The organism is Piscinibacter gummiphilus, from assembly GCF_032681285.1.
In the GTDB taxonomy this organism is placed as follows: Bacteria; Pseudomonadota; Gammaproteobacteria; order Burkholderiales; family Burkholderiaceae_C; genus Rhizobacter; species Rhizobacter gummiphilus_A.
Genome location: NZ_CP136336.1, coordinates 2,226,955 through 2,452,282 on the forward strand (window position 1 = coordinate 2,226,955; position 225,328 = coordinate 2,452,282).

The 225,328-nt window shown below is 67.9% G+C and carries 200 protein-coding genes and 5 tRNA genes (2 of these 205 running past the window's edge); 108 read left to right on the top strand and 97 right to left on the bottom strand.

Annotated elements, in window-relative coordinates:
* The 16 genes from RXV79_RS10480 to RXV79_RS10555 all read right to left on the bottom strand — a co-directional run.
* Positions 1-273, bottom strand: the 5' portion of a protein-coding gene (locus RXV79_RS10480; RefSeq protein ID WP_316703374.1) for a glycoside hydrolase family 43 protein. The gene continues 1,371 nt to the left of window position 1, outside the view; the window shows 273 of its 1,644 coding nt (coding positions 1-273); its start codon is at positions 271-273; its stop codon lies off the left edge, out of view.
* A 2-nt stretch (positions 274-275) separates the two neighbouring features.
* On the bottom strand, positions 276-1,589 hold the full coding sequence (xylA, locus tag RXV79_RS10485) for a xylose isomerase (RefSeq protein ID WP_316703375.1): 1,314 nt from the start codon (positions 1,587-1,589) through the stop codon (positions 276-278).
* 23 nt (positions 1,590-1,612) lie between these two features.
* Positions 1,613-3,079: a xylulokinase gene (gene xylB, locus RXV79_RS10490; protein ID WP_316703376.1), complete on the bottom strand. Its 1,467-nt coding sequence runs from the start codon at positions 3,077-3,079 to the stop codon at positions 1,613-1,615.
* Between the two features lie 21 nt (positions 3,080-3,100).
* Positions 3,101-4,366: an ABC transporter substrate-binding protein gene (locus tag RXV79_RS10495; protein WP_316703377.1), complete on the bottom strand. Its 1,266-nt coding sequence runs from the start codon at positions 4,364-4,366 to the stop codon at positions 3,101-3,103.
* A 78-nt stretch (positions 4,367-4,444) separates the two neighbouring features.
* Positions 4,445-5,233, bottom strand: coding sequence for an ATP-binding cassette domain-containing protein (locus RXV79_RS10500; RefSeq protein WP_316703378.1), 789 nt, complete (start codon positions 5,231-5,233; stop codon positions 4,445-4,447).
* Positions 5,230-6,411, bottom strand: a complete 1,182-nt coding sequence (locus RXV79_RS10505) for a sugar ABC transporter permease (RefSeq protein WP_316703379.1) — start codon at positions 6,409-6,411, stop codon at positions 5,230-5,232. Before RXV79_RS10505 ends, RXV79_RS10500 begins: the two co-directional genes overlap by 4 nt.
* Positions 6,412-6,474: 63 nt before the next feature.
* A complete protein-coding gene (gene xylF / locus RXV79_RS10510; protein WP_316703380.1) occupies positions 6,475-7,497 on the bottom strand; it encodes a D-xylose ABC transporter substrate-binding protein in 1,023 nt (340 codons plus the stop codon).
* A 46-nt stretch (positions 7,498-7,543) separates the two neighbouring features.
* Positions 7,544-8,815, bottom strand: coding sequence for an ROK family protein (locus tag RXV79_RS10515; RefSeq protein WP_316703381.1), 1,272 nt, complete (start codon positions 8,813-8,815; stop codon positions 7,544-7,546).
* Between the two features lie 108 nt (positions 8,816-8,923).
* Positions 8,924-9,796, bottom strand: a complete 873-nt coding sequence (locus RXV79_RS10520; protein WP_316703382.1) for a class I SAM-dependent methyltransferase — start codon at positions 9,794-9,796, stop codon at positions 8,924-8,926.
* A gap of 136 nt (positions 9,797-9,932) precedes the next feature.
* A complete protein-coding gene (locus RXV79_RS10525; protein ID WP_316703383.1) occupies positions 9,933-11,579 on the bottom strand; it encodes an alpha-amylase family glycosyl hydrolase in 1,647 nt (548 codons plus the stop codon).
* Complete coding sequence (malG, locus tag RXV79_RS10530) at positions 11,576-12,466, bottom strand: maltose ABC transporter permease MalG (protein ID WP_316703384.1); 891 nt, start codon at positions 12,464-12,466, stop codon at positions 11,576-11,578. The genes RXV79_RS10525 and malG overlap by 4 nt, the downstream gene beginning before the upstream one ends.
* A gap of 12 nt (positions 12,467-12,478) precedes the next feature.
* A complete protein-coding gene (gene malF, locus RXV79_RS10535; protein ID WP_316703385.1) occupies positions 12,479-14,020 on the bottom strand; it encodes a maltose ABC transporter permease MalF in 1,542 nt (513 codons plus the stop codon).
* A gap of 20 nt (positions 14,021-14,040) precedes the next feature.
* Positions 14,041-15,234 carry a maltose/maltodextrin ABC transporter substrate-binding protein MalE gene (gene malE, locus RXV79_RS10540; RefSeq protein WP_316703386.1) on the bottom strand — a complete coding sequence of 398 codons (1,194 nt, stop codon included), beginning with the start codon at positions 15,232-15,234 and terminating at the stop codon, positions 14,041-14,043.
* Positions 15,235-15,275: 41 nt separating this feature from the next.
* Entirely contained in the window at positions 15,276-16,361 is a 1,086-nt protein-coding gene (locus tag RXV79_RS10545; protein ID WP_316703387.1) for an ABC transporter ATP-binding protein, read from the bottom strand.
* 11 nt (positions 16,362-16,372) lie between these two features.
* The gene (locus RXV79_RS10550; protein ID WP_316703388.1) at positions 16,373-18,043 is read right to left on the bottom strand and encodes an alpha-glucosidase; all 1,671 of its coding nucleotides are present in this window, start codon (positions 18,041-18,043) and stop codon (positions 16,373-16,375) included.
* Positions 18,044-18,208: 165 nt separating this feature from the next.
* A complete protein-coding gene (locus tag RXV79_RS10555) occupies positions 18,209-19,276 on the bottom strand; it encodes a LacI family DNA-binding transcriptional regulator (RefSeq protein ID WP_316703389.1) in 1,068 nt (355 codons plus the stop codon).
* 164 nt (positions 19,277-19,440) lie between these two features.
* Here RXV79_RS10555 and RXV79_RS10560 point away from each other — a divergent pair, with 164 nt between their 5' ends.
* Entirely contained in the window at positions 19,441-20,424 is a 984-nt protein-coding gene (locus RXV79_RS10560; protein WP_316703390.1) for an aldo/keto reductase, read from the top strand.
* 7 nt (positions 20,425-20,431) lie between these two features.
* Here the strand turns inward: RXV79_RS10560 and RXV79_RS10565 are convergent, their stop codons facing one another.
* Positions 20,432-21,649 (bottom strand): MFS transporter, encoded by a 1,218-nt coding sequence (locus RXV79_RS10565; protein ID WP_316703391.1) that lies wholly within the window; start codon positions 21,647-21,649, stop codon positions 20,432-20,434.
* The gene (locus RXV79_RS10570; RefSeq protein ID WP_316703392.1) at positions 21,646-22,656 is read right to left on the bottom strand and encodes a D-2-hydroxyacid dehydrogenase family protein; all 1,011 of its coding nucleotides are present in this window, start codon (positions 22,654-22,656) and stop codon (positions 21,646-21,648) included. The genes RXV79_RS10565 and RXV79_RS10570 overlap by 4 nt, the downstream gene beginning before the upstream one ends.
* A gap of 101 nt (positions 22,657-22,757) precedes the next feature.
* Here RXV79_RS10570 and RXV79_RS10575 point away from each other — a divergent pair, with 101 nt between their 5' ends.
* The 3 genes from RXV79_RS10575 to RXV79_RS10585 all read left to right on the top strand — a co-directional run bounded on the left by RXV79_RS10575 (position 22,758) and on the right by RXV79_RS10585 (position 26,419).
* Positions 22,758-23,264 carry a DUF1993 domain-containing protein gene (locus tag RXV79_RS10575; protein WP_316703393.1) on the top strand — a complete coding sequence of 169 codons (507 nt, stop codon included), beginning with the start codon at positions 22,758-22,760 and terminating at the stop codon, positions 23,262-23,264.
* Complete coding sequence (locus RXV79_RS10580) at positions 23,264-23,902, top strand: LysE family translocator (protein WP_316703394.1); 639 nt, start codon at positions 23,264-23,266, stop codon at positions 23,900-23,902. The genes RXV79_RS10575 and RXV79_RS10580 overlap by 1 nt, the downstream gene beginning before the upstream one ends.
* A gap of 96 nt (positions 23,903-23,998) precedes the next feature.
* On the top strand, positions 23,999-26,419 hold the full coding sequence (locus tag RXV79_RS10585) for a penicillin acylase family protein (RefSeq protein WP_316703395.1): 2,421 nt from the start codon (positions 23,999-24,001) through the stop codon (positions 26,417-26,419).
* Between the two features lie 313 nt (positions 26,420-26,732).
* Here RXV79_RS10585 and RXV79_RS10590 read toward each other — a convergent pair whose 3' ends face one another.
* Together RXV79_RS10590 and lexA are read right to left on the bottom strand one after the other, a co-directional pair.
* Positions 26,733-27,050 carry a helix-hairpin-helix domain-containing protein gene (locus RXV79_RS10590; protein ID WP_316703396.1) on the bottom strand — a complete coding sequence of 106 codons (318 nt, stop codon included), beginning with the start codon at positions 27,048-27,050 and terminating at the stop codon, positions 26,733-26,735.
* Between the two features lie 8 nt (positions 27,051-27,058).
* Positions 27,059-27,733 (bottom strand): transcriptional repressor LexA, encoded by a 675-nt coding sequence (lexA, locus tag RXV79_RS10595; protein ID WP_257823697.1) that lies wholly within the window; start codon positions 27,731-27,733, stop codon positions 27,059-27,061.
* Between the two features lie 57 nt (positions 27,734-27,790).
* Between lexA and RXV79_RS10600 the strand changes: the two genes are divergently transcribed.
* Positions 27,791-28,732 carry an asparaginase gene (locus RXV79_RS10600; protein WP_316703397.1) on the top strand — a complete coding sequence of 314 codons (942 nt, stop codon included), beginning with the start codon at positions 27,791-27,793 and terminating at the stop codon, positions 28,730-28,732.
* An 18-nt stretch (positions 28,733-28,750) separates the two neighbouring features.
* On the opposite strand, the gene RXV79_RS10605 is transcribed toward RXV79_RS10600, so the two are convergent.
* Both RXV79_RS10605 and RXV79_RS10610 read right to left on the bottom strand, forming a co-directional pair.
* Positions 28,751-29,176, bottom strand: coding sequence for an organic hydroperoxide resistance protein (locus RXV79_RS10605; RefSeq protein WP_316703398.1), 426 nt, complete (start codon positions 29,174-29,176; stop codon positions 28,751-28,753).
* Positions 29,177-29,213: 37 nt separating this feature from the next.
* A complete protein-coding gene (locus tag RXV79_RS10610) occupies positions 29,214-29,705 on the bottom strand; it encodes a MarR family winged helix-turn-helix transcriptional regulator (protein ID WP_316703399.1) in 492 nt (163 codons plus the stop codon).
* Between the two features lie 161 nt (positions 29,706-29,866).
* On the opposite strand from RXV79_RS10610, the gene RXV79_RS10615 reads away from it, so the two are divergent.
* Positions 29,867-31,789 (top strand): methyl-accepting chemotaxis protein, encoded by a 1,923-nt coding sequence (locus tag RXV79_RS10615; RefSeq protein WP_316703400.1) that lies wholly within the window; start codon positions 29,867-29,869, stop codon positions 31,787-31,789.
* Here the strand turns inward: RXV79_RS10615 and RXV79_RS10620 are convergent, their stop codons facing one another.
* Positions 31,790-33,748: an ABC-F family ATP-binding cassette domain-containing protein gene (locus RXV79_RS10620; RefSeq protein WP_316703401.1), complete on the bottom strand. Its 1,959-nt coding sequence runs from the start codon at positions 33,746-33,748 to the stop codon at positions 31,790-31,792.
* Positions 33,749-33,785: 37 nt separating this feature from the next.
* Between RXV79_RS10620 and RXV79_RS10625 the strand changes: the two genes are divergently transcribed.
* Entirely contained in the window at positions 33,786-35,018 is a 1,233-nt protein-coding gene (locus tag RXV79_RS10625; protein WP_316703402.1) for a cystathionine gamma-synthase family protein, read from the top strand.
* Here the strand turns inward: RXV79_RS10625 and prmB are convergent, their stop codons facing one another.
* The 6 genes from prmB to RXV79_RS10655 form a co-directional block, all read right to left on the bottom strand.
* Complete coding sequence (prmB, locus tag RXV79_RS10630) at positions 35,019-35,903, bottom strand: 50S ribosomal protein L3 N(5)-glutamine methyltransferase (protein WP_316703403.1); 885 nt, start codon at positions 35,901-35,903, stop codon at positions 35,019-35,021.
* Positions 35,900-37,045 (bottom strand): succinyl-diaminopimelate desuccinylase, encoded by a 1,146-nt coding sequence (gene dapE / locus RXV79_RS10635; protein WP_316703404.1) that lies wholly within the window; start codon positions 37,043-37,045, stop codon positions 35,900-35,902. The genes prmB and dapE overlap by 4 nt, the downstream gene beginning before the upstream one ends.
* A 3-nt stretch (positions 37,046-37,048) precedes the next feature.
* On the bottom strand, positions 37,049-38,266 hold the full coding sequence (locus tag RXV79_RS10640) for a PilT/PilU family type 4a pilus ATPase (RefSeq protein ID WP_316703405.1): 1,218 nt from the start codon (positions 38,264-38,266) through the stop codon (positions 37,049-37,051).
* Between the two features lie 73 nt (positions 38,267-38,339).
* Positions 38,340-39,164, bottom strand: a complete 825-nt coding sequence (gene dapD / locus RXV79_RS10645) for a 2,3,4,5-tetrahydropyridine-2,6-dicarboxylate N-succinyltransferase (RefSeq protein ID WP_316703406.1) — start codon at positions 39,162-39,164, stop codon at positions 38,340-38,342.
* 25 nt (positions 39,165-39,189) lie between these two features.
* Positions 39,190-40,380, bottom strand: coding sequence for a succinyldiaminopimelate transaminase (dapC, locus tag RXV79_RS10650; RefSeq protein WP_316703407.1), 1,191 nt, complete (start codon positions 40,378-40,380; stop codon positions 39,190-39,192).
* Positions 40,381-40,388: 8 nt separating this feature from the next.
* Positions 40,389-41,366: a DUF72 domain-containing protein gene (locus RXV79_RS10655; protein ID WP_316703408.1), complete on the bottom strand. Its 978-nt coding sequence runs from the start codon at positions 41,364-41,366 to the stop codon at positions 40,389-40,391.
* Positions 41,367-41,418: 52 nt separating this feature from the next.
* On the opposite strand from RXV79_RS10655, the gene RXV79_RS10660 reads away from it, so the two are divergent.
* Positions 41,419-41,967 (top strand): CAP domain-containing protein, encoded by a 549-nt coding sequence (locus RXV79_RS10660; protein WP_316703409.1) that lies wholly within the window; start codon positions 41,419-41,421, stop codon positions 41,965-41,967.
* Between the two features lie 4 nt (positions 41,968-41,971).
* Here the strand turns inward: RXV79_RS10660 and queF are convergent, their stop codons facing one another.
* Positions 41,972-42,463, bottom strand: coding sequence for a preQ(1) synthase (gene queF, locus RXV79_RS10665; protein WP_316703410.1), 492 nt, complete (start codon positions 42,461-42,463; stop codon positions 41,972-41,974).
* Positions 42,464-42,627: 164 nt separating this feature from the next.
* Between queF and smc the strand changes: the two genes are divergently transcribed.
* From smc to ligA, 5 genes are all read left to right on the top strand, one after another.
* A complete protein-coding gene (smc, locus tag RXV79_RS10670) occupies positions 42,628-46,143 on the top strand; it encodes a chromosome segregation protein SMC (RefSeq protein ID WP_316703411.1) in 3,516 nt (1,171 codons plus the stop codon).
* A gap of 4 nt (positions 46,144-46,147) precedes the next feature.
* Positions 46,148-47,239: a cell division protein FtsZ gene (locus RXV79_RS10675; RefSeq protein WP_316703412.1), complete on the top strand. Its 1,092-nt coding sequence runs from the start codon at positions 46,148-46,150 to the stop codon at positions 47,237-47,239.
* A gap of 69 nt (positions 47,240-47,308) precedes the next feature.
* A complete protein-coding gene (locus RXV79_RS10680; RefSeq protein WP_316703413.1) occupies positions 47,309-47,731 on the top strand; it encodes a CC0125/CC1285 family lipoprotein in 423 nt (140 codons plus the stop codon).
* A gap of 10 nt (positions 47,732-47,741) precedes the next feature.
* Positions 47,742-48,218, top strand: coding sequence for a hypothetical protein (locus RXV79_RS10685; RefSeq protein WP_316703414.1), 477 nt, complete (start codon positions 47,742-47,744; stop codon positions 48,216-48,218).
* Between the two features lie 57 nt (positions 48,219-48,275).
* The gene (ligA, locus tag RXV79_RS10690; protein ID WP_316703415.1) at positions 48,276-50,345 is read left to right on the top strand and encodes an NAD-dependent DNA ligase LigA; all 2,070 of its coding nucleotides are present in this window, start codon (positions 48,276-48,278) and stop codon (positions 50,343-50,345) included.
* On the opposite strand, the gene RXV79_RS10695 is transcribed toward ligA, so the two are convergent.
* From RXV79_RS10695 to RXV79_RS10710, 4 genes are all read right to left on the bottom strand, one after another.
* The gene (locus RXV79_RS10695) at positions 50,334-51,089 is read right to left on the bottom strand and encodes a metal ABC transporter permease (RefSeq protein ID WP_316703416.1); all 756 of its coding nucleotides are present in this window, start codon (positions 51,087-51,089) and stop codon (positions 50,334-50,336) included. The two genes, ligA and RXV79_RS10695, sit on opposite strands and share 12 nt — an antisense overlap.
* Complete coding sequence (locus RXV79_RS10700; RefSeq protein ID WP_316703417.1) at positions 51,086-51,985, bottom strand: metal ABC transporter substrate-binding protein; 900 nt, start codon at positions 51,983-51,985, stop codon at positions 51,086-51,088. The genes RXV79_RS10695 and RXV79_RS10700 overlap by 4 nt, the downstream gene beginning before the upstream one ends.
* Positions 51,986-51,997: 12 nt before the next feature.
* Positions 51,998-53,248, bottom strand: a complete 1,251-nt coding sequence (locus tag RXV79_RS10705) for a TonB-dependent receptor (protein WP_316703418.1) — start codon at positions 53,246-53,248, stop codon at positions 51,998-52,000.
* Positions 53,249-53,312: 64 nt separating this feature from the next.
* A complete protein-coding gene (locus RXV79_RS10710; RefSeq protein ID WP_316703419.1) occupies positions 53,313-53,636 on the bottom strand; it encodes a hypothetical protein in 324 nt (107 codons plus the stop codon).
* 105 nt (positions 53,637-53,741) lie between these two features.
* Between RXV79_RS10710 and RXV79_RS10715 the strand changes: the two genes are divergently transcribed.
* The 3 genes from RXV79_RS10715 to RXV79_RS10725 all read left to right on the top strand — a co-directional run bounded on the left by RXV79_RS10715 (position 53,742) and on the right by RXV79_RS10725 (position 58,036).
* Complete coding sequence (locus RXV79_RS10715) at positions 53,742-55,250, top strand: tannase/feruloyl esterase family alpha/beta hydrolase (RefSeq protein ID WP_316703420.1); 1,509 nt, start codon at positions 53,742-53,744, stop codon at positions 55,248-55,250.
* A 14-nt stretch (positions 55,251-55,264) separates the two neighbouring features.
* A complete protein-coding gene (def, locus tag RXV79_RS10720; protein ID WP_316703421.1) occupies positions 55,265-55,801 on the top strand; it encodes a peptide deformylase in 537 nt (178 codons plus the stop codon).
* 117 nt (positions 55,802-55,918) lie between these two features.
* Positions 55,919-58,036, top strand: a complete 2,118-nt coding sequence (locus RXV79_RS10725) for a DUF6600 domain-containing protein (RefSeq protein WP_316703422.1) — start codon at positions 55,919-55,921, stop codon at positions 58,034-58,036.
* A gap of 36 nt (positions 58,037-58,072) precedes the next feature.
* On the opposite strand, the gene RXV79_RS10730 is transcribed toward RXV79_RS10725, so the two are convergent.
* Positions 58,073-58,714 (bottom strand): arylesterase, encoded by a 642-nt coding sequence (locus RXV79_RS10730; RefSeq protein ID WP_316703423.1) that lies wholly within the window; start codon positions 58,712-58,714, stop codon positions 58,073-58,075.
* Positions 58,715-58,733: 19 nt separating this feature from the next.
* Here RXV79_RS10730 and RXV79_RS10735 point away from each other — a divergent pair, with 19 nt between their 5' ends.
* Complete coding sequence (locus tag RXV79_RS10735; protein WP_316703424.1) at positions 58,734-59,408, top strand: ABC transporter ATP-binding protein; 675 nt, start codon at positions 58,734-58,736, stop codon at positions 59,406-59,408.
* A 138-nt stretch (positions 59,409-59,546) separates the two neighbouring features.
* Here RXV79_RS10735 and RXV79_RS10740 read toward each other — a convergent pair whose 3' ends face one another.
* The 5 genes from RXV79_RS10740 to RXV79_RS10760 form a co-directional block, all read right to left on the bottom strand.
* The gene (locus RXV79_RS10740; protein ID WP_316703425.1) at positions 59,547-60,386 is read right to left on the bottom strand and encodes a peptidylprolyl isomerase; all 840 of its coding nucleotides are present in this window, start codon (positions 60,384-60,386) and stop codon (positions 59,547-59,549) included.
* A 104-nt stretch (positions 60,387-60,490) separates the two neighbouring features.
* Entirely contained in the window at positions 60,491-60,757 is a 267-nt protein-coding gene (locus RXV79_RS10745) for a BolA family protein (protein ID WP_316703426.1), read from the bottom strand.
* Between the two features lie 13 nt (positions 60,758-60,770).
* On the bottom strand, positions 60,771-61,421 hold the full coding sequence (locus tag RXV79_RS10750) for a septation protein A (RefSeq protein ID WP_316703427.1): 651 nt from the start codon (positions 61,419-61,421) through the stop codon (positions 60,771-60,773).
* Between the two features lie 31 nt (positions 61,422-61,452).
* Complete coding sequence (msrB, locus tag RXV79_RS10755; protein WP_296719958.1) at positions 61,453-61,854, bottom strand: peptide-methionine (R)-S-oxide reductase MsrB; 402 nt, start codon at positions 61,852-61,854, stop codon at positions 61,453-61,455.
* On the bottom strand, positions 61,851-63,338 hold the full coding sequence (locus tag RXV79_RS10760; RefSeq protein ID WP_316703428.1) for a protein adenylyltransferase SelO: 1,488 nt from the start codon (positions 63,336-63,338) through the stop codon (positions 61,851-61,853). The genes msrB and RXV79_RS10760 overlap by 4 nt, the downstream gene beginning before the upstream one ends.
* Before the next feature lie 118 nt (positions 63,339-63,456).
* On the opposite strand from RXV79_RS10760, the gene RXV79_RS10765 reads away from it, so the two are divergent.
* The 16 genes from RXV79_RS10765 to RXV79_RS10840 all read left to right on the top strand — a co-directional run bounded on the left by RXV79_RS10765 (position 63,457) and on the right by RXV79_RS10840 (position 81,120).
* Positions 63,457-65,100 (top strand): 3-(methylthio)propionyl-CoA ligase, encoded by a 1,644-nt coding sequence (locus RXV79_RS10765; RefSeq protein WP_316703429.1) that lies wholly within the window; start codon positions 63,457-63,459, stop codon positions 65,098-65,100.
* A gap of 128 nt (positions 65,101-65,228) precedes the next feature.
* Positions 65,229-66,479, top strand: coding sequence for a branched-chain amino acid ABC transporter substrate-binding protein (locus tag RXV79_RS10770; RefSeq protein ID WP_316703430.1), 1,251 nt, complete (start codon positions 65,229-65,231; stop codon positions 66,477-66,479).
* A 332-nt stretch (positions 66,480-66,811) separates the two neighbouring features.
* Positions 66,812-67,759, top strand: coding sequence for a branched-chain amino acid ABC transporter permease (locus tag RXV79_RS10775; RefSeq protein WP_316703431.1), 948 nt, complete (start codon positions 66,812-66,814; stop codon positions 67,757-67,759).
* 1 nt (position 67,760) lies between these two features.
* Positions 67,761-69,056, top strand: a complete 1,296-nt coding sequence (locus RXV79_RS10780) for a branched-chain amino acid ABC transporter permease (RefSeq protein ID WP_316703432.1) — start codon at positions 67,761-67,763, stop codon at positions 69,054-69,056.
* Positions 69,053-69,853, top strand: a complete 801-nt coding sequence (locus RXV79_RS10785) for an ABC transporter ATP-binding protein (RefSeq protein ID WP_316703433.1) — start codon at positions 69,053-69,055, stop codon at positions 69,851-69,853. Before RXV79_RS10780 ends, RXV79_RS10785 begins: the two co-directional genes overlap by 4 nt.
* Before the next feature lie 8 nt (positions 69,854-69,861).
* The gene (locus RXV79_RS10790; RefSeq protein ID WP_316704072.1) at positions 69,862-70,557 is read left to right on the top strand and encodes an ABC transporter ATP-binding protein; all 696 of its coding nucleotides are present in this window, start codon (positions 69,862-69,864) and stop codon (positions 70,555-70,557) included.
* A 162-nt stretch (positions 70,558-70,719) separates the two neighbouring features.
* The gene (locus RXV79_RS10795) at positions 70,720-72,813 is read left to right on the top strand and encodes a 3-hydroxyacyl-CoA dehydrogenase NAD-binding domain-containing protein (protein ID WP_316703434.1); all 2,094 of its coding nucleotides are present in this window, start codon (positions 70,720-70,722) and stop codon (positions 72,811-72,813) included.
* 27 nt (positions 72,814-72,840) lie between these two features.
* Positions 72,841-73,419 carry an HD domain-containing protein gene (locus RXV79_RS10800; RefSeq protein WP_316703435.1) on the top strand — a complete coding sequence of 193 codons (579 nt, stop codon included), beginning with the start codon at positions 72,841-72,843 and terminating at the stop codon, positions 73,417-73,419.
* Between the two features lie 25 nt (positions 73,420-73,444).
* Positions 73,445-74,620: an acetyl-CoA C-acyltransferase gene (locus tag RXV79_RS10805; protein ID WP_316703436.1), complete on the top strand. Its 1,176-nt coding sequence runs from the start codon at positions 73,445-73,447 to the stop codon at positions 74,618-74,620.
* Between the two features lie 12 nt (positions 74,621-74,632).
* Positions 74,633-76,462, top strand: coding sequence for an acyl-CoA dehydrogenase family protein (locus RXV79_RS10810; RefSeq protein WP_316703437.1), 1,830 nt, complete (start codon positions 74,633-74,635; stop codon positions 76,460-76,462).
* A 2-nt stretch (positions 76,463-76,464) separates the two neighbouring features.
* Positions 76,465-76,683 carry a hypothetical protein gene (locus RXV79_RS10815; protein ID WP_316703438.1) on the top strand — a complete coding sequence of 73 codons (219 nt, stop codon included), beginning with the start codon at positions 76,465-76,467 and terminating at the stop codon, positions 76,681-76,683.
* Complete coding sequence (locus RXV79_RS10820) at positions 76,680-77,471, top strand: SDR family oxidoreductase (protein ID WP_316703439.1); 792 nt, start codon at positions 76,680-76,682, stop codon at positions 77,469-77,471. The genes RXV79_RS10815 and RXV79_RS10820 overlap by 4 nt, the downstream gene beginning before the upstream one ends.
* Before the next feature lie 11 nt (positions 77,472-77,482).
* Positions 77,483-77,926 (top strand): PaaI family thioesterase, encoded by a 444-nt coding sequence (locus RXV79_RS10825; protein WP_316703440.1) that lies wholly within the window; start codon positions 77,483-77,485, stop codon positions 77,924-77,926.
* Between the two features lie 14 nt (positions 77,927-77,940).
* Positions 77,941-78,888, top strand: a complete 948-nt coding sequence (locus tag RXV79_RS10830) for a glutathione S-transferase family protein (RefSeq protein ID WP_316703441.1) — start codon at positions 77,941-77,943, stop codon at positions 78,886-78,888.
* The gene (locus RXV79_RS10835; protein ID WP_316703442.1) at positions 78,885-79,796 is read left to right on the top strand and encodes an SDR family oxidoreductase; all 912 of its coding nucleotides are present in this window, start codon (positions 78,885-78,887) and stop codon (positions 79,794-79,796) included. Before RXV79_RS10830 ends, RXV79_RS10835 begins: the two co-directional genes overlap by 4 nt.
* A gap of 76 nt (positions 79,797-79,872) precedes the next feature.
* Positions 79,873-81,120 (top strand): TIGR03862 family flavoprotein, encoded by a 1,248-nt coding sequence (locus RXV79_RS10840; RefSeq protein WP_316703443.1) that lies wholly within the window; start codon positions 79,873-79,875, stop codon positions 81,118-81,120.
* A gap of 63 nt (positions 81,121-81,183) precedes the next feature.
* On the opposite strand, the gene RXV79_RS10845 is transcribed toward RXV79_RS10840, so the two are convergent.
* The gene (locus RXV79_RS10845; RefSeq protein ID WP_316703444.1) at positions 81,184-82,083 is read right to left on the bottom strand and encodes an alpha/beta hydrolase family protein; all 900 of its coding nucleotides are present in this window, start codon (positions 82,081-82,083) and stop codon (positions 81,184-81,186) included.
* A gap of 218 nt (positions 82,084-82,301) precedes the next feature.
* Positions 82,302-83,201, bottom strand: coding sequence for an alpha/beta hydrolase family protein (locus tag RXV79_RS10850; RefSeq protein ID WP_316703445.1), 900 nt, complete (start codon positions 83,199-83,201; stop codon positions 82,302-82,304).
* Positions 83,202-83,404: 203 nt separating this feature from the next.
* On the opposite strand from RXV79_RS10850, the gene RXV79_RS10855 reads away from it, so the two are divergent.
* The 13 genes from RXV79_RS10855 to RXV79_RS10915 all read left to right on the top strand — a co-directional run bounded on the left by RXV79_RS10855 (position 83,405) and on the right by RXV79_RS10915 (position 96,505).
* Entirely contained in the window at positions 83,405-84,175 is a 771-nt protein-coding gene (locus tag RXV79_RS10855) for a lipase secretion chaperone (RefSeq protein WP_316703446.1), read from the top strand.
* Positions 84,176-84,229: 54 nt separating this feature from the next.
* Positions 84,230-86,569: a Tex family protein gene (locus RXV79_RS10860; protein ID WP_316703447.1), complete on the top strand. Its 2,340-nt coding sequence runs from the start codon at positions 84,230-84,232 to the stop codon at positions 86,567-86,569.
* A 13-nt stretch (positions 86,570-86,582) separates the two neighbouring features.
* Positions 86,583-87,665, top strand: coding sequence for a patatin-like phospholipase family protein (locus RXV79_RS10865; RefSeq protein WP_316703448.1), 1,083 nt, complete (start codon positions 86,583-86,585; stop codon positions 87,663-87,665).
* A gap of 42 nt (positions 87,666-87,707) precedes the next feature.
* Positions 87,708-88,478 carry a class I SAM-dependent methyltransferase gene (locus RXV79_RS10870; RefSeq protein WP_316703449.1) on the top strand — a complete coding sequence of 257 codons (771 nt, stop codon included), beginning with the start codon at positions 87,708-87,710 and terminating at the stop codon, positions 88,476-88,478.
* Between the two features lie 191 nt (positions 88,479-88,669).
* Complete coding sequence (gene thrS, locus RXV79_RS10875; protein WP_316703450.1) at positions 88,670-90,589, top strand: threonine--tRNA ligase; 1,920 nt, start codon at positions 88,670-88,672, stop codon at positions 90,587-90,589.
* Between the two features lie 110 nt (positions 90,590-90,699).
* Positions 90,700-91,215, top strand: a complete 516-nt coding sequence (infC, locus tag RXV79_RS10880; protein WP_316703451.1) for a translation initiation factor IF-3 — start codon at positions 90,700-90,702, stop codon at positions 91,213-91,215.
* A gap of 121 nt (positions 91,216-91,336) precedes the next feature.
* The gene (gene rpmI / locus RXV79_RS10885; protein ID WP_201803926.1) at positions 91,337-91,540 is read left to right on the top strand and encodes a 50S ribosomal protein L35; all 204 of its coding nucleotides are present in this window, start codon (positions 91,337-91,339) and stop codon (positions 91,538-91,540) included.
* A 19-nt stretch (positions 91,541-91,559) separates the two neighbouring features.
* Positions 91,560-91,916, top strand: a complete 357-nt coding sequence (gene rplT, locus RXV79_RS10890) for a 50S ribosomal protein L20 (protein WP_201803925.1) — start codon at positions 91,560-91,562, stop codon at positions 91,914-91,916.
* A gap of 113 nt (positions 91,917-92,029) precedes the next feature.
* Positions 92,030-93,073, top strand: coding sequence for a phenylalanine--tRNA ligase subunit alpha (pheS, locus tag RXV79_RS10895; protein WP_316703452.1), 1,044 nt, complete (start codon positions 92,030-92,032; stop codon positions 93,071-93,073).
* Positions 93,074-93,091: 18 nt separating this feature from the next.
* Positions 93,092-95,512, top strand: coding sequence for a phenylalanine--tRNA ligase subunit beta (gene pheT, locus RXV79_RS10900; RefSeq protein ID WP_316703453.1), 2,421 nt, complete (start codon positions 93,092-93,094; stop codon positions 95,510-95,512).
* 17 nt (positions 95,513-95,529) lie between these two features.
* On the top strand, positions 95,530-95,898 hold the full coding sequence (locus RXV79_RS10905) for an integration host factor subunit alpha (RefSeq protein ID WP_316703454.1): 369 nt from the start codon (positions 95,530-95,532) through the stop codon (positions 95,896-95,898).
* A 34-nt stretch (positions 95,899-95,932) separates the two neighbouring features.
* Positions 95,933-96,388, top strand: a complete 456-nt coding sequence (locus RXV79_RS10910; protein ID WP_316703455.1) for a MerR family transcriptional regulator — start codon at positions 95,933-95,935, stop codon at positions 96,386-96,388.
* A gap of 40 nt (positions 96,389-96,428) precedes the next feature.
* Positions 96,429-96,505: transfer RNA gene (locus RXV79_RS10915), tRNA-Pro, on the top strand.
* A gap of 101 nt (positions 96,506-96,606) precedes the next feature.
* Here the strand turns inward: RXV79_RS10915 and RXV79_RS10920 are convergent.
* Positions 96,607-98,808: a sodium-translocating pyrophosphatase gene (locus RXV79_RS10920; RefSeq protein WP_316703456.1), complete on the bottom strand. Its 2,202-nt coding sequence runs from the start codon at positions 98,806-98,808 to the stop codon at positions 96,607-96,609.
* Between the two features lie 243 nt (positions 98,809-99,051).
* Here RXV79_RS10920 and ppa point away from each other — a divergent pair, with 243 nt between their 5' ends.
* Together ppa and RXV79_RS10930 are read left to right on the top strand one after the other, a co-directional pair.
* The gene (ppa, locus tag RXV79_RS10925; protein ID WP_201803906.1) at positions 99,052-99,585 is read left to right on the top strand and encodes an inorganic diphosphatase; all 534 of its coding nucleotides are present in this window, start codon (positions 99,052-99,054) and stop codon (positions 99,583-99,585) included.
* 115 nt (positions 99,586-99,700) lie between these two features.
* Positions 99,701-102,421, top strand: coding sequence for a M16 family metallopeptidase (locus tag RXV79_RS10930; protein WP_413816676.1), 2,721 nt, complete (start codon positions 99,701-99,703; stop codon positions 102,419-102,421).
* Here RXV79_RS10930 and RXV79_RS10935 read toward each other — a convergent pair.
* A complete protein-coding gene (locus tag RXV79_RS10935) occupies positions 102,411-103,580 on the bottom strand; it encodes a GNAT family N-acetyltransferase (protein WP_316703458.1) in 1,170 nt (389 codons plus the stop codon). The two genes, RXV79_RS10930 and RXV79_RS10935, sit on opposite strands and share 11 nt — an antisense overlap.
* Between RXV79_RS10935 and RXV79_RS10940 the strand changes: the two genes are divergently transcribed.
* Both RXV79_RS10940 and RXV79_RS10945 read left to right on the top strand, forming a co-directional pair.
* A complete protein-coding gene (locus tag RXV79_RS10940) occupies positions 103,581-105,254 on the top strand; it encodes an NAD+ synthase (RefSeq protein WP_316703459.1) in 1,674 nt (557 codons plus the stop codon).
* Positions 105,255-105,291: 37 nt separating this feature from the next.
* Positions 105,292-105,630: a P-II family nitrogen regulator gene (locus RXV79_RS10945; protein WP_201803898.1), complete on the top strand. Its 339-nt coding sequence runs from the start codon at positions 105,292-105,294 to the stop codon at positions 105,628-105,630.
* Positions 105,631-105,682: 52 nt separating this feature from the next.
* Here RXV79_RS10945 and RXV79_RS10950 read toward each other — a convergent pair whose 3' ends face one another.
* The 6 genes from RXV79_RS10950 to RXV79_RS10975 all read right to left on the bottom strand — a co-directional run bounded on the left by RXV79_RS10950 (position 105,683) and on the right by RXV79_RS10975 (position 109,025).
* Positions 105,683-106,282: an LOG family protein gene (locus RXV79_RS10950; protein ID WP_316703460.1), complete on the bottom strand. Its 600-nt coding sequence runs from the start codon at positions 106,280-106,282 to the stop codon at positions 105,683-105,685.
* On the bottom strand, positions 106,264-106,641 hold the full coding sequence (locus RXV79_RS10955) for a diacylglycerol kinase (protein ID WP_296719852.1): 378 nt from the start codon (positions 106,639-106,641) through the stop codon (positions 106,264-106,266). The genes RXV79_RS10950 and RXV79_RS10955 overlap by 19 nt, the downstream gene beginning before the upstream one ends.
* Positions 106,642-106,673: 32 nt before the next feature.
* Entirely contained in the window at positions 106,674-107,210 is a 537-nt protein-coding gene (locus tag RXV79_RS10960) for an RDD family protein (protein ID WP_316703461.1), read from the bottom strand.
* Positions 107,207-107,896: a DUF3106 domain-containing protein gene (locus RXV79_RS10965; protein WP_316703462.1), complete on the bottom strand. Its 690-nt coding sequence runs from the start codon at positions 107,894-107,896 to the stop codon at positions 107,207-107,209. Before RXV79_RS10965 ends, RXV79_RS10960 begins: the two co-directional genes overlap by 4 nt.
* A gap of 116 nt (positions 107,897-108,012) precedes the next feature.
* Complete coding sequence (locus RXV79_RS10970) at positions 108,013-108,462, bottom strand: DUF3619 family protein (protein WP_316703463.1); 450 nt, start codon at positions 108,460-108,462, stop codon at positions 108,013-108,015.
* Positions 108,459-109,025, bottom strand: a complete 567-nt coding sequence (locus tag RXV79_RS10975) for an RNA polymerase sigma factor (protein WP_316703464.1) — start codon at positions 109,023-109,025, stop codon at positions 108,459-108,461. Before RXV79_RS10975 ends, RXV79_RS10970 begins: the two co-directional genes overlap by 4 nt.
* A gap of 235 nt (positions 109,026-109,260) precedes the next feature.
* On the opposite strand from RXV79_RS10975, the gene RXV79_RS10980 reads away from it, so the two are divergent.
* The 7 genes from RXV79_RS10980 (at position 109,261) to pbpG (ending at position 118,471) form a co-directional block, all read left to right on the top strand.
* Positions 109,261-111,036, top strand: a complete 1,776-nt coding sequence (locus RXV79_RS10980; RefSeq protein ID WP_316703465.1) for an acetolactate synthase 3 catalytic subunit — start codon at positions 109,261-109,263, stop codon at positions 111,034-111,036.
* Positions 111,037-111,193: 157 nt separating this feature from the next.
* On the top strand, positions 111,194-111,685 hold the full coding sequence (gene ilvN / locus RXV79_RS10985; RefSeq protein ID WP_201803884.1) for an acetolactate synthase small subunit: 492 nt from the start codon (positions 111,194-111,196) through the stop codon (positions 111,683-111,685).
* A gap of 61 nt (positions 111,686-111,746) precedes the next feature.
* Positions 111,747-112,763 (top strand): ketol-acid reductoisomerase, encoded by a 1,017-nt coding sequence (gene ilvC, locus RXV79_RS10990; protein WP_316703466.1) that lies wholly within the window; start codon positions 111,747-111,749, stop codon positions 112,761-112,763.
* A 115-nt stretch (positions 112,764-112,878) separates the two neighbouring features.
* The gene (gene pssA, locus RXV79_RS10995) at positions 112,879-113,703 is read left to right on the top strand and encodes a CDP-diacylglycerol--serine O-phosphatidyltransferase (protein ID WP_316704075.1); all 825 of its coding nucleotides are present in this window, start codon (positions 112,879-112,881) and stop codon (positions 113,701-113,703) included.
* 191 nt (positions 113,704-113,894) lie between these two features.
* Positions 113,895-115,592: a 2-isopropylmalate synthase gene (leuA, locus tag RXV79_RS11000; protein WP_316703467.1), complete on the top strand. Its 1,698-nt coding sequence runs from the start codon at positions 113,895-113,897 to the stop codon at positions 115,590-115,592.
* 34 nt (positions 115,593-115,626) lie between these two features.
* Positions 115,627-117,168, top strand: coding sequence for a 2-isopropylmalate synthase (locus tag RXV79_RS11005; RefSeq protein ID WP_316703468.1), 1,542 nt, complete (start codon positions 115,627-115,629; stop codon positions 117,166-117,168).
* Positions 117,169-117,319: 151 nt separating this feature from the next.
* The gene (pbpG, locus tag RXV79_RS11010; protein WP_316703469.1) at positions 117,320-118,471 is read left to right on the top strand and encodes a D-alanyl-D-alanine endopeptidase; all 1,152 of its coding nucleotides are present in this window, start codon (positions 117,320-117,322) and stop codon (positions 118,469-118,471) included.
* Positions 118,472-118,540: 69 nt separating this feature from the next.
* Here pbpG and RXV79_RS11015 read toward each other — a convergent pair whose 3' ends face one another.
* From RXV79_RS11015 to hpnC, 4 genes are read right to left on the bottom strand one after another with little or no spacing between them, the layout of a single operon-like run.
* Complete coding sequence (locus RXV79_RS11015) at positions 118,541-119,308, bottom strand: IclR family transcriptional regulator (protein ID WP_316703470.1); 768 nt, start codon at positions 119,306-119,308, stop codon at positions 118,541-118,543.
* A 44-nt stretch (positions 119,309-119,352) separates the two neighbouring features.
* The gene (hpnE, locus tag RXV79_RS11020) at positions 119,353-120,654 is read right to left on the bottom strand and encodes a hydroxysqualene dehydroxylase HpnE (protein WP_413816677.1); all 1,302 of its coding nucleotides are present in this window, start codon (positions 120,652-120,654) and stop codon (positions 119,353-119,355) included.
* The gene (gene hpnD, locus RXV79_RS11025; protein ID WP_316703472.1) at positions 120,618-121,454 is read right to left on the bottom strand and encodes a presqualene diphosphate synthase HpnD; all 837 of its coding nucleotides are present in this window, start codon (positions 121,452-121,454) and stop codon (positions 120,618-120,620) included. The genes hpnE and hpnD overlap by 37 nt, the downstream gene beginning before the upstream one ends.
* Positions 121,451-122,308 carry a squalene synthase HpnC gene (gene hpnC / locus RXV79_RS11030; RefSeq protein ID WP_316703473.1) on the bottom strand — a complete coding sequence of 286 codons (858 nt, stop codon included), beginning with the start codon at positions 122,306-122,308 and terminating at the stop codon, positions 121,451-121,453. The genes hpnD and hpnC overlap by 4 nt, the downstream gene beginning before the upstream one ends.
* Before the next feature lie 176 nt (positions 122,309-122,484).
* On the opposite strand from hpnC, the gene RXV79_RS11035 reads away from it, so the two are divergent.
* From RXV79_RS11035 to RXV79_RS11075, 9 genes are all read left to right on the top strand, one after another.
* Positions 122,485-123,621, top strand: coding sequence for an efflux RND transporter periplasmic adaptor subunit (locus RXV79_RS11035; protein WP_316703474.1), 1,137 nt, complete (start codon positions 122,485-122,487; stop codon positions 123,619-123,621).
* 11 nt (positions 123,622-123,632) lie between these two features.
* Positions 123,633-126,779, top strand: coding sequence for an efflux RND transporter permease subunit (locus RXV79_RS11040; protein WP_316703475.1), 3,147 nt, complete (start codon positions 123,633-123,635; stop codon positions 126,777-126,779).
* Between the two features lie 76 nt (positions 126,780-126,855).
* A tRNA-Leu gene (locus RXV79_RS11045) sits at positions 126,856-126,942 on the top strand.
* Between the two features lie 32 nt (positions 126,943-126,974).
* Positions 126,975-128,282 (top strand): trigger factor, encoded by a 1,308-nt coding sequence (tig, locus tag RXV79_RS11050; protein ID WP_316703476.1) that lies wholly within the window; start codon positions 126,975-126,977, stop codon positions 128,280-128,282.
* A gap of 146 nt (positions 128,283-128,428) precedes the next feature.
* Positions 128,429-129,052 (top strand): ATP-dependent Clp endopeptidase proteolytic subunit ClpP, encoded by a 624-nt coding sequence (clpP, locus tag RXV79_RS11055; protein ID WP_316703477.1) that lies wholly within the window; start codon positions 128,429-128,431, stop codon positions 129,050-129,052.
* A 126-nt stretch (positions 129,053-129,178) separates the two neighbouring features.
* On the top strand, positions 129,179-130,447 hold the full coding sequence (gene clpX, locus RXV79_RS11060; RefSeq protein WP_296719782.1) for an ATP-dependent Clp protease ATP-binding subunit ClpX: 1,269 nt from the start codon (positions 129,179-129,181) through the stop codon (positions 130,445-130,447).
* A gap of 103 nt (positions 130,448-130,550) precedes the next feature.
* The gene (lon, locus tag RXV79_RS11065; protein WP_316703478.1) at positions 130,551-132,977 is read left to right on the top strand and encodes an endopeptidase La; all 2,427 of its coding nucleotides are present in this window, start codon (positions 130,551-130,553) and stop codon (positions 132,975-132,977) included.
* A gap of 91 nt (positions 132,978-133,068) precedes the next feature.
* Positions 133,069-133,144: transfer RNA gene (locus RXV79_RS11070), tRNA-Gly, on the top strand.
* A 69-nt stretch (positions 133,145-133,213) separates the two neighbouring features.
* A tRNA-Cys gene (locus tag RXV79_RS11075) sits at positions 133,214-133,287 on the top strand.
* 73 nt (positions 133,288-133,360) lie between these two features.
* Here the strand turns inward: RXV79_RS11075 and RXV79_RS11080 are convergent.
* Entirely contained in the window at positions 133,361-133,978 is a 618-nt protein-coding gene (locus tag RXV79_RS11080; RefSeq protein ID WP_316703479.1) for a hypothetical protein, read from the bottom strand.
* Between the two features lie 149 nt (positions 133,979-134,127).
* Here RXV79_RS11080 and RXV79_RS11085 point away from each other — a divergent pair, with 149 nt between their 5' ends.
* On the top strand, positions 134,128-135,501 hold the full coding sequence (locus RXV79_RS11085) for a UDP-N-acetylglucosamine 1-carboxyvinyltransferase (protein WP_413816678.1): 1,374 nt from the start codon (positions 134,128-134,130) through the stop codon (positions 135,499-135,501).
* A 3-nt stretch (positions 135,502-135,504) separates the two neighbouring features.
* On the opposite strand, the gene RXV79_RS11090 is transcribed toward RXV79_RS11085, so the two are convergent.
* Positions 135,505-136,560, bottom strand: a complete 1,056-nt coding sequence (locus tag RXV79_RS11090) for an MBL fold metallo-hydrolase (protein ID WP_316703481.1) — start codon at positions 136,558-136,560, stop codon at positions 135,505-135,507.
* A gap of 73 nt (positions 136,561-136,633) precedes the next feature.
* Between RXV79_RS11090 and RXV79_RS11095 the strand changes: the two genes are divergently transcribed.
* From RXV79_RS11095 to RXV79_RS11105, 3 genes are all read left to right on the top strand, one after another.
* Entirely contained in the window at positions 136,634-138,298 is a 1,665-nt protein-coding gene (locus RXV79_RS11095) for an ExeA family protein (protein ID WP_316703482.1), read from the top strand.
* Between the two features lie 10 nt (positions 138,299-138,308).
* Positions 138,309-139,016: a general secretion pathway protein GspB gene (locus RXV79_RS11100; RefSeq protein ID WP_316703483.1), complete on the top strand. Its 708-nt coding sequence runs from the start codon at positions 138,309-138,311 to the stop codon at positions 139,014-139,016.
* Positions 139,017-139,051: 35 nt separating this feature from the next.
* Positions 139,052-139,138, top strand: a tRNA-Leu gene (locus RXV79_RS11105).
* Between the two features lie 67 nt (positions 139,139-139,205).
* Here RXV79_RS11105 and RXV79_RS11110 read toward each other — a convergent pair.
* A complete protein-coding gene (locus tag RXV79_RS11110) occupies positions 139,206-139,577 on the bottom strand; it encodes an ArsR/SmtB family transcription factor (RefSeq protein WP_316703484.1) in 372 nt (123 codons plus the stop codon).
* 141 nt (positions 139,578-139,718) lie between these two features.
* Here RXV79_RS11110 and RXV79_RS11115 point away from each other — a divergent pair, with 141 nt between their 5' ends.
* The 8 genes from RXV79_RS11115 to RXV79_RS11150 all read left to right on the top strand — a co-directional run bounded on the left by RXV79_RS11115 (position 139,719) and on the right by RXV79_RS11150 (position 150,868).
* Positions 139,719-140,765, top strand: coding sequence for an efflux RND transporter periplasmic adaptor subunit (locus RXV79_RS11115; protein WP_316703485.1), 1,047 nt, complete (start codon positions 139,719-139,721; stop codon positions 140,763-140,765).
* Between the two features lies 1 nt (position 140,766).
* Positions 140,767-143,979, top strand: coding sequence for an efflux RND transporter permease subunit (locus tag RXV79_RS11120; protein WP_316703486.1), 3,213 nt, complete (start codon positions 140,767-140,769; stop codon positions 143,977-143,979).
* Complete coding sequence (locus RXV79_RS11125; protein WP_316703487.1) at positions 143,976-144,185, top strand: YgaP family membrane protein; 210 nt, start codon at positions 143,976-143,978, stop codon at positions 144,183-144,185. Before RXV79_RS11120 ends, RXV79_RS11125 begins: the two co-directional genes overlap by 4 nt.
* Positions 144,186-144,200: 15 nt before the next feature.
* The gene (trxC, locus tag RXV79_RS11130) at positions 144,201-144,641 is read left to right on the top strand and encodes a thioredoxin TrxC (RefSeq protein WP_316703488.1); all 441 of its coding nucleotides are present in this window, start codon (positions 144,201-144,203) and stop codon (positions 144,639-144,641) included.
* Complete coding sequence (locus RXV79_RS11135) at positions 144,638-146,041, top strand: TolC family outer membrane protein (protein WP_316703489.1); 1,404 nt, start codon at positions 144,638-144,640, stop codon at positions 146,039-146,041. Before trxC ends, RXV79_RS11135 begins: the two co-directional genes overlap by 4 nt.
* Positions 146,042-146,052: 11 nt before the next feature.
* Positions 146,053-147,333 carry an NAD(P)/FAD-dependent oxidoreductase gene (locus tag RXV79_RS11140; RefSeq protein WP_316703490.1) on the top strand — a complete coding sequence of 427 codons (1,281 nt, stop codon included), beginning with the start codon at positions 146,053-146,055 and terminating at the stop codon, positions 147,331-147,333.
* Positions 147,334-147,437: 104 nt separating this feature from the next.
* Positions 147,438-149,105 carry a hypothetical protein gene (locus tag RXV79_RS11145; RefSeq protein WP_316703491.1) on the top strand — a complete coding sequence of 556 codons (1,668 nt, stop codon included), beginning with the start codon at positions 147,438-147,440 and terminating at the stop codon, positions 149,103-149,105.
* 80 nt (positions 149,106-149,185) lie between these two features.
* Positions 149,186-150,868, top strand: a complete 1,683-nt coding sequence (locus tag RXV79_RS11150; RefSeq protein WP_316703492.1) for a hypothetical protein — start codon at positions 149,186-149,188, stop codon at positions 150,866-150,868.
* Here RXV79_RS11150 and RXV79_RS11155 read toward each other — a convergent pair.
* The 4 genes from RXV79_RS11155 to RXV79_RS11170 form a co-directional block, all read right to left on the bottom strand.
* Positions 150,831-152,099: a cation:proton antiporter gene (locus tag RXV79_RS11155; RefSeq protein WP_316703493.1), complete on the bottom strand. Its 1,269-nt coding sequence runs from the start codon at positions 152,097-152,099 to the stop codon at positions 150,831-150,833. The genes RXV79_RS11150 and RXV79_RS11155 overlap by 38 nt on opposite strands.
* Before the next feature lie 103 nt (positions 152,100-152,202).
* On the bottom strand, positions 152,203-153,999 hold the full coding sequence (locus RXV79_RS11160; RefSeq protein ID WP_316703494.1) for a PHA/PHB synthase family protein: 1,797 nt from the start codon (positions 153,997-153,999) through the stop codon (positions 152,203-152,205).
* The gene (locus RXV79_RS11165; RefSeq protein WP_316703495.1) at positions 153,996-156,671 is read right to left on the bottom strand and encodes a bifunctional acetate--CoA ligase family protein/GNAT family N-acetyltransferase; all 2,676 of its coding nucleotides are present in this window, start codon (positions 156,669-156,671) and stop codon (positions 153,996-153,998) included. Before RXV79_RS11165 ends, RXV79_RS11160 begins: the two co-directional genes overlap by 4 nt.
* Positions 156,672-156,681: 10 nt before the next feature.
* On the bottom strand, positions 156,682-157,524 hold the full coding sequence (locus RXV79_RS11170) for a universal stress protein (protein WP_316703496.1): 843 nt from the start codon (positions 157,522-157,524) through the stop codon (positions 156,682-156,684).
* 148 nt (positions 157,525-157,672) lie between these two features.
* On the opposite strand from RXV79_RS11170, the gene RXV79_RS11175 reads away from it, so the two are divergent.
* Complete coding sequence (locus tag RXV79_RS11175) at positions 157,673-159,376, top strand: ABC1 kinase family protein (RefSeq protein ID WP_316703497.1); 1,704 nt, start codon at positions 157,673-157,675, stop codon at positions 159,374-159,376.
* Positions 159,377-159,397: 21 nt separating this feature from the next.
* Here RXV79_RS11175 and RXV79_RS11180 read toward each other — a convergent pair whose 3' ends face one another.
* The 3 genes from RXV79_RS11180 to RXV79_RS11190 form a co-directional block, all read right to left on the bottom strand.
* Positions 159,398-159,838: a universal stress protein gene (locus RXV79_RS11180; RefSeq protein WP_316703498.1), complete on the bottom strand. Its 441-nt coding sequence runs from the start codon at positions 159,836-159,838 to the stop codon at positions 159,398-159,400.
* Positions 159,839-159,937: 99 nt separating this feature from the next.
* The gene (locus RXV79_RS11185; protein WP_316704077.1) at positions 159,938-160,924 is read right to left on the bottom strand and encodes a zinc-dependent alcohol dehydrogenase family protein; all 987 of its coding nucleotides are present in this window, start codon (positions 160,922-160,924) and stop codon (positions 159,938-159,940) included.
* Between the two features lie 23 nt (positions 160,925-160,947).
* A complete protein-coding gene (locus RXV79_RS11190) occupies positions 160,948-161,367 on the bottom strand; it encodes an Hsp20/alpha crystallin family protein (RefSeq protein WP_316703499.1) in 420 nt (139 codons plus the stop codon).
* 182 nt (positions 161,368-161,549) lie between these two features.
* Here RXV79_RS11190 and RXV79_RS11195 point away from each other — a divergent pair, with 182 nt between their 5' ends.
* A complete protein-coding gene (locus RXV79_RS11195; protein ID WP_316703500.1) occupies positions 161,550-162,353 on the top strand; it encodes a L,D-transpeptidase in 804 nt (267 codons plus the stop codon).
* Between the two features lie 7 nt (positions 162,354-162,360).
* On the opposite strand, the gene mgtA is transcribed toward RXV79_RS11195, so the two are convergent.
* Positions 162,361-164,925: a magnesium-translocating P-type ATPase gene (gene mgtA, locus RXV79_RS11200; RefSeq protein ID WP_316703501.1), complete on the bottom strand. Its 2,565-nt coding sequence runs from the start codon at positions 164,923-164,925 to the stop codon at positions 162,361-162,363.
* 129 nt (positions 164,926-165,054) lie between these two features.
* Here mgtA and RXV79_RS11205 point away from each other — a divergent pair, with 129 nt between their 5' ends.
* The 8 genes from RXV79_RS11205 to RXV79_RS11240 all read left to right on the top strand — a co-directional run bounded on the left by RXV79_RS11205 (position 165,055) and on the right by RXV79_RS11240 (position 171,662).
* Entirely contained in the window at positions 165,055-165,711 is a 657-nt protein-coding gene (locus RXV79_RS11205; protein WP_413816679.1) for a thermostable hemolysin, read from the top strand.
* Positions 165,708-167,138 carry an AMP-binding protein gene (locus RXV79_RS11210; protein ID WP_316703502.1) on the top strand — a complete coding sequence of 477 codons (1,431 nt, stop codon included), beginning with the start codon at positions 165,708-165,710 and terminating at the stop codon, positions 167,136-167,138. Before RXV79_RS11205 ends, RXV79_RS11210 begins: the two co-directional genes overlap by 4 nt.
* On the top strand, positions 167,135-167,803 hold the full coding sequence (locus RXV79_RS11215) for an iron-containing redox enzyme family protein (protein ID WP_316703503.1): 669 nt from the start codon (positions 167,135-167,137) through the stop codon (positions 167,801-167,803). The genes RXV79_RS11210 and RXV79_RS11215 overlap by 4 nt, the downstream gene beginning before the upstream one ends.
* A complete protein-coding gene (locus RXV79_RS11220) occupies positions 167,800-168,609 on the top strand; it encodes an SDR family oxidoreductase (protein ID WP_316703504.1) in 810 nt (269 codons plus the stop codon). The genes RXV79_RS11215 and RXV79_RS11220 overlap by 4 nt, the downstream gene beginning before the upstream one ends.
* 11 nt (positions 168,610-168,620) lie before the next feature.
* Positions 168,621-169,280, top strand: coding sequence for a tetratricopeptide repeat protein (locus tag RXV79_RS11225; protein ID WP_316703505.1), 660 nt, complete (start codon positions 168,621-168,623; stop codon positions 169,278-169,280).
* 69 nt (positions 169,281-169,349) lie between these two features.
* Positions 169,350-170,030: a response regulator gene (locus RXV79_RS11230; RefSeq protein WP_316704082.1), complete on the top strand. Its 681-nt coding sequence runs from the start codon at positions 169,350-169,352 to the stop codon at positions 170,028-170,030.
* Complete coding sequence (locus tag RXV79_RS11235; protein ID WP_316703506.1) at positions 170,027-171,388, top strand: ATP-binding protein; 1,362 nt, start codon at positions 170,027-170,029, stop codon at positions 171,386-171,388. The genes RXV79_RS11230 and RXV79_RS11235 overlap by 4 nt, the downstream gene beginning before the upstream one ends.
* A gap of 82 nt (positions 171,389-171,470) precedes the next feature.
* The gene (locus RXV79_RS11240) at positions 171,471-171,662 is read left to right on the top strand and encodes a YgaP family membrane protein (protein WP_316703507.1); all 192 of its coding nucleotides are present in this window, start codon (positions 171,471-171,473) and stop codon (positions 171,660-171,662) included.
* A 5-nt stretch (positions 171,663-171,667) separates the two neighbouring features.
* Here RXV79_RS11240 and RXV79_RS11245 read toward each other — a convergent pair whose 3' ends face one another.
* From RXV79_RS11245 to RXV79_RS11300, 12 genes are all read right to left on the bottom strand, one after another.
* Positions 171,668-172,627: a hypothetical protein gene (locus RXV79_RS11245; RefSeq protein ID WP_316703508.1), complete on the bottom strand. Its 960-nt coding sequence runs from the start codon at positions 172,625-172,627 to the stop codon at positions 171,668-171,670.
* A gap of 7 nt (positions 172,628-172,634) precedes the next feature.
* Positions 172,635-174,080 carry an MBOAT family O-acyltransferase gene (locus RXV79_RS11250; RefSeq protein WP_316703509.1) on the bottom strand — a complete coding sequence of 482 codons (1,446 nt, stop codon included), beginning with the start codon at positions 174,078-174,080 and terminating at the stop codon, positions 172,635-172,637.
* A 30-nt stretch (positions 174,081-174,110) separates the two neighbouring features.
* A complete protein-coding gene (locus RXV79_RS11255; RefSeq protein ID WP_316703510.1) occupies positions 174,111-174,710 on the bottom strand; it encodes a hypothetical protein in 600 nt (199 codons plus the stop codon).
* A 37-nt stretch (positions 174,711-174,747) separates the two neighbouring features.
* On the bottom strand, positions 174,748-175,332 hold the full coding sequence (locus RXV79_RS11260) for a hypothetical protein (protein WP_316703511.1): 585 nt from the start codon (positions 175,330-175,332) through the stop codon (positions 174,748-174,750).
* Entirely contained in the window at positions 175,329-175,640 is a 312-nt protein-coding gene (locus RXV79_RS11265; protein WP_316703512.1) for a YgiT-type zinc finger protein, read from the bottom strand. The genes RXV79_RS11260 and RXV79_RS11265 overlap by 4 nt, the downstream gene beginning before the upstream one ends.
* 4 nt (positions 175,641-175,644) lie before the next feature.
* Positions 175,645-176,616, bottom strand: a complete 972-nt coding sequence (locus RXV79_RS11270; protein ID WP_316703513.1) for an alpha-ketoacid dehydrogenase subunit beta — start codon at positions 176,614-176,616, stop codon at positions 175,645-175,647.
* A gap of 12 nt (positions 176,617-176,628) precedes the next feature.
* Complete coding sequence (locus RXV79_RS11275; RefSeq protein WP_316703514.1) at positions 176,629-177,855, bottom strand: thiamine pyrophosphate-dependent dehydrogenase E1 component subunit alpha; 1,227 nt, start codon at positions 177,853-177,855, stop codon at positions 176,629-176,631.
* A gap of 94 nt (positions 177,856-177,949) precedes the next feature.
* Positions 177,950-179,974 carry an MtrB/PioB family decaheme-associated outer membrane protein gene (locus tag RXV79_RS11280; protein ID WP_316703515.1) on the bottom strand — a complete coding sequence of 675 codons (2,025 nt, stop codon included), beginning with the start codon at positions 179,972-179,974 and terminating at the stop codon, positions 177,950-177,952.
* Entirely contained in the window at positions 179,971-180,921 is a 951-nt protein-coding gene (locus RXV79_RS11285; protein WP_316703516.1) for a DmsE family decaheme c-type cytochrome, read from the bottom strand. Before RXV79_RS11285 ends, RXV79_RS11280 begins: the two co-directional genes overlap by 4 nt.
* A 15-nt stretch (positions 180,922-180,936) precedes the next feature.
* Positions 180,937-183,402, bottom strand: coding sequence for an OmcA/MtrC family decaheme c-type cytochrome (locus tag RXV79_RS11290; RefSeq protein ID WP_316703517.1), 2,466 nt, complete (start codon positions 183,400-183,402; stop codon positions 180,937-180,939).
* A 42-nt stretch (positions 183,403-183,444) separates the two neighbouring features.
* Entirely contained in the window at positions 183,445-184,095 is a 651-nt protein-coding gene (locus tag RXV79_RS11295) for a BON domain-containing protein (protein WP_316703518.1), read from the bottom strand.
* Positions 184,096-184,112: 17 nt separating this feature from the next.
* The gene (locus tag RXV79_RS11300; protein ID WP_316703519.1) at positions 184,113-184,568 is read right to left on the bottom strand and encodes a universal stress protein; all 456 of its coding nucleotides are present in this window, start codon (positions 184,566-184,568) and stop codon (positions 184,113-184,115) included.
* A gap of 437 nt (positions 184,569-185,005) precedes the next feature.
* On the opposite strand from RXV79_RS11300, the gene RXV79_RS11305 reads away from it, so the two are divergent.
* The 3 genes from RXV79_RS11305 (at position 185,006) to RXV79_RS11315 (ending at position 188,779) form a co-directional block, all read left to right on the top strand.
* Complete coding sequence (locus tag RXV79_RS11305) at positions 185,006-186,730, top strand: sensor histidine kinase (RefSeq protein WP_316703520.1); 1,725 nt, start codon at positions 185,006-185,008, stop codon at positions 186,728-186,730.
* A 69-nt stretch (positions 186,731-186,799) separates the two neighbouring features.
* Positions 186,800-187,312, top strand: a complete 513-nt coding sequence (locus RXV79_RS11310; protein ID WP_316703521.1) for a CBS domain-containing protein — start codon at positions 186,800-186,802, stop codon at positions 187,310-187,312.
* A gap of 24 nt (positions 187,313-187,336) precedes the next feature.
* Complete coding sequence (locus RXV79_RS11315) at positions 187,337-188,779, top strand: phenylacetate--CoA ligase family protein (protein ID WP_316703522.1); 1,443 nt, start codon at positions 187,337-187,339, stop codon at positions 188,777-188,779.
* Here the strand turns inward: RXV79_RS11315 and RXV79_RS11320 are convergent.
* Entirely contained in the window at positions 188,706-189,164 is a 459-nt protein-coding gene (locus RXV79_RS11320) for a host attachment protein (RefSeq protein ID WP_316703523.1), read from the bottom strand. The genes RXV79_RS11315 and RXV79_RS11320 overlap by 74 nt on opposite strands.
* A 226-nt stretch (positions 189,165-189,390) precedes the next feature.
* Here RXV79_RS11320 and RXV79_RS11325 point away from each other — a divergent pair, with 226 nt between their 5' ends.
* The gene (locus RXV79_RS11325; protein ID WP_316703524.1) at positions 189,391-190,977 is read left to right on the top strand and encodes a diguanylate cyclase domain-containing protein; all 1,587 of its coding nucleotides are present in this window, start codon (positions 189,391-189,393) and stop codon (positions 190,975-190,977) included.
* Positions 190,978-190,993: 16 nt separating this feature from the next.
* Here RXV79_RS11325 and groL read toward each other — a convergent pair whose 3' ends face one another.
* Both groL and RXV79_RS11335 read right to left on the bottom strand, forming a co-directional pair.
* The gene (gene groL, locus RXV79_RS11330; protein WP_316703525.1) at positions 190,994-192,628 is read right to left on the bottom strand and encodes a chaperonin GroEL; all 1,635 of its coding nucleotides are present in this window, start codon (positions 192,626-192,628) and stop codon (positions 190,994-190,996) included.
* Positions 192,629-192,652: 24 nt separating this feature from the next.
* Positions 192,653-194,386 (bottom strand): AMP-binding protein, encoded by a 1,734-nt coding sequence (locus tag RXV79_RS11335; protein ID WP_316703526.1) that lies wholly within the window; start codon positions 194,384-194,386, stop codon positions 192,653-192,655.
* A gap of 155 nt (positions 194,387-194,541) precedes the next feature.
* On the opposite strand from RXV79_RS11335, the gene RXV79_RS11340 reads away from it, so the two are divergent.
* Positions 194,542-196,155 carry a bifunctional aminoglycoside phosphotransferase/ATP-binding protein gene (locus RXV79_RS11340; RefSeq protein ID WP_316703527.1) on the top strand — a complete coding sequence of 538 codons (1,614 nt, stop codon included), beginning with the start codon at positions 194,542-194,544 and terminating at the stop codon, positions 196,153-196,155.
* On the opposite strand, the gene RXV79_RS11345 is transcribed toward RXV79_RS11340, so the two are convergent.
* Positions 196,138-197,418 (bottom strand): WS/DGAT domain-containing protein, encoded by a 1,281-nt coding sequence (locus RXV79_RS11345; RefSeq protein ID WP_316703528.1) that lies wholly within the window; start codon positions 197,416-197,418, stop codon positions 196,138-196,140. The genes RXV79_RS11340 and RXV79_RS11345 overlap by 18 nt on opposite strands.
* A gap of 127 nt (positions 197,419-197,545) precedes the next feature.
* Here RXV79_RS11345 and RXV79_RS11350 point away from each other — a divergent pair, with 127 nt between their 5' ends.
* On the top strand, positions 197,546-197,938 hold the full coding sequence (locus RXV79_RS11350) for a TraR/DksA family transcriptional regulator (RefSeq protein ID WP_316703529.1): 393 nt from the start codon (positions 197,546-197,548) through the stop codon (positions 197,936-197,938).
* Between the two features lie 6 nt (positions 197,939-197,944).
* Here the strand turns inward: RXV79_RS11350 and RXV79_RS11355 are convergent, their stop codons facing one another.
* Complete coding sequence (locus tag RXV79_RS11355) at positions 197,945-198,388, bottom strand: universal stress protein (RefSeq protein WP_316703530.1); 444 nt, start codon at positions 198,386-198,388, stop codon at positions 197,945-197,947.
* 103 nt (positions 198,389-198,491) lie between these two features.
* Between RXV79_RS11355 and RXV79_RS11360 the strand changes: the two genes are divergently transcribed.
* The 3 genes from RXV79_RS11360 (at position 198,492) to RXV79_RS11370 (ending at position 200,585) form a co-directional block, all read left to right on the top strand.
* Positions 198,492-199,475, top strand: a complete 984-nt coding sequence (locus tag RXV79_RS11360) for a CBASS cGAMP-activated phospholipase (RefSeq protein ID WP_316703531.1) — start codon at positions 198,492-198,494, stop codon at positions 199,473-199,475.
* A 118-nt stretch (positions 199,476-199,593) separates the two neighbouring features.
* The gene (locus RXV79_RS11365; RefSeq protein WP_316703532.1) at positions 199,594-200,046 is read left to right on the top strand and encodes a CBS domain-containing protein; all 453 of its coding nucleotides are present in this window, start codon (positions 199,594-199,596) and stop codon (positions 200,044-200,046) included.
* Between the two features lie 113 nt (positions 200,047-200,159).
* Positions 200,160-200,585, top strand: a complete 426-nt coding sequence (locus RXV79_RS11370) for a c-type cytochrome (protein WP_316703533.1) — start codon at positions 200,160-200,162, stop codon at positions 200,583-200,585.
* Positions 200,586-200,642: 57 nt separating this feature from the next.
* Here the strand turns inward: RXV79_RS11370 and RXV79_RS11375 are convergent, their stop codons facing one another.
* The 6 genes from RXV79_RS11375 to RXV79_RS11400 all read right to left on the bottom strand — a co-directional run bounded on the left by RXV79_RS11375 (position 200,643) and on the right by RXV79_RS11400 (position 204,050).
* Entirely contained in the window at positions 200,643-201,173 is a 531-nt protein-coding gene (locus tag RXV79_RS11375; RefSeq protein WP_316703534.1) for a CDP-alcohol phosphatidyltransferase family protein, read from the bottom strand.
* Entirely contained in the window at positions 201,170-201,769 is a 600-nt protein-coding gene (locus tag RXV79_RS11380; protein ID WP_316703535.1) for a flavodoxin family protein, read from the bottom strand. Before RXV79_RS11380 ends, RXV79_RS11375 begins: the two co-directional genes overlap by 4 nt.
* A 26-nt stretch (positions 201,770-201,795) precedes the next feature.
* Entirely contained in the window at positions 201,796-202,620 is an 825-nt protein-coding gene (locus tag RXV79_RS11385) for a universal stress protein (protein WP_316703536.1), read from the bottom strand.
* 28 nt (positions 202,621-202,648) lie between these two features.
* Complete coding sequence (locus RXV79_RS11390; RefSeq protein WP_316703537.1) at positions 202,649-202,894, bottom strand: hypothetical protein; 246 nt, start codon at positions 202,892-202,894, stop codon at positions 202,649-202,651.
* A gap of 15 nt (positions 202,895-202,909) precedes the next feature.
* Positions 202,910-203,437, bottom strand: coding sequence for a flavodoxin family protein (locus RXV79_RS11395; protein ID WP_316703538.1), 528 nt, complete (start codon positions 203,435-203,437; stop codon positions 202,910-202,912).
* A gap of 76 nt (positions 203,438-203,513) precedes the next feature.
* Entirely contained in the window at positions 203,514-204,050 is a 537-nt protein-coding gene (locus RXV79_RS11400) for a hypothetical protein (protein ID WP_316703539.1), read from the bottom strand.
* 150 nt (positions 204,051-204,200) lie between these two features.
* Between RXV79_RS11400 and RXV79_RS11405 the strand changes: the two genes are divergently transcribed.
* Genes RXV79_RS11405 through RXV79_RS11415 form a run of 3 tightly spaced genes read left to right on the top strand, consistent with a single transcriptional unit; the run spans position 204,201 to position 208,445 of the window.
* Complete coding sequence (locus tag RXV79_RS11405; protein ID WP_316703540.1) at positions 204,201-204,893, top strand: hypothetical protein; 693 nt, start codon at positions 204,201-204,203, stop codon at positions 204,891-204,893.
* Between the two features lie 52 nt (positions 204,894-204,945).
* On the top strand, positions 204,946-205,602 hold the full coding sequence (locus RXV79_RS11410) for a response regulator (protein WP_316703541.1): 657 nt from the start codon (positions 204,946-204,948) through the stop codon (positions 205,600-205,602).
* A 14-nt stretch (positions 205,603-205,616) separates the two neighbouring features.
* The gene (locus RXV79_RS11415; RefSeq protein ID WP_316703542.1) at positions 205,617-208,445 is read left to right on the top strand and encodes an ATP-binding protein; all 2,829 of its coding nucleotides are present in this window, start codon (positions 205,617-205,619) and stop codon (positions 208,443-208,445) included.
* Between the two features lie 21 nt (positions 208,446-208,466).
* Here the strand turns inward: RXV79_RS11415 and RXV79_RS11420 are convergent, their stop codons facing one another.
* The 7 genes from RXV79_RS11420 to RXV79_RS11450 all read right to left on the bottom strand — a co-directional run bounded on the left by RXV79_RS11420 (position 208,467) and on the right by RXV79_RS11450 (position 214,971).
* Entirely contained in the window at positions 208,467-209,318 is an 852-nt protein-coding gene (locus tag RXV79_RS11420; RefSeq protein ID WP_316703543.1) for a universal stress protein, read from the bottom strand.
* A 6-nt stretch (positions 209,319-209,324) separates the two neighbouring features.
* On the bottom strand, positions 209,325-209,729 hold the full coding sequence (locus tag RXV79_RS11425; RefSeq protein WP_316703544.1) for a hypothetical protein: 405 nt from the start codon (positions 209,727-209,729) through the stop codon (positions 209,325-209,327).
* 85 nt (positions 209,730-209,814) lie between these two features.
* Positions 209,815-212,436 (bottom strand): diguanylate cyclase domain-containing protein, encoded by a 2,622-nt coding sequence (locus RXV79_RS11430; RefSeq protein ID WP_316703545.1) that lies wholly within the window; start codon positions 212,434-212,436, stop codon positions 209,815-209,817.
* A 150-nt stretch (positions 212,437-212,586) separates the two neighbouring features.
* Complete coding sequence (locus RXV79_RS11435; RefSeq protein ID WP_316703546.1) at positions 212,587-213,189, bottom strand: hypothetical protein; 603 nt, start codon at positions 213,187-213,189, stop codon at positions 212,587-212,589.
* Positions 213,186-214,031, bottom strand: coding sequence for a cytochrome b/b6 domain-containing protein (locus tag RXV79_RS11440; protein ID WP_316703547.1), 846 nt, complete (start codon positions 214,029-214,031; stop codon positions 213,186-213,188). Before RXV79_RS11440 ends, RXV79_RS11435 begins: the two co-directional genes overlap by 4 nt.
* A 29-nt stretch (positions 214,032-214,060) precedes the next feature.
* The gene (locus tag RXV79_RS11445; protein ID WP_413816680.1) at positions 214,061-214,570 is read right to left on the bottom strand and encodes a diheme cytochrome c; all 510 of its coding nucleotides are present in this window, start codon (positions 214,568-214,570) and stop codon (positions 214,061-214,063) included.
* 17 nt (positions 214,571-214,587) lie between these two features.
* Positions 214,588-214,971 carry a DUF1924 domain-containing protein gene (locus RXV79_RS11450; RefSeq protein WP_316704087.1) on the bottom strand — a complete coding sequence of 128 codons (384 nt, stop codon included), beginning with the start codon at positions 214,969-214,971 and terminating at the stop codon, positions 214,588-214,590.
* A 132-nt stretch (positions 214,972-215,103) separates the two neighbouring features.
* Here RXV79_RS11450 and RXV79_RS11455 point away from each other — a divergent pair, with 132 nt between their 5' ends.
* Genes RXV79_RS11455 through RXV79_RS11465 form a run of 3 tightly spaced genes read left to right on the top strand, consistent with a single transcriptional unit; the run spans position 215,104 to position 217,479 of the window.
* Entirely contained in the window at positions 215,104-215,433 is a 330-nt protein-coding gene (locus tag RXV79_RS11455; protein ID WP_316703548.1) for a PepSY domain-containing protein, read from the top strand.
* Positions 215,434-215,446: 13 nt separating this feature from the next.
* Positions 215,447-216,106, top strand: a complete 660-nt coding sequence (locus RXV79_RS11460) for a response regulator transcription factor (protein WP_316703549.1) — start codon at positions 215,447-215,449, stop codon at positions 216,104-216,106.
* On the top strand, positions 216,103-217,479 hold the full coding sequence (locus RXV79_RS11465) for a sensor histidine kinase (RefSeq protein WP_316703550.1): 1,377 nt from the start codon (positions 216,103-216,105) through the stop codon (positions 217,477-217,479). Before RXV79_RS11460 ends, RXV79_RS11465 begins: the two co-directional genes overlap by 4 nt.
* Position 217,480: 1 nt before the next feature.
* Here the strand turns inward: RXV79_RS11465 and murI are convergent, their stop codons facing one another.
* Positions 217,481-218,281 (bottom strand): glutamate racemase, encoded by an 801-nt coding sequence (gene murI, locus RXV79_RS11470; RefSeq protein WP_316703551.1) that lies wholly within the window; start codon positions 218,279-218,281, stop codon positions 217,481-217,483.
* 148 nt (positions 218,282-218,429) lie between these two features.
* Between murI and RXV79_RS11475 the strand changes: the two genes are divergently transcribed.
* The 4 genes from RXV79_RS11475 to RXV79_RS11490 all read left to right on the top strand — a co-directional run bounded on the left by RXV79_RS11475 (position 218,430) and on the right by RXV79_RS11490 (position 222,996).
* A complete protein-coding gene (locus tag RXV79_RS11475; RefSeq protein ID WP_316700265.1) occupies positions 218,430-219,179 on the top strand; it encodes an electron transfer flavoprotein subunit beta/FixA family protein in 750 nt (249 codons plus the stop codon).
* A gap of 22 nt (positions 219,180-219,201) precedes the next feature.
* A complete protein-coding gene (locus RXV79_RS11480; RefSeq protein ID WP_316703552.1) occupies positions 219,202-220,134 on the top strand; it encodes an electron transfer flavoprotein subunit alpha/FixB family protein in 933 nt (310 codons plus the stop codon).
* A gap of 94 nt (positions 220,135-220,228) precedes the next feature.
* Positions 220,229-222,022 carry an acyl-CoA dehydrogenase gene (locus tag RXV79_RS11485; RefSeq protein ID WP_316703553.1) on the top strand — a complete coding sequence of 598 codons (1,794 nt, stop codon included), beginning with the start codon at positions 220,229-220,231 and terminating at the stop codon, positions 222,020-222,022.
* Positions 222,023-222,039: 17 nt separating this feature from the next.
* On the top strand, positions 222,040-222,996 hold the full coding sequence (locus RXV79_RS11490; protein WP_316703554.1) for an NAD(P)H-dependent flavin oxidoreductase: 957 nt from the start codon (positions 222,040-222,042) through the stop codon (positions 222,994-222,996).
* On the opposite strand, the gene RXV79_RS11495 is transcribed toward RXV79_RS11490, so the two are convergent.
* Positions 222,997-223,308 (bottom strand): hypothetical protein, encoded by a 312-nt coding sequence (locus RXV79_RS11495; RefSeq protein ID WP_316703555.1) that lies wholly within the window; start codon positions 223,306-223,308, stop codon positions 222,997-222,999. It lies immediately after the preceding gene.
* 231 nt (positions 223,309-223,539) lie between these two features.
* On the opposite strand from RXV79_RS11495, the gene RXV79_RS11500 reads away from it, so the two are divergent.
* A protein-coding gene (locus RXV79_RS11500; RefSeq protein WP_316704089.1) for a 2-oxoglutarate dehydrogenase E1 component crosses the window boundary here: on the top strand, positions 223,540-225,328 show its 5' portion. It continues 1,070 nt past the right edge of the window; 1,789 of the gene's 2,859 nt are visible here — the first part of the coding sequence; the start codon lies at positions 223,540-223,542; the stop codon falls past the right edge of the window.

A 225,328-nucleotide genomic window follows, 5' to 3' on the forward strand; every position in this document is an offset into this window, starting at 1 on the left:
GGTGAACACCATGTAGAACAGCCCGTCGCGGTAGCTGAGGCAGGGTGCCCAGATGCCGGCGGAGTCGGGGTTGCCGCGCATGTCGAGTTGGCTCTTGCGCGTCAACACATACGAGAGGTGCTGCCAGTGCACGAGATCGCGCGAGTGGTGGATGCGCACGCCGGGCCACCATTCGAAGGTGGAGGTGGCGAGGTAGAAATCGCGGCCCACGCGCAGGATGGCCGGGTCGGGGTGGAAGCCCGGCAGCACCGGGTTCTGGATGGTGGCGCTCATGGTCAGACGAATCGGTTGAACCAGTTCTCCAGCGCTTCCTGCTTGCCGGAGCGCGGGGCGACGTCGGTGTTGCGGTCGAGCGTGCGCTGGGCCAGCGCGGCCAGGTCGAACTTGCCGGCGTGGATGTCCTTGCCCAACTGCGCGTCCCAGCCGGCGTAGCGCTCGGCCACGGCGCGGGCGTGGCCGCCGTCCTGGATCATCTTCTCGGCGATCAGCAGCGCGCGTGCCGCCACGTCCATGCCGCCGATGTGGCCGATGAAGAGGTCTTCCGCATCGATCGACTGGCGGCGCACCTTCGCATCGAAGTTGAGCCCACCCGTGGTGAAGCCACCGGCCTGCAGGATGTAGTACATCGCAAGCGCGGTCTCGGGGATGTTGTTGGGGAACTGGTCGGTGTCCCAGCCGCACTGCATGTCACCGCGGTTCATGTCGAGCGAGCCGAAGATGCCGAGCGTGAGCGCCGTCACGATCTCGTGCTCGAAGCTGTGGCCGGCGAGCGTGGCATGGTTGGCCTCGATGTTGACCTTGACCTCCTTCTCCAGGCCGTACTGCTTGAGGAAGCCGAACACGGTGGCCACGTCGAAGTCGTACTGGTGCTTGGTGGGCTCGCGCGGCTTGGGCTCGATGAGGATGGGGCCCTCGAGCCCGATCTTGTGCTTGTGCTCGACGGCCATCGAGAGGAAACGGCCGAGCTGCGCCAGCTCGCGTTTCATGTCGGTGTTGATAAGCGTCTCGTAGCCTTCACGACCACCCCACATCACGTAGTTCTCGCCGCTGAGCTTCTTCGTCGCGTCCATCGCCTCCTTCACCTGCAGCGCGGCCATCGCGAAGATCTCGGGGTCGGGGTTGGTCGCCGCGCCGCTCATGAAGCGGCGGTGGCTGAAGAGGTTGGCCGTGCCCCACAGCACCTTCATGCCGGTGCGTTGCTGGTGTTCGCCCAGCACGTCGACCATGCGGCGCAGGCGGTCGACGCTCTCGCGCGGCGTGGCGCCTTCGGGGGCGACGTCACGGTCGTGGAAGCAGTAGTAGGGCACCCCGAGCTTCTGGAAGAAGTCGAAGGCCACTTCGGCCTTGGCGCGTGCGGCTTCCATCGGGTCGGCCATGTGGTGCCACGGGCGCTCGAAGCTGCCGTCGTAGCCGAAGACGTCGAAGCCGTTCCAGCAGAAGGTGTGCCAGTAGCACGCGGCGAAGCGCAGGTGGTCTTCCATGCGTTTGCCGAGGACGACCCGGTCCTTGTCGTACCAGCGGAAGGCGAGGGGGTTGGTGCTGTTCTCGCCCTCGTACTTGATGGGGGCGATGGTCTTCAGGTAGCTCATGGGTACTTCTCCAGAGAAAGGGTTCAATTCGCGAAGAGTTCGCGGGTGGCGGCGTAGAGGCCGCGGAATCGTTGGTGGCGGGCGAAGAGGGCCGGGGCACGTGCGGGGTCGAGCAGGAAACGCTCGCGCAGCGCGGGGGGGCGGCACACCTCGCGCTCGTCGCCGCCGTCGGCGAGCCAGGCCAGCCGCGCCGCACCGAGGGCGCCGCCGGCTTCGCCGCCATCGAGCGTGCGCACCTCGACGCCCAGCACGTCGGCGAGCAGCTGGGCCCAGAGCGCGCTGCGTGCACCGCCGCCCACCAGCGCGAGCGGCCCCACGTCGGTGCCGGCCGCGCGCAGCGCATCGAGGCCATCGCGCAGGCCGAAAGCCACGCCTTCGAGCACGGCATGGGCGAGGGCACGCGCATCGGTGTCGTGGTTCATGCCGAAGAACATGCCGCGTGCCTTGGCATCGTTGTGCGGCGTGCGCTCGCCCGAGAGGTAGGGCAGGAAGATGGGCGCGGCCTGGCGTTCGGCGTCGGTCAAGGTTTCGGTGCGGGCGAGCAGCGCGGCTTCGCTTCCCGCGCCGGTGAGCTGCGTGACCCACTGCAGGCACGAGGCCGCCGAGAGCATCACCGCCATCTGGTGCCAGCGCCCCGGCAGCGCATGGCAGAAGGCATGCACGGCCGACGCCGGGTTGGGGCGGAAGCGGTCGTTGACGACGAAGAGCACGCCGCTCGTGCCGAGCGAGAGGAAACCGTCACCCGGGTTCACCGCGCCGATGCCGACGGCACTTGCCGCGTTGTCGCCACCGCCACCGGCCACGATCGTCGACGGCGGCAGGCCCCAGGCCCACGCGACCTCGGGCGAAAGCCGCGCCGAGACGGCGCTGCCTTCCACCAGCTCGGGCATGTGCGAACGGTCGAGGCCCGTGACCGCGAGAAGCTCCTCGGACCACGCACGTTGGGCCACGTCGAGCCACAGCGTGCCGGCCGCATCCGACATCTCGCTCACGTAGGCGCCCGTCATGCGAAAGCGCAGGTAGTCCTTCGGCAGCAGCACCTTGGCCACACGTTCGAAGACCGCCGGCTCATGCTCGCGCACCCATGCGAGCTTAGGGGCGGTGAAGCCCGGCATTGCGAGGTTGCCGGCGATCTGCGGCAGCGTGGGAAGGGCCCTCGTGAGACTCTCGCACTGCTGCGCAGATCGCACGTCGTTCCAGAGGATGGCCGGGCGCAGCACCTCGCCATGCGCGTCGAGCAGCACGGCGCCGTGCATCTGGCCCGAAAGCCCGATGGCGCGCACCGCGGCCCAGGCCTGCGGTGCCTGCTGGCGCAGCTGCACCACGGCGGCCTGGGTGGCGGCCCACCAGTCGGCCGGCGCCTGCTCGCTCCAGCCCGGGTGGGGCCGCGAGATGCCGAGCTTCACGCCGGCCTGCGCGACGATGCTGCCGCTCGTGGCGAGCAGCACGAGCTTGACCTCCGAGGTGCCGAGGTCGATGCCGAGGTACATGCTTGGGGCTCCGTCAGTGCATCAGCGACGCACGCGCTTCTTGATCGCCGATTGCGCGTCAGCCAAGGCGGTCTTGATGTCCTTGTTCTGCTCCAGCACCTTGTCGAGCTCGGCGTTGACGATCTCGTTGGCGACCGGGTCGAACTTGTCGACCGCGATGGCCTGGATCTTGTCGGCCGAGACCTTCCAGAGCTGGCGCGCCTTCTGGCCGCCGAAGTATTCGATGGGCTCGTTGACGAACGGGTCGGACTGCGCCTCGATGAGCGCCGGGAACGCGTCGAGCTTGCGGAAGGCCTCGATCTGCATTTCCTTGTTCGTCGTCATGAACTTGATGAACTCCCAGGCCGCAGCCTTGTTCTGCGCCTTCTGCGGGATGGCATAGAACGAGCCGCCCCACGAAGCGAAGGCGCCGTTGGGCAGTTGCGCCGAGCGCCACTGGCCCTTGGAGTCGGGTGCGAGCCAGTTGCTCAGGTGGCCGCCGAGCCATGCGCCCATCATCTGCGAGGCCACCTTGTCGCGCTTGAAGCCTTCGCCCCACTCAGGCGACCAGGCCTTCACCTTGGCGTCGATGCCGGCGTTGCGCGCGGCCTTGGCCAGCTCGAAGCCTTTCTGGAAGCGCGGCGAGTCGATCAGCGGCTGGCCCTTCTTGTCGAAGTAGATGCCCTCGCCGGCCTTGAGGCCCGAGCGGATGTAGATGTCCTTGATGTCGACCGCATCGGCCATCAGGTAGGCACCGGTCGCAGCCTTCACCTTCTTGCCCGCCTCGATGTACGACTCCCAGCTCTTGGTGAGGTCGGCTTCGGTGACGCCGGCCTTGTCCATCATGTCCTTGCGATAGAAGAGGGCGCCCGGGCCGATGTCGGCCGGAATGGCCGCGAGCGTGCCCGAGCCGCTCATGGCCAGCGGCACGGTGAACTTGGCGAACTTCGGTGTGAGCGCCATGCCGTTGTAGGGCGGCTTGCCCAGGTCTTCCAGGCCTTTCGACTCGACGAGACGGCCGATGTAGCTCAGCTCCACGCCCATCACGTCAGGCACGTTGCCGCCGGCGGCGAGCGCGGTGGTCATCGCGGTGTGGTGGTCGGCGAAGGCCAGGCTCACGAGCTTGATCTCCACGTTGGGGTTGACCTTCTTGTACAGCGGGATCGCGGCCTTCACGGCCAGGTCGAAGCTTGGGAAGGACGCGACGGTCAGCGTCGTGGTCTGCGCCTGGGCGCCGAAGGCGGCGACGGCGGCAGCCGTCCCGATGACCAGGCGCTGAAGCGCGGCCCGCTTGGTCAGTGTGTGCATGGTTTGTCTCCTGTGTTCTGGATGAAGAAAAGGAAGGTGGTGGTATTGGCGGAGAACAGGCGTTTTGAAATCTGCCGGTCAGGGGCTCTGTGGTGGAGAGCTGGGCCTGCCGGGCAGTGGTTTGCCGCCGATGATCATTCCGAGCACTTCGTCCTCGGTGACCTCGGCGGTCTTGTAGGTGCCCACCGTGCGGCCGTTCTTCATCACCGTGAGGCGATCGGAAAGGCCGAACACGTCGGGCATGTCATGGGTGATCAGGAAGATGCCCACGCCCTGGGCCTTGAGCTTCTTCACGAGCTCGTGGACCATGCGTGTCTCCTCGGGGCCGAGCGCGGCGCAGGGCTCGTCCATGATCAGCACGCGGGCGTTGAAGTACAGCGCCCGCGAGATGGCGACCACCTGCCGCTGGCCGCCCGAGAGCGAACGCACCGGCACGCGGATGTTCTTGAAGTTGGGGTTGAGGCGGTGGAAGACGTCGCGCGCGGCGACCTCCATCGCGTCGTCGTCGAGCGTGCGGAATCGCGTGAGCAGCTCGCGGCCAAGGAAGAGGTTGGCCACGCTGTCGAGGTTGTCGGCGAGTGCGAGCGTCTGGTAGATCGTCTCGATGCCGAGGGCCTGCGAGTCGGCGGGGGTGTCGATCTTCGCGGGCTGGCCGTTGACGAGGATCTCGCCGCTGTCGATCGGGAAGGCGCCCGCGAGCATCTTCATCAGCGTCGACTTGCCGGCGCCGTTGTGGCCGAGCACGGCCACCACTTCGCCGGGGTAGACGCTCAGGCTCACACCTTCGACGGCCCGCACGCCGAAGAAGGCCTTGTGGATGTTCTTCAGCTCCACCAGAGGCGCAGTCATGGGCATGGGGGTGTTCATGTCAGACGCTCCCCGGTCCAGCGACGGTAGAGCACGTCGAACACCACCGCGACGATCAGCACCTGGCCGATGATGACCATGCGCTGGCCGATGCCCACGTCGAGCAGCAAGAGGCCGCTCTCGAGGAACTGGATGATGAGCGCGCCCAACACCGAGCCGAGCACGGTGCCGCTGCCGCCCGACAGCGCCACGCCGCCGATCACCGCCGCGGCAATGACGTAAAGCTCCATGTTCGTGCCGAGCGAGTTCGTGCCGGCGTTGAGGCGGGCGACGGAGACCACCGAGGCGATCGTCACCAGCACCGCCAGCAGCAGGAAGAGCATCAGCATCACCCGCTTCACCGGAATGCCGACGAGCAGCGCCGCCTCGGGGTTGCCGCCGATGGCGTAGACGTAGCGGCCGAAGCGCGTGCGCCGCACGATGAAGGCCATGCCCATCACGACCACGCCCCAGATGACGACGGGGATGGGCACGCCTTGCGCGGCGTCCTTGCCCGGCAGTTGGTAGGCGCAGGTGACGGCGACGAAGCCGAGCAGCATGGCCACCACGAAGGCTGCGAACGCGGCGTCGAACCACAGCGGCCGCACCGTGAAGCCATGAGCCCGCTTGCTGCGGCGGCGCGCGGCGGTGTTGAAAATCACGAGTGCCGAGAGCGCGGCACCGAGCGCCCAGCTGAGCGCGGGGCCGAGCGAGCCATCGAGCCCGCCACCGAGCGCAAGAAAGGTCGGGTCGGTGATCGGCTGCGTCTTGCCGTCGGCGATGAGAAAGGCCGCGCCGCGGAAGGACATCAGCCCACCGAGCGTGACCACGAAGGAGGGCACGCCGAGATACGCGGTGAGCCAGCCCTGGTACAGGCCGACGACGAGCGCGAGCGCCAGGCCGGCGAGCGAGGCCGGGATCCAGTGCCAGCCCGAGGTGTATTGCAGGAAGGCGATGAGCACGCCCACGCAGCCCATCACCGAGCCGACCGAGAGATCGATCTGGCGCGCCACGATGATGAGGGCGACGGCGGTCGCGACGATGCCCACCACGGCGGTCTGCTGCGCGATGTTGTAGAGGTTTTCCGGCGTGAGGAAGGTGCCGGTCAGCACGTGGAACACGACCGCCATGACGGCGAGCACCGCCGCCATGAGCGACAGCCGCAGGTCGAGTGCGCTGATCTGGAGGGGAAGGGACATGGGGCCGAACGAGGCGCCCGCCGCGGCGGGCGCCTCCCTGTTCAAAGCGAGGTCGAGGGCTGCTTACTTGCAGGCGGCCGGAGCGGTGGCTGCGGCCACGCCCTTGCACACCACGTCCTTGCTGACCCAGCCGGCCTTGATGACCACGTCGAGGTTGCTGGCGGTGATGGCCACCGGCGCCAGGAACTTCGAGGTCATCGGCACCTTCTTCTCGCCGTCGGACCACACCACCGAGCCGTCGACCTTCTTGCCGGCGGCGAGCGTCACCGCGGCGGCAGCGGCTTCACGGCCGAGCACACGGGCGTCTTTCCACACCGAGACGGTCTGCGTGCCGAGGGCCACGCGGTTCAGTGCGGCATGGTCGCCGTCCTGGCCTGAGACGGGCACACCCTTGATGCCGCGTGCGGAGAGCGCTGCCACCACGCCGCCGGCCGTGCCGTCGTTGGAGGCCACCACCGCATCGACCTTGTTGTTGTTGCGGGTGAGGATCTGCTCCATGTTCTTCTGCGCGACCTCGGGCTTCCAGCCGTCGGTGTATTCCTCGCCGACGATCTTGATGTCGCCCTTCTTGATGGCAGCGGCCAGCACCTCACCCTGGCCGGCGCGCAGGAAGTCGGCGTTCGGGTCGGTGGGCGAGCCCTTGATCATCACGTAGTTGCCCTTGGGCTTGGCGGCGAACACACCCTTGGCCTGCAGGCGGCCGACTTCCTTGTTGTCGAAGGTGATGTAGAAGACGCCGGGCTGCTCGATCAGGCGGTCGTAGGCGACGACCGGGATGTTGCGCTGCTTGGCCTTGGCGAGTGCCGGCACGATGGCGTCCTTGTCCATCGCGAGGATGATCAGCGCCTTCGCGCCCTTGGCGATCAGGCCGTCGACGTCGGCCAGTTGCTTCTCGGGCGAGCCACCGGCATCGGCGCTCACGTAGCTCGCGCCCAGCTTGGCAAGCTGTTCCTTGATGGCCGCCTCGTCGGTCTTCCAGCGCTCTTCCTGGAAGTTGGACCAGCTCACGCCGACCACCGTTTGAGCGGCAGCGAGTGCTGAAAACGTTGTCAGAGCAGTGGCGAACAGTGCGTGGGTGAGTTTCATGTTGTCTCCGTGCGTTGTGATTTGCGCTCGTGGCGCGTTTGGGGGATCAGGTGACGGGTCTGGGCCCGTCGGGTTCAGTCTCGAACCCGTGCCGTGACACCGATTCGAGAATCTCTGCGGACTCGTCCAGGCGTTGCAGCACCAGCGATGCCGCGCCGCGCGCCCAGGTCTCGTCGCCGCGGTGGTGCACCACCAGCAGCTCGCGCTGGCGATGGGGAAGGGCCAGCGCTTCGTTCATCGCGCGCTGCAGCGAGCCGAGGAAGAGCTCGGTGCCTTCCTCCATGCCGTCAAGCATCACGAGCTGCGGCGCGAGCAGGTTGACCATGTTGCCCATCCAGCGGCCGAGCAGCTCGCCTTGTTGTTCGAAGATCTGGCGTGCGCGGCGGTTGCCGGCACGGGCCTGGGCGGCGAGTTCGACGTAGGCGGTCTCGATCTCGCCCGAGCCCAGCTCGCCCCCCGGCAGCAGCCCGGCCTCCTGGCCCTGGCCCACCACCGCGCTGTGGGCCACGTAGGCTTCGAGGCAGCCTTGTTTGCCGCAGCGGCAGGCGCGCCCGCCGGGCACGACCTGGATGTGGCCGAACTCGGCGGCCAGGCCCGAGTGGCCGCGGAAGAGTTCGCCATCGAGCACGAGGCCGAGGCCGAGGCCATGCTCGAGCGTGACCACCGCGACGTTGGACAGGCGCGCCGCCTGGCCGAACCATTGCTCGGCCAGCGCCAGCATGTTGGCGTCGTTCTCGATCATCACCGGCACGCCCAGCGCGTCGGTGAGCGGGGCGGCGAGTGCGGCAGCCTCATCCTTGCGGCCGGGCTTGAGCAGCGGCGACCAGTGCACTTCGCCGCGCAGCGAATCCACCATGCCCGGCACCGCCACACCCACGCCAGCCAGACGCTGGCGCACCTGCGGGTCGGCCGCGGCGAGGCAGGCCTTGATCTCCTTCACCAGCCGCTGCAGCAGCGCGGCCTGCGTGACGGGGGCGGAGATCGGCACCTTCAGCGTGTCGCGCACGCCACCCGCGAAGTCGACGAGGGCGAGGGTGATCTGGTGCATCGACACCTTCACGCCCACGACCCAGGCGAAGTCGGGGTTCAGCGCGAGTTCGCGTTCACGGCGGCCACTGCCGGTCGACGGGCGGGCACCGACCTCCATCAAGGCGCCGGTTTCGAGCAGCCGCCGCGTGAGCGACGACACGGCCGGCTGGCTAAGCCCCGTGGCCTGGCAGATCTCGGCACGCGACGCCGCCGGGCGCGCGAGGCGCACGGTGTGCAGCACCTGGTAGAGGTGCAGCAGCGAGATCTGCCGGGACTGGAGACGTGTCATGCCGGAGCGGCCTGTTTTGCAGTGTTCGGTCGAAACAGTGCGGCATTTTATTTTGGCGAAGTATTATTGAATCAGGGCTTTCCCAGGGGCGCCGTGTGGCGCCTCTTATCAGGTGGCGAACCGGCTCGGCAGGCTCGCCTGCACGATCGAGCCGAGCGTGCGCATGCGCAGCCCGCGCGGGTGCGAGTCGAAGAAGCGCGGATTGACGTTGTGGGCGTCGTGCCGGCGCACGTCGGCGAAACCCATCGCCTGCAGCGCTGTGCGCAAAGGCTCCGGCGCGAAATGGCCGATCCACGGTTCGCCCATGCGCGCGAAGCGCCGTCGCAGCACGGCGAGCATGAGCCGCAGCAGCGGGTTGAGCGTGGCGGGGTCGTTGAGCACATCGAAGACGATGCCGCCGCCGGCCCGGGCCAGGCCGCTCAGCTCGCGCAGCGTGGCGAGCGTCACCTCGGGCGGCAGGTACATCGTGACGCCCAGCCACGAGAAGAAGGCCGGGCGCGCGGGGTCGAAGCCGGCGTCGAGCAGTGCCTCGCCCACCGACTGCCGGCCGAAGTTGACCGGCACCCAGTGCAGGTGCGCCGGCACCACGAGCCCGGCGCGTGCGAGCAACTGCCGCTTCCAGCTCTGCGTGGCCGGGTGGTCGACCTCGAAGACACGCAAGCGCGCCGCCGAATAGGGGCTGCGCAGCGCGAAGGTGTCGAGCCCCGCGCCGAGCACCACGTACTGCGTGGCGCCGTGGGCCACGGCCTCGTGGAGCGCGTCTTCGGTGATGCGGCTGCGGGCCACGAGGCTCGCGCGCACGCCGCGCAGGTAGGGGTTGTCGCCGCGGCGGCCGAGGCGTTCGAGTTCGAGCGCAGTCTCGGGCCCGAGGATGCGCAGCGCCAGCGGGTCGTCGAAGACCTTGGGCGTGTCGATCAGCTGGTGGCGTGCGCGGGCGACCGCGGCGCGGAAGGCGGTGGTGCTGGGACGATCGTCTTGCATGGCACGAAGCGTGAGTGGAGGTGCGGCGCATGCTAGGCAGCCGCGTGCGGCCTGCCATCCGCGGCGCCCACTACGCACGCGCCACTACGTGCGTCCCACTACGTGCGTCCCACTACGCGGGAGCCCGCTTGCGGGCTCAGGGTGTTTCGAGCAGCACCCAGTGCTGGGTGGTGGGGAACTGCACCCGGCCTTGGCGCACGATCGCGGTGTTGCCCGAGTAGGCATCGCGCACCGTGCTGCCTTCGGGGAAGACATCGCCGACGACGATGTGCTCGGCGTCGCTCGCTTCCATCGCGACGACGACACGGTCGCCGCTGACCGCATCGATGCGGCTGAAGGTATACGGCTTGTCGGCGAGCCTCTGGTGCGCGCCGCGGGCGAGCGCCACATGCTTGCGGCGGAACTGCCCGAGCTTGCGCCAGTGCACGAGCAGGCTCGCGTCGACGTTGCCCCAGTTCATGTCGGAGCGGGTGGCCTGCTGCGGGTCGCTGCTCGGTGCGGTGCCGGGCAGGCGGCGCGTCTCGTCGCCGTAGTAGATCTGCACCCCGCCCGGCGCGAGCATCAGCCAGGCGGCGCCATCGGCCAGGCGCTTGCGGTCGAAGAGCTCGGTATCGTGCGACGACAGGTAGCTGAGCGTGTTGTAGCCCGGCCGGCCGCCGAGCAGGCTGGCGTAGCGGGCATAGAGCTTCTCGGGCTGCGCATCGCGCAAGGCCGCGTTCTGGAAATCGAAGTTGATGAGCGCGTCGAAGCCGCTGTCGTGCAGCGGGTCGCGCTGCGGGCCCTTGCCCCAGTCTTCGCCGACCATCCAGAAGGGCTCGTCGTCGATCTTCTTGTCGGGGTTCGCCTTCTTCCACTCGGCGAGTGCCTTCGTCGCCGCCGTCTTCAGCTCGGCCCAGGCGGCTGGCTCCACGTGCTTGACGGTGTCGGCGCGAAAGCCATCGATGCCGTATTCGCGCACCCACTGCGTGAGCCAGGCGACAAGGTAGCCGCGCACGGGCGTGTCGCGCAGGTCGCGGGCTCGCGTGTCGGGCTTGTCGCGCAGGAACTTCGGCAGCTTCACATGGGCCGTGCTCTCGGTGCGGAAGTCGGGCAGGAAGGCCAGTTGCTTGGTGAACTCGTCGCGCCCGCCATCGAGGTAGCTCGGCAAGCCGGCACGCACCCAGTCGCGGCCCCACCAGTCGGTGAAGGCGAAGTTGTTGTAGTCGATGAAGGAGTGGTAGTTGGCGAGCGTCGCCTTCTCGGAGCCGGGCCACAGCACCCGGAGGCCGACCTCGCGCGCGGTCTGCAGGTCGAGGTAGCCCGGGTGGTTCATCACCACGTCGAAGAGGATCCGGATGCCTTGCGCATGCGCGGTGTCGACCAGCTCGCGAAGCTCGTCGGGCGTGCCCATCGCCTTGTCGAGCACGGTGTAGTCGAGCGCGTAGTAGCCGTGGTAGGCGTAGTGCTTGAAGGCCTTGTTGCCGCCGATCACCCAGCCGTGGATCTGCTCGTAGGGCGCGGTGATCCAGATCGCGTTGACGCCGAGTTCGCGGAACCAGCCTTCCTTCAGCTTGGCGGCGAGTCCTTTCAGGTCGCCGCCATGGAAGGTGCCCACGTCGTCTTCGGGCTTGGCCTCTCGGGTGCGGCCGTAGGCGTTGTCGTTGGCCGGGTCGCCGTTGAAGAAGCGGTCGGTGACGACGAAGTAGACGATGGGGTTGTCGGCGAAGCGGGCCGGGCCTGGCGCGGCTGGCGCGGTCAGCAGGAGCACCGGCACCAGGGCCAGCAGCACCGCCAGGCGCCTCATCCCTTGATGCCCCCGGCGGTGAGGCCCGAGATCATCCAGCGCTGCGCGAGGATGAACACCAGCGTGATCGGCAGGCCCGAGAGGATGGCCGCCGCCGCGAAGTCGCCCCACAGGTACTTCTGCTCGTAGAGGAAGAGATTGGAGCCGACCGCGAGCGTGAGCTTGGCCTGCTCGTTGAGCAGGATCGAGGCGACCGGGTACTCGATGATCGCGCCCACGAAGGCCAGCAGGAAGACCACCATCAGGATCGGCAGCGCCATCGGCAGCAGCACGATGCGGAAGGCCTGCCACGGTGTCGCGCCGTCGACCTTGGCGGCCTCTTCGATCTCTGCCGGGATGGTGTCGAAGTAGCCCTTGATCGTCCACACGTGCAACGCGATGCCGCCCGAGTAGGCGAGCAGCAGCGACCAGTGGCTGTCGATGCCGAAGGTGGGGAAGACGTTGCCGATGCGGTCGAAGATGGCGTAGATGGCGACCAGCGCCAGCACGCTCGGGAACATCTGCACCAGCATCAGGCCGGTGAGCGAAGCTTCCTTGCCGCGGAACTTCATGCGCGCGAAGGCATAGGCGGCGGTGGTCGAGAGCAGCAGTGTCACGAGGCCGGTGAGCGCCGCCACCTTCACCGAGTTCCACAGCCAACGCAGCACCGGGAAGGTGGGCTGCACCAGGCTGCCGTCGGGCGCGGTGTACGACAGGCCGAGCGCGAGCATCCAGTGTTCGAGGCTGATGCGGTCGGGGATCAGGCTGCCGGTCGCGAAGTTGCCGGGCCGGAACGAGATCGACAGGATCATCAGGAACGGGAAGATCGTGACGATCACCAACCCGATGAGGAAAGCATGCGCCAGCAGCACGCGCCAGCGCTGCGATTTGGCGACGACGATGGCCATCGTGTTCTCCTTTCAGCGGGCCGGATCGCGCGAGATCCGCGTGAACTTGATCTGCACCATCGAGATCGCCGCCACCATCAGGAAGATGACGGTGGAGACCGCGGCGGCCAGGCCGAACTGCTGGCCCGAGTCTTCGAAGGCGATGCGGTAGGTGTACGACACCAGAAGATCCGTGGTACCGGCGGGCACGGTGGTGTCGAGGAAGTCGGGCCGACCGCCGGTGAGCAGGGAGATCAGCACGAAGTTGTTGAAGTTGAAGGCGAAGGCGGCGATCAGCAGCGGCGTGAGCGGCTTGATCACGAGCGGCGCGGTGATGCGGAAGAAGTTGGTCAGCGGCCCGGCACCGGCCACCGCCGAGGCTTCGTACAGGTCGGCGGGGATGGCGCGGATGAGGCCCATGCACACCAGCATCATGTAGGGATAGCCCAGCCACACGTTGACGATGAGCAGCATCGCCTTCGCGAGCGTCGGGTCCGAGAACCAGGTCGGGCGGATGCCGAACAGCGCATCGAGGATCAGGTTGATCTCGCCGAAGTTGTTGTTGAAGAGCCCGCGGAAGACGAGGATGGAGATGAAGCCCGGCACCGCATACGGCAGGAACAGCAGCACGCGGTAGACGCCCTTGAAGCGCAGCGCGTCCCAGTTCAGCAGCACTGCGAGCAGCATGCCGAGCGAGGCGGCGAAGAGCACGGTGAGCGCGGCGAAGGCGACCGTCCACACGAAGATGCGCAGGAAGGGCTCGCGGAAGGCGGGCTCCGTGAAGATGCGGCGGTAGTTGTCGAAGCCCACGCCGACCTGGAAGCCGGGGGTCACGCGCTCGCCATTGGCCTTCTCGTAGAAGCCCGTTTGGTGATTGGCCTTGAGCAGCTCGCCGGTGCGCTTGTGGACGAGCACGCCGGGTTCGCGCTGTTCGTAGACCTTCTCCAGGCCGGAAAACTGGCGCAGGCCCGTCATCACCACCTGGCGGCCACCGGGCAGCTCGAAGGTCAGGGCCTTGAGAGCCGCCTGACGCTGGATCACGTCGCGCAGGGGCAGCGGCTCGCCGAGCGGCAGCTTCACCTGCGGTGCCGGCTCGACCGCGAGCTTGAGCGGTGCGGTGTTCTTGAGTGCGAGCGGCCCGGAAACCCAGGCCTTGGATTCCTCATCGGGATCACTCAGGCGGACGCGGAACTCGGGGCCATCGGCATGCAGCGTGAATGCGAGCGGGTCGCCTTCGGCGGGCGCGGTCTCGTCGAGGTGGTACTGCGTGGCCCGTTGGAAGCTCAGCAGGTTGGCCGAGCTGTAGTTGGTGAAACCGATGCCGATGGTGTAGAGCATCGGGAACACCACGAACACCATCGCTGCCGCAATGCCCGGGAAGAGATAGCGCCACGCGTAGAAGCGTGGCGAGGTGTAGAGCCACGCCGCGAGCGCCGTGATGAAGAGGAGGGTGGCGGCCAGCAGCGTCTGGCCCGCGGCGTGGACCACCACCACGATGTAGAGCGCGGCCAGCAGGGCCGCGATCAGGAGGAGCGGGCCGAACCAGCGCGGCGAGTTTTTCTTGTGTGTCGGCATGGCCCGCGGATCGTCGAAGCTCAGGGTGCAGCGATGCGCTTGGCGGCGGCGTCCATCGCTTCCTTGGGCGACTGGCGGCCCTCGGTCATGTTTTGCAGCGCCGAGGCCATCGACGACCAGAAGCGGCCCATCTCCTTGTTGTTGGGCATCGGGGCGCCGTCTTGCGCGCTCGCCATCGTCGCCTGGATGTTGGGGTTGTTCTTGAGCTCGTTGAAGAAGGCCTTGTTGGCCGGCGTGCCGAGCGGCACGTCGTCGTTGATCTTCTTCAGGCCGTCGACCGTGAGCATGTGGTTCTCGAGGAACTCGACCGCCAGGTCCTTGTTCGGCGTGGCCTTGGTGACCATCGCGCCGAGCACGCCGACGAAAGGCGCGGCCTTCTTGCCGGCCACGGTCGGGATCTTGGCGACGCCGAAGTTCACGTTGGCCTTCTTCAGGTTGTCCCACGACCAGGGGCCGTTGATCATCATCGCGACCTTGCCCTGCGCGAGGCCGGCTTCCATCTCGGCGTAGTTGGCGCCCTTGGTCATCACGCCGTCCTTGATCATCTTCGACAGCAGCTCGGCGCCCTTCAGTGCGCCGGCGTTGTTGACGCCGGTGTCCTTGGCGTCATAGGTGCCGTCGGCCTTCTGCTTGAAGGGGTAGCCACCGTTGGCAGAGAGCAGCGGCCAGGTGAAGTAGGTGTTGTTGTAGTCCCAGAGGATGGCCTTCTTGCCCGAGGCCGAGAGCTTCTTGTCGAGCGCGATCACCTCTTCGAAGCTCTTGGGCGGCGTGGGCACCAGCGCCTTGTTGTAGACGAGCGCCACCGCTTCGATCGACATCGGGTAGCCCCAGGTCTTGCCGCCGACCGTGAACGCCTTCCAGGCCAGCGGGTCGATGTCGGCCTGGACCTTCTTGCTCGGGGTCACCGGCTGCAGCAAACCACCTTCGATCCACTCGCCGATGCGGTCGTGCGGCCAGATCCAGATGTCGGGGCCCTTGCCGGCGGCGGCGGCTGCCTGGAACTTGCTCGGCGCGTCTTCGGGGTACTCCACCGTGACCGGGATGCCGGTCTTCTTGGTGAACTCCTCGCCGATCTTGATGATGCCCTTGTAGCCCTTGTCGCCGTTGATCCACACGAGCAGCTTGCCGGGCTCGGCGGCCTGCGCGAGCGGGGCGAAGGTGGCGCCGAGGGTGAGGGCGGCCGCGGCCGCGAGGAGGGTGCGTTTGGTCTGCATGCTTTCTGTCTCCTGGTTGTGATGGGGTCTTTTGGCAAGGGTCATGGCAGGGTCTGCCCCTGCTCGTCGAATACGAAGCAACGCTCGCGCGGCAGGTGCAGCCATGCGGTGTCGCCGGTGTTGAGCGGGTTGTCGGGTGCGGTGCGCACGGTGATGGGCTCGGGCGCGCCGGGCACGAGCAGGTGCAGGTAGGTGGTGTCGCCCAGGTGCTCGGCGAGCTGCACGGTGGCTTTCACCGCGCCTTCGCCTGGCGTGCGGTCGGCATGGATGTGCTCGGGGCGGATGCCGAGCGTCACGGGCTTGCCGACGGCGGCGGTGCGCGCGGCGTCAGTGCTGGGCGAGACGGGCACGACGCTGCCGTCCTTCAGGACCACATGGCTCGCGTCGCCCAAGGTCGCGTCGAGGAAATTCATCTTCGGCGAGCCGATGAAACCCGCGACGAACTTGTTGACCGGGCGGTGATACAGATCGAGCGGCGCGCCGACCTGCTCGATGCGCCCGGCGTTCACGACCACGATGCGGTTGGCAAGCGTCATCGCCTCGACCTGGTCGTGCGTGACGTAGACCATGGTGGTGCGCAGCTCGCGGTGCAGGCGCGAGAGCTCCACCCGCATCTGCACGCGCAGCGCGGCGTCGAGGTTCGAGAGCGGCTCGTCGAAGAGAAAGACCCCCGGCTTGCGCACGATGGCGCGGCCGATGGCCACACGCTGTCGCTGGCCGCCGGAGAGCGCCTTGGGCTTGCGGTCGAGCAGGTGCTCGATCTGCAGCGTCTGTGCGGCGCGCTGCACCGCGTCTTTCATCTCCTGCTTGCTGTAGCCGGCCAGGCGCAGGCCGAAAGCCATGTTCTCGGCCACGCTCATGTGCGGGTAGAGCGCGTAACTCTGGAACACCATCGCGATGCCGCGCTCGGCGGGCGGCACGTCGTTGACCAGGGTGTCACCGATGTACAGCTCGCCGGCGGTGATTTCTTCCAGCCCGGCGATGCAACGTAGCAGAGTCGACTTGCCGCAGCCCGAGGGGCCGACGAAGACGAGGAACTCGCCGTCGTTCACCTCGAGGTCGATGCCATGCAGCATCTCGACCTCGCCGAAGGACTTGCGCAAACCGCTGAGCTTGAGGGTGGCCATGGATCGGGACCTTAGACGCTGCCGTGCTGCCCGTAGAAGAAACCATGCGCGGGCAAGGTGATGCGCTCGCCGGCGAGGGTGGCTTCCAGGTGCTCGTCGACACCGGTGTGGATCTGCTGCAGCCCGTTGGCCGGCGCGTCGATCTCGACCGGCGTGCGGCCGAGGTTGAAGACGCACAGCAGCTCCGGGCCCTGGTCGGGCGTGCGATAGAAGGCCAGCACCGGCTCGGGCGCATCGACGAAGCGGATGCCGCCGCGCAGCAGCCGCGACTCCGTTTTGCGCCAGGCCAGCAAGCGCCGCATGAAGTGCAGCGGCGAGGCCGTGTCGGCTTCGCTCGCGTCGACCGCGCGGGCCGAATGCTCGGCTGGCACCGGAAGCCACGGCTCGACCGGGCGGCCGCCGCTGAAGCCGGCATGCACGAGGTCGCGTGACCACGGCATCGGCGTGCGGCAGCCGTCGCGGCCCTTGAACTCCGGCCAGAAGGTGATGCCGTAGGGGTCCTGGATCTTTTCGTAGGGGATGTCGGCTTCGGTCAGCGCGAGTTCGTCGCCCTGCCACCAGCAGACGCTGCCGCGCAGCGAGGCGAGCATGGCCAACGCCACCTTGGTGTAGTCGCCCGTCGCGCCCACGCCGCCCCAGCGGCTGAGGAAACGCGGCACGTCGTGGTTGCCGATGGACCAGCTCGTCCAGCCGTCGGCGATCTGCGCTTCCAGCTCTTCCACCTGCCGGCGGATGTAGCCCGCGCTGCTTTCGGTGGCCAGCAGGTTGAAGCTGTAGGCCATGTGCAGCTTGTCGCCGCCGCTGGTGTAGGCGGCCATGGTCTTGATCGAGTCGTCGTCGCCGATCTCGCCCACGCTCGCGGCGCCGTACTCGTCGAGCAGGTTGCGGATCTTCTGCAGGAAGCCGATGTTCTCGGGCTGTGTCTTGTCGTAGAGGTGGCGCTGGAAGCTGTAGGGGTTGGAGGCCGGCACCGAGAGCGTGTCGGCTTTCTGCGCCGGCGGGTTGTCGCGCAGCTTCAGATCATGGAAATGGAAGATGCAGGCGTCGAAGCGGAAGCCGTCCACGCCGCGGTCGAGCCAGAAACGCAGGTCGTCGAGCAACTGCTTCTGCACGTCCGGGTTGTGGAAATTGAGGTCGGGCTGGCTCGCGAGGAAGTTGTGCAGGTAGTACTGGCGGCGGCGTGTGTCCCACTGCCAGGCCGAGCCGCCGAAGATGCTCAGCCAGTTGTTGGGCGGCGTGCCGTCGGCCTTGGGGTCGGCCCAGACGTACCAGTCGGCGCGGGCGTTGTCGCGGCTCGCGCGGCTCTGCATGAACCACGGGTGCTGGTCGGAACTGTGCGACAGCACCTGGTCGACGATCACCTTCAGGCCCAGCTCGTGGGCTCGCGCCACGAGGGTATCGAAATCCTGCAGCGTGCCGAAGAGCGGATCGACGTCGCGGTAGTCGCTGACGTCGTAGCCGAAGTCCTTCATCGGCGAGCGGAAGAAGGGCGACACCCAGATGGCATCGACGCCCAGGCTCGCCACATAGGGGAGCCGCTCGACCATGCCGGCGAAGTCGCCGACTCCGTCGCCATTCGCGTCGGCAAAGCTGCGCGGGTAGAGCTGGTAGATGACGGCGCCGCGCCACCAATCACGGTCGTGGGTCGCCGGGGCCAGCACGGTCTGGGGGTCGCTCTTCATGGCTTGTGAGGGGACGATTTCTTGTGCTCTTGAACGATTCAGATGTAACGCAGTTACATCCCGCGAAAGCCTCGACTTCAGGCTGGACGCGACTGTAGTGAAGCTTCTGAATCGAGAAAGAGCGGGCTTTCCCTAGGTCTCAGGGATGTACCCGAGGTACGGGTTTCAGGTGTCGCGCGCGACCAGCGTGAGCGGCAGCACCACCGACGGTTCGTCGTCGAGCACCACACGCACGGCGCTTTCGCCTTTTTCCACGCCGTCTTGCCGCACGGTGGTGAGGCCGGCCGCAGCCGCCGCGGGGATGTCGTCGAAGCCGACCACCGACACCAGCTCCACCTTCGGCCAGCTGCGCATCGCGCCCATCGCGGCGAGCGCAATGCGGTCGCTCATCGCGACCACCGCGATGCGCTGGTGCTTGCAGAGGCGAGCGCGCTCCTGTTCCACGGCGCGCAGCGCGGCGGCTTCGGGGTCGCCGTCGTCGACGATGTGCCAGACGATGCGCGAGGCATCGAAGCCGGCGCGCCGGGCGGCCTGCGCGTAGCCGGCCACGCGCTCGCAGGTGTTGAACGGGCTGCGCGGCGCACGGGCGGCCTGGGCGCGTTTCATCGGCTCTTCGTCGACGAAGAAGCAGAGCACCAGCACCACGTCGGGCTTGGCCTTGAGCGCATGTGCCATTGCGAGCTCGGCGCCGCGCCGGTCGTCGAGGCAGACGGACGGCGCGCCGGGCACCATGGTGTCGACCACCACCAGCGGCAGCGGCGCGGCGCGCACCATCGACGCGAACTCCGGTGCCACCTCGGCGTGGAAGATGAGCGCATCGGCGGTGGTCTTGAAGGCCACGTCGAGCGTGGGCTCGATCTGCCGCGAGAACATCGGAATGAGCTGCAGCGTGAGGCCGCGCTGCTGCAGTTGGCGTGCCACGCCGCGCATGAAGTCGAGCGTGAGCGGGTCGTTGAAGGCGTAGGGCAGGTCGTGGTGGAACACGAGCGCGACTTCGCGCAATTCCTTGCGGCGCAGCGCGCGGGCCTTCGGGTCGGGGCCGAAGTAGCCGAGTTCACGGGCGGTGGTGAGGATGGTCTCGCGCAACTCCTTGGAGAGCTGCTCCGGCCGGTTGAACGCGTTGGAGACCGTGGTGCGGCTGATGCCGAGCGTGGCGGCCACGTCGGCGAGCGTCAGGCGCACCCGGCCGCTGCGGGCTCCGGTCTGCACGGAGGAGGTCTCGTCGGTGGGCATCGGGGTCTCGGAAAGTCGCGGGCACTATAGCCTCGCCTGACGGGCGGTCTGATTCGCGATACATGCCGGTTACGGCATCGGGGCCGCTGCAAACGAGATTGGACGCGGTCGATGTGGCTCTCTATCCTGCGCGGCTCACCCAAAGAACCAGCAGGAGACAACACATGCAATACCGCCCGCTCGGCCGCACTGGCTGGAACGTGTCGACTGTGAGCTTCGGCGCCTGGGCCATCGGCGGCACCTGGGGCGCGGTGGACGATGAAGCGTCGATGAAGGCGCTGCACCGCGCGCTCGACCTTGGCATCAACTTCTTCGACACCGCCGACGTGTATGGCGACGGCCACAGCGAGCGGCTGATCGCGCGCCTGCGCCGAGAGCGCTCGGAGCCGTTCTACGTGGCGAGCAAGGCGGGGAGGCGCCTGTCGCCGCACACCGCCGACGGCTACAACAAGGCGAACCTCACCGCCTTCATCGAGCGCAGCCTGAAGAACCTCGAGGTCGAGGCGATCGACCTGCTGCAACTGCATTGCCCGCCGGTCGAGGTGCTGTACCGGCCCGAGGTGTTCGAGGTGCTCGATGGCCTGGTGAAGGCCGGCAAGCTGCGCCACTACGGCGTGAGCGTCGAGAAGGTCGAAGAGGCGCTGAAGGCGATCGAATACCCCGGCGTGCAGTCGATCCAGATCATCTACAACATCTTCCGCCAGCGGCCCGCCGATCTCTTCTTCGGCGAGGCGCAGCGGCGCGGTGTGGGCATCCTGGCGCGCCTGCCGCTGTCGTCAGGCCTGCTCAGCGGCAAGCTCACGCGTGAGTCGACGTTTGCGCAAGACGATCACCGCAATTTCAACCGCGAGGGCGCGGCCTTCGACAAGGGCGAGACCTTCTCCGGCCTCGATTTCGAGCTCGGCCTGCAGGCGGTGGAAGCGCTGAAGCCGCTGGTGCCCGCCGGCCAGACGCTGGCGCAGTTCGCGCTGCGCTGGATCCAGATGCACCCGGCCGTGACCTGCAGCATTCCGGGCGGGCGCTCGCCGAAGCAGGTGGAAGACAACGCCGCGGCGGCCGACCTGCCGGCGATCACGCCCGAGACGATGGCCGCAGTGCAGCAGGTCTACGAGCGTTTCGCCAAGCCGCACGTGCACCAGCGCTGGTGAGCGCGGCTCAGACCTTGCCGCCGAGCTTGATGGTCTGGCGCTGCGCCCACACGCTCAGCGAGATGGCGACCACCGTCCAGGCGAGTGCGATCCAGTGCAGGTTCTTGTAGAGATCGTCGCCTGATTCCCCCAGCGCGTCGTGTGCGGCCACCACGATGCCGCCGCCGGCGGCGCCCACCGCCTGGCCGAGGTAGATGGCCGATGAGTTGAGCGCCATCAACGCGGTGGCGAGGTGCGGCGCGGCGAGGCCGAGCCGCGCCTGCTGCGCCGAGTTGGAGGCGAAGCCGCCCAGGCCCCACGGCAGGATGACGAGCGCCATCGTGATCACACCAGTCGCGAGCGGCCAGATCAGCATGCTGAAGGCGGTGCCGATCATCGCGAGCGCCACGATGCGTGCCGCACCCACGCGGTCGATGTAGCGCGAGAGCAGCAGGTTGCCGAGGAGCCCGAAGGCACCCGTCCAGAAGAAGAGAAAACTCGTTTCGGCCGCGTTGGCCCCGATCACCTGGCGGTAGTAGGGCGCCATGTAGGCGAAAAGGGTGAACTGCCCCGCGCCCGACAGCGCCGTGACGAGGATGATGGCCATCAGCACCGGGTGCGTGAACACCTCGCGCCACTCGGCCAGGCGCATGGTCGGCGGCTTGATGCCGTCGGGCATCACCACCCACACCCACCACGCCGCGCCGGCCGACAGCACGGTCACGAGCCCGAAGGCCCAGCGCCAGCCGAAGGCTTCGCCGATGAAGCTGTGCACCGGCATCCCCACCACCGAAGCCACCGACCAGCCGAGGAAGATGAAGATGATCGAGCGGCCACGCTCTTCGGGCGGCGCGACGAAACCGATGGCGGCCGCAGCCTGCGGCGTGTAGACGGCCGCGGCCACCACGCAGAGCGCTCGCAGCGGCAGCAGCAGCGCGTAGTTGGGCGCGATGGCGGAGAGGCCATGGCCGATGGCGAACCACACGAGCGCCAGCACCAGCAGGCGGCGCCGGTCCCAGTGGCCGAGCAGGGCGGCGAGCACCGGCGCGCCGAAGCACATCATCACCGCCGCGATCGAGATCAGCTGGCCGCCGAGCGCCACACTCACACCGAGCGAGCGGATCAGGTCGTTGAGGGAGCCGGCCACCACCATCACGCCGCAGCCGATGGCGAAGTTGCCGGCCATCAGGGCCCAGCGGGCGCGCGTGACTTGCTGGTGCGGTGTGAGTGGCGCCGCGGCCGTCATCCGCGCAGGACCTTCAAGGCCGCGGGGTTCACGATGCCCGTCGGGTTGCCGTTCACGAAGTTGACGACGTGGTCGAAGGCGGCACCGAAGTACATCTCGTAGCTGTCTTGCTCGACGTAGCCGATGTGCGGCGTGCAGATGGCGTTTTCCAGCCTCAGCAGCGGGTGCCCTTGCAGGATGGGCTCGCTCTCGAACACGTCGACCGCCGCCATGCCGGGGTGGCCGCGGTTGAGGGCCGACACGAGCGCGCCTTCTTCGATCAGCTCGGCGCGCGAGGTGTTGATGAGCAGAGCCGTGGGCTTCATGCGCGACAGGTCGTCGAGCTTGACCATGCCGCGCGTCTCGTCCGACAGGCGCTTGTGCAGGCTGAGCACGTCGGACTGCTCGAAGAAGGCGTCGCGAGACTCGGCCACCGCGTGGCCGGCGGCGCGCGCCTTCTCGCGCGACGATTCGCTGCCCCAGACCACCACGTTCATGCCGAAGGCCCGGCCGTAGCCGGCCACGATCTCACCGATGCGGCCGTAGCCCCAGATGCCGAGCGTCTTGCCCTTGAGCAGCATGCCGATGCCGAAGTTCGACGGCATCGAGGCCGACTTCAGGCCCGACTGCTGCCACGCGCCGTGCTTCAGGTTGCCGATGTACTGCGGCAGCCGGCGCATCGCCGCCATGATGAGCGCCCAGGTCAGCTCGGCCGGCGCGAAGGGCGAGCCCGTGCCTTCGGCCACGGCGATGCCCAGGCGGGTGCAGGTCTCCACGTCGATGTGCGGGCCGACACGCCCGGTCTGCGCGATCAGCTTGAGCTTGGGCAGCTTCTCGAGCAACTGGCGCGGGAAGTGGGTGCGCTCGCGGATCAGCACCAGCACTTCGGCGTCGCGCAAGCGCACCGAGAGCTGGCCGATGCCCTTGACCGTGTTGGTGAAGACCTTGGCGTTGAGGTGTTCGAGGCGCGCGGCGCACTTGAGCTTGCGCACCGCGTCTTGGTAGTCGTCGAGGATGATGATGTTCATCAGGTGCGCAGTGAGGCCATCTCGGAAGGACCGGTCGATTGTGCCCGCAGGAAGTAGCATCCGGGCTCTCAAAAATACCGAGACGACAACGGAGATTCCCCATGCCCATCACCATGCACTCGGCCAGCGTGCCCATGTTCGTTCGCATGCTCACCAACCTGAGCAAATTCATCGAGAAGGCCGAGGCCCACGCCGCAGCCAAGAAGTTCGACCCGGCGGTCTACCTGGTGGCGCGCCTCGCGCCCGACATGCTGCCGTTCACGCGCCAGGTGCAGATCGCCTGCGACACGGCCAAGTTCTGCATCGCCCGCCTGGGTGGCGTCGACGCCCCCAAGCACGACGACAACGAGGCGAGCCTCGGTGACCTGAAGGCGCGCATCGCCAAGACGATCGCGTTCGTGCAGTCGGTGCCTGCCGAGCAGATCTCCGGCACCGAAGAGAAGGACATCAACGTGCCCCGCCGTGACGGCGTGCTGGTGATGAAAGGCGAGGCCTACCTCAAGCACTACGCCACGCCCAACTTCTACTTCCACGTGACCACCGCCTATGCCCTGCTGCGCCACAACGGCGTGGAGCTCGGCAAGAGCGATTTCCTCGCGGGCCTCTGATGCTCGAGGCGCTCGGGGTGCACGACCTGCCGCTGTTCATCGCGGCCGGGCTGCTGCTCAACGTCACCCCCGGCGCCGACATGCTCTACGTGGCCGGCCATGCCGCGAGCGGCGGGCGCCGGGCCGGCCTGCTGGCGGCGCTGGGCATCGGCGCCGGCTGCCTCTTCCATGTGGCGCTCGCCACCATCGGGCTGTCGGCCCTGCTGGCCAGCTCGGAGCTGGCGTTCAACCTCGTGAAATGGGCCGGGGCCGGCTACCTGGTCTGGATGGGCTTCGGCATGCTGCGCGCGCGTGCCGGCGGGGGGCACGAATCGGCGCCACCCGACGTGCACCGCGTCTTCTGGCGCGGCGTGCTCACCAACGCGCTCAACCCCAAGGTGGCGCTCTTCTTCCTCGCGTTCCTGCCGCAATTCATGACGCCGGAGGCACCGCACCAGGCACTTGGGTTTGCGTTGCTGGGCCTCGTCTTCACCGTCAACGGCACGCTCGTGACGCTCGCCTTCGCCTGGCTGGCCGGCACCGCGCGCGAACGGTTCGCGGAGCAGGTGCAGGGCCGCCGCCTCGGCCTGTGGTGCCAGCGTGCCGCGGGAGCGATGTTCATCGGGCTGGGCATCCGGCTCGCCGTCAGCAGCCGCTGAACCCGCGCGGCTGGCGTTCGTCGCTTCGCAGGATGGCCGCCGCACCGCGCCTGCGGTTACGCTCCGTCCCGTTGGATGGAGACAGGACGACAACACATGAAATGGATACGTCGCGGCGCCTGGGCGCTGCTGTGGCTCGCGCTGATCGTGGCCGTGGCCTTGTGGATCTACAGCCGGCGCGTGCTGCCCACCACCCAGGGCACGATCACGCTGCAAAGCGGCCCGAAGAGCGAGCTGCGCATCGAGCGTGATGCCGACGGCATCCCGACCATCAAGGCCGCTTCTCGCGACGACGCCTTCTTCGGCCTCGGGTACGTGCATGCGCAAGACCGGCTCTGGCAACTGGAGACGCACAAGCGCATTGCCAGTGGCCGCCTGTCCGAGGCCTTCGGCGAATCGGCGCTCGAGACCGACAAATTCCTGCGCGCCCTCGGCGTGCGCCGCATGGCCGCCCAGCAGTGGGAGCAGGTCAGCGCCGAAGGCCGCGCCGCGCTCAACGCCTACGCCGCCGGCATCAACGCCTATGTGCAGAACGAGTTGAGCGCCCGCCCGCCCGAGTTCATGCTGACCGGCGTGCAGCCCGAGCCCTGGGTGCCCGAAGACAGCATGGGCTGGGCCACGATGATGGCCTGGGACCTGGGCGCCAACTGGTCGGGCGAGTTGCTGCGCCTGCGAATGGCCTTGCAGATGCCCGTCGAGCGCATCCAGGAACTGCTGCCGCCGTACCCCGGCGAGAAGCCCCTGGCCACGGCCGACTACGCCGCGCTCTACCGGGGGCTCAAGCTCAACGCCAACCTCGGCCAGACGGCGCTCAGCGCCGCGCCCGAGTCGGGCATCGAAGGCGTGGGCTCCAACAACTGGGTGGTGCATGGCTCGCACACCGAGAGTGGCAAGCCGCTCCTGGCCAACGACCCGCACCTGAAGCTCACCGCACCGGCCCTGTGGTACTTCGCGCGGCTCGAGGCGCCGGGTTTCAAGGTGGCCGGCGCCACCATGCCCGGCCTGCCGATGGTGGTGCTGGGCCAGAACCAGCACGTCGCCTGGGGCTTCACCAACACCGGGCCCGACGTGCAAGACCTCTACATCGAGCGCGTCAACCCCGACGACGCCAACGAGTACCAGACGCCCGAAGGCTGGGCGAAGTTCTCGAGCGTCACCGAGACCATCAAGGTGCGCGGCGGCAACGAGGTCACGCTCACCGCGCGCAGCACGCGGCACGGGCCGGTGATCTCTGACGTGGGCGGCGTGACCGAGGGCATCGTGTCGTCGTCGCGTCCTGCCTACGTGCTGGCCATGCGCTGGACGGCGCTCGACAAAGACAGCGGCACGCTCGACGCCGCACTCGCCTTCAACAGCGCGCGCTCGGTGCCCGAGTTCATCGCGGCGGCCGGCAAGCACTTGGCGCCCATGCAGAACATGGTGGTGGCCGACGTCGATGGCCACATCGGCATGGTCTCGGCCGGGCGGGTGCCGGTGCGCAAGCCGGAAAACGACCTCAAGGGCCTGGTGCCCGCGCCGGGCTGGGACTCGCGCTACGACTGGGCCGGCGTGCTCGAGCCGACCTGGACGCCCCGCGAGACCGACCCGCCGCGTGGCTGGATCGCCACCGCCAACCAGCGCATCCACCCGGCCGACTACCCGCATTTCCTGACCAGCGAATGGGCCGCGCCGTACCGGCAGCAGCGCATCGAGCAGCTGCTCAACGCCAAGCCCAAGCACAGCCTGGCGAGCCTGCAGGCGATGCAGGCCGATCTAGTGTCGCTCGGCACGCAGCGGCTGCTGCCCTTCCTGCGCAAGGCGCAATCGCAGCATGCGCTGGCGGGCGCTGCGCAGAAGGAGCTGGCCTCGTTCGACGGCACGATGGCCGCCGACAAGGCCGCACCGCTGATCGCCTGGGCCTGGGCGCGCCAGTTGACCGTGGGCATCTTTCGCGACGAGGTGGGCGCCGCGCAGTTCGACAAGCTCATCGCCACCCGCAGTTTCCGCGAGGCGCTGGAGGGCGCACTCGATCGCAACGATGCCTGGTGGTGCGACGACAAGGGCACGCCGGCGCAGGAAAGTTGCCAGGACCAGATCGACGCCGCGTTCACCCGTGCCCTCGACGAGCTGCAGGCCGCGCAGGGCGCAGACGTGTCGAAGTGGCAGTGGGGCAAGGCGCACCAGGCGCGTTCGGAGCACCGGCCGTTCAGCCGGGTGAAGCTGCTGGCGAAGTATTTTGAGCTGCGCACGCCGGTGGGTGGCGACACCTACACGGTCAACGTGTCTCGCGTGTCGCAGAAGCCCGATGCGACCACGGGCGAGCTGTACCTGGACGAGCACGGGCCGTCGTTCCGTGCGGTGTACGACCTGGCCGACCCCGGCAAGTCACGCTTCATGCATTCGACGGGGCAGTCGGGGATCGTCTTCTCGCCGCAGTACCGCAGCTTCATGGACCGCTGGCGTGAGGTGCAGGGGGTGCCGGTGTGGGCCTCTGAGCCGGCCAAGCGGGCGCTGGTGTTGAAGTCTCGGGCTTCCTGAGTTCTCGCCTGCGTCGTTCGGAGCGGCGGGAAGGGCGCGGGGTGAACGGCTCCGTTCATGTCCCCCTTTGGTGACCCTGCCGGGTCACCAAATTCCTCCTAATACTTCACTCCGCCGTTCACCCCGCGCCCTTCCCGCGAGACACGGTGGCATGCGTGCGGGGGGCTGTGCACGCTGGTGCTGGAGCGCTGCGGTGGGGCGCCGTGTGCAGTGAAGTATTAGGAGGAATTCCTTGAGCCGGGAGGCTCAAGGAAGGGGGACATGAACGGAACACGGCGCCCCGCCGCAGCGCTCTTGCTCAACCCCAGGGCGCCTAGACCGATCCGAACAACGCCTTCCGCTGCGCCGTGTAGTTCCACCAAGGTGCCGGCGCCGCACCCGCCATGAAATCGGTCGCCGCCATGAAGGTGTCCAGCACGCAAGGGTCTTGCCGCGTGCCGGTCACCGAACACAGCTTCTGGTAGAGCACGAACGCGTCTTTGCCGCGCAGCTGCTGCGGCTGGTGGATGCCGATCAGCCTCAGGTCTTCGGCCAGTGAGGGCCCGATGTTGGGCAACTGCTCCAGGCGCTCGCATTCGTCGGCGGTCTTGGCCTTCGGTGATTTGATGGACGGTGATTTGATCGAGGCCATGAACTGCCTCACATCATCATGTTGTTGCGAATCAAGCCGACCGCGATGCCCTCGAGTTCGAAGTCGACGTCGCCGAAGGGGATGACGATGGGCTTGAAGTCGGGGTTCTCGGGCAGCAGCTCGATGCTCGTGCGCGTGCGGCGGAAGCGCTTGACGGTCACGTCGTCGCCCAGGCGGGCCACGACGATCTGGCCGTTCTTCGCGTCTTTGGCCTTCTGCACGGCGAGCAGGTCGCCGTCCATGATGCCGGCGTCGCGCATGCTCATGCCGCGCACCTTGAGCAGGTAGTCGGGGCGGCGCGGGAACATGCTCGCCTCCATCAGGTAGGTCTGGTCGATGTGCTCCTGCGCGAGGATGGGGCTGCCGGCGGCCACGCGGCCCACCAGCGGCAGCGTGAGCTGCGACAGGCTCGGCAGGGGCAGGCTGAACTGCTTGCCGCGGATCTCGTTGAGCGCCCGCAACGTGTCAGACTTCAGCCGGATGCCGCGCGAGGTACCGCCCACGAGTTCGATGACGCCTTTGCGGGCGAGGGCTTGAAGGTGCTCTTCTGCGGCGTTGGCCGAACGGAAGCCCAGCTCGCTCGCGATCTCGGCGCGGGTGGGCGGGGCGCCGGTGCGCTCGATGGCGCTTTGCACGAGATCGAGGATCTGCTGTTGGCGTTCGGTGAGCTTGGGCGCTTCCATCGTGGGCCGTCCTGAGGTTTCATCCAGTGCCTGTATTTTCATCCAGCTCATCAAGAAATGCAAAACACTTCTCGGACGATCGTGGTGCTGGGCACCGGCGGGACCATCGCCGGCACCGCCGCCGATGCGGCTGACAACGTGGGCTACACCGCGGCGCAGCTGGGTGTCGAATCGCTGGTGAAGGCTGTGCCGGCGCTCGCGGGCCTGCCGCTCGAATGCGAGCAGGTCGCGCAGGCCGACAGCAAGGACATGGGCTTTGCCATCTGGCGCTCGCTTGCGCTGCGCGTCGCTCACCATCTGGCTCGCGACGACGTGGCCGGCGTGGTCGTGACCCACGGCACCGACACGCTCGAAGAGACCGCCTATTTCCTGCAACGCGTGCTCGCGCCGACGAAGCCGGTGGCGATGACGGCCGCCATGCGACCGGCCACCTCGCTGAATGCCGATGGCCCACAGAACCTGCTCGACGCCGTGACCGTGGCGGGCACCTCGGGTGCGCAGGGCGTGGTGGTGGTGGTGGCTGGTGCGGTGCACGCCGCTGTCGACGTGCGAAAGGCCCACACCTACCGGCTTGACGCGTTCACCTCAGGGGATGCCGGTGTGCTCGGTGTGGTCGAAGAGGGCCGCACGACGGCGTGGCGCGCCTGGCCGCAGGGCGAAGCGCTCGGGCTGCAATGGCTGCCGGTGGAAGACGACGCCTGGCCGCAGGTGGAGATCGTGACCAGCCACGCCGGGGCGAGTGGTGCACTCGTGCGCGCGGCCTGCGAGATCGGTGTGCAGGGGCTGGTGGTCGCGGCCACCGGCAACGGCACGGTGCACGCGGCGCTCGAAGCTGCGCTGCTCGAAGCGCAAGACCAGGGGGTGACGGTGTGGCGCAGCAGCCGCTGCGGCAATGGCCGGGTGATCGGACGGGCCGACGACGTGCTGCCGTCGGCCGGGGAACTCACGCCTGTGAAGGCGCGGGTGGAGCTGATCCTTCAGCTTCTCACGCCCTGTTAGCAGGCGAGGGGCTGCCGATCAGACGACGGTCAGCGTGACGTCGATGTTGCCGCGGGTGGCGTTCGAATACGGGCACACCTTGTGGGCGGCTGCCACCAGCGCTTCGGCCTGGGCCTTCTCGAAGCCGGGGATCTTGATCGCCATGGCCACCTGGATGCCGAAGCCGCCGGTGATGGGGCCAATGCCGACGTCGGCCGTGATCGACACGTCATCCGGCAGCTTGATCTTTTGTGCGGCCGAGACCGCCTTCATCGCACCGATGAAGCAGGCCGAGTAACCGGCGGCAAAGAGCTGCTCGGGGTTGGTGCCCGGGCCGCCGGCGCCGCCCAGCTCCTTCGGGGTGCTCAGGGTGAGCTTGAGCGCGCCATCGGACGATTCGGACGTGCCGGTGCGGCCGCCAGTCGAGGTGGCGTGGGCGGTGTAGAGAACTTTTTCTAGGGCCATGTGAAGCTCCGTTCAGGGGTGGTGGAAAGAGGGGACGTCAATGTGCCGCCGCGGCATCACCCGCGGTGGCGTCGAGGAGATTGGTGCGCAGCTGTTGCAGCCGCTGCGTGAGGCTCGTGATGTCTTTCAGGTCGCACTGCATGGCCTGGCCGAGCTGCAGGGGCACGCTCTTGGCCTTCAGGCGCAGCGCTCGACCCTGGGGTGTGAGCTTGACCACGACGCGGCGCTCATCGGCCGAGTCGCGCTCGCGCTTGAGCCAACCCGCGGATTCCATGCGCTTGAGGAGTGGGGTCAGGGTGCCGGAGTCGAGGAAGAGCCGCTCGCCCAACTCGCCGACGCCCAAGCCATCTCGCTCCCAGAGCACCAGCAGCGCCAGGTACTGCGGGTAGGTGAGACCCAGCGGCGCGAGCAGCGGCTTGTAGAGTTTGGTCATCGCCAGCGAGGTGGAATACAGCGCGAAGCACAGCTGCTGGTCGAGCTGCAGCCAGTCGGTGCGGGCTTGTTGGGAGTCGTTGCGCAGGGATCGCATGGGGACGGATGATAAATCAATCGAGCAATTAAATTGTGTGCAACATAATTCCTGCGCCCCGAGGAGGGGCATTTGATGCACCTCAAGCAGGCGCGTTCAAGTACCGCGTTGTCGAGTCGATAGAGCGGGGGTCGCTTTCATTGCCTCGTGCTCCCTCGTTCATGAAATCCTGGATTGGCCGGCTCAAGATCTGGCAGAAGTTTGCGGTGCTCGGGGGGCTGACCCTGGTGCTGCTGGTGCCGCCCACGGCCTATGTGGTGGTCGGCGAGATGCGGCACATCCAAGCCCGCGAGCGGCAGCAGGCGGGTCTTGCCCCCGTGGCCGAGGTGCTGCGCCTGGTGCAGCTCACGCAGCAGCACCGGGGCCTCACCAACACCTTGCTCAGCGGCGACGCCAGCAAGCAGGCGCCGCGGCAGGCGAAGCAGCGGGAGGTCGATTCGGCCATGGCCAAGTTGCTCGATGCCGCGGCTGCCAAGCCGAGTGCTCGCGTGAGCAGCCGCCGTGACCGCCTGCGTGCGCAGTGGCAGGCGCTCGCCGCCGACGTGGAGCGCGGCCAGGTCGCGTTGCCGGCCAGCTTTGCGCGCCACAGCGCGTTGATCAAGGAAGAGCTGGCGCTGGTCGATGACCTGCTGGACGCCAGCGGCCTGTCGCGTGACACCGTGGCTGCGACGCACCACCTGAGCCTGGCGGCGCTGCGCAGCCTGCCGCAGTTGAGCGAGTACCTGGGGCAGGCCCGTGCCCGTGGCGCCGGCTACCTGGCCAAGGGCCAGCTCGACCCGACCGACCGTGTGACGCTGAGCCAGCTCGTCGAAGCCGTGCAGGACCAGGCCGCACGCGTGAATGCCGATCTCGACCACGCGACCGACGCCGACGCCGCCGCGCTCGGCCCCCTGGCCGAGCGGCGCCAGCAGGCCGCGGCCGGGGCCGACGCGGCGGTGAAGCTCATCCAGTCGCAGGTGCTCGACGCGCCCGCCCTCACGCTCGCGCCAGGTGGCTTCTTCAACACGATGACCGGCCACGTCGACGCGCAGTACGCGCTTGGCGCGGCCACCTTCGATGTGCTTAACGCCGAATTCGAGCGCGAGCTCGCCGCCACGCGCCGGCTGCTGTGGCTGCTGGTGCCGGTGGTCCTGCTCGGTGGCGCCGCGGCGGCGTGGCTCATCGTCACCATCGCCCGCACGACCTCGCGCTCGATGGCGCAGGCGCTGGCCGCGTCGAACGCGCTGGCCAGCGGCGACCTGAGCTTCCGCGCACGTGCCGAAACGCAAGACGAGCTGGGCCAGATGCTGCGGGCGCTGGGCGGCTCGGCGGGTGCGATCGCCGATGTGGTGTCGCACATCAAGTCGTCGAGCGACTCCATCGCCACCGGCTCCGACCAGATCGCCGCGGGCAACTTCGACCTGAGCCAGCGCACCGAGGAGCAGGCGGCCAACCTGCAGCGCACGGCCGCCTCGATGGTGCAGCTGGCGAGCACGGTGCGCAGCAACGCCGACAACGCGCAGCAGGCCTCGCAACTCGCCAGCTCTGCCAGCGGCGTGGCCGCGCGGGGCGGCGAGATGATGGGCCAGGTGGTCGCCACCATGAGCGACATCGCCAGCAGCTCGAAGAAGATCGCCGACATCATCGGCGTGATCGACGGCATCGCCTTCCAGACCAACATCCTCGCGCTCAACGCGGCGGTGGAAGCGGCACGCGCCGGTGAGCAGGGGCGCGGCTTCGCGGTGGTGGCCGCCGAAGTGCGCTCGCTGGCCCAGCGCAGCGCCGGCGCGGCGCGCGAGATCAAGAGCCTGATCGGCGAGAGCGTCACGCGGGTGGAATCGGGCTCGCAGCTCGTGAACGACGCCGGCGCAACGATGAGCGACATCGTCGCCCAGGTGCAGCGCGTGAGCGACCTGATCGGCGAAATCGGCCATGCGGCGCAGGAGCAGCACGCCGGCATCGAGCAGGTGACCGGCGCGGTGGCCGAACTCGACCAGGTGACGCAGCAGAACGCCGCGCTGGTGGAGGAGTCGGCCGCCGCGGCTGAAAGCCTCAAGCACCAGGCGAGGAAGCTCGCCGAGGCGGTGCGCGCGTTCAGGCTCTGATCAGGCGCCCGCCGAGAGCTCGTCGATCTGCGTGGTGAGTTCGAGCCAGCGGCCTTCGGCCTGCTCGGTCTCGTCGCCGATCTGCTTGAGCCGCTTGCCTTGCTCCACGCGCTGGGCGGGCGTGAGGTCAGGGCGGGCCGAGGCGGCTTCGATGTTGTCCTTCTCCTGGGTCAGCGCGGCGATGCGCTTTTCCAGCGTTTCCAGCTCCTTGCGCAGCGGCTTGGTCTGCTCGGCGAGTTTCTGGCGGGCCTGGCCCGAGGCCTTGCGGTCTTCGCGCTTGGCCGGCTCGGGGGGCGGAGCTGCGGCGACCACGGCGGCCTGTTTCTCTTTCCTGACCTTGCCGCTGGCGGCGTCTTTCGCGGCGCGGGCCATTTCGCGCGAGGTCTCGAGCAGCCACTTCTGGTAGTCGTCGAGGTCGCCGTCGAACGGCTTGACGGTGCCTTCGGTGACGAGCCAGAACTCGTCGCACACCTCGCGCAGCAGCGCGCGGTCGTGGCTCACCAGCATCACCGTGCCCTCGAACTCGTTGAGCGCCATCGAGAGCGCTTCGCGGGTCGTGAGGTCGAGGTGGTTGGTCGGCTCGTCGAGCAGCAGAAGGTTGGGGCGCTGCCACACGAGCATCGCGAGCACGAGGCGGGCCTTCTCGCCGCCCGAGAGCGTGCCGACCGCCTGCTGGACCATGTCGCCCACGAAACGGAAGGAGCCGAGGAAGTCGCGCAGCTCCTGCTCGCGCGCCTGCGGGCCCACGTCGCGCGCGAGGCGGATCATGTGCATCAGCGGGCCGTCGTCGAGCGAGAGCACGTCGAGCTCCTGCTGGGCGAAGTAGCCGATCGACAGGCCCTTGCCCTCGGTGACCTCGCCCGAGATGAGCGGGATCTCGTGCGCGATCGTCTTCACGAGCGTCGACTTGCCCTGGCCGTTGGCGCCCAGGATGCCGATGCGCTGGCCGGCGAGCACCGAGCGGTTGATGTCCTTCACGATGGGCACGCCGTTGTAGCCGCAGCTCATCATCGAGAACGCGAGCATCGGGTTGGGCAGCGAGACGGGCTCGCGGAACTCGAACTGGAAGTCGCTGCTGGTCAGCACCGGGCCCAGCTTTTCCATGCGGGCCAGTGCCTTCACCCGGCTTTGCGCCTGCTTGGCCTTACTGGCCTTGGCCTTGAAGCGGTCGATGAACTTCTGCAGGTGCGCCATGCGCTCCTGCTGCTTGGCGTAGTTGGCTTGCGCCTGCAGCAGGCGCTCGGCGCGCATCTCCTCGAAGGCGGTGTAGTTGCCGGTGTAGCGGGTGAGGCGCGTCTCATCCAGGTGGAGCGTGACCTTGGTGATCGCGTCGAGGAACTCGCGGTCGTGGCTGATGACGATCATCGTGCCTTCGAACTTCTGCAGCCAGGCTTCCAGCCAGACGAGGGCATCGAGGTCGAGGTGGTTGGTCGGCTCGTCGAGCAGCATCAGGTCGGCCGGGCACATCAGCGCGCGCGCGAGCTGGAGTCTCATCCTCCAGCCGCCCGAGAAGCTGTTGACCGGGTCGTCGAGCTGGTCGAGGCGGAAGCCCAGGCCCATGAGCAGCGCCTGTGCGCGTGGGCGGGCTTCGAAGCCGCCGGCTTCGGCGATCTCCTGGTGGGCATCGGCCATCGCGTGGCCGTCGTCGGCGGCTTCGGCCGCGGCGAGGGCCGCGTTGGCTTCCATCAGGCGGGTGTCGCCTTCGAGCACGAAATCGGTGGCGCCTTGCTCGGTCTCGGGCATGTTCTGCGCGACTTCGCCCACGCGCCAGCGCGGCGGGATGCTCACGTCGCCCGAGTCCGACTGAAGCCGATGCGTCAGCAGGGAGAAAAGCGAGGACTTGCCGGCCCCGTTGCGCCCCACGAGGCCGATCTTTTCACCCGGCTGCAGGGTGACGCTCGCGTCCTGCAGCACGATCTTCGTGCCGCGGCGCAGGGTGACGTTCTTGATGACTATCATGCTGAGACTGCTTCATCCAATTCTTGCGAGACCACCCATGAGCCGCGGCCTCACCACACAACTTCTCCATGCCGACCGCCTGGGCGGCGTGGAGCACGGCGCCACCCACAAACCTCTGCACACCTCGGCGGCTTACGGCTACGAGACCGCCGCCGACCTCGCCTCGGTCTTCCAGGGCGAGCGCAGCGGCCATGTGTACGCCCGCCAGGGCAACCCCACCACGCACGCCCTCGAAGCCAAGATCACCTTGCTGGAAGGCGGCGTGGGCACCGTGAGCTTCGCCACCGGCATGGGTGCCATCGGCTCGATGTTCATCGCCTTGCTCAAGCAGGGCGATCACATCGTGGCCAGCCAGTTCCTCTTCGGCAACACGGCCAGCCTGTTCCAGACCCTCGAGAACCTGGGCTGCTCGGTGACGCTGGTCGATGCGACCGACGCCAGCCTGGTGGCCCAGGCCATCACGCCCAAGACGCGTATTGTCTTCGTAGAAACGATTGCCAACCCGAGAACGCAGGTGGCCGACCTCGAAGGCATCGGCAAGCTGTGTGCGGAACGCGGCATTTTGTACGTGGTCGACAACACCATGACCACGCCCTACCTCTTCCGGCCCTCCGTGGTGAAGGCGGGCCTGGTGATGAATTCGCTGTCCAAGTCGATCAGCGGCCACGGCAACGTGCTGGGTGGCGCGATCACCGACACGGGGCTTTTCGACTGGTCGACCTTCCCCAACATCCTTGCGCCCTACAAGAAGGGCGCGCCCAAGAGCTGGGGCCTGCTGCAGATCCGCAAGAAGGGCCTGCGCGACTTCGGGGCCACCCTGGGCGCCGAAGCGGCGCACCGCATCTCGAATGGCGCCGAAACGCTCGCCCTGCGCATGGACCGCGTCTGCGACAACGCGCTCAAACTCACCACCTGGCTGGAGCAGCACCCCAAGGTGGCGGCCGTGTACTACCCGGGCCTGAAGAGCCACGCCCAGCACGAGAACGCCACACGCTGGTTCAAGGCCTATGGCGGGCTGATGAGCTTCGAGTTGAAGCCCGGGCACGACACCTTCGCGATGCTCGACGCGCTGGAACTCGTCATCAAGTCCAGCCACCTGGGCGACAACCGCACGCTGGCCATCCCCGTCGCGCAGACCATCTTCTGGGAGATGGGCCTGGAGAAGCGCCAGAAGATGGGCATCAGCGAATCGCTGGTGCGCATCTCGGTCGGCATCGAAGACTACGTCGACCTGCAGGCCGACTTCGAGCAGGCGCTGGCGAAGGTCTGATCAGCGCAGCCAGCGTTGCAGCGCGTCTCGGGTGACGAGCAGCACCTCGTCGCTGCCGGCGCTCGTCTCCAGCCACGCCACTTCCAGCTTGCGGAAAGCATGCTCGAAGTGCGCACGCTCGTTGCCGATCTCGAGCACGAGCACGCCGATGTCGCTCATGCGCGAGGGTGCGTCCTTGAGGATGCGGCGCACGAGGTCCATGCCGTCGTCGCCACCGGCCAGCGCGAGCTGTGGCTCGTGCAGGTATTCCTTCGGCAGCTCGCGCATGCTCTGCGCGTTGACGTAGGGCGGGTTGCAGACGATCAGGTCGTAGGGGCCTTTCAGATCGTCGAGCAGGTCGGACTTGATGAGCTGGATGCGTTTCGCAAGCTTGTGCCTGTCGACGTTGATCTTCGCGATGGCCAGGGCATCGTCGGAGATGTCGGCGGCATCCACCGTGACCTCGGGGTAGGCCATCGCGGCGATCACGGCCAGGCTGCCGTTGCCGGTGCAGAGGTCGAGCACGCGCTGCGTGCGGTCGGAGAGCCACGCGTCGAGCGTGCCTTCGCCCTCGCCATCGGCCAGCAGCTCGGCGATGAAGGAGCGCGGCACGATGGCGCGCTCGTCGACGTAGAAGGGCACGTTCTGCAGCCACGCTTCCTTCGTGATGTAGGCGGCGGGGCGGCGCGTCTCGATGCGCTCGGTGATCACCACGTCGATCTTCGCGAGTTCGGCGTCGGTGAGCTCGCGCTTGGCGTGCGGCTCCAACTCGTCGATCGGCATGCCGAGCGCCCACAGCACGAGCCATGCGGCCTCGTCGAACGCGTTGGTCGTGCCATGCCCAAACGAAACGCCCGCCTGTTTGAGGCGGGCGGCTTGCGCGGTGATGCAGTCGATGAGCTTCACAGCAGCAGTCCTTCCAATGTCTTGCGGTAGATGTTCTTGAGCGGCTCGATGTCGGCCACCCGCACGTGTTCGTCGATCTTGTGGATGCTCTCGTTCAGCGGGCCGAATTCAACGACCTGCTCGCAGATCTTCGAGATGAAACGGCCGTCGGAGGTGCCGCCGGTGGTCGACAGTTCGGTCGTCACGCCCGTCTCGCTGCGGATGGCCGCGTCGAGTGATTCCACCAGCGCGCCGCGCGGCGTGATGAAGGGCTCGCCGCTGAGCGCCCAGGCGATGCTGTAGTCGAGGCCGTGCTTGTCGAGCACGGCGTTTACGCGCGCCTTCAGTGTGTCGACGGTCTGCTCGGTCGAGAAGCGGAAGTTGAAGTCGATCACCAGTTCGCCGGGGATGACGTTCGACGCACCCGTGCCGCCGTGGATGTTCGACATCTGCCAGCTCGTCGGCGGGAAGTATTCGTTGCCGCGGTCCCACTCGATGGCGGCCAGCTCGGCCAGGGCGGGGGCTGCGAGGTGGATCGGGTTCTTCGCTAGCTGCGGATAGGCGATGTGGCCTTGCACACCCTTGACGGTGAGCTTGCCCGAGAGCGAGCCGCGGCGGCCGTTCTTGATCATGTCGCCGAGCGTGTTGACCGAGGTGGGCTCCCCGACGATGCAGTAGTCGAGCTTCTCGCCGCGCGCCTTGAGTGCCTCGCAGACCTTGACGGTGCCGTCGACCGAGGGGCCTTCCTCGTCGCTCGTGATGAGCAGCGCGATGCTTCCGCAACGCTCCCCGTGCTGCGCGACGAACTCCTCTGCCGCCACCACGAAGGCGGCGATCGAGGTCTTCATGTCGGCCGCGCCACGGCCGTAGAGCTTGCCCTCGCGGTGCGTGGGCACGAAGGGGTCGCTCGTCCACTGCGTGAGCGGGCCGGTGGGCACCACGTCGGTGTGGCCGGCGAAGACGAGCAGCTTGCTGCCGGGCCGGCCCCGGCGCACGGCCCAGAGGTTGGTGACGCGGAAGGCATCCGGCCCGAAAGCGAGCGTCTCGCATTCGAAGCCGAGGGGCGCGAGGCGCTTGGCGATCAGGTCCTGGCAGCCGCCATCGTCGGGGGTGACCGAGCGGCGGGCGATCAGCTGTTCGGTCAGGGAGAGGGCAGCCGACATCGATCAGAAGCGCGTCGCACGGAAGCCGCTGTTGCGGCCGTCGTCACCGGGCACGTCGAGCGTGATTTCGGTGAAGGTCGGCTGGTCGTCGACTTCCTCCTTCTTGGGCTGCAGGCGCGACACCGGCTCGGTGTCGTTCTGCAGGCGCCACATCAGGTTGGTCGGCGAGTCGGCATAGGCCAGGCCTTCGTCGCGGGTGATCACGCCTTCGCCGATCAGGCGGGCGAGGTCGGCCTCGAAGGTCTGCGAGCCTTCGGCCATGGAGTTTTCCATGGCCTCTTTGACGCCGTTGAAGTCGCCTTGCTCGATGAGTTCGGACACCAGCTTGGTGTTGAGCATCACCTCCACCGCCGGGCGGCGGCCGCCGGCCGAGGCGCGCACGAGGCGCTGCGAAACGATGGCCTTCAAGCCCGAGGCCAGGTCGGACAGCAGGGCGGGGCGCGACTCCGGCGTGTAGAACGACAGGATGCGGCCGAGCGCGTGGTAGCTGTTGTTGGCGTGCAGCGTCGAGACAACGAGGTGGCCCGACAGCGAATACGAGATCGCCATCGTCATCGTTTCGCGGTCGCGGATTTCACCGATGTAGATGCAATCGGGCGCCTGGCGCAGCGCATTCTTCAGCGCGATCTGCAGCGACTGCGTGTCGCGGCCCACTTCGCGCTGGTTCACCATCGAGCGCTTGTTGTGGAAGATGAACTCGATCGGGTCCTCGATGGTGAGGATGTGACCGGCCATCTGCTGGTTGCGTTGTTCGATCATCGAGGCGAGCGTGGTGCTCTTGCCGGTGCCGGTGGCGCCCACCAGCAGGATGAGCCCGCGCTTCTCCAGGATCATCGTGTTGAGCACCGGGGGCAGGTTGAGGCTGCCGAGCGCGGGGATGTCGTGCGGAATGCAGCGGAAGACGGCTGCGATCGAGCCGCGCTGGCGGAAGGCGCTCAGGCGGAAGCTGCCCACCCCGCTGATGCCGATGCCCACGTTGAGCTCGCCCGTGTCTTCCAGGTCTTCGAGCTGGCTCGGCGTGAGCAGCTCGGCCAGCAGCTGGCGCGGTTGGGCCGCGCTCAAAGGCTGGTCGGAGAGCTGGAGGATCTGCCCGTTGATCTTGATGAGGATGGGCGTGGCGGCCGACAGGTAAACGTCGGACGCACTCTTCTCGGCCATCAGCCGCAGCACGCGTTCCATGTTGCCGCCGGATGCGGCGGTGCTGCTCGTCGTGGTGTTCATCGGAGTCCTTTCAGGGCTCTTTCGATCGGTTCAGAGAGCGAGGCGAGACTTCTTCGTTCTTATCGGGAAAAGTTCAGCTGCGCAGCAGTTCGTTGATGCTGGTCTTGGCGCGCGTTTCGGCCGTGACGCGCTTGACGATCACCGCGCAGTACAGGCTGTGGCTGCCATCCACGGCAGGCAGCGAGCCGCTCACGACCACCGAGCCCGAGGGAATGCGGCCGTAGGAGATCTCACCCGTCATGCGGTTGTAGATCTTGGTGCTCTGGCTGATGTAGACGCCCATCGAGATCACCGAGTTCTCTTCGACGATCACGCCTTCCACCACCTCGGAGCGGGCGCCGATGAAGCAGTTGTCTTCGATGATGGTCGGGTTGGCCTGCAGCGGCTCCAGCACGCCGCCGATGCCCACGCCGCCCGAGAGGTGCACGTTCTTGCCGATCTGGGCGCACGAGCCCACGGTGGCCCAGGTGTCGACCATCGTGCCTTCGTCGACATAGGCACCGATGTTCACGTAAGAGGGCATCAGTACCACGTTCTTCGCGACGTAGCTGCCGTGGCGGGCCACGGCCGGCGGCACGATGCGCACGCCGGTGGCGCGCACTTCGTCTTCGCTCAAGTGCGAGAACTTCGTCTTCACCTTGTCGAAGAAGGCCAGCTCGCCGGCATGCATGAGCGTGTTGTCATTGAGGCGGAACGACAGCAGCACCGCCTTCTTGACCCATTGGTTCACCGTCCAGTCGCCCACGCCCTTGCGGTCGGCCACGCGGATGCGCCCGGCGTTCAGGTCGTCGACCACCTGCGTCACCGCGTTGCGGATCTCGGGGCTCGCGTTTTGCGGGTTGAGGCTCGTGCGGCCTTCCCAGGCGAGGTCGATGATGTTCTGGAGCTGTTGGGTCATGAGGGGTTTCTGGCTGAGAGAGACTTCACAGAGAAGCGACGTAAGAGCGGATGCGTTGCGCAGCTTCGAGGCATTCCTCGACCTCGGCCACCAGGGCCAGCCGCACGCGGCCTTTGCCCGGGTTCACGCCGTCGACTTCGCGGGCGAGCAAGCTGCCGGGCAGGACGGTCACATTGTATTGAGCCAGGAGCCCGCGGGCGAACGCGATGTCGTCTCCGCCCGGCACGCCCGCCCACAGGTAGAAGCTAGCGTCGGGGAGCTTCACGTCGAGCGCCTGCTCGAGCACCGGCATCACCTGCGCGAATTTGCGACGGTACTTCTCGCGGTTGTCGACCACATGCTGCTCGTCGTTCCAGCCGGCGATGCTGGCGTGCTGGATCATCTGGCTCATGGCGCTGCCGTGGTAGGTGCGGTAGAGCAGGAATTTCTTGATGATCTGCGCGTCGCCCGCCACGAAGCCCGAGCGCATGCCGGGCACGTTGGAGCGCTTGGAGAGGCTGGTCAGCGCGATGAGGTTCTTGAAGTCCTTGCGGCCGAGCTGTGCCGCGGCTTCGAGGCCGCCGAGCGGCGGCTCTTCGCGGAAGTAGATCTCGGAGTAGCACTCGTCGGAAGCGATCACGAAGCCGTGGCGTTCGCTCAGCTCGAAGAGGCGCTTCCATTCGGCGAGCGGCATCACTGCGCCGGTCGGGTTGCCCGGCGAGCACACGTAGATGAGCTGAGTCTTGGCCCACACGCTGTCGGGCACGGTATCCCAGTCGGCCGCGAAGTTGCGCTTGGGGTCGCTCGCCACGTAATGCGGCGTGGCGCCGGAGAGTAGCGCCGCGCCTTCGTAGATCTGATAGAACGGGTTGGGGCAGACGACGGTGGCGCCTTGCTTCGTCGGGTCGATCACCGTCTGGGCCAGGGCAAAGAGCGCCTCGCGCGAGCCGTTGACCGGGAGCACCTGCGTGCCGGCATCCACCGTCACGCCGTAGCGGCGGGCCAGCCAGCCGGCGCACGACTCGCGCATGGCGCGGTCACCGGCCGTCGCCGGGTAGGCCGCAAGGCCCCCGAAGCCCGCCACCAGCGCATCGAGGATGAGCTGCGGCGTCGCATGCTTGGGCTCGCCGATGCCCAGGCTGATCGGCTTGAAGGCGGGGTTGGGGGTGATGTCCTTGGTGAGGGCGCTCAGCCGTTCAAAGGGGTAGGGGTGCAGCCTGGCCAGCAGAGGGTTCATGCGCCGGATTATCGGGGAGCGCGTCTCCCGAAACCGTCCGATCCGGTGCGGATCGCCGGCGCCTTCCAGCCGGGAGGCCAGACCGGCTGCCCCTTCTCACCGAGACCGCTTTCCATGCCGAGCTTTCTGATGAGCGTAGCCGCGTCGTAGGGCGCATGCACCTTCACGTCGTTGTCGAAGTAGGCGTAGATGTCGCGCTTGGCGCGTTTGGGCGCCGGTTTGGGTGAGGCGAGGCGCGCGTCATCCACCTGGCCGCCCTCGCTCCAAGTGCGGATGCGCTCCGCCCACCGTTCGAGTGCCGCGTCGCTGTAGCCACTGGCGTAGAGCTCCTTGTCGCCGTGGAGGCGCAGGTAGACGAAATCGGCGGTCAGGTCTTCGAGCAGCGGCCACTTGCCGGCCGTGTCGGCCACGACGAGCGCGATGCGGTACTTGCGCAAGAGCGCGATGAACGCCGGGTCGGCGAAGCTCTCATGGCGGATCTCCACCGCATGGCGCATTGGCCGCTTGGCGTCGGGCTCCAGGCTGGTACGGCCTTCGACGCGCTTGTCATGCCTGGCCGCGATCTCGGCGGCGGCTTCGGTGTCGCGGGGCAACTGCGCGAAGAAGGCCTCGAAGCGCTCGGCCATGAACGGCAGCATGGGCGGGAACTGCCACAGGATGGGCCCAAGCTTCGGACCCAGCTCGAAGAGCCCGTTGGCGAAGAAGTTGGCGAGCGGCGTCTCCACCTCCTTCAGCCGCCGCATGTGCGTGATGTATTTGGGTCCCTTCACCGCGAAGACGAAGTCGTCCGGTGTGTCGGCCGCCCATTGCGCATAGGACTCGGGCCGCTGCAGCGAGTAGAAGGAGCCGTTGATCTCGATCGTGGGCAACATGCGCGAGGCGTATTCCAGCTCCCGGCGCTGGGCCAGCTTCTCGGGATAGAACACCCCGCGCCAGGGCTCGTAGCGCCAGCCGGAGATGCCGATGCGGATGTCGGGTTTGGCCATGCCGAAACCCTGGCAAAGGAGATGCCGGATCGCGGTTTGCTACAACCGCGGCATGAGAACGCTCGTGTCGACCGTCCTGCTGGGGCTTTCAACCGTGGCCTGCACCGCCGGCCCGCAGGCCGCTGCGCCGGTGCCACCGCCGGCCACGCCCATGGCGCGCAGTTGTGGCATTCCCAATCTCCAGGCCAGCATGCTGGCCCGCGTCAACGCGGCCCGTGCGCGCGGTGCGAGCTGCGGCAGCGCCGGCCGCTTCGGCCCTGCGCCACCGCTCGCCTGGAACGATCCGCTGGCCCGCGCGGCCGAGCGTCACTCGCGCGACATGGTGGCGGCCAACCTCTTCTCGCACACCGGGTCCGACAAGACCGAGCTGCGCCAGCGTGCCGACGCCGTGGGCTACAACTGGCGCACGCTCGCCGAGAACATCGCCGGTGGCCGCGGCACGGTCGACGGCGCGGTGCAGCAGTGGCTGGACAGCCCCGGCCATTGCGCCAACCTCATGAAGCCCGACCTCGTGCACGTGGGCGTGGCCTGCGCGCTCGGCGGGCCGCGCAGCACCTACACGCACTACTGGACGATGGCGCTCGGCGCGCCCATGCGTTGACCGCTTAGAGCAGCCCGCGCTCTTCCACGTGCTTCGGCAGCTCGACGGCCGGCTGCGGCTTCCAGCCTTTCTGGCGATGCTCGGCCACCACGTTGGTGTAGATGCCGCCGCGCACGTACCACTTGGCGGTGATGCGCACGAAGCGCGGATTCGTCGCCTTCACGATGTCGTCGAGGATGGTGTTGGTCACCTTCTCGTGGAACGCGCCTTCGTTGCGGTAGCTCCAGAAGTACATCTTCAAGCTCTTCAACTCGACGCAGAGCTTGTCGGCAATCATGTCGATGGTGAAGTGCGCGAAGTCGGGCTGGCCGGTGAGCGGGCAGTGGCAGGTGAACTCGGGCACCTGGAACTGGATGACGTAGTCGCGCTGTGGCGCCGGATTCGGGAAGACCTGCAGGTCCTTGCTCGGCGCGGTGGGCGGGTTGGCCGGCTTCTCGCGCTGGTTGAGTTTTGCCGAGGCAGGTTTCTGCTGCGGGGCGGCAACTTTGGCGGACATCTTGGCCATGGCGTGTCGAGAGGTTTCTACGGGGGTTTCAGAGGGGGTGCGATGGTATCATCGCGCCTCGCTGGGAATCCGCCGGATGGCGTAATTTCCCAAGTAAATCAAGTACTTAGACGCGCTCGGCACACGCCGAAGCCGCACCAGGCCCCGCTCTCTCCATGCGTCTGAATTCCATCAAGCTTTCGGGCTTCAAGTCCTTTGCCGAGCCCACGAATTTCCAGCTGCCGGGCCAGCTCGTCGGCGTGGTCGGCCCCAACGGCTGCGGCAAGTCCAACATCATGGACGCGGTGCGCTGGGTGCTCGGTGAGTCGAAGGCCAGCGAGTTGCGCGGCGAGTCGATGCAGGACGTCATCTTCAGCGGCTCGGGCAACCGCAAGGGTGCGAGCCGCGCGAGCGTCGAGCTCGTGTTCAGCAACGAAGATGCCCGGGCCGGTGGCCAGTGGAACCAGTTCACCGAGATCGCGGTGAAACGCGTGTTGACGCGCGATGGCACCAGCAGCTACTTCATCAACAACCAGCCGGTGCGCCGCCGCGACGTGCAGGACGTGTTTCTGGGCACCGGCCTCGGCCCCCGCGCCTACGCCATCATCGGCCAGGGCACGATCAGCCGCATCATCGAATCGAAGCCGGAAGAGCTGCGCCTCTTCCTCGAAGAAGCCGCCGGTGTCTCCAAGTACAAGGAGCGCCGCCGCGAGACGGAGAACCGCCTCAAGGACACGCGCGAGAACCTCACCCGCGTCGAAGACATCCTGCGCGAGCTGAACGCCAACCTCGAGAAGCTCGAGAAACAGGCCGAGGTGGCGAGCCAGTACCGCGCGCTGCAGGAGAGCGGCTCGCTCAAGCTGCACCAGCTGTGGTTCCTCAAGCACCGCGATGCCGCCATCGAGCAGGAGCGGGTGAAGAAGGAAGTGCTGGAAGCGACCAATGCGCTCGAAGCCCGCATGGCCGAGCTGCGCCACGGCGAAGCCGAGCTGGAGACGATCCGCCAGGCGCACTACGCTGCGAGCGACGAGCTGCACACCGCCCAAGGCTCGCTGGCCGAGGCCTCGCTCGAAGTGAGCCGCCTGGAGGAGCGCATCCGCTACGTGGTCGAAGGCCGCCAGCGCGTCGAGCAGCGCCTCGTCGAGTTGAAGGCGCAAAACGAGCAGTGGGAAGAGCGCCAGGCCGAAGCCCAGGCCGAACTCGAGCAGATCGCCGAACAGATCGCCGCGGCCGACGAGCAGAGCGAGATCCTCGCCGCGCAAGCCGAAGAGCAGGCTGGCAATCTGCCCAACGCGGAAGACGCCGTGCGTGCCGCGCAAAGCCGCGCCAACGAGCAGCGCACTTCGGTCACGAGCGTGCAACAGCAGATCCAGGTGCTGGCCGCCGAGAGCCGCAACATCGACGACCAGCGCAAGCAGCTCAATGCCCGTCGCGACCGCCTCGACGCCGAGCGCCGCCAGCTCGCCGCGCCCGACATGGCGAGGCTCGAAGAGCTGAAGCAGCAGTCCGCCGTGGCTGAAGAGGCGCAGGCCGTGGCCGACGAGCGCCTGCACGAGCTGAGCGAGCAGGTGCCGGCGCTCGACGAAGACCGCCGTGCAAAGCAGGAGCAGGTCAATGCCGAGAGCGGCAGGCTCTCCGACCTGAGTGCCCGCCTCGAAGCCCTGCGCGCACTGCAGGAGAAGGTGCAGACCGAAGGCAAGCTCAAGCCCTGGCTTGCGAAGCACGGCCTCGAAGGCCTGCAGGGCCTGTGGACCAAGATCCACATCGAATCGGGCTGGGAGACGGCCCTCGAATCGGCGCTGCGCGAGCGCATCAACGCGCTCGAAGTGGGCCGCATCGAGACGGCGCGCGCGTTTGCTGCCGACGCGCCCCCGGCCAAGCTCGCGTTCTATACGCCGCCGCAAGCGGCGATTGCCAACACGCACCAGACGCTGCCGCGGCTTTCCGACCTGCTGCGCCTGGGCGATGCCGGCCTCAAGGCGCTGCTCAACGATTGGCTGGAAGGGGTCTACACCGCCGCCAACATCGACGAGGCCTTTGCTGCACGCGACAAGCTCACGCATGGCGAAGTGATCATGACCCGCGAGGGCCATGCGGTGAGCCAGTTCGCGGTCGCGTTCTACGCGCCCGACTCAGAACAGGCGGGCATGCTGGCCCGCGCGCAGGAGATCGAGAACCTCGAGCGCCAGTCCAAGGCGCAGGCGCTGATCGCCGAAGAGTCGCGCAGCAGCCTGGTGCGCGCCGAGGCGGCGTACACCGATGCGTCGCAGCGCCTCGTCACGGCGCGCCGTGAAGCGGCCGAGACGCAGACGCGTGCGCATCAGTTGCACGTCGAGTTGCTGCGCTTGTCGCAACAGGCCGAAGCCACCAGCACCCGCCGTGGCCAGCTCGATGCCGAGCTCGCCGAGGTCGATGGTCAGCTTGAAGAGCTGAACGAGCGCCGCGCCACCGGCGAAGCCAAGTTCGAAGAACTCGACATGCAGCTCGCCAACACGCAGGAGCGCCACGCCGAGCTGGAAGAAGCGGTCATCACCGCCGAGCGCAAGCTGGCCGAGGCGCGCGAGCAACTCCGTTCGCTCGAGCGCCAGGCACAGGAAGCGCAGTTCTCCTCACGCTCGCTGGCCGCGCGCCGCAGCGAGTTGCAACGCAGCATCGAAACGGCCACGCAGCAGGTCGCGTCCAACGAACAATCGGCCGTGCAGCTTCAGGAAGAGCTGGCCCGCCTCACCGACGCTTCGGCGCAGGCCGGCCTGGAAGCGGCACTCGCCGTGAAGCTCGAACGTGAAGCGGCACTCGGCGCCAAGCGCAGCGAGTACGACGACCTGACCCTGCGCCTGCGCCGTGCCGACGAGCAGCGCCTGCAGCACGAGCAGAGCCTGCAGCCCATGCGCGACCGCATCACCAAGCTGCAGCTCGAAGAGCAGGCCGCCCAGCTCGGCGGCGCGCAGTACATGGAGCAGCTCACCGCCGCCGAGGTCGACCTCGAAGCGCTGGCGAAGAACGTCGCCGAGAACAACGTCAAGCTCTACGGCCTGCAAGGCGAGATCGACCGCATCAACCGCGAGATCAACGCCCTCGGCGCGGTCAACCTCGCCGCACTCGATGAACTCACCGCCTCGCGCGAGCGCAAGACATTCCTCGATGCGCAGAACGCCGACCTGAACGAAGCCATCACCACGCTCGAAGGCGCCATCCACAAGATCGACCTGGAAACGCGCGACCTGCTGGGCAACACCTTCAACCAGGTCAACGCGCACTTCGGCCGCATGTTCCCGAGCCTCTTCGGCGGTGGCCAGGCCAAGCTCGTGATGACGGGCGACGAGATCCTCGACGCCGGCGTGCAGGTGATGGCCCAGCCGCCCGGCAAGAAGAACAGCACCATCCACCTGCTCTCGGGTGGCGAGAAGGCGCTGACCGCCATCGCGCTCGTGTTCGCGATCTTCCAGCTCAACCCTGCGCCGTTCTGCTTGCTCGACGAGGTGGATGCGCCGCTCGACGACGCCAACACAGAGCGCTACGCCAAGCTCGTGAAGGAGATGAGCAGCGGCACGCAGTTCCTCTTCATCAGCCACAACAAGATCGCGATGGAAATGGCCGAGCAACTGATCGGCGTGACCATGCAGGAGCAGGGTGTGTCGCGCATCGTGGCGGTCGACATGGAATCGGCCGTCAGCATGGCAGAAGCGGCCTGAGCCCATGAACAGCCTGACCATCGCGCTGGCCGGCCTCGGGGGTGTGGTGCTGGCCGGGGTGGTGGCGCATGGCGCGTGGCAGGCCCGCAAGGCCGGCCCGAAGCGCGCCGAACAGCCGGCACCCGAGCCCCGCGAGCGCCAGGCGCCGCGCGACCTGATCGAGCCGGTGTTGGGCGATCTCCCCGCCGAGCCTGTGCTGCAGGACGCTGCGCCGGTCCTGCTCGACGACGACAAACCTGTGTCGCCCCTTCCGATCGCCGCGGTGCGACGTGCCACCCCGCGCATCGATGCGTTGGTCGACGCGATCGTGACGCTCACGCTCGAATCCCCCGTGACCGGCGAACTCGTGCTGGCGCATCAGCCCACCACCCGCCGCGCCGGCAGCAAGCCCTTTCTCATCGAAGGCCTGAACACCGAGACCGGCGAATGGGAAGCCCCGCTGCCCGGCCGCCACTACGGCGAGTTGCAGGCCGGTGTGCAATTGGCCAACCGCACAGGCGCGTTGAACGAGATCGAATACTCGGAGTTCGTGCAGAAGATCCAGCCGATGGCCGACGCCATCGGCGCGATGGTCGATTTCCCCGACATGCTCGACGTCGCCTCGCGCGCCAAGGAACTCGACGCCTTCGCCGGCCAGCACGACGCGCAACTCGCCGTGCACCTGCAAGCCCGCTCGGTCGCCTGGAGCGTGGGCTACATCCAGCAGCACGCCGCCCGCCACGGCTTCGTGCCCGGCATGGTGCCCGGCCGCCTGGTGATGCCGTCGAAGGAGGAGGGTGCGCCTCCCATCCTCACGCTGACCTTCGATGCGCAGGCCGCGTTGGCCGACGACCCCAATCAGGCCGCGGTGCGCGACGTGACGCTGAGCTTCGACGTGCCGCAGACCGAAGCCAAGGCCGAGCCCTTCATCGCCTGGCAGGCGAGTGCCCAGGCGCTCTCGCTGGGCATGGATGCGGCCATCGTCGATGACAACGGTCAGCCGCTGAGCCCTGCGGGGTTTGCCGCGATCGGGGCGGAGCTGGGCAAGTTGTACGAGGCGCTGGAGGCGCGCGACATCGCGGCGGGGTCGATGGTGGCGCGCAGGCTCTTCAGCTGACAGACAAACGTCGCACGACCCGCGGCCTGGGCGATGCGAATCACGAGCGAGTGGCCACGGAGGAGGAACATGAAGAAGGTTTTCGTCATCGCGATGCTCAGCTGGGCCCTGGGCGGCTGCGCCACGCAGTACGGCAGCTCAGGTTTCACCGGCGGCCACACCGACCGCGCTGGCCCTGGCAAGCTGCAGAAGGTCGACTTCAACGGCAATGGCTACATCACGTCGGAACTGGTCCAGAAGTACGCCTTGTACCGTTGCGCCGAGCTGGCCAAACAGAAGGGCAAGCAGCACTTCATCATCTACGACAGCCTGTTCGCAGCGGCGCTTGACCGCCCGTCGGCCCTGCCTCGCGTGGGCACGCTGGGCAACAAGCCGAGCGCCACGGCCTTCATGCTCCTGCTGGATGAACCTCGCAGCGGCTCCAAGCAGGCGCAGGCAGTGATCGACGAGATCGATCCCGTCATCAAGGCCAACAACCCGACCCAGCGCTGAGGAGTACGAGATGATGATGAAGATCTGCCTGTGGGTGGCGGCGGGTGTGGCGATGTCGATGGCGGCCGGCTGCGCGGTGATGCCGTACCAGCCCGCAGCAAATGAGCCGATGGCGTCGGTGAAGTACTTCGGCTGGGGATCCCCGCGCATATGCAAGGGCGGCAAGATGTACAGCCTGTCGAGTGTCGGGAATTCCGACGTGTACCAAGTGCCGGTGGGCCAGCCCATCGCATTCGGCGCGAACCTGCAATCGGGCGGCTACAACGTCACGTACTTCTGCAACCCCTGGCTTGGTTTCACGCCGGAAGCCAACCGCACCTATGTGGCAAATGCAGGCCTCGCGGCAGCGGGCCGATGCTTCATCGAGCTGGTGCGCGAAGACAACTCGCGAGAGACTGGTGTCGCCGTCGAACCGACTCTTGCACGCGCTCCTTCCTGCACGGCGCCGCCGCCCGCAGCGTCTGCAGCCGCGTCGGCGCCGCGCTGAGCCTGTCGCTCCAGGGGCCAAGGCCGGGAGGTGCCGGCCTTGCATCAAAATTCCAGCATGACGCCAGACGCCGCATCGAAGCGTGCCGCCCAACTGCGGCAACAACTCCACCACCACGCCCACCGCTACTACGTCCTCGACGACCCGGAGATCCCGGACGCCGAGTACGACCGCCTGTTCCAGGAGCTGCAGGCCATCGAGGCCGAGCATCCCGAGCTGCTGACGGCCGACTCGCCCACGCAGCGTGTGATCGGTCAGGTGCTCGACGGCCTGACGCCCGTCTTCCACACGGTGCCGATGCTGAGCATCCGCACCGAGACCGACACCGAATCGAGCGGCGCCGTGGCCTTTGACGCGCGGGTGCGCCGCGAACTCAAGCTCACCGAGGCGGACCCGCCGGTCGAGTACGCCGCCGAGTTGAAGTTCGACGGCCTCGCGATCAACCTGCGCTACGAGCACGGCGTGCTGGTGCAGGCGGCCACGCGCGGTGACGGCGAGAAGGGCGAAGACGTCACGCACAACATCCGCACCATCGGGCAGATCCCGTTGCGGCTGCAAGGCATGGATGCGCCGGTACTCGAAGTGCGCGGCGAGGTCTACATGAGCCGCGACCAGTTCGAGAAGCTCAACGAACGACAGCGCCAGCTGATCGCGCAGGGTGCGAAGAACGAGAAGACCTTCGTGAACCCGCGCAATGCGGCGGCGGGTGCCGTGCGCCAGCTCGACTCGGCCGCAGCGGCCAAGAAGCCGCTGAGCTTCTTCGCCTATGGCCTTGGCGATGTGCAGGGCTGGGAGGTGCCGCCCACGCACAGCGAGATGCTGGATGCGCTGCAGCGCTTCGGCCTGCCGGTGAGCGATGAGCGCGTGGTGGTGCAGGGCGCCGAGGGGCTCGTCGCCTTTCACCAGAAGATCCGCGAGAAGCGCGACAGCCTGCCCTTCGACATCGATGGCATCGTCTACAAGGTCAACTCGCGCGAGCTGCAGAAGCAGCTGGGCTTCGTGTCGCGCGAGCCGCGCTGGGCGGTGGCGCACAAGTACCCGGCGCAGGAGCAGATGACGCTGCTCCGCGACATCGATATCCAGGTCGGCCGGACCGGCAAGCTCACGCCGGTGGCCAAGCTGGAACCGGTGTTCGTGGGCGGCACGACGGTGAGCAACGCCACGCTGCACAACGAGGACGAGACCCGTCGCAAGGACGTGCGCATCGGCGACACCGTGATCGTGCGCCGTGCCGGCGACGTGATCCCCGAGGTGGTGGGCGTGGTGATGGAGAAGCGACCGGCCAACGTGGGCGAGCCCTTCGATCTGTATAAGCGCCTCGGCGGCAAGTGCCCCGTCTGCGGCAGCGACATCGCACGCGAAGAAGGCGGCGCCGACTGGCGCTGCAGCGGCGGGCTTTTCTGCCCGGCGCAGCGCAAGCAGGCCATCCTGCATTTCGCCGGCCGGCGTGCGATGGACGTGGAAGGCCTGGGTGACAAGCTGGTCGACCAGTTGATCGACTCGGGCCTGATCCGCACGCTGCCTGAGCTCTACACGCTGGGTCTTGCCAAGCTCATGGCGCTCGAGCGCATGGGCGAGAAGAGCGCGCAGAACCTGCTCGCGGGCCTGGAGAAAAGCAAGAAGACGACGCTGGCGCGCTTCCTCTACTCGCTGGGCATCCGGCAGGTGGGCGAGACGACAGCGAAGGATCTCGCCAAGCACTTCGGCAAGCTCGACCTCATCATGGACGCGAGCGTCGAGCAGTTGCTCGAAGTGCCCGACGTCGGGCCGATCGTGGCCGAGAGCATCCACACCTTCTTCCGGCAGGACCACAATCGCGAGGTGGTGGAGCGCCTGAAGGCCGTCGGCGTGACCTGGGAAGAGAAAGAAGGCGCCGGCGACCTGAGCCCGAAGCCGCTGGCCGGCAAGGTGTTCGTGCTGACCGGCACCTTGCCGAGCCTGAGCCGCGACGAGGCCAAGGACATGATCGAGGCCCAGGGTGGCAAGGTCTCGGGCTCGGTGTCGAAGAAGACGACCTACGTCGTTGCCGGCGCCGAGGCCGGCAGCAAGCTCGACAAGGCGCAGGAACTCGGCGTGGCGGTGATCGACGAAGCGGCCTTGCGGGACATGCTCTCTTCAGGCGGCTGAGCGTCTTGGCGAGCTGGCGTGCGCGAGCACGGCCAGCACCGCCAGGCACCACACGATGAGCGCACCGCTCGGCAGGTCGAACAGCGACGACAGCACCAGCCCGAGCGCGTAGCCGCCGATGCCGATGGCATAGGCCAGCGGCAGGCGGCGTGCTTCTGCGTGCTGGCGCACGCCGAGGGCGGGCACGATCAGGCTGGCGAAGACGAGGTACACGCCGACGAGCTGCACCGAGACGGTGACGGCCAGCGCGAACAGCAGGTAGAAGCCGAGCCGCGGCAGCCGTTCACGCCAGCCGAACCACAGCGCGAGGATGAGCGCGGTGATCGCGGCTGGCACCCACAGCTGCCCGAACCCCACCCACAGGATCTGCCCGGCCAAGAGATCACGCAGGTGCTCGCCGCCGTGCGGGTTCTTTGCCAGCAGCAGGATGCCGGCCGTGGCCGCCAGCACGAAGAGCACACCGATCTGCGCTTCCTGCACCTCGGGCCAGCGCTTCTCGGTCCAGGTGAGCAGCAGGGCGCCCGCCACGGCCGCCGCGGCGGCCGCGAGCTGCACCTGCCAGCCGCCCGGCGCCACGTCGAGCAGGCCGGCCACGATCACGCCGAGGGCGGCGATCTGCGCGATGGCGAGGTCGATGAAGACGATGCCGCGCCTGAGCACCTGCGCGCCGAGCGGCACGTGGGTGGCGAGCACGAGCAGGCCCGCCACGAAGGGGGCCAGGAGGATGGCGAGGTCGAGGTTCATCGTGCAGCGGCGAGCAGCAGCGACAGCGTGCTGTCGAAGAGGCCAAACAGGTCTTTCGCCTGCTCATTGCCACCCACGGTGAACGGCAGCACCACGGCTGGGATGCGCGCCTGCTCCGACAGCCACTGCGCGGCTCGCGGGTCCTGGTAGGCCGCGCGCACCACGAGCTTCGCCGGCTGCTTGGCGAGCTGGGCCTTCAGCGCACCGAGGTGGCCGGCACTGGGCTCGAGCCCGGGTTTGGGCTCGAGCGTGCCGACTTCGCGCAGGCCCAGCCAGTTCGACAGGTAGCTCATGTTCTTGTGGTGCACCACCACGCTGAGCCCCTTGAGCGGCGCGGCCTGCTGCTCCCACCGGCGCAGGGCGTCGGCCCAGCGGGCGGCGAAGGCGGCGTGACGCTCCTGGTAGACCCGTGCATTCGCCGCATCGAGCTGGGCCAGGCGCTCGGCGAGCGCCTTGGCCACGAGCGCGATGTTGCGCGGGTCCAGCTGGATGTGCGGGTTGCCGGCGGCGTGCACGTCGCCGTCGCTGCGGTCGAGCCGGGCCGGCACGTCGAGCGCGGTGACGAACCGGCCCGCTTCGAAGAAGCCTGCCGCGCCCGGCGCGACCTTGGCATTGCCCGACTGCTGCAACAGCACCGGCAGCCAGCCGGTTTCGAGTTCCATGCCGGTGCAGACCAGCAGGTCGGCGTTGCGCACGCGCGCGATCAGGCTCGGGCGTGCTTCGATGCGGTGCGGGTCTTGCAGCGCCGTCGTGGCCGACGAGACCTGCAGTTGATCGCCGCCAAGTTCGGTGGCGAGGGCGGCCCACTCCGGTTCGCAGGCGACGACTTTCAGCGCAGCGTGCGCCTGCAGGCCGAAGCCCACCAGCGCCACGCACAGGAGGTGTCGAAGGTTCATGGCGTGGCCCCCTCAGAACGTGTGCGCACCGTGAGCGCCGAGGCTCATGATGTACTGCAGGAAGACCTGGCGATCGGTGCCGTCGCCCCGGCTGCGGTCGGCGGCGAACTGCAGGCGCACGCGGCTGAACTCGGTGGGTGAGTAGTCGAGCATCACGGTGCTGCGCTCGGGCTTGGCCTTGATGAGCGACGGGAGGTCGGCCTCGGTGAGCGTGCCGTTGTCGACGAGGCCGATGCGTGCGTTGCCGGCGTCGAGCCGGTCGTAGCGCAGCCCCGCGCGCCAGCGCGGCATGAACTGATACACCGCCTGCGCGTACCAGCCGCTCTGCGTGTTGCGGTAGCTGTCGCTCAAGGGGCCACCGGCTTGCGAGGTGGTGTCGAAGTCGAGCGTGCCGCTCTCGCTGCGCCGGAAGTATTCGCCTTGCAGCTTGAAGCTGCGGCCGGTGGCGTTGCCTTGCGGGGCCCACTTGTAGACGGCGTCGAGCACCCAGGTGGTGCTGCGGCCGGTGAAGCTGTTGGTCACCGGGGTGCCCAGGCTGTCGCTGTCTTCGAAGGTGCGTTGGCTGGCCCGGTGGCGCAGCCACGAGATGCCGGTGCGCCAGCTCGAGCTGGCGCCAATGTCGTCGCCGGTGTGCGCCATCAGTGCGAACACGCCGGCGCCGTTGCGAGAGGTGTCGCTGCCGGGGAAGGTCCGGCCGGCGCCGACCTCGGCCGCGAGTTCGATGAAGCGGTCTGTCGGTGCGAGCCAGCGCAGCTGCAGGCCGTCGTTCTTCAGCGCGCCGCCGAAGAAGGCCTGGTAGGCGAGCGGTGCGTCGGTGAAGTCCCAGGTGTGGGCGTGCTGGCCGTTCAGGTAGCCGAAGGACGAGAGGAAGCGGCCACCCTTGAGCGTGGCGCCGTTGAAGAGACCGGTGCGTTCGAACCAGGCTTCTTCCACCTCGACTTCGTTCTCGGGCGTGACGGCGGCGGTGAAGCGGCCGTTGAAGGTGGGGTCTATGGCGGCGCTCAGCGTGAGTTCCGATTCACCGAGCTGGAAGCTGCGGCCACCCGGGCCGATCTCGCCGCCGCTCGGGATGAAGCCCTGGAAGCGGTAGGTCTCGGGGTCGCGCGAGAGGTTGGCGTAGGTGCCGTTGAGGATGAGCGAGATCGCGGGGTTGAAGCTCGTCTCGGGGGTGGCGGCGGTCGAGGCGGTCGAGGCGGTTTGCGAGAAGGCGGGCAGGGTCGCGGCCAGGCAGGCGCCTGCGACCGCGGAGCGGATTGCGAACATGGAAAAGTCCTGTGTGACGGAAATGGAAATGCGCCGCTCGGTGTCGAGCGGGGCTTCGGTCAGATCACAGGAAGACGGGCGGGGCGCGGGCCTGGAAGTGGGCTGGGGCACGCAGGGCGATCTGCGTGAGGGCGACTGACACGGGCGGCGGGGCCTGGGTGTCGAGGGTGGCCCAGGTGTGCTGTGCGGTGAGGGCTTGACCGAGGTGCGCGAAGAGCAGGCAGCTGTCGCAAACCTTCTCGGGCGCTTGCTGGCGCTCGTCTGCGCTTTTCGCGGCGGTGGCTGCAGGCGCCAGGTGAGACAGCGCGTGCACGAGCGACAGCTGCGGCGCCGCCACCACGGCCAGCGCCAGCCACCAGATTCGCCAGGAACGCAGAAGAGATCTCACCGTACAGCCGGTTGCAAAGCCGGCGGGCGCCGGCAGGGGCCGAAAGCTAACACAGCCGCAGAATGCACGCAAAGCCGTGCGGGCCCACATCCAGGGAAGGACGCCATGCAGCACACCCACTCAGCCTCCCGGCGCCTCACGGCGCTGTCGATCCTCGTGGCCGGCGTGTCGGCCTGCGGTGGTGGCGAGACCTCCGCCGCCACCAACCCCTGCACCAGCCTCGCCGGGCAGACCGTCGCGGGCGCCACCATCAGCCGCGCCACCGTGGTCGCGGCGAGTGGCGGCATCGGCGAATACTGCCGCGTCGAAGGCTCGGTGCGGGCGGGCTTCAACTTCGAAGTCCACCTGCCTACGCAATGGAACAACAAGCTCGTGCAGAACGGCGGTGGCGGCTGGGACGGCGTGCTGCAGCTCGTGCCGCAGGCCTCGATCTCGTCGTATGTGCGCGTGGCCTCGAATGGCGGCCACGTGGGCGACCCGCTCGATGCCTCGTGGGCGCTCAACAACGCACAGGCGAAGAACGACTTCGGCTATCTGGCGCCGCATACCACGCTCGGCGTCGCCAAGGAGCTGGTGCGCCGCCGCTACGGGCGCGACGCGCAGCGCCACTACTTCCAGGGCTGCTCCAACGGTGGCCGCGAGGCGCTGATCCAGGCGAGCCGCTACCCGGCCGACTACGACGGCATCCTCGCCATCATGCCGGCGGTGAGCTTCAGCGAGCTCTTCCAGGCCTTCATCCGCAACGCGCAGGCCTACAGCGCCCCGGGTGCGGCGATCAACGCGGCGAAGGCGCGCACCATCGCCAACGCCGTGGTGGCCCGATGCGACGCCAACGATGGCTTGCAGGACGGCATCGTCGGCCAGCCGTGGGCCTGCAACTTCGACCCCGGCGCACTGCAATGCACCGGCGCCGACAGCGACAGCTGCCTCACCGCCCCGCAGGTCGCCGCCGCGCGCACGATCTATTCCGAATACCGGCTGCCCAACGGCACGCTCGTTTACCCTGGCTGGAGCCCGGGGGGTGAAGACATCGGCTGGCCGGGCTGGATCGGCAACCCGCCTGCGCAGCCGCTCACCAACCAGTTTGCGTTTGCCGACGGCCTGGTGCGCTACTGGCTCGCCAACGATCCGAGCTACAACACGCTCGCGAACTTCTCGCCCGCCAACTTCCAGCCGCAGCTGGCCGCGGCGGCCGCGACGCTCGATGCGTCGCCCAACCTCAGCACCTTCTTCGCGCAAGGCCGCAAGCTCGTGCTCGTGCATGGCACGCACGACTGGGCCATCAGCTACAAGGGCTCGGTGAAGTACTTCGTGGAGGCCGGTGTCCTGTCGGGCGGAGACGCGGTGCGCGACGCCAACATGGAGCTCTTCCTGCTGCCCGGCGTGCAGCACTGCGGGGGTGGCGTGGGGCCGTTCTATGCCGACTACTTCGACGCCACGGTGCAGTGGGTCGAGGCGAATGCGCGGCCCTCGTCGCGCAACCTCGTCATCTTCGGCACCGATGCCAACGGGCAGATCAACCGCATGCGCCCGCTTTGCCGCTTCCCGACCTTTGCGCGCTACGTCGGCGGCAACCCCGCATTGGCCACGAGCTTCACCTGCTCGCTCTCCTGAACCAGAATGCCGGCATGGCCATTCGAGAAATCCTGAAGATGGGCGACCCGCGCTTGCTGCGCGTCGCCAAGCCCGTGCAGCGCTTCGACACGCCCGAACTGCACACGCTCATCGCCGACATGTTCGACACCATGCACGCCGCCAACGGGGCGGGCCTGGCTGCGCCGCAGATCGGCGTCGACCTGGCACTCGTGATCTTCGGCTTCAAGAAGAACGACCGTTACCCCGACGCGCCGCCCGTGCCCGAGACGGTGCTGCTCAACCCGCAGATCACGCCGCTGTCCGACGACGAGGAAGAGGGCTGGGAAGGCTGCCTCTCGGTGCCGGGCATGCGCGGCGTGGTGCCGCGTTTCGCGCGCATCCGATACACCGGCTTCGGCCCGAAGGGCGAGGGCATCGACCGCGAGGCCGACGGGTTCCATGCCCGCGTGGTGCAGCACGAATGCGATCACCTCATCGGCAAGCTTTACCCGATGCGGATGCGCGATTTCAGCCGTTTTGGCTTCACGAGCGTGCTCTTTCCCGAGCTCGACCCGGCCGAAGACGACTGACCCCCCGCTTCGGGCCTCTCGATTGCGAAGAAACGTTTCTGTGGTCAGCGCAGGGCACTTCCCCTGCGTTGAACCGGAACCGCGGCTGTTGACAGCGCTCGAATGCGAGACATGCCCATGAAACCGACTTCCTCCGCTTCTTCCCGCCACCTGGTGGCATGGCCCCATTGGCTGGCCCTGTGGTTCGGCCTGGCGCTGCTGAGCCTGCTGGCGCTGCCCATCCAGGCGGCCGAGGCCGACCCGCCGGGCCGTGCTGGCCGCATCGCCGAGGTCAGAGGCCAGGTGTGGATCTACGCCACCGACACCAACGAATGGATCAGTGCCGTTCGCAACCGGCCCGTCACCACCGGAGACCGGCTGTCGACCGAGGCCGATGGACGCGCCGAGGTGCGCATCGGCTCCACCGTGCTGCACCTGGGCGCCAACACCGAGGTGGAGGTGCAGCGGCTGGACGATGACCGCGTCGACCTGCACCTGCTCAACGGCACTGTCGCCGCGCACCTGCGCACCCGCGAGGCGGCCGACGAATTCGGCCTGAGCACCGATGAAGGCCGCTTCGCCGCCGAGGGCGTGGGCCAGTACCGTTTCGACCGTGCCGATGGCACCAGCAGCGTGACGGCATCGAGCGGCCGGGCCCGCTACGAAGCCGACGGCACCGCGCTCACGGTGCAAGCGGGCCAGCGCGTGGAGTTCTGGAAGGATCGTGGCGTGCCGCAGTACTCGATCACCGAGCCGCGGCGCGACGACTTCTCGAACTGGGTGGCAGCCGAGAACTCACGCGACCAGCGCAGCGTGTCGTCGCGCTACGTCTCGCCCGAGATGACCGGCGTGGAAGACCTCGACCGTTATGGCCGCTGGGAGCCGCAGACCGAATACGGCGCAGTGTGGATCCCGCGCACCGTGGTGGCCGGCTGGGCGCCGTACCGCATGGGCCATTGGGCGTGGATCAACCCCTGGGGCTGGACCTGGGTCGACGACGCGCCCTGGGGCTTTGCGCCGTTCCACTACGGGCGCTGGGTCTGGTATCGCGATGCGTGGTGCTGGGCTCCGGGGCGCTATGTGCAGCGGCCGGTCTATGCGCCGGCACTGGTGGCCTGGGTGGGCCGGCCGGGCGTGAGCGTGTCGGTGCGGGTGGGCAGTGCGCCCACGGTGGGCTGGTTCCCGCTCGGGCCGCGCGAGGTCTTCGTGCCGGGCTATCGGGTGAGCCCGCGCTACGTGCAGAACGTGAACGTCACGCACGTCACCAACATCACCAACGTCACGACGATCGTCAACAACCCCGGGCAGGTGGTGGCCAACACGCGCTATGTGCACCGCGACATGCAGCGCGCCGTCACCGTGGTGCCGTCGCAGGTGGTGGAGCGCCGCCAGCCGGTCGCGCCCGCCTTCCGGCCCGTCGACCAACGCACCTGGCGCGAGATCCGCAACGAGCGGCCGCGCGCCGATGCGCCCGTCGTGGCCCCTCCGCGGTTCGAGGCCGGCTCGCCACGACAGGTGGTGGACCCGCGCGTCTCGCGCCCGGGTGCACCGCGGCCAGGCCCGGGGCGCGATGCCGAGGCGGGTGGCCCGCGGGCGCCGGCCGTGATCTCGACCCCGCGTCAGCCTGAGCGCGATGTGCGGGTGCCCGAGCGCGATGCGCGGGGGCCAGACCGGGATCCTCGCGATGGGCGTGATGCGCGCGATGGACGCGATGGCCGAGGAGGGCGTGACGGGCGTGACGGGCGGGAGGCACCGGTCGTGCGGCCGTCTCCGAACCCACCCGCACAACCCGGCTTCATCGGCCGCCCGGGCGTCGAAGCGCCACCCCGCGTGACGCAGCCTGCGCCGCAGCCTCAGCCGCCACAGATGCAACCGGCGCCCCAGCGCCCGCAGCAGCCTGGTTTCTCGGCGCCGCATCGCGACGTGGAGCGGGTGGCCCCGCCGCGGGACGATCGACCACGCGACGACCGTTCACGCGACGACCGTTCGCCCCGCGACGACCGCCGTCGCACCGAGGCTCCGCCGCCCCGCATGCAGGCTCCGCAGCCTCAGCCTCAGCCGCAACCCCAGCCGCCGGTGCGGCAGGCACCGCCGCCGCAGATGGCGCCCGCGCAGCCGCCCCAGGTGATGCGTCCGCAGGTCCAGCCTCCGCCGCGTGATGCGTTCATTCCCCGCGTGCGCGAGGAGCCCCGCGAGCGCCCCGACCGTGGCGGCAACGGTGGCGAGCGTCCGGAGCGCGGCGAGCGCTCGAGGTGATGCTGCGAATGTGGCGCTGAGGCCGGAACCCGCGCCTCAGCGCAGCAGTGGCTTCAACCCGGCCCACACATTGGCGAGCATCGTCGGGTGAGCCTGCGCCTTCGGGTGGATGCGGTCGGCCTGGAACAGTGCCTCCGCATTGGGCACGTCGGCCACGCCTTTCAGCAGGAAGGGCACGAGAGCCGTGCCTTCCGCCTTCGACACCGAGCCGAAGAGCGCCGCGAAGTCTTCGCTGTAGCGCCGACCGTAGTTCGGGGGCACCTGCATGCCCACCAGCAGCACCTTGGCGCCAGCCGCCTTGGCGGCACGCGCCATCGCGAGCAGGTTGTCCTGCGTCATCTTGAGCGGCAGGCCGCGCAGTGCGTCGTTGGCGCCGAGTTCGATCACCACGAGGGTGGGCCGATGCTGCTTGAGCAGGGCCGGCAGGCGCGAGCGGCCGCCCGAGGTGGTGTCGCCGCTGATGCTGGCGTTGACGACGGTCGCGCTTTGTTTGTCTTGCGCAAGCTGCTTCTCCAGCAGCGAGACCCAGCCCTTGCCGCGCTCGATGCCGTATTCGGCCGAAAGGCTGTCACCGACCACGAGGATCGTGTGGCGAGCTTCAGCCCAAGCCGGTAGCCCGCCACCTGCGGCCACCAAGGCAAGCACGGTAAAGTGGGCCAACAGCGTTCTGCGTGTCATCGAGCTCATCGTTCCATCCATGTCCGAATCCATCATTGCCGTCGAGCACGTCACCAAGCAAGTGCAGGATGTGAGCGGCCCTCTGACGATACTGCACGACATCGACTTCACGCTCGCGGCGCGGCAATCGGCCGCCATCGTGGGCGCGAGCGGCTCGGGCAAGAGCACGCTGCTGTCGATCATTGCCGGCTTGGACACGCCGAGCACCGGCACGGTTCGCCTCGCCGGCACCGATTTGTTCGCGCTCGACGAAGATGCACGCGCCGCGGTGCGGGCCGCCAAGCTCGGTTTCGTGTTCCAGAGCTTCCAGCTGCTCGGCAACCTCACGGCGCTCGAGAACGTCATGCTCCCGCTGGAGCTGCAGGGCCGGGTGGATGCGCGCCTGCAGGCGTCGGAGATGCTGCACCGGGTGGGGCTGGGTGAGCGGCTCACGCACTACCCGAAGGTGCTGTCGGGCGGCGAGCAGCAGCGTGTGGCCCTTGCGCGCGCCTTTGTCGTGAAACCCGCGGTGCTGCTGGCCGACGAGCCCACCGGCAGCCTCGATTTCGCCACCGGCGAAAAAGTGATGGAGCTGATGTTCGAGCTCAACCGCGAGGCGGGCACCACGCTCGTCCTGGTGACGCACGATCGCAGCATCGCCGCGCGCTGCGACCGGCAGCTCAGGATCGAAGCGGGCCGTTTGACGACGCCCTGAAAGACAAAAGGCACTCCGAAGAGTGCCTTTGCAAACAGGCCGCGAAGCGGGCCCACATCTAGCAACGCCCGCGGAGCCGGCTTTGCCGGGCCGCCAGGCGGCGCCCCTTGGGGCCAGGAGCGCCAGCGACTGGGGGGCTCACTGACTGAACTTGTAGTCGGTCTTGGCCTTGGCCTTGATGTCTTCGCGGTACTTCGCAAGCTTCTGCTGCGCGAGGCTCTGCTGGATGCGCGGCTTGACTTCGTCGAGGCTCGGGAACCCGGCTTCGCGCGTGTCTTCGAGCTTGATGATGTGGTAGCCGTACTCCGTCTTCACGGGCGTCTCGGTCATTTCACCCTTCTTCAGCTTGGTGAGTGCCTGGCCGAACTCGGGCACGTAGGAGTTGGGGTTGGCCCAGTCGAGGTCGCCGCCGTTGGAGCCCGAACCCTGGTCCTTCGAGTGGGCCTTGGCCAGCTCGTCGAACTTGGCGCCCGCCTTGATCTGCTTGATCAGCGCCAGGGCGTCGGCTTCCTTCTCGACCAGGATGTGCCGAGCGTGGTACTCGGTGCCGCCTTGTTGTGCCTTGGCCTTGTCGTACTCGGCCTTGATCTCTTCGTCGGTGACCGGGTTCTTCTTGCTGTAGTCGTTGAAGAGCTCGCGGATCATGATGCTCTGGCGGGCGAGTTCCATCTGGGCCTTGTAGTCGGCCGTGCGGGCAAGACCGAGCTTCTCGGCTTCCTGCATGAACATCTCGCGCAGCACGATCTCGTCCTTGACCTGCGCTTCCAGTTCGGGCGTCTTGGGCTGGCCGCCGCGGGTGGCCTGCTGCAGCAGCACCTCCACGCGCGAGCGCGGCACGGCCTTGCCGTTGACGATGGCCACGTTGCCTGCAGCGTCGGCGCCTTCGCCCGTCGCCTTGCCAGGCTCGGCGCAGCCGTGCAGCAGGGGGATCGCGAGGGCCAGCAACGAGGCACGAGCGGTGATGGACAGCTTCTTCATGGCAGATTGCCTTTCAGCGAATGAATGGAGGCGGTGAATGGAAAAGGGGAGGTGTTGTCGTCTGTCGCCGGTGCGAATCGGCGCCTTTGTGGCGCCTGTCGTTGTCACCCTTCGCCGGGAGCCCGGGCGTCGATCGCCAGGGCGTGAATGCCGCGTGGGATCAGAAGGCGGAGGGCATCATATACGAGGCGATGCCGCTTCAGGCGGGGCGTTCCGGCGAAGCGGCTGCTGACGATGCGCACGCTGAAATGGCGGCCTTCGCGTGCGCCGGCATGGCCTGCGTGCAGGTGGCTGTCGTCGGTGACGGCGAGGTCGTCGGGCTGCAGCTGCTCGCGCAGGGCGGCCTCGATCTCCGAGGCGGTGACGGGCATGGGTCGTGGCTCGTCAGGGCTGCTTGTCGGCGGCCGGCGCCGATTCAGGCGCGTCCTTCAGGTAGCGGCTCAGGTAGATCACCTGGGCCACCGTGAAGGCGATCATCAACCCGTAGACACCGAAGACCTTGAAGGTGGCCCAGGTCGAGGTGCTGTAGCTGTAGGCGACGTAGAGGTTGAGCAGGCCCATCAGGCCGAAGAACGCGACCCAGGCGAAGTTGAGGCGTTGCCACACGGTGGGCGGCAGCTGAAGCTCGCCGCCGATCATCGACTGCAGCAGGTTCTTCTTGAAGATGGCCTGGCTCACCCACAGGGCAAGGCCCATCGCCCAGAAGGCGGCACTGGGCTTCCACTTGATGAAGGTCGCGTTGTGGAACCAGACCGTCGCACCCCCCAGCACCACCACGAGTGCGAGCGTGATCCACAGCATCAGGTCGATCTTCTTGCCACGCAGCTTGAGCACCGCGACCTGCACCAGTGTCGCGGCGATCACCACCAGGGTGGCCAGCAGCACCGGGGCCTCTTCGACGCCGACCACGCCGCCCGAGACCAGGAAGCTCAGGTGATTGCTGCAGAAGGCCGCGGCCCACTCCTTGTGCGCCTCGGCGAACTTGAAGGTGCCGAAGAACAGCAGCAGCGGGAGGAAATCGAGAAGGAGCTTCATCGGGTCGGCGGCGCGCCAGGCGCCGCGGGGGTCAGGTCGAGGGCTTGAAGTCTATCGCCGCCGAATTGATGCAGTAGCGGTCGCCGGTGGGGGCAGGGCCGTCTTCGAAGACGTGGCCGAGGTGCGAGCCGCAGTTGTTGCAACGCACCTCCACACGCACCATGCCGTGGCTCTTGTCGACCACACGCTCGATCACTTCGCTGTTGATCGGCTCCCAGTAGCTCGGCCAGCCGCAGCCCGCGTCGAACTTGGTGTCGGACTTGAAGAGTGGTGTGCCGCAGCCGATGCAGTTGTACTGGCCTTTCTGAAAGTGATCCCAGTACTTGCCGGTGAAGGCCCGCTCGGTCGCCGCGTGACGCGCCACTTCGTATTGCATCGGGTCGAGCTGCGCTCGCCACTCTGCATCTGACTTTTCAACTTTGTACTTGCTCATGATGAACACGACACTTCGATCGATTGCGCCCATTCGGGCGGGAAGTCGGCATAGGCCGAATGCTCGGGTTGTTCGTCGTAGGGACGCTCCAGAACTTTCAGCAGTTTGTGTGTCTCGCTGAAGTCGCCTTGCTCGGCCGCGCGGATCGCGACCTCAGCCAGGTGGTTGCGCAAGACGAACTTCGGATTCACGCGGTTCATGCGCTGCGCGCGCTCGGCATCGACGCTGCCTTCCGCGCGAAGGCGTGCACCGTAGGCCTGCGCCCAGGCGTCGAAGGCGGGCCGGTCGAGGAACATGTCGCGCACCACATCGTTGCTCGCGCCTTCGGCCGAGTTGAACTGGGCGAGGCGGCGGAAGGTGATGCTGAAGTCGGCGCGGTCAGCGGCCATGCACTTGAGCAGGCCGTCGATGAGCGCCATGTCGCCGTCGTGCGCGGTTGCGAGGCCAAGCTTTGCGCGCATCTGCCGCGTGAGCGCTTGCGGGAAGGCGGTCTTGTAGGGCTCGAGTGCGGCGAGGGCGGCCTCGGCATCGTCGATCAGCGGCATCAGCCCTTGCGCGAGCGCGTGCACGTTCCAGAAGCCGACGTTGGGCTGTCGGGCATACGCATACCGGCCCTGGTGGTCGGAGTGGTTGCAGACGTGGCCGGGGTCGAAGGCATCGAGGAAGCCGAAGGGCCCGTAATCGATGGTGAGGCCGAGGATCGACATGTTGTCGGTGTTCATCACGCCGTGGCAGAAGCCCACGGCCTGCCACCACGCCATCAACTCCGCCATCTTGCGCGCCACCGCTTCGAGCAGCGCCGCATAGGGCTGCGCCAAAGTGGCGCACTCGGGGTAGTGGTGGGCGATGACGAAGTCGGCGAGCTGGCGCAGCGCCTCGGTGTCTTCGGCCGTGTGCGTGAAATGCTCGAAGTGCCCGAAGCGGATGAAGCTCGGCGCCACCCGCGTGACGACCGCCGCCGTCTCGACGGTTTCGCGGCGCACGGGGAGGGCTGAGCCTGTGATGCACAAGGCGCGCGTCGTGGGCACGCCGAGCGCGGCCATTGCTTCGGAGCACAGGAATTCGCGGATCGACGAGCGCAGCACCGCACGCCCGTCGCCCATGCGCGAGTAGGGCGTGAGGCCTGCGCCCTTGAGCTGGATCTCCATCGGCCCGCTGGGCGTGTCGAGTTCGCCCAGCAAGTGCGCACGGCCATCGCCGAGCTGCCCTGCCCACACGCCGAACTGGTGGCCGCTGTAGACGCTGGCCAGCGGCTGCATGCCCGGCAGCGAGGCGTTGCCACTCAAGACCTGGAGCAGCCCATCGCGTTGGCCTTGCCAGCCCAGCAGCTCGGCGCAGCGCTCGCTCCAGGCGACCCAATGAGGCTCGGGCAGACCTTGCGGCTGCATGGGCGTGTAGAAACGGTCGCCCAGCGTGGCAAAGCGATTCGGCCATCGGCGTTCAAGCACAACCGACGCTTCGGCGCCATCGAAAACTTCAACCATCACGGCAGTGTAGCGAGCGCGTCCGACTGCGATTTCTCTAGGGGTAAACAGTGAAATCGCGCATGTTGCTGCGTTCCTATCATCCGTTGCATTGCAGCAATCTCACGAGGTACAGAACATGGCGCACCTGATGGGCCAGATGATGGAAATGCCGCTGATGATCTCGTCGCTCATCAAGCACGCGGCGCGGCATTCGGCCGACACCGAGATCGTCTCCAAGCGCACCGAAGGCGACATCCACCGCTACACCTACAAGGACTGCGAACTGCGCGCCCGCAAGCTCGCGCAGGCCTTCGCGCGGCTCGGCTGCGAAGCCGGTGACCGTGTGGGCACGCTGGCGTGGAACGGCTACCGGCACCTCGAGATCTACTACGCGGCTTCGGGCTCGGCGCTGGTGTGCCACACCATCAACCCGCGTCTCTTCCCGGAGCAGATCGTCTGGATCGTCGAAGACGCGAAGGACCGCGTGCTGTGCTTTGACCTGACCTTCCTGCCCCTGGTGGAGAAGATCGCGCCGATGCTCAAGAGCGTGAAGCACTTCGTGCTGATGACCGACCGCGCGCACATGCCCGCGGCGAGCAGCCTGAAAGGCCTGCTCTGCTACGACGAGCTGGTGGAAGCCGAGAACGGGAACTACGCCTGGCCCGAGTTCGACGAGAGCACCGCCTCGAGCATCTGCTACACCTCGGGCACGACCGGCAACCCCAAGGGCGCCGTGTACAGCCACCGCTCGACGCTGCTGCACGCCTACGCCAGCGCCTTGCCCGATGCGCTGGGCTGCTCGGCGGCCGACACCATCCTGCCGGTGGTGCCCATGTTCCACGTCAACGCCTGGGGGCTGCCGTACTCGGCGGCGCTCGTCGGCGCCAAGCTCGTGATGCCCGGCCCGCACCTCGACGGCAAGTCGTTGCACGAGCTCTTCGAGAACGAGAAGGTCACATTCAGCGCCGGCGTGCCGACGGTGTGGCTCGGCCTCATCAACTACGTGAAGCAGAACGACCTCAAGTTCAGCACCTTCAAGCGCACGGTGATCGGCGGCTCCGCCTGCCCACCGTCGATGCTGCGTACGCTGCAAGACGAGTTCGGCGTCGAAGTGATCCACGCATGGGGCATGACCGAGATGTCGCCGCTCGGCACGCTCGCCAAGCTCAAGGGCAAGCACGTCTCGCTCAGCAAGGAAGCCAAGGAGCGTCTGCAGTTCACCCAAGGGCGCGTGGTCTACGGTGTCGACATGCTGATCCTCGACGATGACAACAAGCCGCTGCCGTGGGACGGCAAGGCCTCGGGAAACCTGGTCGTGAGGGGGCCCTGGGTGATCGCCAGCTACTTCCAGCGAGACGAGTCGCCGCTCGTGAAGGTCGACGGCCTCGACTGGTTCCCGACCGGCGACGTGGCCACCATCGATGCCGACGGCTTCATGCAGATCACCGACCGCAGCAAGGACGTGATCAAGTCAGGCGGCGAGTGGATCAGCTCCATCGACCTCGAGAACATCGCGATGGCGCACCCGGCCGTGCATGAGGCCGCGGCGATCGCCTGCCGGCACCCGAAGTGGGACGAGCGACCCTTGCTGGTCGTCGTGAAGAAGCCTGGCGCCGAGTTGAGCCGGGAAGAGCTGCTCGGATTCTTCGAGGGCCGCATCGCGAAGTGGCAGATCCCGGACGACGTGGCCTTCGTTAGCGAAATCCCTCATACGGCGACCGGCAAGATTCAGAAACTCAAATTGAGAGAGACGTTCAAAGACCATCAACTCCCTGGTTAGACGCCAGTTCTGCAGAGCGGGAGGGCGGGTTTGCACTGTCGTGCGATTCCGGGTAATCCTTGAATTGGCCGGAGGGGCTATTCAGGTATGTTCATGGGGTTTTGTTTTTTGTGCACCAAGGAGAAGTCATGAAATTTGCGAAGAAGATGTTCGGCATGTCGGTGGCCTCTGCGGCCCTGTCGCTCAGCGTGAGCGCAGCGTTCGCGCAGGCCGGGGAGACCGTCAAGCTGGCATTCGTTGACCCGCTGTCGGGTCCGATGGCCAACATCGGCACGAACATCTTGCACACCTTCCAGGTCATTGCCGAGCGCAAGAGCGGCAAGGGCAACCCGGCAGGCGTGAAGTACGAGATCGTTCCGTTCGACAACAAGGGTTCGGCCCAGGAAAGCCTGAGCGTCCTGAAGGCGGCGATCGACCAGAACATCCGCTACATCATCCAGGGCAACGGCTCGGCCCCCGCCATGGCCCTGATCGATGCCATCAGCAAGCACAACGAGCGCAACCCCGGCAAGGAAGTCATCCTGCTGAACTACGCTGCGGTGGATCCTGATCTCACCAACAGCAAGTGCAACTACTGGCACTTCCGCTTCGACGCAGACACGTCGATGAAGATGGAAGCGATGACGACCTACATGAAGGACCAGAAGGACATCAAGAAGGTCTACATCATTGGCCAGAATTACTCGCACGGCCATCAGGTTGCCAAGTTCGCCAAGGACAACCTGGCCCGCAAGCGCCCCGACGTGCAGATCGTCGGCGAAGACCTGCACCCGATCGCTCAGGTGAAGGACTTCTCGCCCTACGTCGCCAAGATCAAGCAGTCGGGCGCCGACACCGTGATCACCGGCAACTGGGGCAACGACATGGCCCTGCTGTTCAAGGCCGCGCAAGACGCCGGCTTGAACGTCAACTGGTACACCTACTACGCTGGCGCCGCCGGCTCGCCGACCGCACTGGGCAGCTACGGCCTGGGCAAGGTTCGCTACGTGTATCCGGGCTACCCGAACCTGCCGGGCGAGTACCAGGAAGCGATGAAGGCCTTCGAGACCCGCTTCAAGGGTGAAGACTTCAGCACCGCCACCTCGCTGTCGCTGTTCGACATCCTCGGCGGTGGTATCGCCAAGGCCAAGTCGACCGACCCGGTGAAGGTCGCCAAGGCGATGGAAGGCCTGTCGGTGAAGTCGTACTCGGGCGACATCCAGATGCGTGCCAGCGACCACCAGCTGCAGCAGACGCTGTACCTGGCCAGCTGGAACAAGGTCGACAAGAAGAACCCGGTGAACCGCGAGAACACCGGCAACACCTGGCACGCCGAGAAGGTGTTCGAGCCGTATGTGGCCAGCACCCCGACCACCTGCCAGATGAAGCGCCCGGGCTGATCCCGCGCCTGCTTGCAGAAGGCCTGCGAAGGCTTCCTGCAAGCGCTCTCTGCATGTCTCTGCAAAGAGAGGCAAGTCTTCACGGGCTTGCCTCTTTTTGTGCGTTGCAGCGGGGTAGTCCCTATCTCGGGCACCCTGGAAATCAACTACGGTGCGCACTGCTCGCAACACGGTGGACGAGGGACTGATCGTGTCTCGACCGCGACCGCGCAGCGTTGCGCCACGTAGTACGCTGCCGTGCTTTTTTGCGGCAACCGTGCTTCGGCTTCGCATGGCTTGCCAAGCATGCGTACACGAGCTTTCCACACTCACCAATTGGACCTGACGACGCGATGGAGTTCTTCACCATATCGCTACTGAACGGCATCAGCTACGGGCTGCTGCTGTTCATGCTGAGTTCGGGCTTGACCCTGATCTTCAGCATGATGGGCGTGCTCAATTTCGCCCATGCCAGCTTCTACATGCTTGGCGCCTACTTCGCGTACACCACGATGAAATACGTGGGCTACTGGCCCGCGCTGATCGTGGCCCCGCTGCTGGCCTTCCTGGCAGGTGCGGCATTCGAGCGCTACTTTTTGCGCCGCGTGCACAAGTTCGGCCACGTGCCCGAACTGCTGATCACCTTCGGCCTGTCGTTCGTGCTGCTCGAGCTGGTGCAGCTCACGTGGGGCCGCCTGCCGGTCGACTACAAGGTGCCGGCTGCGCTCAGCGGCCCGCTGTTCACGCTCTACGGCACGCAGTTCCCGATGTACCGCGGCTTCATGATGCTCGTCGCCTTGCTGATGCTGTTCTCGGTCTGGCTGCTGCTGGCCAAGACCCGCATCGGCCTCATCATCCAGTCGGCGTTGACGCACCCCGAGATGTCGGAAGCGCTCGGCCACAACGTGCCGCGCGTCTTCATGCTGGTGTTTGGTGGCGGTGCTGCGCTGGCCGGTCTTGCAGGCGTGATCGGCGGCAATGCCTACGTCACCGAGCCCGGCATGGCGGCGGCGGTCGGCCCGATCATCTTCGTGGTGGTGGTGGTGGGCGGCATGGGCTCGCTGGCCGGCGCGTTTGCGGCCTCGTTGCTCATCGGCATCCTGCAGACCTTCGCCGTCGCGATGGACCAATCGGTGCTGACGGCACTGCGCCATCTCAACGTGAGCGTCTCTCCTTCCACTTTTGGCTACCCCCTGATGGAACTCAAGATCTCGCAGGTGGCCCCGATCCTTCCCTACGTCCTGCTGGTGCTGATGCTGATCTTCCGCCCGAAGGGCCTCATGGGCACGCGTGAGGGCTGACATGAGCAAAACACAATACTTCCAATTCCAGCCCTTCAACGTGGGGCGCCTTCTGGTGTGGAGCGGCTTTGCGCTGCTCCTGCTCGTCGCACCGCTGCTCTTCAAGAGCAGCCTCGCGCTGACGGTGCTCTCGCAGATGGGCTACATGATCATCATCTGCCTGAGCTACAACCTGCTGCTGGGTCAGGGCGGCATGCTGAGCTTCGGCCATGCCGTCTACACGGGTCTGGGCGCGTTCTTCACGATCCACGCGCTCAACATGGTCGGTGGTGGCAAGCTGCCGATCCCGGTAAGCCTGTTGCCCATCGTCGGCGGTCTCGCCGGTGCCGGCATCGCGGCCCTGCTCGGCTGGGTGACCACCAAGAAGTCCGCCAACACCTTCGCGATGATCACGCTGGGTGTGGGCGAGCTGGTGTTCGCGATGTCGCTGATGTTCTCGGGCTTCTTCGGCGGCGAAGGCGGCATCAACGCCAACCGCGTGGTCGGGCAGCCGTTCTTCGGCATCACCTTCGGGCCGGCCATCCAGGTTTACTACCTGATCGCGGTGTACTGCTTCATCTGCACCGGCCTGATGTTCATGCTGACGCGCACGCCGCTCGGCCGCATGCTCAATGCCGTGCGCGACAACCCGGAGCGTGTGGAGTTCGTCGGCTACAACACCCAGGTGGTGCGCTACATCGCCTTCATCATCGCCGGCTTCTTTGCCGGCATCGGTGGCGGCCTCACGGCGATCAACTTCGAGATCGTGACGGCGGAGTCGGTGGGCGCGGCGCGCTCGGGCGGCTACCTGCTGTTCACCTTCCTCGGCGGCGCGTCGTTCTTCTTCGGCCCGATCATCGGTGCGGTGCTCGCGGTCCTGGCCTTCGTGCTGCTGTCGGAGATGACCAAGGCCTGGTTGCTGTACCTCGGCATCGTGTTCCTGGTGATGGTGATGTTCGCCCCGGGCGGCATCGCGAGCCTCATCATGATGAACGTGCGCGTGGCGGCATTCGGCAAGTGGAAGCGCCTTGCCTTGAGCTACCTCGGCCTCGTCCTCACCACCGTGGTGTGGCTGGTCGGCGGCGCGGCCATCATCGAGATGGTCTATCACGTGCAACTTGAAGCCGGCACCGGCGACACCATCAAGTTCATGGGCCAGGTGCTCAACACCAAGGACATGACCAACTGGATCGGCGCGGCTGCGCTGCTGTTGGTGGGTGGTGGGCTGTTCGAGCTGGTGCGTCGCCGCTTCCATGCGAAGTGGGGCGCGATCCAGGAAGAAATCGAAAAAGAGATTCACCGCAGGGGTGCTGCATGAGCCAGGGCAACGTGGCAAACGACAAGGGCGGTTGGGCGGTCGAGCTCAACGACTGCCGCAAGAGCTTCGGCAAGACCGAAATCATCCGTGGCGCTTCGCTCAAGGTGAAGGAAGGCGAACGTGTGGCCATCATCGGCCCCAACGGCGCCGGCAAGTCCACGCTCTTCAACCTCATCAGCGGGCGCTTCGGTCTCACGAGTGGCGAGATCAAGCTGCATGGCCAGCGCATTGACGGTCTGCGGCCGTTCGAGATCAGCCGACGCGGCCTGGCACGCAGCTTCCAGGTGTCCAACCTCTTCGGCCGCCTGTCGGTGTTCGAGAACATCCGCTGCGCGGTGCTGTGGTCGATGGGCTACCGCTACGTGTTCTGGAAGTTCCTCGCCAACCTGCACGACGCGAATGACCGCGCCGAGCAGGTCATGCGGATGATCAAGCTCGAAGCCAAGCGCGACGAAGCGGCGATGAACCTCACCTACGCCGAACAGCGCGCGCTCGAGGTCGGCATCACCATCGCCGGTGGCGCGAGCGTCATCCTGCTCGACGAGCCCACCGCCGGCATGAGCAAGAGCGAGACCTCGCGTTTCATCCAGCTCATCCGCGAGATCACCGTCGGCAAGACGCTGCTCACCGTGGAGCACGACATGGGCGTGGTGTTCGGCCTGGCCGACAAGATCGCCGTGCTCGTGTATGGCGAGGTGATCGCCTTCGACACGCCCGATGCCGTGCGCGCCAATGCGCGTGTGCAGGAGGCCTATCTCGGCTCCGTGCTGGCCGAACAACAAGCGGCGGGGCACTGACCATGACGATGCTTCAACTCAAAGACTTGCACGCCTTCTACGGCAAGAGCCATGTGCTGCATGGCGTGAACATGGACGTGAAGCCAGGCGAGATCGTGGCGCTGCTGGGCCGCAATGGCTCGGGCCGCTCGACCACCGCCAAGACGATCATGGGACTGGTCGACGGCCACGGCTCGGTCAAGTGGCGCGACCAGGAGATCCTCGGCAAGAAGGCCTTCCAGATCGCCCACGCAGGCATCGGCTACGTACCCGAGAACCGCGACATCTTCCCCAAGCTCACCGTGCACCAGAACCTGATGCTCGGCGAGAAGGGCACCGCGAAGAAGCCGCGCTGGTCATTCGATGACATGTACCAGATGTTTCCGCGGCTCAAGGAGCGCCAGCACACCGAAGCCGGCGTGCTCTCCGGCGGCGAGCAGCAGATGCTCACGCTGTGCCGCACGCTGATGGGCGACCCTGACCTCATCATGATCGACGAGCCGACCGAAGGCCTGGCGCCGAAGATCGTCGAGCTGGTGGCCGAGTACCTGAAGGAGCTCAAGCGGCGCGGCATCTCGGTGCTGCTGGTCGAGCAGAAGCTCACCATCGCACTCGAGATCTCGGAGCGCTGCTACGTGATGGGCCACGGCCAGGTGGTGTTCGAAGGAACGCCTTCCCAGCTGCGCGCCGACGCGGCCATTCGCAAGGAGTGGCTGGAGGTCTAAGATCGACTGAAGCCGCTAGCCACCTCGGCCGGCACTGCTTCGCACGACACCCCGGCTGGCCGGTTTGTCGCTGACGAGACAGGAGCCGGCCGTTCTGTTTTCTAGACTCGAACGATCGTTCGCTTTTTGCCGTTCCATCCGGCTTCAGAAGGGTCATCCGCCATGAGCGCCACCTATGAATTGCGCGGCAACGTCGCCGTCATCACACTGAACAATCCGCCGGTCAACGGCCTCGGGCATGCCACCCGCCTGGGCATCACGCAAGGGCTCGAGAAGGCCGAGGCCGACAGCGCCGTGAAGGCGGTGGTGATCACCGGTGCCGGCAATGCGTTTTCCGGTGGCGCCGACATCAAGGAGTTCGGTTCGCCCAAGGCGATGGCCGAGCCGAACCTGCTGAGCGTCATCGCGGCGGTCGAAGCATCGAGCAAGCCGGTGGTCGCGGCCATCCACAGCGTGTGCATGGGGGGTGGGCTGGAACTGGCGCTCGGTTGCCACTACCGCGTGGCCGCCAAGGGCACGCAGGTGGCGCTGCCGGAAGTGAAGCTCGGCCTGCTGCCCGGTGCAGGTGGCACGCAGCGCCTGCCGCGCGTGCTGGGTGTCGAGACCGCGCTCAACATGATCGTGAGCGGCGAGCCGGTCAAGAGCGAGATGCTCGCCTCGCTGCCGGGGCAGAAGCTCTTCGACAAGCTGGTGGATGGCGATGTCGTCACCGCCGCGCTGGCGTTGGCCGCCGAGGTGGCCGACAAGCGCCCGCTGCCGCTCGTGCGCAACCTCAAGGCCAAGCACCCCAACGCGGACGGCTATCTGCAGTTCGCCCGCAATTCGGTGGGGGCGATGTCGCGCAACTACCCGGCGCCGCTGCAGTGCGTGGAAGCCGTGGCCAATGCCGTCTACAAGCCTTTCGACGAAGGCATGCGCCTCGAACTGGTGGCCTTCCAGGCCCTGATGCTCACGCCCGAAAGCCGCGCGTTGCGCCATGTGTTCATGGCCGAGCGCGCCACGAGCAAGATTCCTGACGTGCCGGCCGACACGCCGGTGCGCGATGTGAAGAAGCTCGCCATCATCGGCGCCGGCACCATGGGTGGCGGCATCGCGATGAACTTCCTCAACGCCGGCATGCCGGTGGTGATGCTCGAGATGAAGCAGGAAGCGCTCGACCGCGGCGTCGCCACCATCCGCAAGAACTACGAGGCGCAGGTCAAGAAGGGCAAGCTCACGCAGGAGAAGCTCGACGTCCGCATGGGGTTGCTCACCACCACGCTCAACTACGGCGACCTGAAGGACGCCGACATGGTGATCGAGGCCGTGTTCGAAGAGATGGGCGTGAAGGAGAAGGTTTTCAAGGCGCTCGACGAGGTGATGAAGCCCGGTGCCATCCTCGCGTCCAACACCTCCACGCTCGACGTGAACCAGATCGCCGCCTTCACCAAGCGCCCGCAGGACGTGATCGGCACGCACTTCTTCAGCCCGGCCAACGTGATGAAGCTGCTGGAAGTGATCCGCGGCGAGAAGACCGCGAAGGACGTGCTCGCCACCGTGATGGCGCTCGGCAAGAAGATCAAGAAGACCTGCGTGGTCTCGGGCGTGTGCGATGGCTTCATCGGCAACCGCATGATCGAGCAGTACTCGCGGCAGGGCGGCTTCCTGCTGGAAGAGGGCGCGACGCCCGAGCAGGTCGACAAGGCGATCGAGAAGTTCGGCTTCGCGATGGGCCCCTTCCGCATGGGCGATCTCGCCGGCAACGACATCGGCTGGTACATCCGCAAGCGCCGCTACGTCGAACAACCCGAGATGATCTACAGCAAGACGGCCGACGTGCTGTGCGAGATGGGCCGCTACGGCCAGAAGACGGGCGCCGGCTGGTACGACTACAAGCCGGGCAAGCGCGACGCGATTCCCTCGAAGGAGGTCGTGGCGATGATCGAGAAGGTGCGTGCCGAGAAGGGCATCACCCCTCGCAAGATCAGCGACCAGGAGATCGTGCAGCGCCTGGTCTACGCACTCGTCAACGAAGGCGCCAAGATCCTCGAGGAAGGCATCGCGCTGCGCGCCTCCGACATCGACATGGTCTACCTCACCGGCTACGGCTTCCCCGCGTTCCGCGGTGGCCCGATGTGCTACGCCGATACGCAGGGCCTCTTCAACGTGGTCGCCAGCATGCGCCGCTTCCAGAAAAACCCGCGCGACGACGCGAAGTTCTGGGAGCCGGCGCCGCTGCTGGCCAAGCTCGCGGCCGAGGGCAAGACCTTCAGCTGATCCCGACAAGCATCACCAGGAGACACGATGAAGCGCGCCACCTTCACCAGCATGGAGACCAGCACCGCCGACGACTGGTCCATCATCAAGGAAGAGGCCGGCGTCTTCCAGCGCGGCCTGCCTGACCGTCTCATCGCCCACCTGAAGCTGCTCGAAGGTGACTACGGCGGATTCCCGGTCGACCGCTACACCCACTCGCTGCAGACCGCGACAAGGGCGATGAAGGACGGCCGCGACGACGAGTACGTGGTGTGCGCGCTGCTGCATGACATCGGCGATACGCTCGGGCCCGCCAACCACTTCGACATCGCCGCAGCCATCCTCAAGCCCTGGGTCAGCGAAGAGAACCTCTGGATGGTGCAGCACCACGGCATCTTCCAGGGTTACTACTTCTTCCACCACCTCGGCCTGGACCGCCACCTGCGCGACCAGTTCGCAGGCCACCCGAGCTACGAGCGCACGGCCGAGTTCTGCGCGCTCTACGACAACCCGGCCTTCGACCCCAAGGGCGAGACGCTGCCGATCAGCGAGTTCGAACCGGCGTTGCGCCGCGTCTTCGCCAAGCCCAAGAACAGCATCTACCTGCCGGCCCAGAAGGCCGCCTGATCACCCGAATCTTCCGGAGTACCCCATGACCTCAGCCGTGATCGTTTCCACCGCCCGCACGCCGCTCGCCAAGAGCTGGAAGGGTGCTTTCAACATGACCCATGGCGCCACGCTGGGTGGTTTCGCCGTGAAGGCCGCCGTCGAACGCGCCGGCATCGAAGGTGCCGAGGTCGACGACGTGATCATGGGCTGTGCCACGCCCGAAGGCGCGACCGGCGGCAACATCGCACGCCAGATCGCCCTGCGCGCCGGCCTGCCGATCACGACCAGCGGCATGACCATCAACCGCTTCTGCTCCAGCGGCCTGCAGACCATCGCCACTGCCGCGCAACGCATCATCGCGGGCGAAGGCGACGTGTACGTGGCCGGCGGTGTGGAGAGCATCTCCTGCGTGCAGAACGAGGCCAACCGCCACATGGCCGCCGACGGCTGGCTCGTGGAGCACAAGCCCGAGATCTACTGGAGCATGCTGCAGACGGCCGAGCAGGTGGCCAAGCGCTACAACATCGGCCGCGACCGCATGGACGAGTACGGCGCTGCCAGCCAGCAGAAGGCCTGCGCTGCGCAAGAGGCCGGCAAGTTCAACGCCGAGATGATCCCGGTCACCACGATGGCTGGCGTGGCCGACCCGGTGATGGGCCTGCGCACGAAGGAAGTGACCATCAGCGCCGACGAAGGCCTGCGCGCCGGCACCACCAAGGAAGGCATCGCCGGCATCAAGCCCGCACTGCCGGGCGGCCTCATCACGGCAGGCAACGCGAGCCAGTTCAGTGACGGCGCCGGCGCCTGCGTGCTGATGAACGAGAAGCTGGCCGAGCAGCGGGGCTTCAAGCCGCTGGGCCGCTTCCTCGGCTTCGCGGTGGCCGGTTGCGAGCCCGACGAGATGGGCATCGGCCCGGTGTTCGCCGTGCCCAAGGTGCTGAAGAAGCTCGGCCTCAAGGTCAGCGACATCGACCTCTGGGAACTGAACGAGGCCTTCGCCGTGCAGGTGCTCTATTGCGCAGACACGCTGGGCATTCCGATGGACCGCCTCAACGTCAACGGCGGCGCGATTGCCGTCGGCCACCCCTACGGCGTGAGCGGCCAGCGCCTCACCGGCCACGCGCTCATCGAGGGCAAGCGCCGTGGTGCCAAGCGCGTGGTGGTGACGATGTGCATCGGCGGTGGCATGGGTGCTGCCGGCGTGTTCGAGGTGCTGTGACGAGCTGACGACATGACTTACCGCTCCACCGTCGATTTCTTTCTCTATGACTGGCTGGCGGTGGAGGAGCTGACGCAGCGCCAGCGCTTCGCCGACCACTCGCGCGACACCTTCGCCTCCGTGCTCGACACCTGCGAGCGCATCGCACGCGACAAGTTCGAGCCTTTCAACCGCCTCGCCGACACGCAGGAGCCGCACTTCGATGGCGAGAAGGTGATCCTGCCGCAGGCGTCGCACGATGCGGCCAAGGCCTACGTCGAGTCGGGCATGCTGGCCGCCGCGCAGGACTACGACATCGGCGGCATGCAGTTGCCCTGCGTGGTGGAGATGGCGGCCAACACCTTCTTCTCCAAGGCCAGCATCGGCCTCGGTGGTGGCGGCATGCTGACCGCCGGCAACGCCAACCTGCTGATGGCGCATGGCACCGAAGCGCAGAAGGAAGTCTTCGCGAAGAACGAGTTCGCCGGCCGCTTCTTCGGCACCATGTGCCTCTCCGAGCCGCAGGCCGGCTCGTCGCTCTCCGACATCCTCACGCGCGCCACGCCCGATGGCGATGACTTCGAGAGCGACCCGCTCGGCCCACGCTACCGCCTGCGCGGCAACAAGATGTGGATCAGCAATGGCGAGCATGAGCTCACCGAGAACATCGTGCATTTGGTGCTGGCCAAGATTCCCGGACCGGATGGCAACCTGATCCCCGGCACCAAGGGCATCTCGCTTTTCGTCGTGCCGAAGAAGCTGGTCGACATCGACGGCAAGCTGACGGGCGAACGCAACGACGTGGCACTCGCCGGCCTGAACCACAAGCTCGGCTACCGCGGCATTCCCAACACGCTGCTCAACTTCGGTGAGGGCAAGTACCCGGCGCGTGGCAAGGCGGGTGCGATCGGATACCTCGTGGGCAAGCCGGGCGATGGCCTCAAGTGCATGTTCCACATGATGAACGAGGCGCGCATCGGCGTGGGCCTCGGTGCGGTGATGCTGGGTTATGCCGGCTACGAGGCCAGCCTCGAATACGCGAAGGGTCGGCCGCAGGGTCGCCCGATCGGCGTGGGCGGCAAGGATGCGAAGCAACCGCAGGTGCCGATCATTCAGCACGCCGACGTGAAGCGCATGCTGCTCGCGCAGAAGTCGTACTGCGAAGGGGCGCTGGCGCTGGAACTCTATTGCTCGCGCCTCGTCGACGAGCTGCACACGGGCGACGTCGACAAGCGCGCCGAAGCCGGCCTGCTGCTGGAGATGCTCACCCCCATCGCCAAGAGCTGGCCCAGCGAGTGGTGCCTGGAGGCGAACAGCCTCGCGATCCAGATCCACGGTGGCTACGGCTACACGCGCGACTACCCGGTGGAGCAGTACTGGCGCGACAACCGCCTCAACATGATCCACGAGGGCACGCACGGCATCCAGGGCCTCGACCTCCTGGGCCGCAAGGTGGTGATGGATGGCGGCAAGGGCCTCGCGCTGCTCGCCGCCAAGGTCAACGCGACCATCGAGCGCGCGGTGCAGACGCCCGAATGGGCCGAGCCGGCGAACGCAGTGGCCGGTGCGCTCAAGCACCTGGGCAACGCCACCAAGGCAGCCTGGGCGACCGGCGTGCCCGAAGAGGCGCTCGCCAATGCCGTGCCCTACCTGCAGGCCTTCGGCCACACGGTGCTCGCTTGGATCTGGCTCGACGTGGCGCTGTGCGCGCAAGCGTCCAAGGCCGACGAGAACCTTCGGCAGGGCACGCTCGCGGCCGCGCGCTACTTCTTCCGCTACGAGCTGCCACGCGTCCCGGCGTGGCTCAAGGTCGTCGAGACACGCGACGACACCTGCCGCACGATGAACGACGACTGGTTCTGAGCATGAAGACTTCGACGCTCGACACCCTGATCTGGGTGCTGATCTACGGTGGCTTGCTGGGCGTGGGCCTCGGGCTCTACGTACAACGCACCGAAAGCGCGCTCGGCACCAGCGTGCTGGCCATCGGCGGCGGCGTGGCCGCCCTCGGCTTCGCCCTCATCTACGTGCGCTCGCGCATGAAAGACGACAACCCCTCCGCACCGGAGAAGAAAGCACCATGAGCACCCCCGTCCAGAAACTCTTCGACCTCAGCGGCAAGACCGCACTCGTCACCGGCGGCTCGCGCGGCCTCGGCTTGCAGATCGCCGAAGCGCTCGGCGAGGCCGGTGCGCGCATTCTGCTTACCTCGCGCAAGGCGGCTGACCTGGAAGAGTCGGCCGCTCACCTGAAGGCGCGTGGCATCGACGCGATTTGGGTCGCCGCCGACGCGAGCGTGCCGGAAGAGATCCAACGCGTCGCCGCCGACGCGATGGCCCGCCTCGGCAACGTCGACATCCTCGTCAACAACGCCGGCGCGACCTGGGGTGCCAAGGCCGAGGACTACCCGCTCGAAGCGTGGGACAAGGTCATGAACCTCAACATCCGCAGCATCTTCCTGATGAGCCAGGCGATCGGCAAGCTGAGCATGATCCCGCGCCGCCAGGGCCGCATCATCAACGTGGCTTCGATCGCCGGCCTCTCCGGCGCCGGCCCCGACATCCAGTACATCGCCTACGGCACGAGCAAGGGCGCGGCGGTGAACTTCACCCGCACGCTGGCGGGCGAGTGGGGCAAGTACGGCATCACCGTCAACGCGCTCGCGCCGGGTTTCTTCCCGAGCAAGATGACCAAGGGCACGATCGAGCGCGTGGGCGCCGACGCGATGGCCTCGCGCGCGCCGCTGCAGCGCATCGGCGACGACGACGACCTGAAGGGCGCCGCGCTGCTGTTCGCATCGGCGGCCGGCAAGCACATCACGGGGCAGATCCTCGCGGTCGACGGCGGGGTGTCGGCCATCCACGGCGGCTGAAACGTCGGCCGATGAAGTTCCACACCTACATCCCGTTCGTCGAGCACCTTGGCTTCGAATTGCTCAGGTTCGAGGACGGCGAGGCCGAGATCGCCGTCACGCTTCGCGAGGAGCTGTGCAACTCGTGGAGCGTGGCGCACGGCGGCGTGACGATGACGCTGCTCGACGTGACGATGGCGCACGCCGCTCGCGCCACCGGGCTCAGTGGGGAAGGGCAGAGCAACGGCATCGGCGTCGTCACCATCGAGATGAAGACGAGCTTCATGCGCCCAGGCCTCGGCCGCCTGCATGCCAAGGGCAGGCGCGTGCATGGCACCGCGTCGCTGGCGTTTTGCGAGGCGCAGGTGTTCGATGAGAAGGGTGCGCTCGTCGCCCAGGCGAGCGGCACCTTCAAGTACCTGAAGGGCCTGCCCGCGGGCGGCCGCAAGATCATGCGCAACAACGCGTCGGATTGAAAAGGAAAACGCTCATGTCCGACCTCGTGCTGCACCACTACGCGGGCTCGCCCTTCTCTGAGAAGGTGCGCCTCATCCTCGGCTACAAGGGGCTGGCCTGGAAGTCGGTCATCGTGCCGGTGATGCTGCCCAAGCCCGACGTGGTGGCGCTCACCGGCGGCTATCGGCGCACGCCCTTCCTGCAGGTCGGTGCCGACATCTACTGCGACACCGCGCTGATGTGCCGCGTGATCGATGCGATGGCGCCGCAGCCGCCGCTGTATCCCGTTGCGGCATCGGGTGCTCAGCACGTGCTGGCGCAATGGGCGGACTCGACGCTCTTCTGGGCCGCGATCCCGTACACGATGCAGCCCGCCGGCGCGCAGCATCTCTTCGGCGATGCGCCGCCCGACTTTCTGAAGGCATTCGCCGCCGACCGCGCCGCCATGGCGCCCAACATGCGGCGCGCAACGCCCGCCGATGCGGCCGCGCAGCTCGCCAGCTACTTCGGCTGGCTCGAATCCGAGTTGTCCGATGGCCGTGCCTTCCTGCTGGGTGCGCAACCGTGCATCGCCGATTTCTCGGTGGCGCAATCGCTCTGGTACATCCGCCGAGCGCCGCCGGTGGCCACCGTGCTGGCGCCGTTCCCGCGCCTGCTGGCGTGGTACGAGCGCGTGGCCGCGTTCGGCCATGGCACGCCGGAGAAGATGCGCAGCGATGCCGCACTCGAACTCGCCGCCGCCACGCACCGCCATGCCGCGACGCAGGTCGCGCCCGACTCCGGCTTCGCCGCGGGTGAAGCCGTGACGGTTTCGCCCACCGACTACGCAACCGACCTCGTCAGCGGCACGCTGGTCGGCCTCAACCAGAACGAAGTGGTGATCGAGCGCAAGGATGAACGTGCCGGCACGCTGCACGTGCACTTCCCGCGCATCGGTTACCAGGTCAAGAAGCCAAGAGCTGAATCAGGAGAAAGCAAATGAAGAACTTCAAGGGCGGCACCGCCGTCATCACCGGCGCCGGCTCGGGCTTCGGCCTCGAAGCCTCGCGCATCGCCGCGAAGCTTGGCATGAACGTCGTCATGGCCGACGTGCAGAAGGATGCGCTCGACGCCGCCACCGCCGAGATCGAAGGCTTGGGCGCGAAGGTGCTGCCGTTCAGGCTCGACGTGGCCAAGGCGGCCGAAGTGGAAGCGCTGGGCGCCGCCACCTTCGAGCGCTTCGGTGCGCCGACCTTCGTCTTCAACAACGCCGGGGTCGGCGGTGGTGGCCTGATCTGGGAGCAGTCGCTGAAGGACTGGGAGTGGGTCGTCGGCGTCAACCTGATGGGCGTGGCGCACGGCGTGCGTGTCTTCACGCCCATGATGCTCGAAGCCGCGAAGAAGAACCCGGCCTACGAAGGCCACATCGTCAACACCGCCTCGATGGCCGGCATGCTCAACGCGCCGAACATGGGCGTGTACAACGTGACCAAGCATGCGGTGGTGGCGCTGAGCGAGACGCTCTATCAAGACCTGCGCCTCGTGACCGACCAGATCGGTGCCTCGGTGCTGTGCCCGTATTTCATCCCGACCGGCATCAGCAAGAGCGCGCGCAACCGCCCGGCCGAGATGACGGACGTCGACGCCAAGCCCACCAAGAGCCAGCTGATCGCCCGCGCGATGAGCGACAAGGCCGTGAGCAGCGGCAAGGTGACCGCGGCCACGATGGCGCAGGCGGTGTTCGATGCCGTGGCGGCTGGACGCTTCTACATCTTCAGCCACCCCCACGCGCTCGGCGGCGTGCAGACGCGCCTGGAAGACGTGATGCAGCAGCGCAACCCCACCGACCCGTTTGCCGCCAGGCCCGAGTTGGGCGAGCAGCTGAAGGCCGCGCTGCGCGCAGCCGACTGATCAGCACCTGGAGTCGGCGACGGGGCGGTGCCGCCGCACCGACAATGCGGGCTGTTGTCGAACGCCTGCCGCCTCCATGAACGCTCCCACCCGAACTCCGCACATTGCCATCGTGGGTGGAGGTCCGGCCGGCCTGATGGCCGCAGAGGCCGCCGCGCAGGGTGGGGCGCAGGTCGACGTCTACGACGGCATGCCTTCGGTGGGCCGCAAGTTCCTTCTGGCGGGCAAGGGCGGCCTCAACCTCACGCACAGCGAGCCGCTGGAGCGATTTCTCCCCCGCTACGGCATGCGCCGGGCGCAGGTCGAACCGTGGTTGCATAGTTTCGGGCCCGAGCAGGTGCGGGCCTGGGCTCAGGGCTTGGGCGTCGACACCTTCGTGGGATCGTCGGGCCGTGTGTTCCCGACCGACATGAAGGCCGCGCCTCTCTTGCGTGCGTGGCTGCAGCGGCTGCGTGCGGCCGGCGTCCGGTTTCACATGCGGCACCGCTGCAAGGGCGTGGTGCCGGGTGACCCCGCCAGGCTTGAGTTCGATGCACCCGGCGGCGTGCAATCGGTCGAAGCCGATGCGGTTGTGCTGGCGCTTGGTGGGGCGAGCTGGGCGAGGCTCGGCTCCGACGGCGCTTGGGTGAGCTGGCTGGGCCTGTCGGCCGACGAGCTGGCGCCGCTTCAGCCGTCCAACTGCGGCTTCGACGTCGGCTGGTCGGCGCATCTGCAGGAGCGATATGCCGGACAGCCGTTGAAGTCGGTGCACTTGTCGTTCCAGCCTGGGCAGGGCGCGGCCTTCGACCAGATCGGGGAATGCGTGGTCACGCAGACCGGCCTGGAGGGCAGTCTTGTCTACGCCGCGTCGGCCGGCTTGCGCGACGAGATCCAGGCGCATGGCCACGTGATCATCCATCTCGATCTGCTGCCCGCGCGCGGTCTCGACTGGGTGCGCGGTGAGCTCGCTCACCCGCGGGGGCCACGCTCTTTGTCGACACATCTGAAGAGCCGGCTCGGGTTGCACGGCGTCAAGGCCGGCCTGCTCTACGAGCTGCTCGCCAAGGACGAGCTGGCAGACGTGGGCCGGCTGGCGCAGGCCATCAAGGCCCTGCCGGTGAAGCTGGTGGCCGCGCGGCCGCTCGACGAAGCCATCAGCACCGCAGGCGGTGTGCGCTTCGAGGCGCTGGACGAGCGCCTGATGCTGGCCCGACGGCCCGGCATCTTCTGCGCAGGCGAGATGCTCGACTGGGAGGCGCCGACCGGTGGCTACCTGCTCACGGCCTGCCTGGCGACCGGGCGCGCGGCGGGAGCCGGCGCCCTGTCTTGGCTGGGTCTTCGCTAGATCTTCACCAGCAGCACGCGGCGCGTCTCCCGACGGCCTGCGTGCATGGGCCCGAATCTGAGATCAGTACGGGCAGTTCGTGCGCGAGTCAGACACGCGCAAGGTGTTGGCGATCTGCGTCTGGTGCGGAGCGCCGCAGAGGAACGGGCTGTAGCGGGTGTCGCTGTCGACGAAGCGCTTGAACCACGAGATCATGTACTTGCCGACCAGGCCGTACTCGCCGCTGTCTTGCGGGAAGAAGTGGTCTTCGTTGTTGAGCTCGAGGTAGCCCTTGGGCGTGCTCGACGGGATGCTCGTGTAGAACGGGATCGAGTGCGAGGTCACGCTCGCGACGGTGTCGCCATCGGCACCGACGATCAGCGTGGGCACGCGCACCGTCGAGAAGCTCTTCGTGGTGTGCCACGGAGCCAGCGGCACCGACGCCTTCAACGACGGGTAGTCGCGCGCAGCGGCCAAGCTGCCACCGCCGCCCATCGAGTGGCCCGCGACGGCGAGGCGCGACGAGTCGACCTTGCCGTAGAGCACGTTGGTGCGGCTGCTGGCGAGGCTCACCACCTTGTCGAGCGCGGCCTTCAGCTGGCGTGCGCGGCTGTCGGGCTGGTCGGAGGTGGTGTTGGTGTCGATCGTGATGACGACGAAGCCGTGCGAGGCAAGGCGGCTGCCGATCCAGCTGATCGACGACTGGTAGGCGGTGAAGCCGGGCGACACGGCGACGACGCCGTAGCTGCCGGTGGCGGTCGGGTAGTAGATGGTGCCGCCGCCGAAGCCGCTGGCGCTCAGGCGGGAAACGGTGGTCGTGCGGATGGCGAAGGTGCCGTCACGCTCGAGGCCGGCCACCGTGGGGTCCGGGCCCTTCTGGTACTGCGCGTTGGCAACGCCGGCGAAGAGCACTGCGGCCGCAAGGACCGAGGCCTTCGTGAATCGCGCGAGGTGTCGCACGGCGGGGTTCGAAGCAAATTGCATGGTGTCTCCTGGTTTTGGCTTAGGCGCCGATCTAGAAACGGTTTTAGGACGCCCGTTCAATGTCGACGCGTGGATAGTGCACTAGCGTGCTCTATTTGCGTTGTACGGCGTTGCTGAGTTGATCTGCGCCGAAAAAAGAACAGGGCGCACAGCCGAGGCTGGCGCCCTGTGGGTTTCCGATGGCGCGATGGTGGTCGCGCCAAGGTCACCAACCCGGATCAGTACGGGCAGTTCTCGCGGTAGTCGGAGAACGGGCCGAAGACACCCAGGTCGCCCTGGTGCTGGCTGCCACACAGGAACGGGCTGTAGCGCGTGTCGTTGTCCATGAAGCGCTTGAACCACGAGATCATGTAGCGGCCGACGATCGGGTAGTTCGACGACAGCTGCGGGAAGAAGTGGCCTTCACCGTTCAGCTCTGCGTACGCCTTCGACGTGGTCGACGGCAGGCTCGTGTAGAACGGGATCGAGTGCGAGGCCACCCCGGCGATGGCGTCGTTCTCGGCGCCAATGATCAGCGTCGGCACGCGCACGGTGCGCCAGCTCTTGGTGGTGTGCCACGGTGCGAGCGGCACGGCAGCCTTGTACGACGGGTTGTCGCGGGCCGCAGCCAGCGTGCCGCCGCCACCCATCGAGTGACCGGCCACGCCGAGGCGGCTGGAGTCGACCTTGTTGTAGACACCGCTGGTGCTGCGGCGGCTTTGCGCGACGACGTAGTCGAGCGCGGCCTTCAGCTGGCGGCCACGGCTGTCGGGCTGGTCGGAGGTGGTGATGGTGTCGATGGTGATGACCACGAAGCCGTGCGAGGCCAGGCGGGTGCCGATCCAGCTGATCGACGACTCATAGGCCGTGAAGCCGGGCGAGACGGCGATCGCACCATAGGTGCCGGTGGCAGTGGGGTAGTGAATGGTGCCGCCGCCGAAGCCGCTCGCTGCGGTGCGAGAGACGCTCTGCGTGCGCACGGTGAAGGGGCCGGTGCGCTCGAGCGCCGAGACCGTGGGGTCCGGGCCCTTCTGGTACTGGGCGTGGGCCACGCCGGTCAGGGCGAGGGTGGCCGCCAGCACGGAGGCCTTGGCGAAACGCGCGACATGGCGCAAGGTGGGGGTCAATGCAAGTTGCATGGTGTCTCCTGGGGTTGAACTGGCGCCGAGGACGAACTATTTGTGTACGGCTGTTCTAATTCGGCTCGCGCATGTTGAACGACAGTGCGTTTAAAACGTTTCATCGATTTCCCTGATCCCTGATTTACCGACTTATGTGAGGCTTTCGGGACTGTTTGTGGGTCGTAGCAACTCAATACTGATTGGGTAGAAAGATTTTTTGAATGGCTGTGCATCTGAACATTGCGCCTTGGTGGAAGAGGCGTTCCGTCCTTGCCGTGCTGGGCATCGCTCTCGTGGGCTCTGCCGCGGCCGTGCTGTGGTTCGGGGGGGCGAACGAACCGCCCGCCGCCCCCGAAGGGATCCACGCAAACACTTCCAACACAAAAGCAAGCGGCTTTGACAGCACCTCGGCCGGAGCCCGCGATTCGGGCGGCAACCCGGCCCTCGTGGAAGTCGATGTCCTTGGTACCCGCATGGACGTTTCCCGTCTTTTCCAGTTGGGATTCGGCGGCGGGCTCAACGTCGATGCCGACACGCGGGCCACGCTCGACACGCTGATGGTCCAGATGTCGGACCCACCCACCCCCGAGGAGACCGCGAAGCTGGAATACACCCTGCGGCAGGGTTTGCCGAAGGAGGAGGCCGAGAAAGCACTCAAGCTGCTGCAGGGCTACCGCAGCTATCAGGCGGACCTGCGCACCGAGGGCGCGCAACTGGCCATTCCAGAGACGGCTGCAAGCGTCGATGACTACTTTGCGAAGGTCGCGCTGATCCAGCGCCGCCACTTCGACGACAACACCGCCAGTGCACTCTTCGGGCAAGACCTGCGCAACGCTCGCGCCGTGATGATGGCGGCCGTGATTGACCAGAACCCCAACCTGACTCCGGCGCAGAAGAAGGAGCAGATCGACGCGCTGCGCGCCACGCTGCCACCGGAGCAACGCGGCATCGTTCCCGAACCGTCGGAAGGGGCAGCGTCCGAGGCGAAATGACCGTGTGGCACACTTCGCCGCTTCCGTTTTTCGTCCCTCTGCGGACTGCTGTACTTGAACAAGATTCTTCTGCAGTTGGCTGGCGAACTGAAGGTTCGCCCGGCCCAAGTGAACGCGGCGGTGGAGTTGCTCGATGGTGGCGCCACCGTTCCCTTCATTGCCCGCTACCGCAAGGAGGCCACTGACGGCCTCGACGACACGCAGTTGCGCGAGCTGGAAGGCCGCCTGGGCTACCTGCGCGAGCTCGAAGAGCGCCGCGCCGCGGTGCTCAAGAGCATCGACGAGCAGGGCAGGCTGACCCCCGAGTTGCGCGCGGCCATTGAAGCGGTGCCCACCAAGCAGGAACTGGAAGACCTCTACCTGCCCTACAAGCCGCGCCGGCGCACCAAGGGCATGATCGCCCGCGAAGCGGGGCTCGAGCCGCTGGCAGACAAGCTCTTCGCCGACCCCACGCTCGACCCGGCGGTAGAAGCGGCCGGTTTCGTCAACGCCGAGGCCGGATTTGCCGACGCCTTCGCCGTGCTCGACGGCGTGCGAGACCTGCTGAGCGAGCGCTGGTCGGAAGACGCCACGCTCGTGGGCAAGCTGCGCGAGTGGCTCTGGGAAGAGGGCCTGCTCAAGTCCAAGCTGATGGACGGCAAGGACGAGAACAACGCCGACGTGGCCAAGTTCCGCGACTACTTCGATTACGACGAGCCGATCGGCCGTGTGCCGTCGCACCGGGCGTTGGCCGTGTTCCGCGGGCGCACGCAGGAGATCCTCGATGCCAAGCTGGTGGTCGACGAAGAGGTGGTGCCCGGTCAGCCCACGCTGGCCGAAGGGCGCATTGCTCGCCACCTCGGCTGGAGCCACGCCAAGCGGCCGTCCGACGACCTGATCCGCAAGTCCATCGCCTGGACCTGGAAGGTCAAGCTGAGCCTGAGCCTGGAGCGTGACCTCTTCAGCCGCCTGCGCGAAGAGGCCGAGAAGGTGGCGATCAAGGTGTTCGCCGAAAACCTGCGCGACCTGCTGCTGGCGGCACCCGCCGGCCCGCGCGTGGTGATGGGGCTCGACCCCGGGATCCGCACCGGCGTGAAGGTGGCGGTGGTCGATGCCACGGGCAAAGTGCTCGACACCAACACCGTCTACCCGCACGAGCCGCGCAAGGATTGGGAGGGCTCGATCCATACGCTCGGCCGCCTCTGCGCGACGCACGGCGTGAACCTCATCGCCATCGGCAACGGCACCGCGAGCCGCGAGACCGACAAGCTGGCGTCCGACCTCATCAAGCGCATCCAGCAGCTTGCACCCGGCACCCACATCGAGAAGGTCGTGGTGAGCGAGGCCGGCGCTTCGGTGTACTCGGCGAGCGAGTTCGCGAGCAAGGAGCTGCCCGATCTGGACGTGAGCCTGCGCGGCGCCGTGAGCATTGCCCGGCGTCTGCAGGACCCACTGGCTGAACTGGTGAAGATCGAACCCAAGAGCATCGGTGTCGGCCAATACCAGCACGACGTGAACCAGGGCGAGCTGGCCAAGAGCCTCGATGCCGTCATCGAAGACTGCGTGAACTCGGTGGGTGTGGACCTCAACACGGCGTCGGCGCCGCTGCTGGCGCGTGTGTCGGGCCTGAGCACCGCGGTGGCCAACAGCATCGTGCGCTGGCGCGATGCCAACGGCGCGTTCAAGAACCGCCAGCAGCTCCTCGACGTGAGCGGGCTCGGTGCCAAGACCTTTGAGCTGAGCGCAGGCTTCCTGCGCATCAATGGCGGTGACAACCCGCTCGACCAGTCGGGTGTGCACCCCGAAACCTACCCGGTCGTCGAGAAGATCCTCGCCAAGGTCAGCAAGCCGCTGACGGAGGTGATGGGCCGAAGCGACGTGATCCGCGCCCTGAAGCCTGAGGCTTTCGCCGACGACACCTTCGGCGCCATCACGGTGAAGGACATCTTGGCCGAGCTGGAAAAGCCGGGCCGCGACCCGCGTCCCGACTTCAAGGTTGCGCGCTTCAACGATGGCGTGGAAGACATCAAGGACCTGCAACCCGGCATGACGCTCGAAGGCACGGTGAGCAACGTCGCGCAGTTTGGTGCCTTCGTCGACCTCGGCGTGCACCAGGACGGCCTCGTGCATGTGAGCCAGCTGTCGAACAAGTTCGTGAACGACGCGCGCGAAGTGGTGAAGACGGGCGACATCGTCAAGGTGAAGGTGCTGGAGGTCGACCTGGCCCGCAAGCGCATCTCGCTCACGATGAAGCTCGACACCGCACCGGCACCGCGGGGCGAGCGCGGTGACAACAGCTACCGCCCTCCGGCACGCGGCGAGCGCATGGGCGGCAAGCGTGCCCCGGCGCAAGCGCAGGCACAGGCGCCGTCGGCGATGGCCGCCGCGTTCGCCAAGCTGCAGACCAAGCGCTGATCGCTCGATCGCCATGCAAGCCCTGCAGGTCCACGCCGGCCCGCGTGCGCTCAAGCACCTGCGCGAGCACGGGCTGGCGGCGTCCGACGTGCGGGCGATCCCCGGTGCGGCCGGTGGCCCCAAGGGTTTGGTGCTGGGCCCGCTCGACCAGTTCATCTTCGGCGAGTGGTTGCAGGATGTGGCGCATCCCGTCCACCTGATCGGTGCGTCGATCGGCGCCTGGCGCATGGCGACCGCTTGCCTGCGCGACCCGCGCCAGGCCTTCGCGCGCATGGCCGACGACTACATCACGCAGGAATACGAGCACAAGGCCGGCAAGGCCCCGACGCCGACGCACGTGAGCGAGGTGTTCGGCGCCAAGTTGCTGGAGCACTTTGCCGGCCAGGAAGTGCAGGTGCTGAACCATCCGAAATTTCGGCTGCATGTGTTCACCAGCCGTGGGCGGCATGTGCTCAAGCGCGAAGGTCGCCGCTTGTCGCGGGTCACGACGCCTTTGGGTTATCTCGGTGCCTTCGCCACCAATGTCGTCAGCCGCAAGGCGATGGGCGCGTGGCTCGAGCGCGTGATCTTTTCCGACGCGCGCGACACCTTCCCGCTGCACACGCACGACTACAGCACCCGAATCGTCGCGCTCGACGCGCAGAACCTTCAGCAAAGCATCTTGGCCAGCTGCTCGATCCCGTTCTGGCTGGATGCGGTGCACGATATTCCCGGCGGCCCGCGCGGTGCGTATTGGGATGGCGGCATCACCGACTACCACCTGCACCTCAACTACGCCTCGCTGCGAGACGGCTTGGTGCTCTACCCGCACTTCCAGAAGTCGATTATTCCCGGTTGGCTCGACAAGGCGCTGAAGCACCGTCACCGCGCGAGTCCCCACCTCGATAATGTGGTGGTCGTATCGCCTAATCCCGAATGGATTGCCACGCTTCCCGATGGCAAGCTGCCGGACCGCAACGATTTCAAACGATATACCCACGATGTGCCCGCCCGGGTGAGGGCCTGGAGGCGGGCAGTGGCGGAGAGCGAACGCCTGCGAGACGAGTTCCAGCAACTCGTCGAGCGGCGCGAGCCCATCGCCGCGTTGCCACTTTGATCACCGACACACGACCGTCGTCCACCACAGGAGGAGCCGTACATGACCACGCCGCAAGGCCGCCCGAACGCACAGGCCGTTCAACTTCCGCACCAGCCGCTGCCGGACTATTACCCGTCGAACGATCTGCAGGCGCGCGAGAGCTTCCTGCGCAAGACTTTCGACGACACGGCAGTCGACTACAACAAGCTCGAAGCCATCCTCGGCTTCGGCACCGGCCCGAGCTACCGGGGCCGCGCACTCAAGCGCGCCGGCCTCAAGCCCGGGATGATGGTGGTGGACGTCGGCATGGGCACGGGCATCGTGTCGCAGGAGATCCTGAAGATCACCGGCGAGCCCTTGAAGCTGATCGGCGTCGACCCGAGCCCCGGCATGATGGCGCAGGCGAAGCTGCCGGCCGAGGTCGTGTGCAAGCTCGGCCGTGCCGAAGAGATTCCGGTGCCCGATGCGTCGGTGGACTTTCTGGTGATGGGATACGCGCTGCGTCACATCAGCGATTTCTCGAAGGCCTGTGCCGAGTTCCGCCGTGTGCTGAAGCCGGGTGGCCGCTTGCTCATCCTTGAGATCACCATGCCGCAGAGCCGGCTCGGCACCTGGGTGCTGAAGGCGTACATGCGCGGCGTGGTGCCTCTGCTGGCGCGCTTCGTGTCGAAGTCGTCGACCACGCCGATGCTGTGGCGCTACTACTGGGACACCATCGCCGGCTGCATTCCTCCCGCGCAGGTGATTGCGTCGCTTAGCGCTGCGGGCCTGCTGGAGGCAAGCCGGTATGTGGAACTGGGCATCTTTTCCGAGTACCGGGCGCAGGGCTGAACTAGAATCCCGGGTCCCCAGTCCATCACTGGCAATCTACAAGAGCGAGAAGGGCATCATGGTTATGACACCGCGAACTACGACCCGGCAGGTAAAGGTTTAGTCGGCCGCGGCTTCGTCACGTCTCTTCTCGTCATCATCAAAAAGCGCGGCTCATCACCGCGCTTTTTGCTTTCTGGAGTGTGCTCATCATGATTTCCGTTCAATTGCCCGACGGTTCCAAGCGTCAGTTCGACGGCCCTGTGACGGTGGCCGAGGTTGCGGCCTCGATCGGGTCCGGCCTGGCGAAGGCCGCGCTGGCGGGTCGCGTGGGGCAGGGCGCCGATGCGAAGGTCGTGGACACCAGCTACCGCATCGAGGGCGATACGTCGCTCGCCATCCTGACGGACAAGGATGCCGATGGTCTGGAGGTCATCCGCCACTCGACGGCACACCTGTTGGCCTATGCGGTGAAGGAGCTCTTTCCCGAAGCGCAGGTCACTATCGGCCCGGTCATCGAGAACGGCTTCTACTACGACTTCTCGTACAAGCGCCCCTTCACGCCCGAGGACCTGGCTGCCATCGAAGCCAAGATGACGGAGCTTGCGAAGAAGGACGAGAAGGTCGAGCGCCGCGTGCTGCCGCGCGACGAGGCCGTGGCGTACTTCAAGAGCCTGGGCGAGCACTACAAGGCCGAGATCATCGCGAGCATCCCGGCCAATGAGGATGTCTCGTTGTATCGCGAAGGCAAGTTCGAAGACCTCTGTCGCGGCCCGCACGTGCCCAGCACGGGCAAGTTGAAGCACTTCAAGCTGATGAAGGTGGCGGGTGCCTATTGGCGGGGTGACCACCGCAACGAGATGCTGCAGCGGGTCTATGGCACGGCCTGGGCCACGAAAGACGAGCTGCAGCAATACCTGCACATGCTCGAGGAGGCCGAAAAGCGCGATCACCGCCGCCTTGGGCGCGAACTGGATCTTTTCCACATCGACGAGCATTCGCCCGGCACGGTCTTCTGGCATCCCAAAGGCTGGACCATCTGGCAGGAAGTCGAGCAGTACATGCGACGGGTGTATCGCGAGAACGGCTATCAGGAGGTGAAGGGGCCGCAGATCCTCGACAAGAGCCTGTGGGAGAAGACGGGCCACTGGGACAAGTACCGCGAGAACATGTTCACCACGGAATCGGAAAAGCGCGACTACGCGCTGAAGCCGATGAACTGCCCCGGCCACATCCTCATCTTCAAGCAAGGCATCAAGAGCTACCGCGAACTGCCGTTGCGCTACGGCGAATTCGGGCAGTGCCATCGCAACGAGCCGACTGGCGGCCTGCACGGCATCATGCGCGTGCGCGGCTTCACGCAGGACGATGGCCACATCTTCTGCACCGAAGACCATATCCAGTCCGAGGTGACGGCGTTCACGACGCTGCTGCAGAAGGTCTACAAGGACTTCGGCTTCACCGACATCATCTACAAACTCTCTACCCGCCCCGAGAACCGCATTGGAACCGAGGAAAGCTGGGACAAGGCCGAGGCGGCCCTGGCCGACGGCCTGCGGGCTTCCGGCTGCGAATTCGAGTACCTGCCGGGCGAGGGGGCGTTCTACGGGCCGAAGATCGAGTACACGCTGAAAGACGCCCTCGGCCGCCCCTGGCAGTGCGGCACGATTCAGGTCGATCCGAACATGCCCGAGCGCCTTGACGCCGATTTCGTCGGTGAAGACGGTGCCCGCCACCGGCCGCTGATGCTCCACCGGGCCATCGTCGGCAGCCTTGAGCGCTTCATCGGCATCCTGATCGAGCAGCATGCCGGCGCGCTGCCGGTTTGGCTGTCCCCAGTGCAGGCAGTGGTCATGAGCATCACCGACGACCAAGCCGACTATGCCCGTGAGGTAGCGAAAACGCTTCAAAAACAAGGGCTTAGAGTCGAAAGCGATTTGCGAAACGAGAAAATTACTCGTAAAATCCGCGAGCATTCCCTGCAAAAGGTCCCGTTCCTCCTCGTCGTTGGCGACAAGGAGAAGGCGAACGGGGCTGTTGCCGTGCGCGCTCGCGGTAACCAAGACCTTGGTGTGATGCCCCTCGCCGACTTCGCCTCGAAGATCGCGGGTGACATTGCCAGTCGTGTTTGACGAGAGGTCCGGTTGTCCGGCGCGCGTTGATTGTTTTTGGGCCCTGTCGCCTTGGGGTTCGCTGAAGGAATTGAACTATCGCTACCTTTGCTGACCGCCGCGCTCCCAACGTGGAACGCAAGCACCGCCTGAACCGCGAAATCATGGCGCCGGAAGTCCGGCTGAACGGGGTCGAGAACGAGCCTTTGGGCATCGTCCCCCTGCAAGAAGCCTTGCGGATGGCCGGTGAGCTGGACGTTGACCTTGTCGAGATCGCCGCGCAGGCCGACCCGCCTGTGTGTCGCCTGATGGACTACGGCAAGTTCAAGTACCAGGAGCAGAAGCGCGCGGCTGAAGCCAAGTCGAAGCAAAAGGTCATCGAGATCAAGGAAGTCAAGTTCCGCCCGGGCACCGACGAAGGCGACTACCAGATCAAGCTGCGCAACCTGCGCCGCTTCATCGAGGAAGACGGCGACAAAGGCAAGGTGACGCTGCGCTACCGCGGTCGCGAGATCACCCACCAGGACATCGGCATGCGGCTTCTGGAGCGCATCCGCGACGACCTGGCAGATTGCTCGGTGGTCGAGAACATGCCCAAGCTCGAAGGCCGCCAGATGATCATGGTCCTCGGGCCAAAGAAGCGGTAGAGCGTTTGAAGAGTTCGTCGCCCTGGTTTGGTCACCAGGGTGATGCAAGAAGCCTCTGCAGGCTTACAAGACCGCGAGAGATTTCGCGGGCGCCTGCAGGAGCAATTTAGAAGGAGCAGTCATGCCCAAAATGAAGACCAAGAGCAGTGCGAAAAAGCGTTTTCGCGTTCGTCCGGGTGGCACCGTCAAGCGCGGTCAGGCGTTCAAGCGCCACATCCTGACCAAGAAGTCGACGAAGAACAAGCGCCAGCTCCGCGGCGCTGTCGGCGTCCACGAGACCAACATGGCAGGAATGGCGCAGATGCTGCCGTTCGCCGGTCTCTGATTTCTAGAAAGGAAACGACATGCCTCGCGTCAAACGTGGTGTAACCGCACGTGCTCGTCACAAGAAAGTTCTCGCACTCGCCAAGGGATTCCGCGGCCGCCGCAAGAACGTATTCCGCATCGCCAAGGAAGCGGTCATGCGCGCTGGGCAATATGCCTATCGCGATCGCCGCACCAAGAAGCGTGTGTTCCGCCAGCTCTGGATCGCCCGTATCAACGCGGCGAGCCGTGGCCTGGGTGTCACCTACAGCAAGTTCATGGCTGGCCTGAAGAAGGCCAACATCGACATCGACCGCAAGGTCCTTGCCGACATGGCCGTGAATGATCCTGCCGCCTTCGGCAGCATCGTCGAGAAGGTGAAGGCCCAGCTCGCTTGATGTCGTGATCACGCCGGGCGTTCATTTGCCCGGCGCACGCAAGCTTTCAAAGGCCGGCCTCGTGTGCGGCCTTTTTTGTTTGTCCCGAATCCGCTTTCCGTTTCACTGAACCGATGAACGATCTCGATCAACTGGTGCAAGCTGCGCAGGCCGACTTCAACGAGGCCGCCGCACCTGCCGATCTGGAGAACGCCAAGGCGCGCTACCTCGGCAAAGCCGGGCGCGTCACCGAGTTGCTCAAGGGCTTGGCCGCGCTGTCGCCCGAAGAGAAGAAGACGCGCGGCGCCGACATCAACGCGGCCAAGCAGCGTGTCGAAGCGGCGCTCAACGCGCGCCGCCAGGCACTGGCCGATGCCGAACTGCAGGCGCAGCTCAAGGCCGAAGCGCTCGACGTCACGCTGCCTGGCCGCAAGCGCGGCATCGCTGGCCTCCACCCAATCACTCGCACGATGGAGCGCATCGAGGCCATCTTCGGCTCGATGGGGTTCGACGTGGCCGATGGCCCCGAGATCGAAACCGACTGGTACAGCTTCACCGCGCTCAACAACCCCGAGAACCACCCGGCGCGTTCGATGCAGGACACCTTCTACGTCGACATGAAAGACGCCGAAGGCCGCTGGCTCAACCTGCGTCCGCACACCTCGCCGATGCAGGTGCGTTATGCCCAGGCACATGCCAAGAAGTACGAAGGCCAGCCGAACATGCCCGACATCCGCGTGATCGCGCCGGGCCGCACCTACCGCGTCGACAGCGACGCAACGCACTCGCCGATGTTCCACCAGGTCGAAGGCCTGTGGATCGGCGAGAACGTGAGCTTCAAGGACCTGAAGTCGATGTACCTCGACTTCATCCAGGCCTTCTTCGAAACGACCGAACTCAAGCTGCGCTTCCGCCCCAGCTACTTCCCCTTCACCGAGCCGAGCGCCGAGATCGACATCATGTTCGAGCGTGGGCCGCTGAAGGGCCGCTGGCTCGAGGTCTCGGGTTCGGGCCAGGTGCACCCGCAGGTCGTCCGCAACATGGGGCTCGACCCCGAGCGCTACATCGGCTTCGCGTTCGGCTCGGGCATCGACCGGCTGGCGATGCTGCGCTACGGCGTGAGCGACTTGCGCCTGTTCTTCGAAGGCGACCTGCGCTTCCTCTCTCAATTCAAGTAATCCAGAGCAGACGACGAGATGCAATTTCCAGAGTCCTGGCTGCGGGAGTTCTGCAACCCGCCCCTCAGCACCGAACAGCTGGCCGACCTGCTGACCATGTCCGGCATGGAGGTCGAAGAGCTGCGCCCTGTCGCGCCGCCGTTCTCCAACGTGGTGGTCGCCGAAGTGCTGGAGGTCGCTCGCCATCCAAATGCCGACCGCCTGAACGTCTGCCACGTGCGCACCGGCAATGGGACAACGCTCAACATCGTCTGCGGCGCACCCAACGTGCGCCCCGGTATCAAGGTGCCATGCGCTTTGGTGGGTGCGAAGCTGCCGCCAGCGGAGGAGGGCGGGGCACCGTTCGAGATCAAGCTCGGCAAATTGCGTGGCGTCGAGAGCCAGGGCATGTTGTGCTCGGCCCGCGAACTCAAGCTGTCGGAAGATCACGGCGGCCTCTTGATCCTCGCCGACGATGCTCCCGTGGGGGCACCCATCCGCGAACATCTGAAGCTCGATGACACGCTCTTCACACTGAAGCTCACGCCCAACCTCGGGCACGGATTGAGCGTCTACGGCATCGCACGCGAAGTGGCGGCGTTGACGGGATCCCCTCTGCTGAAACCAGGCTTCCCGCAGGCGAAGGTGGTTCACTCGGACACACTGCCGGTGCGCATCGAAGCGGCCGATCTGTGCGGCCGTTTTTCGGGGCGCATCGTCCGCGGGGTCGACACGAAGGCGAAAACGCCCGCGTGGATGGTCGACCGCCTGGCGCGCTGCGGCCAGCGCTCGGTGACGGCGCTCGTCGACATCTCGAACTACGTGATGTTCGAGTTCGGCCGCCCGTCGCACATCTTCGACCTCGACAAGATCCACGGCGGGCTCGTCGTGCGCTGGGGACGCAAGGGTGAGCAACTCAAGCTGCTCAACGGCAACACGATCGAAGTCGACGAGCAGGTCGGCGTGATTGCTGACGATCGGGCCGTCGAATCGCTTGCCGGCATCATGGGTGGCGATGCAACTGCCGTGTCCGACGACACGCGCAATGTCTACGTCGAGGCCGCCTTCTGGTGGCCTGAGGCGGTGGCAGGCCGCTCGCGCCGCTACAACTTCAGCACCGATGCAGGCCATCGTTTCGAGCGCGGTGTCGACCCATCGCAGACCGTCGAGCACATCGAGCGCATCACGCAGCTCATCCTCGACATTTGCGGCGGCGAACCGGGCGCGATGGACGACCAGACGGTTCGATTGCCGGCACGCAAACCTGTGTCGCTGCGAATCGAGCGCGCGGCCAAGGTGATCGGCATGCCGGTCACGCAGGCGCAGTGCGTCGAAGTCCTGCGTCGCCTGGGCCTTGAGGTGAGCGAAGCTCCTGGCGTGCTGACCGTGACGCCGCCGAGCTGGCGCTTCGATCTGCAGATCGAAGAAGACTTGATCGAAGAAGTCGTGCGAGTGCTCGGCTATCAGAACCTGCCCGACACGCCGCCGGTCGCGCCGATTCGCGCCCATGTGCGCAGCGAGTCACGCCGGGGCGTGCATGCGCTGCGACACGCGTTGGCTGCGCTCGACTACCAGGAGACGATCAACTTCAGCTTCGTCGAGGAACGTTGGGAGCGTGAGCTTGCGGGCAACGACAACCCGATCCGTGTGCTCAACCCCATTGCCAGCCCGCTGTCGGTGATGCGCTCGGGCTTGATTGGCAGCCTGGTGTCGGTGCTGCGCTTCAACCTCGCCCGCAAGGCCACGCGGGTTCGCATTTCTGAGGTCGGGCGTGTGTTCAAGCGAGACGCGGCGGTGGCCGACGGTGCGGGCACGGTGGCGGGCATCGAGCAGCCCCTGCGCGTTGCGGGCCTGGCGTATGAGTCGGTCGACGAACTCCAGTGGGGCATCAAATCCCGGCAGGTGGACTTCTTCGATGTGAAGGGTGACGTCGAAGCGCTGTTGGCGCCGCGTGTTGCGCGCTTCGTGCCAGCGGCGCACCCCGCGTTGCACCCGGGGCGTTCGGCGCGGGTCGAGGTCGATGGCCGCGCCATCGGCTTCGTCGGTGAACTGCACCCTCAGTGGCGCCAGGCCTATGAGCTGCCGGGCACCCCGGTGGTGTTCGAGCTCGATGCCGCGGCCTTGATGGAGCAGCCTCTGCCAGTCTTCCAAGCCATTCCACGCCAGCAGTCGGCCTGGCGTGACATCGCGGTCATGGCGGGTGAGCAGGTGAGTCACGATGCCTTGATCGAGGCAGCCAAAGCGGCCAACTCGCAGCTGGTTCGCTCGGCGAAGCTCTTCGACGTCTACAAACCGACCACCTGTGCTTCGACCGACATGGCGGCCGGTGAACGCAGCCTGGCGCTGCGCCTGGAGATCCTCGACGACTCGACCACGATGACCGATGAGCGCATCGAATCGGTCAAGGCCGAGGTGGTGGCCGCGCTTAACCAGAAGCTCGGCGTTCGTCTGCGTGCCTGACCTACTGGATAACCCGAATGAGTACCCCCCCTCCAGAGAAAGCGCCCGACCGGGTGGTCCTCCCGACGCTGGAGACGCCCACGCTGACCAAAGCCGAACTGGCCGAGCTCCTGTTCGAGCGGCTGGGGCTGAATAAGCGCGAGTCCAAGGACATGGTCGAAGCCTTCTTCGACATCATCCACGGCACGCTTGTCGCGGGAGAAGACGTCAAGATGTCGGGGTTTGGCAACTTCAACATCCGCCGCAAGGCGCCGCGGCCCGGGCGTAACCCGCGTACCGGCGAAGCGATCCCCATCAAGGCCCGCAACGTCGTCACTTTTCACGCGAGCCACAAACTTAAGGGGGTTGTCCAAGGCGACATCCCTGCGGGAGACGACTTCGAGTAAAGTCTAGCTTTCTCTCCTGATCTTATTGATTTACATGGAGAAAGCGCTTCCCGCCATTCCAGCCAAACGCTACTTCACCATTGGAGAAGTGAGCGATTTGTGCGGCGTGAAGCCGTATGTGCTGCGCTATTGGGAACAGGAGTTCACGCAGCTCAAACCCATGAAGCGGCGGGGCAACCGCCGCTACTACCAGCACCACGAGGTGCTGCTCATCCGCCGCATACGCGAGCTGTTGTATGAGCAGGGCTTCACCATCAGCGGCGCCCGCAACCGTCTGACCGAGTTGGTCCACAGTCGGGGTGAGCCGGCTTCGGCGCACGACAGCAAGGAACCCGATGGGCTCGACGAGGGCGAAACGGTGGGGGCCGATGAAATGGCCGCTTCGGGCCCCGACGAGCCCGTGCCTGTTCCCGAAGTCATCACCACCGAGGTTTCGATGGGGCAGATGCGACAGGAGCTGATCTCCATTCGCGGACTGCTCGTCGTCTGAGCTGGAGCGCAGTTTTTTCAGGCTATACTGCGCGGCTCGTCGGGGTGTAGCGCAGCCTGGTAGCGCACTTGCATGGGGTGCAAGGGGTCGCGAGTTCGAATCCCGCCACCCCGACCATTGAACAGCACAAGCCCGGTACCGAAAGGTGCCGGGCTTCTTGCTTTCCAGCGGCCAAAGAAAAAGGGCTCCAACGGAGCCCTTTGTTTGTGCGGTGCCGCTTACTGGCTGGCCGCGCTTGCAGCCGCTGGCGCAGCCGGCGCTGAGGCCATCGGCGCCGTCGCCTCAGGCATTGCCGCCGCAGGTGCTGATGCGGCGGCGGGCGTGCTGTGCGCGGCCGTGCTGCTGGTCGCTGCAGTCATCGGCAGCAGCGGCACGATCAGCAGCGCCACGATGTTGATGATCTTGATCAGCGGGTTTACCGCGGGGCCGGCTGTGTCCTTGTAGGGGTCGCCCACGGTGTCGCCGGTCACGGCCGCCTTGTGCGCATCGGAGCCCTTGCCGCCATGGTGGCCGTCTTCGATGTACTTCTTGGCGTTGTCCCAGGCGCCGCCGCCGGTGCACATCGAGATGGCGACGAAGAGGCCAGTCACGATGGTGCCCATCAGGAGGCCGCCGAGGGCCGCCGGGCCGAGCAGAAGGCCGACAAGGATCGGCACGACCACCGGCAAGAGGCTCGGCACGATCATTTCCTTGATCGCCGCAGTGGTCAGCATGTCGACCGCCTTGCCGTACTCGGGCTTGCCGGTGCCTTCCATGATGCCCTTGATGTCGCGGAACTGGCGGCGCACTTCCTCCACCACCGAGCCCGCCGCACGGCCCACGGCCTCCATCGCCATCGCGCCGAAGAGGTAGGGGATCAGGCCGCCGATGAAGAGGCCCACGATCACCATGTGGTTCGACAGGTCGAAGCTCACGTGCATGCCGCGCGATTCGAGCGCGTGCGTGTAGTCGGCGAAGAGCACGAGTGCGGCCAAGCCGGCCGAGCCGATGGCGTAGCCCTTGGTGACCGCCTTGGTGGTGTTGCCGACGGCATCGAGCGGGTCGGTGATGTCACGCACGCTGTCGGGCAACTCGGCCATCTCGGCGATGCCACCGGCGTTGTCGGTGATGGGGCCGTAGGCGTCGAGCGCCACCACGATGCCGGCCATGCTGAGCATGGCGGTGGCCGCAATGGCGATGCCGTACAGACCAGCCAGCCAGTACGACACGACGATCGCGATGCACACGAAGATCACGGGCCAGGCGGTCGACTTCATCGACACACCGAGGCCCGCAATGATGTTGGTGCCGTGGCCGGTGGTCGAGGCCTGCGCGACGTGCTGCACCGGCTTGTAGTCGGTGCCGGTGTAGTACTCGGTGATCCACACCATCGCCGCGGTGAGCACGAGTCCTACCACGCAGGCACCGAAGAGCGACATCGCGCTTAACGTGCCGCCGCCCGCCAGCGCGACCGGCGCCGGGAACATGGTGCGCGCCACGAAGAAGAAGGCGATCAGCGAGAGCACGCCCGCGACGATGAGCCCGCGGTAGAGCGCCGGCATCACGTTCTTCATGCCGGGCGAGGCTTTCACGAAGCTGCAGCCGATGATGGACGCGATGATCGAGACGGCGCCCAGCACGATCGGGAACACGACTGCGTTGATCGCGCCACCCGTGACCATCAATGCACCGAGCGCCATGGTGGCGATCAGCGTCACTGCATAGGTCTCGAACAGGTCGGCCGCCATGCCGGCACAGTCACCGACGTTGTCGCCCACGTTGTCGGCGATCACCGCGGGGTTGCGCGGGTCGTCTTCGGGGATGCCGGCTTCGACCTTGCCCACCAGGTCGGCACCGACGTCGGCGCCCTTGGTGAAGATGCCGCCGCCGAGACGCGCAAAGATCGAGATCAGCGACGAGCCGAAGGCGAAGCCCAGCAGCGGCTTGAGCAGCGTCGACAGCGTGCCGTCGGCGACGGGCTTGCCGCCGTTGAGCAGGTAGAGCAGGAACACCGTCACGCCCAGCAGGCCGAGGCCCACCACCAGCATGCCGGTGATCGCGCCGCCCTTGAACGCCACGTTCAACGCCGGGCCGATGCCCTGCGTCGCGGCCTGCGCGGTGCGCACGTTGGCGCGCACCGAGATGTTCATGCCGATGAAGCCGCAAGCGCCCGAGAGCACCGCGCCGACGACGAAGCCGGCGGCCGTCGTCACGTCGAGGAAGATGCCGATGAGCACGGCGAGCACCACGCCGACGATGCCGATCGTTCGGTACTGGCGGGCCAGGTACGCCGCGGCGCCCTGTTGGATGGCACCCGCGATCTCCTGCATGCGGGCGTTGCCAGCGTTCTGGCCCAGGATCCAGCTTCTCTGAACGAAGCCGTATAAAACTGCGGCAATGCCGCAGGCAAGCGCAAAGTAAAGCGCCAGGTTCGTCGACATCAGTGGGACTCCTCTTATCGGTTGTTCAAACACGTGAGAGAGACTGCGCCAGGCACTACTTCACCCCGGGGGCGGGGTACGGCCGGGTCTGCGGCGCATGCTACGGGATGACCCCGACCCTGGCAAACGAAGCCCGCATGGTGTTTTCCATCGGTCATTCAAAGGGCGTGCGCGTGGGTTCGCGTAAGGATGTGGCGGCTACACTCCGGGTTTTCCCGCGCATTACGACTAGAGACCGAGACCATGAGCCTTCACAACGTCACCCCCGGCGCCAAGGCGCCCGAGCAGTTCAACGTCATCATCGAAATTCCGATGAACGCCGACCCGATCAAGTACGAGGTCGACAAGGAAAGCGGCGCGATCTTCGTCGACCGCTTCATGACGACGGCGATGCACTACCCCTGCAACTACGGCTATGTGCCGCAGACGCTGTCCGACGACGGTGACCCGGTCGACGTGCTCGTGATCACCCCGTTCCCCCTGACGCCTGGCGTGGTGGTCACCTGCCGCGCCATCGGCGTGCTGAAGATGGAAGACGAAGCCGGCGGCGACAGCAAGGTGCTCGCCGTGCCCATCGACAAGATCCTGCCGATCTACACCCACTGGCAGAAGCCGGAAGACATCAACCAGATGCGCCTCAAGGCCATCCAGCATTTCTTCGAGCACTACAAGGACCTCGAAGCCGGCAAGTGGGTGAAGGTCGTGGGCTGGGAAGGCCCCGAGTCGGCCCGCCAGGAAATCGCGAATGGCATCGCGGCCTACAAGCCCGGCAAGTAAGCCCAGGGTTTTGTATGGATGACAAAGAAGGGAGCTGCGGCTCCCTTTTTTCATGCCGGAACTCGGGGCATGGACCCGGCTCTACACTGGCCTTCCGTTGAGTTGAGAGGTGCCGATGCTGCGTCGATTCTGGTGGGCTGCTATCCATCTTGTGTTGTTGGCTTTCGTGCAGCCCGTGCTGGCCCAAGCGCTGCCCGCCGGCGTGAGCAAGGTGCAGTCGGTTGAAGGCATCACCGAGTACCGCCTCGCCAACGGTCTGCAGCTGCTGTTGATCCCCGACGACGCCAAGCCCACCACCACGGTCAACATGACCTACCGCGTGGGCTCGCGCCATGAGAACTACGGCGAGACCGGCATGGCGCACCTGCTGGAGCACCTGCTCTTCAAGGGCACGCCGAAGACGCGCAACGCACTCGGAGAATTCACCAAGCGCGGCCTGAACGCCAACGGCAGCACGTGGTTCGACCGCACCAACTACTTCGCGAGCTTCGCCAGCAACGACGAGAACCTGAAGTGGTACCTCGACTGGCAGGCCGATGCGATGGTCAACAGCTTCATCGCCCGCAAGGACCTCGACACCGAGATGACGGTCGTGCGCAACGAGATGGAGATGGGCGAGAACAGCCCCGAGCGCATCCTCTTCGAGAAGACGCTGGCCACGATGTACCAGTGGCACAACTATGGCAAGAACACGATCGGCGCCCGGGCGGATGTGGAGAACGTCGACATCCCGCGCCTTCAGGCCTTCTACCGCCAGTACTACCAGCCCGACAACGCGACGCTCATCGTGGCGGGCAAGTTCGATGCTTCCAAGGTTCTGGGCTGGGTTCAGCAATCCTTCGGCAAGCTGAAGAAGCCCACGCGCAAGCTGCCGACGCAGTACACGCTCGACCCGGTGCAGGACGGCGAGCGCAGCGTGACGCTGCGCCGTGTGGGGGGCGTGCCCTTGCTGATGGCGGCGTATCACGTGCCGGCGGCGGCGCACCCTGACTTTGCGGCCATCGAGGTGCTGAACCAGAGCCTCGGCGACACACCCTCGGGCCGGTTGCACAAGCGGCTCACCGCGAAGCAGCTCGCCGCCGGCACGTATGCGTTCTCGCAAGGCCTTGCGGACCCTGGCTTTGCGATCTTCGGTGCGCAGCTTGCACCGGGGCTCGACGTGGACAAGGCCCGCAATGAGCTGCTGGCCACGGTCGAGTCGATCGCGAAGGAGCCCATCACCGAAGAAGAGCTGAAGCGCGCACAAGGGCAGTGGCTCAAGGCCTGGGAACAGGCCTTCACCAACCCCGAGACGGTGGGCGTGTCGCTCAGCGAATCGGTGGCGCAAGGCGACTGGCGGCTTTTCTTCCTTCTGCGCGACCGGGTGCGCGATCTCAAGCTTGCTGATGTGCAGCGCGTTGCCGTCGAGCGCTTGCGGCTGTCGAACCGCACGCTCGGCACCTACCTGCCGGTGGATGCGCCGGCACGTGCACCTGCGCCGGTCAGGCCCGATGTGGCGGCGGAACTGAAGAGCTTCAAGCCGCAGGCGGCGGCCGCCGCGGTGCAGGCCTTCGACGCAACGCCGGCCAACATCGACCGGCTGACGCAGCGCTTCGACATCGGTGGCCTGAAGGTCGCGGTGCTGCCCAAGGGCGCGCGGGGCGGTGCGGTGACCGCACTCCTGACGCTGCGCTTCGGCGACGAGAAGACGCTCTTCGGCCAGGGCGAGGTGCCCGAGTTCGTGGCCGCGATGCTCGACAAGGGCACGGCGACGCTGTCGCGCCAGCAGATCCAGGACAAGCTCGATGCGCTCAAGACCGAAATGCGCATCGGTGGCGGGGGCGGTGTCGTGACCGTGAGCCTGACCTCGCGCCGCGACACCTTGCCGGAGGCAATTGCCCTCGTGGGCGACGTGCTGCGCAACCCGTCGTTCCCGCCCGAGGTGCTCGATGAACAGAGGCGTGCGGCGCTGGCCGACATCGAGCAGCAGCGCAAGGAGCCCGAAGCGCTGGCGGACAACGCGGTGTCGCGTGCGATGAACCCTTACCCGCGCGGCGACGTGCGCTACACCAGCAGCTTCGACGAGATGGTGGCCGACATCAACGCCGTGACTGTCGACCAGCTGAAGGCCTTTCACAAGCGCTTCTACAGCGTGGCGCGCAGCGAGTTCGGCGCCGCGGGCGATCTCGACGTGGCGGCCGTGCGCTCGGCGCTCGAGAAGGCCCTTGGGGGCTGGACCGGTGGCGAGCCGTACACGCGTGTGCCGCGTCCGCTTGCACCGGTGAAACCGCAACGCCTGCAACTGCCCGCGCCCGACAAGCAGAACGCGACGCTGCTGGTCCGCCAGAGCGTGCCGCTGTACGACCTCGACCCCGACTACCCGGCCTTGTCGATGGCCAACTACCTGCTCGGCACAGGTGGCCAGTCGCGCCTGTGGAAGCGCATCCGCGAAGACGAAGGCCTGTCTTACGACGTGCGCACCGGCATCCTCTGGAACAGCCACGAGCCGCACTCGATGCTGCAGGGCAGTGCGATCTTTGCGCCACAGAACCTGGCGAAGGTCGAAGCCGCCTTCCGCGAGGAGCTGACGCGGGCGCAGAAGGACGGCTTCACCGCCAAGGAACTGGCCGAAGGCAAGCGGGGGCTGCTCGCATTCCGCCGCCTCTCGCGCGCGCAGGACCGCAACCTCGCCGCGGCGCTGGCAACCAACCTCGACCTCAACCGGACCTTCGAGGTCTCGGCGCGCGTCGACGAGGCACTGGGCAAGCTGACGCTGGAGCAGGTGAACGCCGCGCTGCGCAAGTACGTGAAGCCCGATAGCTTCGTGACTGCCGTCTCCGGCGACTTCAAGCCTTGAACGGCTGGCGCTCGTTGAGCTCGTCGAGGTAACTCTCGACGCCGGCGCCTTCGCGCGCCAGGAAATCGGCCACGGCTTGCGCGAACTGCGGGTGTGCCAGCCAGTGGGCCGACCAGGTCTGCACCGGCAGCAGGCCGCGTGCCATCTTGTGCTCGCCTTGTGCGCCACCTTCGAAGCGCTGGTAGCCCTGCGCGATGCACCAGGCGAGCGGCTGGTAGTAGCAGGCCTCGAAATGCAGGCAGGAGATGTGCTCGGTCGCGCCCCAATAGCGGCCATAGGCTGCGCGGCGCTCAGGGTCGATGGCGATCAGCGACGCGGCGATGCGTTGGCCGTCGCGCCGGGCGATGAAGAGCAACCAGTTCTCGGCCATCGTATCGGCCATGCGCTGGAAGAAATCGCGCGTGAGGTAAGGCGACGAGTGGTGCTCGCGGTAGGTGCGGGTGTAGCAGCGGTAGAAGAAGTCCCAGTCCTCGCGTGAGATCTCCGTGCCTTGCTGCGCGGTGAAGGTGACGCCGGCCTCGGCGACCTTGCGGCGCTCCTGCTGGATCTTCTTGCGCTTCTCGCGCTGCAGGCCGGCCAGGAAATCGGCGAAATCGGCGTAGCGCTGAGGCTCGCGGTTCTGCCAATGGAACTGGACGGTGCTGCGCATCATCCAGCCGGCCTCTCGTGCAGCTTGCTGGTCGGCCTCGTCCAGGAAGAGCACATGGGCCGACGAGAGCTTCGCATCCACGGCGATCTGCGTCATGCCACGCAGCAGCACCACGCGTGATGCTGCATCCCGCGCCAGCAGGCGAGGGCCGGGCACCGGCGTGAAGGGCACGGCACTCAGCAGCTTGGGGTAGTAGCGCAGGCCGTGGCGCTGGTACGCATCGGCCCATGCCCAGTCGAACACGTACTCGCCGTAGGAGTGCGACTTCAGGTACAGCGGGCAGGCGGCGACGAGCGCATCGCCGTCGTGCACGGTGAGGAACTGCGGCTGCCAACCGGTCTCGTCCACCGCACTCTTCGATTCGTGCATGGCCACCAGGTACTCATGGCGCATGAAGGGTGTGGCGCTCACTTGCTCAGCCAACAGTGCGTTCCATTGCGCGGCGTCCACATCACGCGGGTGGTCGTGGACCCGGATGACATAATTCTTCGAGCTTCTTTCCTCACGCATATGTCATCGAACGCCAGGGTCAAGGTCGCACTCGCGCAGATCAACGCAACGGTCGGCGATCTGGCCGGCAACGCCCGCAAGATCGTCGAGTTTTCGCGGCGTGCACACGCGCAGGGCGTGCAACTGGTGCTCGCCCCCGAGCTCGCGTTGTGCGGCTACCCACCCGAAGACCTGCTGCTGCGCCCGGCCTTCATGCAGTCGTGTGCGCAGGCGCTCGCCGAGTGCGCGCAGGCGCTGGCCGATCTGCCGGGGCTGCATGTGGTGGTGGGGCATCCGCATCAATGGGGTGAGCGCGGTGATGTTAGGTCGAAGTCGCATGCCGTGCAGCAGCGCTACAACGCGGCCTCGGTGCTCGAAGGCGGCCGCGTCGTCGCAACCTATTGCAAGCGCGAGTTGCCGAACTACCAGGTGTTCGACGAGCGGCGCTATTTCGCCTCGGGCCGCGATGCGGGGCAGGGCGCGCTGGTGATCGACGTTGGCGGCCTGAAGTTCGGCATCAACATCTGCGAAGACGCCTGGTTCGATGAGCCGCCGCGTGCGGCCAAGGCGGCCGGTGCGCAGGTGCTGTGCGTGCTGAATGCTTCGCCCTTCCACTTGGGCAAAGTGGCCGAGCGCGAGGAGCGCATGCGCCGCTGCGCCCAAGACATCGGCATGCCGGTGCTGTATTCGCACCTGACCGGCGGGCAGGACGAAGTCGTCTTCGACGGCGCGTCGTTTGCCCTCGATGCGAGCGGGCGGGTTGGCGCCCGTGCGCCGTTTTTCGAGGAAGCGCTGTTGGTGGTCGAGGTCAGTGCGAGCGAAGTGCAGGGTGCTGTGGCGCCCGTGCCCGAGATCGAGGCGCAGGCCTGGGGCGCTCTCGTGACGGGCGTGCGCGACTACATCGGCAAGAACGGCTTTCCCGGCGTGCTGCTCGGCCTGAGTGGTGGCATCGACTCCGCGCTGGTGCTGGCCGTGGCCGTCGATGCGCTCGGCCCGGAGAAGGTGCGCACGGTGATGATGCCGTCGCCCTACACGGCCGACATTTCTTGGATAGACGCGCGCGACATGGCCGAGCGCCTGGGCGTGCGATACGACGAGATTTCGATCGTGCCCATGTTCGAAGCCTTCCGGCAAAGCCTGGCAACGGAGTTTGCCGGCCTGAAGGAAGACACGACCGAAGAGAACATCCAGGCGCGTGTGCGCGGCATCCTGCTGATGGCCTTGTCCAACAAGTTTGGGTCCATCGTGCTGACCACTGGCAACAAGAGCGAGATGGCGACCGGCTACTGCACGCTTTATGGCGACATGGCCGGCGGCTTCGCTGTCATCAAAGACGTGGCAAAGACGCTCGTCTATCGCCTGGCGAACTGGAAGAACGCGCAGGGCCAAGAGGTGATTCCCCAGCGCATCATCACGCGCCCGCCATCGGCCGAGCTGCGCCCTGACCAGAAAGACCAGGACAGCCTGCCACCCTACGAGGTGCTTGATGCCATCCTGCAGCGCTACATGGAAGAAGACCAGAGCATCGAGGAGATCGTGGCGGCCGGGTTCGCGCCGGCCGACGTGGAGCGCGTCACCCGCCTCATCAAGATCAACGAATACAAGCGCCGGCAGTCGCCGGTGGGCATTCGCATTACCCATCGTGCCTTCGGTAGGGATTGGCGCTATCCCGTGACCTCGAAGTTCCGCGCTTAAACTACGCTCATCTTTTTTTGCTGCCCCGGAGTCCGTCATGAAACAGATCACCGCGATCGTGAAGCCCTTCAAGCTCGAAGAAGTGCGTGAAGCCCTCGCCGAGGTTGGCGTGACGGGTCTCACCGTGACCGAGGTCAAGGGCTTCGGCCGCCAGAAGGGCCACACCGAGCTGTACCGCGGCGCGGAATACGTGGTCGACTTCCTGCCGAAGGTGAAGGTCGAAGTGGTCGTGAAAGACGGCGACGTCGACCGCTGCATCGAGGCCATCGTGAAAGCCGCCAAGACCGGCAAGATCGGCGACGGAAAGATCTTCGTCACGGCGGTGGAGCAGGTGGTGCGCATCCGCACCGGCGAGACCGACGAAGCGGCCGTCTGAGCCTTCTCTTCTGCAATGAAGGAAGCCCGCTGCGAGCGGGCTTTTTCTTGGGTCAGATTTTTCGGTAGTCGTCGGGCGCGGTGGCGGCTCTTGCGTCGTTCGACAGACGATCAAGCAGCTCGGTCGGGTCCGATGACGATTGCAGCAGCGGGCGCTGTGCAGGGAGCACGAAGCCTTGCGCCACGCTGTGGTCGAGGAAGGCCAGCAACTGGTCGTAGTAGCCCTCGACGTTGAGCAGTCCGACCGGCTTGTCGTGGTAGCCGAGCTGGCGCCACGTCCACGCCTCGAACAGCTCTTCGAAGGTGCCGATGCCGCCCGGCAGTGCGAGGAATGCGTCGGCGCGCTCGGCCATCATCTGCTTGCGCTGGTGCATGGTGTCGACCACGTGCAACTCATGCAGGCCGGTGTGGCCATGCTCGCGGTCCATCAGCGATTTCGGGATCACGCCGACGACCCGGCCACCCGCGGCCAGCGTGGCGTTGGCCACTGCACCCATCAGGCCGGCGTTGCCGCCGCCGTAGACCAGTTGCCATCCACGTTCGCCGATGATCGTGCCGACGCGGCGAGCGGCGGCTTCATAGCCCTCGTGCAGCCCAACCTTGGAGCCGCAATAGATGCACAGCGAGAAGCGGCTCACAGGAACCGATGCCACAGCGCGGCCGCCCACATGCTGCCGCACAACACGAGCGAGAGGAACACGGCCGCACTGGCCAGGTCCTTCGCGCGTTTGGAGAGGTCGTGCAGCTCGAACGACACGCGGTCGACCACCGCTTCGATGCCCGAGTTCAGCAGCTCCACGATCATCACCAGCAGCACGCTGCCGGCCAGCAGTGCCACTTCGACCCAGCTTCGGCCCACCCAGAACGAGGCGGGGATCAACACGACGGCCAGCCAGGTTTCCTGCCGGAAGGCGCTTTCGCCGCGATAGGCCGTCTTCAGGCCGTCGAACGAATAGCCAGTGGCGCGGACGATGCGGTCAAGGCCGGTGCGGCCCTTGAAAGAATTGCTCATGGGCCGCGATTGTGCCCGGCGAAACCGATGCTCTATGCGACGGCAGGCTTGCCGGCATCGACCGTGACGAGGCGGGTGCCGCACAGGGCGTCGTGCCAGAACTGGCGCTGCGGGTGCAGCAGGGCGAGCAGGCCATACGCAGCGATGCCGATGGCCACGGCCGCCATCGTCGTGCTCGGCGGCCAATGGTTGACCTTCGCCAGCACGGCCGCAGGCGCGATCCACAAGGCGCATGCGGCGTAGCGCAGGAGGGCACGGCCGATTCCCAGCCGCTCGCCGCGGCTCGTCACGAGCTGGATGCGCCAGGTTTGCATGGGCAGGGTCTGGCCGCGGCGCGTCCAGAACCAGACGAAATAGAGGCCGTAGACCGCAATGCCCACCCCTTGGAGAAGCACGTCGCGCGAGGTGGCCGAGGCAAGCCCGGTGATTTTCAGCAGCAGCGTGCCAATGGCGCCCGAGACGAGGCCGACACCGAACAACAGCAGCGATTCATAGAGCAGGCAGGCGAAGCGGCGGCGCAGGCTGGGCGCCTGCCATTCGCCGCCCGTGGCGGCCGGGAGAAGACTCATTGGCGGGAAGGCGCTGAGGCGGGAGCCGCGGCGGATCGGGTCGCTGCACCTTGCGGGCCACGCTTGGGCAGCAAGGTCGATTGATCGACGAAGCCCGAGGTCACCGCGATCTTCGGCAGGCCCGCGGGTTGATGGGCGGGTGGGTTCGGCCGCTTCGTGATCAGGTTGGTGGTGGCGCCAGGGCGGGCCTGCGCAACCGTGGGGGCGACTGGCTTAGGCTTGGGGGCGTAGGACGGGTTAGGCACCACGTTCGACTTCCGGCTCGAGTCGGCGGTGACGTCGTTGTTCGGCTTGCGCGCAGGCGGCACGGCCTTGGCCGCGAGTTGCTGGCGCTTCTCAGGGGGCAGCGCGTTGTACTCGTCCCACTTGGCCTTGCGCTCCTGGGCAGGCACCTGTTGGGCTTCGCGGAAATTCATGCGGGCCTGGCCGCGCTCGCGCGGTGTCAGCGTGGCCCATTCCGTCATGCGAGTCTGCACGCGGGCCTGTTCGGCGGGCGACATCGTGGGAAAGCGGTCGGCGATCTCCAGCCACTTCGAGCGGCGCGGGCTGTCGATGCGGCCCCACTCGGCTTCGAGCGGGCGCAGCGCCTGCCGCTGGCTGGGGCTGAGGGAAGACCAGGTCACGCCACCCGCAGGAGCCGCCTGCGCACCTTTGGTGTTCGATGGGATCGAAGTGGTCTGGGCCACGCTTGGCAGGGCCAATGCGGCGAGTACGGCTGCTGCGAGCGCCAAACCACAGAAAGCGCTGCTGCGCCGCGTAAGACGATCGAGGCGAAAGAGTGGGGTCACGATCGCGACTCCGGTCAATCGCGAGGAGTTTTCAGAAACTCCACGAAGCCGGGATCGCTGTAGGCCGCGGGGGGAAGGTCGTCTGCGAGGATGGACGCGTCGATCTCAGCCGCAGCCGCAATCTGGCTCTGCGTGTGCAGACGCTGGATCAGCACCAGACCGCCTACCAACGCCACCAGCGGCAACCATGCGGCAAGCTGCATCCACCAGCCGGAGCCTGCGGGGGCACCCAACGTGAGGTTGCCGTTGCCGTTGACCACGGTGGCAGAAGCCGCGCTCGTGGTGGAACGAGCTGCCTGGGCGCACTGCAGAGCCTGCTCGCGAGCGAAGCGCAGCCGCTCGGTCACGTCTTGCGGCAGCTCGGCGGCCTTTTCCGTCAGCCGAGCGGTCATGCGCAGAGCAAGCCGGGCCTCAAGGGCTTCCAGCTCGGCGGGTGCGTAAGGACGAAGTTCGGTGCGGTTCATAGCTCAATTCCCTTTGCCTTCAGGGCATCGGCCAAGGCGTGCACTGCGCGAGAGCAGTGGGTCTTGACGCTTCCCTCCGAGCAACCCATCACGGCGGCTGTCTCGGCGACATCGAGTTCCTCCCAGTAACGCAGCAGGAAGGCTTCTCGTTGACGGGCAGGCAGCCTAGCCACTTCACCATCGATGGCAAGCATGATTTGCGCCCGGGAAACCGAGTCAGCTGCACTTTCTGCAGCAGGAGAGTCATTTTCGGCCGCCAGAGTTTCCAGCAGATCGAAATCTCCGTCCTCGGATGAGGATTCGTACTCGGAAAAATTGCGGACCACCGCGTTGCGCACCTTCTGGCGGCGGAACCAGTCCATGGTGGCGTTGGACAGGATGCGCTGGAAGAGGAGCGGGAGCTCAGCCGCCGGCCGGTCGATGTACTTTTCGGCCAAGCGGATCATGGAGTCTTGGACGATGTCGAGTGCGGCATCGTCGTCCCGAACGGCATACGCGACGCGCTTGAAGGCACGTCTCTCAACGCTTTTCAGGAAATCCGAGAGTTCTTTGTCAGATGCCAAGGGGATGCCCGGGGGCCGGCAGCTCGAAAACCGGCGGGATTATGGCACTCGCGCATTCCGTCGCCCTGCGCGAGCCCTCGCAGCTCTATAATGTGCGTTCGCACAACATCTGGTCTTAATTTGGCGCCCGACCTGGGCGCCTTCGTTATTACCGAGCAGGTACCACACCCGCTTCAAAAGAGCGCGGAGAGGTGCACCGATGGATTTTCGTTAGAGAAATTCGCAAAGGTTCAACATGGACATGTCTGCCGCGGAAATCAAACGCGCCGCCTCGGCGCAGCCGCAAAACTCCCCCTCCGCCGAGCCGAACGGCTCGGAAATCCTGGTCCGCTGCCTTCAGGCCGAAGGCGTCAAGTTCCTCTGGGGCTACCCCGGCGGTGCGGTCCTCTACATCTACGACGCCCTGTACAAGCAGGAGAGCATCGAGCACATCCTCGTACGCCATGAGCAAGCCGCCGTGCACGCGGCCGATGGCTACGCCCGGGCGACGGGCGATGTCGGTGTGGCACTGGTGACCTCGGGCCCTGGCGTGACCAATGCCATCACCGGCATTGCGACCGCGTACATGGACTCGATCCCGATGGTGATCATCACCGGACAGGTGCCCACGCCGGCAATCGGCCTCGACGCCTTCCAGGAGTGCGACACCGTCGGCATCACCCGCCCGATCGTCAAGCACAACTTCCTGGTGAAGGACGTGCGCGATCTCGCCATCACGCTGAAGAAGGCCTTCCACATCGCCCGCACAGGCCGCCCCGGCCCGGTGGTGGTCGACATCCCGAAGGACGTGTCGCTCAAGACTGCGCCGTTCCACTACCCGGCGACCGTCGAGATGCGCTCGTACAACCCGGCACGCAAGGGCCATGGCGGGCAGATCCGCAAGGCCGTGCAGCTGCTGCTGGCCGCCAAGCGCCCCTACATCTACACCGGCGGTGGCGTGGTGCTGGGCAATGCTGCAGCCGAACTGCGCGAACTGGTGAACCTGCTCGGCTACCCCGTCACCAACACGCTGATGGGCCTGGGCGCGACGCCTGCGAGTGACCCCAAATTCCTCGGGATGCTCGGCATGCACGGCACCTACGAAGCCAACATGACGATGCAGAACTGCGACGTCCTGCTGGCCGTGGGCGCCCGGTTCGACGACCGCGTGATCGGCAACCCCAAGCACTTCGCCTCGGTCGAACGCAAGATCATCCACATCGACATCGACCCGTCATCGATCTCGAAGCGCGTGAAGGTCGACATCCCCATCGTCGGCGACGTGAAGGACGTGCTGCAGGAGCTGATCGCCCAGATCAAGGAAGCACAAGCCAAGCCTGACGTGCAGTCGCTGTCGGCCTGGTGGGGCCAGATCAACGAATGGCGCAAGCGCGAGTGCCTGAAATACAAGAACAGCACCGAGGTCATCAAGCCGCAGTACGTGGTCGAAACCCTGTGTGAGCTGACCCGCAACCGCGACACCTACATCACCTCCGACGTCGGCCAGCACCAGATGTGGGCCGCGCAGTTCTACCGCTTCGAGGAGCCGCGCCGCTGGATCAACTCGGGTGGCCTGGGAACGATGGGCGTGGGCCTGCCGTACGCCATGGGCATCAAGATGGCCAAGCCCGATTCAGACGTTTTCTGCATCACCGGCGAAGGGTCCATCCAGATGTGCATCCAGGAGCTGTCGACCTGCCTGCAGTACAAGACCCCGGTCAAGGTGGTCTCGCTCAACAACCGCTACCTGGGCATGGTGCGCCAGTGGCAGGAACTGGACTACCAGGGCCGCTACTCGCACAGCTACATGGACGCGCTGCCCGACTTCGTGAAGCTCGCCGAGGCCTATGGCCACGTCGGTCTGCTGGTCGAGAAGCCGGGTGACGTGGAGCCGGCGCTGCGCGAAGCCATCAAGCTCAAGGACCGCACCGTCTTCCTCGACATCCGCACCGACCCCACGGAGAACGTCTGGCCGATGGTGCAGGCCGGCAAGGGCATCTCGGAGATGCTGCTCGGGTCCGAAGACCTGTGAGACGCTGAACCCGGCCAGGGGTGGTGCGTTACCGCGCCCACCCGAACGCCCGGGAGACGCGCCGAACGACTTCGGCCATTCCTAACCCTTATTCACGGACAGCGTGGCCAAGGGTCATGGGTTACCGCCCATGGCCTGAAGAGCGCGCTACACACCCATGAAACACATCATTGCCTTGCTGCTGGAAAACGAACCAGGAGCCTTGTCGCGCGTGGTCGCCCTGTTCTCGGCCCGCGGCTACAACATCGAAAGCCTCACGGTCGCGCCGACGGAAGACCCGTCGCTCTCGCGCATGACCATCGTGACCACCGGCTCGGATGACGTGATCGAGCAGATCACCAAGCACCTGAACCGCCTGATCGAAGTGGTGAAGGTCGTCGACCTCACCGAAGGTGCCTACACCGAGCGTGAGCTGATGCTCATCAAGGTGCGCGCCGTCGGCAAGGAACGCGAGGAGATGAAGCGCATGGCCGACATCTTCCGCGGCCGCATCATCGACGTCACCGAGAAGAGCTACACCATAGAGTTGACCGGCGATGCGTCCAAGCTCGATGCCTTCATCGAAGCCCTGGACCGCACCGCCATTCTGGAAACCGTGCGCACCGGCACCAGCGGGATCGGTCGCGGCGAGCGCATCCTGCGCGCGTGAGTCCCTCACCGAAAATCCCCGAACCCCGCTTTGAACTGACGACAGAGAGAAGGAGCTAGACATGAAGGTTTACTACGACAAGGACGCCGATCTGAGCCTGATCAAGGGCAAGAACGTCGCCATCATCGGTTACGGCTCGCAGGGCCACGCGCACGCGCAGAACCTGAACGACAGCGGGGTGAAGGTCACCGTCGGCCTGCGCAGGGGCGGTGCCTCGTGGCCCAAGGTCGAGAAGGCCGGCCTCAAGGTTGCGGAAGTCGCTGATGCCGTCAAGGCTGCCGATGTCGTCATGATCCTGCTGCCCGACGAGCAGATCGCCGCCGTCTACTACAAGGACATCGAACCGAACATCCGCCAAGGCGCGTCGCTCGTCTTCGCCCACGGCTTCAACGTGCACTACGGCTTCGTCACACCGCGCGCCGACCTCGACGTGTGGATGGTCGCCCCGAAGGCCCCCGGCCACACCGTGCGTGGCACCTACGCCCAGGGCGGCGGCGTGCCCCACCTGATCGCTGTGCATGCCGACAAGTCGGGCAAGGCGCGTGACCTGGCGCTCAGCTACGCCGCGGCCAACGGCGGCGGCAAGGCCGGCATCATCGAGACCAACTTCCGCGAAGAAACCGAAACCGACCTCTTCGGCGAGCAAGCCGTGCTGTGCGGCGGCACCGTCGAGCTGATCAAGGCTGGCTTCGAGACGCTGGTGGAAGCCGGCTATGCCCCCGAGATGGCCTACTTCGAGTGCCTGCACGAGCTCAAGCTCATCGTGGACATGATCTACGAAGGCGGCATCGCCAACATGAACTACTCGATCTCGAACAACGCCGAATACGGCGAGTACGTCACCGGCCCCCGTGTCGTGACCGAAGAGACCAAGAAGGTCATGAAGCAGGTGCTGAAGGACATCCAGACCGGCGATTACGCGAAGAGCTTCATCCTCGAGAACAAGGCTGGTGCGCCCACGCTGCTGTCGCGCCGCCGCTTGATGGCCGAGCACCCGATCGAACAGGTCGGCGAGAAGCTCCGTGCCATGATGCCGTGGATCAAGAAGAACAAGCTGGTCGACCAGAGCAAGAACTGATCGTCCACCGTTCTCCGCACGAGACGCCGCAAGGGAAACCTTGCGGCGTTTTTGCTGGGGGCTGCGGTATCCTCCCAGCCTTGGTTTCCGACCTCTTCACACGCAGATGAACGACATGCATGACGGCGTGCAACCCGTGGCCGACGCAGACGAAGCGCCGGCTCGCCCGCGCCGCAAAGGCATCTACATCCTGCCGAATCTATTCACGTTGGCGGCGCTCTTCGGAGGCTTCTACGGCATCGTGATGGCGATGAACGGCCGCTTCGAGCAGGCGGCCATCGGCATCTTCTGCGCGATGGTGCTCGACAGCCTCGACGGCCGGGTCGCTCGAATGACCAACACGCAGAGCACCTTCGGCGAGCAGATGGACAGCCTGTCCGACATGGTCTCGTTCGGTGCGGCCCCGGCGCTCATCGTGTACGAATGGGCGCTCAAAGGTCTGGGCAAGCTCGGCTGGATCGCAGCGTTCGTCTACTGCTCTTGCGCCGCGCTGCGCCTCGCCCGCTTCAACACCAACCTCGGCGTGGTCGACAAGCGCTTCTTCCAGGGCCTGCCCAGCCCCGCGGCCGCAGCCCTCGTGATGGGTTTCATCTGGCTGATGGACGACTCGGGCTTCAAGGTCGCGCTCACCGGCGATTGGCTGCGCTGGACGGCCTTCGGCTTCGCGATGTACGCCGGCCTCACGATGGTCACCAACGTGCCGTTCTACAGCTTCAAGGACGTGAGCTTCAAGCGCTCGGTGCCCTTCATCGTGATCGTGGCCATCGCGCTCGGCATTGCCGTCATCAACATCCATGCGCCCTCGGTGCTCTTCGGTGTCTTCTGCATCTATGGCCTGTCGGGCTACGTGGTCTATGTCTGGAAGCGCATGAAAGGCCGCCCGGTGAGCGTTATTGCCACTTCGATGGACGAGCCCGACGAAGAAGGCCTGCACCGCTGAAGAAAACGCTGATATATTCGCCAGCCATGACGTTCTCGATCTCCCTCGCGCTAGCTCTACTAGAGGTGCCACGGGCTCGCTGATCGTTCACGTCCATCGTTTTCGTTCTCAACGGCCCGTTTGCAACCAGCATCGGGCCGTTTTGCATTTGGGTTTGCTGGTTGCCGTTCAACTCTCTTCAGGGGATGACCATGTTGAAGCAACCGCAGCAGAAATACCGACCCTTCGCCCCCGTTGGCTTGCGTGATCGCACTTGGCCTGACGCCGTGCTCACCCAAGCGCCAATCTGGCTCAGCACCGACCTGCGCGATGGCAACCAAGCGCTGATCGAGCCGATGGATCTGCCGCGCAAGCTGCGCATGTTCGAGATGCTGCTGCGCATCGGCTTCAAGGAAATCGAGGTCGGCTTTCCTTCGGCATCGCAGACCGAATTCGACTTCCTCCGCACCTTGATCGAGCAGGATCTCGTGCCGGACGACGTGACGATCCAGGTGCTGACCCAAGCCCGCGAGCCCTTGATCCGCCGCACCTTCGAGTCGCTGAAGGGCGCAAAGCGCGCGATCGTGCACCTCTACAACGCCACCGCGCCGGTGATGCGCGACGTGGTGCTCGGGTTAGACAAGGACGGCGTCGTGGCCCTCGCCGTGGAGCACGCTCAGCTGATGAACCAGCTCGCCGCCGAACAGCCCGAGACGGAGTGGCGCTTCGAGTATTCGCCGGAGACCTTCTCCGACACCGAGCTCGAATTTGCCAAGCGCATCGTGGACGCCGTCACCGAAGTGTGGCAGCCCACGCCCGAGCGCAAATGCATCGTCAACCTGCCGACGACCATCGAGCGCTCGACGCCGAACATCTTCGCCGACATGGTCGAGTGGATGCACCGCCACTTGGCCCGCCGCGACAGCATCGTGCTGTCGGTGCACCCGCACAACGACCGCGGCACCGGCACCGCCACGGGAGAGTTCGCCTTGATGGCCGGTGCCGACCGCATCGAAGGCTGCCTCTTCGGCAACGGCGAGCGCACCGGCAACTGCGACCTCGTCAACATCGCACTCAACCTCTACACGCAGGGCGTGTCACCGATGCTCGACTTCTCGGACATCGACGAGGTGCGCCGCTGCGTCGAGCACTGCAACCAGCTGCCGGTTCATCCGCGCCACCCCTACGTCGGCGACCTGGTCTACACCTCGTTCTCGGGCTCGCACCAGGACGCCATCAAGAAGGCCTTCGCCGCGCGCAAGGAGGGCGACGTCTGGAACATGCCCTACCTGCCGATCGACCCGAAAGACCTCGGTCGCAGCTACGACGCGGTGATCCGCGTCAACAGCCAGTCGGGCAAGGGTGGCATCTCGTACCTGCTCGAGAACGAATATGGCCTCGAGCTCCCGCGCCGCCTGCAGATCGAGTTCAGCCAGGTGGTGCAGGCCGTGATGGACGACACCGGCAAGGAGCAGACCGCCGCCGAGCTGTGGAACATCTTCCAGCGCGAATACAGCGCCGCCGGGGCCTGGGATGCACAGGTCGTGCACGCGACGATCTCGCCGGTCGCCGACGGACAGGTCAAGCTCTCGACCAGCGTCTACGTCGATGGCCGCGGCCTGAAGGTCGAAGGGCAGGGCACGGGCCCGATCGAAGCTTTCGTCGAAGGCGTGAACCGCCAGCTTGCCTCGAAGGTGCGCGTGCTCGACTACCACGAGCACGCCATCGGCAGTGGCGCCGATGCCAAGGCCGTGGCGTATCTCGAGCTGCGCGTGGGCGATGGCCCCACGCTCTTCGGCGTGGGCATCGATGCCAACATCGTCTCGGCGTCGCTCAAAGCCATCACGTCGGGACTGCATCGCGCACGCCGCCAGGGCAAGCTGCAGTTCGCGCAAGCGGCGCTCGCCTAACATCGCGGAAAAGCCAGCCATTGAGGAGCACCCCATGACCGACAAACTCATCATTTTCGACACCACCTTGCGCGATGGCGAGCAGTCGCCCGGGGCCTCGATGACCAAGGACGAGAAGCTGCGCATCGCGCGCCAGCTTGAGCGGCTGAAGGTCAACGTGATCGAGGCGGGCTTCGCCGCCTCATCCAACGGCGACTTCGAAGCCGTGCGTGCGATCGCGCAGGCGATCAAGGACAGCACCGTCTGTTCGCTGGCTCGCGCCAACGACCGCGACATCTCGCGTGCCGCCGAGGCGCTGAAGGGCGGCAACTCCACCCGCATCCACCTCTTCCTTGCGACGAGCGCGTTGCACATGGAGAAGAAGCTGCGCATGACGCCCGACCAGGTGTTCGAGCAGGCCAGACTCTCGACGCGATTTGCGCGCAACCTCACGGAAGACGTTGAGTTCTCGCCCGAAGACGGCTATCGCTCCGACCCCGACTTCCTCTGCCGCGTGCTCGAAGCGGTGATCGACGCGGGGGCGACCACGCTCAACATCCCCGACACCGTGGGCTATGCGATCCCCGAGCTCTACGGCAACTTCATCCGCAATCTGCGTGAACGCATCCCCAACTCCGACAAGGCGATCTGGTCGGTGCATTGCCACAACGACCTGGGCATGGCGGTCGCCAACTCACTGGCGGGCGTGAAGATCGGTGGTGCGCGCCAGGTGGAGTGCACCATCAACGGCCTCGGCGAACGCGCGGGCAACTGCGCGCTGGAAGAGATCGTGATGGCCGTGCGCACCCGCAAGGACTACTTCGGCCTCTCGCTCGACATCGACGCGTCGCAGATCGTGCCGGCCTCGCGCCTCGTCTCGCAGACCACCGGTTTCGTGGTGCAGCCCAACAAGGCCGTCGTCGGCGCCAACGCCTTCGCGCACGCCTCGGGCATCCACCAGGACGGCGTGCTCAAGGCGCGCGACACCTACGAGATCATGCGTGCCGAAGACGTGGGCTGGACGGCCAACAAGATCGTGCTGGGCAAGCTCTCGGGCCGCAACGCCTTCAAGCAGCGCCTGCACGAACTGGGCATCGAGATGGAGTCCGAGGCCGAGATCAACGCGGCCTTCGCCAAGTTCAAGGAGCTGGCCGACCGCAAGAGCGACATCTTCGACGAGGACATCCTCGCCCTCGTGATGGACGAGTCGGTGACCACCGAGCACGAGCACTACCGTCTGCTGGCGCTCTCTCAGCGCTCGGAGACCGGCGAGCGCCCGCACGCCCGGGTGGCTTTCGCGGCCGGCGAACAAGAGTTGCATGCTGAGAGCGACGGCAATGGCCCGGTCGACGCCAGCCTCAAGGCCATCGAGACGCAGGTGAAAAGCGGGGCGGAAATGCTGCTTTATTCGGTGAACGCCATCACCTCGGGCAGCACAGAATCACAGGGCGAGGTCACTGTGCGGCTTCAACACGGCGGGCGTGTCGTGAACGGTGTGGGGTCCGATCCCGACATCGTCGTTGCGTCGGCCAAAGCCTACCTTTCGGCGTTGAACAAGCTGCACAGCAAGAACGAGCGCGTGGCTGCGCAGGGGTGATATTTCTCACAAACCTGACAACTCCTAGGTCTGACTTTAGGAAAAACGCGCAAGTTTTTGATCTTGCGAGGGTTTTTTCGTTGGCCTACACTCGGGCGACCGAGCGTGAAAGGTAGTTGTTGTGGCGCGTCTCACTCAAAAATCAGTGTCGTTGTTGTTTCGTGGCCTGGTGACCGTGGTGATTGCCGCCTGCCTGCCGTTGTCGGCCGGTGCGGCAGCCAAGCCCGCAAAGAAGCGCGCCGCGGCCGTGGCCAAGGCGCCGGTCAAGGCCAGCAAGGCCGTGGTGGTGCGTGGCGTCAAGCGCACCAGCCTTCGCACCGCCCGTGTGGTGGTGCCGGCGCGTCCCTCCTTCGGTCAGATCGCAGGCCTGCACTCCGCCGCCGATCCGCTGGACCTGAAATCAAGCGTGGCCCTGGTGATGGACCAGGACACCAACGAAGTGCTGTTCAGCAAGAACCCGCAAGCGGTCTTGCCCATTGCTTCGCTCACCAAACTCATGACCGCGCTGGTCGTCACCGAAGCCAAGCTCCCGCTGGATGAGGTGCTCACGATCAGCCAGGACGACGTGGACACCGAAAAGGGCAGCCGCTCGCGCCTGACGGTCGGCACGCAACTCACTCGCGGCGAGATGATGCATCTCGCGCTGATGTCGTCTGAAAACCGCGCTGCGCATGCGCTCGGCCGCCACTATCCGGGCGGGCTCGATGCGTTTGTCGCGGCGATGAACCGCAAGGCCATCGAACTGGGCATGCCGGCGACCCGCTACGTCGAGCCCACGGGCCTGTCGAGCCGCAACCAGTCGAGCGCACGCGATCTCGCCACGCTGGTGAAAGCCGCACACCATTACCCGCTGATCCGCGAACTCTCGACGTCGCCCGAGCATCAGGTGGCCGTCGGCCATCGCAACCTGCAGTTCCGCAACACCAACGGCCTCGTGCGAGACCCCGACTGGAACATCGGCCTGCAGAAGACGGGCTACATCTCCGAAGCCGGCCGTTGCCTGGTGATGCAGGCGCAGATGGCCGGTCGCCAACTCATCATGGTGTTCCTCGATTCGGCCGGCAAGTATTCGCGGATTGGCGACGCCGAGCGAGTGCGCAAATGGGTCAATGAGCGCATCACTGTGGCTGCGCCGGTGCGTGCGACGCCCACGATCCCGTCGATCGTTTCTCCGATTACGCCGGTAGTGCCAGCGGCTGCAGCACCTGCGGCAATGCCTGTGGTGCCGGCTGCCGTCGTGCTGCCCGAGCCCGCGAGCGAGAAGGCACACGAGACGCTTGAAGCACCGAAGCTCACGTCCTGAGTTGGCGCTGAAGTTCAAACAGAAGAGCCCGGCGCTGCCGGGCTCTTCTGCTTTCAGCCGCATGGAAGCTCAGGCGCGGTGCCCGAGCGCCGATGAGATCTGCGACGCAGTGGCCTTCAGCCGCTCCAGCCACGCCTCTTCCAGGCGGTCGGCGGGGGCCGAGATCGACAGGCCGGCCACGAGCTTGCCTTGGTCGTCGAGGATGCCGGCGGCCATGCAGCGCACGCCCAACTCCAGCTCTTCGTCGTCGCGCGCGGTGCCGTACTGCAGCACCTTCGAGAGTTCGCGCTCCAGGTTGCCGACGTCGGTGATGCTGTTGCGAGTGTGACCAGCCAAACCCGTGCGCGTGGCGTAGGCGCGCACGCGTTGCGGATCGTCGTGCGCCAGGAAGAGCTTGCCGACGGAGGTGAGGTGCAGGGGCGCCCGGCCACCGACCGCACGGACCACCTGCATGCCCGAGCGCTCGCTGTAGGTGCGCTCGATGTAGACGATCTCGTCGCCCTGGCGCACGGAAAGGTTCACCGGCTGATGCGTCAGCTTGTGCAGCTCGCGCATCGGGCCGAGCGCGGCGTCGCGCACATCGAGTCGCGCCTTCACGAGATTGCCGAGTTCGAGCAGGCGCATACCGAGGCGGTAGCTACCGGCTTCGGGGCGATCGACATAGCGGCCAACCGTCAGGTCGTTCAGGATGCGGTGCGCGGTGGAGGGGTGCAGCCCCGTCTGCTCGCTGATGAGCTTCAGGGAGACCGGGTCCTGGTGCGAGGCCAGCAGGTCCAGCAGCGAGAACATGCGTTCCAGCACCTGGATTGCCGGCTTTTGATCCTCTTTGCTTTTCATGCGGGGATTCTCACCCGATTCGCGCGCGTTTTGCATCGCGAAAATCAGACGACCATGCCAGCAGCAAGCCCGGAACGGGTGGCGCCTTCGAGCGTGGCCGGATAGGGGCCTTCGACATAGTCGCCTGCGGCCAGGAGGCCTGCCGCGATGTGCTGCGCGGGCCGGCGCAGGCCCGGCGTGCAGAGGAAGGTGGCCCGCTTTTCAGTGGTGGTGCGCAGCGGTTTCCAGTGCGGGCCGCCGAAAGCCGCTTCGGCCTGCTGCAAGGCCGCCTGCTCGACGGCGCCCATGCCCCGCGCCACCCACTCGGCCGCACCGCTGACCACGAGGGCGACGACGCCATCGGGGCCCCCCAGCGCCCCCAGATCGAAGGCGAACTGCGCGGGACGCGCGTTGTCGCTGCGCAGCGCCATCATCGGTTGAGGCAGGCGCCGCGGTGCGGGCTGCTGTGCGTAGACCGTGACGATGGGCTCATAGCGCAGCTGGGCGGCTTGTGCCGACCACTCGGGGGCGATGGGGGCCGTCAATCGAGCGGCCTCGTTGGCGGTGCACGAGAGCACCACGGCATCGAAGCTTTCTCCATCGAGTTGCCAGCGCCCTTGGGTGTTTGCAATGCGCTCCACCCGGGTCGACAGGTGCACCGTTGCTCCCGATGCCTTGAGCCAGCGCGCCGCCGGGGTGGGCCACAGCTCGCTCAGGCGCTGCCGTGGCAAGAGCAGGTCGGCCGAACCGGGGCCGGAGAAGAGGGCGTCTTTCAGCACCCGCAGGAAGACGCTGGCGCTCGCCTGAGGTGCCGGGGTGTTGAGGGCGGCGATGCACAGCGGGTCGAGCAGCTCGTCGCGCACCTTGGCCGGCAGGCGCGCGGTGAGTTGCGACACCGTGAGCGACGCATCGCAGCGAAAACCCCGCAGTGCCCACCCGGTCGACGCCATCAGCATGGCCTGCTTCTCGCGCCAGCCCCAGCCGGGGTAGCGCATCACCGCCGCGGCGAAGGTGATGAGGGGCGAGCCCGGTTGCAGCTGCAAGCCGGCCCCATCGGGATAGGTGACCTTCAATGGCGTGCGCAGCAGGGCCCGGTCGAGATCGACGCCGACGAAGCGCATCAGCGACAGCGTCTGCGAATAGGCGCCGATCAGGATGTGCTGCCCGTTGTCGAGCAAGGCGTCGCCAAAGTCGACCGCGCGCGCACGGCCGCCGAGTTGCGGCGCCATCTCGAAGAGCGTGACATGGTGGCCGCGCCGCGTGGCTTCGACGGCGGCTGCGAGCCCGGCCCAACCGCCGCCCACGACGGCCACACGCCGCCCTGCGGCCATCAACGGCCTCGCCAGTTCGTGCGTGCGGCGATCCACAGCTTGCGCACGGGCGTGAGCGAGATGCGCTGGTGCAGCACCTGGAAGCCGCCGGCCTCGATCTCGCGCAGCAGCGTGCGGTAGATGTTGGCCATCATCAGCCCCGGCTTCTGCGCCTTCCGGTCGGCCTCGGGCAGCAGGGCGAGGGCTTCGTCGTAGAGGCAGTGCGCGCGCTCGGCCTGGAATTTCATCAACGCGGTGAATCGCTCGCTGTAGCCGCGGTTGAGCACCTCGTGCGCCTTCACGTCGAAGCGCTGCAGCTCCGACACCGGCAGGTACACGCGGCCTCGCCGCGCATCGTCGCCCACGTCGCGGATGATGTTGGTGAGCTGCATCGCGAGGCCGAGCTTGTGCGCGTACTGCACGGTCGACGCTTCGGTGCGGCCGAAGATGCTCGAGGCCACCTCGCCCACCACGCCGGCCACGAGGTGGCAGTAGCGCTCGAGGCCGGGGAAGTCGAGGTAGCGACTCTGGTCGAGGTCCATCTGGCAGCCGTCGATCACGGCGATGAGATGCTCGGCGCGGATGTCGTAGTCAGCGATGTGCGGCATCAGGGCCTTCATCGCCGGGTGGCTCGGCTGGCCGCCGAAGCTCGTGGCAACCTCTTTGCGCCACCACGCGAGCTTGGTCGCGGCGACGCCGGGGTCGTGCACCTCGTCGACCACGTCGTCCACTTCTCGGCAAAAGGCGTAGAAGGCCGTGATCGCCGCACGCCGCGGTGGCGGCAAAAAGAGGAAGGCGTAGTAGAAGCTCGACCCGCTGGCCGCTGCCTTCTGCTGCACGTATTGCTCGGGCGTCATGGGCGCGCCTCCTGCAGCGATGAGGCGGCGCCGGGCTTCATGCGCAGGGCGCGCCAGAGCAGCAGGGGCGCGTCGTACCAGCGAAGCGTCGGGCGGAAGTGGAGGGTGTCGTGATGCAAGTGTTCGATCTTCTCCAGGATGCGCAGTCCGCCTTGCACCACCAGCCGCAGCTCCCAGCCGGCCCGGCCGGGAATGGCGTGGACGAGCGGTGCGCCTTCCAGCATCAGCCCTCGCGCCCAGCCCACCATCTCCGCGACGAGGTGGCGCATGGCCGGCGAGTCCTCTCGGGCGAGCAGCGCGGTGAGTCGGATGCCATGCCGCGACAGGTCTGCCATCGGGATGTAAGCACGGCCGCGCGTGGTGTCGATGCTCAGGTCCTGCCAGAAGTTGATGAGCTGCAGTGCGCTGCAAATGGCATCGGATTGCCGAAGCGAGCGCGCGTCGCGGATGTCGTAGAGGTGAAGCAGCAGGCGGCCGACGGGGTTGGCCGAGCGGCGGCAGTAGTCGAGCACGCCGGCACGGTCGGCGTACTGGTGCTGGTGCACGTCTTGTTCGAACGCGGAAATCAGGTCTTCCAGCAGGTCCAGCGGCAGTTGGTGCTGGTCGAGCGTGCGCTTGAGTGGCGTGAAGACGGCCGACCAGCGAGGCGAAGGCGCGGCGCCTTGCGCCACGGCCCGCAACTCGGCTCGATAGGCCTGCAGGGCAGCGGTCCGTTCGGCAGGGGAGGCGTCGCCTTCGTCGGCGAGGTCGTCGGCCGTGCGGGCGAACCAGTAGATCGCGGCAACGGCCGGGCGCAGCGGCGGCGGGCACAGCACCGAGGCGACCGGGAAGTTTTCGTAGTGGTCGATGCTCATGAGAGGCGCGCATTGTCGCCGTGAGCGCCGCTTTTCACGGCCTTCTGTGCCGATGTCGTCGCTCGCCGCAACCGGGCACCTGGGCCGCGCAAAAGTCGTTTGACAGGCCAGGGTTTGCCTGAATACATTACTGACCAGTCAGTCAGTTGTGTAAATCAAGTCCCGCCGAGGCTCCCATGCGTCACACCCTGCTCGTTCCGTTGCTCAGCGTGGCCGTTCTGGCCGCTTGCACCAAGGCCGAACCTGTTTCTGCGCCCGTTCGCGCCGTGCGAACGATGACGATCTCGACCGAAAGCGCGGGCGGGGCCTACGAGTACGCGGGCGAGGTGCGGGCGCGCACCGAGTCGCGGCTGGGCTTCCGGGTGGGCGGGAAGATCGTGCGCCGTGTCGTCAACGTGGGGGACTCGGTGAAGGCCGGGCAGGTGCTGGCTCAGCTCGACCCCCAGGACCTGAAGCTCGGGCAGGCCGCCGCACAGGCATCGCTCGTGGCGGCGCAGGCGAACCTCGACCAGACCCAGGCCGACTTCAAGCGCTTCAAGGAACTGCGCGACCAAGGCTTCATCAGCTCGGCGGAGCTCGAACGCCGCGAGACAGCGCTCAAGGCCGCACAGGCCCAGCTCGACCAGGCGCGCGCGCAAGCCAGCGTGCAAGGCAACCAGGCCGGCTACACCACCCTCGTGGCCGATGCGAACGGCGTCATCACCGGCGTCGACGCCGAGCCCGGCATGGTCGTGGCGGCCGGTGCGCCGGTGGTGCGCCTCGCGCACGATGGCCCGCGCGACGTGGTGTTCAACGTGCCGGAAGACAAGGTCAACCTGGTGAAGAGCCTGGCCGCGCAACCTGCGCGACTGAAGGCCAGGCTGTGGGGTTCGACCGACACCTTCCCGGCGCAGATCCGCGAAGTGGCCGCCGCGGCCGACCCGGTGACCCGCACGTTCGCCGTCAAGGCCGACCTCGGGCAGACGCCCGCCACCGCCGCGGTGCGCCTGGGCCAGACGGCCACCATCGTGGCCGAACTGCCGCGCCAGGCCGGCGTGACCAAGCTGCCGCTGTCTGCGCTGCGTGAAGCGCAGGGTGCAACCAACGTGTGGGTCGTCGACAAGGCGACCATGACCGTGGCGCTCAAGAAGGTGCAGCTGGCAGGCGCCGAGGGCAACGATGCGGTGATCACCGGCGGTGTGTCGCCGGGTGACGTGGTCGTGACTGCCGGGGTGCACGTGCTCAACCCGGGCGAGCAGGTCAAGTTCTATGCCGACCCGGGCGCACCCGCGACCGCCTCGGCCGACATCGGCACCCCCGTGGCGGTGAAGTGAGCGAGGCTGGCGTGAGCGATGCATCTGGCGCCGTGCGTGCGGCGCGGTTCAACATTTCCAAGTGGGCGCTGGAGCACCCGGCGCTGACACGTTATCTGCTGGTCGTCCTCATGGTGCTGGGTCTCACGGCCTACTTCCAGCTGGGGCAGGACGAAGACCCACCGTTCACCTTCCGCGCGATGGTGGTGCGGGCCTACTGGCCCGGTGCCACCGCGCAGCAGGTGGCCGAGCAGGTGACCGACAAGCTCGAGAAGACGCTGCAGGAGGTGCCCTACGCCGACAAGATCCGCAGCTATTCCAAGCCTGGCGAGACGCTCATCATCTTCCAGCTGAAGGACTCGACGCCGCCCAAGGACGTGCAGCAGATCTGGTACACGGTGCGCAAGAAGGTCGGCGACATGCGCGGCACCTTGCCAGGCGGTGTGGCCGGGCCGTTCTTCAACGACGAGTTCGGCGATGTGTACGGCTCGATCTATGCGCTCTCGAGCGATGGGTTCAGCTACGACGAGCTCAAGGAGCACGCCGACCAGGTGCGCCAGCGCCTGCTGAAGGTGAAGGACGTCAACAAGGTCGAAGTCTTCGGCGCGCAAGACGAGAAGATCTTCATCGAGATCTCGCAGAAGCGCCTGGCGCAGCTCGGCATCGACTTCAACGCAGTGCTCGCGCAATTGGGCCAGCAGAACGCGGTGGAGTCGGCGGGCGTCATCAATGCGCCGACCGACTATGTGCAGGTGCGCGTGGGCGGGCAGTTCAACTCGGTCGAGCAGCTGAAGAACTTCGCGATCCGCGCCAATGGCGCCAGCCTGAAGCTCGGCGACATCGCCGAAGTCAAGCGGGCGTATGTGGACCCACCACAGGTGAAGGTGCGCCACCAGGGCAAGGAGGTGATCGCCCTCGGCATTTCGATGGCCAAGGGCGGCGACATCATCGAGATGGGCCAGTCGCTCAAGAAGGCGACCGACGCGATCCGCGACGACCTGCCGGCCGGCATCACGATGCACCAGTTCCAGAACCAGTCGACGGTGGTCGCGCGCTCGGTCAACGAGTTCGTCGGCGTGCTGATCGAGGCCGTGGTGATCGTGCTGGCGGTGAGTTTCGTGAGCCTGGGCCTGCACTTCAAGCCGCTGCGGCTCGACTGGCGGCCGGGCTTGGTGGTGGGCATCACCATTCCGCTCGTGCTGGCCATCACCTTCGTGACCATGTTCTATTGGGGCGTGGGCCTGCACAAGATCTCGCTCGGCTCGCTCATCATCGCGCTCGGCCTCCTGGTCGACGACGCGATCATTGCGGTCGAGATGATGGTGCGCAAGCTGGAAGAGGGCTACGACAAGGCGCGTGCGGCCACCTTCGCGTATGACGCGACGGCGATGCCGATGCTCACCGGCACGCTCATCACGGCGGTCGGCTTCCTGCCGATCGGCTTGGCGAAATCGACGGTCGGCGAATACACCTTCGCGATCTTCGCGGTGACGGCGGCGGCGCTCCTGATCTCGTGGTTTGTCTCTGTCTACTTCGTGCCGTACCTCGGCACGGTGCTGCTCAAGACCAAGCCGCATGCCGACAGCGACCAGCCGCACGAGCTCTTCGACACGCCGTTCTACACGCGCTTCCGTGCGCTCGTCGATTGGTGCGTCAAGCACCGCTGGATCACCATCGGCCTGACGGTGGGCACGCTGGTGCTTGGCGTTGTCGGCATGGGCAAGGTGCAGAACCAGTTCTTCCCCGATTCGAACCGGCTCGAACTGCTGGTCGACCTGTGGCTGCCCGAAGGTTCGTCGTACAGCGCCAACGAGGCGATCACCAAGAAGGTCGAAGCGCGCCTGATGAAGCTCGAAGGCGTCGACCACGTCACCACCTGGGTGGGCAGCGGCGTGCCGCGCTTCGCGCTCGTGCTCGACCAGATCTTCCCGCAGAGCAATGTGAGCCAGATCGTGCTGCTGCCCAAGGACCTGGCGGCGCGCGAGAAGCTGCGCCATCAGCTGCCCGAACTGCTGGCCACCGAGTTCCCCGAGGTGCGTGCCCGGCCCAAGCTCCTGCCCAACGGGCCGCCGGTGCCGTACCCGGTGCAGTTCCGCGTGGTCGGGCCGGACCCGGGCAAGGTGCGTGTCTATGCCGACGAGGTGAAGGCGATCATGCTGAAGAACCCCAACATGCGCGGCGTGAACGACAACTGGAATGAGTCGGTCAAGGTGCTGCGGCTGGAGGTCGACCAGGACAAGGCGCGGGCGCTGGGCGTGTCCAGCCAGGCCATTGCCCAGGCAGCGCGCACGCTCAACAGTGGTACGACTGTCGGCCAGTACCGTGACGGCGACAAGCTGATCGACATCGTGCTTCGCCAGCCGCTGGAAGAGCGCAAGGCGATCACCGACTTGGCGAACGCCTATGTGCCGACGACCATCGGCCGCAGCATCCCGCTGAGCCAGGTTGCCAAGGCGAACTTCGTCTGGGAGCCGGGCGTGCTGTGGCGCGAGAACCGCGACTACGCGGCCACGGTGCAGGGTGACATCGTCGAGGGCCTGCAAGGGGCGACGGTGACGGCGCAACTCGATCCGCTCTTCGCCCCCATCCGCGCCAAGATGCCCGCCGGCTACCGCGTGGAAGTGGCCGGCGCGGTGGAGGAGAGCAGCAAAGGGCAGGGCTCGATCGCGGTCGGCGCACCGCTGATGCTTTTCATCATGTTCACGCTGCTGATGCTGCAGCTGCAGAGCTTCAGCCGCGCGATGCTGGTGTTCCTGACCGGGCCACTGGGCATCGCCGGCGTGGCGGCAGCGTTGCTGCTGCTGAACCGGCCGTTCGGCTTCGTGGCGCTCTTGGGCGTGATCGCGTTGATGGGCATGATCATGCGCAACTCGGTGATCTTGATCGACCAGATCGAGCAGGACCGCGAGCGGGGCGTGCCGACCTGGAATGCGGTGGTCGAAGCCTCGGTGCGGCGTTTCCGCCCGATCATCCTGACGGCCGCGGCGGCGGTGCTCGCGATGATCCCGCTGTCGCGCAGCGTGTTCTGGGGCCCGATGGCGGTGGCCATCATGGGTGGACTGATCGTCGCAACGGCACTCACGCTGCTGGCTTTGCCAGCGATGTATGCGGCCTGGTTCCGGGTGAAGTCTGCCGATCAGGAACTGCAAGGGTCCGGCAAGCTCGCCACAAGCGGCTAAAATCCGCGGCTCCCCGAATTCGGCCGGAACAGTGCTGGGGTCGCTTAGGCGACCCCGATGCACTTTTCAGGCACCCGCGCGGGTGGCGAAATTGGTAGACGCACCAGGTTTAGGTCCTGACGCCAGCAATGGTGTGCGGGTTCGAGTCCCGCCCCGCGCACCAGCCTTATCCAAACCAGAGAGTCCGTACACATCATGGCTGTCACTGTTGAAACCCTCGAAAAGCTCGAACGCCGCATCACATTGACGCTGCCGGCCGACACCATCAACAACGAGGTGCAGTCGCGCCTGAAGCGTCTCGCACGCACGGTCAAGGCGGATGGCTTTCGCCCGGGCAAGGTGCCGATGAGCGTCGTGACCCAGCGTTATGGCTATTCCGTTCACTACGAGGTGATGAACGACAAGGTTGGCCAGGCTTTCGAGCAGGCCACCAACGAAGCCAAGCTGCGTGTGGCCGGCCAGCCCCGCATCACCGAGAAGGAAAACGCACCCGAAGGCCAGGTCGCATTCGACGCCACGTTTGAGGTCTACCCGGAAGTGAAGCTGGGTGATATTTCGACCGCCGAAGTCGAGCGCATCAGCGCCGAAGTGACCGACGCCGCGATCGACAAGACCCTCGACATCCTACGCAAGCAGCGCCGCACTTTCGCCCAGCGCGCCCAGGGCGACGCCGCGGGTGAAGGCGACCGCGTGACGATCGACTTCGAAGGCAAGATCGACGGCGTGCCCTTTGACGGCGGCAAGGCCGAAGGCTTCCAGTTCATCATCGGCGAAGGCCAGATGCTGGAGCAGTTCGAGAAGGCCGTGCGCGGCATGAAGGCCGGCGAATCGAAGACCTTCCCGCTGCAGTTCCCCGAGGACTACCAGGGCAAGGACGTGGCCGGCAAGGAAGCCGACTTCCTCGTCACGCTGAGCAAGATCGAAGCGCAGAACCTGCCCGAGGTGAACGAAGCCCTGGCCAAGAGCCTGGGCATCCCCGATGGCACCGTCGAGTCGCTGCGTGCCGACATCAAGAAGAACCTCGAGCGCGAAGTGAAGTTCCGGGTGCTGGCCCGCAACAAGGCCGCCGTGATGGACGCCGTGGCCAAGACCGCCGAACTCGACCTGCCGACGGCGCTGGTGGCCAACGAGACTGCCCGCATGATCGAGTCGGCCCGCGCCGACCTGAAGAAGCGCGGCATCAAGGACGCCGACAAGGCCCCGATCCCGGAAGAGATCTTCAAGCCGCAGGCCGAGCGCCGCGTGCGCCTGGGCCTGGTCGTCGCCGAACTCGTGCGCGCCAACAACCTGCAGGCCAAGCCCGAGCAGTTGCAAGCCCACATCGAGGAAATGGCGCAGAGCTACGAGAAGCCGGCCGAGGTGGTGCGCTGGTACCTGAGCGACCGTGAGCGCATGGCCGAAGTCGAAGGCGTTGTCATCGAGAACAACGTCACGGAGTTCGTGCTGGGCAAGGCCAAGGTCACCGACAAGGCCGTGCCGTTCGATGAGCTGATGGCTGGCTGATCGGGCTTTCAGCCAGAAGGAGAGGGCGCCAGCCGGCACGGCGAGGCGCCCTTTGTTTTTCCATCGATCGCATTTCTGTCGTGTCTCTCTTGAGGCGACATAATCAAGCCCAACCTGTAGGCATCACTTCTGAAGGACGCACACGCATGAGCGCGCTGGACACTCTGGGTTTGGGCATGGTGCCCATGGTCATCGAACAGTCGGGACGCGGCGAGCGTGCCTACGACATCTACAGCCGCCTGCTGCGCGAGCGCATCGTGTTCCTGGTCGGCCCGGTCAATGATCAGACGGCCAGCATCGTCGTGGCCCAGCTGCTCTTTCTCGAGAGCGAAAACCCCGACAAGGACATCCACTTCTACATCAACTCGCCTGGCGGCTCGGTGACGGCCGGCATGTCGATTTTCGACACGATGGAGTTCATCAAGCCCGATGTGTCGACCATGTGCGTGGGCATGGCGGCGAGCATGGGCTCTTTCCTGCTGATGGCGGGCGCCAAGGGCAAGCGTTTTGCGCTGCCGAACGCCCGGGTCATGATCCACCAGCCTTCGGGCGGTGCGCAGGGCCAGGCCACCGACATCGAGATCCACGCCCGCGAGATCCTCAAGACCCGCGAGCAGCTCAACCGCATCTACGCCGAGCGCACCGGCCAGCCCATCGAGAAGATCCGCGCCGACATGGAACGCGACTTCTTCATGGACCCCGAAGAGGCCAAGAACTACGGCCTGATCGACCAGGTGCTCAACAAGCGCGCCGGGCCGGCCACCAGCTGACGCGCAAACACGGGGCCAAGACCCGTAACTGCAATCGAAACGGGGCCTTTTTTACCGCCAAGGCCCCGTTTTCTTTTGCTCTATCATCCCAACCAGCCTCTTCCACGCCTCGTGCGCCCCACTTAAATGGCCGAAAAAAAAGGCTCCTCCAGCGAGAAAGTTTTGTACTGCTCCTTCTGCGGCAAAAGCCAGCATGAGGTGAAGAAGCTGATCGCCGGCCCGTCGGTGTTCATCTGCGATGAGTGCATCGAGCTGTGCAACGACATCATCCGTGACGAGGTTCCGGCCGATACCCCGGAAGCCCGCGCGGCCAAGTCCGATCTGCCGGTGCCGGCCGACATCAAGGCCAGCCTCGACCAATACGTGATCGGGCAAGACACGGCCAAGCGCACGCTGTCGGTCGCGGTCTACAACCACTACAAGCGGCTCAAGCACATGGCCACGTCGAAAGACGAGGTCGAGCTGGCCAAGAGCAACATCCTGCTGATCGGCCCCACGGGCTCTGGCAAGACGCTGCTGGCGCAGACGCTGGCCCGCCTGCTCAATGTGCCCTTCGTGATCGCCGACGCCACCACGCTGACCGAGGCCGGCTACGTGGGTGAAGACGTCGAAAACATCATCCAGAAGCTGCTGCAGAACTGCAACTACGACGTCGACAAGGCGCAGCGCGGCATCGTCTACATCGACGAGATCGACAAGATCTCGCGCAAGGCCGACAACCCGTCCATCACCCGCGATGTGTCGGGTGAGGGCGTGCAGCAGGCGCTGCTCAAGCTCGTCGAAGGCACGATGGCCTCGGTGCCGCCGCAGGGCGGCCGCAAGCACCCGAACCAGGATTTCCTGCAGATCGACACGACCAACATCCTGTTCATCTGCGGTGGCGCGTTCGATGGCCTGGAGAAGGTCATTCAAAACCGCTCCGAGAAGTCGGGCATCGGCTTCGGTGCCACGGTGCACTCGAAGAGCGAGAAGCGCGTCTCCGAAGTCTTCCGCGAGGTCGAACCGGAAGACCTGATCAAGTTCGGCTTGATCCCCGAACTCGTCGGCCGCCTGCCGGTGGTGGCGACACTGGGCGAGCTGACCGAAGACGCGCTGGTGCAGATCCTGACTGAGCCCAAGAATGCGCTGGTCAAGCAGTATCAGAAGCTCTTCGCGATGGATGGCGTCGAGCTGGAAATCCGCCCGTCTGCGCTGAGCGCCATCTCCAAGAAGGCCCTGGCCCGCAAGACCGGCGCGCGCGGCCTGCGCTCGATCATGGAGCTCTCCCTGATCGACACCATGTTCGAGTTGCCCACGCTGGACGGCGTGGCCAAGGTGGTGCTCGACGAGCACACCATCGAAGAGAACGCCAAGCCCTTGTTGGTGTACCGAGAACAGGCCAAAGCCAGTGCCTGACGCCCCTCTGAGACTGAGGATCCTGAATAGCCTGTGCCTATCGGGCAGGTGTCTTGCAATTGATTCCTCGGGCCTTATGTGGGCCTGAGAAAGAGAGGTTCCTATGTCCGGACATCCTGTTTTGCCTGCTGAGCCCATCACCATGCCGCTGCTCCCGCTGCGGGATGTGGTGGTCTTTCCCCACATGGTCATCCCGCTGTTCGTGGGGCGGCCGAAGTCCATCAAGGCGCTGGAAGCCGCGATGGAGGCGGGTCGTCAGATCATGCTGGTGGCGCAACGCGCGGCCGGCAAAGACGAGCCCAAGCCCGACGACATGTTCGAGGTGGGCTGCGTGTCGAGCATCCTGCAGATGCTCAAGCTGCCCGACGGCACGGTGAAGGTGCTGGTCGAAGGCATCCAACGCGCCAACACCCACAGCATCAGCGACAACGGCGAGCACTTCATGGCTGAAGTGACGCCGGTGCCGCCGGAGACCGACACCAAGCCCGAGATCGAAGCCCTGCGCCGCGCCGTGACGCAGCAGTTCGACCAGTACGTCAAGCTCAACAAGAAGATTCCGCCGGAGATCCTGACCTCCATCGCGGGCATCGACGATGCAGGCCGCCTGGCGGACACGATCGCGGCGCATCTGCCGCTCAAGCTCGAAAACAAGCAATCGGTGCTCGACCTCTTCGCCGTCGACAAGCGGCTGGAGAAGCTGCTCGAGCAACTGGAGCACGAAGTCGACATCCTCCAGGTGGAGAAGCGCATCCGTGGGCGTGTGAAGCGCCAGATGGAAAAGAGCCAGCGCGAGTACTACCTGAACGAGCAGGTCAAGGCGATCCAGAAGGAACTCGGTGACGGCGAAGAAGGCGCCGACATGGAGGAACTGGAGAAGAAGATCATCGCGGCGAAGATGCCGAAGGATGCGCGCAAGAAGGTCGACGCCGAGCTGAAGAAGTTGAAGCTCATGTCGCCCATGTCGGCCGAAGCGACCGTCGTGCGCAACTACATCGACACGCTGATCAACCTGCCCTGGACCAAGAAGACCAAGATCAAGCACGACTTGGCACATGCCGAGGAAGTGCTGAACGAGGACCACTACGGCCTCGAGAAGGTCAAGGACCGCATCCTCGAATATCTCGCGGTGCAACAGCGCGTGGACAAGGTGAAGGCGCCCATCCTGTGCCTGGTCGGCCCTCCGGGTGTCGGCAAGACCTCGCTCGGCCAGAGCGTGGCGCGTGCCACCGGCCGGAAGTTCGTTCGCATGGCGCTTGGCGGCATGCGTGACGAGGCCGAGATCCGCGGCCACCGCCGCACCTACATCGGCTCCATGCCGGGCAAGGTGCTGCAGAGCCTCTCCAAGGTCGGCACGCGCAACCCGCTGTTCCTGCTCGACGAGATCGACAAGCTCGGCATGGATTTCCGTGGCGACCCGTCCTCGGCGCTGCTGGAAGTGCTCGACCCCGAGCAGAACCACACCTTCAGCGACCACTACGTCGAGGTCGACTTCGACCTGAGCGACGTGATGTTCATCGCCACCTCGAACTCGATGAACATTCCGCCGGCGCTGCTGGACCGGATGGAAGTGATTCGCCTCTCGGGCTACACCGAAGACGAGAAGGTCAACATCGCGACGCGTTACCTCTTGCCCAAGCAACGCCAGAACAACGGCGTGAAGGACGAAGAGCTCGACGTCACCGAGTCGGCCGTGCGCGGGATCATTCGCTACTACACCCGTGAAGCCGGCGTGCGTTCGCTCGAGCGCGAGGTGTCGAAGATCTGCCGCAAGGTGGTCAAGGGTCTGCAGCTCAAGACCTACACCGGCAAGGTGGTCGTGACCGAGGAGAACCTCAACGAGTTTCTCGGTGTTCGCAAGTTCTCCTACGGCCGCGCTGAAAACGCGAACCAGGTCGGCCAGGTGGTCGGCCTCGCGTGGACGGAAGTCGGCGGCGACCTGCTGACGATCGAAAGCGCCGTGATGCCGGGCAAGGGCAACATCATCCGCACCGGCTCGCTGGGCGACGTGATGAAGGAGTCGGTGGAAGCAGCACGCTCCGTCGTGCGCAGCCGCTCACGCCGTCTCGGCATCAAGGACGAGCTCTTCGAGAAGCGCGACATCCACATCCACGTGCCCGATGGCGCCACGCCGAAGGATGGCCCGAGCGCCGGCATCGCGATGACCACGGCCTTCGTGTCTGCGTTGACGGGCATTCCAGTGCGCGCCGACGTGGCGATGACCGGCGAGATCACGTTGCGTGGCGAGGTCACGGCGATCGGCGGGCTGAAGGAAAAACTCCTGGCGGCTCACCGTGGTGGCATCAAGACGGTGCTCATCCCGGAAGAGAACACCAAGGACCTGCAGGACATTCCCGAGAACGTGAAGAACCATCTCGAGATCGTGCCGCTGAAGTGGATCGACCAGGTGCTCGAGGTTGCGCTCGAGTCGGCTCCGCAGGCCCTGTCCGAAGAAGATCCGCCGAAGGTCGACGCAGAAGCCGTCAAGAAGGTGGATGCGCCGGCTGCGAGTGGCGATTCGCTGAAGCATTGAGTTGAAAGCGGCTCCGGTCTTGCAGGCCGGAGCTTTTTTCATTTATACTTTCAGCTTCGGTTGATTCAAGCAATTGAGTTGATCGGAACACGCGGGATTAGCTCAGTTGGTAGAGCGATACCTTGCCAAGGTATAGGTCGAGAGTTCGAGCCTCTTATCCCGCTCCAAATTCAAAAGGGAAGCTTCGGCTTCCCTTTTTGCCAAGGCGCCCAATGCCTTCGGCCGCAACAGTCAACGGCGCGGTAGCAAAGCGGTTATGCACCGGATTGCAAATCCGTGTAGGTCGGTTCGACTCCGGCCCGCGCCTCCAGACACTTCGGCGCAGCCAAAGAAAAACGCCCCGTCTATCGGGGCGTTTTGCATTTCGTGGCGCGCTCAAGCCGTCATTCAAACGCCTGCACGGCAACCAGCTTGCCATTGCCCGGCTCGAACTCGCAGCGGTAGTTGAACTGCACGAGGTTCATGCCCGGCGCGCGCTGCACAGCGCCGATGCCTTCGAGGCTGGCGCGGCCACCAGGCGCCGGGCGCAACTGGCGCGAATCGGAGCCGAAAGCGATGCGGCCCACGCGCGGATGCTTGCTCTTCAGCGTGGCGGCCACGGCGGTTTCACATGCTTCGGGCGACACGCTCATCAGGTCGGGTTGCCATTCCTTGCCTTCGCTCGCGCGCAGGCCGCCAGCGTCGCGGAACACGATGCCCGAGGTCGCGCCTGTCTTGCTGTTGTAGGCACAGCCGTAGGTGAAGGGCGCCGATGCACCGACCGAGTTGCGGTAGCGGCCCGCCCCCTTCACGTCGGTCTCTTCGCCGGTCGTGGGCGACAGCATGCGCTTGTCTTTCTGGAACTGAACATCGCTCGCGTCACGGCCGCGCATCTCCTTGATGGTTTCGGTGACGGCGGCCTCGCAACTCTCGGCAGCCTTGGCCGCATCAGCCGGTGTGGCGGCGTGCGCGACCGAGCTGCACACGAGAGCGATGGCAGGGAAGAGGAGGGTGGTTTTCATCGGATGAACTGCTGAAAGCAACTGGCTGGCATGGTGTCGTGTTTTGCCGGCAGCGGCAAGAGAACGAGCCCTGAGCGTTTTGAGCGCCGACATGGGCTCTGGTTCACCCAGTCTTCACACAAGGGCTCGCGGCTTCATCGCAGCTTCCCATGCACACGGGATGCTCTCGCGCATGCCGCCACGTCGGGCGGTGCCAACCGGAGTTGAGAACCGTGAGTGCCTCTTCCCACCTCATCGTTCACGGCGGCATGCCGCTGTCGGGCCGCATCGAACCGTCGGCCAACAAGAACGCGGTGCTGCCGATCCTCTGCGCGACCTTGCTGACCCGCCAGCCGGTGCATCTGCGCGGCGTGCCCGACATCACCGACGTGCGCAAGATCCTGCAGTTCTTCGAATCCATCGGCAGCGAGGTGCATGCCGACATGGCGCGGGGCATCGTCGGCCTGTACCACCGGCACAGCGTGTTCGATGCGCGCCGCCACCGCCTGCCGCTGGAGATGCGCTCGTCCATCATGCTGGTGCCGCCCCTGCTCGCTCGCTTCGGCGAGGCGCGCATCGAAGACGAGGTGAAAGGCTGCACGCTCGGGGTGCGCGAGATCGACCCGCACGTGGAGACCTTGCGCCATTTCGGCGCCCACATCGAGCCGGGCGAAGACGGCTTCGCCGTGCGTTGCGACGGCCCCTTGCGCGCCACCGAACACTGGCTCGACTACGCCTCCGTCACCACCACCGAAAACTTCGTGCTGTGCGCCGCGCTTGCAGGCGGCCGCTCGGTGCTGACGAATGCCGCCTGCGAGCCGCACGTGCAGGAGTTCTGCGAGTTCATGTGCCGCCTCGGCGCCCACATCGAAGGCATCGGCACCTCCCGCCTCGTGATCGAGGGCGTCGATGCCCTGGGCGGCACCGAGTTCAGGTTTGCCGAAGACTTCCACGAGGTGACGACCTTCCTCGCGCTCGGTGCGATCACGGGCGGTGAGGTGACGGTGCGCAACTCGCGGCCCGAGCACTTTCCTCTCATCGACCGCAGCCTCGCGAAGTTCGGTGTGCATGTCACGCACCGCGACGGCTGGTCACATGCGCGGGTGCAGGGCGGCTTGAAGGTGGCCGAGCCCTTCACCCGCAACATGCTGCAGAAGATCGAGGCGGCGCCCTGGCCCTACCTGCCGGTCGACCTGCTGCCGATCTTCATGGCGCTGGGCGTGCGCGCCGAGGGCAGCGCAATGTTCTGGAACAAGGTCTACGACGGCGCGATGGGCTGGACGTCGGAGCTGTCGAAGTTCGGGGCGCACGTGTTCCTGTCCGACCCGCACCGCGCCATCAGCTTCGGCGGACGGCCGCTGGCACCGGCGCAGGTCGACAGCCCCTACATCATCCGCGTTGCGATCGCTTTGCTGATGGTGGCGGCGAGCATCGAAGGCCGCTCGGTGATCCGCCACGCGGCGCCCATTCGGCGCGCCCACCCCCGCTTCGTCGAGAACCTCTGCGCGCTCGGCGCACGCATCGAATGGACCGAGCGGCCCTGAGGCTCAGCGCCGCGGCGCGAGACGCAGCGTCTCGCCGATGGCGATGGTGTGGAAGGCATCGTCTCCAAGACCACGCGCCGCGCGCACTTCCTTCAACACCCTTGGCGGCTCGTCGAGCGGCTCGTCGGTGAGCGCGAAGGTGCCCCAGTGCACGCCCAGCGAGCGCTTGGCGCCGAGGTCGATGTGGATCTTCACCGCCTCTTCCACGTTGACGTGCTGGGCGGACATGAACCAGCGCGGCTCATAGGCCCCGATGGGCAGCAGGGCGATGTCGAAGCCACCGCCGCGGGCCGCGTCCTGGCGATGGGCGAGGTGCTCGCGGATGTCGGTGAAGTCGCGCGAGTAGGCCGTGTCGCCGGCATAGAAGAGATGGCAATCGTCGGCCAGTACCGCGAAGCCACCCCAGAGCGTGGCCATCCGGTCGTCGAGCCCTCGTGCCGACCAGTGCTGTGCGGGCAGCAGCATCACGTCCACCTCGCGGCCATCGTGCTGCAGGCGGTGCGTGTCCCACCAGTCGAGTTCGACCGCATGGTGCACACCTCGCGTGGCGAGCCAGGGCTTCAGGCCGAGTGGCACCACGAAGAGCGGCGGCCCTCCGGCTTGCCGGTTCAGCGTGTCGACCGAGGCGCCATCGAGGTGGTCGTAGTGGTTGTGCGAGACCAGCACCAGATCGATGCGCGGCAAGGCCTCGAGGGCCACACCCGGTGCCTGGTGCCGCTTCGGCCCGACGAACGACACGGGGGAGGCGCGCATCGAGAAGATGGGGTCGGTGAGCAGCGTGAGGCCGCCAATCTGCGCCAGCACCGTGGCGTGGCCGATCCAGGTGACGGCCGGCTTCATCTGGCGTCGCGCGAGCGCGTTGCGCTGGAGGAAATCCAGATCGGCGGGCACTTGCGGAATCGGCTCGCGTGGCGGCTTGGGCAACCCGTGGCGCGTCGCATCGAAGCGCCATCGCAGGACTTCGGCCAGTGTCTTGGGTGCGAAGTCGGTGTGCCGGTTCTGAAAGCCCTCGGGCCGGTGATGCGGCTTGCTGGGGTCGTAGTAAGGATTCTTCGGCATGGTGGTGTGCGAGCCGGGCCAGCATAGCCCAAGCATCCGAGGGGGCATCGCGGGGGATAGACTCGCGGCCACGATGTACGCCAAATTCTTCGGCCTGCGGCAGGAACCGTTTTCCATTGCCCCCGATCCCCGCTATCTCTTCATGAGCGAGCGGCACCGCGAGGCGCTGGCGCATCTGCTGTACGGCCTGCGCGGCGGTGGTGGCTTCGTGCTGCTCACGGGCGAGATCGGGGCAGGCAAGACTACGGTGTGCCGCTGTTTCCTGGAGCAGATCCCCAAGCGCTGCAACGTCGCCTACATCTTCAACCCCAAGCTCACCGTGATCGAACTCCTGCGCACGGTGTGCGAGGAGTTCCGCATCCCGCTCGACGCGGAGCGCCCGCGCGGCGAGAGCGTCAAGGAATACCTCGACCCGATCAACGAGTTCCTGCTCAAGACGCACGCCGTCGGGCAGAACAACGTGCTCATCATCGACGAGGCGCAGAACCTCTCGCCGGAGGTGCTGGAGCAACTGCGCCTCCTGACCAACCTCGAGACCAGCGAACGCAAGCTGCTGCAGATCATCCTCATCGGCCAGCCCGAGTTGCGCGACATGCTCGCGCGGCCCGAGCTCGAGCAGCTCGCACAGCGCGTGATCGCGCGGTACCACCTGAAGGCGCTCAGCGAGAGCGAGACGGTGCAGTACATCCGCCATCGCCTCGGCGTGGCGGGCCTGAGCGGCATGGTGCCGTTCGACCGCGCGGCGCGCAAACGCATCCATGAGCTGTCGCGAGGCGTGCCGCGCCGCATCAACCTGCTGTGCGACCGCTCCCTGCTCGGCGCGTATGCAGAAGGCCGCTCGCGGGTGAACCGCGAGATGGTCGACCATGCCTCGGCCGAAGTCTTCGGCGAGGCCGAACGCCCGCTCGCGGCGGCCGTGAGTGGCATCAACCGCAAGCCGGTGTATGCCGCCGCGGCCGGGCTGCTGGTGGGGGCGCTGCTTTTCGGCGTGGTGAGCTGGGTGCGCGACGGTGGCGCGGGCAAGACCGCTGCGGCCGCGGCGGCGTCCGCCGTGCCCGCGAAGGCGGCGATCGCAGCCACCGTGGCATCGCAGCCGGCCACTGCGGCGTCTGCCGTGAAGCCGGCTGCCACGCTCACGCTCGACGGCCTGCGCAGCGAGACCCAGGCCCTGCGCGAGCTCGCCGCCGCGTGGAAGACGCCCTTGGCCGAGACCGACCCGTGCAGCACCGCCGCGCGCCAGCAGCTGCAGTGCTTCAAGAGCGATGACGGCGGCCTCGCGATGCTGCGCGCGCTCGACCGCCCCGGCGTGCTCACCGTCTACGACGACGCAGGCAAGCCGGTTTACGTGCTGCTGATGTCGCTGGCGGCCGACAGCGCCACCCTGCGCGGGGCCGGTGGGGCGACGCAGACCGTGCTGCTCTCGGCGCTGGCCAAATCCTGGCGGGGCGAGTTCGCCACCTTGTGGCGCACGCCTCCGGCGTACATCGGACGCGTGCCGGTGGGCCAGAACGGGCCGGTGGTCGACTGGGTGGCGCAACAGGTCGCGCGTGCACAGGGCGAAGCCTTGCCCACCACGCCGGGAACGCTGGATGCTGCATTGCAGGAGCGCATCGCGAATTTCCAGCTGGCACATGGCCTCAAGCCCGACGGTCGGGTGGGGCCGATCACGCTGATGCACCTCAACCGGGTCGCAGGGGTCGACGAGCCCCGGCTGCTGACCACCGTGGCGTCGAACTGAAAGGCGGGCGATGTCTTACATCCTTGATGCGCTGCGCAGGGCCGATTCGGAGCGGGAGCGTGGGGCCGTGCCCAGCCTGCACAGCAAGCAGATCGCCCCCGGCGTGGCCGATGGCGATGACGGCGACGAGCCGGCCGGCCGCTCGGTGCAGCCACTGTGGTGGGCCGTGGGGGGCCTGTCGCTCGCCCTGGTGGGCATGGCCGCCTGGCTGGTGCTCGGGCGCTCGGGCGCGGAGCCCGAACCGATGCGCGCGGCACTGCCGGTAGCCCAAGCCCCAGTCCTGCCCGCGCCACCGCCCGCACCCCAAGCGCAGCAACCTGCCCCCGAGCCCGTGGCTGCGCAGCCAGCACCGGTTGAACCCAAGAGCGTCCCGGTCTCACCACCGCCCGCACCGGCGCCTGCGCGAGTCGCAGCAGCACCCAAGCCTGCAGAGAAGCCGGCAGACAAGCCGGTGGCCGCAGCCCCCGCGGCACTCCGCGACGAAGACACGCCGGTGCCCTCGATCTCCGAGCTGCCCGATGACATCCGCCGGCAACTGCCCACGCTCTCGGTCAGCGGGGCCAGCTACTCCAAGAACCCGGCGAGCCGCATGCTCATCCTGAACGGACAGGTGTTCAAGGAAGGCGACAAGGTCGCCAACGACCTGGTGCTGGAGCAGATTCGGCTGAAGAGTGCCGTGCTCTCGTTCAAGGGGCGGCGCTACAGCGTCAGTTTCTGAAGGCTTGCCGACCTAGAATCCGCTGCCTACGGCCAGCCGGCGTGGCGAAATCGGTAGACGCAAGGGACTTAAAATCCCTGCTCCTCAAGGAGGTGCGGGTTCGAGTCCCGCCGCCGGCACCACGAACGTAGAGCGTTCGAGCCCTGCACACCCGCTGCACAGCGCTCACGCTTCACATCACCCCCCGCCTCAACTCCGCTTGCTGCGCCCGACCGGGCTCGGCGGCTTGACGCGCGCGAAGGCCTTGCGGTCTTGCGCGCTCTTGTCCCACTGGCGGGCGATGCTGCCGCAGACCAGGTCGCATAAGGCGTACACCGACTCGTCGGCGATGCGGTAGTAGACCGCGTTGCCGCGGCTTTCCCGTGCCACCAGGCCGTGCTTCATCAGCAGCGCGAGGTGGCGCGAGATGTTGGCCGAGGTGTAGCCGCAGGCCGTGGCCATCTCGCCGACGTTGTGTTCGCCGCCGCGCAGCAGATTGAGGATCTGCAGACGCGTCGGCTCCGACAGCGCCTGGAAGTACGCGGCGACCTGCGCCAACGCCTCGGGAGTCAAACCTTGCATGCTCGGGCACAGAAGTGTGGAGGGTGGCGAATCATGCCTCATCGATGCACCTTTTGATGTCGTGTGGCTACTTGACTATTTAACTACTTGCGCAAATACTATCATTCAAGTGAACCGGAGCAAACCATGACGGCATCAGGCATGAAGCACATTTCGACGCGCACGGCGCTCATCGCCGGCCCGCTGGCATGGGCGATCGGCCTTGCCTTCGCTGCGAGTGCTTCGGTGGCGGCTCCGGCCGAGCTGGCCACTGTCCAGGTGGCCGCCGCCTCGGGCGCGCAGGCCAACGCCTTCGACGGCGTGGTGGAGGCCGTGCGCCAGACCGTCATCGCCGCCCAGGTGCCGGGTGCGGTGGTGGCCGTGCAGGTGAAGGCCGGCGAGCGGGTGAAGGCCGGTCAGGTGCTGCTGCGCCTCGACGCGCGCGCCGCCGAGCAGCAGGCCGCTGCCGCCGCCGCGCAGGTGCAGGCCGCGCATGCCGCGCAGGAGGCCGCCACCCGCGAGTTCGAGCGCCAGAAGCAGCTCTTCCAGCAGAACTACATCAGCCAGGCCGCGCTCGAGCGCGCCGAGTCGCAGCACAAGTCGGCGCAGGCGCAGGCCGCCGCGCAGCTGGCCTCGGCGGGTGCCGCCCGCACCGAGTCGGGCTTCTACACGGTGAAGGCGCCGTATGACGGCATCGTCTCCGAGGTGTCGGTGGTGCTCGGCGACATGGCCATGCCCGGCCGCGCGCTCGTGACGGTGTACGACCCGGCGCAGCTGCGCGTCACGGCCTCGGTGCCGCAGACCGCCGCGCCCGAGCCGGGTGCCACGCCGCTCATCGAAGTGCCGGGCACCGCGCCCGCGCGGATCACGCCGCTGCGCTGGCAGCTCCTGCCGTCGGTCGACGCGGCCACGCACACGGTGCAGCTGCGGCTCGAGCTGCCGCCGGGCACGGCCTTGTCGCCGGGCATGTTCGCCCGTGCCTGGCTGCCGGTGCGCGGCGAGGCGGGGCAGCGCATCGCGGTGCCGGCGAGCGCGGTCGTGCGCCGCGCCGAGCTGACCGGCGTCTACGTGATCGGTACCGATGGCCGCGCGCTCCTGCGCCAGGTGCGCCTGGGGCCGGTCAACGGCAACCAGGTCGAGGTGCTCTCGGGCCTCAAGGCCGGGGAGCGTGTGGCGCTGGACGCGCAGTCTGCGGCGAAGGGGCGCTGAGGTGAACGTCTCCGGTCGCATCGCGCGCTTCTTCCAGTCGGCGCAGATCACGCCGCTGCTGGCCCTGGTGGCGCTGCTGCTGGGGGCCTTCGCGGTGATGGTCACGCCGCGCGAGGAGGAGCCTCAGATCAACGTCACGATGGCCAATGTGCTGATCCCGTTCCCGGGTGCGTCGGTGGCCGACGTGGAGCAGATGGTGGCCACGCCGGCCGAGCAGGTGCTGTCGCAGATCGCCGGCACCGAGCACGTGATGAGCGTGTCGCGCCCTGGCCTCGCGGTCATCACCGTGCAGTTCAAGGTGGGCGTGCCGCGCACCGAGGCGCTGGTGCGGCTCTATGACACCGTGCATGCCAACGCCGACTGGCTGCCGCGCGGCCTGGGCGCGGGCGAGCCCATCGTCAAGCCCAAGGGCATCGACGACGTGCCCATCGTCACGCTCACGTTCTACGCGAAAGACGCCGACACCGGTGCCGCCGACCTGGAGCGAGTGGCGCACACGCTGGAGGCCGAGCTCAAGCGGGTGCCCGGCACGCGCACGGTCTCGACCGTCGGCGGCCCGGGCCGCGCGGTGCGCGTGGAGATCGACCCGGCGCGCCTGGCCGGGGCCGGCGTCACCGTGGCCGAGCTGCGCCAGGCGCTGCAATCGGCCAACCTCGGCACGCCGGTGGGCGAGCTGCTGGGCGGCGACCGCTCGGTGGCGCTGGAGGCCGGCCCGTTCCTGCGCGATGCACGCGACGTGGGCTCGCTCGTGGTGAGCGTGCGCAATGGCAAGCCGGTCTTCCTGCAAGACGTGGCGCGTGTGGCCGACGGCCCGCTGCCGCCGCAGCGCTATGTGTGGCATGGCACGAAGGAGGGCGACTCACCCGCGGTCACCATCGCCATCACCAAGAAGCCCGGCGAGAACGCGATCAGCGTCGCCGATGCGGTGATGCAGCGCGTGCAGGCCGCGCGCAACACGCTGATCCCCGCCAACGTGATGGTGGCCGAGACGCGCAACTACGGCGCCACCGCCAACGACAAGGCGATGAAGCTGATCCAGAAGCTGCTCTTCGCCACGGCTTCCGTGGTGGCGCTCGTCTTCGTGGCGCTCGGCCGCCGAGAGGCCGCCATCGTGGGCAGCGCGGTGATCCTCACGCTCACGGTGACGCTCTTCGCCTCGTGGGCCTGGGGCTTCACGCTGAACCGGGTGTCGCTCTTCGCGCTGATCTTCTCCATCGGCATCCTGGTCGACGACGCCATCGTGGTGGTGGAGAACATCCACCGCCACATGGCGCTGCACCCCGACAAGACGCTCGCCGAGCTGATCCCTGGTGCCGTCGACGAGGTGGGCGGCCCCACCATCCTTGCCACGCTCACGGTGATCGCGGCCTTGCTGCCGATGGCCTTCGTGAGCGGCCTCATGGGCCCGTACATGAGCCCCATCCCCATCAACGCGAGCATGGGCATGCTGTTGTCGCTGGCCATCGCTTTCGTCGTCACGCCGTGGCTCGCCCGGTTGTGGATGAAGCACACCGGCCATGCACATCAAGAGCCCAAGGGGCTGGCCGCCAAGCTCGGCCCGCTGTTCGACCGCATCTTCCGCCCGCTGCTCGACGCCCGGCAAGGGGGCCGCAACCGCAAGCTGCTCGGCCTCGCGGTGGCCGGCCTGATCGCCATCTCGCTCGTGCTCCCCGCCGTGGGCCTGGTGGTGCTCAAGATGCTGCCCTTCGACAACAAGTCGGAGTTCCAGGTCATCGTCGACATGCCGGCCGGCACGCCGCTCGAGCGCACCGCCGCCGTGCTGCGCGAGCTGGGCGCCCATGTAGCCGCGCAGCCCGAGGTCACCGACTACCAGGCCTATGCCGGCACCGCCGCGCCCATCAACTTCAACGGCCTCGTGCGCCAGTACGACCTGCGCTCGGGTGGCGAGGTGGGTGACCTGCAGGTCAATCTCGTCGACAAGCACCACCGCAGCGAGCAGAGCCACGCCATCGCCACGCGCCTGCGCCCCGCGCTGCAGCAGATCGGCCAGCGCCACGGCGCCAACGTGAAGGTGGTGGAAGTGCCGCCCGGCCCGCCGGTGCTCTCGCCCATCGTGGCCGAGGTCTACGGCCCCGAGGCGCAGGGTCGTCGCGAGGTGGCGCAGGCCGTGCGCAAGGTGTTCGAGCAGACCGCCGGTGTGGTCGACGTCGACGACTCCGGCATCGCCGATGCGCCGCGCAAGCTGCTGCTCGTCGACCGCCGCAAGGCCGCGATGCTCGGCGTGCCGCAGGCCGCCATCGTGAGCACGCTGCGCGCGGGACTGGCCGGCGAGGCCGCGGCCTACCTGCACGACCAGAGCAAGTACCCCGCAGCCGCCACGATCCAGCTGCCCGCCGAAAGCCACGGCGACCTCAACGCGCTCCTGCAACTCGGCGTGCGCGGTGCGGCGGGGCAGGTCGTGCCCATCCGCGAGCTGGTGACGGTGAGCGACACGCTGCGCGAGCAGCCCATCCACCACAAGGACGGCCTGCCGGTGCACTACGTGGTGGGCGACATGGCGGGCGCGGTCGACAGCCCGCTCTACGGCATGTTCAAGATGCGCAGCGCCCTGGCGCAGGTGAAGACGCCGGGCGGCGGCACGCTCGGCGAGACCTTCATCCGCCAGCCCACCGACCCCTGGCGCGACTACGCCCTCAAGTGGGACGGCGAATGGCAGATCACCTACGAGACCTTCCGCGACATGGGCGCCGCCTATGCCGTGGGCCTGGTGCTCATCTACCTGCTGGTGGTGGCGCAGTTCGGCTCGTACCTCACGCCCCTCATCATCATGGCGCCCATCCCGCTCACCATCGTCGGCGTGATGCCGGGCCATGCGCTGCTGGGCGCGCCGTTCACCGCCACCAGCATGATCGGCATGATCGCGCTGGCCGGCATCATCGTGCGCAACTCCATCCTGCTGGTCGACTTCATCCGGCTGCAGGTCGCGCAGGGCATGCCGCTCGAAGAGGCCGTGGTGCGCTCGGCCGCCACCCGCGCGCAGCCCATCCTGCTCACGGGCCTGGCCGCCATGCTGGGCGCCTTCTTCATCCTCGACGACCCGATCTTCAACGGGCTCGCCATCTCGCTGATCTTCGGCATCTTCGTCAGCACGGTGCTCACGCTCGTCGTGATCCCGCTGCTGTATTTCGTGGCCTACCGGCGCCAGAGCGTGCCGCAGCCGTCTCCACTTTCAACTGAAGGAGCCCCGTCATGACCTCATGGCAACTCGTCCGCCTGTTCGCAGGCAGTTTCATCCTCCTGTCGCTCGCGCTCGGCGTGCCCGGCAGCATGCTCTTCGTGAGTACCTGGTGGCTCGCGTTCACCGCCTTCGTGGGCGTGAACCTGCTGCAGAGCTCGATCACGCGCTGGTGCCCGCTCGAGATCATCCTGCGCAAGCTGGGCGTGCCCGCGGGCTGCTGATCGCCGGAGCCTGCCATGCAACTCGTCTGCCCCACCTGCGGCACGAAGAACCGCGTGCCCGACCAACGCCTCGCCGATGCGCCGATCTGCGGCCGATGCAGCACCGAGCTGATGGCCACCAAGCCTGTCGCGCTCAGCGACGAGCGCTTTCCAGGCTTCATCGAAGGCACCGAGCTGCCGGTGCTGGTCGACTTCTGGGCGGCCTGGTGCGGTCCGTGCCGCATGATGGCGCCGCAGTTCGAGCAGGCCGCGGCGCAGATGCCGAACGTGCGCTTCGCCAAGGTCGACACCGAGGCCGCACCGCAGGCGAGCGTGCGCCAGCGCATCCGCAGCATCCCGACGATGGTGCTCTACCACCGCGGGGTGGAGGTGGCGCGCCAGAGCGGCGCCATGGCGGCGCGCGACATCCAGCGCTGGGTGCAGTCGCAGCTCGCCGCGGCCGGAGCGGCGTCATGACACGCCCGCCGCGCCTGCGCGCATCGGCGGTCGTCGTGGCCGCAGGGGCGGTGCTGTTTGCACCCTCTGCCTGGTCGCTCGACCTGATGCAGGCCTGGCAGCGTGCCGAGCAGCATGCGCCCGAAGCCGCGCTCGCCCGCGCCTCGCGCGAGGCGGGCGCGGCACGTGGCGAGCAAGCCAAGGCCCTGTGGCGGCCGAACGTCGTGCTCGAAGGCGGTGTGTCGTACGCCAACGGCGAGACCGCCACGCGCGGCGCGCAGTTCTCGGCCCCCGGCTTCGGCTCGGCCACCGGCGTGTCGTTCGACACCTCCGTGCACGGCGGCACCGCCACCCGCTACGCACTCGGCCTGCGCCAGCCCGTCTACAACCGCGAGCGCAGCGCCCAGGCCGAATCGCTCGCCATCGCGGCCGATGCCGCCCAGCACGAGTGGGCCCGGTCGCGGCAGGACCTGATGCTGCGCACTGCCGAGCTCTACTTCAATGCGGCGCTCGCCGCCGAGCGGCTGCAGCTGCTGCAGCGCCAGCAACGCGCCGTCGACAAGGCCGCCACCGAAGCGCGAGACCGCTTCCGCCTGGGCGACCGCCCCGTGACCGACGTGCACGAGGCCACCGCGCGCGCGGCCTCGCTCGACGCAGAGCGCCTGGCCGCCCAGACCCAGCTCGACCTGGCCCGCAACGCACTCGCCGACCTGACCGGCGTGGCGCGCCTGAACGACCCGACCGAGACGCTCGCGCTGCCGGGCGGCACGCCGGTCGACGACATCGGCACGCTGCCCGACTGGCTGGCCCGCGCCGAGCGGCACAACCTCGAGCTCAAGCTCGCCGAGGCATCGCTGCGCTCGGCCGAGGCGCGCTCGCGGGCGTCGGCCGCAGCCTTCTCGCCCACCGTCGACGTGGTAGCGCAGGTGGCGCGCGAGCGCTTGTCGGGCGATGGTGATTTCGGCACCGCCAGCAACACCGCGCGCAACCGCGCGGTGGGGGTGCAGCTGGCCGTTCCGCTCTACACCGGCGGCATGCGCAGCGCGCAGGCCACCGAAGCCCGTGCGCTCACCGACAAGGCTCAGGCCACCCTCGACCAGGCGCGCCAGCGCGTGGCCCAGCAGACCCGCGCCGCCTGGCTCGACCTCGCGGTCGGCAAGAGCCGAATCTCGGCGCTGGCGACCGCGCTCGATGCCAGTCGCGCCCGCCTCGACGCCACGCGCGTCGGCCTGCGGGCCGGCGACCGCAGCACGCTCGACCTGCTCAACGCCGAGAACGACGCCTCGGCCGCCGAGCTGGCGCTGCTCGAAGCGCGCACACGTCTCATCGTCCATCGTCTGCAGCTTGCCGCCCTGGCCGGCGAGCTGGACGACGCCGCCGTGCAGCGCGCCAACGCGCTGCTGCAATCCACCCGCTCCTGAAGGAGGCCCACATGGCTCACATCGTCGTTCTCGGTGCCGGCATCGGCGGCATGCCGGCTGCCTACGAGTTGAAGGCAGCGCTCGGCCGCGAGCACCGCGTCACCGTCATCAACGCGGTCGACTACTTCCAGTTCGTACCGTCCAACCCCTGGCTGGCGGTGGGCTGGCGAGAGCGCGAGGCGATCACGCTGCCCATCGGGCCGGCGCTCGGGGCCAAGGGCATCGAGTTCATCGCGCAGCCGGTGGTGCGCCTCGACGCCGAAGGCAACGCGGTGGAGCTGAAGGACGGCAGCCGCATCGCCTACGACTACCTCGTGATCGCGACCGGCCCGCGGCTCGCGTTCGAAGAGGTGCCGGGTGCGGGCCCCCTGGGCGGCTTCACCCAGTCGATCTGCACCGTCGACCATGCCGAACATGCGCTCGCCGAGTACCGCAAGTTCCTCGACGACCCCGGCCCCGCGGTGATCGGCGCGATGCCCGGCGCGAGCTGCTTCGGCCCGGCCTACGAGTTCACCTTCATCTTCAGCCGCGACCTGCAGAAGCGCCGCCTGCGCCACAAGGTGCCCATCACCTACGTCACCAGCGAGCCCTACATCGGCCACCTGGGCCTGGGCGGCGTGGGCGACTCCAAGAGCATGCTGGAGAGCGAGCTGCGCAACCACGACGTGAAGTGGATCTGCAACGCGCGCGTCACCAAGGTCGAGGCCGGCAAGATGTTCGTGACCGAGCTCGACGACATGGGCCAGGTCAAGAAGGAGCACGAGCTTCCCTTCAAGTTCAGCATGATGCTGCCCGCCTTCAAGGGCGTGGACCCGGTGGCCGCGGTCGAAGGCCTCTGCAACCCGCGCGGCTTCGTGCTGATCGACGAGCACCAGCGCAGCAAGAAGTACAAGAACATCTTCTCGGCCGGCGTGTGCGTGGCCATCCCACCGGTCGAAGCCACGCCCGTGCCCACCGGCGCGCCCAAGACGGGCTACATGATCGAGTCGATGGTCACCGCCATCGTGCACAACATCGTGGCCGACATCCGAGGCGAGCCCGCCACGGCCAAGGGCACCTGGAACGCGATCTGCCTGGCCGACATGGGCGACACGGGCGCCGCCTTCGTGGCGCTGCCGCAGATCCCGCCGCGCAACGTGAACTGGTTCAAGAAGGGCAAATGGGTGCACCTGGCGAAGATCGCGTTCGAGAAGTACTTCTTGCACAAGATGAAGACCGGAAATTCGGAGCCGGTCTATGAGAAATACGTGCTGAAGGCGCTCGGCATCACGCGGCTCACCGAGCGGAGTTGACGCGGGTCAGTCGGCGGTGCGGGTTTTGCCGGCAAGGGGCGGCACGCCGGTTGCTGGTGGGTTAAAAACTGTTTCAAGGATCTGCGCCCATCCTCCTGCCTGCCATGCTCAAGCCCGCCTTCCTGCTCCTCTTGTGGCTCGCGACCGCGGCGCTGTCGCCGGCCGGGGCAGCCCCCGCCGGCGGCAAGCAGACGGTGTGCACCGTCACCGTCAACTCGCCCGACGAGAAAGAGGTGTTCCGGCGCTACCTGCCGGCCTCGAAGTACGAGTTCGTCGAACTCGTCGAGCGTGGGCGCTCCGACTGGCTGGCCTCGTCGTGCCGCGCCGCCACCCGCTGCGACGTGCTGGTGGTGTCGGGGCATTTCGACGGCGACAACGAATTCTTTTCCGACCAGCTCGACGTGCACGAGTTCGTGACCGTCTCCGAGCTGGAGCGCGCCTCGTGCAGCGCCTCGTGCCCGAGCCTCTTCTCGCAGTTGAAGGAGGTCTATCTCTTCGGCTGCAACACGCTCAGCCGCCACGCGCAGAGCAGCGCTTCGGCCGAGGCGGTGCACGAGTCGGTGCGGCAGCGGCGCTCGCTCGGCGAGGCCAACGCCGAACTCAAGCTGCTCGGCGACGCCGGCCACGGCCAGAGCAGCCGCGACCGCATGCGCCAGCTCTTTGCCGGCGTGCCGGTCATCTACGGCTTTTCCTCCACCGCGCCGCTCGGGCCCATCGCGGCCGACACGCTCGAGCGCCACCTGCGCCAGCGCAAGCCCAAGATCGGCACCGGCCGCGCCGACCCGGCGCTGCTGCGCGCCTTCTCGGTGTTCTCGCTCGCCTCGGCCCCTGGCGCCAAGCGTGGCGAGGCGGCCATGGCCGACCGCGGCGACATGTGCCGCTTCGCCGACGAACGCGTGCCGGTGGCCGGCAAGCTCGACTTCGTGCACCAGCTCATGCGCCGCCCCGACGGCAGCGCCATGCGCTACCTCGACCGCATCCAGCGCCTGGCCGGCTCGCTCGACGAGAAGACCCGCGCACAGCCCGCCGTGGCACGCGAGCTGTCCGAGATCGCCCACGACAGCGCCACCCGCGAGCGCTTTCTCGCCAGCCAGCGCGAAGCCGCCCAGGCTCCCACCCGCGTGCGCCTGGTGAACCTCGCGCGCAACCTCGGCTGGCTCGACGACGACCAGCGCTGGCAGGAACTCGCGCTCATGCTGGGCGAACTGCAGGCGCGCAAGACGGTCGGCATCTCCGAGATCGATCTCGCCTGCCGTCTCAACGAAGACGGTGAACTCGATGGCGCCTTCTCGCGCCGCGTGGTGTCGGGCGGTGCGGCCGACACCGTGGCCCATGCCGCAATGCGCGCCTGCCTCGGCAGCAACGAGGGCCGTGCGCAGACGCTCGACGCGCTGGCCAGCGCCCGCGAGGCCGACGTGCAGGCCGCCCAGGCCTACCTGCGGCGCCGGCCCATCGCCGATGTGGCCGAGTTGCGGCGGCTCACGCAGCGCATCGTGGAGATGCCGGCCGGCGACGCCCAGGTGCGTGCGCTCGAAGTGGTGGGGCGGCACTACGTGTCCGACCGCGAGGTGCTGATGAAACTCTCGGAGCAGTACGCGAAGACGCCCTCTGTGGAGGTGCAGAACGCCATCGCCGGTGTGCTCATCCGCGCCGACCGCCGCGCCATCGACGCCGCCGAGCTGCGGCAGGTGCTCTCGCAGCACCGCAAGCGCCCGGCTGGCCGCGGCGGCGAGATGGTGGACGCGCTGTTGTCGCGACTCGAGAACGGCTGAACGCCGCTGGGTGAGCAAAGCGCACGAAGATTCGGTTACATCTGCCCCGCGGGCGCGCATGCCGTGGAAAACTCGCGGGCATGCTGTACCCCCTCGCCGTGCTCCGCGGCCTGCCCCGCGCTGGCGCTCTGCTGCTGTCGGCCCTGGCGGCCGTGCTGCCCCACGCAGCCCGCGCCGAGCCCAAGACGGTCTGCACCATCACGATCAACTCGTCCGACGAGCGTGAAAGCTTCAAGCGCCACCTGCCGGCGGGTGACTACCGCTTCGTGGAGCTGGTGCAGAGCAACCAGCCCGACTGGTTCGCCAACGCCTGCCGCAGCGGCGTGCAGTGCGATGCGCTCGTCATCTCGGGGCATTTCGACGACGGCACCGAGTTCTACACCGACCGCCTCGGCGACCGCGACAACCTCCCGGTGACCGAGCTGGAGCGTGCGTCGTGCAGCAACTCGTGCGACGGCGTGCTCGCGCATGTGAAGGAGGTCTACCTCTTCGGCTGCAACACGCTGAAGGACGACCCGCGCCACGTGGCGGAAGGCGAGGTGCTGCGCAGCCTCACGCGCGCCGGCCACACGCCCACCGATGCCGAACGTGTGGCCGCCGCGCTCAACGTGAAATACGGCCAGAGCAACCGCGACCGCCTGCGCACCATTTTCAAGGACGTGCCGCTGCTCTACGGCTTTGCCTCCAAGGCGCCGCTCGGCCGTTACGCCGGCCCGCTGATGGATCGCTATTTCCAGTCGGCCCCGGTGGGCGAGGTGGCCGGTGGCCGCGCCAGCCCGACGCTGCTGCAGCTCTTCGGCCCGACCTCGATGGTGTCCACGCGCGGCATCGACGCATCGGAAGCCCGCAGCGGCTACCGCGAAGACATGTGCCGCTTCACCGACACCCGCACCTCGGATGCCGCCAAGGTCGAATCGTTGCACGCCATGCTGCGCCGCAGCCCCGCCGAGTCGCGCATGTTCCTCGACCACCTGGAGCGCTTTGCTGCCAGCGTGGGGCCCGAGAAGCGCCGCCAGCCCGAGGTGGCTGCCGCGCTGGAGCGCATCCGCCGCGACGACGGCACCCGCACCCGCTTCCTCGAACTCGCCCGCGATGCCGACCGCGCCAGCGCGCAGACCCGCATGATGGCGCTCGCCCACGGCCTGGGCTGGCTCAGCGCCGAAGAGCAGCAGGCCGAATTCGTCCGCATGGTGGCCACGCGCATGTCGCGCGGCACGCTGGGGCTGCATGAGGTCGACCACATCTGCACCAAGGTGGCGGCGCAGGAGGCGCCGCTCGCGCCGAACGTGCTCGCCCTCGGCGGCGCACGGCCCGACAACGTGGCGCACTCGGCGGCACTCGCCTGCCTGGGCGACCGTCCCGGCCACGAACGCACGCTGCGCGCCCTCACGAGCGCGAGCGACAACGACGTGGCGGTGGCGCAGGTCTACCTGCGGCACCGGCCGCTGGCCGACGTGGCGGAAGTGCGGGCCATCGCGGCCGGCATCGGCCGCATGACGTCGCCAGCAGCGCAGACACGCGCCCTCGAAACCCTGGCCAAGCAGCGCCTGGCCGATGCGCAGAGCCTGCAGGCGATCGCGCGGCTCTTCCCGGCGGCGCGCTCGCTCGACGTTCAGCGCGCCATCGCGGGCATCCTCATCCGCTCCGACTACCGCCAGCTCGGCACCAGCGAACTCGCGCGCACGCTGCGCCAGCACCGCCTGCGTTCACCGGGCGGGCGCGACGTCATCGATGTGTTGATCCATCTGCTGCAGACGGCGTAACGCCGGGCTGCGGCGCGGCATCGTCCACCGGCCGCGCCTCGCCGCACAGGCGCAAGGCATAGGCCACGAGTGGCGGGCCGAACGTCTCGAAGACGGCCACGGCTGCCAGCACCACCGCACCCACCTGCGCGCCGAGTTCGGGCACCAGCCCGGCCGTCGATTGCACAAGGCCGATCGCGAGCCCCGCCATCGGCAGCAGCATCAGGCTCACCGCCGTCGAGCGGCGGTGCGCGAAACCGAACGCCCGCCCGCAGGCATACACGGCCACCGCCTTGGCGAGGCAGCGCATCAGCACGAAGCCGAGGGCCGCCGGGGCATGTTCCACCAGGTCCGACAGGTGCAGGTTCGCGCCGGCCACCACGAAGAGGATCACGAAGAACACGTCGCCCCCGCCGCCGAACTCCACCCGCGTGAGCCGCGAGCGGCCTTGCAGCCAGCGGCACACGATGCCCAGCGCGAGCGCGGTGAAGAGGGTCGACACGCGCAAGGCCACCGCCAGACCGAGCGAGAGCATCACCGCGCCCACCAGCAACGCGAAGCGCAAGTGCTGCTCGTTGCGGCGTGTCTGCCGCGCGATGCGCGTGGTGACGAAGCCGACACCGAGCGCGACGATCACCGCGCCTACCAGCTGATACGCCGGCAGCGCCAGTGCCGCCAGCGGCTCGAAGCGTGCGCTCTCCAGGGCGAGCGGCAGCGTCATCGAATACAGCACGAAGGCCAGCACGTTGTTGATCGCCACCAGCGACATGGCGGCCTTGATCGTGGGGCCGCGCGCGTGCAGCTCGTCGGCCACGTGGATCAGGACGGAGGGCGATGACGACACCGCAATCGCCGCCACCAGCGTGGCCACCGTGTGCGAGGCGCCGAGCAGGTGCATCAGCCCGAGGATGGCGGCAAAGGTGGCGAGGCTTTCCACCAGGCTCGTGATGAGCAAGCGGCGGTCGTGCACCACCGCCCACGGGTGCAGCGCCGCGCCCAGGCGAAAGAGGATGAGCCCGAGCGCGATGTCGACCAGCACGCGCGCCCCGTCGAGTGTGCTCTGCGGCAGCAGGCCAATGCCGCTCGGCCCGATCACGAGGCCGCAGGCCATGAAGCCGGTGATGGTGGGCAGCCAGCGCACGCGTGCGGCAAGCAGCCCGCCCAGCGTGCCGAAGGCGAGCAGCACGCCGAAGGCGATCATGAGATTGCTCTCGGGCCAGCCGGTGGGCAGGAAATCGACGATGGAATGCATGCGGGGATGGGCTGCCGAGGCCAAAGGCGCGGCGGGCGATCTTAGGGCACGGCCCCAAAGACCTTCCACGCCGGCCACACTCCGCCTGACGCGGTCGGCGCGTTCAGCGCTCCAGCACGTAGAGGCCCGGGGCCCGCTCCGTCGGCGCGGTGCGCCCTGCGCCCAGCGACGGCGGCGCGCGGCGGCGCCCGGAGTGCTGGCCGAGCCAGGCGGCCCAGGCCGTCCACCACGACCCAGGTGTCAAGGGCGTCGCGGCCAGCCACTCGTCGGGTGTCAGCAGCGGGTCGGTGGCCTGCCGGGTGTGCAGGCGGTAGCTCGACGGCACCGGGTTGCCAGGCGGGTTGACGATGCCCACGTTGTGGCCGCCGGCGGTGAGCACGAAGGTCTGCTCGGCGTCGCACAGGGCGTTCAGCTTGTAGACCGAGCGCCACGGCGCGACGTGGTCCTGCACCGTGCCCACGTTGAAGACGGGCACGCGGATGTCCGACAGGTGCACCGGCGCGCCCTGCACCCGCCACTCGCCGCGGGCGAGTGCGTTGTGCAGGAAGAGGCCCTGCAGGTACTCCATGTGCATGCGGTAGGGCAGGCGGGTGCCGTCGGCATTCCAGGCCATGAGGTCGCTGATCGACTCGCGCTCGCCGAGCAGGTGGCTGCGCAGCCGGTGCGACCACACCAGGTCGTTGGAGCGCAGCAGCTGGAAGGTGGCGCGCATCTGGCGCTTGTCGAGGTAGCCGCGCCGTGCCATGAGGCGCTCGAGGAAGGCGACCTGCGCCTCGTCGACGAAGAGCGCCAATTCGCCGGGCTCGGTGAAGTCGGTCTGCGCAGCCATCAGCGTCACGGTCTTGAGCGGCGCGAGCCGGGCATGCGTGCGACCCTGCCGCCCCATCCACGCCGCCACGGTGGACAGCAAGGTGCCCCCGAGGCAGTAGCCCGCGGCGTGCACCGAGGCGCCGGGCACGATGCGCGAGATCTCCTGCAGCGCCTCGAGCACGCCCAGGCGGGCGTAGTCGTCCATGCCGAGGTCGCGGTCGTCGCTGCCGGGGTTCTTCCACGAGATTGCGAATACGGTGAAGCCTTGCGCCACGAGAAATCGCACCATCGAATTTGAGGGCGACAGGTCGAGCACGTAGTACTTCATGATCCACGCCGACACCAGCAGCACCGGCTCGGGGTGGACGGTGGGCGTGGTGGGCTCGTACTGGATCAGCTCCATGAGCCGGTTGCGGAAGACCACGCGGCCCGGCGTGATGGCCACCTCAACACCCGGCTTGTAGCGCTCGGCGCCGAGCGGAGGCAGGTCGGCCACCTCGCGGCGCAGGTCGTCGAGGGCGTGCTGCGCGCCGGCCCACAGGTTGAGGCCGGCCTGTTCGGCAGTGCGCTTGAGCACGACGGGATTGGTGCTCACGAAGTTCGATGGCGCCACCATGTCGAGCCATTGCCGTGCAGCGAAGCTCACCATGTCTTCGTGGTGGCGCGTGATGCCGGGCACGCCGGTCGTGGCGTGGTGCCACCAGCGTTGCCACAGATGAAAGCTCTGCGCGAGGCCCCGGTAGGGCATCTGCTGCCAGGCCGGGTCGGCGAAGCGCTTGTCCTGCGGCAACGGGTCGATCACCTTCCGGCCGTGCCACACCGACCAGATGTCGGCCGCCACCTGCGCTGCCTCGCGCGCCAGTTCCGTCTGCTTGGCGGGCGACGCGGCGAGGTTGGTCCACCAGTCGAAGAAGGCGCCCAATGCGGTGGTCGGCGCCACGGTGGTGGGGAAGGGGCTGTCGAGGGGCCAGGTCCGGTCGATCGGCGGGGTGGGCGCGGCGGCGTCGGTCGCGCGGGCGGCGGCCTCGCGAAGCCAGGGGCTGTCGCGCCGCTCGCGCAGGCCGGGCCAGGGGGGAGAAGCGGTCGTCATGTGGCGGTGGGCAAGGGTTGAAGCGGCAGCACCAGGCGCAGGCTGCCGGGGTCACGCCAGCCCTCGTCGCGCACGAAGCCGCGCTCGTGCGCCAGGTCGCGCATGGCGCTGTTGTCGTGCAGCACGAGAGCCACGAGGCGCTGCGTGCCGCGCGCCACGAGGTAGTCGGTGAGCCGGTCCATCAAGAGCGTGCCCAGGCCCTGGCCCTTGAGGTCGGAGCGCACGACGACACCGAGCTCGGCGTCGACGTTGTCGGGGTCGCAGGCGGCCCGTGCCACGCCCAGGATCTCGGGCGTGCCGGCGCCATGTGCATCGATGGCGACGAAGGCCATCTCGCGGTCGTAGTCGATCTGCGTGAGCCGCCCGAGTTCGCTCGGTGGCAGCTCGCGCCGTGTGCTGAAGAAGCGGAAGCGCAGGTCTTCCGGCGACAGGCTCGCCACGAAGGTGGCGTGGATCGCGGCATCCTCGGGCCGGATGGGGCGCAGCTCCAGCGTGCGGCCGTGCCAGGTGACACGCGTGGCCAGCCCCGCGGGGTAGGGCGCGATCGCGAAGCGCGCCGCACCGGCCACGGGCGCGGCGCTCAGGCGCACGCGGGCATCGAGGGCGATGGCGCCGTCGGCGTCGGCCCACAGCGGGTTGATGTCGAGTTCGGCGATCTCCGGCAGATCGGCCAGCAGGCGCGAGACGGCCACCAGCACATCGCAGATCGCATCGAGCTTCGCGGGCGGGTGGTCGCGGTAGCCGGCGAGCAGCCGGGCCACGCGGGTGCGCGAGATCAGGTCGCGCGCCAGCACGCGGTTGAGCGGCGGCAGCGCGAGTGCGCGGTCGGCCATGACCTCGACTGCCGTGCCGCCCTGGCCGAAGAGGATGACAGGGCCGAACACCGGGTCGACGCTCGCACCGATGATGAGCTCCTGCGCATGCGGGCGCGCCACCATCGGCTGCACGGTGAAGCCTTCGAGCTGCGCGTCGGGGCGCTTCGCGCGGATGGTGTCGAGCATCTGCCGCGCGGCGGCGCGCAACTCGTCGGCATTGCGCAGCCCGAGGCGCACGCCGCCCACGTCGGACTTGTGCGACAGCTGCGGCGAGAGGATCTTGAGCGCCACCGGGAAACCCAGGCGCGAGGCTTCGTCCACCGCGGCCTGCGGATCGGGGGGCACCGCCACCGTCTCGACCACGCCGATGCCGTAGGCGCGCATGAGCGCTTTCGCCGAGGCCTCGTCGAGCATCAGCTGAGACTGCTCGATCGCTTTCGCGACGATGGCCCGCGCGGTCTCCAGGGCGGGCTCGGCAACCCCATTGACGGCGGGCGCTTCGAGCAGCAGCGCCTGGTTGCGGCGGTAGGTGCCGAGCATCGCGAAGGCGGCGACCGCCTGCTCGGGCGTGGCGTAGTCGGCGATGCCGGCTTCTTCGAAGACGCGCCGCGCGGGCAACACCGCATCGTCGCCAAGCCAGCACGAGAGCAGCCGGCCGCTCGCCTTCTGCGCCACCGGCAGGCAGGCACGGGCGATGTCGTCGCTGCGCACGATGGCGGTGGGGGCGTGGATGAAGAGCAGCGCGCCGGCGTCGCGCGTGGCGAGCAGGCAATTGAGCGTGTCGACATAACGCTGAACAGGTGCGTCTCCGATGATGTCCACCGGGTTGTGGCGCGACCAGGTGGCCGGCAGTTTCTCGTCGAGCGCGGCCAGCAGGGAAGGGCTCAGGTTGGCCAGGCGCACGCCTGACCGCTCGGCGGCGTCGGCTGCCATCACGCCGGCACCGCCGCCGTTGGTGACGATGGTGAGTTCGTCGTCCTGGTTGTGGCCGAAGCGGGTGAGCGTCTCGGCGGCGACGAAGAGTTCCTGCAGGGTGTCGACCCGCAGCATGCCGGCGCGGCGGATCGCCGCGTCGTACACGAGGTCGGAGCCGGCGAGCGCGCCGGTGTGGGAAGCCGCCGCGGCCGCACCCCGCGCGCCGCGGCCGGCCTTCACCACCACCACCGGCTTGTTGCGCGCGGCGGCGCGTGCGGCCGACATGAACTTGCGCGTCGACTCCACCGACTCGATGTACAGCAGGATGGAGCGCGTGTGCGGGTCGCTCGCCAGGTGGTCGAGCAGGTCGCCGAAGTCGACGTCGGCGTGGTCGCCGAGCGAGATCATGTGCGAGAAGCCGATGCCGCGCGGGCGCGCCCAGTCGAGCACGGCCGTGACCAGCGCCCCCGACTGCGAGACGAAGGCGAGGCTGCCGGCCCGTGCGTCGACGTGCGCGAAGCTCGCGTTGAGCCCGATGCGTGGCGACAGCAGGCCGAGGCAGTTGGGGCCCAGCACGCGCAGCAGGTAAGGCCGCGCGTTCGCGAGCATGGCCTGGCGTGTGTCGCGGTCGAGCCCGGCGGTCATCACGATGGCCGCGCGCGTGCCCAGGCGGCCGAGTTCTTCGATCAGGCCGGGCACGGTGGCGGCCGGCGTGCAGATGACGGCGAGGTCGGGCGGGGCGGGCAGGTCTTCGACGCGTGCGAAGACGGGCGTGTCGCCGAGCGTGCGGTGCTTCGGGTTCACCGGCCACACCGGGCCCGCGAACGCGCCGCCCTGGAGGTTGTTCCAGACGGTGGCACCCACGCTCGCCGGCCGCCCGGAGGCACCGATGACGGCAACGGACCGGGGCTCCAGCAGGCGGTCGAGGTGGCGGATGCTCATCGTTGGGACGTTAGCGCGACATCAGTACCGGCACGGTCATCGTGGCCAGCACGCCGCGTGTCGCGCCGCCGAGCAGGCGCTCCGTCCAGCGGGTGTGCCCGTAGCCGCCCATCACGAGGAGATCGGTGTCGAGATCGGCCGTGCGGGAGAGGATCGCGTCGGCGATCGGCGCCGAGGCCACTTCGTTGCGCACCGTGGCGGTGACGCCGTGGCGGGCCAGCCATTCGCGCAGGGCTTCGAGTTCCGCGTTGGGCGTCGTGTCGGCGAGCAGGCCGTTTTCGCGCCAGGCCGCCACGTCGACGCGGCGCGCCTTGCGCAGGAAGGGCAGGGCATCGGCGATGGCGCGGTCGGCCTCGCGGCTGCCGTCCCAGGCGACGAGGGCGTTCTGGAACGGGGCCTCCACCGTGCCGGCATAGGGAATCAGCAGCGTGGGCCGCGCGTTGAAGAGCACCAGGCGCTCGACCACCGCGCGCCGCATCGTGTAGCCCGTCTCGGCCGGGTCGGGCTGGGTGAGCACGATGAGGTCGTGGCTGTGTGCCTCTCGCAGCAGGGCGTCGGCCGGCTCGGCCTCGAGCACGACCGAGCGGCAGGCGCTGAGCTTGGCGGCCACGCAGGCGGCGTCGAAGGCCTGCGCGGCGGCACGGGCACGGTCGCCCAGCTCGGCCTGTGCCGCCTCGGCCAGCTCGGTGACCACGGTGGCGGCCTCGACCGAGATCGGCAGCTCCACGAGCCCGGTGGGGGCCACGCCGGTGAGGTGGGCCTCGAAGTTGCGGGCGAGGTCGATCGCCACCTTGACGCGCGCGGCGCACAAGGGGTCGTCGTCGAGCAGGACGAGCAGGCTGCGGTAGGTCATGGTGATCTCCTGGCGAGGGTGGGCGGGTGTGGTGTGCAGAGGTTCACACGCTGCTGTGCCCGCGGGCTTGCGCGGGATCAAGTTCGCGGCAGTGGCGCGGCCCGCGGCCGGTGGCGAGGCGGTGCACACAGGCCCTAGACTCGCCCGCATGAATGACCGCGCCATGTCAGGCAGCACGCTTTCGAGGCCACGCGAGCTGGCCCGCCTGCAGGAGATCGTGGCGGTGCTCGTGCGCCATGGCCTCGGCGACGCCGTGCGCCGCATGGGCTGGGCCGACCTGCTCGAAAAAGCCGGCCAGCTCGTGCACTGGACGAGCGCCGCCGAGCTGGCCCGCCTCTCGCCGCCGCTGCAGGTGCGGCGTGCGCTGGAAGAACTCGGGCCGACTTTCGTGAAGCTGGGGCAGATCCTCGCTGGGCGGGCCGACCTCTTCGGCCCCGAGTGGATCGCCGAATTCGAGAAGCTGCACAGCCGCGTGCCGGCGGTGCCCTTCGAGGCCCTGCACGACCAGCTGGTGGAAGACCTGGGCGGCGAGCCGGGGGAGGTCTTCGCCTCGTTCGACCCCACGCCGCTGGCTGCCGCGTCGATTGCGCAGGTGCACCGCGCGCGCCTGCACGACGGCGCCGAGGTGGTGGTGAAGGTGCGCCGCCCCGGCATCCGCCCCGTCATCGAGGCCGACCTGCGCCTGCTGGAGCGGCTGGCGTCGATCGCGGCCAGCCGCTGGCCCGACCTTCAGCCCTACCGGCCGGTGGCGCTGGTGCAGGAGTTCGGCCGCTCGCTGCGGCGCGAGCTCGACCTGGCCAACGAATGCCGGCAGGCCGAGCGCATCGCCGCCAACTTTGCCGAGCGGCCCGAGATCGTGATTCCCAAGGTGTATTGGGAGTGGACGCACGAGCGCGTCAACGTGCAGCAGCTGATCGACGGCCTGCCCGGCGATGCGCTGGAACGCGCCGATGGCGAAGGCCTCGACCGCAAGCTGCTCGCCAAGCGCGGCGCGCAGGCGGTGATGAAGATGGTGGTGGAAGACGGCCTCTTCCACGCCGACCCGCACCCCGGCAACGTCTTTTACCTCAGCGGCAACCGCATTGCCTTCATCGACTTCGGCATGGTGGGGCGGCTCTCGGCGCAGCGCCGCGACGAGTTGCTCAAGCTCATGCTCGGCCTGGTGCAGCGAGACGCCGCGGCCGTGAGCGACGTGTTGCTCGAATGGGCCGATGGCAGTGCCGAAGAAGAAGCCCAGCTGAACGGCGACATCGAAGCCTTCGTCGATGCCTACCACGGCGTGCCGCTCGCGCGCCTGAGCTTGGCCGACATGCTGGCCGACGTGACCGGCATCCTGAGGCGCCACCGGCTGGGCCTGCCGTCCGACCTGGCCTTGCTCATCAAGGCCTTCGTGACGGTCGAAGGCATGGGGCGCGGCCTCGACCCCGACTTCCACATGGCGGCCGAGGCGTTGCCGCTCCTCAGGCGGGCGCTGCGCGCGCGCTACCGCCCGCAGGCCATCGTGCGGCGCAGCTGGCAGTCGATCAACCGGCTGGCTGGCCTGCTCGCGGCCATGCCCGACGACCTGGCGCGCCTGCTGCGAAACGTGCGGCATGGTGGCGTGCAAGTGCACATCGAGGTCAAGCACCTGGAGCGTGTGGGCGACCAGCTCGACCGGGCGGCCAGCCGCCTCACCGTGGGGCTGGTGGTGGCGGCGCTGATCGTCGGCTCGTCCATCGTGATGACGGTGCAGGGCGGGCCGAAGCTCTTCGGCCTGCCGGCGTTCGGCCTCATCGGCTTCGTGGGCGCGTGCGTGGGCGCGGTGTGGCTGCTGCGCTCCATCTCGCGCAGCGGGCGGCACGACGGCAAGTAGTCGCCGCCGCCCGGGCGTGCTTCAAGACTGCTCGCGCGGCGGCGGCACCACCAGCACCGGGACCGTGGTGCTTGCCAGCACCCGCGCCACCACCGAGCCGAGCGCGAGCTGGCCCGCGGGGCTGTGCCCGCGCGAACCCATGACGATCAGGTCGGCACGCCAACGCGTGGCCTGCTCGACGACCACCTCGGCTGCCGGCCCTTCGCGGTGCAGGTACTCGGCCTGGATGCCGTGGTGGTCGAGGAAGGTGCGCACCGGGCGGAACACCTCGTTGGCTTCGGTCGTGTAGCGCGTCTCGATCTGCTTCTCGTCGAGCAGCAGGCGCAGGCCATTCGGCAGTGGCGTCTGCGCGTGCAGCACTGCAAAGCGATGCTGCGGCGAGAGCCACTCCGGGTGGGCACCGAGCCAGGCCAGCATGTGGCGGCTGAAGGAGCTGTCGTCGACAGCGAGCAGGATGTTCATGGACGAGACTCCGTTGCAAGACCGTGGAGGCTCAAAGGTAGGTCGACTCCTGCGGTGGGAGCTTGATGCGGCGCAAACCTCGACAGGCGCGGCGGCTCGTCAGGGCACCAGCACTGCCGCGCCGTCGAACGTGCCCCTGCGCAGTGCATCGAGCGCCTCGTTGGCCCCGTCGAGGGGATACGCCGTGGTGTGCGAGCGCACCGGATGCTGGCGCACGAAGTCGAAGAACTCCTTCGCGTCGGCACGCGTGAGGTTGGCCACCGAGCGCACTTCGCGCTCGCCCCAGAGCAGCGAATAGGGGAAGGCGGGGATGTCGCTCATGTGGATGCCGGCGCAGACCACGCGGCCACCGCGCCGCACCCGTGAGAGCGCCAGCGGCACCAGCGCCCCGTCGGGCGCGAAGAGGATGGCGGCATCGAGCGCATCGGGCGGCGCGGCGTCGGTGCTGCCGGCCCATTCGACTCCCAGCGAGAGCGCAAAGGCCTGGCGTGCGGTGTCGCCGGGGCGGGTCATGGCGAAGACACGCCGCCCCTGGGCCTTGGCCACCTGCGCAATGAGATGGGCCGACGCGCCGAAGCCGTAGAGCCCGATCACGCGCGCGTCATCGCCCGCAGCCTTGAGTGCACGCCAGCCGATCAGCCCGGCGCACAGCAGCGGTGCGGTCTCGACCGGGTCGCCCTCGGGCGGCAGCGGGATGCAGAAGCTGGCGTGGGCGAGCGCGTGCGAGGCGTAGCCGCCATCGCGGCCGTGGCCGGTGAAGACGGCACGCGCGCAGAGGTTCTCGCGGCCACGCCGGCAGTCGTCGCACTCGCCGCAGGCCCAACCGAGCCACGGCACGCCCACATGATCGCCGGCCTGCCAGCCCGTCACGCCGTCGCCGAGGGCCGCGACCGTGGCCACGATCTCGTGGCCCGGCACGACACAGGCGCACGTCGGTGCGAGCTCGCCATCGGCGATGTGCAGGTCGGTGCGGCACACGCCGCACGCCAGCACTTTCAGCAGCAGCTCGCCCCGGCCCGGGCGGGGCACCGGGCACTCGACGAGTTCGAGCGGCCGACCGCTGCCGCGCCAGCGCATGGCGCGCATCGTGGCCGTGGCCGGGGCTTCGGTCACTTGATGGCGATGGTGCGGCTGCCGCTGCCTTCGAGTTTGGGCAGCGTGAGCTTGAGCACGCCGTCTTCGAATTTGGCCGCGACCTCCTTCGCGTCGACTTCGTGCTCCAGCGCGAAGCCACGTGACACCATGCCGGTGTAGGTCTCGCTCAGCAACACGCGCTTGCCTTGCTTCTCTTCCTTCTCGCGCTTGATCTCGGCGCTGATGGACACGAAGTTGTGGTTGACGTTGACCTTGATGTCTTCCTTGCGCGCACCGGGGATCTCGGCCCGCACTTCGTATTGCTTGTCGGTCTCGGTGACATCGATGCGGATGTCGTTGGGCAGGCCTTCGGGCAGGCGCAGGGCGCGGGGAAAGCCGCGGAAGAAGTCGGGGAAGAAATCGTTCATTCGCTCGATGCGGGTCAGTGCATTCATCGTGCTCTCCTGGATTGAAGGATGTCTGCGCGGGCTGGGCACAGCCCTGCAGGGGCCCCGATCTTTCGGCAACTCCGGCGTCAGGAGATTGCGCTTCGTCAAGGCAGCGTGGGGTGCGCGATCGCCGGCCGGCTTGATGCCGGGCAAGCGTGGTGCCGCGTGTCTGCGCGACAGTGCCGCGCATGGGAACGAACCCGTCTTCGTGCGTGGCACGCTGCCGTCGTGTCGTCGCCGCGCTCTTGATCGCGTGGCTGCCGGCGCTGGCGGCCGTGGCCGCGGACGCTCCACTTCGAAGCGACTTCGCCGTGTCGGTGCCGAGGGCGCTCGACCCGCCCGAGATCGTGGTCGCCACCTACGGCGTGCTGCTCGACGATGCGCTCGCCAAGCACGACCTCGTGCTGCTGCGCGAGCAGTTCGTGCTGCTGGTCGACCGCGCGCCGGCCGTGCAGGCGGCGTTGGTGCTCTGGGGTTCCAGCACGACGGGGTGGTCACTCGTCGGCGCCGCGCCGGTCTCCACCGGCCTGCCGGGGCGCTTCGAGCATTTCACGACGCCGCTCGGGGTCTTCGAGCACTCGCTCGCCAACCCGGACTTCCGCGCCGAAGGCACGCGCAACGAGTTCGGCATCCGCGGCTATGGCCGTCGCGGCATGCGTGTGTTCGATTTCGGCTGGGTGGCCGCGCCCAAAGGCTGGGGCGACCGTGCATGGAGCACGATGCGCCTGCAGGTGCACGCCACCGACCCCGACGTGCTGGAGCCGCGCCTCGGCACGGCGCAGTCGAAAGGCTGCATACGCATCCCGGCTGCGCTCAACGAGTTCATCGACGTCAACGGCGTGCTCGATGCCGACTACGACGAAGCGCTCGACGCCGGCCGCACGCTGTGGGTGCTGCGACCCGACCGGCGCCGCCACGCCGCCGCCGGCCGCTGGCTGGTGGTGATCGACTCGGAGGCGCTGGCGCGGCCGGCCTGGGCCATGCCGCCGTGAACGCGCGTCAGGGCGGCACCTTGGCGAGCCCAAAACGCTTGACGAGCTCGGTGCTCGCCGCATACGCCACGACGATGCCCGCCACCGCAGCCGACACGCCGAGTGGCAGCGGCACGAACCCCAGCCATGCCGCCAGCGGCCCGGTGTAGGGCAGCGCGAGCGCCACGAGCGCGACAGCGAGCAGCGCGCCGCTCAACATCGGCGCCGGCGGGCTCGTCCACGCCGGCTCGCGCGAGCGCAATACCACCACCACCGCCAGCTCGGTGAGCAGCGACACCTGGAACCATGCCGTGCGGAACACGGCCTCGTCGGCCGCCAGCACCCACAGCAGCACCGCGAAGGTGATCAGGTCGAAGACCGAACTGGTGAGCCCGAAGACGAGCATGAAGCGCCGCAGCGAGGCCATCTTCCAGGCGCGCGGGCGGCGCAGCTGAGACGCTTCGACCCGGTCGGTCGACAAGGCCATCGCCGGCAGGTCCGACAGGAAGTTGTTGAGCAGGATTTGCGTGGCGGTGAGCGGCAGGAAGGGCAGGAAGGGCGTGGCCAGCGCCATGCTGACCATGTTGCCGAAGTTTGCGCTGATGGTGAGCGAGATGTATTTCAGCGTGTTGGCGAAGGTGCGCCGGCCTTCTTCCACTCCGCGGCAGAGCACGCCGAGGTCGGGCTGCAAGAGCACGATGTCGGCGCTCTCGCGCGCGACGTCGACCGCTTGGTCGACCGAGATGCCCACGTCGGCCGCGTGCAGGGCCGGCGCGTCGTTGATGCCGTCGCCGAGGAAGCCCACCGCATGCCGCGTGCGCTGCAAGGCGCGCACGATGCGCTCCTTCTGCGACGGGTCGACCTCCACGAAGAGATCGGTGCGCGGCGCGAGGTGCCACAGCGACTCGTCGCGCAGGCCGGCGATGGCCTCGCCGGTGAGCATGGCTTTGGGGTCGAGCCCCACCTGCTGGGCGACATGCGCCGCCACATGGCGGTTGTCGCCGGTGATCATCTTCACGCGCACGCCGTGGCGCCGCAACTGTTGCAGCGCCTGGGTGGCACTCGGCTTGGGCGGGTCCGAGAAACTCAGGAAACCCTGCAGCGTGAGGCCTTGTTCGTCGGCGGGCGTCACCTTGTCCTGCTCGATGTGGCGGGTGGCGAGGGCGAGCACGCGCAGCCCGCTCTCGCCCTGGGCCTGCACGAAGCCGTCGAGCCGGGTGCGCCAGGCGCCATCGAGCGCCACCGGGCCGTCGGCTGCCGCCACATGGCTGCAACAGTCGAGCACCTGGGCCACCGCGCCTTTCACCACCATCCAGCGCGTGCCGTCGCGCTCGTCGCAGGCCACGATGGTGAGGCGCTTGCGCACGAAGTCGTAGGGGATCTCGTCGACCTTGCGCCAGCCGGCGGTGCCGAGCGAGTGCGTTTCGCCGGCACGCACGAGCGCTGCATCGAGCGGGTTCTCGATGCCGGTCTCGAAGGCGGCGTTGAGATACGCCCATTGCAGCACCTGCGGCGAGGGCTGGCCCTGCGGGTCGACGGCCGCATCGAGCGTCATCTCGCCCTGGGTGAGCGTGCCGGTCTTGTCGGTGCACAGCACGTTCATGCCGCCCAGGTCTTCGATCGCCTCCAGCCGGCGCACGAGCACGCCTTGCGCCGCGAGCTTGCGCGTGCCGCGCGCGAGCATCACGCTCACGATGGCCGGCAGCAGCTCGGGTGACAGGCCCACCGCCAGCGCCACCGCGAAGAGCAATGAGTCGATCAGCGGGCGGCCGAGCCACTGGTTCATCGCCAGCACCGCGATCACCACCACGAACATCACCCGCAGCAGCATCTCGCCGAAGCGGCGCGTGCCAAGGGCGAAGCGGGTTTCGGGCTCGCGCAGTCGCAGGCCCGAGGCCAGCTCGCCGAGCACCGTGCGCTCGCCGGTCTGCGTGATGAGCACCGTGGCCGAGCCACTGCGCACCGAGCTGCCGAGGAAGACGCTGTTGGTCCGTTCGCGCAGGGCGGCGCCGGCCGCGAGGGGGCCGGCGTGTTTCTCCACCGGAAAGGTCTCGCCGGTGAGGCTCGCCTCGGTGACGAGGAAGTCGCGCGCTTCGAGCACCACGCCATCGGCCGGCACCAGGTTGCCGGCGCTCAGCTCGACCACGTCGCCCGCCACCAGCTCGCGTGCGGGCAGGCGCGTGGGGGTGCCGTCGCGCCAGGTGCGTGCGGTGAGCGCCAGGCGCTTGCGCAGGCTCTCCACCGCCTGCGAGGCGCGCAGCTCCTGCCAGAACCCGAGCGCCGCGCTGCCGGTGACGATGGCGAGGATGGTGGCCGCATCGGCCCAGCTCGTGAGCAGCGCCGAGATGGCGCCGCCGATGACGAGGATCAGCACCAGCGGGCTCGACACCTGGCGCAACGCCAGCCGCCAGATGGCCACGCTGGTGCGCTCGTCGATGGCATTCGGGCCGTGCTGCTGCAAGCGGGCCCGCGCCTCGGCGCTGCCGAGGCCGCTGCGGCGGCTTGCGTGGCGTTGCAGCAGTTCGTCGGCGGGCAGGCTCCAGTCGGGCCGGTTGGCGGTTGAGGGCGCCGACGGGTTCGCGTGGGGATGCATTTGTTGTCGCATGTCACGTTCGGGCACAAGAGGCTCGCCGGCCCCTGCGAGTCACTTAAGCGGCCGTTAAACGAGCCGGCCGACCATGCCGGTCAGCAAGGCGATCCCTTGCGCCACCGACCACCCATCATGCATGCGCGACGCTTACACCACGCTTCAAACGAGACGCACACCTGCCGTCTGGAACTGCACGCACCGGCCTCACCGCGACGCGCGGCGGTGGAGGCCCTGATCCGCAACGTGTACGACCGCCGCTACGGCGCGCAGCCGCCGGCCTTCACGCCGGTGCTGGCGAGCCTGTCGGGCGCGCACGGCGTGGTGGCCGCAGCCGGCTACCGCGCAGCACGCGACGAGCCGCTCTTCCTCGAACGCTACCTCGGCCGACCCATCGAACATTGCCTGCCCCAGACAGCCGGCGAGCACGTGCCCCGCGCGCAGATCGTGGAAGTGGGGCACCTTGCCACCACGCGTGCCGGAGAAGGGCGCCGCCTCATCCACTGCCTCACCCAGCACCTGGTGGACGAGGGCTACACCTGGGTGGTGAGCACCGTCACGCGCGAGTTGCGGGCGCTCTTCCTGCGCCTGGGCATCACGCCGCTTGCGCTCGGTGCCGCCGACCCGCACAAGCTCGGTGACGAGCGCCACCACTGGGGCCGCTACTACGAACACGAGCCGGTGATCCTCGCCGGCCACCTGCCGCAGGCGATCAGCCGGCTCGACGGGGCGCACCGTCGAAGCGCCTCCGACGAGCCGCTGCCATTCTTCACGCCGGAGGGCCAGCCATGAACGTGGGTGCCGATCACTGGGCCCTCGAAGACGAGCGCGTGCGATGGACCGGCGCGCAGCTCGACGAAGCCATCGCCGCCTGCGCTGCGCAGTTGCAGGCGCGCAGCATCGAAGGGCGGCTCGCGACGCTGCTCGACAACTCGGCCGCGTGGGTCGTGCTCGACCGCGCCTGCGTGCGCACCGGGCTCGTGCACGTGCCGCTGCCGGCCTTCTTCACGCCTGAGCAGGTGCAGCATGCGCTCGTCACCGCGGGCGTGGGCACGCTCGTCACCGAAGTGGACGCGGAGGCCGCCGACACCTTCGCCGTGGCCGGCCGCCACCTGCGCCTTGCGCGCCACGCCGCAGCGGCGGTGCCGCTCCCGGCGGGCACCGCGAAGGTCACCTTCACGTCGGGCACCACCGGCGCGCCCAAGGGCGTGTGCCTGAGCGAAGCGGCCATGCAGCGTGTGGGCCTGGGCCTGGCCGAGCGCCTGCAGCCGCTTGGCATCACGCGCCACCTGTGTGCCTTGCCGCTGCCGGTGCTGCTGGAGAACATCGCTGGCGTGCTGGCGCCCTTCGCTGCCGGGGCCACCTGCATCGTGCGGCCGCTGCGCGAGCTGGGCCTCACCGGCTCGTCGAGCTTCGACCCCGCCGCCTTCGACCGCGCGGTGCGCCTGCACCAGCCGCACAGCCTGGTGCTGCTGCCGCAGATGCTGCGCGCCTGGGCCGGCTGGCTGCACGCCACGCGCCAGCGCGCACCGGAAGCGTTGCGCTTCGTGGCGGTGGGCGGCGCGGCCGTCGGCCCCAAGCTGCTGGCGCTGGCGCGCGCGGTGGGGCTGCCAGCCTACGAAGGCTACGGCCTCTCGGAAGCGGCCTCGGTGCAGACGCTCAACCTGCCCGGCGCCGACAAGCCCGGCAGCGCCGGCCGGCCGTTGCCGCACGCGCAACTGCGCATCGGCGCAGGCGGCGAGGTCGAGGTCACGGGCTCGCTGTATCTCGGCTACGTGGGTGGCCCGGCCATGACCGACGCGTGGGTGGCGACGGGCGACCTCGCCTCGATCGACCCCGACGGCTTCCTGCACCTGCAGGGCCGCCGCAAGCACGTGCTCATCACCGCCTTCGGCCGCAACGTGTCGCCCGAGTGGGTGGAGACGGTGCTGCGCGACGAGCCCGCCGTGCTGCAGGCGGTGGTCTTCGGCGAGGGCGAGCCGCAGCTCTGGGCCGTGCTGTGGCCGGTCGACCCGCGTGCCGACGACGCCGCGCTCGACCGCGCCGTGGCCGCTGCCAACGCCACGCTGCCCGACTACGCGCGCATCGGCCGCTGGGTGCGAGGCGCCGCGCCGTTCGATGCGGCCTCGGGTTTCGCCACCGCCAACGGTCGCCCGCGGCGCGATGCCATCGAGCAGCGCCACGCCTCTTCTTCACAGCTTTCGAACCAACCGACATGAGCTTCTACGAACGACTCGCCGCCGACACGGCCGCTGCCCGCAACACCCTGCTGGCCGCACCCATCATCCAGGGCTGCCTGAAGGCCGAGGTGTCGCTGCCGAGCTACCTCGCCTTCCTCACCCAGGCCTATCACCACGTGCGGCACACCGTGCCGCTGCTCGAAGCCTGCCGCGCCGCGCTGCCGCCGCGCCTCGAGTGGATGCGCGCCGCCTTCGACGAATACATCGCCGAAGAGGCCGGCCACGACGAGTGGATCCTCGACGACATCCGCGCCGCCGGGGGCGATGCCGAAGCGGTGCGCCACGGCGAGCCGGGCCACGCGACCGAGGTGATGGTGGCCTATGCCTACGACGCCATCGCGCGCCGACACCCGCTGATGTTCCTCGGCATGGTCTACGTGCTCGAAGGCACGAGCGTGTCGCTTGCGCTCGCCGCGGCCGACCAGATCCAGCAGGCGCTCGGCCTGCCCGACAACGCCTTCAGCTACCTGCGCTCGCACGGCACGCTCGACCGCGAGCATGTGGACCACTACGCGATGCTCGTCGACGGCCTCGACGATGAAACCGACCGCGCCGCGGTGGTGCACGCCGCCAACGCCTTCTTCAAGCTCTACGGCGACGTGTTCCGCAGCCTGCCGATGCCGCGTGCCGAGGTGGTGGCATGAAGGCCGGCGAGGCGCGCGTGCTGCTCACGGGCGCTGCGGGCGGCATCGGCCGCGCCGTGGCCGCACGGCTCGTGCGCTCGGGCGCCTCGGTGATGCTGGTGGGGCGCTCGGCGGCACGGCTCGCGAGCCTCGCGCGTGAACTCGCCGCTTCGGTCGGGGCCGACCCCACCGACGAGAAGCGCCTCGCCTGGCGCGTGGCCGACCTCACCGACCCCAAGGCCCTCGCGCAGCTGGCCGGCGATGCCGCCCAGTGGCACTGCAACGTGCTCGTGCACGGCGCGGGCGTGCCCGCGTTTGGCCCCATCGCCGAGCTGGAGGCCGCGCACCTCAACACGCTCGTGGCGACCAACCTTATCGCGCCCATCCTGCTCACGCAGGCGCTGCTGCCCCACCTGCGCACGCGCACGAAGGCGCAGGTGATCTGCATCGGCTCGGCACTCGGCCGCCTCGGCCTGCCGGGCTTTGCCGCCTACAGTGCCACCAAGTTCGGCCTGCGTGGCTTTGCCGAGGCGCTGCGCCGCGAGCTGGCCGGCACGCCGGTGCGCGTGCAGTACCTCGGCCCGCGCAGCACGCAGACCAACTTCAACGACGCCCGCGCCGAGGCCTACGCGCGCGACACCGGCGCCACGCTCGACACGCCCGAACGTGTGGCCGACGCGCTGCTCGCACTGCTGGAAAGCGAGCGGGCCGAACGCTACGTGGGCTTCCCCGAAGTGATCGCGGTGCGCCTGAACGGCCTCGCGAGTTCGTGGCTCGACGGTGCGTTCCGCAAGCACCGCGACAGCCTTCAACCCCGCAACCGATAGAGAGTGACCTCATGGACAAACTGACCTTCGGCGCCATGGGCGCCTTCGCCCTGTGCCTCCTGATGACGATGGCGCCCACGCGCGCCGCCACCGCCGGGCCGGTGGAAGACGGCGTGGCCGAGATCCAGCGCGAGTGGGCGCAGATCCGCTACCAGCGCCCGCCCGCCGAGCGGGTGCGCCTCTTCGAAGATCTGGCCGCGAAGGCACACCGCCTGAGCGAGGCGCAGCCGCAGCGCAGCGAGCCGCTGGTGTGGGAAGGCATCGTGGTCAGTTCGCTGGCCGGCGAGAAGGGCGGCCTCGGCGCGCTCGGCCTCGTGAAGAAGGCCAAGTCGCTCTACGAAGACGCGATCCGCATCGAAGGCAGCGTGCTCGAAGGCTCGGCCTACAACAGCCTGGGCGTCCTGTACTACAAGGTGCCTGGCTGGCCCATCGGCTTCGGCGACAAGGCCAAGGCGCGCGAGCTGCTGCAAAAGGCGCTCTCGATCAGCCCGAACGGCATCGACGCCAACTACTTCTACGGCGAGTACCTCGTCGAGACCGGCCGCCGCGGTGACGCCGTGGCCTACCTCGAGCGTGCACTGGCCGCACCCGCACGCCCTGGCCGCCAGGTGGCCGACGAAGGCCGCCGCGCCGAGGCCCGCGAACTGCTCGAACGCGCCCGTGCCCATTGACGTGCGAGGCCCGCTCGGCGCGGGCCTCTGCTTACACTGCGCCTCGCGAGGACTCTCTGCGAGGTGAGCATGCGTGTGCTGGTGGTGGAAGACGACGGCCCGCTCGGCGAGGCGCTGGCCGAGGGCCTGCGCCAGATCGGCCATGCGGTCGACTGGTTCACCACCGGCGCCGAGGCCGACAACGCGCTCGGTGTGGCACCGTATGACGCCATCGTGCTCGACCTCGGCCTGCCCGGGCGCGACGGCCTGTCGTGGCTGGCCGAGTGGCGGCGGCGCGCCATCGCGGTGCCGGTGCTCGTGCTGACGGCGCGCGACGCGGTCGAGCAGCGCATCGAGGGCCTGGACACCGGCGCCGACGACTACCTCGTCAAGCCCATCACCATCGACGAACTCGGCGCCCGCCTGCGCGCGCTCGGCCGCCGCGCTGCCGGGGGCCGCGCGCAATCGGTGTGGCAGCACGGGGCGCTGTCGTTCAACGCGTCGTCGCGTGCCGTCGAGTGGTGCGGCCGGCCGGTCGAGCTCACGGCGCGCGAGACGGCGGTGCTGGAGGTGCTGATGTCGAACCCGCACCGTGTGCTGTCGAAGGCGGCGATGCTGGAGAAGCTCTACGACTGGTCGCGCAACGAACCCGAGGGAAACTCGCTGGAGGTGCACATCCACCACCTGCGGCGCAAGCTCGGCCCATCGGTCGTGCGCACGGTGCGCGGCGTGGGCTACGCCCTGGGCACGGCCGAGCCCGAAGCGCCATGACGCTGCAGCGCCGCCTGCTTGTCTACCTGATGCTGTGCGCGCCGCTCGTGTGGGTGGTCGCCTTCGCGATCTCGTTCGACCGGGCGCGCGACGAGGTCGATGAACTCTTCGACACCGAACTCATCCGCCTCGTGCGCCAGGTGCACGCGCTGCTGCCGCCCGATGGCGATGCGAGCCGGGTCTCGTTCGGCGAGCTGCCCAAGATGCCGAAGACCGGCGACGCGAGCAGCGGCGCCGCGGAGATGAACGACTTCGCCATCGCCGTGTGGGACCGCACCGGCCGCCGCGTGCTCGACCATGACGGCAACGGCCTCGAGCACAAGCCCGGGCGCAACGGCTTCGTCAATGAGACCCACGGCGGCGAGGTGTGGCGCGTGTACTACCTGAGCTCCGCCTCGGGCGCGTGGCACGTGGCCGCGGGCCAGCTCGACCATGAGCGCGACGAGCTGGTGTACGACGTCACGCTGAGCCAGCTCTTCCCCTGGATCGTGATGCTGCCGGTGCTGATCGGCGCGATGGCCTGGGCGGTGCGGCGGGCGCTCGCGCCCATGCAGCACCTGGCCTACCAGATCGGACACCGTGGCGCCGACGACCTCACGCCCATCGCCACCGAGCGCCAGCCCGGCGAGCTGCTGCCGCTGCTCGACGCGATGAACGGCCTCTTCAAGCGGGTGGCTGACGTGCTCGCGCGCGAGCGCCGCTTCACCGGCGATGCCGCGCACGAGCTGCGCACGCCGCTTGCAGCGCTGCGGGCGCAGTGGGATGTGGTGCGCCGCGCGGCGCCCGGCCCGTCTCGTGCACACGCCGAGGAGCGGCTGGCCTCGGGGCTCGACCGCATGGACCGGCTCGTGGCCCAGCTGCTGATGCTTGCGCGGGTGGAGTCGGTGCGCCCCGGCAGTGCCGCCCCCGCGAAGGACGAGATCAACTGGCGCAGCATCGTCGAAGAGGTGGTGGCCGACTGCCTGCCGCTCGCCGAGCGGCGCCACATCGAGATCGTTTGCGAGTGGCCGCCCGACGACCGGCGCGCGCTGCCGATGCTCGGCAGCAGGCCGCTGCTGGCGGTGATGCTGCGCAACCTGCTCGACAACGCGGTGCGCTACGCGACCGGACACACCACGGTCAGCATCCGCTTCACCGAAACCGGCCTCACCGTCGACAACGACGCTGCGGCGATCCCGCCCGAGCACTTCGCGCGGCTCGGCGAGCGGTTCCACCGCGTCGAGGGCCAGGCCGAGTCGGGCAGCGGCCTCGGCATCTCGATTGCGAGCCGCATCGCGGCGCTGCACGGCCTGGTCGTGGCGGTGGGCCCGCAGCCGGGCGGGCGGGGCTTCTGCGCCAGGGTGCAGTTCGCGCCCTGAGCGCGCGGCCTTGATCTGGGTCACGGGCTTGCGCCTCAGGCGGCGCATGCTGGGTGTCTCTCAGCTTGCAAGGAGATCGAACATGACCCGCAACGAAGGAAACATCGACCGCGCCGTGCGTGCCCTGGCCGGTGTGGGGCTCATCGGCGCCACTGTGGCCGGCATCATCGGCCCGTGGGGCTGGATCGGCGTGGTGCCGCTCGTCACCGCGGCGCTTGGCTGGTGCCCGCTCTACAGCGCCCTGGGCATCAACACTTGCAGCCTCGGGAAGTAGCGCCTCTAGCGGGTGCCGGGCGCGGCATGCTGCCGCAGCCACGGCACGAGAAAGGCCTCGGAAAACCGTGCGAGGCCCTGGCGGTTGAGGTGGTCGGAGTCGAAATACAGCGTCGCGTCGTCGATGCTGCGTGACTGGTCCTGCACCTCGGCGCCGGTGCGTAGTGCCAGGGCCGCAAGCGCCGCGTCGAAGGCACCTTCGTCGGGGAGCTGGCGGCGAAAGCCCGCCGGCAGCGGCATCTTGAGCAGGTGCAGCGTCATGCCGTGGGCGCGTGCGGTGCCGAGGAGCCTGGCCAGCTCGTCCATGTAGCGCGTGAGCGCGTCTTCCGGTGTGCCTTGCGGGTACAGGTAGGCGATGCGCTTTCGCGTGGCCGTGGCCGATGCGCGCGCCGAGCGGTCGAACTGCGCCTCGCCTTCCCACGCATCGGGTTCGAAACGGTTGCGGTTGTTGATCTTCGAGAAGCCGGTCGTGTAGTCGAGGAGCGCCCGTGGGTCGACCCCGTCTTCGGCCACGTGGCGGGCGAGGCTTGCGGCCAGCGAGGCACGCCAGGGGGTGCGGGCGAGCAGCTTCGCATCGGCGAGGCGGTCTTCGTTCCAGGTGCGCGAGTAGAAGGCGAACGAATCGACCACATACAGCAGGTGGCGTGCGCGGTGGCCCGACTGCAGGTAGTGCTCGAACACCCAGCGGTTGTAGAGCGGCCCGGTGCCGGGGCCGGCGAGCTGAACGAGGCGCTGGCCCGTGGCCTGTTCGAGCGATTCGTTGACGCCGGCGAAGCCGAGCGGCATGGCGTGCGAGGCGCCCAGCACCACCCAGTCGGCCGTGCCCGGCGGCAGCTGCTCGACCCTGAACACGGGGTTGCTGTGGCCCTGGCGCTGCAGCAGCTGCTCGGCCGCTGCGTAGAGCGCGAGGTACAGCAGCAGGCCAATGGTGCAGAAGAGCAGAGCCGGGCGCCACAAGGTCTTCATCGCAGGCTCAGAACTGCATGTAGATGAATTCGCGCGACTGCCAGCGCCCGCCGAGGAGCAGCGCCGCGATGGCGAGGTAGCACACGCCCCAGCGCAGCGCGGTCGGTGCGGCACGCAGCCGCTCGAAGAGGCTCCGGCGTTCATCGACGAGCTCGACGATCAGGAGCCCGGCGATCAGCGCGGCCCCGAGCTTGTGGTCGGCACCGAAGGGGTAGCTCATCGCGAGGCCGGGCAACTCGGGCAGTTGCGTGGCGATGCGCTTGAGCACGAGCCACGCTTCCTCGATCGTCTTCGCGCGGAAGAACACCCAGCTCACCAGCACGAGGTGGAAGGTGAGCAGCACGCGCAGCGTCGCCCACCCGAGGCTGCCGGCCGCTCGCGGAAGCGCGCGCGCGAGCCGCTGCCACAGCGGGCGGGTGGCGACGCCGCCCCACAGGTAGGCGCCGTTGAGCGCACCCCAGACGAGAAAGGTCCAGCCCACGCCGTAGCCGAGCCCCGCATGCCAGAGGCCGCTCGCCAGAAACACGATCATCAGGTTGAGGTAGTGCCGCACCCGGCCGGCGCGGCTGCCGCCGAGCGGCAGGTACAGGTAGTCGCGGAACCAGCGGCCGAGCGAGATGTGCCAGCGTTCGCCCCAGAACTCGGCCGTGCTGCGCGCGAGGTAGGGTCGGCGGAAGTTCTCGATCAGCGGCAGGCCGAAGAGCATCGAGATGCCGATGGCCATGTCGGTGTAGCCGGAGAAGTCGCAGTAGATCTGGAAGGCGAAGAAATACACGCTCACCAGCAGGTCGACGGGCGAGGCGTAGGCCGCGATGCCGAAGGTCTTGTCGACGAAGGGCGCAAGGTTGTCGGCGATCAGCACCTTCTTGACCAGGCCCCACAACAGGAGCTGCAGACCGTGGACTGCGAGTTCCGGGCTTGGGCTCAGGCCCTCGCGCACGCGCGGCAGGAAGGCGGTGGCGCGCTCGATCGGCCCGGCCAGCACCTTCGGGAAGTGCGCAAGGTAGAGCGCGAGCTCGCCGGGGCCGGCAGGGTGCAGGCGGCGCGCGTAGGTGTCGATCAAGAGGCTCGCGGCTGAAAACGCATAGAAGGAATAGCCCGCCGGCGAGGCGAGGCCGAGCCGCGGCAGTGCCGCCCCTTCGACGAGCCGCTCGATCTCGCCGGCCGCGAAGTCGTAGAACTTGAGGGCCGCAAGCGACCCCAGCACGGTGGTGAGCCCGAGCACGAGCCAGGCCGAGCGTGCCGCGGCCTGTGCACGCGCCAGCGCCTGGGTGCACACGAGCACGACGGCGGTCACGCCGCCGAGGTACAGCAGGTTCGCGGGCTTTGCAAAGCCATAGAAGACCCAGCTCGCCAGCAGCAGCACCGCCCAGCGCCGGTCGGCCCGCACGAGCCCGAAGCACACCAGCGTGAGCGGCAGGAAGAGCAGGAATTCGAGCGAGGTGAAGAGCATGGCCGGGCCTCGCGCCGGGGCGCACGCGTCTCAGTAGGTCGCGCCCCCGGCTCGCAACTCTTCGGGCACATCGTCGATGGGGATGCCGCCGTTGATCACGAGGTAGTTCGCCAGTGCCTCGCGCTGGTCGGGCTTGAGCTTGATCTGCACGTGGCTCGGCTTGCCCATCGTCCCGAGCCATGCCTCCTTGGTGCGCTTCTGGGTGATGACAACGGTGATGATGTGGCAGCCCTGGCAGTAGTTGAGCGCGAAGTCGCGCCCGTCGGGCGGCAGGGCCTTCGCCCAATTGGCCTGCGAGGGCGGCGACGGCGCCTTGAGGCCGGATTGCGGCATGTTGGCGGCGAGGTAGTCGGCCAGCGTGCGCACCTGTTGCTCGTCGAGCTTCTGCAGGCCGGCGATGGCCTTGTCGTGGCCGCGCAGGTAGGCCACCCACTCGTCGCGGCTCTTCTTGCCCGAGAGCACGGCGTTGAGTTCGGCGTCTGCCGGCCGGCTGCCGAAGACGCGGGCGAAGAGGGTGCGGCCGCCGTCGGGGATGAAGTCGAAGACGTCAGCCGCCAGCGCGAAGAGCGGCAGCGCGAAGAGCGGCAGCGCGAGGGCCAGTGCGGCGGCGGCGCGAGCGGTGGGTTTCACGGCGGTTCTCCTCGCGGTTCGTGTGGCTTCGCTGCGCTCAGAAGCGCAGGTCCTTCGGTACGTCGTCGGTGTTCATCGGCATGTTGATCGCGGAGTAGCGCGCGAACTCCTCGCGCTCCTGCGGCGTCATCTTCAGCTCGCGGTGGAAGGGCGAGAGGAACATGTTTCGCCAGCCCTGCACGTCGCGCCGCTGGGTGAGGTGGCTGGAATAGAGCGAGTGGCAGAACTGGCACTGCTGCCAGGCGAGTTCACGGCCGTCGCGCGGCAGCACGTCTGCGAGCTTGCCCGGCTGGAGCGAGGCGAGGGCCTTCTCGGGCAGCGGCATGTTGACGCTCAGGTAGGCCGCAAGCGTGGCCTTCTCGCGCGCGCCAGCCGGCACCGCGCGCCCGGCGACGAAGGCCTCCCACTGCGCGTCGGTGTTGCGGCTCGACGCGATGCGGCGGAACTCGTCGACGCCCGGTTGTGCGCCGAGCGATTCGAGCAGTAGCGTGCGGCCGCCCTTGGGCATGAAACGCTCGTCTTCGCCCTGGGCGTTGGCGACGGCGAAGGTGATGAACGCGAGGATCAGCCCGAGTGCAAGCCACCCCAGCACGCGCATGCCGAAGAGACGCCCTGTTCTCACGACACGTTCCTGACGGCCGGCGCTTCGCCGTAGTCGAACACCGCCACCTCGACGGTGCGCACCGCCTGCTCGGCGGGAAAGCCGCCACCCCGCAGGATGTCCAGGCCGATGGCGGTGCGGTCGTCGTAGAACTGGTCGCCGCAGCGCTCGCACACGAGTGCCGGGATGCCTTCCACCACGACCAGGCGATCGTCATGCCAGAAGGCCGAGCGCACGCGGCTGGCGTGCACCTCGGCGCTGCCGCACGACATGCAGCGAAACGAGGGCGCGGCTTCGCCTTCGGGTTCGAACGGGAGTTGCATCTCCATCGGCTCACCCCACCAGCTTCTTGGCCGCGTTGACGATGTGGGTGGCGTTCGGGCGCATCCAGAGGAACATCTCGGGCGATGCCGGGGGCGCCGCGTCGGGGAAGGCCACGCGGTTGAAGCGTGCGCCGTTCACGTTCTCGGCCACACGCGCGATGACCTCGGCGCCGGGGCACAGCGTGTAGTACGACTGGTCCACGGTGAGCAGCCGCTTGGTCTTCTGCACCGACTTCACGAGCGTCTCGGTGTCCATCGGCTTCAGGCTGCGCAGGTCGATCACCTCGACCTTCATGCCCTGCTTCTTCAGTTGCTCGGCGGCATCGAGCACCTCGGGCATGCCGCCGCCCGAGCCGACGATGGTGATGTCGCTGCCGGTCGAGCGCACCGCGGCCTTGTCGAGCGGCACGGTGTACTGCTCGTCGGGCACCTCGTCGACCAGTTCGCGCAGGCCAGCGGCGTAGAGGAAGCACACCGGGTTCGGGTCGCGGATGGCCGAGACCATCATGCCCTTGGCGTCGTACGGCGTCGACGGCACCACCGTCTTCACGCCGGGGATGTGGGCGTAGTAGGTGTCGATTTCGTAGTCGGAGTGCTGGCCCGCGAAGCCGGGCGTCTGCCCGGTCATCTCGAGGATGAAGACCACCGGCATCGAGGCCACGCCGCCGGTCATCCCGCGCAGCTTGCCCACGTGGTTCTGGATGATCTGGAAGCACATGCAGTTGCCCTGGTAGGGGATGTAGGTCACGGCCTTGCTGCCGGCCAGGCCCGCCCCGAGGGTGGCCGCGGCCATCCACATCTCGTCGATGCCGGTGTTGACCACGCGGTTGCGGCCGAACTCCTTCTCGAGGTTGATGACGGGCTTGCCGGGGTTGGACGAAACGGGCGGCGTCAATTCGAAGATCCAGACCATCGCCGGGTCCTGTCGCATTTCGTACTGCACCGCCTCGAGGACGGAATACATGAAGCTCTTGCGTGCCATGGTGTTGTCTCCTCAACCGAATTGGCGGGCCGCCACCGAGCCGGTGGTGTACACGTGCTTGAGCCCGTCTTCGGGCTTGCAGAAGGGTTGCTGGTCGGCCCACGCGAAGGCGTCGATGGCCTCCTGCTTGGCCGCCGCCTCGATGCGGTCGGCGCGTGCGCGGTCGAGCACACCCCAGCTGATGAGCACGTTGCGGCAGATGTCGACCGGGTCGCGCTGCATCCACTCGCGCACCTCGCGCTCGGGGCGGAAGGTCGAGATCGCCAGCGGGTCGTAGCCGAACGCGCCCAGCTCGCCCGGCTTGGCACCGGGCGCTCCCCAGTGGTTGTAGTAGCGGTAGGTCTTGGCTTCGATGAGCGTCGGCCCTTCGCCGGCACGGGCGCGGTCGACGGCGGTCTTGGCGGCGTTGTAGACCTGGAACACGTCCTGCCCATCGACCACCACGCCGGGGATGCGGTAGGTGCGCGCCGCATCGGCGATGTCCTTCATCGGGCACGAGTACGAGTAGTGCGCGTACTGGTGGTAGAGGTTGTTCTCCAGCACGTAGATGAAGGGCAGCTTGAGCAGCGCGGCGTTGTTGAGCGCGGCGTGGAAGTGCGGCGTGGCGTAGGTGCCGTCGCCTGCGAACACCACCGACACCTGCTTGCTGCCGCGCGCCTTGAAGGCGAAGGCCGAGCCGGTGGCGATCACATGGCCGGGGCCGATCATGCCGTCGGCGCCGATGAAGCCGCAGCTCTTGTCCGACAGGTGCATCTCGCCGCCGTAGCCGCCGTTGAGGCCGGTGGCGCGGAAGTCGTTCTCCGCAGCCATCTTCTTCATGTCCACGCCCTTGGCGATGGCGTGGCCGGTCGGGCGGTGCGAGCTGTAGACGAAGTCGACCTGGTCGAACGAACCCTTGTTGTTGAGCGCGGAGCACACGCCCACGGCCACCGCTTCCTGGCCCGCGTAGAAGTGGTTGTAGCCGCGGTACTTGGTGTCGGTGAGCATCTTGTCGACCATGGTCCGCTCGTGCCAGCGGATGCGCACGATGTCGGTGTACATCTGGACCAGCTTGTCGCCGGGCAGGTCCTTCGCCCAGTAGCCGATCTCCTGCGCCCACGCGCTCTTGTTCAGCAGCGATACCGCGGCGCCTGCGCCGGCCACGGCCTTGAAGAAGCCGCGTCGATTCGAAGGCAGCAAGCCTTCGGCGGAGGGAGGCGCGTCGTGCGGCGCCCCCGTGGGGGTGGTGGCATCTGTCATGTTTCGTCTCCTGCGTTCCCACACAACGTGGTGCTTGTGCGGGCCATCGTGTGCTTCGCAGCGCAGGCCGTGTTGACGAATCGCAATGCGCCGTTCAGCGCCAGGGCAGGGTATAGCGAAGACCGATGGAAGCGGCTTCTTGCCGCGGTGCAGCAAGCAACCTGCTGCCGTCGGCATAGGGGAAGGAGATGTTGGCGCAGCCGTATGCCCAGTCGTTCCAGCGGGTGTGGCTGTAGCGCAGGTCGAGCCGCCAGTGCGCCTGCTCGCCGGCCTTGCCGCGTGCGAAGAGCGCCAGCGTGCGCTGCCGCAGCCGCACGTCGGGCAGGCCGCCGCTTGCGGCGAGCAGCTCGGCGTCGCCGAGGCCTGCGGTGGTGTCGAGCGTCTGCCGGTAGCGGCTCAGGTCGTCGGCGAACGAGAGCGCCGCGCCGATCTGCAGCCGCTCGTGCGGCTGCCCGGTGAGGCCGACGCCGGCCTGCGTGCTGCGGTTGTCGAACACGATGGCGGCGGCCGAGGGCCGCGACTGCGGCAGGCGCTGGGTGGCGTGCGACACGTTGGCATCGAGCCGCCAGTTCGCCGGCAATGCGTAGTCGACGTCGAGCCCGATCCAGCGTGTGTTGGCGCCGTGCAGCCCGTAGGGGCTGGGCGAGCTGTAGCGGTCGCGCCCTGCGCGGGCCGACACGCTCAGGTGCAGGCGGCTGTCGGCCTGCCAGTCGGTCGAGAGCTGCACTTCGTCGCGGTCTCGGTCGGCCAGCGTGGGCATGAAGATGCCGGTGGCGAAACCGGTCGACGGGTCGGCGGGGTTGGTGACCTCGGTGACGCCTGCGCCGCTGTTGTCGCGCAGCCAATTGGAGCCGCTGCGCCGCGCGTGCAGCAGCGTGAGCGCGGCGCCTAGGCCGTCGTCCACCTGCTGCCGCGCGCTTGCGCGCAGCGTGGTCTCGCGCGTGTGCTGGCGCAGCGCGGTGGTGCCGGCGATGGCCGCCGTGGAAGTGAAGACGCCGCGGTCGATGGCTTCATGCTCGAGCGACAGCGAACCTTGCCGCGTGCGGTCGAGCTGGTAGAGCGCCTGCACGCGGGCACGGTCGGTCTGGTGCGGCAGGCGGCGGTTGGTGAACTGCGTGGCGCCTTCCACGTGATAGGCGGCGAGCGGTGTGCGGTCGTCGCGCTCGCGCCGGCTCAGCTCGCCGTTGATCGAGAGGCGTGGCAGCGGCCGCGAGGTGAGCCTCACCAGCAGGTGGGTGGTGACCGTCTCGCCGCCGAGATCGGTCACGCCTGCGGGTGCGCCAGGGAGCCCCGCGTCGGCGAACGACTGGCGTTGTGTGACCTGCTCGCGCGCGAGCTTTGCGGCCACGCGGGTGTGGCGGTTGAACGCGTAGCTGCCGGTGAGGTCGAGGTGGTGCGCGTTGCTGTCGGGGGGCAGTGCGATGGGCTGCTGCAGTTGCGACTGCAGGCCCGCGGCGAGCGGCACGAGCGTGCCGGTGGCGTTGTAGAGCGCGGCGGGCACCGAGGGCACGAGCGTGTCGTGCAGGTTGCGGAAGTACGAGCCGTGGTAGCCGCCCGACAACTGCCACTGCGGCCCGGCATAGGCCAGGCGCGCTTCGAGCTGCGTGTGCTCGTCGTGCAGCGGCTCGGGCAGCAGCAGCACCGCCCAGCCGCTTTCGCCCGCGCCGGGGGGTGCGCATCCGCCATCGGCGCTCGTGGGGCAGCTGACGCCGCGGCCGGTGAGCCGGTTGCCGGTGCGGCGCCCGTGCGAGAGGTCGAGGTCGAGGCGCAGGCGCGAGCTGATCGCCTTGTCGAGATGCAGGCCGAGTTCGGTGCGGCGGATGTGCAGGTCGACTTCCTGCAGGTCGGGCGCAGTCGAGACCTGCGGTTGGGTCGTGCCACCGTTCACCACCGGGCTGCTCAGGCGTTGCAAGGGCGGCTGTCGCGTGGCGTCGCGCAGCCGCAGCATCGCCTTCCAGTCGCCCGGCTGCGTGGCGCCGAGCTCGACCTCACGTTGCTGCTGCAGCGTGCCACCGCTGGCCTGCACGCTCGCGCTCGTTTGGGGGTCGTCATCGGCATGCACGGCCTGGCCGTCGATCGCCAGCAGCGCGATCACGCCTGCGCGCAGCAGCCGGCTCATCGCAGCAGCAGCGGCCCGGCCGCCGGGTTGTTGCTGCCGTGGATCTGCACGTGGCAGTTCATGCAGCTGCGGCCCTGCCACATCGTCACCACGTTCTTGCCGTTCGACTGCCCGGTGACGAGCGGCGTGCCGCCCGGCACGGCCGGCGTGTAGACGCCGCGTTGCCCGCCGAGTGCGCCCACGCCGCCCGCCACGTGCGGCGTGTGGCACTGCTGGCACAAGAGCGGCATGCGCACGCGCAGCATGCCGGTCACGCTGCTGCCGTGCGGGTCGTGGCAGGTGGCGCAGTCGTCCATCACCGGCTCGTGCGGCTGCACGAAGGGGCCGCGCTTGTCGGCATGGCAGCCGTGGCAGGTGGCGTTGGTGCTGTCGCGGCGCACGAGCTTCGGCCCCGCCGAGCCGTGCACCGCGTGGCAGTCGGAGCAACCCATCGCGCCCTCGGGCAGCGGGTGGCGGAAGGCCTTGCGGAACTTCGCCTGCTGCTCGCGGTGGCAGCCCGCGCAGGCCTGCGGTTCGGCCTGGCGGGTGAGCACCGCATCTTCGGCCGCGTGGAGGCGGTGGCAGTCGGTGCAGGCCACGTTCGCGGTCTCGTGCGCACTGCCGGGCCAGAGGGCATGCCGGCTGTTGCCGCGGTGGCAGGCGAGGCACACGCCGCTTTGCTCGGCGGGCGGCGTTGACCCACCGAACTGCCGGTCTGGCGGCGCGCGTCGTGCAGCGCCAGGCGGCTTGTTGGCATGCGAGACGCTTGGGCCGTGGCAGCTCGTGCAGCCCGATCCACGCGCCTCCCGGTGCACGGTGTGGGCGCCTTGCTTCAGGTCGGGCTGGCCGAGCGGAGCGTGGCAGCGCACGCACGACGCCGACGGGTCCTGGGCTTCATCGGCCGCGCACACTGCCGTCGCCACGCCGCATCCCCACAAGCACCAGGCGAGGAGAACGGCGGCTCTCATGGCGCTTGCCGCCGGCTAGCGCTGGCTATGCACGCGGTCCACGCCCATCACGCCACCGCTGCCGTGGCAGTCGGCGCAGATCTCGGTGTGGCGAAGCGACCAGGCCTGGCTCTGCGTGCCGAACGAGGCGCCGCCGTAGGCCGACACGTGCGCCCGCGCCTGGGTGGAGTCGTGGCACGCGGTGCACGACGCGGCCTTGGGCGAGATCACGAGCCACTGCAGCGGGTCGGTCACACCGGCCGGCTTGGACACCACCGCACCGAGTTGCCCCCAGTCGACACGGTGGGAGCCGTTCACATGGCAGGCGTTGCAGTCGATGCCGATGCCGCTCCAGGCGACCTCGGCCGCGTAGTTCTGCACGTCGGCGGCAAGGGGCACGCCGCCGGTGAGCGAGCTGCCGTCTTTCGCGAATGCATCGACCACGCGGTTGCCGTGCGTGTACGGGTGGGTGCGCCGCGAGTTGCCGTGGATGCCGTGGATCATGCGCTGGAACTGATACGACTCCTGGAGCGCCAGTCCGTTGGTCATCACGGTGCTCGAGGCGCGGTTCGCGTCGTGGCACACGGCGCATGACTCGACCGTGTTGCGCGCGCCGCTGTGGAAGGCCTCGGCCAGAGTGTTCGAGCCCGAGGTCGTGCCGAGCGCGGCGTGGCAGGCGTTGCACTTTTCGTTCGAGACGATGGTGCGGCGGGGCACCAGCGGGCCGCTCAGCGCGAGGTCGGCGTGGGTGTGCTGCACCACCACGTTGACGAGTTCGCGCGGCGTCACCTCGGGCCGCGGGTCGGTGGCCCACTTGGCCTGCAGCTTCTGCTCCTTCACCTGGCCGATGCTGACCACGCGGGCGCTGCCCGCCGCCACCGCGGTGGCGGTGTCGGGCGGCACGGCGATGCGCACGGTGTAGTGGTTGTGGCCGTCGTTGTCGCCGCGGTAGGCGTACACCTGTGCGGTGTTGCCGCCGTTGTTGTAGGCCGAGAAGTCGGTGATGCCGGTCGGCTGGCCTGGCAGGTTCTGGTAGGCGAGGTAGAAGCGCAAGTTGCCGAACTTTGCGCTCGTGGGGCAGGCGAGGGTGCTGCCGCTTCCGGTGCAGTCGCCGGTCACGAGCTCGTAGGCGGCATCGCCGGCGGTCGGGTCCGAGAGGTGGTAGCGCACGGTCACCTGGCGGGTGCCGGGGTCGTAGGCGGCGCTCTCGATGTGCATCCGGTAGCGTGATGCGTTGTCCTCGTTCTGGTTCCAGTGCACCCGTGCGGTGTCGAGGTTGGAGCCTGTGAGGTGGCAGGCACCGCACTGCGCGTTGGGCATGGTGGTGGGGTCGGCGCCGCCGTTGAAGACACTGTGGCTCGCCCGCCAGGCCGAGCCGGTGCCGCTCGCATGGCAGGTCAGGCATGCGCCCTTGCTCACGACCGTCTTCCACAGGTCACCCTGCGGCGTGGACGGGGAAGCGGCGCTGTGGCACTTGCTGCAGTTGCGCAGGTCTTGCGGGTAGCCCACCTCGGCGTAGTGCTGGGGTTCATCGCGGTAGCCCCAGAGCACATAGTCTTCGCCTCCGGCGTTGGCGTCGAGCAGCGCCTTGAGGCGGCGGCCGGCGTGGATCTTGTGCGTCATCGTGGCCATGTCGAGCGTGTGGCCGCTGTTGGCGTCGGTGGTGCCGGGGTTGTGGCAGGTGACGCAGAAGGTCGTGTCGACTCGCCCGCCACCGTGGGCGCTCAGCCGCTCGTGGCAGGCGTTGCACGAGCCCGTGTCGCTCATGCGGCGGGTGAGCGAAGGGTCGGTCACCGCGACGGCGCGGCCCTGCGCGTCGACGGTGAAATCGAACGACGGGTTCACGCGCACCGTGTCGCCTGCCGCATTCACATAAGAGAGCTGCAGCGACACGCGGTGCGTGCGCGTGGGCTCGAAACTCACGCCGCGGGTCTGCGTGGGGTCGGTGATGTCGGTGCGGAAGGTGTAGGTGTAGTAGCCCTCGTCGTGGTACGTGAGTTGCGCGGCGCGCAGAGCGGCGTCGGTCTGCTTCGGGTCCATCGTGGCCTGCGGCGCGCTGGCCACGGCCGGCACGCCACCCGGGCCGACACCCGCGGTGGCCGTCTCGATGGACGATGTGTAGCTGACCCAATGCGCGGGTTCGCCGCCGCTTGCCGGCACGAGCTTCGCGATGATCGCGCTCACGTTCGACAGGCTCAGGCCACGCTTCACCGCTCCATCGGAGATGACGGTGAAGTTGACCCGCGGTGCGCTGCCGAATTGCACCGCCACCACGCCGGCCGACTGCGGCACGGTGAAGGCTGCCGCTGGATGGGCGGCGGTGTCGTTGGCGGGGTCGGCCGCTGCTGCTGCGATCAGCTCGCCCACGGGCGTGGCCGGCTCGGGTTCGGCATCGCCCCCGCTGCCGCAGGCGCCAAGCAGCAGGATCGCGGCCAGCAGGCCCGATCGCCACAGTGCCTGGAACACGACGTCGATGCGCGCCTGCAAGTGCCGAGATTCCATGATGGGGCGGCCCGTTGAGCGCGGCGTGTGCGGCGGCGCGGCTCAGCCGACGCTCAGCTCGTTGACCACCGCCCGCACCCCCGGGGCCGACCAGGCCACGCCCTGCACCGCTTCGCGCTCCTGCCACGAGTGCACGTTGCCGCTGAGCCTGACCGTTCCGTCCTCCACCGCCACCTTGATCTTGCGGGCTTCGCGCACCGCCTGGCGGGTGAGGGCGTCCTGGATGCGCTGCGCGAGGTTGTCGACCTTGACCTTGGCACGCAGCGTGATGTCGTTGCTCACGCCGACCACGCCCACCAGCGGGCGAACCGCCTTCTCGGCGGCGCGGCGCTGGTAGTCCCAATCCACCTCGCCGCGCAGCGTGACCCAGCCGGTGTCGACCGTCGGGTGGACGGCATCGACCGGCACCAGCGTGTTCCAGCGCAACGCATGCTCGGCGCTCGTGGCGATGTCGGTGTCGCTGCGCCGGTGGCTGGGCGAGAGCCGCACATCGAGTTCGAGCGCCACCGCCCGCACCCCGGCCACGCGCTGGGCAGCGCGGGTCGCGGCGTGCTTCTCGGCAAAGGTTTCCAGGTGTCCGCTGAGCGTCACCACGCCGTCGTTGACGGCCACGCCGATGTGCGTCGCGTCGATGGCCGGGTCCCAGGCGAGCTCGGCGGTCACGTCTCTCTTGAGGTCTGCATCTGTCTTCACGATCAGCTCCTTCCGGTTCAGGGCCTGGGGGTGGGGCTGCGCACCAGCAGCACGGGCACCGGCGCCTGGCGCAACACGAGTTCGGCGTCGCTTCCCAGCGCCATGCGGTTGAAGCCACGCCGGCCGTGCGTGCCCATCACGATCAGGTTGCAGGCACGCTTCGCTGCTTCCTGCACGATCGAATCGGCGGGCCGCTGCGACATCACCTCGCTCAGCACCGTCTCGCAGGCCAGGCCGGCGTTGCTCACGGTCGTGCGGCCTTCTTCGAGCACCTTCTTGCCGTGCTCGACCAGGATCGCCCGGGTTTCGTTGAAGGCCGAGACCGAGGCCATCTCCACCGTCATCGGGAAGTCGTCCACCACGGTCAGCAGCACGAGCTGCGACTTGAGCTGCCGGGCGAGGTCGATCGCCTCGTTCAGGCCGCGCGTGGAGGTCGCGCTGCCATCGATGGGAACCAGGATCTTGTCGTACATGTGAACGTCCTCGCGGCCAACCAGCGGTGGGCCCCGCCAGGCCTCGGCAAGGGCAGATCGATTCTTTCGATGCCGCTGCGCGGCGTTTTGAGAATTCGCACTGAACGCGGCGTGCACGCTCAATCGCGATAGGCCAGGAACAGCACGACCGCCCAGGCCACGAGCAGGGCCAGCACGAGCAGGCCCCCTGCGAGCAGCACCCAACTGAGCATGCGGCCGGCCCTCATCCGACGGGGCCCGGGTGTGCGTGATGGGGCATGGCGTTTCCCTTCAGTGCTGGGGTGGCGGCCCGGCGGGCTGCCGGTGGCGAACCGTCTTCACTGTGGACGCCGCGGCATCCGGTGCATTGCGTTCCATCAAGTCCTGGCTTTGACCTGGCGCAAGCCGATGCGAGGAGCACCGCTGCCCAATGGCTTGTGCTGGCTCCGAGAGGCCCGATGCGCCCCCTGCGTACCTACCTGCTGACCCTTGTCGTCGGCGCCGTGTTGCCGCTCGCCGTGCTGACCACCGTGGAATCGGTCGGCGATGCGCGGCGGAAGCGGGCCGCCGTGGAGGCCAGCCTGGTCGACACCTCGCGCTCCCTCGCCACCGCAGTCGAGCATGAACTGGCCCGCAACATCTCTGCCCTGGGCGTGCTGGCCACGTCGCCCCGGCTCGAGGCGGGAGACATCCCGGGCTTCCGCGAGGAGGCCCGGGCCTCGATGGGGCAGATGCCCTGGCTGAGCGTGTGGCTCGCCGATGCCCAGGGCCACCAGCTCATGAACCTTCTCGCGCCGCCGGGTTCACCGCTTCCGGACATCGGCGACCGCCCGCATGTGAGGCAGGCGCTGCTGAGCGGCAAGCCGGCCGTGTCGTCGGGCCTCATCATTGGGCGGTACGCGGGCCTGCCCAACGTGGCGGTCGTCGTGCCGCGCCTGCGCGATGGGAAGACCGTCTACCTCGTCGGCGCGGCGGTGCAGCCCGCGAGCTTCCACAAGATCCTGGCGCCGGCCGACCAGTACTTCAAGTCGGCCACGGCGGCGATCGTCGGCTCCGACTTCCTCATCATTGCGCGCAATCGCGAGAACGCGCGCTGGATGGGCCAGCGGGCCCGCCAGGACTACATCGATGCGGTGACGTCCGCCCCGGAGGGCTTCTCCCGGACCACCACCCTCGAAGGCGACACCGTCTACGCAGCGTATCGACGCCTGCCGGACAGCGGCTGGATCGTCGGGATCGGCGTGCTTGCATCCGAGGTGGAACACCCGATGCGTCGCGCGCTGTGGGCCTCGGCCTTCATCGGGCTGTCGGGCCTGGGGCTGGCCGGCGCCGTGGCGGTGGTGCTCAGCCGGCGCATTACCGTGCCGATCAAGCGGCTGGCGGCCACCGCGGACGACATCGCACTCGGCCGCCCAGGCGCGGTGCCGCAGCCCGAGGCGTCGGGCATCACCGAGATCGCCACGCTGGCCACCGCCTTGCAGCTTGCGGCCACGGCCACGCGCGAGCGCGACCAGCTCGCCGAGCATGCGCGTCACATCGCCGCGGAGCTGGAAGCGGCGGAGATCCGTGAGCGGCAGCAGATCGCGCGTGACCTGCACGACGAGCTGGCGCAGACGCTGTCGGCCGCCATGATCCGCCTGGCGAGGCTCCAGGCCCATGCCGACCCGGACGTCGCCCGCACCGCTGCGGAGCTGGCCGGGCTCGTGAGCCGGGCCGACCAGTCGACGCGGTCGCTCGCTGCGCAGCTCTCGCCGCCCGTGCTCTACGAGTTGGGCCTGGTGCCTGCGCTCGAGTGGCTGGCGCAGCAACTCGCGAGCGACTACCAGCTCGACATCGAGATCCAGGACGACGGCGAACCGAAGCCGCTCTCCGCCGAAGTGGCGTCGGTGGTCTTCCGGTGCGTGCGCGAGCTGCTGATCAACGTGGCCAAGCATGCGCAGGCGCAGGAGGCGTCGGTGGCCCTGCTGGTCGAGGACGACGGACGAACGCTGGCCATCCATGTGCAGGACGGCGGGCGCGGCATCGGGATACCTCTGGCCAGCGAGGGCGGGATGGGGCTATTCGCCGTGAAAGAGCGCCTGGCCCACCTAGGGGGCTCGTTCGAGATTCGTTCGATCGATGGTGGCGGCACCGATGCCACGATGCGCGTGCCCCTGGATCCGGCGAGCGGGTCTATTCATTGATCTTTGTCATGAGCACCGATCCCGCGGGGCGCATGCTCGGGTGCCGGCAGTTCGACGAAAGGGTCGCCCATGAGCATTGCAGACATTTCCCGCCAGGACGTGCTGGCGATCGATTGCGGCACGCCGGTGGCCGACGCCGCGGTGCAGATGCGCGAGCACCACGTCGGCGCGCTGGTGGTGACCACGGGCGACGGTGAAGGCGAGCGGGCGATCGGGATGCTGACCGACCGCGACCTGGTCGTCGAGGTGCTGGGGCGCCGTCTCTCATACGACGGGCTGACAGCCGGCGACGTGGCGTGCCGCACGCTCGTCTCGGTGCGTGGCGACACCGACCTGGCCGACGCCATCTCCACGATGAACAAGCACGGCGTGCGCCGGCTGCTGGTGACCGGTCAGCACGGCGAGATCACCGGCATCGTGTCGCTCGACGACGTGCTGGAATCACTCGTCGCCCAGCTGGCAGGGCTGGCCATGACGATGCGCCAGGGCATGGCGCGCGAGGCCACGCAGCGCCAGGCGCGCATCGGGCAGCGCCGGCCGGTGTTCCTGCCCTACGGCACGCCGGGCATGCCGGGCGCTTGACGCGCCGGCGCAGCGGGCGTGGGCATGTGGCCTTCCATCGACCCTTGGCTGTGGGGTGCCATCGCAGGGCAGGTGATGGCGGCGCCACTGGGCGGCCCCGAGGCCATCGCCGAATTGCGGACGACGCGGCTGCGCAGCTTGCTGGCGCATGCGAAAGCGAACTCGCCCTTGTATCGGCGCCTCCTCGACGGCATCGACCCGCAGCATGCCGGCCTGCACGATCTGCCGGTCACCCGCAAACGCGATCTCATGGCGCAGTTCGACGAATGGGTCACCGATCCGCGCCTGCGGCTGGCCGAGTTGCAGCGCTTCATGGCCGACGGCAATCGCATCGGCGAACCCGGCCCGCACGGCTACATGGCCTGGCAGAGTTCGGGCAGCTCGGGCGAGCCCGGTGTGTTCGTGCAGGACGACATGGCGATGGCCGTCTACGACGCGCTGGAAGCCCAACGCCGGCCGTGGTCGGCCCGCCGCCTCGTCGACCCATGGTTCACCGGCGAGCGCATCGTGTTCGTCGGCGCGACGAACGGGCACTTCGCGGGCATCGCCTCGATCCGCCGCTTGCGAGGCCTCAACCCCGCACTGGCCGGCCACTTCTGCGACCTGTCGTTCCTCCAGCCGACGGCCGAGCTGGTGGCTCAGCTCAACGCCTTCGCCCCGACCATCCTCGCCACCTACCCGAGCGCGGCGCTGCTGCTCGCCGAGGAGTACCGCGCAGGCCGCCTCAAGTCGCCGCCGCGCGAGGTGTGGATGGGGGGTGAGTCGCTGTCACAGGCGATGCGGCGGCATGTGGAGGAGGCGTTCGGCTGCACGGTGGTCGAGAGCTACGGGGCGTCCGAGTTCCTGGTGCTGGCCTCGCAGTGCCGCTGCGGCCGCCTCCACCTCAACAGCGACTGGGCGATCCTCGAATCGGTCGACGAGCACGGGCAGCCGGTGCCCGACGGCCAGCTCGGCGCCACCACGCTGCTCACCCACCTGGCCAACCGCGTGCAGCCCCTGATCCGCTACGACCTCGGCGACCGCATCGCGATCCATGCCGAGCGTTGCGCGTGCGGATCGCCGCTGCCGCTGGTCGACGTGCAGGGCCGGCGCGACGACACGCTGCACCTCGCGTCGAAAGGGCGGCATGTGAGCGTGCTGCCGCTGGCGGTGTGCACGGTGCTCGAAGAAGAGGCGGGCCTGGTCGACTTCCAGGTGGTGCAGCGGGGGCCGGCCGAGCTGGAGATCCTGGTCGGCGATGGTGCGCAGACATCGCCCGCGCCGGCGGACCGCGCGCCCCAGGTGCTCGCGGGCTTCCTGCAACGCGTGGGCGCCTCGGGCGTGCGCGTCGCCCTTAGCACCGGGCCGTGCCGCCACCTCGGGCCCGGCGGAAAAATCCAGCGCGTGGTGGCGCTCAGTGCGCCGATTCGTGGCGATGCAAGGCATCCGCCACACGTCGCTCCAGCTCGTCGACTCCAAACGACGTGAGGTCGAGGTCGACCGAGGCCTTCAGCGAGCGCTTGGCCGCGGGGCTGAGCTGGGATCTCAGCTCGCCCAGGAAGGGGCACGACGCGAACAGGACCACGCTGCCATAACGGCCGCTGCCGAGTTCGGCGTCGATGCGACGCGCCACCTCGTCGGCGAACTGCAGGTGCTCCTTGCGCTTGCGGCTCATGCGGGGTGCAAACGCCACGCCGCCCGGATGGCGGTCGCTGCTGCCGTGGCCGGCGCGGTCGGGCTCGAGCTCCGAGGCGCGTGCCCGGCTTTCGGTGTGTTTCATCAGGGCCAGCGGCATCAGCGGGTCATGCCGCGACTCGCGGGCGAAGAGGTGAGCTTCGCTGGCGTTGGCCACCAGCGTGAGTTCGGCTTTCATCGGGCTTCTCCAGGTTGGCTACCGCATCGACTCTAGGAACGCCGTGGGCGTGCACCTTGCGCGAAGTCAATCGGCGGCCGGTGCGCTCAGCCCTTGACGCACGTCAAGCCGCCGGATGAATACCCGTTTGCCGGTACACGCGTTTGCATCGTTTGTGGATTTCTCCACGCCACCGGGCTGCCTACAGTGGTTGCGAATCCTCAACGGCACCGCCAGGAGCATCGAAATGGGCAAGGACAGCATCGTCGAACGGGCCAGCTGGCTGCTGGAGAGCAGTGGTGATTCCGCCTACATCACCAGCCCCGAAGGCACCATCGAATACGTCAACCCCGCCTTCGAGGCGATGAGCGGCTTCGGCGAGCTCGAGGCGATCGGGCGCACCCCGGCCATCGTGAAGTCGGGCGTGCAATCCGATGCGTTCTACCGCGACATGTGGAGCACCCTGCACGCGGGCCACGAGTTCCACGGCGTGCTGGTCAACCGCCGCCGCGATGGCAGCCTCTTCCACGAGGAGAAGACCATCCGCCCCTTGTTCGACGAGGCGGGCCGCATTGCCCACTACCTCTCGTGCGGCCGCAACGTCAGCGAGCGGCTGGAGCTGCAGGACCTTCTCCAGCACCAGGCCACGCACGATGCGTTGACCGGCCTGCCCAACCGCCTGCTCTTCACGGACCGCCTCGAGCGGGCCATCGCACAGGCCGAGCGCACCGGCGAATCGTTCACCGTGGCGATGGTCGATCTCGATGGCTTCAAGGCCATCAACGACCGCCACGGCCACGCGGCCGGAGACGAGGCGCTGAAAGACATGGCGCAGCGCCTCACCGGCTGCGTGCGCGAGGCCGATACGGTGGCGCGCTGGGGCGGCGACGAATTCGCGCTGCTGCTGCGCGATGCGGGCGACACCGACCGGGTGATGAGCGCCATCGTCGAAGCGGGCCGCCAGCCGTCTGCCAGCAGCGACCGCGCGCTGCGCCTGAGCCTGGGCGCCTGCCGCTTCCCCGAGGGAGGCCGCAGCGCCGAGAGCCTGCTGCAGACCGCCGATGGCGCGATGTACCAGGCCAAGCGCGACGGTGGTGACCGCTACCGCTGGGCCATGCGCGAACACGAAGCGCCGGTCGTGGTGAAACCGACGGCTGGCGAGGCCGCGGCCATCGATGCCCTTCGCCTGCTCGAAGGCAAGGTGCCCATGTTCAGCCGCCGCCTGCGGGCGGGCGACACCCTGTACCGCGCGGGTGACAAGTTCAGGGACCTGCACATCCTGCGCTTCGGGCTGTGCAAGCTCATGAGCGTCACCGCCGAAGGGCACGAGGAACTGAGCAGCATGGTCTTCAAGGGCGACTGGCTGGGCTTCGACGGCCTCGCGGATGGCCGCCACGGCTGCAGTGCGGTCGCGGCCGACACCGGCGAGGTGTGGACCGTGCGCTACGACGCGCTGATCCTGGCCGGCGTGCGAAACCCCGCGCTGCTCGGGGCGATGCATGCCGCGATGGCACGCCAGAGCGCACGCGAGCGCGAGGCGGTCGTCACCATGCACAGCCTGCCGGCCGATGGCCGCGTGGCCGCGTTCCTCTGCCGCTGGGCCGACGACCTCGACCACTGCGGCATGCGCAACGACCACATCACCCTGCCCACCACACGCGCCGAGATCGGTGGGCATGTGGGCCTGCGGCTCGAATCGGTGAGCCGCGCGATGGCGGCGCTGGAGCGAGGGCGCCTGATCCGCTTCGCGTCGGGCAACCGCCGCAACATCGAGATCCCCGACCTGCCGGCGCTGCGCCGCTACGTGCGCGAGGCCTCGGCCAGCGCGCGCTGACAAGGCCTGCCGCGCATCAGAACATCGCCGGTGCCTCGCCCGCGGCGGCCGTGGCACCGGCGGCGTCGCGGCGGGGCGCGCTTGCGATCATGCAGTCGGTGGTGAGCACGAGGCTCGCGATCGAGCCGGCGTTCTGCAGCGCCAGGCGTGTCACCTTGGCCGGGTCGATCACGCCCATCGCCAGCATGTCTCCGTATTCGCGCGTCGCGGCGTTGTAGCCGAAGCTGCGCTCGGGGCTTTCGTCCACGCGGTGCAGCACGATGGAAGGCTCGTCGGCTGCGTTGCTGACGATGCGCCGCAGCGGCTCCTCGACGGCACGCATCACGATCTTCACACCCGACTGCTGGTCGAGCGTGGCCAGGTCGAGCGCCGCGAGCGCCTTGCGGGCGCGCAGGAGCGCGATGCCGCCGCCCGGCACGATGCCTTCTTCCACCGCGGCGCGGGTGGCATGCAGCGCGTCTTCCACCCGAAGCTTGCGTTCCTTCATCTCGGTCTCGGTGGCCGCGCCCACCTTGATGACGGCCACGCCACCCGAGAGCTTGGCGATGCGCTCGTCGAGCTTCTCGCGGTCGTAATCGCTCGTGATCGATTCGCGCTCCTTCTTCAGCGCGGCGATGCGCTCGGCAATCGCCTTGCGGTCACCCGCACCGCCGATGAGCGTGGTCGAGTCCTTGTCGACTTCGACGCGGCGTGCGTGCCCGAGGTGCTCGAAGGTCGCTTTCTCGAGGCTCAGGCCGAGCTCGGGCGAGATCACCTGCGCGCCGGTGACGAGCGCGATGTCCTGCAGCATCGCCTTGCGGCGGTCGCCGAAGCCGGGCGACTTGACGGCGCAGGTCTTCACCACGCCGCGGATGCTGTTGAGCACGAGCGTGGCCAGCGCCTCGTTGTCGATGTCTTCGGCGATCACGAGCAGCGGCGTGCCCGCCTTGGCCGCCCATTCGAGCAGCGGCACCATTTCCTTCACGCTCGAGAGGCGCTGGTCGCACAGCACGATGGCGGCGTCTTGCAGCACCACCGCCTGGCGCTCGGCATCATTGATGAAGTAGGCCGACTGGTAGCCACGGTCGAACTGCAGGCCCTCGACCGTCTCGAGTTCGCTGGCAATGCCCGAGCCGTCTTCGATGGAGATGGCGCCTTCGCGGCCGACCTTGTCCATCGCCTTGGCCACCAGCTCGCCGATGGAGCGGTCGTTGTTGGCCGAGATGCTCGCCACGTGGGCGATCTCCTGCGCGCCGGTGCAGGGTTGCGCCATCGCCTTCAGCTGGCCGACCACCACCTCGATGGCCTGGTCGATGCCGCGCTTGAGGTCCATCGGGTTCATGCCGGCGGCGAGGTACTTGAGGCCTTCCTCGATCATCCCGTGGGCGAGCACGGTGGCGGTGGTGGTGCCGTCACCGGCCATCTCGCTTGTGCGCGCCGCCACTTCGCGCAGCAGCTGCGCGCCCATGTTCTCGAACCGGTCTTCCAGCTCGACCGACTTCGCGACGACCACGCCCGAGTTCACGATCTGCGGTGGGCCGAACTCGCGCTCCAGCAGCACGGTGCGCCCGCGCGGGCCGAGCGTGACCTTCACCGCATCGGCCAGGGCATCGACGCCGCGGCGGATCTTCTCGTGGGCCTGGTCGCTGAAGATCAGTTGCTTGGCGCTCATGGTCGGGCTCCTTCGTCTGCCATCTCAATGAGGTTGCGCCGTCGAGGCGGCGGATGCGCCCAGGCCCACCTCGTGGGTGAGGCGCACCAGGTCGTCACGCAACTGGCGGCGCAGCACCTTGCCGAACGAGGTGCGCGGCAACTCGTCGCGAAACACCACGATCGACGGCTGCTTGTAGCGGGTGAGGTGCTGGCGGCAGTGCTCGCGCACGGTCTCTTCGGTGAGGCCGGGGTCGCTGCGCACCACCACGAGGGCCACCGCTTCGCCGGCCGCCGCATCGGGCACGCCGACCACGCCGCAGTCGGCCACGCCCGGGCAGGTGCGCACCACTTCCTCGATCTCGGCGGGGTAGGCCTTGAAGCCGGAGACCACGACCAGGTCCTTGGCGCGGTCGACGAACTGCACGTAGCCCTGGTCGTCCATCCGGCCGATGTCGCCGGTGCGAAGCCACCCGCCGTCGATGAACACCTTGGCCGTCTCGTCGGGCGCGCCCCAGTAGCCGCGCATCACCTGCGGGCCGCGCACGCAGATCTCGCCGGTCTCGCCCAGCGGCAGCGGGCGGCTGTACTCGTCCATGATGGCCACTTCGGTCGACGGGATGGGCAGGCCGAGCTTGCCGGTGAAGGCAGGTGCGTTCACCGGGTTGGCACAGACGATGGGCGAGGTTTCGCTCAGGCCGTAGCCTTCGACGATGGGCACGCCCATCGCCTGCTGCCAGCGCTCCGCGACGGGGCGCTGCACCGCCATGCCGCCCGCCACGCTGAGCTTGAGCGCGCCGGCGTTCGACTTCACCACGGCGTCGAAGTGCGGTGCGTTCAGCAGCGCGTTGAAGAGCGTGTTGACGCCGGTGATCACGGTGAAGCGTGTCTTGTGCAGCAGCTCCACGAAGTGTGGGATGTCGCGCGGGTCGCTCACCAACACGTTGGTGCCACCGAGCTTCAGGAACATCATCAGGTTCGCCGTCAGCGCGAACACGTGGTACAGGGGCAGGGCGGTGATCACCGTCTCTTCACCGAGCTTGAGCGCGCCGGCCAGCCACGCGGTCGTCTGCTCGACGTTGGCCATCAAGTTGCCGTGCGTGAGCGCCGCGCCTTTCGGGCGCCCTGTGGTGCCGCCGGTGTACTGGATGAAGGCGAGGTCGCCCGGGCTCACCGGCACCGACGTGAAGCCGCGCTGGTGGCCGATCGCGAGCGCATCGCGCAGCGGCGTGGCGCCGGGGATCGACCAGGCCGGGACCATGCCCTTCACATCGCGCACCACGAAGTTGGTGACCCAGCGGCGCGGCTGCGGGAAGAGGTCGCCGATCTGCGTCACGATCACGTGCTTCAAGGCCGGCAGCATGGGCAGCGCCTGCTGCAACGTGTGCGCGAAGTTCTCGAAGACGACGATCGCGCTCGCCTGTGCGTTGCCCAGTTGCACCGCCAGCTCGCTCGCGGTGTACATGGGGTTCACGTTGACGACGGTGAGCCCGGCGCGCAGCACGCCGAAGACCGCGATCGGGTACTGCAGCGAGTTGGGCATCATCACCGCCACCCGAGCCCCCTTGGGCAGGCCCAGGCCCTGCAGGTAGCCGGCGAAGCGCTGCACCAGCCGGTTGGCCTCGTCGTAGCTCAGCCCCGAGCCGAGGTTGACGAAGGCCTGGCGTGCGCCAAAACGCTCGCAGCAGTCGTCGAAGAAGTCACCCAGCGAAGGGAAGGGGTGCGGGTCGATCTCGGCCGGCACGCCGGGCGGGTAATGCTTGATCCAGGGCTTGTCCATCGCACGGTCTCCTTTGTCGTGGTCGTCACACCAACCGTAGCGCCGGGCGCGCGCGGCGCTTTGCGTCTGCTCAATCTCCGGTCGCAAAAGACCACGCCTCGTGGGTACTTGAGCGAGGTCAAGCGCCGCCAGCCGGCACGCCGCAGACTCCGGCCATGCGTGACGACACCGACGCTGCCCGCGCGAAGGCCCACCGTGCCTGCATCCAGGCCTTGCAGGCGGCGCTGGCGCGGGCGGACGGCGCGCCCGTCGAGCACATCGAGACGCACATCTCCGACCTCCTGATCACGCGGCAGACGGTCTACAAGTTCAAGAAGCCGCTGCAGCTGCCCTTCGCCGACTTCAGCACGCCGCAGCGGCGCGAGCACTTCTGCCGCGAGGAGTTGCGGCTCAACCGCCGTCTCGCGCCGGAGCTCTACCTCGGCGTGGTGCCGGTCGGTGGCACCACCGCGGCGCCGGTGCTCGGCGGCGAGGGCCGGCCCATCGACCATGCGGTGTGCATGCGCCGCTTTCCGGCAGATGCGCTGTGGTCGCGCCGGCTGGCCGAGGGCCGCCTCTTGCCGGAACACGTCGACCGCCTCGCGCGGCGCCTGGCTGCCTTCCACGCAACGGCGCCGAGTGCTTCACCCGGCTCGGGGTTCGGGGCTCCCGCGGCCGTGCTCGGCCGCGTGCAGGCGGTGCTCGCGCAGCTGCAAGGCGCTGGCGCCGAGGTGCACGACCTGACCGGCTGGGTGGCGACGCAGGGCGCAGCACTGGCGGTGGCGTTCGAGCAGCGGCGCGCCGGGCAGGCGATCCGCGAAGGGCATGGCGACCTGCACCTCGCGAACCTGCTGGTGCTCGACGACGGCGAGGTGACGGCCTTCGACTGCCTGGAATTCGACCCCGCGCTGCGCTGGATCGACGTCATGGACGACATCGCCTTCACCACGATGGACCTCAAGGCGCACGGCCGCGACGACCTGGCCTGGCGGCTGCTCGACGCCTACCTGCAGCAGCGCGGCGACCATGCCGGGCTCGAGGTGCTGCGCTTCTACGAAGTCGGCCGTGCCCTCGTGCGCGCGCTCGTGACGCGGCTCACGCCGGCCTCGGCCGGTGCGGCCGTGGACGGCGTCGACTACCTGGCCTGCGCGCGCCGCCTCGCCTTCGAGCCGACTGGCGCGCTCGGCCTGGCCATCATGTGCGGCGTGTCGGGCTCGGGCAAGTCGTGGCTGGCTGGCGAGTTGCTGGAGCTGGCGCCGGCCGTGCGGCTGCGCTCCGACGTCGAGCGCAAGCGGCTCTTCGGCCTGGCGCCGTTGCAGGCCTCGCGCGCGGCCGGCATCGACCTCTACACGGCCGATGCCACGCTGCAGACCTTCGACCGCCTGCGCGACCTCGCCCGCCAGGCGCTGCGCTGCGGCTACGGCGTGATCGTCGACGCGGCGTTCCTCGACCGCGCGCAACGCGGGATGTTCCACCGCCTGGCCGACGAGCTGCGCGTGCCCTTCGCCGTCATCCACTGCACCGCCGACCTGGCTTGCCTGCGCGAGCGTGTGAGGCGGCGTGCGGCCACCGGGCACGACCCTTCGGAAGCCACCCCCGAAGTGCTCGACCGCCAGCTGCTGCTGCAGGAGCTACCCGCCGCCGACGAGGCCGCCTGGACGCTCGCCGTCGACACCACCCACCTGGCCCACGGCGCCGGCGTGGCCGAGGTGCTCGACCGCTGGCGCGCGCACGTGGCGCGGCTGCAAGCCTCGCGCCCGGCGCCCGGCCGCTCAGGCGCGACGGCGTGACCGCGCGCGCACACGCCGCAGCAGCGTGGCGAACTCGCGTTCGAACGCCTGCGTGATCGCCTGCGGATCGGGCACCAGCCGCGCGTCGGCCATCACCGTGAGCGTGGCCTGGCCCTGGTAGCTGAAGAGGCTCAGGCCCAGCCCCAGTTCCTCGCCCGGGTGGGGCACGCAGAACATCATGCGTTCGACCGGCACGCCCGCCAGGCGCACCGGCAGGCGCGGGCCGGCCACGTTGGTCAGCACCACGCTCGCCTTGCTGCCAAAGACGAAGCTCGCCACGTCTTCCAATGCCTTGGGCCCGCGGCCGAAGAGGTCGAAGAGGGCCTGCATCGCCAGCGCCTGCGGCGAGCGCTTGAGCGCATCCATGCGTGCCTTGGTGAGCGCGAGGCGGCGCGACGCGGTCGTGGCCGAGACCGGAAGGTCGAGCGCCACGAGGCCGAAGGCGTTGCCGAGCAGGCCCATGCGCGAAGGCGGACGCAGGTTGACCGGCACCATCGCGCGCAGTGTCGTCTGCTGCACGTCGGTGCCGCATCGGCGCAGGTAGTGGCGCAGGGCGCCGGCCACGGCGGCCACCAGCACGTCGTTGACCTTCGCGCCGGCCGGGGCGGCGATGGCCTTGGCGTCGGCGATCGACACCCCGCGCGACCACGCCACCTGCTGCCCGGTCGCAAACGGGCCCTTGAATGGCGAAGGCGGGTCGGGTGTCTTGAGCAGCACGCCGGCCAGCGACGACACGGCGGCGGCACTCTGCAGCACCAGGTCGAGCACGCCCATCGGGCGGGGTGCGGGCCGCACCGTGCGACGCCGTGGCACGGCGAAGACGCGCGAGGCCACGCTCATCATCGCCAGGCCATCGCCGATGCAATGGTGATAGCGGAACACGAACGCGCTGCCACGGCCCACATGGTCGACCACGTAGGCCTGCCAGAGCGGCAGGGCGTGGTCGAGCGGCTGGCCGGCAAGCTGGCTCACGAAGGCGACCAGCGCCGCTTCGTCGTGCGGCGCGGGCAGGGCGGCGCGATGCAGGTGACGGTCGATCTCGAAATCGGCCACGTCTTCCCACACCGGCGAGGCGAGGGGCCATCCGGCCTCGACCACCCGCTGCCGGAAGCGCTCGAAGTAGAGCAGGCGCTGCTCGAGCACGCTGCGCACCTTGGCGTGCGAGAGCGGCTTGGCGGTCACGGCCACCATCGTCACGATGGCGGGGTTGGCCGGCCCGTCCATGTGCAGCCAGGCGGCGTCTACCGGGTCGAGCGGGTTCATGGGCGTTGAAGCCTCCAGGGCTGTGTCGGCGTCATCGTAGGAAGGGCCGTGCAGCGCACCTTGATCGGGCGCAAGGTGCCGCCTGCCGGCCCTTCCTACAGTGAGGCATCGACATGAAGGAGCCGACATGGACGTCCCGACCCAGGCGCACCTCACCACGCTGCGCGACCTGCTGCTCTACCGTCGCCGCGAGTTGACCAGCGATGTTCACGCGGCCGAACTGACGCGCCAGGCGGCGGTGTCGTCGTCGCCGGCCACGGAGGTCAGCACCCATGCCGAAGGCGCGGCGCAATTCGCGCAGGCCGAGGTCGACGCCGCGCAGGAGCAGCGCGACCGCGACGAGCTCGCGCAGGTCGACGCCGCACTCGTGCGGCTCGACCAGGGCGTGTATGGCGACTGCGCCGACTGCGGCGAGGCGATCGCGCTCCAGCGCCTGATGGCGCAACCGGCGGCGCTGCGCTGTGCGGCGTGCCAGGTGGCGTTCGAGCACCGGCCCGGGGCCGCGGCGCACCGCGCCTGAGCGCCCTCAGCGCTGGGATCTCACCAGCAAGACCGGCACCGGCGTGTGCCGCAGCACCGCCTGCGCCGTGCTGCCCAGCATGTGAGGCAGGCCGCGCCGGCCGTGCGTTCCCATCACCACGAGGTCGCAATCCCACTGCGCGGCCTCGTCGAGGATCACGCCGGCCACGCCCTCTTCGCCACGCTCGCGCAGCACCGTGTCGCACGGGATCCCGCGGCGACGCGCGCGCCGGCTCACCCGGGCGAGCAGTGCCTTGCCTTGCTCGTGCAGGGCGTCGAGCACGCTGCTGCATTCGGCGGCGGTCAGCATGTCGACGGCGGCGGCGGAAGGGTCGAGCACATGGAGCACGCGCACGGCGGCGCCCTGGTCATGAGCGAGTGCGAGGGCTTCGCGCAGCCCGGCTTCCGCGGTCTTGCTGCCGTCCAGCGGCACGAGGATATGGGTGTACATCGCGTGATCTGCGGTTTCGGATGAACCCATTCTGGGCAGCGGCGCGTGCGCCGGCTTGAGGCAACGCAAGCCCACGGCGCGTGGACCGCTGCACGATCGCGCCGTGAACGCGAGCCCACCCCCTCCGGCAACGCCCGAGCGGCGCGAGACCTTCAAGGTGCTCTCGCTGGCCGGGGGCGGCTTTCTCGGGCTCTACACCGCCTGCGTGCTGGAAGCGCTCGAAGCACGCGCCGGCCGGCCGCTCGCGCGCTGCTTCGACCTGATCGCCGGCACCTCGATCGGCGGCATCCTCGCGCTCGCGCTGGCCTTCGAAGTGCCGATGAGCCGGCTCGTGCGCTTCTTCGACGAGCATGGCACCGAGGTCTTCTCGACGCGTGCGCTGCCGGTCGGGCCGATGTCCAGGTTGATCGACCTCACACGCTCGGTGCTCGGCCCCAAGTACTCGGGCGATGCGCTGCGCGAGCTGCTCGACGCCGAGCTCGGCCAGCGCACGCTGGCGCAGGCCTTGCACCGGCTCGTGATCCCGGCGGTCGAGGTGAACCGTTGCCGCACCAAGATCTTCAAGACACCGCACGCGCCTGCCTCGACGGGCGACGGCGCGCTGCGTGCGGTCGACGTGGCGATGGCGACCAGCGCCGCACCCGCGTATTTCCCGGCGCAGCGCATCGGCGAGCGGCTCTACGCCGATGGCGGCCTCTTCGCGGTCGCCCCCGACCAGGTGGCGCTGCACGAGATCGAACACTTCCTGGGCGTCGACCTGGCGAGCGTCTCGATGCTGTCCGTCGGCACGGGGGCGGCGCAGTACCGGCCGTCCGAGGGCGTGCGAGACGATGCCGGTGCGGTCGGCTGGCTCAATGAAGGGCGCCTCGTGCTCACGCTGATCTCGGTGCAGCAGCAGCACGTGCAGGCGATGGTGGAAGACCGGCTGGGCGAGCGCTATGTGAGGCTCGACGCCGACTGGCCGCCCGAGGGCGGGCTCGGCATCGACGTGGCCACGCCGCAAGCGCGTCGCCTGCTGCGCTCGATGGCACGCCGCACGGTGCGCGAGGCCGACCTGCGCCGGATCGAAGCCGGCTTCCTGGCGTGATCCGGGGTGTCGCGCAGACGCCCGGCGCGACGCGGTTTCATTGCGCTGGCGCAATGCGGTGCTGCCGCCGTCTTCCAGACTGCGTGGTGGCAGCCTGCCGCCGTGAAAGGAGCCTCCCATGCGTGTCGGTGAAATCTGCACCCGGGTGCCCGTGACCTGCACGCGCGAGACCTCTCTCACCGAAGTGGCCGGCATGATGCGCGAGCAGCATGTGGGCGCCGTCATCGTGGTCGATCGCGACGCGGACGCGCGCCCGCGGCCGGTTGGCGTCGTGACCGACCGCGACCTGGTCGTCGAGATCATGGCCAAGGGGGTCGACCCGCTGACTTTCCTGGCGGGGGACCTGTTGATGGGCAGCCTGCATCTCGTCAACGAGTGCGATTCGATCTACGACGCGGTGTGGCAGATGCGCGGGCATGGCGTGCGGCGCCTGCCCGTCGTCGACGATGGTGGCGCACTCGTCGGCGTGCTGACGTCGGACGACGTGACCCGGGTGCTCGGCGAAGCGCTTTCCGACATCGCGCGCACCGTGCCCAACCAGATCCGCCAGGAGCGGCAGCTGCGGCCCTAGGGTGCGCCGCTTGAGTTTCCGCAAGGTGCCGCCGAGGGCGCTGGCCATCATGGGCCTGTGCCGTCGATGCACGCCGCATCGGTGGTCGACCGAAGCCTCGAGGAGCAAATCGCATGAAACACCAACAAGGGCTTGCCTGGGCGTTCGTGGCGGCGTTCGCTGCGCTTCATGGCGCAGCCTTCGCGCAGCAGAAGACGAAAGTCGACCTGGGAAAACAGGAGTACGAATCGCGATGCGCCGTCTGCCACGCAGTGACGGGCAAGGGCAAGGGGCCTTACACGCCCTACCTCAAGGTGCCCGCCCCCGACCTCACGGTGCTCGCCCGAAACAATGGCGGTGTGTTTCCGCTGCAGCGCGTCTACGACGCCGTCGAGGGCAGCGGGCCGGGGCACGGCTCGCGCGAGATGCCGATCTGGGGCCGCACCTTCGCGGTGGAGGCCGCCGAGTACTACGGTGACGTGGCCTACAACTCCGACGCCTTCGTGCGGGCTCGCATCCTGGCGCTTGCCGAATACGTGAACCGCCTGCAGGTGAAGTGAATCGCGTCGAGGCATCGTCCACTGACGCGGGTTGGCGGGCGGTTTCGGGGATGGGCCTCAGCCTGGCGACGAGTCTGCAACGCTTGCAAGCCGCGCCACGATGGTCAGCCCGCAGGCAATGCCGGCCATGGTGCCGAGCGCGAGTTGCGCCGTGAGATCGGGTACCAGCAATACGCCCAGTGCGGCCACCATCAGCAGCCCCCCGATGCAACGACCCAGCGGGTCATGGAAGCGCGAGCTCGTGGTCGCCGCGAAGACGGCGAAGCTGGCTCCGATTGCCCACAACGGCCACCAAGGCAGCACACCGGCCACGGCGCAGCCGGCAAACGCGCCCGCCACCAGCGTGAGGTCGGTGCAGCTGTCGAACCACGCGCCTGCGCGTGTGGCCTGCCCAAAGCGGCGCACCAGCGGGCCGTCGAGCAGGTCGGTGGCCATGGCGAGCGCCAGCGCGAACGAGGCGAGGCCGAAGCGGCCGTTCGCGATCCACAGCGAGATCCAGGGTGACGCCACCAGCCGCGAGGCCGTGAGCAGGTGGCCCGCCACGGCCCCGGTGTGCGGCAATGGGCGCAACTCCGATGCGGTGCTCATGGCGAGACGGCGCGCAGCCCGCGTCCCGCATCGCGCGCCATGCGGGCGGCCCGCTCCACCTGCGGGCCGGTGTCACCCGGTGGCGGATCGCCGATCTGCTGGGTGGTGTAGCCGAGCCGGGCCACGACACGACCGTGGTGCGCCGCGGCTTGGGCGGCGCTTGTCTCGAGGGCCGGGCCCGCATCGCCCGCGGCGGTGAACACGAGCACCACGGGCCGCCCGCCGAGATCACCAAGGCGGTCGAGGTAGCGTGTGAGGGGCGGTGCCGCTGCGTTGGCATAAACAGGCGAGCCGAGCACGACGAGGTCGTAGCCGCTCAAGTCGGTGGGCGCGCGGCGGCTGGCGGTCGTGCGGTCCACCCGCCAGCCGGCACTGGCCATGCCGGCGGCGAATGCGGAGGTGATGCGATCCGGGAAGTCGCTCAGCCCGGGGTGGTAGACGACGAGTGCGCGACCTGTGCTCCCCGTGTGGCTCAGCGAGGTGATGCGCGTGACCACCTCGCGCGACGCGGCCCACCAGACCCCTGCACTGGCCACCAGCAGGCTCACCACGACCGCGGCCGCCACGATCAAGGTGTTGCGCAGGGTGGGGCTCATACGCTGCACCGGGGTGAATTCCGGCCCTAGTGGGCCATGAGCACGGGAATCGACGGATCGCGCGTCATCGACTTCGTTGTGCCGCCCAGCAGCCACTCTCGGGTGCGGTTGTGGCCGTAGCAGCCCATCACCACCAGGTCGGCCCCGATCTCGGCGGCAAGGGCTTGCAGCGCGGGGCCGGCGTCGCGCGCGTCGGGCAGGGGCGCGCGGCGCGTGCACTCGATGCCTTGCGCGGTGAGGTAGCGCGTGAGGCTGGCCACGCTGGCCGGGCCGCTGTCGTCGAGCGTCTCCGCGGTGACGACGTGCACCTGCGCGGCTTGCCGCAGCCAGGGCAGGGCCGCCGCAATAGCGCGGGTCGCCTCACGGGTGGGCTTCCACGCCAGCAGCACGCGGCTGCCGATCTCGGTCGGCGTCTGCGTGGGCAGCACCAGCACGGGCCGGCCGCTTTCGATTGCCACCGTCGCCGCGAAGTCGGCCGGCAGCTCGGCTTGGGCCGCCGGCCCGCCGCGCATGACCACGAGGTCGGCATACATCGCGTGGCGGGAGAAGTCCCACGGCGACACCGGGCCCACCTCGCACCAGTGGACGCGTGGCAGGCTCTTCTGCGTGGTGACGAAGCGGATCTTCGTCAGGGCGCGCTGCTGCTCGTCGAACTCGGCGAGCTGCGACGCCGCTGCCCACGCGCCATCGAGTGCGATGGAGGCGGGGAAGCGCGACAGCGAGGGCAGCACTGAATACAGGGCATCGGCATGGGCATCGAAGCGATCGGCCAGACGCTGCACCACACGCGCATGCTGGGTGGCAGCGTCGCTGTCATCGACGTGCAGGAGGAAGGTCTTCAGTGTGTCCATGTCGGCTCCTTGGAAGATCGCTTGAAGATCACTTGGCGGCGGGCGCGGAATAGCGGCCCCAGTCGCGCCGGCAACCTTGTGCCGTGCCCGGCTCGGCTGCCTTCCCGTCGAACATCTCGCTGCCGAGCGCCACCAGGTCGGCGCTCGCCTCGATCACCGTGCGCCGGCCGTGGGTGCAGACCGTGAAGTCATAGGAGGTGTCGGCCGCGGCTGCAGGCAAGGCGATGGCAAGGCACAGGGCCGTACTCCCAAGCGCAGAGGGCAGCGAAGGCATGTCGTTTCCTTTCGCTCAGGCAGCACGCGGCGACCACTCGGCCTGGCGTGTGTCGTCGGGCTGTTGCGTGGTCTCCGCAATGGCCTGCGCGAAGGCGCGCAACCGCAGGGAGTAGCTGCCATCCTCGACTTCGCGTGCGGTGAACGCGGTGCTCAGCACGGGCGAGTGGCCGGTGATCTCGCCGATCTCGGCCACCGCGTTGGGGGCGCCGCGGCTGCCCATCAGCGAGATCACGGCGAAGTTCTGGAGCTGCGCCTTGTAGCGCGCCACGAAGCTGCGCATCGGGCCGGCCAGCCGGTACATCCAGATCGGGGCGACCAGCACCACCATGCCGAAGCGCGCAGGCAATGGGCCGAAGTAGTCGATCGTCGGGTGTCTGCGCAGGAGCGAGTCGAGCACGCAGCGCCAGGTGCCGAGCACGCCTCGGCGCGAGCGAGTCTCTTCGATCTCGCCGAGTGTCCACCCCTGCAATGCGCACAGCCGCTTGGCCACCTGCAGCGATGTGCCGGTGTTCGAATAGGTGACGACCAGGACCTTTCTCATTGCATGCTCCGAAGTTGCTGTGACCACTGTAGGAAGGGGAGCGCTGCGGGCCTTGCGTTTCGTCAAGCCGGCGGCATCACGGGCGCACGCGCTCGTCGAGCGGCCACAGGCTCGAGAGGCGCACCAGCACGCCGGGCTCGACCCCGGGCGCGTCGTAGTGCCAGAGCACGGGGCCGGTCGTGAGCTTGCCGAGGCGGGCGGCGCGGATGTTGACGTGCCGCACCGGCAGGCCCTTGTCGTTGAGCAGCCGTGCCTCGGCTTCGCTGCGCGGGTCGCCGCTGAAGAAGAGCCATCCCGACACGAACTGCGCCTGCAGCCGCGAAAGCTCGGGGCACAGCGCCTGCGGCACCGGCGAATGCGCGAGGTCGGTCTGGCCCTGTGCGTTCACCGCCACCCAGCGGCCGCGCACGTCGTCTTCGAGCGTGCGGTAGAGCACGTCCCTGCCGTTGTGCGGGTCGTTGGCGGGCAGCATGAAGTAGCTGCATTCGTCGACGCCATCGCGCATGCCGACATACCACCCATAGATGTCGCCGCGCTGGGCGAACCACATCACGGCGTAGAGCAGCCCGGCGCCGCGCGGGGCGTAGGCGAGGTGGACGTGCGACTCGATCATGCAAACATTCTTGGCTCACGATGGGCACGGCGCTTTGACGCAGCGCATGTCGCACGGTTCGTCCGGGCTGTGATCTTTGTCAAGGTCGCGAGCGGCCGAAGGCCCTAGGGTGGAAGTTCATTGCAACCCTCGTCTCCAGGAGAGATGCCCATGGCCACCTCGCCCGCCACTCAGCGCAGCGGTACCACTCGCCGCGCCGCCCCTTCGACCACGGCCGCAAGCCAGCGCACCCGTGCGACACCCGTCGCCGCGAAGCGCCGCCGTGCCGCCGAGCTCGGGCCCGCCGGCCAGGCCACCCGCGACGGCGTGGCCAGCAGCATGCACGAGCTGGAACGCATCGAAGCCGAGATCGCCGCGCTGGTGCGCCGCACCGTGGTCGACACCATGCGCGCGAGCAACGAGGCCGCGCAGGACTTGAGCGGTGTGCTGCGCGACGTGGTGCGCGGCAGCGCCGAAGCGGCCACCCAGGCCCGCAGCGATCTCACGGGCAGCATGCGCGGCGTGGCACGCGGCGCGATGGCCGGCGTGCAGGACGTGCAGGGCAACGTCGCCAAGGCGGCGCGCGAGATCCTGCGCGTGGCGGTGACGCAGGCCAACCAGGTGGGGGCCGACGTGGGCTGGGTGGCCCGCTGCGCCGCCGATGGCATCGTGAAAGGCGCCTCCGACAGCCGCGGCGATGCGCTCGCGCACAGCCGCGAGGCCATCAAGGCGGCCCTGGCCACGGCGGCCGACCTGAGCGTGGTGGCCGGAGAGGCGGTGCGGCAGGTGCTGGCCGGCATGGCGGAAGGCGTCGACGAGATCGCTGCCGCGCGGCGCGCACCGGCCGCAAGGCGTCGCGCCTGACGGCTTGCGCGAGATCAAGCCCGCCTGCGCCGGCACCGGGGATGCTCTGGCCATGAGCGCGCCACCCGCTCCACGGCAGATCACCGTTCTGCTGGCCGATGACCATCGGCTGGTGCGCGAAGCCCTGCGCTCGGCACTGGCGCAGGAGGCCGACATCCATGTGGTGGCCGAGGTGGGCGAGGGGGCGGCGGCAATCGAGGCCGTGCGCACCTTGCAGCCCGACGTGGTGGTGCTCGACATCGGCCTGCCCGACCTCAACGGCATCGAGGTGGCTGCGCGCGTGCAGGCGCTGCACCTCGCCACACGCATCGTGGCGCTCTCTGCGTATTCCGACAAACGCTTCGTCACCGAGATGCTGCGCGCGGGCGCAGCGGCCTACGTGAGCAAGAGCGCGGCCGGCACCGAGCTGGTGGTGGCGATCCGCTCGGTGGCGGCCGGTGGCAGTTACCTCAGCCCCGACGTGGCCGGCGCCCTGGTGGCCGAAGTGCGGGGGGCCGAGCCCGACGGCCAGACACGCCTGGGCCGCCGCGAGCGCGAGGTGCTGCGTCTGATCGCCGAAGGCGAGCGCTCATCGGCGATCGCCGAGGCGCTGCACATCTCGGCCGCCACGGTCGAGGTGCATCGCCGCAACATCATGCGCAAGCTCGGCATGCACACGGTCGCGGAGCTCACGCGCTACGCGGTCCGCGAAGGAATCATCCAGCCGTGAGGTGGGCTCCCGGCATGAACCCTGACCCAGACTTCAGGCTGCTGTTCGAGTCGGCGCCGGGCCTCTACCTTGCGTTGCTGCCCGACGCGCCGCGCTACACCATCGTGGCCGCGAGCAGCGCCTACACGCGAGCCACCATGACGCGCCGGGAAGAGCTGCTCGGCCGCGGCCTCTTCGAGATGTTCCCCGACAACCCCGACGACCCGCGGGCAGACGGCGAGCGCAACTTGCGCGCCTCCCTCGACCGCGTGACGGCCGGCGCCGCGCAAGATGCCATGCCGATCCAGAAGTACGACGTGCGCCGCCCGGCCGAGCAGGGCGGCGGGTTCGAGGAGCGCTGGTGGAGCCCGGTCAACTCGCCCGTGCTCGCTCGCGATGGCACGCTGGCCTACCTGATCCACCGCGTGGAAGACGTGACCGAGTTCGTGCGGCTCGCGCAGCGCGGCGCAGAGCAGGAGGAGACCGCCGCCGCGATGCGCTCGAATGCCGAACGCATGGAGCTGGAGATCTTTCAACGGGCGCAGGAAGTCCAGCAGGTCAATGAGCAACTGCGAAGCGCCAACGCCGAGATCTCCACGCTCTACGACAAGACCCGCGAACTGGACCGGCTCAAGACCGAGTTCTTCGCCAACGTGAGCCATGAGTTGCGCACGCCGCTCACGCTCATCCTCGGGCCGGTGCAGCGCATGTTGTCGTCGGCCGGCGGGTCGGGTGCGGTCGACAGCGAGGCGCTCGAAGTGATCGAGCGCAATGCGCGCACCCTGCTGCGCCATGTCGACGACCTGCTCGACGTGGCGCAGCTGGAAGAGGAGTTGATCGCCCCGGCTTACGAACAGACCGACGTGCCGGCATTGGCGCGGCTGGTGGCCAGCCATTTCAGCTCCGTCGCCCAGGAGCTCGACGTGCAGTGGCGTGTGGTGCTGCCCGATTCGCTGGAGGCGCAGCTCGACCCGCAGATGTTGCAGCGGGTGCTGTTCAATTTGCTGTCCAACGCCTTCAAGTTCACGCCTTCGGGCTCGCATGTGCGCCTGAGCATCGAGCCGCGCGGCGAGCGGCTGCGCATCGAAGTGGCCGACGGCGGGCCCGGCATACCGCAGCAATGGCGCGAGGCCATCTTCGAGCGCTTTCGCCAGGTGCACGGCCACAGCGAGCGGCGCCACCCCGGCACCGGGCTGGGCCTGGCGATCGCGCGCCAGTTCGTGCAGTTGCATGGCGGCAGCATCGAGGTGTCGGAAGCACCGGAAGGCGGTGCGCTCTTCGTCGTGGAGCTGCCGCGCACCGCGCCGCCGGGCGCGACCGTCCAGCCGGCGGGGCAAGGCGGCGGGGCGCGCGCGGTCGGGAGCCAGGCGATGGTGGCCTCGTCATCGCGGGCCCCGGCCATGCCGGTGCCGCCCCGGCCGGGGCCCGAGCCGCTGGTGCTGGTGGTCGAAGACAGTGCAGACATGAGCAGCTTCATCTGCGGCACGCTCGCGCCCGATTGCCGGGTGGCCGCCGCTTTCGATGGCGCCCAGGGCCTGGAGCAGGCGCTGTCGCTGCGGCCGGACCTGATCGTGACCGACATCATGATGCCCGGCACGGGCGGCGACGCTCTGGTGAGCGAGTTGCGCCAGCGAAGGGAGTTCGACGACACGCCGGTGGTGGTGCTCAGTGCGCGCGCCGACGAGGCCCTGCGCATCAAGCTGCTGCGCGAGGGCGCGCAGGACTACCTGGTCAAGCCCTTCGCCACCGAGGAGTTGCGCGCCCGCGTGGCCACGCAGCTCGAACGGGTGCAGGCGATGGCCGCGATGCGGCGCAGCCAGGAGTATTGGCGCGAGATGTTCTCGGAGTCGTCCGAGGGCATCCTCATCGGTGACGCCCAGTGCAGCATCGTGGAGGCCAACGCCGCGGCCTGCATGCTCTTCGGCCGCACGCGCGAGCAGCTCTTGGGGACCGAGCCGCGCGACTGGCTCGTCACCAGCGGCGCCGAAGCGGGGAGCCGGCTGCTGGCCGACCTGCACAACGGCCATCCGCTCAGCCGCGAATGGACGCTCAAGCGCCCCGACGGCGGCACGGTGCATGTCGACGTGACGGTGCGCAACCTGTCCGATGGCCGCTGCATCGCCTTCTTCCGCGACGCCACGCCGCGGCACCGGCGCGAGCGCGCCGCCGAGGCCCTGCACGAAGAGCTCGAGCGCCGCGTGACCGCGCGCACCGAGCAGCTGCGCCGCATGGCCGCCGACCTCGAGCTGGCCGAGAGCCGCGAGCGGCGCCAGATCGCACGCGACCTGCATGACGACCTCGGCCAGGTGCTGGCCGCGGCGCGCATCCGGCTCGCGTCGCTGTGCAGGGACGAGCGTGACGATGTGCGGCGCCAGGCGCTGGAGGTCTCGGACCTGGTCGAGCAGGCGAATCGGTCGACCCGCTCGCTCGCCGCGCAGCTCGCGCCGGCCGTGCTGTACGAGCTGGGCCTGCTGCCAGCGCTGGAGTGGCTGGCCGACGAGATCGCGATCCACTTCGGCCTCAAGACCGAGGTGTGCGACGACGGCGAGCCCAAGCCCTTGTCGCAGGAAGTGCGCTCGCTGGTGTACCGCGCCACGCGCGAGCTGCTCATCAACGTGGCCAAGCACGCAGGTGTGGACAGTGCCACGGTGACCCTCACGCGCGAAGGCTCGTCGATGCGCGTGCGCGTGGGCGACGGCGGGGTGGGCTTCAACCCGGGCGCGGGCGCGTCGAACGCCGGCGGTGGCATGGGCCTCGTGAGTGCCCGCGAGCGGCTCTCGCACATCGGCGGCAGCCTCGACATCCGAAGCGTGCCCGGCGACGGCACCGAGGCCACGCTCGTCGTGCCACTGGAGGCGGGCTGAGGGGCCTGCGCCTGCGACGCCTCAGTGGGACATCAGCACCGGCACCGTCATCGACTGCAGCAAGCCGCGGGTGGCGCCGCCGAGCACCCGCTCGGCCAGGCGTGTGTGGCCGTAGGCGCCCATCACGATGAGCCCGCTGCCGAAGTCGGCGGCGCGCGACAGCATCGCCTCGGCGATCGGGGTGGCGGTGGTCTCGACGCGGGCCTCGGCCGTGACGCCGTGCCACAGCAGCCAGCGCCGCAGGGCTTCGAGGCGCTCCTGCATCGGGGCGCTCGGCGGGTGGCGGCCGGGGCGGTGTTCGTCCCAGGTGACGAGCTGCACCTCCTCGCACTGGCGCAGCAGCGGCAAGGCGTCGTAGACGGCACGTGCCGCCTCGCGGCTGTCGTCCCAGGCCACTAGCGCGGGTTTGGAGAAATCGTCGAAGTGGCCCGCGTGCGGGATGATGAGCGTCGGCCGGGCGCTGTCCATCACCACCTGCTCGACCATGCTCGAGATCATGGGCGTGCGCACGGCCATGGGCAGCTCCTGCGTGAGGATCACGAGGTCGCTGCAATGGGCACGCTCGACGAGGGCGGCGGCCTTGTCGCGCTCGTCGACCACGACTTCGAAGGCCTTGAAGTTCGCCGCAGTGCAGGCGTCGCGGAACTGCTGAGCAGCGGCCTCGACCCGGTCGCGCAGGGCGTCCTGCACGAGCGCTTCGAGTTCGGCGTGCGCCACGGTGGCCTCGCTGCCCACCGGCATGTAGATGGCGCCGGTGCATGCCACGCCCACCAGGTGGCTCTCGTGCTGGCGGGCGAGGCGGATGGCCAGGTCGATGCGCGCCGCGCAGTGCTTGTCGCTGTCCAGGTGGACGAGCAGGCTGCGGTAGTTCATGACGACCTACTTCTTGGTCATGTCGGGCACTTCGCCCTTGGGGATCTCACCTGCCTTGACTGCGGCCTTCGTCTCTTCGCGCACTTCGGCGCGGGTCTTGCTGCTCGGCTTCGCCTTGGCGGTGCCCTGGGCGTCGGCGTCCTTGGGGATGTCGCCGGCCTTCACGGCGGCCTTGGCCTCGGCGCGTTCCTTGGCGCGGGCTTCGCCGAGCTTCTTCTTCGGCGCGGCGGGCTTCTTCGCCTTGCGTTCCGGCAGGCCCTGGTCGGCGGCGTCAGCCGGCATCGTGCTGGTCTTCGCGGCGGCCTTGGCTTCGGCCTTGACCTCTTCGCGGCTCTTGTCCTGCGCCATCGTGGCACTGGCCGCGATGCTTGCGAGCACGGTGAAAGCAAGAAGGGTGATTCTTCGGTTCATGTCGGGACTCCTGTGACTTCCGTCGTTGTTGGGCTTGTTGCCAACTTATTGTGGGAAGTCGCCACAGAAGGCCGCTTGAGAAAAATCAAGCCTCGATTCGCCGTGGCCTCGCCATCTCGATGCGACCCTTGCCGGCGCGCTTGGCGCGCAACATGGCGTGGTCGGCCATGTCGAGCAGGGTCTGGGGGTCGGTGCTGTCGGACGGGCACAGGGCCACCCCCACGCTCGTGTCGACCTGCACCTTGATGCCGCCCTTGAGCAGCACGGGCGCACGGATCGCGGCCAGTGCCCGCTCGAGGATCGGCCGCCATTCGTCGGGTGCCTGCAGCATCGACATGACCAGCACGAACTCGTCGCCGCCCAGGCGCGCCGCCGTGTCGTTGGCACGCAAGGCGCCTTCGAGGCGGTGTGCCATCTCGCGCAGCAGCGCGTCGCCCGCGTCGTGGCCGTGCTGGTCGTTCACCGCCTTGAAGCCGTCGAGGTCCAGGAAGCACACGGCCACGAAGGTGGCGGTGCGCTCGCTGGTGGCCAGGGCCTGCCTGAGGCGGTCTTGCAGCAGCAGCCGGTTGGGCAGCTCGGTGAGCGCATCGTGGAAGGCGATGTGCTCCATGCTGGCCTGCGATTCCTTCATCGCGGTGATGTCGACCATCATCCAGAAGGTGAGGTCATCCGAGAGCTTCACGCCGCTCAGGTCGATCCAGATCAGGTGGCCGTCCTTGTGGCGAAGCTGGATCTGGGTGCGGAAGTTCTGGCCGGCGTCGAGCGCCGGGTAAGCCTGTTGGCCGAGCGCCACGAACGAGGCTTCGTCGGGGTAGAGCAGCCGGGGCGAGTGGCCCTCGAGTTCACCGGGGCCGTAGCCGAAGATGCGGTCGAGCGCGCGGTTGCGCCACACCGCCACCCGGTTGCGCAGCTTCACCATGCCGACGATGTCGTTGTCGAGCATGGCGGTCTGGTCGCGCAGCAGGCGCGCGGCTTCTTCCTGCGCTTCGTGCTGCGCGGTGATGTCGAGCGCGACGCTGCGGCTCATCTCGAACGCACCGTGTGCGTCGAGCACGGCGGTGACGCTGGCCTGCACATAGCGAGAGGGCGCACCGGGCGGCACGAGTCGCAGCTCCAAGCCATCGAGCGGCTGCCCCGACTTCAGCATCGGGAACTTGTGCGTGAAGCGGGCCTGGCTGGGTGCATCGAGGAAGTCGACCAGGCGCGCCTTGCCGATGAGTTCGGCCTCCGTCATGCCGAGCCATCCGCGCAGGGTGGCGTTGGCATGCACGAACACGCCGTCGCCGTCGAGCGAGTAGTAGCCGCAGGGCGCATTGTCGTAGAGGTCGCGGATGCGTGCCGACGAACTCTCCAGCGTGGCGAGCAGACGGCGCTTTTCGGTGATGTCGCGCGTGGAGGCGAACACCAGGAACTCCCCTCCGATGTCGGCCACCGTGAGCTGTAGCTCCACGTCGATGATGCGCCCGTCGGCCCGGCGGTGCTGGATCTCCCAGCGGCCGACATCGCCGTCTTTCGCGCTGGCGAACCAAGCGGCGAGCTGCTCCTTGCTCTTCCTCGCGTCCCAGGTGCTCACGTGCTTGCCGATCAGCGCCTCAGGAGTGGTGCCGAGCATGCGCGCGAACGAGTCGCTCATCGCCAAGAGGCTGCCTTTGCGGTCGAGGATGTGAATGCCGTCGGCGGTCACCTTCAGCAGGGCCTGCACGCGGCGCGTCTCGGCCGAGAGGGCCCGCAGCGTGCCGGCCAGGCGTTGCAGCGCGACGTAGATGGCGGCGGTGACGCCGGACACGAGCAGCCAGGCGAGCGCCGCCATCAGGGCGATCTGGCGCGTCTGGGCACGCCAGGGTTCGAAGAGGCGTTCGTTTTCCAGGCCGGCGATGACCACGAGCGGCCAGCCATCGACGTGGCGGTAGGCGTTGGTTCTTTCCACGCCGTCGATCGCGGTGTGCGACACGAAGGTGCCGTGCGATGGGTCGCTTCGGAAGGCGGCCGCAAACTCCTGCGAGACGGTGGTGCTCCCTGGCGTGAGTTCGGGCTTCATGCCGGGCGCGTGGCGCACCAGCAGCTGGAGCTTGGGGCTCGTGCGCAGGGTGATGGCGTCCTGGCGGCCGAGCTGGTAGGCCGAGAAGAGCTTCTGGAAATGATCGAGCGAGATGGTCGCGTACACGAGGCCGCGAAAGCGCCCGCCGGCATGGAACTGCCGCACGACCACGACCACCCAGATGTCGGTCGCGATGGTCTTCACGGGGCCGAACAGCAGGGGCGGGCTGTTCTGCATTTCCGGCACGCGTGCGAAGTACTCGCCGAGCGGAAGCTCGGTCGGTGGGCCGGGCGGCAGGTTGTTGCCCCAGCGCACGCGGCCCACCTCGTCGGTCAGCCGCAGGCCTTCGAGGGCAGGCTGCAGGCGGCGGTGCGCTTCGAGCGCGCGGTTGAGCGCGGCGTCGTCGCCGGGACGTGCCACGACGTGCGACTCCAGCTCGCGCAGCGTCGCGAGCATCAGCGTGTCGACGCGGGCGATCTCGGCAGCCACGTTCGACTGCGCGATCGACACGAGATGGGCGGTGGTGTCTCGGGCCCGCGCGTCATGCGCCTGGTGGCTGGTGCGCGCGACGAGCCACACCGTGCCGGCCAGGAGCGCCGCGATGGCCAGGTTCACGGCCAGCAGCATGTGGATGGCCAGCCGGCGGTCCAGGAGTTTCGAGCGGTTCATCGTGCGGTGCGATGTCGGGCCGGTCTATGCGCGGCTCTTGAAATCTCCCATGGGCATTGTGGTCACTCTCCCGTACGCGTGGGGCGTCGGGAGAGCAAGGCCGGGCGGGTTGTCGTGACGGATGCCGCAGGGAGCCGGCCTCGCACACCTTCAAGCCTTGGACTGCAACACGCCGGGGTAGGTGAGCGAGCCGCCCGAGGCGCTCAGGGTGAAGACGGCCGGGCTCGTGTCCTGCCGCTGGAGCAGGGAGCCGTAGAGCGACATCACCCCGGAGGCGTTGGCCGCGTAGCGGGCGGCCTGCGAGATGGCGGCGTTCTGGCGCAGGGTCTGCGAGTGCGCATCGGCCTCTTTCGCAAGCGCGCCCAGGCGCGACGCGAAGCTCGGCACGCTCTTGTCGTTCTTCAGAAACGCCTTCGCCGCGTCGGTGTCTTTGTCGGTGCCCTTGATCGCGAGCTGCCCATCGGCTGCCACGGAGAAGTCGACCGGGCCGCCCAGCTTGACGCCGGCTTGCTTGAGCGCCGCCTGAAGCTCGACAGACAGCGCCGTGGCCTTCGATTCGAGCTGGCGCTGGCCGGCGGCGGCCTTCACGCCCTTGGCGGCGTTGGCAAGCGCCGCCTCCGAGGCCGCCTTCATGAGCTTGTCGCCCTGAGAGCCGGCTTCGACGCCCGACGCGTCCGCGCCCTTGGCCTTTGCCAGCAGCGAGTTCACATACGACGACATCGCGTTGCCGCTGCCCAGTGCAGAGAAATTCAATCGGTGCTCCTCGGTCGTGACCCGGTGGGGTCGCCCCGGGATGGTCGCCGGCCCGGGCGGTGCCGATCGTTCGAATAGCGGGGTTCTGCGGGGGCTACTCCGGCCGCGTGGCCATCGCCTCGACCGGGCAGCAGCCCGCGTGGGGCGTCGTGCCACTGCCAGGCGCCGAAGCCGAGCACGGCCAGCAGCAGCAGGCCTGCGAGCCATGCGCGGTTGTGCTGCACGAGGCTCGGGCCCGTACCGCGCACGTGGCCGGTGAGCATGGGCAGCGCCTGGTTCTGCCGGCGCAGCAGGCTCAGCAGCGCCATCAGGCCTAGGTGCGCGAGCACCACCGTCAGGAAGGTGTTGGCGAAGAACTCGTGCACCTCCTCGAGCCAATCGCCGCCGAGCGCATCGCCCCAGTCGTTGTAGGTGCCGTAGCCGCTGAGCACGAGCGGCAGCACGAGCGCGAGCATCGCCACGATGGCGAGCGCCACGCCGAGGTTCTGGCCCTGGCGCCAGTTCACCGGAGAGGCCGCTGGCGCCGCCCGGCTGGCCCACAGCGAGCGCAGCCAGGCCGGTGTGCCGGCAATCCGCCGCCAGAGCAGGACCAGGCGGGCGTGGCGCGGCCCGACGAGGCCGTACACCAGCCGGAAGCCGAGCAGGCCGCCGAAGGTGTAGCCCAAGGTCACGTGCAGCAGCCGCCAGTGTTCGCTCTCGGCCGTGACGTAGGCGCCGAGGAAGCTCAGGGCGAAGAGCCAATGGAACATGCGGGTGGGTGCGTCGACCACGCGTCGGCTGGGTGCCGTGGCGGGCCGTGTGGCCGTGCCGGCGAGGCCGGTCGTCGAGGGGGAGGCGTGCATCGTCATCTCCTTGAGGCAGTTGCGGTGGATCAATCGGCCCAGGCCTGGCGCTGGCGCGCGCTGAGGCCTGCGGGCATGCGCAGGTCGTCGTCGCTGAAACGACCCTGCTCGGCGCCGGTGTGGCAGGTGGCGCAGTTGGCTGCGCTCTTCACGCTCGGCAGTTGCCAGACCGCGGGCTCGACCTTGCGGTGCTTGCGTTCGAACCAGGCGGAGCGGGTGATGCGATCCTGCGGGGGCTCTTCGGCGACGCGCTTGTAGGTGCCGGCATAAGACTGAAGCCAAGTGCTGAGCTGCTGCAGCGTGGCGGCATCGAGCGATGCGTCGGTGCCGTAGTGGCGCTCCAACCCGCTCATCACGCGCTGCCATGAGCGCGCCGGCAGCATGCTGGGCGAGTAGGCCACGTGGCAGGACGCGCACTCCTGCGTGTAGGCGGGCGGCACGCTGCGTGGCATCGCTCGGCCGCCATCGGCCAAGGCCGGGAGCATGGCGCCGAGCGCGAGGCTGGCCGCCAGCAGGGTGCGGGGCAGAAGGGCATTCATGGTGGGGCGCTCCAGGTTCAGAACGGTGGCTTGAGGCTCGCGAGGTAGGCCAGTACGTCGGCCTTCTCGGCCGGGCTGCACTCCCGCGCGAGCACGTCTTTGCAATTGCGGCGGAACCACTTCTCCACCCGCGCGGAATCGGTGAAGGTGCGAGGGTTGGCGCCTGGTGCGAGCGGGTCGATGGCCTTGCCGGTGCTGGCGTGCCGGCCCGCGCCGGTGGGTGGCGTGCCATGACAGGAGCTGCACGACCATTCGCCGCCGTGCCGGTTGTTGAAGAACGCCTGGCCGCGCTGGGCATTGCCGGGTTGGCCGGCTTGCGTGCTCCAGTGCGACAGCTGCTGGGCGATGCTGGTGTCGGCCGCGTGTGCCGGCAGGCACAGGCTGCATGCAAGCGCGGCCATGACGGTGAACGGAGTGGGCTTCACGAAGGGGCTCCAAGGCGAGTGACGTGCCCAGTGTGCGAAGCCGCGCTTGAACGGCAGCTGAAGCCGGTGTTCATCGCCCGTTCAGCTTTGGCCTAGCAGAATGCGGGCGTGAACACCCGTCGTGCGCCGCTCCTGCGTCTGCTCGGTGCCATCGTGGCGCTGGTGGGGGCCTTGCTGCCCGGCGCTCCGGCGCTGGCTGGCGGCGACCACGACCGCGCTCGCGCCGCCGTGCAGGCGGGCGAGGTCTTGCCGCTCAAGACCGTGCTGGAGCGGGTCGCGCGCAGCCATCCTGGGGAGGTGCTCGAAGTGGAGCTCGAACAGGAAGACGGCCGCTGGGTCTACGAGATCAGACTCCTGCAGCCGGGCGGGCGGCTCGTGAAGCTCGAAGTCGATGCGGCGACGGCCGAGGTGCTGCGCAGCAAGCGGCGAACGCACTGATACCCTGGCCACCGTGAAACTGCTGCTTGTCGAAGACGACCCCACGCTGCGCACCCAGTTGCGCACCGGCCTGGAAGAGTCCGGCTACGTGGTCGACGAAGCCGGCGATGGCCGGCAGGCGCAGTTCCTCGGCGACACCGGGCACTATGCCGCCGTCGTGCTCGACCTCGGCCTGCCGCTGCTCGACGGGCTGAGCGTGCTCAAACGCTGGCGCGAGGCGGGGCGGGCGATGCCGGTGCTCATCCTCACCGCGCGCGACAACTGGAGCGAGAAGGTGGCCGGCATCGACGCCGGGGCCGACGATTACCTCACCAAGCCCTTCCACATGGAGGAGCTGCTCGCGCGCCTTCGCAGCCTGATCCGCCGTGCGGCGGGCCAGGCGTCGCCCGTCTTGCGCTGCGGCGAGCTCGCGCTCGACACCCGCAGCGGCAAGGTCACGCTCGGCGGCCATGCCGTCACGCTCACGAGCCACGAGTTCAAGCTGCTCGACTACCTCATGCATCGGCCCGGTGCCGTGGTGTCGCGCACCGAGCTGACCGAACACCTCTACGCCCAGGACTTCGACCGCGACTCCAACACCATCGAGGTCTTCGTCGGGCGCCTGCGCAAGAAGCTGCCGCCGGGGCTGATCGAGACCGTGCGCGGCCTGGGTTACCGGCTGGCGGTGCCGTGAGCGCGCGCGGCGGCTCACTGCGCCTGCGGCTGCTGGGCGCGACGCTTGCGACGCTCGTGCTGGCGCTCGTCGGCGCGCACTGGTGGCTCGCGGGGCTGTTCCGTGATCACGTGCAGCAGCAGTTCGACACCGCCTTGTCGCAGCAGCTCGACCAGCTCACCGCGCGCCTCGAGTTCGATGCCCGCGGCCAGCCCGTCATCGGCCCGCGCGGTATGAGCGATCCACGTTTCGAGAAACCGTATTCCGGCCTGTACTGGCAGGTGGAGCCCCTGCCGCTCGTGGCGGGCGACCGCCGCGCCGCCTTGCGCTCGCGCTCGCTGTGGGATGCCGAGCTGCAATTGCCCGACGATGCGCTGGCCGACGGCGCAATCCACCGGCATGAGTTGGCCGGCCCACGCGCGGAGCCGCTTCGCGCGGCGGAGCGCTCGGTGCAGGCCCAGCAGCCGGTCGGGTCGCGATGGCGCCTGATCGTGGCGGGCGACTTGCACGAGGCCTCGGCGGCCATCGGCCGCTTCAACGGCGTGCTGGCGGCCTCGCTCGTCGGCCTGGGCGTGCTGCTCGCACTCGCGGCATTGGCACAGGTGGCCGTGGGGCTCGCGCCGCTCAAGGCCATGCAGCGCGGGCTGCAGCGCGTGCGTGACGGCCGCGAGCAGCGGCTGGCGGGGCGCTATCCGGCCGAGGTGCAACCGCTCATCGACGACTTCAACGGCGTGCTCGATCGCAACGCCGAGGTGGTGGAGCGCGCACGCGCCCAGACGGGCAACCTCGCACACGCCTTGAAGACACCGCTGGCCATCCTCGGGCAGGCGGCGCGCGAGGCGCCGCCGTCGGACTTCAGCTCACTCGTGGGCGAGCAGGTCGGGCAGGCCGAGCGCCAGCTGCAGTGGCATCTCGCGCGCGCCCGCGCCGCGACCACCCAGCACGTGCCGGGCCAACGCACCGCGCTTGGGCCAGTGCTCGGCGGCCTGCTGCGCGCGATGGACAAGCTGCACGCGGATCGCCACCTCCATCTCGAAGCCGATGGTGTGCCACCCGATCTCGCCTTTGCCGGCGAGGAGCAAGACCTGCAGGAGATGCTCGGCAACCTGCTCGACAACGCCTGCCGCTGCGCGCGTGCCGCGGTCGTCGTGCGTGCCGTGCGCGACGGGCCGTGGCTGCAGATCGCGGTCGACGACGACGGCCCCGGCATCGCACCCGAGCGGCGCGCGGCGGTGCTGCAGCGTGGGGTTCGCGTCGACGAGAGCCAACCGGGCAGCGGCCTGGGCCTCGCGATCGTGGTCGACCTGGCGCGCGTCTACGGCGGCGACCTCACGCTCGGCGGGGCTCCCGCGGGGGGGCTGAGCGCGCGGCTCTCGCTGCCGGCGGCGGGGTGACTCAGAGCCCTGGCGCGTGCGCCACGTTGCAGTCGAACGGCAGCCACCGCGCCGCCAAGGCTTTCAGGCGCGCGGCATCGCCGGTGGTTTGCAGGTGCACTTGGCGAGGGCGGTCCGAGGTCGGCTTGGGCTCATGCAAGAGACGGGCGGCCTGGCGTGCGACGGCTTCGGCGGTGTCGACGAGCGTGACGCCGACGCCGAACGCCGCTTGGATCTGCGCGTGCACGAAGGGGTAGTGTGTGCAGCCGAGCACCACGGTGTCGACGTGCGCTTCCTTGAGTGGCGCGGTGAACTGGTCGATCAGCGCGAGCAGCGCCGGATCGTCGTGGATGCCCTTTTCGATCTGCCCGGCAAGGCCGGGGCAGGGCTGCAGGTGCACCGCGATGCCGGCCCCGTGGGCGCTCAAGAGGTGCTTGAACTTCTCGCTGCGCAGCGTGGCCGGCGTGGCCATCACGCCGATGTGGCCGTTGCGGGTGAGCGCGACGGCCGGCTTCACGCCGGGCTCGACTGCGACGATGGGCACCTTGGGCCAGCGCTCGCGCAGGCTGGCGACCGCGACCGCCGTGGCGGTGTTGCAGGCGATGACCAGCAAGCTCGCGCCTTCGGCAAGCAGGTGGCTTGCGATACGGTGGGTGCGCTGGCCAATGTAGTCGTCGCTGCGCTCGCCGTAGGGCGCGTGGGCCGAGTCGGCCACATACAGGAGATCGTGCGAGGGCAGCTCGGCGTGAAGCGCCTTCAGCACCGACAGGCCGCCTACCCCGGAATCGAACACGCCGACAAGTGGGGTCCGGGTGGGGTTCATGGGGCGCGCAGTCTAGCAGTGCGAGAGGAATGCACGTTTGCGGCGGCGCGAGATCGTGAGACAATCCAGAAAGCGAACGATCGTTCGTTTTTTCGTCTTCTGCCGGAAAAGCGAATCCCCCGTCTTCAATGTCTAGGAGATACGTGCGATGAAAGTGCTGGTAGCCGTCAAGCGAGTGGTGGACTACAACGTGAAGGTGCGTGTGAAGAGTGACGGCAGCGGTGTGGACATCGCCAACGTCAAGATGAGCATGAACCCCTTCGACGAGATTGCGGTGGAAGAAGCCGTGCGTCTGAAGGAAAAAGGCGTGGTCACCGAAGTGATCGCTGTGTCGGCCGGCCCGGCCCAGTGCCAGGAGACCCTGCGCACCGCGATGGCGATCGGCGCCGACCGCGGCATCCTGGTCGAGACCGATGCCGAACTCCAGCCGCTCGCCGTGGCGAAGCTCCTCAAGGCCCTGGTCGACAAGGAACAGCCCGGCCTGGTCATCCTCGGCAAGCAGGCCATCGACGACGACTGCAACCAGACCGGCCAGATGCTGGCCGCACTCGCCGACCTGCCGCAAGCCACCTTCGCCAGCAAGGTCGAGCTCGCCGCCGATTCCGCCACCGTCACCCGTGAAGTCGACGGCGGCCTGGAAACCCTGAAGCTCAGCCTGCCGGCCGTCGTCACCACCGACCTGCGCCTGAACGAGCCGCGCTACGTGACGCTGCCCAACATCATGAAGGCCAAGAAGAAGCCGCTGGAGACCGTCAAGCCCGACGCGCTCGGCGTCGACGTCGCCCCCCGCATCAAGACCCTGAAGGTTGCCGAGCCCCCCAAGCGCAGCGCCGGCATCAAGGTGCCCGACGTCGCCACGCTGGTCGACAAGCTCAAGAACGTCTCCAAGGTCCTCTGAGAACAGGCAAGGAACCCACAACATGACCACCCTCGTCATTGCTGAACACGACAACAAGACCGTCAAGGGCGCGACCCTGAACACCGTCACCGCCGCCGCTGCCATTGGCGGCGACGTGCACGTGCTCATCGCCGGCAACGCCGCCGCCGACGCCGCCAAGGCCGCGGCCCAGATCGCCGGCGTCGCCAAGGTGATCCACGCCGACGGCGCCCAGCTCGACCACGGCCTGGCCGAGAACATCGCGGCGCAGGTCTTGGCCATCGCCGGCCACTACAGCCACATCCTCTTCCCGGCGACTGCCAGCGGCAAGAACGTCGCCCCGCGCGTGGCCGCCAAGCTCGACGTCGGCCAGATCAGCGACATCACCAAGGTCGTCGCCCCCGACACCTTCGAACGCCCGATCTACGCCGGCAACGCCATTGCCACCGTGCAGAGCGCCGACAAGGTCAAGGTCATCACCGTGCGCACCACCGGCTTCGATGCCGCCGCCGCCACGGGGGGCAGCGCCCAGGTCGAAACCGCCGCCGCTGCCGCCGACTCCGGCAAGAGCAGCTTCCAGGGCAGCGAGATCGCCAAGAACGACCGCCCGGAGCTCACCGCCGCCAAGATCATCGTCTCCGGTGGTCGTGCGCTCGGCTCCAGCGAGAAGTTCGTCGAAGTGATGACCCCGCTGGCCGACAAGCTGGGCGCTGCCATCGGTGCGAGCCGCGCCGCGGTGGACGCGGGCTACGCCCCCAACGACCTGCAGGTCGGCCAGACCGGCAAGATCGTGGCGCCGCAGCTGTACATCGCCGCCGGCATCTCGGGGGCCATCCAGCACCTGGCCGGCATGAAGGACAGCAAGGTGATCGTGGCCATCAACAAAGACCCCGAGGCGCCGATCTTCAGCGTGGCTGACTACAGTCTCGAAGCCGACCTCTTCACCGCCGTGCCCGAGCTGGTGAAGGCGCTCTGAACCCAATACAACAACGACGACAGCAGGCCCGTTCGCCCCATCCAGGCTGACGGGCTTTTTCTTGCCTACATAGAAAAGTATCGAAGGAGATGCCATGAGCTACGTTGCCCCCGTGAAGGACATGCTGTTCTGCATGAAGGAGCTGGCCGGCCTGGAAGAAGTCGCGAAGCTGCCGGGCTTCGAAGAAGCCGGCCTGGAGACCGCACAAGCCGTGCTCGAAGAGTCGGCCAAGTTCAACCAGGACGTGCTGGCGCCGCTCAACTTCGAGGGGGACAAGAACCCGTCGTACTGGAAGGACGGCAAGGTCTTCACCACGCCGGGTTTCAAGGATGCGTTTCGCCAGCTGGGCGAAGGCGGCTGGCAGGGCTTGCAGCACCCGACCGACTTTGGCGGCCAGGGTCTGCCCAAGACCATCGGCGCGGCCTGCATCGAGATGCTTAACAGCGCCAACATGAGCTTCGCGCTGTGCCCGCTGCTCACCGATGGCGCGATCGAAGCGCTGCTCACCGCCGGCTCACCCGAGCTGCAGCAGACCTACCTGCCCAACATGATCTCGGGCAAGTGGACCGGCACGATGAACCTCACCGAGCCGCAGGCCGGCTCCGACCTGGCGCTCGTGCGCACGCGCGCCGAGCCGCAGCCCGACGGCACCTACAAGATCTTCGGCACCAAGATCTTCATCACCTACGGTGAGCACGACATGGCCGAGAACATCGTGCACCTCGTGCTGGCTCGCGTGACCGGCGCGCCGGAAGGCGTGAAGGGCATCAGCCTCTTCGTCGTGCCGAAGTTCATGGTGAATGCCGACGGCTCGCTCGGCGCGCGCAACGACGCGCATTGCGTGAGCATCGAGCACAAGATGGGCATCAAGGCGAGCCCGACGGCGGTCTTGCAGTTCGGCGACCACGGCGGCGCCGTCGGCTACCTCGTGGGCCAGGAGAACCGTGGCCTGGAGTACATGTTCATCATGATGAACGCGGCGCGCTACGCGGTGGGGATCCAAGGCATCGCCGTGGCCGAGCGCTCGTACCAGAAGGCGGTGCAGTACGCGAAGGATCGCGTGCAGTCGCGCCCGGTCGACGGCTCGATCAACAAGAGCGCACCCATCATTCACCACCCGGACGTGAAGCGCATGCTGATGACGATGCGCTCGCTGATCGAAGGGTGCCGCGCGATGGCCATCACCGCGGCTGCGGCCTACGACGCGGCCCACGCCCACCCCGATGCCGAGGTGCGCAAGCAAAACCAGGCCTTCTACGAATTCATGGTGCCACTGGTGAAGGGCTACAGCACCGAGATGAGCCTCGAAGTGACGAGCCTGGGCGTGCAGGTGCACGGCGGCATGGGCTTCATAGAGGAGACCGGCGCGGCGCAGTACTACCGCGACGCGAAGATCCTCACCATCTACGAAGGCACGACCGCCATCCAGGCGAACGACCTCGTGGGCCGCAAGACGGCGCGCGACGGCGGCCAGACGGCCAAGGCCATCGCCCAGCAGATCGCGAAGACCGAAGCCGAGCTCGCCAAGCGCGACAGCGTGGCGGCCCGTGCCGTGCAGAAGCGCCTGAGCGCGGCCCGCGTGGCCTTCGAGCAGGTGGTCGACTTCGTGGCCGGTGGCACCAAGGGCAACCCGAACGCGGTGTTCGCCGGCTCGGTGCCGTACCTGATGCTCGCTGGCAACGTGATGGCCGGCTGGCAACTCGGCCGCGCACTGCTGGTCGCCGAATCGCAGCTCAAGGCAGGCGAGGGCGATGCCGCCTTCCTGCGGGCCAAGGTGACGACGGCGCAGTTCTACGCCGAGCACATCCTGAGCCGCGTGCCGGGTCAGCGCGATGCGATCGTCGATGGCGCCGAGAGCGTCACCGCACTGGCCCTCGAATCCTTCTAAGAACCACGGAGACGCCCTTGGCACTGCCCCCCATCCTGCAGAACCTGCCGCTGCCCATCATCGGCTCGCCGCTCTTCATCATCAGCAACCCCAAGCTCGTGATCGAGCAGTGCAAGGCCGGTGTGGTCGGCTCGATGCCGGCGCTCAACGCACGGCCGGCCGAGCTGCTCGACGAGTGGCTGGCCGAGATCACGGAGACGCTTGCGGCCTACAACCGCGCCAACCCCGACAAGCCGGCTGCGCCCTTCGCCATCAACCAGATCGTGCACAAGAGCAACGACCGGCTCGAGCACGACATGGCGCTGTGCGCGAAGTACAAGGTGCCCATCGTCATCACCTCGCTCGGGGCGCGTGAAGACGTGAACCAGGCGGTGCACGGCTGGGGTGGCATCGTGCTGCACGACATCATCAACAACAGGTTCGCGCACAAGGCGATCGAGAAGGGCGCCGACGGCTTGATCGCCGTGGCGGCCGGTGCTGGCGGGCATGCGGGCGTGAAGAGCCCGTTCGCGCTGGTCCAGGAGATCCGCGAGTGGTTCGACGGCCCGCTGGCCTTGAGCGGCTCGATCGCCAACGGCGCAGCCGTGCTGGCCGCGCAGGCGATGGGCGCCGATTTCGCCTACATCGGCACGGCCTTCATCGCGACCGAAGAAGCGCGCGCCGACGAGCGCTACAAGCAGTCGATCGTCGACGGCACCTCCGACGACATCGTCTACAGCAACCTCTTCACCGGCGTGCACGGCAACTACCTGGCCCCGTCGATCCGCAATGCCGGCCTCGACCCCGACAACCTGCCGACCAGCGACGCCAGCGCCATGAGCTTCGGCTCCAACCGCGTGAAGCCGTGGAAGGACATCTGGGGATCGGGCCAGGGCATCGGCGCCGTCAAGAAGGTGCTGCCGGCGCGTGAACTGGTGCAGCGGCTGGCCAGCGAATACGCCGCTGCCCGCGAGCGGCTCGCTGCGATCGCCTGATCAGCCCGCGTCTGCCGACAGGCTGCAGTCGCAGCCCCGGCCCGCGGCGATCAGCCGCCGCGCGGCCCGGCCCAGCAACCGGGCCAGCCATTCCATCTTGACGTAACGCTGTGGCTCGCTCACGACGCCGCAGCGGTACACCCGTGCACTTTCCATCCACACGAGCGCCGCGCAAGCGCCGGTGCGGCGCCGGCTCACCAGCATGCCCACCGGGCAAGGCTCGGCCGCACAGCACACGCCGCAGCCATTGCAGGCCTCGCCCGGCGCCGGTTTCGGCGCAGCTTCGGGGTGCAGGTGGATGACGCGATGCATGCGGAATATGAATTTGTCCCTGTTTGCATCGTAAGAAGCGCTGGAGAGTCCAATGCGCCGAAGTGACAGTGCTTCCATGCCGGTGTTACAGTCGCGCCCAGACTTTTCAGGTCCTTCCCGTCCCCTTGATGCTTGTCAAGGCGGGTCGCAATCCGCCAGTCGGTTAAGCCGTGTCGCGGAAGGTTTATCAACCCACTACAGCCCCGGAAACCGGAGCGAAAGGTGAGCGAAATGATGCAGGAATACAGGTCGAACTCGTACCTGTTCGGAGGCAATGCGCCCTACGTCGAAGAGATGTACGAGGCCTACCTCGACAACCCGGGCTCCGTGCCCGACAACTGGCGTGCGTACTTCGACGCCCTCCAGAACGTTCCTGCGACCGACGGCACCGAGGCCCGCGACGTGGCCCACGCGCCGGTGGTCGAATCATTCGCTCAGCGCGCCAAGGCCAATGCCTTCGCCGTCAAGACGAGCAGCACCGAGCTGGCCGTCGCACGCAAGCAGGTCCACGTCCAGTCGCTGATCGCGGCCTACCGCTCGCTCGGCGCACGCTGGGCCGACCTGGACCCGCTCAAGCGGCAAGAGCGCCCCAAGATCCCCGAGCTGGAGCCGGCGTTCTACGACCTGAGCGAGTCCGACATGGACATCACGTTCAGCGCGACGAACACCTACTTCACCACCGCCGAGCAGCAGACGCTGCGCGAGATCCTGCAGGCGCTGCGTGAAACGTATTGCGGCTCCATCGGTGCCGAGTTCATGCACATCACCGAGCCGACCGAGAAGCGCTGGTGGCAGCAGAAGCTCGAGTCGATCCGCTCGAAGCCCAACTTCACGGCCGACGAGAAGAAGAACATCCTCGAGAAGCTCACGGCCGCCGAAGGCCTGGAGCGCTACCTCCACACCAAGTACGTCGGCCAGAAGCGCTTCTCGCTCGAAGGCGGCGAGAGCTTCATCGCCTCGATGGACGAGGTGGTGCAGCGCTCGGGCGTCAAGGGCGTGCAGGAGATCGTGATCGGCATGGCCCACCGCGGCCGCCTCAACGTGCTCGTGAACACGCTGGGCAAGATGCCCAAGGACTTGTTCGCCGAGTTCGACCACACCGCGCCGGAGAACCTGCCCTCGGGTGACGTGAAGTACCACCAGGGTTTCTCGAGCGACGTGTCGACCGACGGCGGCCCGGTGCACCTGAGCCTGTCGTTCAACCCCTCGCACCTGGAGATCGTGAACCCGGTCGTCGAGGGCTCGGTGAAGGCCCGCCTCGACCGCCGCGGCGACAAGGAAGGCGACACCGTGCTGCCCGTGCTCGTGCACGGCGACGCGGCCTTCGCCGGCCAGGGCGTGGTGATGGAGACGCTGGCGCTCGCCCAGACCCGCGGCTACTACACCGGCGGCACGCTGCACCTCGTCATCAACAACCAGATCGGCTTCACCACCAGCGACCCGCGCGACACGCGCTCCACGCTGTATTGCACCGACGTCGTCAAGATGATCGAGGCCCCGGTGCTGCACGTGAATGGCGACGACCCCGAGGCCGTGGTGCTGTGCACCCAGCTCGCGCTCGACTACCGCCAGGAGTTCAACAAGGACGTGGTGGTCGACATCGTTTGCTTCCGCAAGCTGGGCCACAACGAGCAGGACACCCCCTCGCTCACCCAGCCGCTGATGTACAAGAAGATCGGCCAGCACCCCGGCACCCGCAAGCTCTACGGCGACAAGCTCGTGGCCCAGGGCGTGCTGCCCGCCGAGGGCCCGGACGACATGGTCAAGGCCTATCGCGCCGCCATGGACGCCGGCAAGCACACCGTCGACCCTGTGCTGACCAACTACAAGAGCAAGTACGCCGTCGACTGGTCGCCCTTCCTCAACAAGAAGTGGACCGACTCGGCCGACACCGCGCTGCCGCTCACCGAAATCAAGCGTCTGGCCGAGCGCATCACCTCGATCCCGGTCAACTTCAAGCCGCACCCGCTGGTCGACAAGGTGCTCGCCGACCGCGCTGCCATGGGCCGTGGCGAGATCA

What these genes read in the sequence shown, in the direction of transcription:
- RXV79_RS11495 (WP_316703555.1), bottom strand. Translation starts at nt 223,308, where the DNA reads ATGCATCGCGTCATCCACCTGCACCCCGAAGCTGCGCCGAAACCGGCG.
- smc (WP_316703411.1), top strand. Translation starts at nt 42,628, where the DNA reads ATGCGTCTGAATTCCATCAAGCTTTCGGGCTTCAAGTCCTTTGCCGAG.
- xylF (WP_316703380.1), bottom strand. Translation starts at nt 7,497, where the DNA reads ATGAAACTCACCCACGCACTGTTCGCCACTGCTCTGACAACGTTTTCA.
- RXV79_RS11190 (WP_316703499.1), bottom strand. Translation starts at nt 161,367, where the DNA reads ATGAATGCACTGACCCGCATCGAGCGAATGAACGATTTCTTCCCCGAC.
- RXV79_RS10565 (WP_316703391.1), bottom strand. Translation starts at nt 21,649, where the DNA reads ATGACGGCCGCGGCGCCACTCACACCGCACCAGCAAGTCACGCGCGCC.
- RXV79_RS10935 (WP_316703458.1), bottom strand. Translation starts at nt 103,580, where the DNA reads ATGCGTGAGGAAAGAAGCTCGAAGAATTATGTCATCCGGGTCCACGAC.
- RXV79_RS11245 (WP_316703508.1), bottom strand. Translation starts at nt 172,627, where the DNA reads ATGAAGACCTTGTGGCGCCCGGCTCTGCTCTTCTGCACCATTGGCCTG.
- RXV79_RS11315 (WP_316703522.1), top strand. Translation starts at nt 187,337, where the DNA reads ATGTGGCCTTCCATCGACCCTTGGCTGTGGGGTGCCATCGCAGGGCAG.
- RXV79_RS10580 (WP_316703394.1), top strand. Translation starts at nt 23,264, where the DNA reads ATGCTCGAGGCGCTCGGGGTGCACGACCTGCCGCTGTTCATCGCGGCC.
- RXV79_RS11115 (WP_316703485.1), top strand. Translation starts at nt 139,719, where the DNA reads ATGAAGCACATTTCGACGCGCACGGCGCTCATCGCCGGCCCGCTGGCA.
- RXV79_RS11035 (WP_316703474.1), top strand. Translation starts at nt 122,485, where the DNA reads ATGCGTCACACCCTGCTCGTTCCGTTGCTCAGCGTGGCCGTTCTGGCC.
- RXV79_RS11340 (WP_316703527.1), top strand. Translation starts at nt 194,542, where the DNA reads ATGCGTGACGACACCGACGCTGCCCGCGCGAAGGCCCACCGTGCCTGC.
- RXV79_RS11305 (WP_316703520.1), top strand. Translation starts at nt 185,006, where the DNA reads ATGCGCCCCCTGCGTACCTACCTGCTGACCCTTGTCGTCGGCGCCGTG.
- RXV79_RS10810 (WP_316703437.1), top strand. Translation starts at nt 74,633, where the DNA reads ATGACTTACCGCTCCACCGTCGATTTCTTTCTCTATGACTGGCTGGCG.
- RXV79_RS10750 (WP_316703427.1), bottom strand. Translation starts at nt 61,421, where the DNA reads ATGAAGCTCCTTCTCGATTTCCTCCCGCTGCTGCTGTTCTTCGGCACC.
- RXV79_RS11095 (WP_316703482.1), top strand. Translation starts at nt 136,634, where the DNA reads ATGTACGCCAAATTCTTCGGCCTGCGGCAGGAACCGTTTTCCATTGCC.
- RXV79_RS10655 (WP_316703408.1), bottom strand. Translation starts at nt 41,366, where the DNA reads ATGGCCAAACCCGACATCCGCATCGGCATCTCCGGCTGGCGCTACGAG.
- hpnD (WP_316703472.1), bottom strand. Translation starts at nt 121,454, where the DNA reads ATGACGCCCGAGCAATACGTGCAGCAGAAGGCAGCGGCCAGCGGGTCG.
- RXV79_RS11425 (WP_316703544.1), bottom strand. Translation starts at nt 209,729, where the DNA reads ATGAACCGAAGAATCACCCTTCTTGCTTTCACCGTGCTCGCAAGCATC.
- RXV79_RS11240 (WP_316703507.1), top strand. Translation starts at nt 171,471, where the DNA reads ATGACCCGCAACGAAGGAAACATCGACCGCGCCGTGCGTGCCCTGGCC.
- queF (WP_316703410.1), bottom strand. Translation starts at nt 42,463, where the DNA reads ATGTCCGCCAAAGTTGCCGCCCCGCAGCAGAAACCTGCCTCGGCAAAA.
- clpX (WP_296719782.1), top strand. Translation starts at nt 129,179, where the DNA reads ATGGCCGAAAAAAAAGGCTCCTCCAGCGAGAAAGTTTTGTACTGCTCC.
- RXV79_RS10745 (WP_316703426.1), bottom strand. Translation starts at nt 60,757, where the DNA reads ATGCCCGTCACCGCCTCGGAGATCGAGGCCGCCCTGCGCGAGCAGCTG.
- RXV79_RS10910 (WP_316703455.1), top strand. Translation starts at nt 95,933, where the DNA reads ATGGAGAAAGCGCTTCCCGCCATTCCAGCCAAACGCTACTTCACCATT.
- RXV79_RS11355 (WP_316703530.1), bottom strand. Translation starts at nt 198,388, where the DNA reads ATGTACACCCATATCCTCGTGCCGCTGGACGGCAGCAAGACCGCGGAA.
- RXV79_RS10865 (WP_316703448.1), top strand. Translation starts at nt 86,583, where the DNA reads ATGCAAGCCCTGCAGGTCCACGCCGGCCCGCGTGCGCTCAAGCACCTG.
- ligA (WP_316703415.1), top strand. Translation starts at nt 48,276, where the DNA reads ATGACGCCAGACGCCGCATCGAAGCGTGCCGCCCAACTGCGGCAACAA.
- RXV79_RS11195 (WP_316703500.1), top strand. Translation starts at nt 161,550, where the DNA reads ATGGGAACGAACCCGTCTTCGTGCGTGGCACGCTGCCGTCGTGTCGTC.
- RXV79_RS11225 (WP_316703505.1), top strand. Translation starts at nt 168,621, where the DNA reads ATGGACAAACTGACCTTCGGCGCCATGGGCGCCTTCGCCCTGTGCCTC.
- trxC (WP_316703488.1), top strand. Translation starts at nt 144,201, where the DNA reads ATGCAACTCGTCTGCCCCACCTGCGGCACGAAGAACCGCGTGCCCGAC.
- RXV79_RS11110 (WP_316703484.1), bottom strand. Translation starts at nt 139,577, where the DNA reads ATGCAAGGTTTGACTCCCGAGGCGTTGGCGCAGGTCGCCGCGTACTTC.
- RXV79_RS10705 (WP_316703418.1), bottom strand. Translation starts at nt 53,248, where the DNA reads ATGTTCGCAATCCGCTCCGCGGTCGCAGGCGCCTGCCTGGCCGCGACC.
- RXV79_RS10700 (WP_316703417.1), bottom strand. Translation starts at nt 51,985, where the DNA reads ATGAACCTTCGACACCTCCTGTGCGTGGCGCTGGTGGGCTTCGGCCTG.
- RXV79_RS10725 (WP_316703422.1), top strand. Translation starts at nt 55,919, where the DNA reads ATGAAACCGACTTCCTCCGCTTCTTCCCGCCACCTGGTGGCATGGCCC.
- RXV79_RS10795 (WP_316703434.1), top strand. Translation starts at nt 70,720, where the DNA reads ATGAGCGCCACCTATGAATTGCGCGGCAACGTCGCCGTCATCACACTG.
- RXV79_RS11290 (WP_316703517.1), bottom strand. Translation starts at nt 183,402, where the DNA reads ATGGAATCTCGGCACTTGCAGGCGCGCATCGACGTCGTGTTCCAGGCA.
- RXV79_RS10715 (WP_316703420.1), top strand. Translation starts at nt 53,742, where the DNA reads ATGCAGCACACCCACTCAGCCTCCCGGCGCCTCACGGCGCTGTCGATC.
- clpP (WP_316703477.1), top strand. Translation starts at nt 128,429, where the DNA reads ATGAGCGCGCTGGACACTCTGGGTTTGGGCATGGTGCCCATGGTCATC.
- RXV79_RS10610 (WP_316703399.1), bottom strand. Translation starts at nt 29,705, where the DNA reads ATGCGATCCCTGCGCAACGACTCCCAACAAGCCCGCACCGACTGGCTG.
- RXV79_RS10740 (WP_316703425.1), bottom strand. Translation starts at nt 60,386, where the DNA reads ATGAAGAAGCTGTCCATCACCGCTCGTGCCTCGTTGCTGGCCCTCGCG.
- lon (WP_316703478.1), top strand. Translation starts at nt 130,551, where the DNA reads ATGTCCGGACATCCTGTTTTGCCTGCTGAGCCCATCACCATGCCGCTG.
- leuA (WP_316703467.1), top strand. Translation starts at nt 113,895, where the DNA reads ATGTTGAAGCAACCGCAGCAGAAATACCGACCCTTCGCCCCCGTTGGC.
- RXV79_RS11400 (WP_316703539.1), bottom strand. Translation starts at nt 204,050, where the DNA reads ATGATCGAGTCGCACGTCCACCTCGCCTACGCCCCGCGCGGCGCCGGG.
- rpmI (WP_201803926.1), top strand. Translation starts at nt 91,337, where the DNA reads ATGCCCAAAATGAAGACCAAGAGCAGTGCGAAAAAGCGTTTTCGCGTT.
- msrB (WP_296719958.1), bottom strand. Translation starts at nt 61,854, where the DNA reads ATGAGCAAGTACAAAGTTGAAAAGTCAGATGCAGAGTGGCGAGCGCAG.
- RXV79_RS11365 (WP_316703532.1), top strand. Translation starts at nt 199,594, where the DNA reads ATGCGTGTCGGTGAAATCTGCACCCGGGTGCCCGTGACCTGCACGCGC.
- RXV79_RS10760 (WP_316703428.1), bottom strand. Translation starts at nt 63,338, where the DNA reads ATGGTTGAAGTTTTCGATGGCGCCGAAGCGTCGGTTGTGCTTGAACGC.
- malE (WP_316703386.1), bottom strand. Translation starts at nt 15,234, where the DNA reads ATGCAGACCAAACGCACCCTCCTCGCGGCCGCGGCCGCCCTCACCCTC.
- RXV79_RS10820 (WP_316703439.1), top strand. Translation starts at nt 76,680, where the DNA reads ATGAGCACCCCCGTCCAGAAACTCTTCGACCTCAGCGGCAAGACCGCA.
- RXV79_RS10955 (WP_296719852.1), bottom strand. Translation starts at nt 106,641, where the DNA reads ATGAGCAATTCTTTCAAGGGCCGCACCGGCCTTGACCGCATCGTCCGC.
- RXV79_RS11405 (WP_316703540.1), top strand. Translation starts at nt 204,201, where the DNA reads ATGGCCACCTCGCCCGCCACTCAGCGCAGCGGTACCACTCGCCGCGCC.
- RXV79_RS10870 (WP_316703449.1), top strand. Translation starts at nt 87,708, where the DNA reads ATGACCACGCCGCAAGGCCGCCCGAACGCACAGGCCGTTCAACTTCCG.
- RXV79_RS11080 (WP_316703479.1), bottom strand. Translation starts at nt 133,978, where the DNA reads ATGAAAACCACCCTCCTCTTCCCTGCCATCGCTCTCGTGTGCAGCTCG.
- RXV79_RS10775 (WP_316703431.1), top strand. Translation starts at nt 66,812, where the DNA reads ATGGAGTTCTTCACCATATCGCTACTGAACGGCATCAGCTACGGGCTG.
- RXV79_RS10590 (WP_316703396.1), bottom strand. Translation starts at nt 27,050, where the DNA reads ATGGCCTCGATCAAATCACCGTCCATCAAATCACCGAAGGCCAAGACC.
- RXV79_RS10560 (WP_316703390.1), top strand. Translation starts at nt 19,441, where the DNA reads ATGCAATACCGCCCGCTCGGCCGCACTGGCTGGAACGTGTCGACTGTG.
- tig (WP_316703476.1), top strand. Translation starts at nt 126,975, where the DNA reads ATGGCTGTCACTGTTGAAACCCTCGAAAAGCTCGAACGCCGCATCACA.
- RXV79_RS11445 (WP_413816680.1), bottom strand. Translation starts at nt 214,570, where the DNA reads ATGAATGCCCTTCTGCCCCGCACCCTGCTGGCGGCCAGCCTCGCGCTC.
- RXV79_RS11335 (WP_316703526.1), bottom strand. Translation starts at nt 194,386, where the DNA reads ATGGACAAGCCCTGGATCAAGCATTACCCGCCCGGCGTGCCGGCCGAG.
- RXV79_RS11450 (WP_316704087.1), bottom strand. Translation starts at nt 214,971, where the DNA reads ATGGCCGCGCTTGCATGCAGCCTGTGCCTGCCGGCACACGCGGCCGAC.
- RXV79_RS10615 (WP_316703400.1), top strand. Translation starts at nt 29,867, where the DNA reads ATGAAATCCTGGATTGGCCGGCTCAAGATCTGGCAGAAGTTTGCGGTG.
- RXV79_RS11300 (WP_316703519.1), bottom strand. Translation starts at nt 184,568, where the DNA reads ATGTACGACAAGATCCTGGTTCCCATCGATGGCAGCGCGACCTCCACG.
- RXV79_RS10575 (WP_316703393.1), top strand. Translation starts at nt 22,758, where the DNA reads ATGCCCATCACCATGCACTCGGCCAGCGTGCCCATGTTCGTTCGCATG.
- RXV79_RS11320 (WP_316703523.1), bottom strand. Translation starts at nt 189,164, where the DNA reads ATGAAAGCCGAACTCACGCTGGTGGCCAACGCCAGCGAAGCTCACCTC.
- RXV79_RS11325 (WP_316703524.1), top strand. Translation starts at nt 189,391, where the DNA reads ATGGGCAAGGACAGCATCGTCGAACGGGCCAGCTGGCTGCTGGAGAGC.
- RXV79_RS11215 (WP_316703503.1), top strand. Translation starts at nt 167,135, where the DNA reads ATGAGCTTCTACGAACGACTCGCCGCCGACACGGCCGCTGCCCGCAAC.
- RXV79_RS10640 (WP_316703405.1), bottom strand. Translation starts at nt 38,266, where the DNA reads ATGAACACCACGACGAGCAGCACCGCCGCATCCGGCGGCAACATGGAA.
- lexA (WP_257823697.1), bottom strand. Translation starts at nt 27,733, where the DNA reads ATGGAAGCGCCCAAGCTCACCGAACGCCAACAGCAGATCCTCGATCTC.
- RXV79_RS10600 (WP_316703397.1), top strand. Translation starts at nt 27,791, where the DNA reads ATGCAAAACACTTCTCGGACGATCGTGGTGCTGGGCACCGGCGGGACC.
- RXV79_RS10735 (WP_316703424.1), top strand. Translation starts at nt 58,734, where the DNA reads ATGTCCGAATCCATCATTGCCGTCGAGCACGTCACCAAGCAAGTGCAG.
- RXV79_RS10505 (WP_316703379.1), bottom strand. Translation starts at nt 6,411, where the DNA reads ATGTCCCTTCCCCTCCAGATCAGCGCACTCGACCTGCGGCTGTCGCTC.
- RXV79_RS10805 (WP_316703436.1), top strand. Translation starts at nt 73,445, where the DNA reads ATGACCTCAGCCGTGATCGTTTCCACCGCCCGCACGCCGCTCGCCAAG.
- RXV79_RS11220 (WP_316703504.1), top strand. Translation starts at nt 167,800, where the DNA reads ATGAAGGCCGGCGAGGCGCGCGTGCTGCTCACGGGCGCTGCGGGCGGC.
- RXV79_RS11420 (WP_316703543.1), bottom strand. Translation starts at nt 209,318, where the DNA reads ATGAACTACCGCAGCCTGCTCGTCCACCTGGACAGCGACAAGCACTGC.
- RXV79_RS11185 (WP_316704077.1), bottom strand. Translation starts at nt 160,924, where the DNA reads ATGCGCGCCATGCGCTGGCGCGGCAGCGGTCGGCCGCTCGAACTCGTC.
- RXV79_RS10855 (WP_316703446.1), top strand. Translation starts at nt 83,405, where the DNA reads ATGGCTGTGCATCTGAACATTGCGCCTTGGTGGAAGAGGCGTTCCGTC.
- RXV79_RS10980 (WP_316703465.1), top strand. Translation starts at nt 109,261, where the DNA reads ATGGACATGTCTGCCGCGGAAATCAAACGCGCCGCCTCGGCGCAGCCG.
- RXV79_RS10545 (WP_316703387.1), bottom strand. Translation starts at nt 16,361, where the DNA reads ATGGCCACCCTCAAGCTCAGCGGTTTGCGCAAGTCCTTCGGCGAGGTC.
- RXV79_RS11395 (WP_316703538.1), bottom strand. Translation starts at nt 203,437, where the DNA reads ATGAGAAAGGTCCTGGTCGTCACCTATTCGAACACCGGCACATCGCTG.
- RXV79_RS10785 (WP_316703433.1), top strand. Translation starts at nt 69,053, where the DNA reads ATGAGCCAGGGCAACGTGGCAAACGACAAGGGCGGTTGGGCGGTCGAG.
- RXV79_RS10685 (WP_316703414.1), top strand. Translation starts at nt 47,742, where the DNA reads ATGATGATGAAGATCTGCCTGTGGGTGGCGGCGGGTGTGGCGATGTCG.
- RXV79_RS11280 (WP_316703515.1), bottom strand. Translation starts at nt 179,974, where the DNA reads ATGAGCCGGCTGCTGCGCGCAGGCGTGATCGCGCTGCTGGCGATCGAC.
- murI (WP_316703551.1), bottom strand. Translation starts at nt 218,281, where the DNA reads ATGAACCCCACCCGGACCCCACTTGTCGGCGTGTTCGATTCCGGGGTA.
- RXV79_RS11170 (WP_316703496.1), bottom strand. Translation starts at nt 157,524, where the DNA reads ATGACCTACCGCAGCCTGCTCGTCCTGCTCGACGACGACCCCTTGTGC.
- RXV79_RS11090 (WP_316703481.1), bottom strand. Translation starts at nt 136,560, where the DNA reads ATGCCGAAGAATCCTTACTACGACCCCAGCAAGCCGCATCACCGGCCC.
- RXV79_RS11125 (WP_316703487.1), top strand. Translation starts at nt 143,976, where the DNA reads ATGACCTCATGGCAACTCGTCCGCCTGTTCGCAGGCAGTTTCATCCTC.
- RXV79_RS10515 (WP_316703381.1), bottom strand. Translation starts at nt 8,815, where the DNA reads ATGACACGTCTCCAGTCCCGGCAGATCTCGCTGCTGCACCTCTACCAG.
- malF (WP_316703385.1), bottom strand. Translation starts at nt 14,020, where the DNA reads ATGCCGACACACAAGAAAAACTCGCCGCGCTGGTTCGGCCCGCTCCTC.
- RXV79_RS10550 (WP_316703388.1), bottom strand. Translation starts at nt 18,043, where the DNA reads ATGAAGAGCGACCCCCAGACCGTGCTGGCCCCGGCGACCCACGACCGT.
- RXV79_RS10940 (WP_316703459.1), top strand. Translation starts at nt 103,581, where the DNA reads ATGTCATCGAACGCCAGGGTCAAGGTCGCACTCGCGCAGATCAACGCA.
- RXV79_RS11310 (WP_316703521.1), top strand. Translation starts at nt 186,800, where the DNA reads ATGAGCATTGCAGACATTTCCCGCCAGGACGTGCTGGCGATCGATTGC.
- RXV79_RS11100 (WP_316703483.1), top strand. Translation starts at nt 138,309, where the DNA reads ATGTCTTACATCCTTGATGCGCTGCGCAGGGCCGATTCGGAGCGGGAG.
- hpnC (WP_316703473.1), bottom strand. Translation starts at nt 122,308, where the DNA reads ATGAGCATCGACCACTACGAAAACTTCCCGGTCGCCTCGGTGCTGTGC.
- RXV79_RS10825 (WP_316703440.1), top strand. Translation starts at nt 77,483, where the DNA reads ATGAAGTTCCACACCTACATCCCGTTCGTCGAGCACCTTGGCTTCGAA.
- mgtA (WP_316703501.1), bottom strand. Translation starts at nt 164,925, where the DNA reads ATGCATCCCCACGCGAACCCGTCGGCGCCCTCAACCGCCAACCGGCCC.
- RXV79_RS10830 (WP_316703441.1), top strand. Translation starts at nt 77,941, where the DNA reads ATGTCCGACCTCGTGCTGCACCACTACGCGGGCTCGCCCTTCTCTGAG.
- RXV79_RS10660 (WP_316703409.1), top strand. Translation starts at nt 41,419, where the DNA reads ATGAGAACGCTCGTGTCGACCGTCCTGCTGGGGCTTTCAACCGTGGCC.
- RXV79_RS11345 (WP_316703528.1), bottom strand. Translation starts at nt 197,418, where the DNA reads ATGAACCCGCTCGACCCGGTAGACGCCGCCTGGCTGCACATGGACGGG.
- RXV79_RS10620 (WP_316703401.1), bottom strand. Translation starts at nt 33,748, where the DNA reads ATGATAGTCATCAAGAACGTCACCCTGCGCCGCGGCACGAAGATCGTG.
- RXV79_RS10780 (WP_316703432.1), top strand. Translation starts at nt 67,761, where the DNA reads ATGAGCAAAACACAATACTTCCAATTCCAGCCCTTCAACGTGGGGCGC.
- RXV79_RS10770 (WP_316703430.1), top strand. Translation starts at nt 65,229, where the DNA reads ATGAAATTTGCGAAGAAGATGTTCGGCATGTCGGTGGCCTCTGCGGCC.
- RXV79_RS10970 (WP_316703463.1), bottom strand. Translation starts at nt 108,462, where the DNA reads ATGAACCGCACCGAACTTCGTCCTTACGCACCCGCCGAGCTGGAAGCC.
- RXV79_RS11175 (WP_316703497.1), top strand. Translation starts at nt 157,673, where the DNA reads ATGAATGACCGCGCCATGTCAGGCAGCACGCTTTCGAGGCCACGCGAG.
- RXV79_RS11285 (WP_316703516.1), bottom strand. Translation starts at nt 180,921, where the DNA reads ATGAGAGCCGCCGTTCTCCTCGCCTGGTGCTTGTGGGGATGCGGCGTG.
- RXV79_RS10850 (WP_316703445.1), bottom strand. Translation starts at nt 83,201, where the DNA reads ATGCAACTTGCATTGACCCCCACCTTGCGCCATGTCGCGCGTTTCGCC.
- RXV79_RS11235 (WP_316703506.1), top strand. Translation starts at nt 170,027, where the DNA reads ATGACGCTGCAGCGCCGCCTGCTTGTCTACCTGATGCTGTGCGCGCCG.
- RXV79_RS11350 (WP_316703529.1), top strand. Translation starts at nt 197,546, where the DNA reads ATGGACGTCCCGACCCAGGCGCACCTCACCACGCTGCGCGACCTGCTG.
- RXV79_RS10570 (WP_316703392.1), bottom strand. Translation starts at nt 22,656, where the DNA reads ATGAACATCATCATCCTCGACGACTACCAAGACGCGGTGCGCAAGCTC.
- RXV79_RS10835 (WP_316703442.1), top strand. Translation starts at nt 78,885, where the DNA reads ATGAAGAACTTCAAGGGCGGCACCGCCGTCATCACCGGCGCCGGCTCG.
- RXV79_RS10605 (WP_316703398.1), bottom strand. Translation starts at nt 29,176, where the DNA reads ATGGCCCTAGAAAAAGTTCTCTACACCGCCCACGCCACCTCGACTGGC.
- xylB (WP_316703376.1), bottom strand. Translation starts at nt 3,079, where the DNA reads ATGTACCTCGGCATCGACCTCGGCACCTCGGAGGTCAAGCTCGTGCTG.
- RXV79_RS10930 (WP_413816676.1), top strand. Translation starts at nt 99,701, where the DNA reads ATGCTGCGTCGATTCTGGTGGGCTGCTATCCATCTTGTGTTGTTGGCT.
- RXV79_RS11210 (WP_316703502.1), top strand. Translation starts at nt 165,708, where the DNA reads ATGAACGTGGGTGCCGATCACTGGGCCCTCGAAGACGAGCGCGTGCGA.
- thrS (WP_316703450.1), top strand. Translation starts at nt 88,670, where the DNA reads ATGATTTCCGTTCAATTGCCCGACGGTTCCAAGCGTCAGTTCGACGGC.
- RXV79_RS11005 (WP_316703468.1), top strand. Translation starts at nt 115,627, where the DNA reads ATGACCGACAAACTCATCATTTTCGACACCACCTTGCGCGATGGCGAG.
- RXV79_RS11410 (WP_316703541.1), top strand. Translation starts at nt 204,946, where the DNA reads ATGAGCGCGCCACCCGCTCCACGGCAGATCACCGTTCTGCTGGCCGAT.
- RXV79_RS11380 (WP_316703535.1), bottom strand. Translation starts at nt 201,769, where the DNA reads ATGAGCCCCACCCTGCGCAACACCTTGATCGTGGCGGCCGCGGTCGTG.
- RXV79_RS10675 (WP_316703412.1), top strand. Translation starts at nt 46,148, where the DNA reads ATGAACAGCCTGACCATCGCGCTGGCCGGCCTCGGGGGTGTGGTGCTG.
- RXV79_RS11485 (WP_316703553.1), top strand. Translation starts at nt 220,229, where the DNA reads ATGAGCTACGTTGCCCCCGTGAAGGACATGCTGTTCTGCATGAAGGAG.
- RXV79_RS10960 (WP_316703461.1), bottom strand. Translation starts at nt 107,210, where the DNA reads ATGAGTCTTCTCCCGGCCGCCACGGGCGGCGAATGGCAGGCGCCCAGC.
- RXV79_RS11135 (WP_316703489.1), top strand. Translation starts at nt 144,638, where the DNA reads ATGACACGCCCGCCGCGCCTGCGCGCATCGGCGGTCGTCGTGGCCGCA.
- malG (WP_316703384.1), bottom strand. Translation starts at nt 12,466, where the DNA reads ATGGCCATCGTCGTCGCCAAATCGCAGCGCTGGCGCGTGCTGCTGGCG.
- ppa (WP_201803906.1), top strand. Translation starts at nt 99,052, where the DNA reads ATGAGCCTTCACAACGTCACCCCCGGCGCCAAGGCGCCCGAGCAGTTC.
- def (WP_316703421.1), top strand. Translation starts at nt 55,265, where the DNA reads ATGGCCATTCGAGAAATCCTGAAGATGGGCGACCCGCGCTTGCTGCGC.
- RXV79_RS10790 (WP_316704072.1), top strand. Translation starts at nt 69,862, where the DNA reads ATGCTTCAACTCAAAGACTTGCACGCCTTCTACGGCAAGAGCCATGTG.
- RXV79_RS11385 (WP_316703536.1), bottom strand. Translation starts at nt 202,620, where the DNA reads ATGGACACACTGAAGACCTTCCTCCTGCACGTCGATGACAGCGACGCT.
- RXV79_RS10845 (WP_316703444.1), bottom strand. Translation starts at nt 82,083, where the DNA reads ATGCAATTTGCTTCGAACCCCGCCGTGCGACACCTCGCGCGATTCACG.
- RXV79_RS11085 (WP_413816678.1), top strand. Translation starts at nt 134,128, where the DNA reads ATGCACACGGGATGCTCTCGCGCATGCCGCCACGTCGGGCGGTGCCAA.
- RXV79_RS11205 (WP_413816679.1), top strand. Translation starts at nt 165,055, where the DNA reads ATGCATGCGCGACGCTTACACCACGCTTCAAACGAGACGCACACCTGC.
- RXV79_RS11015 (WP_316703470.1), bottom strand. Translation starts at nt 119,308, where the DNA reads ATGAAAAGCAAAGAGGATCAAAAGCCGGCAATCCAGGTGCTGGAACGC.
- RXV79_RS10585 (WP_316703395.1), top strand. Translation starts at nt 23,999, where the DNA reads ATGAAATGGATACGTCGCGGCGCCTGGGCGCTGCTGTGGCTCGCGCTG.
- RXV79_RS11370 (WP_316703533.1), top strand. Translation starts at nt 200,160, where the DNA reads ATGAAACACCAACAAGGGCTTGCCTGGGCGTTCGTGGCGGCGTTCGCT.
- RXV79_RS10500 (WP_316703378.1), bottom strand. Translation starts at nt 5,233, where the DNA reads ATGAACACCCCCATGCCCATGACTGCGCCTCTGGTGGAGCTGAAGAAC.
- RXV79_RS11275 (WP_316703514.1), bottom strand. Translation starts at nt 177,855, where the DNA reads ATGACAGATGCCACCACCCCCACGGGGGCGCCGCACGACGCGCCTCCC.
- RXV79_RS11390 (WP_316703537.1), bottom strand. Translation starts at nt 202,894, where the DNA reads ATGCCTTCGCTGCCCTCTGCGCTTGGGAGTACGGCCCTGTGCCTTGCC.
- RXV79_RS10800 (WP_316703435.1), top strand. Translation starts at nt 72,841, where the DNA reads ATGAAGCGCGCCACCTTCACCAGCATGGAGACCAGCACCGCCGACGAC.
- RXV79_RS11265 (WP_316703512.1), bottom strand. Translation starts at nt 175,640, where the DNA reads ATGGAGATGCAACTCCCGTTCGAACCCGAAGGCGAAGCCGCGCCCTCG.
- RXV79_RS10920 (WP_316703456.1), bottom strand. Translation starts at nt 98,808, where the DNA reads ATGTCGACGAACCTGGCGCTTTACTTTGCGCTTGCCTGCGGCATTGCC.
- RXV79_RS10730 (WP_316703423.1), bottom strand. Translation starts at nt 58,714, where the DNA reads ATGACACGCAGAACGCTGTTGGCCCACTTTACCGTGCTTGCCTTGGTG.
- RXV79_RS10525 (WP_316703383.1), bottom strand. Translation starts at nt 11,579, where the DNA reads ATGAGGCGCCTGGCGGTGCTGCTGGCCCTGGTGCCGGTGCTCCTGCTG.
- RXV79_RS11165 (WP_316703495.1), bottom strand. Translation starts at nt 156,671, where the DNA reads ATGAGCATCCGCCACCTCGACCGCCTGCTGGAGCCCCGGTCCGTTGCC.
- RXV79_RS11160 (WP_316703494.1), bottom strand. Translation starts at nt 153,999, where the DNA reads ATGACGACCGCTTCTCCCCCCTGGCCCGGCCTGCGCGAGCGGCGCGAC.
- xylA (WP_316703375.1), bottom strand. Translation starts at nt 1,589, where the DNA reads ATGAGCTACCTGAAGACCATCGCCCCCATCAAGTACGAGGGCGAGAAC.
- RXV79_RS10695 (WP_316703416.1), bottom strand. Translation starts at nt 51,089, where the DNA reads ATGAACCTCGACCTCGCCATCCTCCTGGCCCCCTTCGTGGCGGGCCTG.
- dapC (WP_316703407.1), bottom strand. Translation starts at nt 40,380, where the DNA reads ATGAACCCTCTGCTGGCCAGGCTGCACCCCTACCCCTTTGAACGGCTG.
- RXV79_RS10840 (WP_316703443.1), top strand. Translation starts at nt 79,873, where the DNA reads ATGAACGCTCCCACCCGAACTCCGCACATTGCCATCGTGGGTGGAGGT.
- RXV79_RS10680 (WP_316703413.1), top strand. Translation starts at nt 47,309, where the DNA reads ATGAAGAAGGTTTTCGTCATCGCGATGCTCAGCTGGGCCCTGGGCGGC.
- RXV79_RS10495 (WP_316703377.1), bottom strand. Translation starts at nt 4,366, where the DNA reads ATGCACACACTGACCAAGCGGGCCGCGCTTCAGCGCCTGGTCATCGGG.
- dapE (WP_316703404.1), bottom strand. Translation starts at nt 37,045, where the DNA reads ATGTCGGCTGCCCTCTCCCTGACCGAACAGCTGATCGCCCGCCGCTCG.
- RXV79_RS11270 (WP_316703513.1), bottom strand. Translation starts at nt 176,616, where the DNA reads ATGGCACGCAAGAGCTTCATGTATTCCGTCCTCGAGGCGGTGCAGTAC.
- ilvC (WP_316703466.1), top strand. Translation starts at nt 111,747, where the DNA reads ATGAAGGTTTACTACGACAAGGACGCCGATCTGAGCCTGATCAAGGGC.
- RXV79_RS11155 (WP_316703493.1), bottom strand. Translation starts at nt 152,099, where the DNA reads ATGCATTCCATCGTCGATTTCCTGCCCACCGGCTGGCCCGAGAGCAAT.
- RXV79_RS10625 (WP_316703402.1), top strand. Translation starts at nt 33,786, where the DNA reads ATGAGCCGCGGCCTCACCACACAACTTCTCCATGCCGACCGCCTGGGC.
- RXV79_RS11475 (WP_316700265.1), top strand. Translation starts at nt 218,430, where the DNA reads ATGAAAGTGCTGGTAGCCGTCAAGCGAGTGGTGGACTACAACGTGAAG.
- RXV79_RS11180 (WP_316703498.1), bottom strand. Translation starts at nt 159,838, where the DNA reads ATGAACATCCTGCTCGCTGTCGACGACAGCTCCTTCAGCCGCCACATG.
- groL (WP_316703525.1), bottom strand. Translation starts at nt 192,628, where the DNA reads ATGAGCGCCAAGCAACTGATCTTCAGCGACCAGGCCCACGAGAAGATC.
- RXV79_RS11250 (WP_316703509.1), bottom strand. Translation starts at nt 174,080, where the DNA reads ATGCTCTTCACCTCGCTCGAATTCCTGCTCTTCCTGCCGCTCACGCTG.
- RXV79_RS11430 (WP_316703545.1), bottom strand. Translation starts at nt 212,436, where the DNA reads ATGAACCGCTCGAAACTCCTGGACCGCCGGCTGGCCATCCACATGCTG.
- RXV79_RS11415 (WP_316703542.1), top strand. Translation starts at nt 205,617, where the DNA reads ATGAACCCTGACCCAGACTTCAGGCTGCTGTTCGAGTCGGCGCCGGGC.
- pheT (WP_316703453.1), top strand. Translation starts at nt 93,092, where the DNA reads ATGCAATTTCCAGAGTCCTGGCTGCGGGAGTTCTGCAACCCGCCCCTC.
- pheS (WP_316703452.1), top strand. Translation starts at nt 92,030, where the DNA reads ATGAACGATCTCGATCAACTGGTGCAAGCTGCGCAGGCCGACTTCAAC.
- RXV79_RS10945 (WP_201803898.1), top strand. Translation starts at nt 105,292, where the DNA reads ATGAAACAGATCACCGCGATCGTGAAGCCCTTCAAGCTCGAAGAAGTG.
- RXV79_RS10765 (WP_316703429.1), top strand. Translation starts at nt 63,457, where the DNA reads ATGGCGCACCTGATGGGCCAGATGATGGAAATGCCGCTGATGATCTCG.
- RXV79_RS10815 (WP_316703438.1), top strand. Translation starts at nt 76,465, where the DNA reads ATGAAGACTTCGACGCTCGACACCCTGATCTGGGTGCTGATCTACGGT.
- RXV79_RS11150 (WP_316703492.1), top strand. Translation starts at nt 149,186, where the DNA reads ATGCTGTACCCCCTCGCCGTGCTCCGCGGCCTGCCCCGCGCTGGCGCT.
- RXV79_RS10555 (WP_316703389.1), bottom strand. Translation starts at nt 19,276, where the DNA reads ATGCCCACCGACGAGACCTCCTCCGTGCAGACCGGAGCCCGCAGCGGC.
- dapD (WP_316703406.1), bottom strand. Translation starts at nt 39,164, where the DNA reads ATGACCCAACAGCTCCAGAACATCATCGACCTCGCCTGGGAAGGCCGC.
- RXV79_RS11480 (WP_316703552.1), top strand. Translation starts at nt 219,202, where the DNA reads ATGACCACCCTCGTCATTGCTGAACACGACAACAAGACCGTCAAGGGC.
- ilvN (WP_201803884.1), top strand. Translation starts at nt 111,194, where the DNA reads ATGAAACACATCATTGCCTTGCTGCTGGAAAACGAACCAGGAGCCTTG.
- RXV79_RS11375 (WP_316703534.1), bottom strand. Translation starts at nt 201,173, where the DNA reads ATGAGCACCGCATCGGAGTTGCGCCCATTGCCGCACACCGGGGCCGTG.
- RXV79_RS11440 (WP_316703547.1), bottom strand. Translation starts at nt 214,031, where the DNA reads ATGCACGCCTCCCCCTCGACGACCGGCCTCGCCGGCACGGCCACACGG.
- RXV79_RS11140 (WP_316703490.1), top strand. Translation starts at nt 146,053, where the DNA reads ATGGCTCACATCGTCGTTCTCGGTGCCGGCATCGGCGGCATGCCGGCT.
- RXV79_RS11145 (WP_316703491.1), top strand. Translation starts at nt 147,438, where the DNA reads ATGCTCAAGCCCGCCTTCCTGCTCCTCTTGTGGCTCGCGACCGCGGCG.
- rplT (WP_201803925.1), top strand. Translation starts at nt 91,560, where the DNA reads ATGCCTCGCGTCAAACGTGGTGTAACCGCACGTGCTCGTCACAAGAAA.
- pssA (WP_316704075.1), top strand. Translation starts at nt 112,879, where the DNA reads ATGCATGACGGCGTGCAACCCGTGGCCGACGCAGACGAAGCGCCGGCT.
- RXV79_RS10520 (WP_316703382.1), bottom strand. Translation starts at nt 9,796, where the DNA reads ATGCAAGACGATCGTCCCAGCACCACCGCCTTCCGCGCCGCGGTCGCC.
- RXV79_RS10905 (WP_316703454.1), top strand. Translation starts at nt 95,530, where the DNA reads ATGAGTACCCCCCCTCCAGAGAAAGCGCCCGACCGGGTGGTCCTCCCG.
- RXV79_RS11230 (WP_316704082.1), top strand. Translation starts at nt 169,350, where the DNA reads ATGCGTGTGCTGGTGGTGGAAGACGACGGCCCGCTCGGCGAGGCGCTG.